Source organism: Paenibacillus sp. UNC499MF (assembly GCF_900107975.1).
Taxonomy (GTDB): Bacteria; Bacillota; Bacilli; order Paenibacillales; family NBRC-103111; genus Paenibacillus_F.
The window spans coordinates 77,178-307,863 of record NZ_FNVF01000002.1; the positions used below are offsets into that span (position 1 = coordinate 77,178).

208 protein-coding genes, 1 pseudogene and 1 other annotated feature (1 of these 210 running past the window's edge) are annotated in these 230,686 nt (G+C 55.2%); of the genes and pseudogenes, 165 read left to right on the top strand and 44 right to left on the bottom strand.

The annotated features are described in order from the left end of the window. Positions 1-255: 255 nt before the first annotated feature. Positions 256-1,233 carry a LacI family DNA-binding transcriptional regulator gene (locus C4S74_RS05485; protein WP_103994352.1) on the bottom strand — a complete coding sequence of 326 codons (978 nt, stop codon included), beginning with the start codon at positions 1,231-1,233 and terminating at the stop codon, positions 256-258. A gap of 235 nt (positions 1,234-1,468) precedes the next feature. On the opposite strand from C4S74_RS05485, the gene C4S74_RS05490 reads away from it, so the two are divergent. Next, entirely contained in the window at positions 1,469-2,278 is an 810-nt protein-coding gene (locus C4S74_RS05490; protein ID WP_103994353.1) for a Cof-type HAD-IIB family hydrolase, read from the top strand. A gap of 158 nt (positions 2,279-2,436) precedes the next feature. Here C4S74_RS05490 and C4S74_RS05495 read toward each other — a convergent pair whose 3' ends face one another. From C4S74_RS05495 to C4S74_RS05505, 3 genes are read right to left on the bottom strand one after another with little or no spacing between them, the layout of a single operon-like run. Beyond that, complete coding sequence (locus C4S74_RS05495; RefSeq protein WP_103994354.1) at positions 2,437-3,402, bottom strand: type I phosphomannose isomerase catalytic subunit; 966 nt, start codon at positions 3,400-3,402, stop codon at positions 2,437-2,439. Then, entirely contained in the window at positions 3,399-4,004 is a 606-nt protein-coding gene (locus tag C4S74_RS05500; protein WP_103994355.1) for a class I SAM-dependent methyltransferase, read from the bottom strand. Before C4S74_RS05500 ends, C4S74_RS05495 begins: the two co-directional genes overlap by 4 nt. A 12-nt stretch (positions 4,005-4,016) precedes the next feature. After that, positions 4,017-4,985 (bottom strand): TIGR01212 family radical SAM protein, encoded by a 969-nt coding sequence (locus C4S74_RS05505; RefSeq protein ID WP_103994356.1) that lies wholly within the window; start codon positions 4,983-4,985, stop codon positions 4,017-4,019. A 159-nt stretch (positions 4,986-5,144) separates the two neighbouring features. Between C4S74_RS05505 and C4S74_RS05510 the strand changes: the two genes are divergently transcribed. The 3 genes from C4S74_RS05510 (at position 5,145) to trmB (ending at position 6,918) form a co-directional block, all read left to right on the top strand. Next, positions 5,145-5,705 carry a WGxxGxxG family protein gene (locus C4S74_RS05510; protein ID WP_103994357.1) on the top strand — a complete coding sequence of 187 codons (561 nt, stop codon included), beginning with the start codon at positions 5,145-5,147 and terminating at the stop codon, positions 5,703-5,705. A gap of 130 nt (positions 5,706-5,835) precedes the next feature. After that, a complete protein-coding gene (locus C4S74_RS05515; protein ID WP_103994358.1) occupies positions 5,836-6,021 on the top strand; it encodes a hypothetical protein in 186 nt (61 codons plus the stop codon). 165 nt (positions 6,022-6,186) lie between these two features. Further along, complete coding sequence (trmB, locus tag C4S74_RS05520) at positions 6,187-6,918, top strand: tRNA (guanosine(46)-N7)-methyltransferase TrmB (RefSeq protein WP_103994359.1); 732 nt, start codon at positions 6,187-6,189, stop codon at positions 6,916-6,918. Here trmB and C4S74_RS05525 read toward each other — a convergent pair. Then, on the bottom strand, positions 6,915-8,051 hold the full coding sequence (locus tag C4S74_RS05525; protein WP_103994360.1) for a glycosyltransferase: 1,137 nt from the start codon (positions 8,049-8,051) through the stop codon (positions 6,915-6,917). The genes trmB and C4S74_RS05525 overlap by 4 nt on opposite strands. Before the next feature lie 55 nt (positions 8,052-8,106). Beyond that, positions 8,107-8,634, bottom strand: a complete 528-nt coding sequence (locus C4S74_RS05530) for a phosphatase PAP2 family protein (protein ID WP_103994361.1) — start codon at positions 8,632-8,634, stop codon at positions 8,107-8,109. Between the two features lie 342 nt (positions 8,635-8,976). On the opposite strand from C4S74_RS05530, the gene C4S74_RS05535 reads away from it, so the two are divergent. The 14 genes from C4S74_RS05535 (at position 8,977) to gcvH (ending at position 23,003) form a co-directional block, all read left to right on the top strand. Further along, complete coding sequence (locus C4S74_RS05535) at positions 8,977-10,149, top strand: glycosyltransferase family 1 protein (RefSeq protein WP_103994362.1); 1,173 nt, start codon at positions 8,977-8,979, stop codon at positions 10,147-10,149. Between the two features lie 267 nt (positions 10,150-10,416). Further along, positions 10,417-10,713 carry a hypothetical protein gene (locus C4S74_RS26930; protein WP_258042396.1) on the top strand — a complete coding sequence of 99 codons (297 nt, stop codon included), beginning with the start codon at positions 10,417-10,419 and terminating at the stop codon, positions 10,711-10,713. 22 nt (positions 10,714-10,735) lie between these two features. Then, positions 10,736-11,791, top strand: coding sequence for a glycosyltransferase family 2 protein (locus C4S74_RS05540; RefSeq protein ID WP_258042397.1), 1,056 nt, complete (start codon positions 10,736-10,738; stop codon positions 11,789-11,791). Between the two features lie 85 nt (positions 11,792-11,876). Beyond that, positions 11,877-12,014: a sequence feature (ribosomal protein L20 leader region), on the top strand. A 53-nt stretch (positions 12,015-12,067) separates the two neighbouring features. After that, positions 12,068-12,568 (top strand): translation initiation factor IF-3, encoded by a 501-nt coding sequence (gene infC / locus C4S74_RS05545; protein WP_103994364.1) that lies wholly within the window; start codon positions 12,068-12,070, stop codon positions 12,566-12,568. Between the two features lie 60 nt (positions 12,569-12,628). Continuing rightward, the gene (gene rpmI, locus C4S74_RS05550; protein WP_009672104.1) at positions 12,629-12,829 is read left to right on the top strand and encodes a 50S ribosomal protein L35; all 201 of its coding nucleotides are present in this window, start codon (positions 12,629-12,631) and stop codon (positions 12,827-12,829) included. 44 nt (positions 12,830-12,873) lie between these two features. Continuing rightward, the gene (gene rplT / locus C4S74_RS05555; RefSeq protein WP_103994365.1) at positions 12,874-13,233 is read left to right on the top strand and encodes a 50S ribosomal protein L20; all 360 of its coding nucleotides are present in this window, start codon (positions 12,874-12,876) and stop codon (positions 13,231-13,233) included. Between the two features lie 566 nt (positions 13,234-13,799). Next, a complete protein-coding gene (gene ilvB / locus C4S74_RS05560) occupies positions 13,800-15,542 on the top strand; it encodes a biosynthetic-type acetolactate synthase large subunit (RefSeq protein ID WP_103994366.1) in 1,743 nt (580 codons plus the stop codon). Between the two features lies 1 nt (position 15,543). Further along, complete coding sequence (gene ilvN / locus C4S74_RS05565) at positions 15,544-16,032, top strand: acetolactate synthase small subunit (RefSeq protein WP_009672217.1); 489 nt, start codon at positions 15,544-15,546, stop codon at positions 16,030-16,032. Between the two features lie 222 nt (positions 16,033-16,254). Further along, positions 16,255-17,247 carry a ketol-acid reductoisomerase gene (gene ilvC, locus C4S74_RS05570; RefSeq protein WP_009672081.1) on the top strand — a complete coding sequence of 331 codons (993 nt, stop codon included), beginning with the start codon at positions 16,255-16,257 and terminating at the stop codon, positions 17,245-17,247. A gap of 49 nt (positions 17,248-17,296) precedes the next feature. Continuing rightward, the gene (locus C4S74_RS05575) at positions 17,297-18,844 is read left to right on the top strand and encodes a 2-isopropylmalate synthase (RefSeq protein ID WP_103994367.1); all 1,548 of its coding nucleotides are present in this window, start codon (positions 17,297-17,299) and stop codon (positions 18,842-18,844) included. Positions 18,845-18,911: 67 nt separating this feature from the next. Next, positions 18,912-20,117, top strand: a complete 1,206-nt coding sequence (locus C4S74_RS05580; protein WP_103994368.1) for a PLP-dependent aminotransferase family protein — start codon at positions 18,912-18,914, stop codon at positions 20,115-20,117. A gap of 311 nt (positions 20,118-20,428) precedes the next feature. Next, positions 20,429-21,508 (top strand): 3-isopropylmalate dehydrogenase, encoded by a 1,080-nt coding sequence (gene leuB, locus C4S74_RS05585; protein WP_103994369.1) that lies wholly within the window; start codon positions 20,429-20,431, stop codon positions 21,506-21,508. Between the two features lie 304 nt (positions 21,509-21,812). Continuing rightward, positions 21,813-22,361 (top strand): peroxiredoxin, encoded by a 549-nt coding sequence (locus C4S74_RS05590; RefSeq protein ID WP_103994370.1) that lies wholly within the window; start codon positions 21,813-21,815, stop codon positions 22,359-22,361. A 255-nt stretch (positions 22,362-22,616) separates the two neighbouring features. After that, positions 22,617-23,003, top strand: a complete 387-nt coding sequence (gene gcvH, locus C4S74_RS05595) for a glycine cleavage system protein GcvH (protein WP_103994371.1) — start codon at positions 22,617-22,619, stop codon at positions 23,001-23,003. A 73-nt stretch (positions 23,004-23,076) separates the two neighbouring features. Here the strand turns inward: gcvH and C4S74_RS05600 are convergent, their stop codons facing one another. The 4 genes from C4S74_RS05600 to C4S74_RS05615 form a co-directional block, all read right to left on the bottom strand. After that, entirely contained in the window at positions 23,077-25,041 is a 1,965-nt protein-coding gene (locus C4S74_RS05600) for a glycoside hydrolase family 15 protein (protein WP_103994372.1), read from the bottom strand. A 73-nt stretch (positions 25,042-25,114) separates the two neighbouring features. Continuing rightward, a complete protein-coding gene (locus C4S74_RS05605) occupies positions 25,115-28,489 on the bottom strand; it encodes a 1,4-alpha-glucan branching protein domain-containing protein (protein ID WP_103994373.1) in 3,375 nt (1,124 codons plus the stop codon). Next, a complete protein-coding gene (locus C4S74_RS05610) occupies positions 28,486-28,929 on the bottom strand; it encodes a DUF4912 domain-containing protein (protein WP_103994374.1) in 444 nt (147 codons plus the stop codon). The genes C4S74_RS05605 and C4S74_RS05610 overlap by 4 nt, the downstream gene beginning before the upstream one ends. A gap of 249 nt (positions 28,930-29,178) precedes the next feature. Further along, positions 29,179-29,394: a hypothetical protein gene (locus C4S74_RS05615; RefSeq protein ID WP_103994375.1), complete on the bottom strand. Its 216-nt coding sequence runs from the start codon at positions 29,392-29,394 to the stop codon at positions 29,179-29,181. A gap of 320 nt (positions 29,395-29,714) precedes the next feature. Between C4S74_RS05615 and C4S74_RS05620 the strand changes: the two genes are divergently transcribed. After that, positions 29,715-30,140, top strand: coding sequence for a hypothetical protein (locus C4S74_RS05620; RefSeq protein ID WP_103994376.1), 426 nt, complete (start codon positions 29,715-29,717; stop codon positions 30,138-30,140). A gap of 156 nt (positions 30,141-30,296) precedes the next feature. Here C4S74_RS05620 and C4S74_RS05625 read toward each other — a convergent pair whose 3' ends face one another. Beyond that, the gene (locus C4S74_RS05625) at positions 30,297-31,397 is read right to left on the bottom strand and encodes a hypothetical protein (protein ID WP_103994377.1); all 1,101 of its coding nucleotides are present in this window, start codon (positions 31,395-31,397) and stop codon (positions 30,297-30,299) included. Between the two features lie 229 nt (positions 31,398-31,626). Here C4S74_RS05625 and sigI point away from each other — a divergent pair, with 229 nt between their 5' ends. The 4 genes from sigI to C4S74_RS05645 all read left to right on the top strand — a co-directional run bounded on the left by sigI (position 31,627) and on the right by C4S74_RS05645 (position 37,349). After that, positions 31,627-32,448: an RNA polymerase sigma factor SigI gene (sigI, locus tag C4S74_RS05630; RefSeq protein WP_103994378.1), complete on the top strand. Its 822-nt coding sequence runs from the start codon at positions 31,627-31,629 to the stop codon at positions 32,446-32,448. Continuing rightward, positions 32,441-33,751, top strand: coding sequence for an anti-sigma factor domain-containing protein (locus tag C4S74_RS05635; protein WP_103994379.1), 1,311 nt, complete (start codon positions 32,441-32,443; stop codon positions 33,749-33,751). Before sigI ends, C4S74_RS05635 begins: the two co-directional genes overlap by 8 nt. Before the next feature lie 347 nt (positions 33,752-34,098). Beyond that, positions 34,099-35,457 carry an ATP-binding protein gene (locus C4S74_RS05640; protein ID WP_103994380.1) on the top strand — a complete coding sequence of 453 codons (1,359 nt, stop codon included), beginning with the start codon at positions 34,099-34,101 and terminating at the stop codon, positions 35,455-35,457. Between the two features lie 170 nt (positions 35,458-35,627). Beyond that, complete coding sequence (locus C4S74_RS05645; protein WP_103994381.1) at positions 35,628-37,349, top strand: leucyl aminopeptidase; 1,722 nt, start codon at positions 35,628-35,630, stop codon at positions 37,347-37,349. A 148-nt stretch (positions 37,350-37,497) separates the two neighbouring features. Here the strand turns inward: C4S74_RS05645 and C4S74_RS05650 are convergent, their stop codons facing one another. Further along, complete coding sequence (locus C4S74_RS05650) at positions 37,498-38,097, bottom strand: general stress protein (protein WP_103994382.1); 600 nt, start codon at positions 38,095-38,097, stop codon at positions 37,498-37,500. A gap of 324 nt (positions 38,098-38,421) precedes the next feature. Here C4S74_RS05650 and C4S74_RS05655 point away from each other — a divergent pair, with 324 nt between their 5' ends. From C4S74_RS05655 to C4S74_RS05665, 3 genes are all read left to right on the top strand, one after another. Next, complete coding sequence (locus C4S74_RS05655; RefSeq protein WP_258042398.1) at positions 38,422-38,637, top strand: hypothetical protein; 216 nt, start codon at positions 38,422-38,424, stop codon at positions 38,635-38,637. A gap of 187 nt (positions 38,638-38,824) precedes the next feature. Beyond that, the gene (locus C4S74_RS05660) at positions 38,825-39,859 is read left to right on the top strand and encodes an S-layer homology domain-containing protein (protein WP_103994383.1); all 1,035 of its coding nucleotides are present in this window, start codon (positions 38,825-38,827) and stop codon (positions 39,857-39,859) included. Positions 39,860-40,304: 445 nt separating this feature from the next. Beyond that, positions 40,305-42,890: an Ig-like domain-containing protein gene (locus tag C4S74_RS05665; protein ID WP_103994384.1), complete on the top strand. Its 2,586-nt coding sequence runs from the start codon at positions 40,305-40,307 to the stop codon at positions 42,888-42,890. 310 nt (positions 42,891-43,200) lie between these two features. Here the strand turns inward: C4S74_RS05665 and C4S74_RS05670 are convergent, their stop codons facing one another. Then, entirely contained in the window at positions 43,201-43,920 is a 720-nt protein-coding gene (locus C4S74_RS05670; protein WP_103994385.1) for an SDR family oxidoreductase, read from the bottom strand. 246 nt (positions 43,921-44,166) lie between these two features. Here C4S74_RS05670 and C4S74_RS05675 point away from each other — a divergent pair, with 246 nt between their 5' ends. Continuing rightward, on the top strand, positions 44,167-44,460 hold the full coding sequence (locus tag C4S74_RS05675) for a helix-turn-helix domain-containing protein (RefSeq protein WP_219819048.1): 294 nt from the start codon (positions 44,167-44,169) through the stop codon (positions 44,458-44,460). 170 nt (positions 44,461-44,630) lie between these two features. Here C4S74_RS05675 and C4S74_RS05680 read toward each other — a convergent pair whose 3' ends face one another. Further along, complete coding sequence (locus tag C4S74_RS05680; RefSeq protein WP_258042399.1) at positions 44,631-46,133, bottom strand: diguanylate cyclase; 1,503 nt, start codon at positions 46,131-46,133, stop codon at positions 44,631-44,633. Positions 46,134-46,535: 402 nt separating this feature from the next. On the opposite strand from C4S74_RS05680, the gene rpoD reads away from it, so the two are divergent. The 3 genes from rpoD (at position 46,536) to C4S74_RS05695 (ending at position 49,106) form a co-directional block, all read left to right on the top strand. Beyond that, positions 46,536-47,447, top strand: a complete 912-nt coding sequence (gene rpoD / locus C4S74_RS05685) for an RNA polymerase sigma factor RpoD (protein WP_196809670.1) — start codon at positions 46,536-46,538, stop codon at positions 47,445-47,447. A 20-nt stretch (positions 47,448-47,467) separates the two neighbouring features. Continuing rightward, the gene (locus C4S74_RS05690; protein ID WP_258042400.1) at positions 47,468-47,707 is read left to right on the top strand and encodes a hypothetical protein; all 240 of its coding nucleotides are present in this window, start codon (positions 47,468-47,470) and stop codon (positions 47,705-47,707) included. Positions 47,708-47,915: 208 nt separating this feature from the next. Next, positions 47,916-49,106 (top strand): DHH family phosphoesterase, encoded by a 1,191-nt coding sequence (locus C4S74_RS05695; protein WP_103994390.1) that lies wholly within the window; start codon positions 47,916-47,918, stop codon positions 49,104-49,106. A gap of 159 nt (positions 49,107-49,265) precedes the next feature. Here C4S74_RS05695 and C4S74_RS26935 read toward each other — a convergent pair. From C4S74_RS26935 to C4S74_RS05715, 4 genes and pseudogenes are all read right to left on the bottom strand, one after another. Beyond that, positions 49,266-49,436 (bottom strand): annotated as a pseudogene (locus C4S74_RS26935) (LLM class flavin-dependent oxidoreductase); the annotation flags it as partial. A gap of 163 nt (positions 49,437-49,599) precedes the next feature. Continuing rightward, on the bottom strand, positions 49,600-50,154 hold the full coding sequence (locus C4S74_RS05705; RefSeq protein ID WP_103994391.1) for a DUF1700 domain-containing protein: 555 nt from the start codon (positions 50,152-50,154) through the stop codon (positions 49,600-49,602). Next, positions 50,147-50,491 carry a PadR family transcriptional regulator gene (locus tag C4S74_RS05710; protein ID WP_103994392.1) on the bottom strand — a complete coding sequence of 115 codons (345 nt, stop codon included), beginning with the start codon at positions 50,489-50,491 and terminating at the stop codon, positions 50,147-50,149. Before C4S74_RS05710 ends, C4S74_RS05705 begins: the two co-directional genes overlap by 8 nt. Positions 50,492-50,823: 332 nt before the next feature. After that, the gene (locus tag C4S74_RS05715; protein WP_103994393.1) at positions 50,824-51,993 is read right to left on the bottom strand and encodes a serine hydrolase; all 1,170 of its coding nucleotides are present in this window, start codon (positions 51,991-51,993) and stop codon (positions 50,824-50,826) included. A 632-nt stretch (positions 51,994-52,625) separates the two neighbouring features. Between C4S74_RS05715 and C4S74_RS05720 the strand changes: the two genes are divergently transcribed. Then, positions 52,626-53,423, top strand: a complete 798-nt coding sequence (locus tag C4S74_RS05720) for an NAD(P)-dependent oxidoreductase (protein WP_103994810.1) — start codon at positions 52,626-52,628, stop codon at positions 53,421-53,423. A 217-nt stretch (positions 53,424-53,640) separates the two neighbouring features. Here C4S74_RS05720 and C4S74_RS05725 read toward each other — a convergent pair whose 3' ends face one another. From C4S74_RS05725 to C4S74_RS05740, 4 genes are all read right to left on the bottom strand, one after another. After that, positions 53,641-54,186, bottom strand: a complete 546-nt coding sequence (locus tag C4S74_RS05725) for a chromate transporter (RefSeq protein ID WP_374755396.1) — start codon at positions 54,184-54,186, stop codon at positions 53,641-53,643. After that, positions 54,186-54,809 (bottom strand): chromate transporter, encoded by a 624-nt coding sequence (locus C4S74_RS05730; protein ID WP_103994395.1) that lies wholly within the window; start codon positions 54,807-54,809, stop codon positions 54,186-54,188. The genes C4S74_RS05725 and C4S74_RS05730 overlap by 1 nt, the downstream gene beginning before the upstream one ends. 1 nt (position 54,810) lies before the next feature. Continuing rightward, entirely contained in the window at positions 54,811-55,293 is a 483-nt protein-coding gene (locus tag C4S74_RS05735) for an Lrp/AsnC family transcriptional regulator (RefSeq protein WP_103994396.1), read from the bottom strand. A 457-nt stretch (positions 55,294-55,750) separates the two neighbouring features. Continuing rightward, positions 55,751-57,937, bottom strand: coding sequence for a peptidase domain-containing ABC transporter (locus C4S74_RS05740; RefSeq protein ID WP_258042401.1), 2,187 nt, complete (start codon positions 57,935-57,937; stop codon positions 55,751-55,753). Positions 57,938-58,121: 184 nt separating this feature from the next. Between C4S74_RS05740 and C4S74_RS05745 the strand changes: the two genes are divergently transcribed. The 3 genes from C4S74_RS05745 to C4S74_RS05755 all read left to right on the top strand — a co-directional run bounded on the left by C4S74_RS05745 (position 58,122) and on the right by C4S74_RS05755 (position 61,609). Beyond that, positions 58,122-58,343, top strand: coding sequence for a bacteriocin-type signal sequence (locus C4S74_RS05745; RefSeq protein WP_103994397.1), 222 nt, complete (start codon positions 58,122-58,124; stop codon positions 58,341-58,343). A 125-nt stretch (positions 58,344-58,468) separates the two neighbouring features. Continuing rightward, on the top strand, positions 58,469-59,983 hold the full coding sequence (locus tag C4S74_RS05750) for a glycosyltransferase family 2 protein (RefSeq protein ID WP_103994398.1): 1,515 nt from the start codon (positions 58,469-58,471) through the stop codon (positions 59,981-59,983). 177 nt (positions 59,984-60,160) lie between these two features. After that, the gene (locus C4S74_RS05755) at positions 60,161-61,609 is read left to right on the top strand and encodes an amidase family protein (protein ID WP_181024321.1); all 1,449 of its coding nucleotides are present in this window, start codon (positions 60,161-60,163) and stop codon (positions 61,607-61,609) included. Between the two features lie 223 nt (positions 61,610-61,832). Here the strand turns inward: C4S74_RS05755 and C4S74_RS05760 are convergent, their stop codons facing one another. After that, the gene (locus tag C4S74_RS05760; protein ID WP_103994400.1) at positions 61,833-62,927 is read right to left on the bottom strand and encodes a glycosyltransferase family 2 protein; all 1,095 of its coding nucleotides are present in this window, start codon (positions 62,925-62,927) and stop codon (positions 61,833-61,835) included. A 269-nt stretch (positions 62,928-63,196) separates the two neighbouring features. Continuing rightward, positions 63,197-63,928: a FadR/GntR family transcriptional regulator gene (locus tag C4S74_RS05765; protein ID WP_103994401.1), complete on the bottom strand. Its 732-nt coding sequence runs from the start codon at positions 63,926-63,928 to the stop codon at positions 63,197-63,199. Between the two features lie 203 nt (positions 63,929-64,131). Here C4S74_RS05765 and C4S74_RS05770 point away from each other — a divergent pair, with 203 nt between their 5' ends. From C4S74_RS05770 to C4S74_RS05820, 10 genes are all read left to right on the top strand, one after another. Continuing rightward, entirely contained in the window at positions 64,132-65,547 is a 1,416-nt protein-coding gene (locus C4S74_RS05770; protein ID WP_103994402.1) for an FAD-linked oxidase C-terminal domain-containing protein, read from the top strand. Next, the gene (locus C4S74_RS05775; RefSeq protein ID WP_103994403.1) at positions 65,540-67,252 is read left to right on the top strand and encodes a (Fe-S)-binding protein; all 1,713 of its coding nucleotides are present in this window, start codon (positions 65,540-65,542) and stop codon (positions 67,250-67,252) included. Before C4S74_RS05770 ends, C4S74_RS05775 begins: the two co-directional genes overlap by 8 nt. A gap of 171 nt (positions 67,253-67,423) precedes the next feature. Continuing rightward, entirely contained in the window at positions 67,424-67,636 is a 213-nt protein-coding gene (locus C4S74_RS05780; protein WP_016423834.1) for a helix-turn-helix transcriptional regulator, read from the top strand. A 512-nt stretch (positions 67,637-68,148) separates the two neighbouring features. Further along, positions 68,149-69,204, top strand: coding sequence for an ABC transporter substrate-binding protein (locus C4S74_RS05790; protein ID WP_103994405.1), 1,056 nt, complete (start codon positions 68,149-68,151; stop codon positions 69,202-69,204). Positions 69,205-69,709: 505 nt separating this feature from the next. Next, the gene (locus C4S74_RS05795) at positions 69,710-70,435 is read left to right on the top strand and encodes a hypothetical protein (protein WP_103994406.1); all 726 of its coding nucleotides are present in this window, start codon (positions 69,710-69,712) and stop codon (positions 70,433-70,435) included. 45 nt (positions 70,436-70,480) lie between these two features. Further along, complete coding sequence (locus C4S74_RS26820; protein ID WP_146065478.1) at positions 70,481-70,861, top strand: hypothetical protein; 381 nt, start codon at positions 70,481-70,483, stop codon at positions 70,859-70,861. A gap of 365 nt (positions 70,862-71,226) precedes the next feature. Then, complete coding sequence (locus C4S74_RS05805; protein WP_103994408.1) at positions 71,227-72,573, top strand: glycosyl hydrolase family 8; 1,347 nt, start codon at positions 71,227-71,229, stop codon at positions 72,571-72,573. Positions 72,574-72,722: 149 nt separating this feature from the next. Next, the gene (locus C4S74_RS05810) at positions 72,723-73,214 is read left to right on the top strand and encodes a hypothetical protein (RefSeq protein WP_103994409.1); all 492 of its coding nucleotides are present in this window, start codon (positions 72,723-72,725) and stop codon (positions 73,212-73,214) included. A 17-nt stretch (positions 73,215-73,231) separates the two neighbouring features. Further along, positions 73,232-73,786 (top strand): VanZ family protein, encoded by a 555-nt coding sequence (locus tag C4S74_RS05815; protein ID WP_103994410.1) that lies wholly within the window; start codon positions 73,232-73,234, stop codon positions 73,784-73,786. 108 nt (positions 73,787-73,894) lie between these two features. Beyond that, complete coding sequence (locus tag C4S74_RS05820; RefSeq protein WP_103994411.1) at positions 73,895-74,161, top strand: excalibur calcium-binding domain-containing protein; 267 nt, start codon at positions 73,895-73,897, stop codon at positions 74,159-74,161. A 210-nt stretch (positions 74,162-74,371) separates the two neighbouring features. Here C4S74_RS05820 and C4S74_RS05825 read toward each other — a convergent pair whose 3' ends face one another. After that, the gene (locus tag C4S74_RS05825; RefSeq protein WP_103994412.1) at positions 74,372-75,187 is read right to left on the bottom strand and encodes an imm11 family protein; all 816 of its coding nucleotides are present in this window, start codon (positions 75,185-75,187) and stop codon (positions 74,372-74,374) included. A gap of 45 nt (positions 75,188-75,232) precedes the next feature. Further along, on the bottom strand, positions 75,233-75,676 hold the full coding sequence (locus C4S74_RS05830) for an AHH domain-containing protein (RefSeq protein ID WP_103994413.1): 444 nt from the start codon (positions 75,674-75,676) through the stop codon (positions 75,233-75,235). A 305-nt stretch (positions 75,677-75,981) separates the two neighbouring features. Here C4S74_RS05830 and C4S74_RS05835 point away from each other — a divergent pair, with 305 nt between their 5' ends. Further along, entirely contained in the window at positions 75,982-76,341 is a 360-nt protein-coding gene (locus C4S74_RS05835; RefSeq protein ID WP_103994414.1) for a hypothetical protein, read from the top strand. A 101-nt stretch (positions 76,342-76,442) separates the two neighbouring features. Here C4S74_RS05835 and C4S74_RS05840 read toward each other — a convergent pair whose 3' ends face one another. Then, entirely contained in the window at positions 76,443-77,270 is an 828-nt protein-coding gene (locus C4S74_RS05840) for a helix-turn-helix transcriptional regulator (protein WP_103994415.1), read from the bottom strand. A 154-nt stretch (positions 77,271-77,424) separates the two neighbouring features. Between C4S74_RS05840 and C4S74_RS05845 the strand changes: the two genes are divergently transcribed. From C4S74_RS05845 to fetB, 12 genes are all read left to right on the top strand, one after another. After that, positions 77,425-78,102: a hypothetical protein gene (locus C4S74_RS05845; protein ID WP_103994416.1), complete on the top strand. Its 678-nt coding sequence runs from the start codon at positions 77,425-77,427 to the stop codon at positions 78,100-78,102. A gap of 79 nt (positions 78,103-78,181) precedes the next feature. Beyond that, the gene (locus tag C4S74_RS05850; protein WP_103994417.1) at positions 78,182-79,090 is read left to right on the top strand and encodes a hypothetical protein; all 909 of its coding nucleotides are present in this window, start codon (positions 78,182-78,184) and stop codon (positions 79,088-79,090) included. Further along, on the top strand, positions 79,068-79,853 hold the full coding sequence (locus C4S74_RS05855; RefSeq protein WP_103994418.1) for a S1C family serine protease: 786 nt from the start codon (positions 79,068-79,070) through the stop codon (positions 79,851-79,853). The genes C4S74_RS05850 and C4S74_RS05855 overlap by 23 nt, the downstream gene beginning before the upstream one ends. A 3-nt stretch (positions 79,854-79,856) precedes the next feature. Next, on the top strand, positions 79,857-80,324 hold the full coding sequence (locus tag C4S74_RS05860) for a hypothetical protein (protein WP_103994419.1): 468 nt from the start codon (positions 79,857-79,859) through the stop codon (positions 80,322-80,324). Positions 80,325-80,469: 145 nt separating this feature from the next. Then, entirely contained in the window at positions 80,470-80,934 is a 465-nt protein-coding gene (locus tag C4S74_RS05865) for a MarR family winged helix-turn-helix transcriptional regulator (RefSeq protein ID WP_103994420.1), read from the top strand. Positions 80,935-81,015: 81 nt separating this feature from the next. Continuing rightward, complete coding sequence (locus tag C4S74_RS05870) at positions 81,016-81,750, top strand: pirin family protein (protein WP_103994421.1); 735 nt, start codon at positions 81,016-81,018, stop codon at positions 81,748-81,750. A 126-nt stretch (positions 81,751-81,876) separates the two neighbouring features. Further along, positions 81,877-82,503 (top strand): nitroreductase family protein, encoded by a 627-nt coding sequence (locus C4S74_RS05875; RefSeq protein ID WP_103994422.1) that lies wholly within the window; start codon positions 81,877-81,879, stop codon positions 82,501-82,503. A 64-nt stretch (positions 82,504-82,567) separates the two neighbouring features. Beyond that, positions 82,568-83,518 carry a ring-cleaving dioxygenase gene (locus C4S74_RS05880; protein WP_103994423.1) on the top strand — a complete coding sequence of 317 codons (951 nt, stop codon included), beginning with the start codon at positions 82,568-82,570 and terminating at the stop codon, positions 83,516-83,518. A 2-nt stretch (positions 83,519-83,520) separates the two neighbouring features. Next, the gene (locus C4S74_RS05885; RefSeq protein ID WP_181024349.1) at positions 83,521-84,132 is read left to right on the top strand and encodes an alpha/beta hydrolase; all 612 of its coding nucleotides are present in this window, start codon (positions 83,521-83,523) and stop codon (positions 84,130-84,132) included. Positions 84,133-84,348: 216 nt separating this feature from the next. After that, positions 84,349-84,960, top strand: coding sequence for a flavin reductase family protein (locus C4S74_RS05890; protein WP_103994425.1), 612 nt, complete (start codon positions 84,349-84,351; stop codon positions 84,958-84,960). A gap of 525 nt (positions 84,961-85,485) precedes the next feature. Next, entirely contained in the window at positions 85,486-86,232 is a 747-nt protein-coding gene (locus tag C4S74_RS05895) for an ATP-binding cassette domain-containing protein (protein ID WP_103994426.1), read from the top strand. Beyond that, complete coding sequence (gene fetB, locus C4S74_RS05900) at positions 86,232-86,996, top strand: iron export ABC transporter permease subunit FetB (protein ID WP_103994427.1); 765 nt, start codon at positions 86,232-86,234, stop codon at positions 86,994-86,996. Before C4S74_RS05895 ends, fetB begins: the two co-directional genes overlap by 1 nt. A gap of 532 nt (positions 86,997-87,528) precedes the next feature. Here fetB and C4S74_RS05905 read toward each other — a convergent pair. Next, entirely contained in the window at positions 87,529-88,593 is a 1,065-nt protein-coding gene (locus tag C4S74_RS05905) for an aromatic acid exporter family protein (protein WP_103994428.1), read from the bottom strand. Positions 88,594-88,815: 222 nt separating this feature from the next. On the opposite strand from C4S74_RS05905, the gene C4S74_RS05910 reads away from it, so the two are divergent. The 17 genes from C4S74_RS05910 (at position 88,816) to C4S74_RS05995 (ending at position 118,364) form a co-directional block, all read left to right on the top strand. Next, positions 88,816-89,802 carry a Gfo/Idh/MocA family protein gene (locus tag C4S74_RS05910; RefSeq protein ID WP_103994429.1) on the top strand — a complete coding sequence of 329 codons (987 nt, stop codon included), beginning with the start codon at positions 88,816-88,818 and terminating at the stop codon, positions 89,800-89,802. 487 nt (positions 89,803-90,289) lie between these two features. Then, a complete protein-coding gene (locus tag C4S74_RS05920; protein ID WP_009672143.1) occupies positions 90,290-91,237 on the top strand; it encodes a carbohydrate ABC transporter permease in 948 nt (315 codons plus the stop codon). 12 nt (positions 91,238-91,249) lie between these two features. Continuing rightward, entirely contained in the window at positions 91,250-92,086 is an 837-nt protein-coding gene (locus C4S74_RS05925; RefSeq protein WP_103994431.1) for a carbohydrate ABC transporter permease, read from the top strand. Between the two features lie 138 nt (positions 92,087-92,224). Next, a complete protein-coding gene (locus C4S74_RS05930; protein WP_103994432.1) occupies positions 92,225-93,559 on the top strand; it encodes an ABC transporter substrate-binding protein in 1,335 nt (444 codons plus the stop codon). Between the two features lie 135 nt (positions 93,560-93,694). Next, complete coding sequence (locus tag C4S74_RS05935) at positions 93,695-95,434, top strand: sensor histidine kinase (RefSeq protein WP_103994433.1); 1,740 nt, start codon at positions 93,695-93,697, stop codon at positions 95,432-95,434. Beyond that, positions 95,427-97,019: a helix-turn-helix domain-containing protein gene (locus tag C4S74_RS05940; protein ID WP_103994434.1), complete on the top strand. Its 1,593-nt coding sequence runs from the start codon at positions 95,427-95,429 to the stop codon at positions 97,017-97,019. The genes C4S74_RS05935 and C4S74_RS05940 overlap by 8 nt, the downstream gene beginning before the upstream one ends. Positions 97,020-97,417: 398 nt before the next feature. Continuing rightward, complete coding sequence (locus tag C4S74_RS05945) at positions 97,418-98,554, top strand: glycoside hydrolase family 88 protein (protein WP_103994435.1); 1,137 nt, start codon at positions 97,418-97,420, stop codon at positions 98,552-98,554. 1 nt (position 98,555) lies between these two features. Continuing rightward, positions 98,556-100,883 carry an alginate lyase family protein gene (locus C4S74_RS05950; protein ID WP_103994436.1) on the top strand — a complete coding sequence of 776 codons (2,328 nt, stop codon included), beginning with the start codon at positions 98,556-98,558 and terminating at the stop codon, positions 100,881-100,883. 119 nt (positions 100,884-101,002) lie between these two features. Continuing rightward, positions 101,003-103,828 carry a beta-galactosidase gene (locus tag C4S74_RS05955; RefSeq protein WP_103994437.1) on the top strand — a complete coding sequence of 942 codons (2,826 nt, stop codon included), beginning with the start codon at positions 101,003-101,005 and terminating at the stop codon, positions 103,826-103,828. A gap of 349 nt (positions 103,829-104,177) precedes the next feature. Continuing rightward, positions 104,178-105,509: an erythromycin esterase family protein gene (locus C4S74_RS05960; RefSeq protein ID WP_103994438.1), complete on the top strand. Its 1,332-nt coding sequence runs from the start codon at positions 104,178-104,180 to the stop codon at positions 105,507-105,509. A 430-nt stretch (positions 105,510-105,939) separates the two neighbouring features. After that, positions 105,940-112,041, top strand: coding sequence for a phosphodiester glycosidase family protein (locus tag C4S74_RS05965; protein ID WP_103994439.1), 6,102 nt, complete (start codon positions 105,940-105,942; stop codon positions 112,039-112,041). A gap of 382 nt (positions 112,042-112,423) precedes the next feature. Further along, positions 112,424-113,176, top strand: a complete 753-nt coding sequence (locus tag C4S74_RS05970; protein ID WP_374755392.1) for a response regulator transcription factor — start codon at positions 112,424-112,426, stop codon at positions 113,174-113,176. Beyond that, a complete protein-coding gene (locus tag C4S74_RS05975) occupies positions 113,173-114,129 on the top strand; it encodes a sensor histidine kinase KdpD (RefSeq protein ID WP_103994440.1) in 957 nt (318 codons plus the stop codon). The genes C4S74_RS05970 and C4S74_RS05975 overlap by 4 nt, the downstream gene beginning before the upstream one ends. 87 nt (positions 114,130-114,216) lie before the next feature. Beyond that, positions 114,217-115,140 (top strand): ATP-binding cassette domain-containing protein, encoded by a 924-nt coding sequence (locus C4S74_RS05980; protein WP_103994441.1) that lies wholly within the window; start codon positions 114,217-114,219, stop codon positions 115,138-115,140. Beyond that, entirely contained in the window at positions 115,133-115,828 is a 696-nt protein-coding gene (locus tag C4S74_RS05985) for an ABC transporter permease (RefSeq protein ID WP_103994442.1), read from the top strand. The genes C4S74_RS05980 and C4S74_RS05985 overlap by 8 nt, the downstream gene beginning before the upstream one ends. A gap of 87 nt (positions 115,829-115,915) precedes the next feature. After that, positions 115,916-117,175, top strand: coding sequence for a glycosyltransferase family 39 protein (locus C4S74_RS05990; RefSeq protein ID WP_103994443.1), 1,260 nt, complete (start codon positions 115,916-115,918; stop codon positions 117,173-117,175). 211 nt (positions 117,176-117,386) lie between these two features. Further along, on the top strand, positions 117,387-118,364 hold the full coding sequence (locus C4S74_RS05995) for an S-layer homology domain-containing protein (protein ID WP_103994444.1): 978 nt from the start codon (positions 117,387-117,389) through the stop codon (positions 118,362-118,364). Positions 118,365-118,680: 316 nt separating this feature from the next. On the opposite strand, the gene C4S74_RS06000 is transcribed toward C4S74_RS05995, so the two are convergent. Genes C4S74_RS06000 through C4S74_RS26410 form a run of 3 tightly spaced genes read right to left on the bottom strand, consistent with a single transcriptional unit; the run spans position 118,681 to position 121,549 of the window. After that, positions 118,681-120,471, bottom strand: a complete 1,791-nt coding sequence (locus C4S74_RS06000; RefSeq protein WP_103994445.1) for a hypothetical protein — start codon at positions 120,469-120,471, stop codon at positions 118,681-118,683. Further along, positions 120,468-121,406 carry a hypothetical protein gene (locus C4S74_RS06005; protein WP_103994446.1) on the bottom strand — a complete coding sequence of 313 codons (939 nt, stop codon included), beginning with the start codon at positions 121,404-121,406 and terminating at the stop codon, positions 120,468-120,470. The genes C4S74_RS06000 and C4S74_RS06005 overlap by 4 nt, the downstream gene beginning before the upstream one ends. Continuing rightward, positions 121,403-121,549 carry a hypothetical protein gene (locus C4S74_RS26410; RefSeq protein WP_181024324.1) on the bottom strand — a complete coding sequence of 49 codons (147 nt, stop codon included), beginning with the start codon at positions 121,547-121,549 and terminating at the stop codon, positions 121,403-121,405. The genes C4S74_RS06005 and C4S74_RS26410 overlap by 4 nt, the downstream gene beginning before the upstream one ends. Before the next feature lie 213 nt (positions 121,550-121,762). Here C4S74_RS26410 and C4S74_RS06010 point away from each other — a divergent pair, with 213 nt between their 5' ends. From C4S74_RS06010 to C4S74_RS06040, 7 genes are all read left to right on the top strand, one after another. Next, entirely contained in the window at positions 121,763-123,517 is a 1,755-nt protein-coding gene (locus C4S74_RS06010; RefSeq protein ID WP_181024325.1) for a VWA domain-containing protein, read from the top strand. Positions 123,518-123,580: 63 nt separating this feature from the next. Further along, positions 123,581-126,970, top strand: a complete 3,390-nt coding sequence (locus tag C4S74_RS06015) for a tubulin-like doman-containing protein (RefSeq protein ID WP_103994448.1) — start codon at positions 123,581-123,583, stop codon at positions 126,968-126,970. A 498-nt stretch (positions 126,971-127,468) separates the two neighbouring features. Next, positions 127,469-130,024 carry a hypothetical protein gene (locus C4S74_RS06020; RefSeq protein ID WP_103994449.1) on the top strand — a complete coding sequence of 852 codons (2,556 nt, stop codon included), beginning with the start codon at positions 127,469-127,471 and terminating at the stop codon, positions 130,022-130,024. A 59-nt stretch (positions 130,025-130,083) separates the two neighbouring features. Next, positions 130,084-131,367, top strand: a complete 1,284-nt coding sequence (locus tag C4S74_RS06025; protein ID WP_103994450.1) for a VWA domain-containing protein — start codon at positions 130,084-130,086, stop codon at positions 131,365-131,367. Between the two features lie 144 nt (positions 131,368-131,511). After that, positions 131,512-132,147 carry a hypothetical protein gene (locus tag C4S74_RS06030; protein WP_103994451.1) on the top strand — a complete coding sequence of 212 codons (636 nt, stop codon included), beginning with the start codon at positions 131,512-131,514 and terminating at the stop codon, positions 132,145-132,147. 12 nt (positions 132,148-132,159) lie between these two features. Continuing rightward, positions 132,160-133,422, top strand: a complete 1,263-nt coding sequence (locus C4S74_RS06035; protein ID WP_103994452.1) for a hypothetical protein — start codon at positions 132,160-132,162, stop codon at positions 133,420-133,422. After that, positions 133,422-136,319 carry a cadherin-like beta sandwich domain-containing protein gene (locus C4S74_RS06040; protein WP_103994453.1) on the top strand — a complete coding sequence of 966 codons (2,898 nt, stop codon included), beginning with the start codon at positions 133,422-133,424 and terminating at the stop codon, positions 136,317-136,319. The genes C4S74_RS06035 and C4S74_RS06040 overlap by 1 nt, the downstream gene beginning before the upstream one ends. Before the next feature lie 127 nt (positions 136,320-136,446). Here C4S74_RS06040 and C4S74_RS06045 read toward each other — a convergent pair whose 3' ends face one another. The 5 genes from C4S74_RS06045 to C4S74_RS06065 form a co-directional block, all read right to left on the bottom strand. Continuing rightward, positions 136,447-137,040, bottom strand: coding sequence for a YdeI family protein (locus tag C4S74_RS06045; RefSeq protein ID WP_103994454.1), 594 nt, complete (start codon positions 137,038-137,040; stop codon positions 136,447-136,449). Positions 137,041-137,416: 376 nt separating this feature from the next. Further along, positions 137,417-137,851, bottom strand: coding sequence for a TIR domain-containing protein (locus C4S74_RS06050; protein WP_103994455.1), 435 nt, complete (start codon positions 137,849-137,851; stop codon positions 137,417-137,419). 27 nt (positions 137,852-137,878) lie between these two features. Continuing rightward, the gene (locus C4S74_RS06055) at positions 137,879-138,724 is read right to left on the bottom strand and encodes a glycine betaine ABC transporter substrate-binding protein (protein ID WP_258042402.1); all 846 of its coding nucleotides are present in this window, start codon (positions 138,722-138,724) and stop codon (positions 137,879-137,881) included. A 38-nt stretch (positions 138,725-138,762) separates the two neighbouring features. Next, complete coding sequence (locus tag C4S74_RS06060) at positions 138,763-139,599, bottom strand: proline/glycine betaine ABC transporter permease (RefSeq protein WP_103994457.1); 837 nt, start codon at positions 139,597-139,599, stop codon at positions 138,763-138,765. Continuing rightward, the gene (locus C4S74_RS06065) at positions 139,596-140,795 is read right to left on the bottom strand and encodes a glycine betaine/L-proline ABC transporter ATP-binding protein (protein WP_103994458.1); all 1,200 of its coding nucleotides are present in this window, start codon (positions 140,793-140,795) and stop codon (positions 139,596-139,598) included. The genes C4S74_RS06060 and C4S74_RS06065 overlap by 4 nt, the downstream gene beginning before the upstream one ends. Before the next feature lie 253 nt (positions 140,796-141,048). Between C4S74_RS06065 and C4S74_RS06070 the strand changes: the two genes are divergently transcribed. Beyond that, the gene (locus tag C4S74_RS06070; RefSeq protein WP_103994459.1) at positions 141,049-141,642 is read left to right on the top strand and encodes a GbsR/MarR family transcriptional regulator; all 594 of its coding nucleotides are present in this window, start codon (positions 141,049-141,051) and stop codon (positions 141,640-141,642) included. A gap of 177 nt (positions 141,643-141,819) precedes the next feature. Then, positions 141,820-142,191: a hypothetical protein gene (locus C4S74_RS06075; protein WP_103994460.1), complete on the top strand. Its 372-nt coding sequence runs from the start codon at positions 141,820-141,822 to the stop codon at positions 142,189-142,191. A gap of 254 nt (positions 142,192-142,445) precedes the next feature. Here the strand turns inward: C4S74_RS06075 and C4S74_RS06080 are convergent, their stop codons facing one another. Then, positions 142,446-144,704 carry an AraC family transcriptional regulator gene (locus tag C4S74_RS06080; RefSeq protein ID WP_103994461.1) on the bottom strand — a complete coding sequence of 753 codons (2,259 nt, stop codon included), beginning with the start codon at positions 144,702-144,704 and terminating at the stop codon, positions 142,446-142,448. Between the two features lie 196 nt (positions 144,705-144,900). After that, complete coding sequence (locus C4S74_RS06085; RefSeq protein ID WP_103994462.1) at positions 144,901-145,773, bottom strand: PDZ domain-containing protein; 873 nt, start codon at positions 145,771-145,773, stop codon at positions 144,901-144,903. A gap of 183 nt (positions 145,774-145,956) precedes the next feature. Between C4S74_RS06085 and C4S74_RS06090 the strand changes: the two genes are divergently transcribed. The 31 genes from C4S74_RS06090 (at position 145,957) to C4S74_RS06240 (ending at position 177,333) form a co-directional block, all read left to right on the top strand. Continuing rightward, a complete protein-coding gene (locus C4S74_RS06090; RefSeq protein ID WP_103994463.1) occupies positions 145,957-146,856 on the top strand; it encodes a glycosyltransferase family 2 protein in 900 nt (299 codons plus the stop codon). Positions 146,857-146,882: 26 nt separating this feature from the next. Continuing rightward, a complete protein-coding gene (locus C4S74_RS06095) occupies positions 146,883-148,469 on the top strand; it encodes a M2 family metallopeptidase (protein ID WP_258042404.1) in 1,587 nt (528 codons plus the stop codon). 29 nt (positions 148,470-148,498) lie between these two features. Then, positions 148,499-148,792: a hypothetical protein gene (locus C4S74_RS06100; protein WP_103994465.1), complete on the top strand. Its 294-nt coding sequence runs from the start codon at positions 148,499-148,501 to the stop codon at positions 148,790-148,792. A gap of 328 nt (positions 148,793-149,120) precedes the next feature. Beyond that, the gene (locus tag C4S74_RS06105) at positions 149,121-149,792 is read left to right on the top strand and encodes a helix-turn-helix transcriptional regulator (RefSeq protein WP_258042405.1); all 672 of its coding nucleotides are present in this window, start codon (positions 149,121-149,123) and stop codon (positions 149,790-149,792) included. Positions 149,793-149,811: 19 nt separating this feature from the next. Beyond that, positions 149,812-150,753 (top strand): hypothetical protein, encoded by a 942-nt coding sequence (locus C4S74_RS06110; protein WP_103994467.1) that lies wholly within the window; start codon positions 149,812-149,814, stop codon positions 150,751-150,753. A gap of 80 nt (positions 150,754-150,833) precedes the next feature. Next, positions 150,834-151,112, top strand: a complete 279-nt coding sequence (locus C4S74_RS06115; RefSeq protein ID WP_103994468.1) for a hypothetical protein — start codon at positions 150,834-150,836, stop codon at positions 151,110-151,112. Positions 151,113-151,294: 182 nt separating this feature from the next. Then, a complete protein-coding gene (locus C4S74_RS06120; protein WP_103994469.1) occupies positions 151,295-151,573 on the top strand; it encodes a hypothetical protein in 279 nt (92 codons plus the stop codon). A 182-nt stretch (positions 151,574-151,755) separates the two neighbouring features. After that, positions 151,756-152,037 (top strand): hypothetical protein, encoded by a 282-nt coding sequence (locus C4S74_RS06125; protein WP_103994470.1) that lies wholly within the window; start codon positions 151,756-151,758, stop codon positions 152,035-152,037. Positions 152,038-152,119: 82 nt separating this feature from the next. After that, the gene (locus C4S74_RS06130) at positions 152,120-152,692 is read left to right on the top strand and encodes a hypothetical protein (RefSeq protein WP_103994471.1); all 573 of its coding nucleotides are present in this window, start codon (positions 152,120-152,122) and stop codon (positions 152,690-152,692) included. A 101-nt stretch (positions 152,693-152,793) separates the two neighbouring features. Continuing rightward, positions 152,794-153,066, top strand: a complete 273-nt coding sequence (locus C4S74_RS06135; RefSeq protein ID WP_103994472.1) for a hypothetical protein — start codon at positions 152,794-152,796, stop codon at positions 153,064-153,066. Positions 153,067-153,283: 217 nt separating this feature from the next. Next, a complete protein-coding gene (locus C4S74_RS06140; RefSeq protein ID WP_103994473.1) occupies positions 153,284-154,318 on the top strand; it encodes a BtrH N-terminal domain-containing protein in 1,035 nt (344 codons plus the stop codon). 75 nt (positions 154,319-154,393) lie between these two features. Continuing rightward, entirely contained in the window at positions 154,394-154,741 is a 348-nt protein-coding gene (locus tag C4S74_RS06145; RefSeq protein WP_103994474.1) for an HAD hydrolase family protein, read from the top strand. Further along, positions 154,738-155,481, top strand: a complete 744-nt coding sequence (locus C4S74_RS06150) for a glycosyltransferase family 2 protein (protein ID WP_103994475.1) — start codon at positions 154,738-154,740, stop codon at positions 155,479-155,481. Before C4S74_RS06145 ends, C4S74_RS06150 begins: the two co-directional genes overlap by 4 nt. After that, entirely contained in the window at positions 155,478-156,686 is a 1,209-nt protein-coding gene (locus C4S74_RS06155; RefSeq protein WP_103994476.1) for a glycosyltransferase, read from the top strand. The genes C4S74_RS06150 and C4S74_RS06155 overlap by 4 nt, the downstream gene beginning before the upstream one ends. Further along, the gene (gene acpS, locus C4S74_RS06160) at positions 156,683-157,060 is read left to right on the top strand and encodes a holo-ACP synthase (protein WP_103994477.1); all 378 of its coding nucleotides are present in this window, start codon (positions 156,683-156,685) and stop codon (positions 157,058-157,060) included. Before C4S74_RS06155 ends, acpS begins: the two co-directional genes overlap by 4 nt. A gap of 173 nt (positions 157,061-157,233) precedes the next feature. Then, on the top strand, positions 157,234-157,611 hold the full coding sequence (locus tag C4S74_RS06165) for a VOC family protein (RefSeq protein WP_103994478.1): 378 nt from the start codon (positions 157,234-157,236) through the stop codon (positions 157,609-157,611). A 196-nt stretch (positions 157,612-157,807) separates the two neighbouring features. Continuing rightward, positions 157,808-158,653 carry a sugar phosphate isomerase/epimerase gene (locus tag C4S74_RS06170; protein ID WP_258042407.1) on the top strand — a complete coding sequence of 282 codons (846 nt, stop codon included), beginning with the start codon at positions 157,808-157,810 and terminating at the stop codon, positions 158,651-158,653. A gap of 6 nt (positions 158,654-158,659) precedes the next feature. Then, positions 158,660-160,408, top strand: coding sequence for an ABC transporter ATP-binding protein (locus C4S74_RS06175; RefSeq protein ID WP_103994479.1), 1,749 nt, complete (start codon positions 158,660-158,662; stop codon positions 160,406-160,408). Beyond that, on the top strand, positions 160,405-162,147 hold the full coding sequence (locus tag C4S74_RS06180; RefSeq protein ID WP_103994480.1) for an ABC transporter ATP-binding protein: 1,743 nt from the start codon (positions 160,405-160,407) through the stop codon (positions 162,145-162,147). Before C4S74_RS06175 ends, C4S74_RS06180 begins: the two co-directional genes overlap by 4 nt. A gap of 41 nt (positions 162,148-162,188) precedes the next feature. Then, the gene (locus tag C4S74_RS06185; RefSeq protein ID WP_103994481.1) at positions 162,189-163,961 is read left to right on the top strand and encodes an ABC transporter ATP-binding protein; all 1,773 of its coding nucleotides are present in this window, start codon (positions 162,189-162,191) and stop codon (positions 163,959-163,961) included. Next, on the top strand, positions 163,958-165,727 hold the full coding sequence (locus tag C4S74_RS06190) for an ABC transporter ATP-binding protein (protein ID WP_103994482.1): 1,770 nt from the start codon (positions 163,958-163,960) through the stop codon (positions 165,725-165,727). The genes C4S74_RS06185 and C4S74_RS06190 overlap by 4 nt, the downstream gene beginning before the upstream one ends. 112 nt (positions 165,728-165,839) lie before the next feature. Beyond that, positions 165,840-166,841 carry a bifunctional heptose 7-phosphate kinase/heptose 1-phosphate adenyltransferase gene (locus tag C4S74_RS06195; RefSeq protein ID WP_103994813.1) on the top strand — a complete coding sequence of 334 codons (1,002 nt, stop codon included), beginning with the start codon at positions 165,840-165,842 and terminating at the stop codon, positions 166,839-166,841. A gap of 12 nt (positions 166,842-166,853) precedes the next feature. Next, on the top strand, positions 166,854-168,347 hold the full coding sequence (locus C4S74_RS06200; RefSeq protein ID WP_103994483.1) for a glycosyltransferase family 9 protein: 1,494 nt from the start codon (positions 166,854-166,856) through the stop codon (positions 168,345-168,347). Further along, positions 168,344-168,784 (top strand): hypothetical protein, encoded by a 441-nt coding sequence (locus C4S74_RS06205; protein ID WP_103994484.1) that lies wholly within the window; start codon positions 168,344-168,346, stop codon positions 168,782-168,784. The genes C4S74_RS06200 and C4S74_RS06205 overlap by 4 nt, the downstream gene beginning before the upstream one ends. 3 nt (positions 168,785-168,787) lie before the next feature. After that, on the top strand, positions 168,788-169,285 hold the full coding sequence (locus C4S74_RS06210) for an adenylyltransferase/cytidyltransferase family protein (protein WP_258042408.1): 498 nt from the start codon (positions 168,788-168,790) through the stop codon (positions 169,283-169,285). Beyond that, positions 169,282-170,994, top strand: coding sequence for a carbamoyltransferase C-terminal domain-containing protein (locus C4S74_RS06215; protein WP_103994485.1), 1,713 nt, complete (start codon positions 169,282-169,284; stop codon positions 170,992-170,994). Before C4S74_RS06210 ends, C4S74_RS06215 begins: the two co-directional genes overlap by 4 nt. Continuing rightward, positions 170,945-171,631: an SIS domain-containing protein gene (locus C4S74_RS06220; RefSeq protein ID WP_103994486.1), complete on the top strand. Its 687-nt coding sequence runs from the start codon at positions 170,945-170,947 to the stop codon at positions 171,629-171,631. Before C4S74_RS06215 ends, C4S74_RS06220 begins: the two co-directional genes overlap by 50 nt. A gap of 1 nt (position 171,632) precedes the next feature. Beyond that, on the top strand, positions 171,633-173,564 hold the full coding sequence (locus C4S74_RS06225; RefSeq protein WP_103994487.1) for a carbamoyltransferase C-terminal domain-containing protein: 1,932 nt from the start codon (positions 171,633-171,635) through the stop codon (positions 173,562-173,564). Positions 173,565-173,588: 24 nt separating this feature from the next. Beyond that, the gene (locus C4S74_RS06230) at positions 173,589-175,301 is read left to right on the top strand and encodes a carbamoyltransferase C-terminal domain-containing protein (RefSeq protein WP_103994488.1); all 1,713 of its coding nucleotides are present in this window, start codon (positions 173,589-173,591) and stop codon (positions 175,299-175,301) included. After that, positions 175,298-176,401 carry a hypothetical protein gene (locus C4S74_RS06235; protein WP_103994489.1) on the top strand — a complete coding sequence of 368 codons (1,104 nt, stop codon included), beginning with the start codon at positions 175,298-175,300 and terminating at the stop codon, positions 176,399-176,401. Before C4S74_RS06230 ends, C4S74_RS06235 begins: the two co-directional genes overlap by 4 nt. Beyond that, positions 176,398-177,333 (top strand): NAD(P)-dependent oxidoreductase, encoded by a 936-nt coding sequence (locus C4S74_RS06240; protein ID WP_103994490.1) that lies wholly within the window; start codon positions 176,398-176,400, stop codon positions 177,331-177,333. The genes C4S74_RS06235 and C4S74_RS06240 overlap by 4 nt, the downstream gene beginning before the upstream one ends. 362 nt (positions 177,334-177,695) lie before the next feature. On the opposite strand, the gene C4S74_RS06250 is transcribed toward C4S74_RS06240, so the two are convergent. Next, entirely contained in the window at positions 177,696-178,502 is an 807-nt protein-coding gene (locus C4S74_RS06250) for a phytanoyl-CoA dioxygenase family protein (protein WP_181024327.1), read from the bottom strand. 177 nt (positions 178,503-178,679) lie between these two features. Between C4S74_RS06250 and C4S74_RS06255 the strand changes: the two genes are divergently transcribed. The 37 genes from C4S74_RS06255 (at position 178,680) to C4S74_RS06435 (ending at position 212,034) form a co-directional block, all read left to right on the top strand. After that, entirely contained in the window at positions 178,680-180,656 is a 1,977-nt protein-coding gene (locus C4S74_RS06255; RefSeq protein ID WP_258042409.1) for a carbamoyltransferase C-terminal domain-containing protein, read from the top strand. A gap of 28 nt (positions 180,657-180,684) precedes the next feature. Further along, a complete protein-coding gene (locus C4S74_RS06260) occupies positions 180,685-181,476 on the top strand; it encodes a phytanoyl-CoA dioxygenase family protein (RefSeq protein ID WP_103994493.1) in 792 nt (263 codons plus the stop codon). Between the two features lie 3 nt (positions 181,477-181,479). After that, positions 181,480-182,316 (top strand): phytanoyl-CoA dioxygenase family protein, encoded by an 837-nt coding sequence (locus C4S74_RS06265; RefSeq protein WP_258042410.1) that lies wholly within the window; start codon positions 181,480-181,482, stop codon positions 182,314-182,316. Positions 182,317-182,324: 8 nt separating this feature from the next. Then, a complete protein-coding gene (locus C4S74_RS06270) occupies positions 182,325-183,605 on the top strand; it encodes a tRNA ligase (protein WP_258042411.1) in 1,281 nt (426 codons plus the stop codon). 2 nt (positions 183,606-183,607) lie between these two features. Further along, complete coding sequence (locus tag C4S74_RS06275; RefSeq protein ID WP_103994494.1) at positions 183,608-184,633, top strand: hypothetical protein; 1,026 nt, start codon at positions 183,608-183,610, stop codon at positions 184,631-184,633. Positions 184,634-184,658: 25 nt separating this feature from the next. Then, positions 184,659-184,910, top strand: a complete 252-nt coding sequence (locus C4S74_RS06280; protein ID WP_103994495.1) for an acyl carrier protein — start codon at positions 184,659-184,661, stop codon at positions 184,908-184,910. A gap of 129 nt (positions 184,911-185,039) precedes the next feature. Further along, positions 185,040-185,573 carry a hypothetical protein gene (locus tag C4S74_RS06285; RefSeq protein ID WP_103994496.1) on the top strand — a complete coding sequence of 178 codons (534 nt, stop codon included), beginning with the start codon at positions 185,040-185,042 and terminating at the stop codon, positions 185,571-185,573. A 78-nt stretch (positions 185,574-185,651) separates the two neighbouring features. Next, positions 185,652-186,818: an NAD(P)/FAD-dependent oxidoreductase gene (locus C4S74_RS06290; RefSeq protein WP_103994497.1), complete on the top strand. Its 1,167-nt coding sequence runs from the start codon at positions 185,652-185,654 to the stop codon at positions 186,816-186,818. Between the two features lie 4 nt (positions 186,819-186,822). Further along, positions 186,823-187,830 carry a PDZ domain-containing protein gene (locus tag C4S74_RS06295; protein ID WP_258042412.1) on the top strand — a complete coding sequence of 336 codons (1,008 nt, stop codon included), beginning with the start codon at positions 186,823-186,825 and terminating at the stop codon, positions 187,828-187,830. Positions 187,831-187,854: 24 nt separating this feature from the next. Next, a complete protein-coding gene (locus tag C4S74_RS06300; RefSeq protein ID WP_103994498.1) occupies positions 187,855-188,706 on the top strand; it encodes a phytanoyl-CoA dioxygenase family protein in 852 nt (283 codons plus the stop codon). Between the two features lies 1 nt (position 188,707). Next, positions 188,708-189,532, top strand: coding sequence for a phytanoyl-CoA dioxygenase family protein (locus C4S74_RS06305; RefSeq protein WP_103994499.1), 825 nt, complete (start codon positions 188,708-188,710; stop codon positions 189,530-189,532). Then, the gene (locus tag C4S74_RS06310) at positions 189,529-190,326 is read left to right on the top strand and encodes a phytanoyl-CoA dioxygenase family protein (protein WP_103994500.1); all 798 of its coding nucleotides are present in this window, start codon (positions 189,529-189,531) and stop codon (positions 190,324-190,326) included. The genes C4S74_RS06305 and C4S74_RS06310 overlap by 4 nt, the downstream gene beginning before the upstream one ends. A gap of 13 nt (positions 190,327-190,339) precedes the next feature. Beyond that, positions 190,340-191,188, top strand: coding sequence for a phytanoyl-CoA dioxygenase family protein (locus C4S74_RS06315; protein ID WP_103994501.1), 849 nt, complete (start codon positions 190,340-190,342; stop codon positions 191,186-191,188). A gap of 86 nt (positions 191,189-191,274) precedes the next feature. Next, the gene (locus tag C4S74_RS06320; RefSeq protein ID WP_103994817.1) at positions 191,275-191,514 is read left to right on the top strand and encodes an acyl carrier protein; all 240 of its coding nucleotides are present in this window, start codon (positions 191,275-191,277) and stop codon (positions 191,512-191,514) included. After that, positions 191,511-191,951, top strand: coding sequence for a 3-hydroxyacyl-ACP dehydratase FabZ family protein (locus C4S74_RS06325; protein WP_103994502.1), 441 nt, complete (start codon positions 191,511-191,513; stop codon positions 191,949-191,951). Before C4S74_RS06320 ends, C4S74_RS06325 begins: the two co-directional genes overlap by 4 nt. A gap of 17 nt (positions 191,952-191,968) precedes the next feature. Then, positions 191,969-192,379, top strand: coding sequence for a FabA-like domain protein (locus tag C4S74_RS06330; protein WP_103994503.1), 411 nt, complete (start codon positions 191,969-191,971; stop codon positions 192,377-192,379). Further along, positions 192,376-193,236, top strand: coding sequence for an alpha/beta hydrolase (locus C4S74_RS06335; RefSeq protein ID WP_258042413.1), 861 nt, complete (start codon positions 192,376-192,378; stop codon positions 193,234-193,236). The genes C4S74_RS06330 and C4S74_RS06335 overlap by 4 nt, the downstream gene beginning before the upstream one ends. Beyond that, a complete protein-coding gene (locus C4S74_RS06340) occupies positions 193,185-194,051 on the top strand; it encodes an alpha/beta fold hydrolase (protein WP_103994504.1) in 867 nt (288 codons plus the stop codon). Before C4S74_RS06335 ends, C4S74_RS06340 begins: the two co-directional genes overlap by 52 nt. Continuing rightward, the gene (locus C4S74_RS06345; protein WP_103994505.1) at positions 194,051-195,019 is read left to right on the top strand and encodes a hypothetical protein; all 969 of its coding nucleotides are present in this window, start codon (positions 194,051-194,053) and stop codon (positions 195,017-195,019) included. The genes C4S74_RS06340 and C4S74_RS06345 overlap by 1 nt, the downstream gene beginning before the upstream one ends. An 8-nt stretch (positions 195,020-195,027) precedes the next feature. Continuing rightward, the gene (locus C4S74_RS06350; RefSeq protein WP_103994506.1) at positions 195,028-196,125 is read left to right on the top strand and encodes an aminopeptidase; all 1,098 of its coding nucleotides are present in this window, start codon (positions 195,028-195,030) and stop codon (positions 196,123-196,125) included. A gap of 16 nt (positions 196,126-196,141) precedes the next feature. Then, entirely contained in the window at positions 196,142-197,302 is a 1,161-nt protein-coding gene (locus tag C4S74_RS06355; protein ID WP_103994507.1) for a glycosyltransferase, read from the top strand. Positions 197,303-197,314: 12 nt separating this feature from the next. Further along, positions 197,315-197,548: a phosphopantetheine-binding protein gene (locus tag C4S74_RS06360; protein ID WP_103994508.1), complete on the top strand. Its 234-nt coding sequence runs from the start codon at positions 197,315-197,317 to the stop codon at positions 197,546-197,548. Positions 197,549-197,644: 96 nt separating this feature from the next. Further along, positions 197,645-198,436, top strand: coding sequence for a phytanoyl-CoA dioxygenase family protein (locus tag C4S74_RS06365; protein ID WP_103994509.1), 792 nt, complete (start codon positions 197,645-197,647; stop codon positions 198,434-198,436). Positions 198,437-198,451: 15 nt separating this feature from the next. Then, positions 198,452-199,885 (top strand): class I adenylate-forming enzyme family protein, encoded by a 1,434-nt coding sequence (locus C4S74_RS06370; RefSeq protein WP_103994510.1) that lies wholly within the window; start codon positions 198,452-198,454, stop codon positions 199,883-199,885. A gap of 4 nt (positions 199,886-199,889) precedes the next feature. Next, positions 199,890-201,215 carry an aspartate aminotransferase family protein gene (locus tag C4S74_RS06375; RefSeq protein WP_103994511.1) on the top strand — a complete coding sequence of 442 codons (1,326 nt, stop codon included), beginning with the start codon at positions 199,890-199,892 and terminating at the stop codon, positions 201,213-201,215. A gap of 5 nt (positions 201,216-201,220) precedes the next feature. Then, the gene (locus C4S74_RS06380; RefSeq protein WP_103994512.1) at positions 201,221-201,973 is read left to right on the top strand and encodes a class I SAM-dependent methyltransferase; all 753 of its coding nucleotides are present in this window, start codon (positions 201,221-201,223) and stop codon (positions 201,971-201,973) included. 17 nt (positions 201,974-201,990) lie between these two features. Then, on the top strand, positions 201,991-202,353 hold the full coding sequence (locus tag C4S74_RS06385) for a cupin domain-containing protein (RefSeq protein ID WP_103994513.1): 363 nt from the start codon (positions 201,991-201,993) through the stop codon (positions 202,351-202,353). A gap of 17 nt (positions 202,354-202,370) precedes the next feature. Further along, positions 202,371-203,462 carry a bifunctional 2-polyprenyl-6-hydroxyphenol methylase/3-demethylubiquinol 3-O-methyltransferase UbiG gene (locus tag C4S74_RS06390; protein ID WP_103994514.1) on the top strand — a complete coding sequence of 364 codons (1,092 nt, stop codon included), beginning with the start codon at positions 202,371-202,373 and terminating at the stop codon, positions 203,460-203,462. A 3-nt stretch (positions 203,463-203,465) separates the two neighbouring features. After that, a complete protein-coding gene (locus tag C4S74_RS06395) occupies positions 203,466-204,155 on the top strand; it encodes an AraC family transcriptional regulator (RefSeq protein ID WP_103994515.1) in 690 nt (229 codons plus the stop codon). A 44-nt stretch (positions 204,156-204,199) separates the two neighbouring features. Next, a complete protein-coding gene (locus C4S74_RS06400) occupies positions 204,200-205,051 on the top strand; it encodes a M48 family metallopeptidase (RefSeq protein ID WP_103994516.1) in 852 nt (283 codons plus the stop codon). Continuing rightward, a complete protein-coding gene (locus C4S74_RS06405) occupies positions 205,048-206,295 on the top strand; it encodes a beta-ketoacyl synthase (protein WP_103994517.1) in 1,248 nt (415 codons plus the stop codon). The genes C4S74_RS06400 and C4S74_RS06405 overlap by 4 nt, the downstream gene beginning before the upstream one ends. Before the next feature lie 13 nt (positions 206,296-206,308). After that, positions 206,309-207,136, top strand: coding sequence for a beta-ketoacyl synthase N-terminal-like domain-containing protein (locus C4S74_RS06410; RefSeq protein ID WP_103994518.1), 828 nt, complete (start codon positions 206,309-206,311; stop codon positions 207,134-207,136). 36 nt (positions 207,137-207,172) lie between these two features. Then, positions 207,173-208,441, top strand: coding sequence for a beta-ketoacyl synthase N-terminal-like domain-containing protein (locus tag C4S74_RS06415; protein WP_103994519.1), 1,269 nt, complete (start codon positions 207,173-207,175; stop codon positions 208,439-208,441). Between the two features lie 8 nt (positions 208,442-208,449). Next, complete coding sequence (locus C4S74_RS06420) at positions 208,450-209,199, top strand: SDR family NAD(P)-dependent oxidoreductase (RefSeq protein WP_103994520.1); 750 nt, start codon at positions 208,450-208,452, stop codon at positions 209,197-209,199. 14 nt (positions 209,200-209,213) lie between these two features. After that, entirely contained in the window at positions 209,214-209,477 is a 264-nt protein-coding gene (locus C4S74_RS06425; protein WP_103994521.1) for an acyl carrier protein, read from the top strand. A gap of 40 nt (positions 209,478-209,517) precedes the next feature. Next, positions 209,518-211,248: a CRTAC1 family protein gene (locus tag C4S74_RS06430; protein WP_103994522.1), complete on the top strand. Its 1,731-nt coding sequence runs from the start codon at positions 209,518-209,520 to the stop codon at positions 211,246-211,248. Continuing rightward, the gene (locus C4S74_RS06435; protein WP_103994523.1) at positions 211,249-212,034 is read left to right on the top strand and encodes an RnfABCDGE type electron transport complex subunit D; all 786 of its coding nucleotides are present in this window, start codon (positions 211,249-211,251) and stop codon (positions 212,032-212,034) included. A 130-nt stretch (positions 212,035-212,164) separates the two neighbouring features. On the opposite strand, the gene C4S74_RS06440 is transcribed toward C4S74_RS06435, so the two are convergent. After that, on the bottom strand, positions 212,165-212,365 hold the full coding sequence (locus tag C4S74_RS06440) for a hypothetical protein (RefSeq protein WP_103994524.1): 201 nt from the start codon (positions 212,363-212,365) through the stop codon (positions 212,165-212,167). 107 nt (positions 212,366-212,472) lie between these two features. Further along, on the bottom strand, positions 212,473-213,306 hold the full coding sequence (lexA, locus tag C4S74_RS06445; RefSeq protein ID WP_103994525.1) for a transcriptional repressor LexA: 834 nt from the start codon (positions 213,304-213,306) through the stop codon (positions 212,473-212,475). A 376-nt stretch (positions 213,307-213,682) separates the two neighbouring features. On the opposite strand from lexA, the gene C4S74_RS06450 reads away from it, so the two are divergent. The 9 genes from C4S74_RS06450 to C4S74_RS06495 all read left to right on the top strand — a co-directional run bounded on the left by C4S74_RS06450 (position 213,683) and on the right by C4S74_RS06495 (position 223,964). After that, positions 213,683-214,330 carry a helix-turn-helix transcriptional regulator gene (locus C4S74_RS06450; protein WP_258042414.1) on the top strand — a complete coding sequence of 216 codons (648 nt, stop codon included), beginning with the start codon at positions 213,683-213,685 and terminating at the stop codon, positions 214,328-214,330. Positions 214,331-214,423: 93 nt separating this feature from the next. Beyond that, on the top strand, positions 214,424-215,428 hold the full coding sequence (locus C4S74_RS06455) for a DUF1702 family protein (RefSeq protein WP_103994526.1): 1,005 nt from the start codon (positions 214,424-214,426) through the stop codon (positions 215,426-215,428). Positions 215,429-215,471: 43 nt separating this feature from the next. Further along, positions 215,472-216,368 carry a YqaJ viral recombinase family protein gene (locus C4S74_RS06460; RefSeq protein WP_103994527.1) on the top strand — a complete coding sequence of 299 codons (897 nt, stop codon included), beginning with the start codon at positions 215,472-215,474 and terminating at the stop codon, positions 216,366-216,368. 12 nt (positions 216,369-216,380) lie between these two features. Next, positions 216,381-217,229, top strand: coding sequence for an RnfABCDGE type electron transport complex subunit D (locus C4S74_RS06465; RefSeq protein ID WP_103994528.1), 849 nt, complete (start codon positions 216,381-216,383; stop codon positions 217,227-217,229). Between the two features lie 633 nt (positions 217,230-217,862). Further along, positions 217,863-219,932, top strand: a complete 2,070-nt coding sequence (locus C4S74_RS06475) for a bifunctional aldolase/short-chain dehydrogenase (protein ID WP_103994530.1) — start codon at positions 217,863-217,865, stop codon at positions 219,930-219,932. 142 nt (positions 219,933-220,074) lie between these two features. Continuing rightward, a complete protein-coding gene (locus C4S74_RS06480) occupies positions 220,075-220,836 on the top strand; it encodes a DeoR/GlpR family DNA-binding transcription regulator (protein WP_103994531.1) in 762 nt (253 codons plus the stop codon). 129 nt (positions 220,837-220,965) lie between these two features. Then, entirely contained in the window at positions 220,966-221,709 is a 744-nt protein-coding gene (locus C4S74_RS06485) for a (Fe-S)-binding protein (RefSeq protein ID WP_103994532.1), read from the top strand. Then, entirely contained in the window at positions 221,696-223,219 is a 1,524-nt protein-coding gene (locus tag C4S74_RS06490) for a LutB/LldF family L-lactate oxidation iron-sulfur protein (protein ID WP_103994533.1), read from the top strand. The genes C4S74_RS06485 and C4S74_RS06490 overlap by 14 nt, the downstream gene beginning before the upstream one ends. After that, the gene (locus tag C4S74_RS06495) at positions 223,212-223,964 is read left to right on the top strand and encodes a lactate utilization protein (RefSeq protein ID WP_103994534.1); all 753 of its coding nucleotides are present in this window, start codon (positions 223,212-223,214) and stop codon (positions 223,962-223,964) included. The genes C4S74_RS06490 and C4S74_RS06495 overlap by 8 nt, the downstream gene beginning before the upstream one ends. 245 nt (positions 223,965-224,209) lie before the next feature. On the opposite strand, the gene C4S74_RS06500 is transcribed toward C4S74_RS06495, so the two are convergent. Beyond that, the gene (locus C4S74_RS06500) at positions 224,210-225,058 is read right to left on the bottom strand and encodes a D-alanyl-D-alanine carboxypeptidase family protein (protein ID WP_103994535.1); all 849 of its coding nucleotides are present in this window, start codon (positions 225,056-225,058) and stop codon (positions 224,210-224,212) included. Between the two features lie 815 nt (positions 225,059-225,873). On the opposite strand from C4S74_RS06500, the gene C4S74_RS06505 reads away from it, so the two are divergent. Then, positions 225,874-226,947, top strand: coding sequence for a hypothetical protein (locus tag C4S74_RS06505; RefSeq protein ID WP_103994536.1), 1,074 nt, complete (start codon positions 225,874-225,876; stop codon positions 226,945-226,947). A gap of 130 nt (positions 226,948-227,077) precedes the next feature. On the opposite strand, the gene C4S74_RS06510 is transcribed toward C4S74_RS06505, so the two are convergent. Beyond that, positions 227,078-227,326 carry a hypothetical protein gene (locus C4S74_RS06510; RefSeq protein ID WP_103994537.1) on the bottom strand — a complete coding sequence of 83 codons (249 nt, stop codon included), beginning with the start codon at positions 227,324-227,326 and terminating at the stop codon, positions 227,078-227,080. 9 nt (positions 227,327-227,335) lie between these two features. After that, the gene (locus C4S74_RS06515; protein ID WP_103994538.1) at positions 227,336-227,551 is read right to left on the bottom strand and encodes a hypothetical protein; all 216 of its coding nucleotides are present in this window, start codon (positions 227,549-227,551) and stop codon (positions 227,336-227,338) included. Between the two features lie 297 nt (positions 227,552-227,848). On the opposite strand from C4S74_RS06515, the gene C4S74_RS06525 reads away from it, so the two are divergent. From C4S74_RS06525 to C4S74_RS06540, 4 genes are all read left to right on the top strand, one after another. After that, positions 227,849-228,706, top strand: a complete 858-nt coding sequence (locus C4S74_RS06525) for a sugar phosphate isomerase/epimerase (RefSeq protein ID WP_103994540.1) — start codon at positions 227,849-227,851, stop codon at positions 228,704-228,706. Between the two features lie 216 nt (positions 228,707-228,922). Continuing rightward, a complete protein-coding gene (gene thyA, locus C4S74_RS06530; RefSeq protein WP_103994541.1) occupies positions 228,923-229,717 on the top strand; it encodes a thymidylate synthase in 795 nt (264 codons plus the stop codon). A gap of 110 nt (positions 229,718-229,827) precedes the next feature. Further along, positions 229,828-230,319 (top strand): dihydrofolate reductase, encoded by a 492-nt coding sequence (locus tag C4S74_RS06535; RefSeq protein ID WP_103994542.1) that lies wholly within the window; start codon positions 229,828-229,830, stop codon positions 230,317-230,319. A gap of 266 nt (positions 230,320-230,585) precedes the next feature. Continuing rightward, positions 230,586-230,686, top strand: the start of a protein-coding gene (locus C4S74_RS06540) for a Gfo/Idh/MocA family protein (RefSeq protein WP_103994543.1). 808 nt of this gene lie beyond the right edge of the window; only the first 101 of its 909 coding nucleotides appear in the window; the start codon lies at positions 230,586-230,588; its stop codon lies beyond the right edge, outside the window.

Sequence of the window (230,686 nt, forward strand, 5' to 3'; positions counted from 1 at the left end):
CCAGTGCTCGCCAGTGCTCGCCAGTGCTCGCCAGTGCTCGCCAGTGCTCGCCAGTGCTCGCCAGTGCTCGCCAGTGCTCGCCAGTGCTCGCCAGTCACGACGCGCCCGGTTCCTTCCGCCGGCTCCCGGACATCGCATCGCGTATCCGACGTCAGGAGCCTCCCGCGGCCGGACTGCGGCAGCTTCGCCCGAGGCGCCTTGACGCCGCCTGCCGCGCTCCCGGCATGCGGCCCCGCGCCAACTCATCGAGCGCAGCTACACGGTCGCGCGTTCAATGAGGCGGAAAGGAAGCTCCCGGTGTTCCACGGGGCTGGCGGGGTCCTGCAGCCGCTTAAGCAGCAGGGAGAAGGCCGTCCGCCCAATCTCGACGAGCCGGTTATCGATGGTAGTGATATCGAAAAGCTGCGAAATCGGATGGTTGTCGAAGGAGACGATCGCCAGATCCTCCGGTACGCGGAGGCCTTTTCTGACCGCCTCGCTGATGATGCCGGCGGCAACCTGATCCCCCGCCACAAGCAGGGCGGTCGGACGCTCGTCCATGTCCAGGATGCCGCGGACTACCTCCGCTCCGTCTTCGATGGAGTAGATCTGGTAGAACATCCATTCCTCCCGGACGGGAACACCCGCCGAAGAGAGAGCGTCGGAAAAAGCGCGGCGGCGGTTCCGGCTGTTGAAGCTGTGTCCCCGTCCCAGGCAGTAGCCGATCCGGGTATGCCCTTTTTCCAGAAGAAGCTGCATGGCCAGCCGGAAACTGCCGTAATGGTCGATATGTACGGACGAGATCCGGTCGCTCTCGATATATTCACAGGCAATGATCGGCCCAAACTGGGAGTAAGCCTCGATGACTTCCCATTCCAGAGAACGGGAACAGATCAGCAGGCCGTCGATCTGTTTGATTTTCAGCATGTTCAGCAGTTCGGTTTCCTTATCCGCCCCGTACTTCGTCTGACTGACGAGGAGATGCACATTGGCTTCAAGCGCCTCTTGCGCGATGCCTTCCATAATGCTGTTGAAGTAGGGCAGATTAAGATAGGGGATGACAACCCCAACCATGTTCGTTTTGCCGGTAATGAGATGAACCGCATTCACATTGCGGGAATAGTTAAGGCGGTGTACGACTTCCTGTACAGCCGCGCGTTTGGCTTCGCTGACGTAAGGATGATCGTTGAGCACGCGGGAAACGGTCGTTACGGAGACTCCGGCCAGCCTGGCAATATCCTTGATGTTGGCCATAGGTCCGGCCTCCTTTCTGTCCTCAGTTTAATCCAGCCCGATTGTCCGCGTCAAAAATTTACGATGAGTGACTTGACGTGAAAAGCATTTCATACCTTACGCTTAATTTGCAAGCCTTCACGACTCCGTCCGGCGTAACCTTAGGGGCGTTACGGACGAGGCGGAAGGCTTCCGCTCAAGACCTGGTTACCTCGGCACAATTTTAACGAACTTATACCGGAAGGGGTACAGAGAGATGGAGAGAGCTATCGTATTTTTTGATATCGACGGGACACTGCTGGATGAGAATAAAGAGATTCCCGCATCCACCCGCAAAGCCGTCAAAATGCTGCAGGAACGGGGCGTATATACGGCCATAGCGACCGGCCGCGTACCGTCCATGTTCAAAAACGTGAGAGAAGAACTCGGCATTTCGTCCTACGTATCCATTAACGGACAATATGTCCTTTTCGAAGGCCGGGAAATTTATACGAATCCGATGGATCCCGCGAAGCTTGCGGAACTGGTCCGGGCGGCGGACGAGCAGGGCCATCCCCTGGCGTACTGCGGCCACCCAGAGACCCGCGTAAGCAGTTCGCATCCGCATGTGAAGGAGAGCTACGATAACCTGAAGCTTCCGTGTCCGGAAGCCGATCCGGAGTTTTACAAACATTCTGCGGTATTTCAGGGACATTTATTCTGCGATGCAGAGGCCGAAAAAATATACGCCGAGCGGTATCCGCATTTTCAGTTCATCCGCTGGCACGAGCATGCTCTTGACGTTCTGCCTGCAGGCAGCTCCAAAGCAATCGGCATTCAGGAGATGCTCCAAGCCGTCGGCATTCCGAACGAAAATTGTTACGCCTTCGGCGACGGGCTGAACGATATTCAGATGCTCACCAGCGTCGGAAAGGGAATCGCGATGGGTAATGGGGCGCCGGAAGCGAAAGCCGCGGCCGATTTGGTCACGGACTCGTGCTCCGAAGACGGCATCCTGAAGGGACTTGTCCGGGTAGGGCTCCTTCCCGAGGAGGCTCTTGAAGTTTTGGGTGAGCATGCCCGTTGAGCCTAGGCCAGGGCCAAGTGCGAGATAGTATGTTTTGTTTTCATCGAACGTTAAAAAGCCTTCTTCCTACACGTGCGATCGGCACGGAGGGAAGAAGGCTTTTTTATGCAAATCTCAGGGGTTTGCCGGCAGGCTGGAAGCCTAACGCACGGCTTAGCTTATGGCAGGTAGGAACGCAGCACCGTCTGGCTGCCGCTGAGCGTGTAGCCGCCAAGCGTGGCCGGCAGCAGGAAGCAGTCGCCCGGCTTCATCGCGAGGGAGCCGTCGGCCCATTCCAGCGAGCCGCTGCCTTCGCAGGCAATCAGCAGCGTGAAGCTCTCCGGCGTCGTGGACAGGTTCCAGGGGGCGGTTACCACGCCCTTTTCCACCACGAAATAAGGCGAAGCGGCCAGCTCCAGCCATTCGTTCGGCGCGGCGTCCATCGTTTTCATAAAAGTGGCGCCGGCCTTACCGAAGCCGATGACATTCAGCGAGTCTTCGATATGAAGCTCCCGCGGCTTGCCGTCGAGTCCGGGGCGGTTATAGTCGTACAGGCGGTAAGTCGTGTCCGAGTTTTGCTGGATTTCCGCTACCAGAACGCCGGAGCCCAGGGCATGGACCGTGCCCGAAGGAATATAGAAGCTGTCGCCTTTCTCGGCTTCCACGGACATCATGGTGTCCAGAATGCGGTCTTCTTGTACGGCGGCTTCGAATTCGGAACGCGTGATTCCTTCCTTCAGCCCGTAGATGATCTTCGCTCCGGGCTTAGCATCCAGCACGTACCACATCTCGGTTTTTCCGAGCTCGCCCTGTGCCAGGTTCTCGTAGTCATTGCCGGGATGAACCTGCACGGACAAGTCGTCGTTGCAGTCAAGCAGCTTGACGAGCAGAGGGAATCGACCGTTTCCGGCGGAAGCGCCTTTCGCGCCGAACCATTCGGCGCCCAGCTTTTCCCGGACTTCGTCCAGGCCGAGCCCTTTCAATTCTCCATTCGTAACGGTAGAGGTGCCGTTGGCATGATCCGCGATCATCCAGCCTTCTCCCACATGGCCTTCGGGAATCTCATAGCCGAATTCCTCCAGGGCGCGGCCGCCCCATACACGGTGTTTAAAATCGGGTTGAAAATGAATCGGGTAAGGTTTCATTTCAGTACTCCTCTCGGTTTCTTTTTCTCTATACCAATCAGGTAAGGCGACCGTGCCGCACTGTTGATAAACCGGTAGCAGAGCACGCTCCACTTCTCCTGGGGAAGTCCGGCGGCCCAGCTTTCGACCGCCTGTGCCTCGGAAGCGCCGCCATCGTGCCCCGGATACAGGGCGATGGTTAGGACGCCTCCTTCGCGCAGCAGAAGGAGCGCGGCTTCCAGCGCGGGCAGCGTGGAAGCCGGCACGGTAATAACCCCGGGATCTGCGCCGGGCAGATACCCGAGGTTGAACATGACGGCGGCCGTCCGTCCCATACAGTCGTCCGGGAGGGCGGCCGCCATTTCGGCGTGGCTGCGCAGCAGGAGCGAGACCCGCTGCGCGCCGCCGGTATCGGCCAGCTCGCGTTCCAGCCGCGTACGGGCGGTTTCCAGCGCCTGAGGCTGGATATCGAAGCCGTACACGCGGCCACCGCCGCCGACGAGCCTGGCGAGGAAGAGGGTGTCCACCCCGTTGCCTACGGTGGCGTCAATCACCGTATCGCCGGGGCGGACACGTTCCTCGATCCATTTATGCGCGCAGCTCAATATGGAGAGAAATCCCATGGCGGCCTCCGCTTAAACCTGTCCGGCGGGGTTTGCGGGCGTCCACAGCTTTCCCTGCCAAGTATCCCGGCGCTTCAGCTCGGCGTCAATTGCATTCAGCACTTCCCATTTCTTCAGGCTCCACATGGGGCCTATGAGCAGGTCGCGCGGCGCATCGCCGGTCAGCCGGTGTACGATCATTTCCGGCGGGAGCAGCTCAAGCGTATCGACGATGAGCTTGATGTACTCATCCTGTTCCAGAAAGCGCAGCAGGCCCGCTTCGTACTGTTTTACCATCGGCGTTTTGCGCATCAGGTGAAGCAGATGGATTTTGATGCCTTGTACGTCCATGGCGGCGACTGCTTTTCCGGTCTCGATCATCATTTCATCCGTTTCCTGCGGCAGTCCGTAAATAATATGCGCGCACGTCCGGATGTTGTGTTTTCTCAGCTTCGCGACAGCTTCCGTGTAGCACTGCGTATCATGGGCCCGGTTAATGAGAGTAGACGTGCTTTCGTGAATAGTCTGAAGGCCCATTTCGACCCAAAGGTAGGTGCGCTCATTGAGCTCGGCCAAATATTCCACGACATCGTCAGGCAGACAGTCCGGCCGCGTAGCGATGGACAGCCCTACAACACCGGGCTGCTGAAGAATGACTTCATAATACTCACGCAGTTCATCCACGGGCGCGTAAGTGTTGGTGTAGGCTTGAAAATAGCCGATGTACTTGGCGTCCGGCCATTTCTGGTGCTGACGGTCCCGGATCGTGTTAAACTGCGTCACCAGGTCATCGCGGCGCCTTCCCGCAAAGTCGCCTGATCCTCTCGCGCTGCAGAACGTGCAGCCTCCGGTAGCGATTTTGCCGTCCCTGTTCGGGCAGGTGAAACCCGCGTCCAGCATGACTTTGAAAACCTTCTCGCCGAACTGGCGGCGCATTTCGTAATTCCATGTATGAAACCGTTTATCTCCCCACAGGAGAGGCTCGGCTGTAATTGCGTTCATGAGGTTTAGTACTCCTTTTTCAAATCTGACTTTTCCTATTGTAGCCCAAAACAAAAGGGAATGCACCCCTTCCTCTGCCAGTATGTACCCCGTTTAAAGCATCCCGGCGCGGACATCCTAAGGGAGCAATAAAACAACTGCTTTGAAAGGGGACTGTCCATGAAAAAGCTTCGCTATGCTACGCTTGCTGTTGCCCTGACTTCTATGCTTACGGTGGGTGCCGCGCACGCCAGCACGCTGGGTACAGGTTCGACGACAGGAACGACCAACACGACGGCAACCGGCACGACAACTCCGGGGACAACCATGAACGGTACGAACCCGAACGGTACGATCGGCAACCAGCTTAACCAGGCTTACAACACCGGCCGCGGTGTCGTATCCGGTGCAGCCGGCGCAGTAACCGGCGGTGTGGGCGGAGCTGTCAGCGGTGCCGCCAACGGTGCGGCCAACGGCGTGAACGCCTACGGCACAGGCACCAACGGCAACACGGGCACTTACGGCACGACCGGCACGACAGGTACCAACGGCAACCGTATGATGGATCGTATGAGCACAACAGGTACGAACAACCGCGGTGCTTATGACACGTCCACATACCGTACGTACGGAACGACCCGCAACGATATGGACTGGGGATGGCTCGGTCTTCTCGGTCTGGTCGGTCTGGCCGGTCTGGGCGGCCGCAACAAAAAGGAAAACGAAATCCGCAACCGTTAATCCACGGAAATGTACGGGAAGCAGAAGGGCATCTCTTTCGGAGATGTCCTTTCCCTCTGTCTCCCGGCATCCAGGCAGTCCGATATAGTTTGTAGAAATTTTTCATTCATTGACCGGGAGGTGAGAAGAAATGCTGACTCTGAGCCGAAGGGAAAACCATGAGGAACAGGAAACGGCAGAAATCACGCTGGAGCTTACGCCGAAAGAAGCCATGATCCTGGCCGGCACCGCAAATTTCGCTTACGACATCCGGGCCGCTGCCGAAGCGCGCCGCAAGGTGCGCCGTGAAGTGGAGGCGGTTTTGTTTGACCGCTGACGTTTCCGGCCGGATAGATCCGTTGATTTTTAACATTTCCGACGCTTGCCGGATGCTTATTTTCCTTTGCATTTTCTTAGGGAATCGTCTATTATTTGAAGCATGTTTCCGTGAGCCCGCAGGGATTGACCGAGGGGACCGGATAAGGATTAGGGGAGGTAAGCAATGCGTTTAAGAGGAAGAAAAGGCATCCGGGAAGCAATCGAGAAGCAGCGCGATCTCATTGTTCTGGAACCGGCTTTATATAAAGGAAAATGGGCTGAAGTGTTCGGGAACGGCAATCCGATTCATGTGGAACTCGGGATGGGCAAAGGCCAGTTCATCAGTGAAATGAGCCGGCGCAATCCCGGCATTAACTTCATCGGAGTAGATATGTACGATGAACTGATCCGCAGAGCCAGCGAGAAAGTCCGGATCGCTCACGGCATTGACGAGACCGCCGTGGATGTGTCGCTGGACAATATCCGGCTGGCGCTGTTCAACATCGAACGGCTGGAAGAAGTGTTCGACGAGAACGAGCTGGAGCGGATTTATCTGAACTTCAGCGATCCGTGGCCCAAGAAGAAACATGCCAGACGCCGTCTGACCCATGCGGGGTTCGTTCATAAATACAAACACGCGCTTAACGAGCGCGGCGAAATTCATTTCAAAACCGATTCCAGATCCTTGTTCGAATTCTCGCTGAATTCTTTTGCGGACATGGATTTGAGAATGCGGAACATTTCCCTTGATCTGCACGGCGGCTTCGAGGAAGGATTCAATCCGGATCACGTCATGACGGAATACGAAACAAAGTTTGCCAAACAGGGCATGAATATACACCGCGTAGAAGTGGTGCTCGGGTCCCGGGCGCTTGCAGAGCACGTGGAGCGCCTGAAAGAAGAACAGCAGTCCTAGACGGACTGCTGTTCTTCTTTGTGTATAAGCGTCATGATGACTTGAGAATAGTCCGTTTGGAACATATTGCGGCAGCTTTCCCGGATATCTTCCCGCATCCGCCGCATTTCGCCGCCTCGTTCCGATAAACCTTTGAACCATAAGCGGATCGTTTCTTCCGACAAAATGGATTCCCCGAAGCCGTTTTCCGTAAAGAAGATAAGGTTTTCTTCTTCCTGCCCCGGTATAGGCTTGTGGAAAAGCATCGGAATGCCTTTAGCCAAACCTTCCGTACAGGTCATGCCTCCGGGTTTGGTCACCAGCAGATCCGAAATTTCCATCAGCTTGTCGACTTCGTTCGTAAAGCCGAGAAGCTTTACATGAGGATGAAGGAAGCGCGGGTCTTCCTGGCATTTCGCTAAGGCCTTCTGATTGCTTCCGAAGCAGAAAATAAGCTGCACCCGGTCGCGCCAGCGGAGCATTTCGTCAAGAACAGCGTCATCCCCGATGAGTCCCCAGCCGCCTCCCATGACCAGTACCGTCGGGATGGAAGCCAGCCCGAACCGGCGGCGGATTTCCGCCTTGTCGTGAGGCTGGCGGAAACCGGGATGCACCGGGATGCCGGTGATCTCGATCTTGCCGCCGTCTACTCCGCGGTGGAGCAGCTTGGTCTTGACTTTGTCGGATGACACGAGATATTTGTTCACTTCCGGCGAAATCCAGGTGCCGTGCACGTCGTAATCCGTTATGACCGTGCACAAAGGCACGGACAGCCCGGCTCTCTTCAGACGGGAAACGACGATGCTCGGGAACGGATGCGTGCAGACGATAGCGTCGGGACGCAGCTGGGTGATGATCTGGGCCGTCTGGGCGTAAAAGATCCGGTGGAGCGCCATTTGTGTAATGGGATTCAACGATTTTTTGTATTGGAAGCGATAAAGCTTTCCGTATAATTTCGGCTGGGAGTGGAGCGCTTTGCGATAGGCGGAAAAAATCCATCTGGCTAGCGTCGGGTGAAGGAAAGCGCCCAGTTCCAGAACACGCGTCTGGATGCCTGGATACAGCTGCCGCATATTTTCGGAAAGGGCGTAAGCGGCCTGGGTATGTCCGGCACCGAAGCCTTCAGATAACAGCAGTACTCTTTTTTTGCGCAAGTCTAGTCACCTTTCCTTCGCATCCATTAATTTCCATATCCTTACCATACTCAATTTAAGGCCACAGCGCAACGGAGGCAGCAGCCGCTCCAGAGCCGATTACCGCTCCGGCCAGACAGTCGCTCGGATAATGAAGCCCGAGATACATGCGTGACAGGGCGATGAGCAGGGCAAGCGGAATTAGGACAAAACCGAGAGCGGGCATATGAGCCACGAACGGGACGATTACAGAGAAGATGGCGGTCGTATGGCCGGACGGAAAGCTGTGGTCCTGCAGGGGATTCCGGCCGGTTCTCGTATTGGGCACAACGAGATACGGACGTCTGCGGGGATACAGCCTTTTGACGACGGCTACCGGAATGTGGCTGACCGCAAGGGCGGCGAGCGCCTGAATGCCGGCAGTCTGCCAGACCCCTTTTCCGAACAGGGAAAGGAGCAGCGTAATCGCAATGGTCGCCGTAGCTCCGCCGAGATGAGTAAGCGTACCGAGGATTCCGTCCAGTATGGTGTGCCGGAACCGCTGGTTGACGTAGAGAAACATGCGTGTTTCGTGCCGGTGCATCCAATGAACGACTTTGCTCATGATGATGCCTCCTTCCCTGATAGCTAACGGTAGTGTACCTGTAATTTCTTAACGAGAACGAGTGCTAATTCTTAAGAAAGGTTTAATTTTTCATGGAGTTTATTCGTTTCTTATTTTGACGAGGAATTCCCTCGGACACCTTCAGTATAAAAGCATTTTGTTAGCGCAGTATCAACGGAGGTGCTGCCGGATATTTACAAGTTATTAACCGGGTTATGACTTTTCAAAGCTCTCTCCTTAACAATCGCCCTATACAATCGAGATGAGAAACTCCTTTGGAGCGCAGTGTCCTGCGGCTTCCGGGGGGATTCATCCGAGCTGTGAAAAACGGAGGGCTGTCTGATGAGAGTCGCGTTGTTTACGGATACGTTTCTTCCCGATGTGAACGGTGCCGCCAAAACACTGGGACGCTGGGTCCGGTACCTGGAATCCCGCGGTGCGGCGTGCAGCGTGTTTGCGCCCGAGTCCGGGGAAGGAGGCGTCCCGGGCATCCGGAGTGTGGAACGATTTTACAGCATTCCGTTCTCATTGTATCCGGATTGCAGAATGGCGATACCCAATCCCCTGCTGATCGGCAGGATGCTCAAGGAATTCCGGCCGACCCTCATCCATCTCGCGACGCCCTTTAACCTCGGCCTGACCGGCCTCCATTACGGAAAGAAGCACCGGATTCCTCTTGTCGCCTCCTATCACACGCATTTCGACCAGTATTTGGCGCATTACCGCCTCCAATGGATGGAACCGATGCTCTGGAAATATCTGCTTTGGTTTCACCAAAACTGTGTAAAGATATATGTACCCTCGCCCTCAACCGGTAATATACTCCATACAAAAGGGCTGACAGGTATCGAATTGTGGGGGCGGGGCATCGATACGGTCCAGTTCCGCCCTCATACGGATAGGCGAAAAGTTTTGCGCAAGCACAACCTTTTGCCCGGCAAATTCGTATTACTTTATGTAGGACGCCTCGCGCCCGAAAAAGGTTTGGATACGCTGGTCCGCGCCTTCGCCAATCTTCCGGAAACTTTCCGCGCGCAGTGCGCGCTGATTCTTGCGGGAGACGGCCCCATGCGCGCGGAACTGGAGAATCGGCTGGCACCCTACCCGGACGTCCGCTTTTGCGGCTTCGTGGAGGGCAGGGAGCTGGCGGAGCTTTACGCGGCCGCCGACGTATTCGTGTTCCCGTCCGCTTCGGAAACGTTCGGCAACGTGGTGCTTGAAGCGATGGCGTCGGGAACGGCCGTCGTCGGGGTGAACGCGGGCGGAGTGGCGGATAACGTCAGGCATGGGTATACCGGCCTGCTTTGTCCGCCCGACGACGCGTCCGCATTCTCCGCAGCGGTGCAAAGGCTTTACGAAGCCCCCGAACTCCGTCGAAAACTGGCGTTCGAGGGCCGGTCGTACGCGCTTACCAGGAGTTGGGACTCAATTTTCGAAACTCTCTACGAAAGTTATAGGGAGGCGGCCGGAGACGCAGGCTTTGCGGCGCGCAGGGCGGCAGGCATCGTGAAATAAGCGCCCCGCCGGGACAGTCCGTCCAAGTTGTTTTGGTCCTGCGGCTCGATTATAATGGAGCAGACGGCCCGCACACCGGAAAATAAAAACAAAAACGGGTGCGCAAATTTGAGGTTTTATAGAGGCCAAAGTCACAAAAGATTAGAAAACCGGGGGAAGAAGCCGCAATCGCACACGAGAACGAGCGCCGATTACTTTACTGGGGTCTTTTCGCGCTAAAATGTTCGAACCGACCAAATAGTCCATTAATAGGGTTTTGACAAAAGCATGGAAACCCGTCACAATCAAGAACGATTGTATTGGCTTCTACAAAAAATGATTACATTGGCTTCAAGTGGAACAAAATGGGTTACATACAAAGCGATAAATATAAAAACAGACTTTGTTGTGAACATTAAAAGGGGGGTTTACGATGCTGGATACAATTTTGCTGGTCTTGCAAATTGTATTGGTGTTATTCGGGGCTTATCAGTTGTTTCTAACATTCTTTGGCTGGAAGCGCCCGAAAAAGAAAACGCAGCATCCGCCGCAGAAATCATTCGCAGTTCTGGTAGCGGCGCATAACGAAGAAGAAGTAGTAGGGGCCTTGCTTGAGAACTTAAAGCAGCTCGATTATCCGAAAGAGCTGTACGATGTTTTCGTCATTTGCGACAACTGTACGGACAGTACGGCCGATATTGTCCGCAGTCACGGACTGTATGCGTGCGAGCGCAACAACCCGAATCTGCGAGGCAAGGGATACGCCATCGAATGGATGCTCAAAGAGCTGTGGAATCGTCCGCGCCAGTATGACGCCGTCGTGATGTTCGACGCCGACAACCTCGTCGGCCACGATTACCTGCGTCACATGAACGACGACCTGTGCAGCGGCTCCAAAGTCATCCAGGCGTATCTGGACACCAAGAATCCGAACGATTCCTGGGTTACGGCTTCCTACGCCATCTCGTATTATTTCGCGAACCGCTTCTGGCAGGTTCCGCGTTCGAATCTGGGCCTCGCCAACTATCTTGGCGGTACAGGCATGTGCTTCGAGTCGAACCTGCTGAAGCAGATCGGCTGGGGCGCGACGAGCCTCGTCGAAGACCTGGAGTTTTCGATGCGCTGCGTCAAGCTCGGCGTCAAGCCGACGATGAACTATTATGCGAAAGTTTACGACGAGAAGCCGCTGACGTTCAGAGCGTCCGTCAAACAGCGCCTGCGCTGGATGCAGGGACACTTCGACGTCTGCCGCCGCTACCTGTTCCCGCTTTTGTGGCAGGGACTCAAGGAGCGCAGCTGGACCAAAATCGACGCCGCTTTCTATTCGGCTAACGTATATAACTATTTCTTCGGTTCCATCCTTAGCGTGGCGATCTGGATCAAAGCCATTGTACCGGGCGGAACGGATATGAATTTGTACGAATTGGCTCCGATTGTCAACGTCCTGGCCATCTCGATTTATGTGATGCTGCCGATCTCGCTGTTTATCGAGAAGGCGTCCGGCAAAACGTACAAGTACCTTATCGCTTATCCGATCTTCATGCTGTCCTGGTGGCCGATTACCGTATACGCGTTCTTCACGCAGAACAACAAGCAGTGGAGCCATACGAAGCATACGCGTGTTATCCGCCTGGAAGAAGTGCAGAGCAAACAGGTCAGCTGACTTTTACCGGAGAGTGCAACAGAATCAAGTTGACTTGTCTTCTTGGGTATGATAAAGTAGTACGAGTGATTGCATAACTGCATATTTGTGAAAGAAGAGGCGCCCGCTTCTCACCTGACCGATTCCGTCGGCTGGTTACGATGAAATAACATCAACGTTTTGTTTTTGTGTAAACGAACCGTGGGGATGTGGGCTGTTAGCCTGCATCCCTTTTTTATGTCCTTGCAACAAGCTTGGAAACAATGGTTGGAGGTGGAGAATATTAGTAAAGATCACATGGTTAACGATGAGATTCGCGCGAAAGAAGTCCGTTTGATCGGGCCCGACAGCGAACAGCTCGGCATTAAACCGATTCGTGAAGCGCTCCAAATGGCGGTTGACGCCAACTTGGATCTGGTGAACGTAGCGCCAACGGCTAAACCGCCGGTATGCCGCATCATGGACTATGGGAAATACCGTTACGAGATGCAGAAGAAAGAAAAAGAAGCCCGCAAGAACCAGAAAATCGTGGACATCAAAGAAATTCGCCTGAGCGCTACGATCGACGAACATGATTTCCAAACGAAGCTGCGCAATGCGGTTAAATTTTTGAATGACGGTGACAAAGTGAAGGCTTCCGTCCGTTTCCGCGGCCGTGAGATCGCTCACGCCGAGAACGGCAGAAAAGTCCTGCTGCGTCTTGCGACCGAAACCGAGGAGATCTCCAGCATGGAGCGCGCTCCTAAGCTTGAAGGCCGCAGCATGATCATGATCTTGACACCGAAAGCAACAACCTAAATTTCTGGGCGCGTGCTACACGCGCCCTGCCTATGAATTTTATTTGAGGAGGACTTCCAGATGCCTAAGATGAAAACCCACAGCAGCTTGAAAGGCCGTTTTAAAATTACCGGTACCGGTAAAGTGAAAAGATACAAAGCTTACAGAAACCACCTGCTCAGCGGCAAATCCGGCCGTCAAAAGCGCGTACTCGCTACAAACCCGGTTATGGCTCCTGGCGACGTTAGACGCCTGAAGCAAGGTCTTGCACAAATTAAGTAATCACTTCGTTTCCATTACCCAAAATCGTTTAGGAGGTCATCACTATGGCAAGAGTCAAGGGCGGATTCACATCCCGTCGTCGTCATAAAAAAGTACTGAAACTCGCAAAAGGTTATTTCGGTTCCAAACACCGTCTGTTTAAAACAGCTAATGAGCAGGTAATGAAATCCCTGCTTTACGCATACCGTGACCGTCGTACGAAAAAACGCGATTTCCGCAGATTGTGGATCGTGCGTATTAACGCGGCTGCACGCGTAAACGGCCTTAGCTACAGCAAACTGATGCATGGTCTGAAACTGGCCGGCATCGAAGTTAACCGTAAAATCCTGGCTGAACTGGCTGTCAACGATGCTAAAGGCTTCGCTGATCTGGCAACGGCTGCAAAACAAAAAGTGAACGCCTAAACCGGCGTTTTCCGAATCGTCATGCGTGATAACTGCGTATGGCGATTCTTTTTTTGTCGGAGCTTGTAAAACGGGCTTACAATTATTTTAAAGAAAAGTTGTTGACTATAGAGAGCGGCGTGCATATAATTATCTCTAAATCAATATTCTAAATTGTAAGACTCATCAGAAATCGGCTATGAAGAGGACGAAGTTATAAGGGCCCTTATGCTCAGAGAGCGATCGGAAACGCTGAAACCATCGCCATAATCCCTTTGTACGAGCTCACCTCGGAGCTGTTTTCCTGAAAAGCAAGCGGGCTGGTTAAGCCTTAACGCTTGGTGATTAGGGAGAATCGGATCGGCACACGTTACCGTGCCAAGTGTGCATTATGTCTGACATAATGTAACCTGTTAAGGTCCTGTGCCGCGAGGCGCACGACAAACTAGGGTGGTACCACGGAAGAATTCAAACCCCTTTCGTCCCGTATGACGCCGGAATTCCGGCGCTCGGGAGGATTGGGGTTTTTTGCATGCTGCCATGCGTTGATTTTAAAAAAATGGAAACGAAACGAGAGGAGGATTCTCATGAATGTGGGGACAGCCAAAAGGTCTAAAGAGGAATTGATGGAAGCGATGCGCAAGCCGGAACTGATTAACGGTTCGGAAATCTTGCTGCGGAGCCTGGTGCTCGAAGGTGTGGAATGCGTCTTCGGTTATCCCGGAGGCTCGGTACTTTATATTTACGACGCTATGCATGGATTCTCCGATTTTAACCACCTGCTGACGCGGCACGAACAAGGCGCGATTCACGCGGCGGACGGTTATGCGAGATCGACTGGCAACGTGGGGGTTTGTATCGCGACTTCGGGTCCGGGGGCGACCAACCTGGTAACCGGAATCGCTACGGCGTTCATGGACTCCGTACCGCTGGTCGTCATCACCGGAAACGTAGCGACGACGGCGATTGGTACGGATGCTTTCCAGGAAGCGGATATCACGGGAATCACGATGCCGATTACGAAGCACAGCTACCTGGTACGCGATGTGAACGACCTGCCGCGGATCATTCACGAGGCCTTCTTCATTGCAAATACGGGACGCAAAGGCCCGGTGCTGATCGATATTCCGAAGGACGTATCGGCACAGACGGCCATGTTCCACCCGGCAAGCGAAGTTAACATCCGCGGGTACAACCCGACAGTTCATCCGAACAAGCTGCAGGTAGAGAAGCTGATCAAGGCGATCGAAGAGGCGGAGCAGCCGCTTATCATCGCCGGCGGCGGAGTCGTTTACTCCAACGCATCCAACGAACTGCTGGAGTTTATCAACAAGACGCGGATTCCGGTCACGACGACGCTTCTCGGCCTTGGCGGATTCCCGAGCGCTCACGAATTGTGGGTGGGGATGCCGGGCATGCACGGCACGTACACGGCGAACCAGGCGATCCAGAATGCGGATCTGCTGATCTCGATCGGCTCCCGCTTCGACGACCGGGTGACGATGAAGCTGGACGGCTTCGCGCCGAAAGCGAAAAAAATCGCCCACATCGACATCGATCCCGCCGAGATCGGCAAGAACGTGAAGACGGACATTCCGGTTGTAGGCGATATCCGCTCCGTACTGGAATACGCCAACACGAAAGCGAAGCCGGCCAAATCGGAAGACTGGATCGCACGGCTTCAGGAGTACAAGCGGAACTTCCCGCTGAAGTATAAAGACTCCGATACGGTGTTGAAGCCGCAGTACGTGATCGAGATGATCAACGAAACGACGAAGGGCGAAGCGATCGTGACGACGGACGTCGGCCAGCACCAGATGTGGGTAGCCCAGTATTATAAATTCCAGCATCCGCGCTCCTGGATTTCCTCGGGCGGTCTGGGCACGATGGGCTTCGGTTTCCCTTCCGCCATCGGGGCGCAGATGGGCAACCCGGATAAGCTGGTCGTTTCGATCAACGGGGACGGCGGCATGCAGATGTGTTCCCAGGAACTTGCCATCTGCGCCATCAACAACATCCCGGTCAAAATCGTTGTCATCAACAACCAGGTGCTCGGGATGGTCCGGCAGTGGCAGGAAATTATTTACGACAACCGCTACAGTCATATTGACCTGGCGGGAAGCCCGGACTTTGTCAAACTCGCGGAAGCTTACGGCGTTAAGGGTCTGCGGGCCACGAACAAAGAGGAAGCTCAGCGGGCTTGGCAGGAAGCTTTGGATACGCCGGGACCGGTACTAATCGATTTCGTGGTTGCCAAGCACGAGAATGTGTTCCCGATGGTAACGCAAGGCAGCACGATCAGCGAGATGTTGATGGGGGAGGACGACTAATATGATCACGAAGCATACCATTTCTATTCTGGTTAACAATCAGCCCGGCGTCCTCCAGCGGGTATCCGGCTTGTTCGGCCGCAGAGGATACAACATCGAAAGCATCACCGTGGGAGAGTCCGAAGAAGCCGGACTCTCCCGGATGGTAATCGTCACCGAAGGCGACGACAACACGCTGGAGCAGATTTCGAAGCAGCTGTACAAATTGATCGACGTGATTAAAGTGATCGATCTCAGTAAAAATCCGATGGTCGCCCGGGAGCTCGCGTTGATCAAGGTCAATTCGGAGCCCGCCCAGCGCCCTGAGATTCTCGGCATCGTGGACACGTTCCGGGCCGCTGTAGTCGATATCGGTCCAAGCTCCCTGATCGTCCAGACAATCGGCGATTCCGAGAAAATCGACGCGATGATCGAACTGCTCCGTCCTTACGGAATCCGCGAGCTTTCCAGAACGGGCGTTACGGCGATGATTCGGGGCGCTATCAAGTAAAGCGGCCGCAGACCGTCGGACTTTTTAACCTTATCCCTTAATAACTTCGCTCTTTACGGAAATCAGAAAGGCCGATTCTTCGGCTAAGTCCCCTTGAATGGGACTTTCAGCCCTTAACTCTTTGCTGCTGCAAATCAGTAATTCATTGACGGTTGAAAGCTGAAAGGCCCATTCAATGGGGAAATCATACACGGTTATTCAATTTAAGGAGGATATTATCCAATGGCAGCTACTATGTACTATGAAAAAGACGCAGACTTCGCATCCCTTCAAGGTAAAACGATCGCAATCGTAGGTTACGGTTCCCAAGGTCACGCTCAAGCGCAAAACCTTCGCGACAGCGGACTGAACGTAATCATCGGTCTGCGCCAAGGTAAATCCTGGAACACCGCACAAAACGACGGATTTGAAGTGTTCACGGTTGAAGAAGCGGCGGCACGCGCAGACGTAATCCAAATCCTTATGCCGGACGAAACGCAAGCACGCGTTTACAAAGAAGCGATCGAGCCGAACATGAAAAAAGGCGTAGCGCTCATGTTCTCCCACGGCTTCAACATTCACTTCGGACAAATTAAAGCGCCTGCCGACGCAGACGTATTCCTCGTAGCGCCAAAATCCCCGGGCCACATGGTCCGCCGTACGTATGTGGAAGGTTTCGGCGTTCCCGGCCTGATCGCGATCGAGCAGGACGCAACCGGCAACGCGAAGCAAATCGGCCTCGCTTATGCGAAAGGGATCGGCTGTACGCGCGCGGGAGTTATCGAAACGACTTTCAAAGAAGAAACCGAAACGGATCTGTTCGGTGAGCAAGCCGTTCTTTGCGGCGGTGCAAGCGAGCTCGTTAAAGCCGGCTTTGAAACGCTGGTTGAAGCAGGCTATGCGCCTGAGATGGCTTACTTCGAGTGTCTGCACGAACTGAAGCTGATCGTTGACATGATGTACGAAGGCGGTCTGAGTTCCATGCGCAGCTCCATCTCCAACACGGCGGAGTACGGCGACTATGTAACGGGCCCTCGCATCATCACGGCTGAAACGAAAAAAGCGATGAAAGACGTGCTGACGGATATCCAGCAAGGTAAATTCGCACGCGACTTCATCCTGGAGAACCAATCCAACAACGCGTTCATGAACGCGACACGCAGAAACGAAGCCGAGCACCCGCTGGAGCAAGTCGGTTCCCAGCTGCGTGAATTGATGCACTGGATCAAGAAGTAAGCAAATCCGAATAAACAATCCAAACTCAAGCTTCAGGAGGTGAACGCAAGTGAGAAAAATCTATGTGTTTGATACGACGCTCCGGGACGGAGAACAGTCACCGGGGGTCAATCTCAACATGCAGGAGAAGGTCGAAATTGCGCTTCAGCTTGAGAAGCTGGGCGTTGACCGGATCGAGGCCGGGTTCCCGGCCGCTTCTCCGGGGGATCTGGAAGGCGTCGCTTCCGTAGCCCGCGCGGTGAGAAACGCGACGATTATCGGACTTTCCCGCTCGCGGGAACAGGATATCGATGCGGCGCGGGAAGCGCTGAGGCACGCTCAGGATCCTTGCCTGCATCTGTTCCTGGCCACTTCGCCGATTCACCGCAAGCATAAGCTGCGGATGGAGAAGCAGCAGGTGCTGGAGACGGCCGAAGCCGCTATCCGTTATGCGAAGAAATATTTCGATAAAATCGAATTTTCACCGGAAGATGCCGGACGGACCGAACTCGACTTCCTCTGCGAAGTAACCGAGATGGCGATCCGCGCAGGCGCTACCGTGGTGAATATTCCGGATACGGTCGGTTTCTTATATCCGAGCGAGTTCGGGAACATTTTCAAAACGCTGAAAGAAAACGTGCCGGGCATCGAGAAAATCCAGCTCAGCGCCCACTGCCACGATGACCTCGGCATGGCTACGGCCAACGCGCTGGCTGCGATTCTGAACGGCGCCGATCAAATCGAAGGCACCATCAACGGAATCGGCGAGCGTGCCGGCAATACGTCGATCGAGGAAGTCGCCATGGCGCTGGAAACCCGCCAGGAGTTTTTCCAGGCGAAAACCTCCCTCGTGCTTTCCGAAATCTACCGCACAAGCCGCCTGGTCAGTAAGCTGACAGGGATGGATGTGCCGGGCAACAAAGCGATCGTCGGCGCCAATGCCTTCGCGCATGAATCGGGTATCCACCAGGATGGCATGCTGAAGGAGAAGACGACGTACGAGATCATGTCCCCGGAGACGATCGGACTCAAGGAAAGCAAGCTCGTTCTCGGCAAGCACTCCGGCCGTCACGCGTTCCGCGAGAAGCTTGTGGACATGGGGTACGACCTCAATGATGAACAAGTAAACGCGGCGTTCGCCAAATTCAAGGATTTGGCCGATAAGAAGAAGAACGTGCTGGATGACGACATCCGCGCGCTTCTGGAAGAGAAGCTTGTCAGCACGCCGGAAGTCTATGTGCTGGATTCCCTGCAGGTTTCTTACAGCAATCAGGCTGTTCCGAACGCTACGGTGCGTATCCATGCCGAAGACGGCCAAGTGCTGGAACAATCGGCAGACGGCAACGGTTCCGTAGATGCCATCTACAACGCAATCGATAGAACGACCGGCGAGGAAGTGGAGCTGGAGGATTACACGATCAAATCAGTTTCCTACGGTAAAGACGCTCTCGGTGAAGTTCATGTCATTATGGGTCAAAAAGGCGTCTCCGTACAGGGCCGCGGAATTTCCACGGATATTCTGGAGGCAAGTGCCAAAGCCTATATCGATGCCTTGAACCGTTTGATCGAAAAGCGCAAAACACCGACTGCCAAGCGCAGCAATGTCACGTTGATTTAATACGCAGCACCTCACTCCCGCCGGGCGCGGAAGTGAGGTGTTTTGTTAACACGAAAGGGGCGGCATCATGAATTATCGGTTCTCAAAAACTTTGGAGGCATTTTCCTCCTCCGCTGTACGCGAAATTCTCAAGCTTACGCAGGGCAAATCCATCATTTCTTTTGCAGGGGGCCTTCCGGCTGAGGAATTTTTTCCGGTAGAAGCCGTCAAAGAAGCGATCGGAAGAGTCATGGAGGGCGGCAAGTCAGCTTTGCAGTACGGGCTGACGGAAGGCTACACTCCGCTGCGCCAGAGCATCTGCAACCGCATGGCAACGAAGGGAATGCGGGTTACGCCGGACGACATGCTGCTGACGACAGGCTCCCAGCAGGCGATTGATCTGCTTACCCGCGTCTACATCGACGAGGGCGACGTTATTCTCGTGGAGCGTCCGACTTATCTCGCGGCGATTCAGGTATTCCAGGCGCGCGGCGCCAAAATCGTGTCGGTCCGGAGCGACCGCCACGGAATGGACTTGGGAGACCTCCAGGTCCAAATCAAGCAGCACCGGCCGAAAATGGTGTATGTGAATCCGAGCTTCTCCAACCCGGCGGGCCGTGTGTGGAGTCTGGAGCGCCGCAAGGGCCTTCTGGCGGCCTGCCGACAGAACGATGTGCTCATCCTTGAGGACGATCCTTACGGCGAGCTGAAATTCGGCACGACCGAAATCATGCCGTCCATTTTCTCGCTCGACGAGCATCCCGAAGGAAGCTGTGTCGTGTACACGAGCACGTTCTCCAAAATCGTGGCGCCCGCACTTCGCACCGGCTGGGTCATGGGCGACCGTGCGGTTATCCGCAACATGGCCCAGGCCAAGCAGGCAGCGGATCTGCATTCGAGTACGCTCGACCAGATGACGCTGTACCAGCTTATGGAGCAGTTCGACATGGATGCCCATATCAAGCTGATCTCCGTCGAGTACGAAAAGCGGATGCGCACCATGGTCCAGGTGCTTCAGGAGAAGAACTGGCCGGGCGTCCACTGGAACGATCCGCAGGGCGGCATGTTCCTGTGGCTGGAGCTTCCGGCGCACATCGATACGGAGGCGCTGCTGGCCGCGGCCGTCCTGCAGGGAGTCGCGTTCGTGCCCGGCGTTTCGTTCTTCGCGGGCGAGCCGCAGCGCAACACGATGCGCCTGAATTACACGCATGCGGGAGAAGCGGAAATCAGGCTGGGCCTTGAACGCCTGGACGCCGTTCTGCAGCCTTTGCTGGCGGCGGCTCCGAAAGCATAGTTTTTGAACAGTTATAAGAGATCCTGCCGGGTTATGTCTGAACGTTAGAATCAGATATGACCAGGGCAGGGTCTTTTTTTTTCGTTAAGGTTAAAGCCGGCAGTAGAGGTGAAAGAGACGGCGGCATTTTGGAATCAGGCAGAGGCGAAAGACATGCTGTGAGTTTATTTATAGGTTTTTCCTATGAAACTGATAGCTTTTATATCTTAGTCATCCGTTACCAAATGTGTTAAAACTGAAAGTAGAGATGCAGTAGGGATCGGATTAGCACGGCCCTGTCAGCTACGGACAATCCAAAGGAGTGAACGAACATGTCAGACGTGAAAAAAATCGCCGTCATCGCGGGGGATGGAATCGGCCCGGAAGTCGTTGCGGAAGCGGAGAAAGTTCTCAAGAAAACGGAGGAGCTTTTCGGTCACCGCTTTGAAACGGAGCACGGCTTGTTCGGCGGAATCGCCATCGATGAGAAAGGCACGCCGCTGCCGCAGGAAACGCTGGAACTGTGTCAGCGCGCCGACGCGGTACTGCTCGGAGCCGTAGGCGGTCCGAAGTGGGACAACAATCCGAAAGAGCTTCGTCCGGAAACAGGGCTCCTCGGTATCCGCAAAGCGCTCGGCTTGTTCTCGAACATCCGCCCTGCAGTCGTGTTCGACTGCCTGAAGGACGCGTCCACGCTCAAGCCGGAAGTGCTTGACGGTACGGATCTTATCGTGGTCCGCGAGCTGACGGGCGGCATTTACTTCGGCGAGAAATTCCGCCGTGAGACAGAGAACGGACAAGAAGCGGTGGACACCTGCGCTTACAACGTAAGCGAAGTGGAGCGCATCGCCCGCCAGGCGTTCGAAATCGCCCGCACGCGCAGCAAGAAGCTGGCTTCGGTCGACAAGGCGAACGTGCTGGAGACTTCCCGCTTGTGGAGAGAAACGGTTATCCGCATTTCCGCGGATTACCCGGACGTCGAGCTTGAGCACGTGCTCGTCGACAACTGCGCGATGCAGCTTCTGCGTCGTCCTTCCAGCTTCGACGTCATCGTCACCGAGAACATGTTCGGAGACATTCTGAGCGACGAAGCGGCGATGCTGACCGGATCGATCGGCATGCTGTCGTCCGCCTCGCTGGGCGAAGGCAGCTTCGGGCTGTACGAGCCGGTACACGGCTCCGCACCGGACATCGCCGGTCAAGGGATCTCCAACCCGATCGCGACCATCCTTTCGGTGGCCCTGATGTTCCGCCTGACGTTCGGCTATCACGAAGCGGCGGACGCGATCGAGCGGGCCGTGAAGGAAGTCCTCGATGCGGGTCACCGTACGGGCGATATCGCGGTCGATAAATCGAAAGCGATCGGCACCAAAGAAATGGGCGACCTGATCGTCGCGGCCATCCGCAAATAATGAACGCCCTACACCGACACGCAGAAGTGAAATACATTCTGCGTGTTTTCTTTTGTGAATAAAAGACGAAGTCCGAAGCCATACAATATGCGCACTATTATAATAGGAAGAGATTCGTTCCAAAAGCATGGAATGAGCGGGCGAAATCAAAAAGACGAAACTGCAACGGAAGCAAATGTTCGCACTTTTGTCATGGATTTATAATAATTATTATTTAATAGAGTCTATAATCTTGACTTTCTTTTGGGTGGATGATACCATTTTATTATTCGACAAGGAATAGATTAAAGGAGGAATTTTTGACATGGCAGAACGTTTGGTAGGAAGACCGGCTCCTGATTTCACGATGGAAACCGCACTTGGAGACGGAACGGATTTCGGTACGGCTTCTCTTTCCGATTACAAAGGCAAATGGTTGGTACTTTTCTTCTATCCTCTAGATTTCACTTTCGTATGCCCGACTGAAATTACGGCACTTAGTGAAGCTGCTTCCACTTTCAAGGATCTGAAAACCGAAATCCTCGGTGTTTCCGTGGACAGCAAGCACTCTCACCGTGCATGGATCAATACCGCTCGTGAGGACAACGGCCTGGGCAAGTTGAACTTCCCGTTGGCAGCTGACCTGACGAAATCCGTAGCTCGCGACTACGGCGTCCTGATCGAAGAAGAAGGCGTAGCTCTGCGCGGCCTGTTCATCATCGATCCGGAAGGCGAACTGAAATACCAAGTCGTTAACCACAACGACGTAGGTCGCAGCGTAGAAGAAACTCTTCGCGTCCTGCAAGCTCTTCAGTCCGGCGGCCTGTGCCCGATGAACTGGAAGCCTGGCGACAAAAACCTGTCCGTAAAATAAGCTAACGGACTGATTATAAAAGCTCCCCACTTTCCGCTTAACGGCGGCGGGCGGGGAGCTTTTGTTACGTGGAAGCAATGTGAAGATCGGCGGATGTCACAAGTGAACGGAGGAAGCCGATAGCGAGTTCGTTTTTCAGATACAGGGAAAAGAAGGGGAAGCCGTATGACTGACGTGAAGCAGTACGATTCCCGCCCGGATTGGTGTATGCTAGTGAGAAAGTCTTGACCTTTCAGGCAAGAAAGGAGGAGCAGGATGGATATCCCGCAGGAACTGCTGTATACCCCGAATCACGAGTGGGTCCGGGTAGACGGAAGCCGGGCTACGATCGGATTGACGGATTACGTTCAAATGGAAATCGGACTGGTTGTGTTTGCGGAGCTTCCGGAAGAAGGGGAGGAGCTGCAGGCCGGCGATCTGCTCGGTACGATGGAGTCCGTTACGGCGGAGACGGATGTATTTATGCCGTTGTCCGGGACTGTTGTGTCCATTAACCGGGTGCTCGGTAAAAATCCCCACTATATTAACCGTTTTCCCTATGGTTCGGGCTGGCTCATTCAGATTGAGATGAACAAACCGGAAGAACTAGAGGCTTTGTGGAGCGCTGAGAAATATGCCGATGTGTTTGAAGAGCGGCTGTAGCCTCTGAAGACGGAAAAAAACCGCGGGCCGGTCAATTACGACGGCTTGCGGTTTTTATCAGGAGCAGGCAGGTTTATTTTCCCGCAAGCTGCTCGTATTTGCTCAAATATTTGACGACGGCGAGAACGAAGGTAGCGTGAGACCAAGTGAGGGGAGCCACGGATACCGGATCGCCGTTATACGGATCGAGCTGTTCGGGAAGAATCCCGCTTTCCATCTGATGGTTCACGACCCATTCCAGTGTCTGCCGCGGTGTTTCCAGGTCCGCAAGCGTTTTGGCGCATTCGATTTCCCATTCGGCGATCCACAGCGTGCAGATGATCCAGGGATTGCCCGGCACTTGGTTAATATCCTGCGACCGCTGGAAATAATAATCGTGATGATAACGGGCTACGCCGCCGACAGGGGTCTTGATGGACAGGCCGTTCTTGTTGGCCTGCATCGTGCGTACCACGCGGTCGTCGTCCGCCGGCAGAACGCCGAACTCGAATATACCGTACACCGAGCTTTCCAGTGTCATATCGCGGACCCAGGTTCCGTCCTTCTGATGCAAGCCCCGGGCGAAACGGCCTTCTTTCTCGTCCCAGAGATGAGTGAGGATGCCGTTTTTGATTTTCTCGGCCGTATGGCGGTAGCGGCTGCTCCGTTCCTCATCCCCGAACAGGTTGCAGAAATTGGCGGCGGCGATCAGTCCCCCGTAAACCGCGGAAGCGGTGAATGTGTAGATGCCGTAGCGTTCCTCCCACAGGTCGTAGCTCGGCTTCGGCAGGTTCAGCTCCTGATCGATGTAGGTGGACATGAAACGCGCGGCTTTACGGATGAGATCACGGTAGAGGGACTGTACCAGCTCCAGATTGCCGTGCTTCTTATAGTCCTGCCAGAGAGCGAACAGCACGAGCGCCGTCTCGTCTTCCTGAATCGGCAGCTGCTCGCCGCCGTTATGCACATAGGGATGCCAGCTCGATCCGACGGTTCCGTCCGGGTTGTATTTGTGATGCAAATACCCCTCGGGAGAAATGACGTTGGCGCAGAAACGGTAAAACGGCTCCATCATCGCCTGATGACCGGCCATGGACATGGAGTAGGCGACCAGAGCGCCGTCACGCGGCCACATATAGCTGTAATGGTCGCGGTTGCTCTGCATGATGTCCGAATCGTTAGCGGCGATAATCGCGCCGTTTACGTCGGTCTGGGTGCGTACGATGAGCAGGCTCTGCTTGAACAGGCGGATCACTTCTCCGCTCAGATCGCCGAATGACCGCTCTGTCTTGTTGACCCAGCGCTGCCAGTAAATTTGGACGCGGTCAAGAAGCTTGCCGGGATGGTTTTCCTTGACATACTTGTCGAGCTTTTTCACGTCTTCAAGCGTATGGCCCGCGCTCAGCCAGTAGTACAGGGTGTGATCGCCGGAAGGCGGCACATACATCCGGAACGAAATGGTGCTGTCGACCGAGCCTTGCGAGATAGGATTGCCCATCAGGTGACCGTCCTCGGCGTCGCGCCATGTCCCTTCGGCATTGTAAAAGCGCTTGACTCCTGTCGTATACTGAAAAATGCCGTCCGTTCCCGTGCTTCCGTTGAACATGAAGTACTTGTCTTTTTTATAGTGGAAAACGGTGTGATTGGCCGGGTAATAGGCGGCGGTGTCGCCGACTTCCGTCTCGTTGATGACGAGATCCTGGTTAAAAAATACCCGTACTTCCTTCACCGCCGAGTGATGGTTGGTGATCTGAATCCGCTTCAGAAAAATATCCTCCCGCTGATGCACGCCGTCTTGAATGCGAAGCGTAACCCCGAGGCCGGGATGCGTCGCTTTCACGTCGGTCACTAAGGAGTCTTCCACATAAGCACGCTGAAACTGCCATTCAGGCGCGTCCAACCACGAAAAAGCACCGTCCACCCAAATTCCGACACGACAATGATACCCGCCGATATGATTCAGCTGCCCTACATAGGGATAATACAAATCCCGCATGTAAGAGTGTTCATCCAGATTGATGAGAAACTTCCCGTTACCGACAACGAAATGTCTGGGCAAAAAATCACTTCCTTACTGGTTACTGGTAAATCCAGGTTATTCGCCATAAGGTTACCGTTTTCAGAAGAAGAGGTCAACAAGTTTTTGTCGATCTTTGGCAATTTATGGCGCTTTGGTAAACGTTCGCGGTGGCGGCTCCGATTTCCTTCATATTAAAGCACGTGCGTAATTTAGCAGAGGCACGTTTCGCAAAAAGAGCCGCAAGCTCCGGATCGCCGAGCAGAAGGCAAATCTTCCCGGCCCAAGCCCGGAGATCCGCGGGAGGAAGCCGGAAGCCGTCTACGCCGTCTTCGACAAGCCCGGCGAGCCCGCCGGTATCCGCAGCGACGAGAGGGACGCCCGCTCGCATCGCTTCAAGCGCTACGATCCCGAAGGGCTCGTATAGGCTTGGAATGGCGCAGACGTCGGCTTCCGCCAAAAGCAGGGCTTTGGCGGCTTCGTCGGCGAAGCCGGTAAACCGCACGCGGTCCCCGAAGGGAGAGGCCAGCCGGCCGAGGGAAGCCGCCTCCGGTCCCGTTCCGGCGATAACGAGCTCCGTCCCGGGGAACCGGTCCAGGATATAAGGGAGCGCTGCCAGAAGCAGCGGAACGTTCTTCTCGGGCACGAGGCGTCCTAGATATAAAATCCGGCGTTTCGCCAATGGCGATCCTTGCGAATCTCCGGAATCAGCGGCACATGCGGGAACCGGAAGCGGCTCCCGGCTGTTATCGGCCCCCGGAGTGAAAGGAAGCCCGTTCGGAATGACCGTCAGGCCGTTTTTTGTACGGTTGAAAAGCGACGTTACTTCCTCCGCCATGGAATCGCTGCATACGATAAGTTTATCGGCCAGCTCCACGAGACTGCTTTCCGCAGCGTGAATTTTACGGGAGACGGGATCGTCCAGGCGGCCCAGCTTGCGGCCGTGTTCGGTTGCGTGCAGGGTAGCGACAAGCGGCAGGCCGAGAGTCTGTTTGCAGTCGCGGGCAGCGTAATAGACGAGCCAGTCGTGCGCGTGGAGGACATCGAACCGAAGCTCCCGGTGCTCCTCCATCAGACGCTCCACCCGCAAAATCATGGCGATATTCAACCCGAACACCCAGTCGAGAAAAGCGGGGGTTTGGGAGCTTGGCGGCACTTCCACGCGGTGAACGTGTACGCCGTTCATAAGACTGTCCGAGGCTTCATCATTCCGGCGGCATGTGATCACATGCACTTTATGCCCGTCACGGGCCAATTGTGCGGTCAGGTCTCCCACCGAACGCCCGAGTCCCCCTATAAGATGCGGCGGAAATTCCCAGGCCAGCACGAGGACGTGGAGGGCGGCATTTTTTCCGTTCTCCGGAACTGCGGGCGGGCTGTTCGTGGCAGGCGGTTTTACCTGCGGTCTTCCGGCGGGCGGCTTCTCGTTTGCAGCTTTAGGGGGCGCCGCTTGCCCGGACAGAACCGGGGACGAAACTTCGGTGGGCGCCGTGCCCGGCAGAGCTTCGGCAAGCTGCCCGGGAAGGTAAGCTCTCCAGTCCGCCCCGGGAAAGAGCGGAGCGTATTTTTCCATTCTATGAAGCAATTCTAGCTCTCCGGTTGTAAAAGCCGGGGGCTGTCTCGCATCTATATCATCCATTATCGGTATCAATTGATAGAAGTTATTCAGATGTTCCCGAAATCTTCCGGCGGCAAAGCCCGCCATTTCTCCCGATTCGATCATAAACGCCCAATCGCTGCTTTGGGCGAGCATAAGCTCCCGCGCGGCTTGGCGTAAAACTCTGTCGATGAGAGCAGGGTGCGAAAGATTTTCATTTTGCTGCGGGCCCGGACGGGGGACGGAAATTTTGCAGGAATATGGCTCCGAGGCCGTGTCCGGGATCATGTCATATGACGTCCCGAGGGCTTGTTGAGCTTTTTTTGCTGTGGAGTCAGTCCGGGCGGCTTTTGCGGCGGCCCGTTTCATAGCTTCTTCCGCTTCATGCAGAAGCGGATACATCCAGTCGGTGGCCGGATTCAGCCAGACGCTGGCATCGCCTCCCCGTCCCCAGCTGGATAGAACGGGGGCAATGCCTTTCTCGAAAGCGCGGCGCTCTTCATATAGAGAGGGCGTTAGAAACACAGGCTGCTCCTCCGAACTGCGGAGTAAGGAGCCGCTACGAGAATCGCCGGCGGAATGCCGCTGCCGCCGGACACGGTCACCTTCCCGCAGCAGGGTTTCCAGCCAGAGGGGGCCTTCGTGCCACCAGTGCCCGAACAGCTCCAGGTCGAAGGCGCAGACGGAAACCGGCCGGGGCGGCAGCAGGCGCGCCTCCGAGGCAGGAACGGCCTGCGGGCAGGCCCCGCTCTCTTCAGCATAGCTGCCGGAGAAACGGACGGGCTCGGCTTCCGGTGCTGCGTGCGTTTGCCGCGCCGAGTCCGCCGCAGGGTCCGCAGCCGCTGCGCTGCCCGGAGGCGCCGCTGCGCCGAGCGATGCGAGAAAATGCCTCGCATGCACGGCGGCCAGCTCCGACGCGCGGCCGGCGTCGTAAGGGGCTTTGCCTCCGGCTCCGCTTTCGCCAGCGGCAAAGCCCGTTACGCGACAGTACTTGTAGCCTGTCGCGGCGGGAGTACCGTCCGGCAGCACGTACGGCCGGATGTAAGCCTGCTCGGCCGGAGTGCCCCGGCCGAGCTCATAGCCGATATCGCGGTAATATTCGCGATAATCGGGATGGCCGGGATAGCCGCTTTCCCGGCTCCATACAAGAGCCGAGGCTGCGGCATCCCGGGTGAAAACCTGCAGGCCGCCCGGAGTGACGTATGGAGCCGCAGGCCCGCGTACCGTGCCAGCCGCTTTGTCGTCCGGGGAGGCCTCCAGGATCGTAAAGCGCAGCCCCAGCTTACGCAGTATAGGCTCCAGCCAGGATGCATATCCGCATTCCGGCAGCCAAATCCCGGACGGGGCAAAGCCGAAATGCCGCCGGAACTCTGTCACGGCGGTATAAAGCTGCGCATACGCGGCTTCCTCCGTTTTGAACAAAGGGAGGAAAGGGTGAGCGGCGGCGGAGGGAATGAGCTGTATCAGGCTCCGCTCGGCGTACAAACGCAGCCGGGGAATCATTTGGCCGTCCATCACGTCGAATAGATCAAGCATATCCGCATACCTTGCGGCATAACGGGAAGCGAGAGAGGCAGGTCCGGGCTTGTCTGCAAGCCGTTCTATTTCTTTGAATCCGAGCTCGACGCGCCGCTTCAATATTTCCCGCGTACGATTCAGCAGGGCGGGATTCTCCCACATAGACAAAAGCACGGGGCTCACGGACAAGGTCACGGGGGACTGAATGTTATCGGCCAGCAGACGGTCCATGCATTCCACGAAAGGAAGATAGACGTCGCACATCGCTTCATGGAACCAATATTCTTCCAGAGTGAGGCCGCCGTCGGGCCGGTACACGTAAGGCAGATGCGCGTGAAGAACGAGCAGAGCGGGAACGGGCTGGGACGTGCTCACGGCTTTTCTCCTTCCTGTTTGGGCGGCGGATAGATCGTGTAAGTAGAATAGAGGCCGTAATCAAGCGGCAGCAGAGGAAACGGGTCCTGTTTATGCCCGGCGTGCCGTCTTTCCACGTCCGAAAACGCGGGACCACCGCCCGTATATACGGGAACGGACCTCACGAAAGGGAGAAAGGCGCGGTTTGCACTCAGCATTCCCAGCTCTGCCTGCCAAAAGCCCTTCCGGCCCTCTGTGCGGATATAGGCGGAACCGGTATTTTCCGCCGGCGGAGAGGTTCGGACCTCATATACGACAGCCTCGCCGGAGCCTTCGCAATATCCGCTTACGCGGACGTTCAGCAGACATTCACCGGCTCCGGTTCCGTAATCGGCGATCATGGAAGCCAGCCGGGATGAAGCCGACCAGTAAATAAACAGAACCGTCTGCTGCTGAATCATAAGATGCACACTGCCGAGCTTGGGCCGCAGCAGCGGGGGTTGGAATGGACGGGGACCGTGCAGAGTAAATACCTCTCTTCCTTGCCGGACATAAGCCGTATCGTTTGGATTGGTTCTATTGTAGCACAGCGGAAGGAAGCCCCCAATCTTTGAGGGAGGCAGCAGGTGAATACAGGCGGCGCGTGAGGCCCCGCGCTTCCGGATGCCTGCCCGGTCACTGCCGGTTATTTCACCTCCGGTCCGACTTCTTCATGTAGGGGTAGTTTGAGGAAGCCGGCGGGATTCCGTTAAGCGAATCAGTGTGTCGTAACGGTTTGGGGAGTCCCACAGGGCTTGAATGTCTTCCAGGTCGAAACCGGTATAGTTCTCCACCTTTCCCGTGTGGTAATAAACCGAGAATTCACCGGTCTGGCTCTCGAATTTCGCAAAAGCGATCTGCCGAGAAATGATGGGAATAATCGTCATTGCACAGTCCCTCCGATCTGGTTGTAAAAGGGACTCCGGCTTGCTTAAAGCAGTTCCCGGAAGTCCTGTTCCTCTTATTTTATGCGGGGTTTGTTAGTGTTAGAAGCGCGGCCGGCTTGGTCTTCGATAGAGGGAAGCTCCCGGTTCCGCCTGCCAATAACGGAATGGTGCGAGGCCTAATTTGCTAGAAAAAGAGGAATTTTCCTTTGTGCCGGTGAATAGGAATGTTGTAAAATAAAGCATCACATGCAAACGACATGCGTAAATTCACTTCCGCAGGCCGGGAAGGTCTGCAGGACGATCCTTGGGAGGGAAGTATTATGAGTTTTTGCTGCGGTGCAAGTATGATCGGGTCGAAAGGGACCCTTAAACATATACGAACAAGCATTCACAATGTCCCGATTCTTTTCTGTCCGGTCTGCCACCGGATTGAGGTTCATCATCTGATAGAAAACGAGTATGAGCTGCTGGCCGAATACGCGCACGGAGACGGTGCCGCCGAGGTTGATTTCATCGATTATGTGGAAGGCAAGCAGGGACCGGCTATTTATGAGAACTGCGTGAACCACGAGGATGAGGAACCGATGGAAATTGTTCAGAATCAGATCGATATGGGGCTGGATTTGCTTTCGGTCGCCAAGTCTCTGGGAGACGACGCATGGGAGGAACAGCTCAAAAAACGCCTTCAGGTGCTCAGCCGCCGCCGGAGCAAGCTTGTGAAAGGCCGTACGCCTCAAAGCCCGTAAGCTGTGAAGCAAATAACCACACTTATATAATAGATGATAGTCTCATACGAAAAAGGCCGGTCAGAGTGTTCTGACCGGCCTTTTTGTTTTGTGCAAGGCGCTGGGACAGCCGGGTGAGAAGGGGTTTTCATACAGCTTAATTGATAAGTGCAGGAATTATTGGTTAAGAAATTTTCGGTTCAGCCAATGGATACCGGTCGGGGCCGGTTCATCAAGCGGCGCGATTTCTATAACATCGGGGTTCAGATCGAGTCTGAGTTTATTTAAGCCTTCCACGGTTGCGGTGCCTTCCAGCTCGGTCAAGTTGAAGTGAATAAATCCGGCTTGCGGGATTCTTAACAAGGAAGCGGTCTCCACATCGGAGTCAAACCAGCTTACGGTGTACTCTTCTTTGTTGGCTGTGATTCCGGCCGCATAAATTTGAGCCAGATTCAACTCGTATTTCTCTTCGAGTTTCTTTAAATGCTGCGCCGTGAAAGGTTTAGTAAACGTAACCGCAAATTGAACTTTCTCGCTGTCGAAAGAGTTATGCAGCGTACTGGCAGCTTCCTTTTTGAAAGCCTCCAGGGCTTCTTTGGAATTGATAAGCGCATAACTTTTTACTTTGGTTGCGGAAGGTTCTTTTTGATGCGGATATTGTTTGAAGAGGTCGTCAAAACCGGGCGGCAGGCCCAATCGGTTATATTTCATATCCAAGGGCTCCGCATTTGTAAAATTTTCCTTGTGGAGCAGGTCTGCGGGACCGGAAAGATCGTACAGGCTGCCGCCGGGCTGGGAATATCTTTGAAGCGAACTAAGAGAGACGGTGGGATGGTCTTCCAGTAGGTTCAACCAGGCCGTATAGAACGTATACGGTTTATTCTGGGTTAGTGAGGAAGTGTCCAGAACGGAAAGTTTTATCTCCTCCCCGTCCGTATACCCGGCTTTTGTCCGTGTAAATTTGGCTCCCGGCAGGTTGGAGACCATTAATTTGGCGCGGGTGTCTACCGATTCTTGAACCTGCAAACGGAAGGCCGGAAAAAACTGCCGGTAGCGGTCCGTGTTCTGAAACTTGTCAAGCTGTTCGCCGCTCCACCGGACGTCTGCTTTCGTGTACAGCAGCTTCTGTTCGATTTTATAAGACTGAAACTTAGCGGCAGACGGTTTATCCCAGTTTTCGGCTTCTCCGGATGCCGGGGCTGCTGAGGCGGCGAAGGTGCTCCCCGAAACAAGCAGGCTTACGACAGCGGCGGAAACGAGCCATTTTTTGTGAAACATTTTCTTCACTCCTTTCCACCTGATAATACCATTAATTTACTTATGCTGGAATATAATTATGCTTCTTCGGCATTTTTTGAGAAGATGAGGGGTATTCGGCTTTGTTTTCTGAGAAACTCCTGTGAAATTACTTAACTTTTTCGCCGATATTAAAGCTTGTGCTATAATAGCAAAGATTGACCCCCCGAAGAAATTGCTGGAAATCGAATTGTATAAGTGAGGTGGAACAGTGATTCTGGTACTGTTTAAGAAGTTATTCGGCAGCAAACGTCAGTCCAGCCACCACCAAAAAAACGCACCGCAGCCTGAAGAGGTTGTGAAGAAAATACAGCAGGGAGACCTGCGTCTGCGCAATCAGTTTATCTCGGATTACCAGCCGTTTGTCATCAAGGTGGCAAGCCGCTTTTGCAAAAGATATATTGATCCTGCCAGAGACGATGAATTTAGTATTGCTTTAGCCGCGTTTAACGAAGCCATTAATCAGTTCTCCCATGACATGGGGCGTTCGTTTCTCGGTTTTGCCGAGACGGTGATGCGCCGCAGACTGATCGATTATTTGAGGAAGGAGCAGCGGTTTAAGGGACAGATTCCGTACAGTGCGTTTGACCAGGAGGACGAAGAAGATCATTACGTAAATCCCATCGAGATTCATCAAGCGCTGGAACAGTATGAGAAACAGAAGGGCATAGAAGAACGCCGCGGAGAAATTATGGAATTTAACCGCAACCTTGCCGTTTTCTCCATTCAATTTACCGATTTGGTCGATGCCTCTCCCAAGCACGAAGATTCTCGTATCATGCTATTCGGGATCGGTAAGCTCCTCTCCGAAGACCCTGAACTGATGCGTCTTCTGCTTAGCAAAAAGCAGCTTCCTATCAAGGAACTTCTGGGTAAGGTTAGCGTCTCCCGCAAAACGCTGGAACGTAACCGAAAGTATTTGATTGCCATAGCGCTCATACACACCGGCTCCTATCCATATCTCAAAGAATATCTGCATATTAAAGAGCAATCAAAGCAAACTTTCCAGGAAAGAAGAGAGGCATATGAGTAAAGGCATCGTCATGGAGCTGAAGGGAAACAGCATCATTGTCATGACGGAGGAGGGGCGTTTCGAGCGCATTTCCAATAAAGGGCGCAACTGCCAAGTCGGACAAGAAATCCGTTACAAATCGGCAGTGGGATTCGGACGTTCTCAGATCCTGGTTCTGACATCCGGGCTTGCGGCTGCCGCGATTATTTGTTTTGTCTTCATCGGCGGCTTATTAAACATGGGCACCCAGGTAAAGGTGGCGGCTTACGTGACGATGGACGTCAACCCGAGCGTAGAGCTTGCGCTCGACGACGCGGAAATCGTACGGGAAGTCAGAGGGCTCAATCAGGACGGCGCCCAGATGGCCAAGGCGCTTCATGTGGAGGGCAAGCCTCTGACCCAGGCGGCATCCGTCATTCTGGATTGGCTCGATCAGGGCCCGCTCGCTAAAGGCGAAGGGGATATTATCATTTCGAGTACGGTTGTAGGCAACGAACGCAAGGTGAGCGACGTTCTGCTGGCCGACAAAATGGAGAAGCAGGTAACGGACCACCTGCTCGCCAACCATGCCGATATGAGCAAATATGCGGTAGCGGCTTTCGCCGCGCCTCCGGAGCTGCGCAAGGAAGCGAGCACGCATCAGCTGTCCACGGGCAAGTACGCGATTTATTTGAACGCCAAAAGTATGGGAACGGAGATCAGCCTTGATCAGCTGCGCGAAATGTCCGTTTACACCCTGGCGAAGCAGATGGGCGGAATGGGTAAGCTGTACAACCGCACGCAGCCTATCAACAAAGACAATCTTACAAATTGGCTGGCTATGGAAAAGGAAGGCTCCTGGAACAAGGATAACGTGGCTCTTCCCGGCGAAGAAGAGAAGAATCAGCCGGTTCCCTCCGAGACGCCGGTTCCTACACCGACGCCCACGCCTCCAAACAATTCTGCAGGAAACACGGCGAATACGGGCGGCAAGACCCCCGCAGCCAAAACGACGCCTACACCTACTCCGACCCCGAAGAAGGAGAATACCTATACGGGCAGCGGCAATGCGGATAACGCGCGGGAAGAATGGCTTCGTCAAAAGGTGGAGCGGGAATATAAGCGGGCTCAGGAAGAGCTGAAGAGGAAACAGGCGGAACAGAAGGAAAAGGAAGAAAAAGAAAGAAAAGCACGGGAGAAAGAACGCGAGAAGCAGAAAGAAAAAGAAAAGAAAGACAAGGAACACGAGAAAGACGACGACAGGGATGACCGCGATTCCTGGAAGAACGGACATTCTTTCCGGATTCAATTCAAAGACGGGCAGGCTTATTATACGATCGGCTGAGCGGATGCCCGTTTCATTGCCTGAACGAGCACACAGTCGGACTGAAACAGGCCCAATAGGAGAAGATAACCCCGCTGCCCGCGGGGTTATTTGGCTCTTGCCTCCGGACAGGCAGTAAAATCGGCCGACGGCGGGCGCGCCGTGTTTAAGGCGGGATCTTACATTTTCCTCTCTTTACGCTCCAAATCGTATCGTAATTTTAAACTTCCTATGTTACAATGAGTGAGATTCCGATAATTAACAAAATCGCGAGGAAATGTAAGATAATGACGAAAAAACCTTGATTTTTGACGAAAAGTGTCGTCGTGCCGGGTACACAACCCCACGCATAATCTAGGAGGAGTCACATGCCGGATATCCGAACGATGTACCTGCAAGTTTTGCAAGTATTGATGCAAAGCGGACCGGAAGAAGCCCGCTCTTATTCCAGCACTCTCAAGCCGTTTATCTCCGCTATGCTGCCGGAAGAGGTGACTCTTCTGCATGATAGATGCATGCGGGAGTTAATCCTCCCTGCCGGACCTGAAGATGCTGTGCTGTATTATCAGCAATCGTTCCAAATTCTTAGTGAAGTGATCTCCTTTTGTGCGCCGCCATTCGGGCAGGCCGTTAAAGATTCGTCAAGAGGCTTTACCGGCAAATTGATGCAGGACTCTTCGTTCCAGTCGGCCAACAGCAAGTATGAGAACGTGCTCCAGCATATGGACAGCGGAATAGCGTTGTTCGACCAGGAGGGCTTTCTTTCGTTTGCCAACGTAAAGCTGGGTCAGTTTCTGGGACTGCCCCGCAAAAGCATGATCGGGAGGACATTCTACGAGCTGGTCCGGCTGCGTAAACTGTCGAGAGGGATGCGCAAGCTTCTGATCAAGCTCCACCGTGAGATGTTCGTGTACAGACTCCCCTTTCAGGAAGTGATTGACGAGAAGGGCCAGCACTTTCTGGTGACGGCCAAGTACGATGAAGAGCTGGACGGAGACATTCTCATTTCCGTCAAGGACGTGACCGACTTCAAGCGGATCGAGCAATCCGTCTATTATAACGACAAGCTGGCTATGCTGGGCAAAATCGCGGCTTCCATCGCTCACGAAATCCGCAATCCGCTTACGTCGATCCGCGGGTTTATTCAGCTTTTGCAGCCGGAGCTGCTCCGCCTGGGCAAACAGGATTACGCGGATATTATTTTAAGTGAAATCGACCGGGCCAACGATATTATTTTTGAATTTTTAAATTCGTCCAAGCCGACGGCTCCCGTGAAGCAGAAGATTCAGATCGCTTCGCTTATCAAGGAAGTCGTGCTGCTGTTCGAGAGCGAGGCTTTGTTAAAAGGCTGCGATATCCAGTTGAGCGAATCGGACCCGAATTTGTACGTATGGGTAGATGTGAAGCAGATCAAGCAGGTACTGCTCAACATCGTTAAAAATGCCATAGAAGTGATGTCCGACGGACAGAAAGAGCATGGGCTTATTCGCATCCGGACCATTAAAGTGGATCATCAGGTATGGATTTACATAGAGGACAACGGAAGAGGGATGGATCAGAAAACGCTTTCAAAGCTGTTCGACCCTTTCTTCACGACGAAAGAAGACGGGACCGGCCTTGGACTCTCCGTCTGCTACCGTATCATCAAAAACCATGGCGGTGTCATTCATGTGGAAAGCGAGGTTGGAGAGGGGACAAGCTTCCGGATCCAGCTCCCTTTAAACTGAAGCCCCCGTGTATTACAATAGAAAAGAATATCCCTATGCTCCCCGCTGACGATAGTTGCAGGTAAACTCGCCGGCCTGAGGGAGTTTTGCCTATTTAGAACGGGAATACTGCACACGCGGACCGAAGGGAAACAATTGCTTCGGGAGGCATGAGAGGAGCTGAATTTTTGATGAGAGCGGACTATACGACAAATACGAAAATTACTATCGCGGAAAACGGAGGATGGGCCTCGGCGGATGCGGATGCCCTGCTGTTCTTCACGACTGAGGGGGACCGGCGGAGCCTGCCGGATTTGCCGCAGGAGCTTCTGGCCGAGCTTGAACGGCTGAAGCGGGCCGGACGCTTTCAAGGAAGCGCCGGCGAAGTCACCGTGCTTCCGGCTTATGGCCGCCTGGCTGCGCCGTATGTGATCGCAGCCGGTCTCGGTGCGGCGCCGGCGGGACGCGACACGCTGCGGCTGGCGGCCGTTCAAGCGGCCCGGGAGGCGCAGCGGCTCGGACTGGGCCGCCTGGCTGTGCTGCTGCCGGAGGGGGCCTTCCCGGCCGAGCCTCCGCGCGGCGGGACATATGCCGCTCCGCTTGCCGCGCAGGCGGCAGGAGGAGCCGGTGCCACGGGAGGCGCTGCGGTGAAGGCCGCAAGTGTGGACGGCATCCAAGCGGAGCTCCCAGGCACGAGCGGTGCGGTGGATGCACGGACATCGCCTGCCCCGCAGAGCACGAGCGCGGCAGGCTCACGGCCTGCCGGTGCGGCGTCTTCCGCCTTGGCGGTGTTCACCGTGGCGGAAGGGCTGCTGCTCGGCGCGTACCGCATCGCGACGTACGCGCGGGAGGCGAAGCCGCGGCAGGAACTGGCCGCGGCGCAGTTGTTCGTTCAGCGCGTCCCGCTGAACGTGGAAGAGCTGCGGGCGGCGGTCGGCGCCGCCGAAGCGTATGCGGTCGCGACGAACTATGCGCGCGACCTGACGAACCTGCCCGGCAATCTGCTGCTTCCTTCCGATCTTGCGGAAGAAGCGGAGAAGCTGGCCGGGCAGTTCGGAATCGCCTGCGAGGTGCTGGATGAGCAGGCGATTGTGGAGCGCGGCATGGGAGCGCTCGCGGCCGTGGGCCTCGGCAGCGCGAATCCGCCGCGCATGATCACGCTGAGCTATGACGGTGATCCGTCGTCGGACGAGGTGCTGGGGCTTGTCGGCAAAGGCGTCACCTTTGACACCGGCGGTATTTCCATCAAGCCGGCGGGCGGAATGGAAGAGATGATCAGCGACATGGGCGGAGCCGCGGTGCTGCTCGGGCTGCTGATTGTGGTGGGCCGGCTGAAGCCGCGCATCAACCTGCGGATTGTCATACCGGCCGCCGAGAATATGCCTTCCGGAACGGCAATGCGTCCGGGCGATATTATTACGACTTTAAGCGGACGGACAGTTGAAGTGCTGAACACGGACGCGGAAGGGCGTCTTATCCTTGCGGATGGTGTCACGTACGCGATTGAGAAAGGGGCGACCCGTCTGATCGACATCGCTACGCTGACGGGCGCGGTTCTCGTCTCTTTCGCCGATGTCGCTACCGGTGCCCAGACGAACGATGACGCCTTCCTGGCTTCCGTTCTTCAAGCTTCCATACAAGCGGGTGAAAAGGTGTGGCAGCTGCCGAACTTCCCCGAATACCGGGAAATGCTGCGCAGCTCGGTCGCCGATATTAAAAACGCCGCGGCCCATAAATGGGCGGGAGCGATCATGGGCGGCTCGTTTATCGAGGCATTTACCGAAAACAAGCCGTGGATCCATCTGGATACGGGCGGTACGGCATGGCTTTGGGGTGACCGCGGAGTCGATCCGAAGGGCGGCACCGGAGCTATGGTGCGTACGCTGGCCGAATATATTTGCCGGGGCCTATAAAAGTTGTTTCACGGATAGAACGGATAAGTTTTATCGGTCTGCCCTGCCCGTGCGTATCCTTTAAAATAAAAGCCCCGATCCTTGAAGAAGGATCGGGGCTTTGCGTTTATTTTATAAGGGAAGGTGCCTTTGCTCGTTTATCGAGCTCTTACAGACGGCGGGAACGGTCGATGTCATCGGCAGTGCCGTTGTAAGGCAGGCCCGAATTGACGTCGTACGCCGGGGTATCCGTATCGCGGAATACCTGATCGTCGTAAGTCGATGCGTTCAGGGAACGGTTCGTGCGGAACGTGTCGTAGACGTGAGCGTCGCGTTCGGCATCGGAATCGACAAGAACGAGGATTTTGCCTTCGTTCACATAGCTGTCGTACTGCTGGGCTTCATCCTCCGGGATGCCCATGCCTACCAGGCCGCCCACCAGACCGCCTGCGCCCGCTCCGACAGCGGCGCCCGTCAATGTAGCGGCGATCGGTCCCGCCGCGATGAATGGGCCTACGCCCGGAATGGCCAGCGCGCCGATACCGGCCAGCAGGCCGGTCACACCACCGAGAACGCCTCCCGTAGCTGCGCCCGTTGCGACGCCTTCCGGCGCTTTCGTGCCGGTTTCATTTAAAATATCGGCTGAATCTTGTTTATCTTTAGCAATTACGGAGATATCATCGGCATGGAAACCTTGCTGTTTAAGACCATCGATCGCTTGAATAGCTTCTCTTTCAGTATCAAAAACACCAACAATTTTCTTATCCATTTTGAACTACCTCCTCAGGTTTAGTGCCTGTTTCTTCATTTCGTTTAGCTTTGTTCCGGTTACAGCATATCCTTACCCCGCAGATGCCGTCCGTAAACGGGTTGAAGACAACTTACGGACGTTTCCAAATATTAACGGGTCTCCTTGAATAGCAGAAGAGGGGGGCGCACACGGCGTTTTTTTACGGAAGCATAAGTTGAAATGTAAAAAAGATTTGACATTACTGCCTCTTCTTTTATAATGATAGATGTAAAAAGTATTTGACATTTCAAGTGTAGTATTAGGGGCGATCGGCAGCCATGCATGCACCGGGAGGAGAAGACTATGAAATTTAAAATGCGCAAAGCGGATGAAATGGAACGCTACCAGACGGACAAGTCGGCGAAGATTGCCTTTGTTTTTTATACGGCGGCTCTGCTTGCCTGGGGGCTCTATAATTTTATCAGCACGGGGAAGACGGGATGGGAGTTTACGATTCTGCTTATAGGCAATGCGGTGTTTCTATGGTCCCGTGTGGTGTACGGACGGAAGATGCAGTAAGGATTGTAAGGGACGGCAATCTAAATCCTTTGGAGGGGAAGCCGGAAGAAAGGACGAGTCCACTTCGGCCCCGAGGGTTTCTTTTTTGCGTTCTTGCTCGGGGGAGGATTTTTTCTCTTCTGCAGCGAAAAGTACTGCATACCCTATCTGGGATGCTGCATATCCGTACCGAGGAGGAATATAAAGGATGAAACGTTCTTTTTGGAAAAAAGGCGCATTGTCCGCTGGAACGGCCTTAATGCTTGTGATGGCTGCATCGCCTGCGGGCGCTCACTGGCTTTACGAGGATATTGACGGCGTTGCCTGGGCGCAGGACAGCTTAATCAGCACGTCCCAAATGCACGTGATCGACGGGGTGTCCGATAAAATTTTCGATCCCGGTGCGAAGGTAACGGGCGTTCAGTTCGTCAAGATGGCCGTGATGGCGGGCGATCCGTCTTATAAACCGGATCTCACCGGCTACGCAGCCTGGTACGGAGCTTATTTGGATCAAGCGAAGACGAAGATGGGCCTTGTGGACGAAGCTTTCGAGAAGAACATGCTCGATCCCGCTTCCCGCCTTGAAATCGTGCGTGTGGTGAGCAAGCTCATTCAGCCGGAATGGAGGTTTAAATCGGTTCCGGATGAAGATGCCGTGGCGCTTTGCGTTAAGGAGGGCATCCTGCAGGGCCGTGCCGAAGGCGATCTGGCCTTGGAGGCTCCGGTTACCCGTGCGGAAGCGGCGGTTCTGATCGACCGCGTCATGGATAAAACGGGCAAGTACGGCAAACGGTTCGACAAACCGGTGGTCGGGGTGGAAGACGGGGCGTTCGTACTGAACGGACTGCGTCTCAAACAGAAGGCCGGTGACGTTACAGCTATACTCGGAACTCCGTTTCTGAGGGGAGAGGATGAGCTGGACGGGGATATCGGGGATGAATATAAGAACTTCTACATCACGTATTATGAAGGCAAGACATCCAAAATTATGTATAAAGCGATAGACGAGAAGCTTCAGTCGGGCGATGTCGAGCTGCCGGGCGCGGCCGTTTTCAAAGGCTTTGACACTACTTACTATTACTTGGAGCAATCGGAGCAGATCCTGATGGTGAAAGATCAGAACACTTATCTGGGTTACGCGGACGGAAATTTTTATTTCCACGTCGATAACGGCGGCATCCGGCCGTATAACGAGGCAGCGGGCAAGCTGCACGATTTGTTCGAAAAGCATCAAAATCAATAAGACCGGACAGCCGCCGTTTGTTATAACGAGGCCGGTTGCTCGGTCAAGAAATTACGGATCGGGGATACCCTCGGGCTTTTTTTGTGGTTCCGTTCGAAGGAATCAACGATCAAGGACGGAAATTTTCTGCATGATCGATAGTTTATGGAGATGGAGGCTAAACATTTGACTGCCTTTTGTCGATATTAGAAGAGGTGATTCCAACAAATGGGTAAATCGCCAGCCGAGCGTTAATGAACGCTTGATCGGAAGTTACCGTTTCTGCCGGGCGAACGCCATTGACCTAAAAGGGGGATCATATTTTCCAGGTACCGACAAGGACGTCGAAATTAAGTTCGGGTTCGGCACGAAAAGAAGGTCAGCTTTTTGAACAGCTGAGGAAGGACGGCTTGTCTAAGCAGGTTTCCGGATGGCTGTCCAACAAGAACAAAGACTAGGAGATGAAATGATGCGGGCAATGAGGATTTTGGCTTTATTCCTTACCTTGACTCTGGTAACGGGCAGCTTCGGCGCGATGAGCGCGATGGCCGCGGAAGTGACCAGCCTGGTGCTGAACAAAAACGAACTTTCACTGGAAGTAGGCGGCACCGCTTCCCTTACGGCAACCGCGGTTTACGACAGCGGCGCAACCGAGAATGTTACGGTTAAAACCGACTGGACCTCCGGTTCCCCGGACATCGCATCGGTGTATGCGGGATCGGTTACGGCGAAGAAAGAAGGCAAAGCCGTCATTACGGCCACTCATAAAGGGAAAACGGTTATCGTCAACGTGACGGTAAGCAAGCATGTCCGTTCTCTCATTAAAGACGTACAAACGATTGATTTGCGCAAAGGCAAATCCGAACAAATCAAACTTACCGCCTACTATGACGACGGTACAAACGAAGACGTGACGAAAAAGGCCGAATGGAACATCGACAACGGTTCCGTGGCAACGGTAGTCAACGGTCTCGTTACGGGTCAAAGCTCGGGTACGGCGATCGTATCCGCAAAATATAACAACCAGACCGTTTCCGTACCGGTCAGCATCGAAATCGCGAAACGGGTAGATCCCGATAAATCGCAGATCTCCATGCTTCTGAAAGATTCGGAAGCGATCACCCTGATCGCGACTTATCCCGACGGCACTTCCGAGGATGTCTCGGACATCGCCGAGTGGGAATCCGACAACCCGGATGTGGCGGATGTCTTGAAAGGAAAAGTAACCGGATACGGTCCGGGTAAGGCTGTGATCAAGGCAAGCTACGGCACGAAGTCCGCTGTTATCAAGGTAGACGTGGACAATGCCATCAAGCTGGATCTGGGCAAGGAAACGGTTCTGCTGAAGAAAAACGGCTCGGAGCAGCTGACCCTGAAAGCGACTTATGCCGACGGAAGCTCCGATGATATTACAGCCCGCGCGGACTGGACTTCCAGCAACGAGAATATCGTCAGCGTCGTCAAAGGCAAGCTCTTCGCGAATGCTACGGGCGAAGTGACGGTTACGGCCAAATACGGCACGAAAACCGTATCGGTCGTCGTAGACGTGGATGTTCCGAAGCGTCTGGAAGCCGAGAAGGAGCCGTTGTTCCTGCAAACCGGCAAAGAGGAGCAGATCGTCCTGTGGGCGACCTATGCCGACGATACGAAGGAAGACGTGGCGGACGAAGCCAAATGGTCGGTCGACAACGAAGCGGTTGTCAGCGTGACGGACGGCAAAGTAACCGCACGTAAAGCCGGTGAAGCCAACGTAACCGCGACTTACGGCGGCAAAACCGTCACTGTTAAAGTGTCGGTCGATATTCCGAACACGATCAAAGCAAGCACGAAGACCGTTAACTTCCAAGTAGGCAGCTACGAGAAGGTAACGCTGAACGCCATCTACAGCGACGGCAAGGTGGAAGATGTAACGGATAAAGCCGACTGGACTTCCAGCGCCGCGGACATCGCGGAAGTACGCAAAGGCGTGATTACCGGCGTAGGCACAGGTGCCGCGACGGTGACGGCGAAATACGGGACGAGAACGGCTGTCGTTCAAGTGTCCGTAGGGGTTCTGAAAACGTTGACCACCGGCAGCAAGACTACTATTTCCTTGAAAAAAGCCGGTACCCAAGTGCTGGACCTGACGGCAACGTATACGGACGGCACGAAAGAAGATGTGACGAAAGAAGCGGCCTGGACGAGTTCCAATGAGAAGGCGGCGACCGTAGATGCCGGTCTGGTTACGGCTGTCGCTTCCGGCGAAACGACCGTTACGGCCACATTCAATAACAAGACGGTCACGTTCAAAATTCAAGTCGATATGGCGGACAAGCTGACGGCGAACCCGTCGTTCCTGAATTTCGATCTTGGCGAGAACAAGCTGATCACTCTTACGAGCACGGATGGCAGCGGAACGCCTAAAGACGTGACGAAAGAAGCCGAATGGACGTCCAGCAGCGCGGCAGTAGCCACGGTGGATAACGGCCTCGTGACTCCGGTTTCCCGCGGCAAAGCGACGATCACCGCGAAGTACGGCGGCAAGACGGTTACGATTCCGGTCGAAATCGGCGTTGTGTCTTCCCTTGAAGTGGACAAGCGCTTCGTGTCGACCAAATCCGGATCGAGCGTCCAAATCAAGGTGACGGCTACTCTGTCGGACGGCAGCAAGAAAGACGTCACTTCGAGCGTTCTCTGGAAGTCCAGCAACTACAAAATTGCGGATGTGAACGCAGGCAAAATAACGGGCGTCAGCGCGGGAACCACGACAGTCTCCGCAACGTTCGGCGGCAAAAGCATTTCGATTCCTGTCGATGTCGACAAATTGAAATATTTGCAAACCGACAAAGTTACCATCGAACTGAAAGCGGGCGCTACGGCGAAAGTGAAGGCCACGGCAACGTTTGAGGATCTGTCCGAGCAGGACGCATCGGTCCAGGCGTTGTGGAAATCTTCCAACATCCGCGTAGCGGACGTGAAAGATGGCGTCATCCGGGCAACCGGCAAAGGCAAAGCCACGATTACCGTGACGTATGCGAAGAAATCGACTAAAGTTTACGTAACGGTTAACTAATAGCATGTAGACAAAAAGGACCAGCAGCCGCGGGTCCTTTTTTGTCATGTTCCCCGCAAGGTGGCTGGGTAAATTTATAAGGGGATTTATGAGCCGGCGGAGCAAATAAAGCTGGACCGTCAGAACGTACAGGCGACTTTAAATATGCCTTCCTGACAGGTATAAGAAAAAAAAATCATGTTTTTCCCTGCCACACCGGAGAGCCTGGTCTTTCTTAGTCCGCACCGCCCTAAGTGAGATTACCCACGAGGAAGTTCCGCGCCTTCTCCGGGTGAAGCTGCGATGCCCTACGGGCCTTTCGCCGGGCGAGTCAAGTCAGCAGATGTCCGCCTTCGACATGGAGGACGGTGCCCGTTACGAAGCTGTTGCGGAGCAGATACATCACGCTCTCGGCCACGTCCCGGGACCGGCCGACCCGTTTGGCCGGCAATCTGGCGGCCACGGATTCGTAGAAAGCGCTGCGCGCCGCGTCATCCATGCCGGCACGGGAAGGCGTATCAATGATGCCGGGCGAGACGACATTGACCCGCAGGGGAGCCAGTTCCAGGGCGAGGGTCTGGCCGAGCGATGCGACGGCGGCATTTACGGCACTGAGGCTCGCGGAGCCGGCCATCGGCTTGAAGGCGACCAGGCCGGAAAAGAGGGTGATGGAGCCGCCTTCCGTCACGAGAGGAGCGGCATGCTTCGCCGCATGGTACTGCCCCCAGAATTTGCTGTCAAACAGCTGCCGGGCTTTTGGCGTTCCGGCGGCAAGGAAGGGGCCGGACCAAGTCTGCGCCGCCGTGACGACCAGATGATCCAGGCGCTTGACGTCGCGCGTCATGAATTCCGTCACGGCCTGCTCGTCGGCCATATCCAGCTCGAAGGCCGTGACGGAAGAGCCGAGCGCATTGCGGGCTTGGCGGAGTTTGTTCGCCGATCGGCTGGCGATCACAACCTCGGCCCCCTGCTCCAGGGCCAAAGCAGCGGTCTCCAGCCCGATTCCGGAACTGCCTCCGATAATTACGATTTTTTTGCCTGCGAGTGTCATTTTAAACTTCCTCCTCAATTTGATTTCGTCATGATGGACTGTACTGGCGTAACTGGGAAACCAAGGTTCACAACAGGACGGCCGGTGTTGATTATTGTAATTCCAATAGTTCATTTAAGAAAGTAGTGATATTAAATTCACCTTATTTCCCTAAAGTAACTATTGTGATATAGTTGGTTCCATCAAAGAAATAAAACGGGAGGTCTATCGTTGGAGGAAGTTAAACTAAGCAAGGGCGCCCCCGGTATGAAGTGCCCGATCGAGGCGGCGCTCCGTATAATCGGAAGCAAATGGACCTTTCTTATTATCCGGGATCTCTTGATCGACGGAACGGTGAGATTCGGAGAATTGCTGAAATCTTTGGAAGGCATCAGCCCCAAAACGTTATCGGTTCGTCTGAGAGAGCTGGAAGAGAGCGGAATAGTCGTGAGAACCGTGTATCCCGAAGTGCCGCCCCGGGTGGAGTACACGTTAACCGCCAAGGGAAAACAACTGGAGTCCATATTCATCGAGCTGAAGGTGTGGGGCTTGAAACTGTAGAACGCGGTATCCAATAGGTGTTAGGTCGGATAACCGGCTGCCGTCTCTCTGAAGTTTCAACCAATCATCGGAGAGCCCATAGATCAAAATTCTTCTCATCAGACAAAAAAATCCCCGTTCTCAGCCGGCAGGGAAGGCGCCGGGCGGGGCAAACGGAGAGTAAGATACGGCTACAACGTATCGGGGGATGAGGACGTATTTTTTTTGTACGAGTGTTTCTCGATATACATTTCTTTATCCGCGGCTTCGATCACTTCGGCGGCGGACATGTCCGTATCTGGCCCTATATGAAAGAAACCGTGGCTGACCGAAACGGGAAAAGGACTGTCCGGTTCCCGGCTCAGCGTAAGCAGATCTTCGCGGATGCGGCTCCAGATGAGATCGGCGGCTTCCGGCGGAGTATGAAATACCAGAACGAATTCGTCTCCTCCGTAGCGGAACAGATAGTCTTGCGGCTCCAGATTTCGCTGAAGCACTTCACACGCCTTGTTAATGAGCGAATCTCCTTCGGCGTGGCCGTAACGGTCGTTGACTTCCTTCAGGTTGTTGATATCGACGAAGCAGACGGCCAGCTCGCGGCCCTGTTCCCTGCATTGGACAAGCTCCTGCTGGAGAAGCGTCATTCCGTGGCCTCTGTTCAGCACACCGGTCAGAGCGTCGAGAGACGCGTAGCGCGCCAGCTCGGCTTCGGCTTTTTTCAGCTCCGTAATGTCCGTAATTCCCGCGAGTACGCATGTCTCGTTATCGTACACGATGAGCTCGTAGTTGATCATGACCCATTTGTGGGAATGAGGCGATACGGACAGCTGGCAGATCAGGTTCTTGATGCTGTCTTTTTGCACCAGCTCATGGATGATCTCATCCTTCTCCAGGGCACCGGGGTACATGATGGAGGCGTCGGCGGGCGTGCCGCTGTCCAGCGGGATCTGAAAAAACTCTGCCGCTTCGGCATTCAGCTGTACGATGGTATTGTCCCGGATCCGGGACAGAACGAGCGGATACGGATTGACGGAGAACAGCTTCCGGAAACGGACTTCGTTCTCTTGAAGCTTCCGGGTGTTGGTGAAATCTTTTTTTCTCAGGTTATACAAGGTTAGGGCGACAAAAAAAGCGATCCCCGCGGTAGCGGTCGTATTGATTTCCTTCGTAAGCAGAGAGTACTTGTCTTTGTTTGCCATAGAAAGAAGGACTAGGAACACCGGATGGTTAATTAATAGAATAACCAAAAAATTCTTGGGGTGAATGGGAAGGATAATGGCCGCGCTCAGCAGAATGATGATATAGGCGTCTACGTTTCCGGTCAGGCTTTGGCTGTTGATCGAAGATAGCATGCCGATAAATAGATAGAGGGCCGTATAAGTAGTAACAAGGAGGGGCGGCCAGAATGTCCGCGAAGCGGCAGCCTGATTCCGAAGCAGGCGGTAAACAACGAGGAACAGGACCGAGATCAGCATACTCAGCAGGTGAATGCCGATAGAGCCGTACCTGTAAGCCTCGTCGGGAACGTCCCGGTAAAGAACGAAATCCGCGTAGAAGTAATACGGATAGACGGCAATAAGCAGTATGGAAACCAGTTTGATCCGGTGAAGCAAGTGTCCGTGATGGGACTGGGCGAAAAGCAGCGAATCACCGGTCTGTTTGGAGGGAAAGATCAATTCTCGCAAAGTACTCATCCTTCTTTATCTGCTATACAATATGAATCATTTTATCACAAAATGAGGAAAGGCCGATTCTTTTTTCGGCGGATTTACGAGAAGAAAAAAATAGAAAAACCCTTTTCCACGGAAAGTGAAAAAGGGCTTGAATTTAAAGGAAAGTTGTGATAAAATCACAAGTACTTATTTTTAAGTTAGATATTTACAATATATCATAATTTCATCTTGGTGTCAATACTCATAATTATAGCGATTGCAGTTGCGGTCATTACCCGGAGCTTTGGCGGGTGCAGACGAAGAGAACGACAATGCACTGGACGTGATTCCGGTTTCGGGAAGCAGGGGGCTGAGCATATGACAAAAGATCAACAAACAGGAACAGAGGCAGGACAACAATTCCAACCGGTACTAGATCCGTTTATGAAACCGGGAAAAGACGACTCCCGGGAAGCGGAGCAGGGCGGACAGCAGGATGACCTGTCTCTGCCGCATGGTATCCGCATGGATGATCCCGTACGTATGTATCTGAAAGAAATCGGACGTGTCGGGCTTCTTTCGGCTGAGGAGGAAGTCAATATCGCCAAAAGGATCGAACAGGGAGACGAGGAAGCGAAGCGTATCCTGGCGGAAGCGAACTTGCGTTTGGTCGTCAGCATTGCGAGAAGATATGCGGGACGCGGCATGCTGTTCCTCGATCTGATCCAGGAAGGCAACATGGGATTGATGAAGGCCGTCGAGAAATTCGACTATACCAAGGGATATAAATTCAGTACGTATGCGACCTGGTGGATCCGTCAGGCCATCACCCGCTCTATCGCCGACCAGGCGCGGACGATCCGTATTCCCGTTCATATGGTGGAAACAATCAACAAGCTGAGCCGCGTATCCCGGGAGCTTCTCCAGGATCTCGGGCGGGAGCCCGCTCCGGAGGAGATCGCCAAGGAGATGGAGCTCAGCGTGGAGAAGGTGCGCGAGATTATGAAGATCGCCCAGGAGCCGGTTTCGCTTGAGACCCCTGTCGGCGAAGAAAGCGACACGAACCTGGGAGATTTCATCGAGGATCAGGACGCGATGGCTCCGGCCGACGCCGCCGCGTTCGAGCTGCTGAAGGTGCAGCTGGAGGACGTGCTCGACACGCTCAGCGAGCGGGAGGAGAACGTGCTGCGCCTGCGTTTCGGCCTCGACGACGGGCGTACCCGCACGCTGGAGGAAGTCGGCCAGGTATTCGGCGTCACCCGCGAAAGAATCCGCCAGATCGAGGCGAAAGCCCTGCGCAAGCTGAGACATCCGAGCCGCAGCAAACGACTGAAGGATTTTCTGGACGAATCATAAGAGCATGGGAGATGAAAGGCATGACTGCAGGGTTTGTCATCCGCTGTCTGAACTGCGGGGAAGAACATAAAGTGGTGCCCGGCCAGCGTGCTTACCGGGATGAGCGCATCGTGTTCGGCACGGACAATTACGGGGCCGATCAGATTTCCTGCGAATGCGGGAACGCTCTTGAGGAGCACAGCGAATACAAGGGCGAAGCGTTTCACAGCGAGTTCGTCGTAAAGTGGCGGGATTTATCCGGCAAGGAGCCGGCCAACTGAAGCGATACATCGATTGAACAGAGCCGTTCCGGCAGGGCATTTCCCCGGTTGGGTACTCGCGCGAAGCGCGGTATTCACCCGGCGGAGATGCCTTTTTTGATGGAGCGCAAGAAAGAGGGTTGCATAGTCCGGCCGTTCTGTGGAAAAATTAGCAGGGATTCAACCCGCCCGGCGTGGCGGGAAATTAACGGCAAGGAGTCAGAACCCGATGATTCATTTGTATACACATAACGATCTGGACGGAGTAGGATGCGGCATTCTGGCCAAATGCGCGTTCGGCGAGGAAGCCGAGGTCCGGTACAACTCCGTGGAAGGGCTGAACGTGCAGGTTCAGAAATTCCTGGAACTTGCCCGGCAGGGAAAAATCAAGAACGAGTACCTCTACATAACGGATTTGTCGGTTAATGAGCAGAATGAGCAGGAGCTGAGCGAATACGCCCAGGCCGGCGGCAAGATCAGCATGATCGACCACCATAAGACGGCGCTGCACTTTAATGCGTACCCGTGGGCGGCGGTTACGGTGGCGTACCCCGACGGCAGGCTTGCTTCCGCCACGTCCTTGTTTTACGAGCATCTGCTGCGCAGCGGTTTTTTGAAAGCGACCCCGGCGCTGGATGAATTCGTCGAGCTGGTCCGCCAGTACGACACCTGGGAATGGGAGGCGAACGGCAACGGGCAGGCCAAGCGGCTGAACGATCTGTTCTACCTCGTGTCCATCGATGAGTTCGAGGAAAAGATGGTGCCCCGTCTCCTGGGGAGCGAGCCTTTCGCTTTCGACGATTTCGAAGAAAAGATTCTGGATATGGAAGAGAGCAAGATCGAGCGCTATATCCGGAGAAAACGCCGGGAAATCGTCCAGACCTTTATTCACGATTACTGCGTAGGCATCGTTCACGCGGAATCGTACCATTCCGAGCTGGGCAACGAGCTGGGCAAAGAATACCCGCATCTGGACTATATCGCGATTCTGAATATGGGCGGCAAGCGCGTCAGCTTCCGGACCATCCACGATCACGTGGATGTATCCCAGGTGGCCGGACGCTACGGCGGCGGCGGTCATGCGAAGGCTTCCGGCTGCTCGTTGACCGACGAGGTTTATCCGGCCTATGTGGCCGAGCCGTTCTCCGTCGAGCCGATCCGCACGGACGCTTTCCGCAACTACTACAACGTGAAAAACAGCAGCTTCGGAACGCTGTATGAAGGGCGCAGCGACACGCGCTTCTTCCTCTATCCTTTCGACGGAAAGTGGAAGATGGAGATTAACGGCGAAGAAGTCGACGCTTCGTACGAAACGTACGAGGAAGCCGAGCGCTTTATTAAACGGCATTATGCCGCGTGGCTGGTGCGTGATGAAGTGTTCGTGAAATTTCTGATGAAGCATTTCAGGAAGCAAGTTTGAGCCGTGCGGCAGGGCAGTAGGCTGCGGCAGGCCGTTGAAAGCCCCTGAGGCCCCTAAAGGCCCCTAAAGGCCCCTGAAGGCTGCTGGGCGACAAAGTGCATCCCACCAGGGATGCACTTTATTAATTTTATGGTGCCAACATCGGCTTAGTAGGGGATTTTAAATACCCAAATGTGCCCGAAGAGTCGCGCCTGCATATTCGTTTCTGAACGAGCCTCTTTCAACTAGACGAGGCATAAGTTTTTCAAAAAATAGTTCCATCGATTTTTCCGGACCGCCCGGAAGAGCTATAAATCCGTCGATAGCACCAGCCTCAAAACGCACGATAAGTACATAAGCCTCTGTATAGGTGGGTTTCCGGGCGCGTTTTGAGAGGGGGAAGGGTTTGGTACCTTTTCTCTCAGTATCAGTGTTCTACTGCATGATATACCCCTAGTAAAAAACGGGGTGCGGTTGGTCTATGAATGACCGCCGTGCCCCGTTCTTTTTATTATTACAATGTTTTCTTTTTCGGACTAATTACGTGTATGTATTTAATAGTAAGTTTCCATAACACTTTCCCCAACAAAAACATCAACACACCAAATACAATAGAAACGGGCAAGAACTGCATTGGGCTTGGTATAAATGCTCCAATTTCGATTGTTATTCCGGCAATATCATATCCCATAAGATACCCGACAAATTTAATAATGCCGCCTATCGGTGTAATAACTCCACCAATCATTAAAGCAATGGAAAGAGTACTGATAATCGGCAAAAGAAACATACCGCTGACGCCTGCAAAGCTGCTGCAAAATGCAAATACAGCGCCGAATTTACGCCAACTAAATGTACTGTTCTTTGAAATGGCTTCACCTAAGTATGCTTTCGCTAATTCTTTCGGGTTTCCTAACCGTTCGATGATTTGCTCAGAAGATACACCATTATTTTGCAATTCAAGCATTACACTTTTGATTTCTTTTACAATGTCAATACGCTCGGAATCGGGCATAGATTTCAAATACTTTTCTATTTTTACAAGATAGTCATTCATAATTTTATCCATGATCTAACGCTCCTTTAATTTCTGATATAGCTGTTAATAAATTATCCCATTCTAAGGACATAGCGTTTAAGTATTCGTTTCCTTTTTCTGTAAGGGTATAATATTTTCTTGGTGGCAAACCCTCTGTACTTTCTTGCCAAGATGAAGAAATATATTCTTCTTTCAATAATCTTCTTAGCAGAGGATAAATTGTATTTTCTTTTGCAGCAACAATAGGATACTGCTCTAACTTACTAATGATTTCATACCCATAGTAGGGTCGTTGCTTTATTAGCAAAAGAATACAAAAATCGAGTGTTCCTCGCTTAATTTGTGATTTCCAATCTTCTACATTCATGTTTGTACCTCCTGCATATACATCGTACAACACAGTATATCAAATATCAATAGTATATCATATTTTTTCATTCCACGTAATTAAGATATTTTTCCTTTTTATGGCTTCATACATTAGGTACAGATAATCTTAAATCATACGTTGAAAATAAAGAAGTGTATTGGTTAAGTCTTTCTGGGCTCATGAGTGTTGAATCGATAGATTCATCAAAAAACGCCATCCTTTCCTATGATTTCACAGAAAGAATGGCGTATTTTCTCTTTAGAGAGAATTTTGTTTTATTAGCTTAATGGCGTTGGGTTAAATTCCGTTTTTCCGTTTTCCTTGTTTGCCTACTTGCTAAATTCAGCAAGTAAAATATTTTTAAAAGGATTAGGACTGTTATCTCTACCCAAACTGTTCAAACTGACGGCCAACGTATGCTTGCCTCCAAGTGTACCTCCAGCAATAGTAGAAAACCCTAGAATGCCACCTGTGTGTCCCCATATCGAGACATCGTTTGGAAGCTTAAATTCAAAGATCCCAAGACCATATCCGTCCATTCCTGCTCTTCCTGTAGGAACTGTAGTAAGCATTTGTTTTAGTTGCTGTTCCTTCAGCAACTTGCCACCGAGCAAGGAAGAGAAGAATTTATTTAAGTCGTCAGCAGTAGAAATCATATCTCCAGCCGAGCTGCCTGCACTGGGGTTATAATAAGTAACGTCTTTTATCTCACTTGCTTCGTCTGGTTGGGAATATCCCCGAGCATGCTTGGTGCCTGGAATAACGCTTGAATTCCCAGGAAGGAATGTATCCGACAATTCAAGCGGTTCAATAATCCGATTTTCAATCTCTTCCGCGTAGCTGTTTCCGGTTACTTTTTCAATAAGAATACCCAGTAATACGTATCCTGTGTTTGAATAAGACCAGCCTTTTCCTGGGGCAAAGTCTGGGGGCAGAGAAATCCCCATCTTCACTATTTCTTCAGTCGTATACGATTTTTTTGTATCCATAAAATCTGCGTCTTTTGACCTTGAGTATTCAGCGATACCACTTGTATGGTTCAATATCTGCCGGATGGTAATCTGTTTACCATCATATCCATTTCCTTGAATGACACCAGGCAACCATTTTTCGATGGAGTCGTCTAGATTCAAGCGGTTCTCTCCAGCTAATTGAAGTACAACCGTTGCGGTGAACGTCTTCGTCACGCTGCCAATGCGAAAGCGAAAATCTGTTTTCATTGGTTTCTTGGTGCTCAGATTCGCTACCCCAGCGGCATAACCCCATGTTTTTCCATCCTTAAAACTTATAGCAAGTATTCCCGGGAATCCAAGTTGCAATGTATCCCGCATTGCTTGCTTGACGGATTTATGATCTCGTTGAGTGCTTGTTTGTAACGAGCTAGATACATTTTGAGTGGGCTCTGCTTTTATAATTGAGGTTGGCGATGTGTATAGCAGGGAACTTCCAGTTATTAAAAGGGCCAGACTTGCAAATGTAATTTGATTACGTATTTTCATAAGACATTTCTCTCCTCTTTTTCACACAGAAATTACTTCTTTTCCTTTGAAATACACTTGTTAACGGGTTTGTTTTTTATATACGACATATCTGTTCAGCCTTTCCCGTCTACCTCCTGCATGTACATCGTACAACACAGTACCTCTAATATCAATAGTATATCAGAATTTATTTATTCAATTTAATCCCATTTATCATACACGATACTTACAGGTGCGCTATCCTGCCCATTAGTTATGATGCCTCGTCAGTCTAAGACATTATTTTCTCGGTCTAATTCTTCCTATTTCTTGAACAATATGTCCAGGTAGACAGTTTTATAAAGCTGTATGATGTCTGCTAGAATTAGAGCGAAAGTTTATAAACTTAACAAGACAAAAATAGCTACTTGTATCAGCGGCCCGGTGCTGGGAACACCGGCCAGGCCGCTGCTTTTACGATTTATTCAGCTATTTGAAACGGCTGTTTCTCCTGTTCAACTGAAATCTGTTGTGCCGTTAAAGATAAACGGCCTTTAAGGGATTACGGTGCTTGCATCAGGGGTAAGATGTACCAAACGGACGGGAAGACTTCGTGAATGCGCTTTCTGACGGGGCCCTTCCGTATACGTCTTTTGAAAGGGGAGAAGGCTGTGAGAAGGAAAATTCTCATCACGGGAGCGTCGGGAAGAATCGGCAGCGCTCTGCTGGAAGGACTGGGCAGCCTGGATCGCTACGACATCACGGCGGCCGATCTGGAGGCTGATGAAGCGGCCGGAGTCGTTCCGCTGGATGTGACGGATGCCGACCGTCTGGAGCGGCTGACGCAAGGCGTGGATACGATTCTGCATATCGCCTGGGCCAAGGACAACGAGGATTTCCTCGGGAAAGTGCTGCCGGTCAACGTGACGGGCGCTTACCATGTCTATGAAGCCGCCCGCAAAAACGGAGTGAAGCGGGTCATTTTCGCCAGCTCCAATCATGCGACGGGGTTTTACAAGGTCGGGGACGATGTGGAGGTTACGGACCCTTACCGGCCGGACAGCTTTTACGGACTCAGCAAGTGTTATATCGAACTGCTTGGACGCTTGTACGCGGATAAGTACGGTATTTCCTCCTTCAACATGCGGATCGGCAACTTTCCCGGCGATGACCGCCCTCATTCCGAGCGTTCGGCTCACATCTGGATTTCTTCCCGGGATATGGTGCAGCTTGCCGAGCGCTGCATTGAAGCGGACGCGTCGATGAAGTACCTCGTTCTTTACGGAACGTCGGCGAATACGGGGAATTATTACGATATCGGCTATTTAAAAGAGTTGATCGGCTACGATCCGCAGGACGATTCCGCCGTTCTGATGGAGGAAGCCCGGCAGCGAAGCGAGCACATCAAGGAAGACGAAACCCCTTTTCAGGGAGGAAGTTTCGTGGATAAGAAGCCCTCCCAGGAATAGGGGGGAAGGTATATTACGTGCGCCTTTAGCTGTATCCGCAGCCCGACCGGGCTCTAGGTCCGAAAGGCATGCAGACAAAACGTAACCCCCGGTATGAAGCATACCGGGGGTTTGCGCTGCCTTAGGGCATGGATGGGACTGACGTGCGGTTCACTTCTCGAATGGAATCAGACCATTCTTACGGCCAGACAACTGTTTAAACGGAACTAACCGTTCCTCAGATTCCGAAATGCCCGATCACCACGCCGCCGTAGACAAACGCGGCAATGATCACGAACGCCGGATGAATTTTGCGCCTTTGCATGGCCCAATACGCAACGGCGGCAATGCCGAGCGACTGCCAGATGCCGATGGACCGGACAGAGCCTTCCGCCATCTGCCAGGTCAGCACGACCATCATGACGGCGATGACCGGCTGGACGAGCAGCGTCATGCCTTTCACGACGGAGGACTGCCGGTGCTTCTGAAGCAGCTTCAGAAGCACGATCAGGGCAGCCGCCGAAGGAACGACGGTGGCGGCTATGGCGACGGTCAGTCCGATCCAGCCGGCGGCGTCGTAGCCGACATAGGCGGCGAACTTCGTCGCGATCGGTCCGGGCAGCGTGTTGCCCAGCGCGAGGATGTTCGAAAACTGGCGGTCGTCCGCCCAGTGATAATGCGTCACCACCTCCTGGTACACGAGGGGAATGGAGGACGGGCCTCCTCCGTAACCGAGAACGTTGGCGACGAAAAACCCGATGAACAGGTTCAGCCACTCTTCCATCATGAACGGTCCTCTTTTCCGTCATCCGGCGTGCCGCGTTTGCCCGGCCCGCTCCGCAGCCGGCGGACGACTTTATAATGAAACGCGCCGTAGGCAAGGAAGGCGATAATGACAATCGCCGCGTGGATATGGATGACCTCAAGCATCACCAGCGACAGCGCGAAAAAACCGAAGCCTGCAAGCTTGCCGAGTCCTTTGACGGCCCGTTCGGCGAACTCGTAGGCCATCAGGCCGATCATCACGGCCACGACCGGGACGACGGCGGCGATCATCCCTTGCACCACGGTCGAGCTGCTCAAGTAGCCGACCACGGAAAGCAGCGCGATCATCGCCAGCGACGAAGGCAGAATATGCGCGATGACGGCGACGATAGCGCCGAGGGTGCCTTTCTGCCGGTAGCCGAGGTAGGCGGCGATCTTCGTCGCGATGGGTCCGGGGAGGGCGTTGGCCAAGGCCAGAATTTCGCCGAACTCCTCGTCCTCCATCCAGCCGTAATGATTGACGGCCTCATAGCGGATCAGAGGAATGACGGAGGGGCCTCCGCCGTAGCCGAGAATGCCGGTTTTGACCATTGCGGAGGTCAGTTCGTAGTAAGGCTTTCGCCCGCGGGAAGCCTGCCGCATTTTACAACCTCATTCCCATGCGGCTTTTGAACCGGGTGATCAGCACCTGGCAGTCCACACTCGTAATGCCCGGCAGCGGGTACAGCTTTTCTCTAAGGAACAGCTCCATCTCATGATGGTTCGTAAAAAGCCCGTGCATATGAAGCTTACTGGGGCCCGTCATATGATAGAGGCTCGTCACCGAAGGCTCTTCCGCCAGCTCGTCGGCCACTTGGTGCAGAAACTTGGGCTCTACCTCTACGTTAAAAAAGGCGGAGACCCCGATTCCGATTTTCTCGGGATTGATGACCGCGGTGAATCGTTCGATCACTCCCGATTCCATCAAAGCTTGTATGCGTCCCTGTACGGCCACACGCGACAGCCCGATGTCTTTGGCCAGATCGGTATAGGAAATGCGGCCGTTGGCGTTCAGGGCCCGGATAATTTTGCGGTCGGTTTCGTCGATCCCCGCTGATTTGGTTTCCGGAAGCTCTTGGATGTTCATTCGGATCGCCTGCCTTTCTTTTGTTTTAAATACAAAGTGTCGGATTAATAAACAAAATGATTTCGTTATGTAATAATATATAGGCATTTGCTTTCGATTTCAAATATTATTGTAAAATTCCGGAACTATCGCAGGAGAGGGAACCGGATTTGTCCGAGCGGCGAGCATCCGAGTTTCCGGCTCTCAGGCTTTTCAGCTCGCCGCCTTTTTCAGTTCTCAGCCTCATTCAGTTCCTCCGGCTCTTCCGGTTCTTGTTTATGCCTCTGTCATTCCGTCACCACGTCTCAGCCGATTCCGTAACGTGGTTATAGGGCAGCGCAAAGCTTCGCGCCATCGGCCGGGCTCGGGGCCGTATCCATTCCGCCGGCGTCCGTTTAGTTTGACCGGAAAAAGGCCGCCGCATGAAAGAGCGGGCCGGAAACACCCGGCGGCAAAACCGGATCTCCCGCCCCGCTTCTTACAAAACGGCCTGCGCTTCCGCAAACTGGCTGTTCCACAAGGCGCTGTAAGCGCCGCTCCGCCGCATAAGCTCGTCATGGCTCCCGGTCTCGACGATACGGCCCCCGTCCATGACGCAGATCCGGTCGCAGTGCCGGACCCCGCTCAGCCGGTGGGAGATCATCACCGTCGTGATGCCGAGGCCGGCAACCAGCGAGGTAACGGCCTTCTCGGTGACGGCGTCCAGACTGCTCGTCGCTTCGTCCATCAGAAGCAGGTGGGGCTTCTTCATAAGCGCCCTGGCAACCGAAAGCCGCTGGCGCTGGCCTCCCGACAGGTTGGAGCCGTTCTCCTCCAGCACCGTTTCGTAATGCCGGGGGAGCGAGGCGATAAAGTCGTGAATCTGCGCCTGCTTGCACACTTCCGCGACTTCTGCCAGAGAAGGCTTGGGGTCGAGTCCCAGACACAAGTTGTCGTACACCGTGCCGTGATAGAAAAACGCTTCCTGCGGCACATACGCGATCCGGCTGCGAAGGACACCGGCGGGGATTTCGCGCAGATCGCGGCCGCCAATCGCAATGCTTCCCTGCTCGGCTTCGTAAAATTTCATGAGCAGCTTAAGCAGGCTCGTTTTGCCGGATCCGCTCGGTCCGACCAGCGCCGTCGAGGAACCTTCACGGATCGTCAGACTTACATCGTTTAACGTAAGGGGTCTGCTCCCGTACCGGTACGAAAGATTGCGGATCAGAACATCCCCCCGCAGATCAAGATCTTCCTTGGAGACGGCGGTTTCATCCGGCGAAAGCTCTTTTTCGGGCGCCAGATCCATGTACTCACCGAGTCTGGAGGCGGCGACATAGGCCGACTGGAGCACGGGCTGGAGGTCGATCAGCCGCTGCAGCGGGCTTAGAAAATAGGCCAGGAGCACGTTGAAGGTAATAAGCTGGCCGGCTGTAATCTGCCCGTCCAGCACCTGCCTGGCGCCGATCCACAGCAGGGCGACACCGCTTATAAGCTGGAGGGCCGTCTTCAGGGCCGACTGGACGTTGTTCATCAGGCCGTACTTGAATGCCGTAGCCAGAAACGCTTCGTATTTCGCCCGTGCGGTCTCTTTAACCTCCTTTTGCGCGGTGGAAGCTTTGACGGTCTCGATTCCTTTAATGGATTCGATGACATAAGAAGTCAGCTCGGCATTTTCGTTCATCATTTTCCGGTTATAGCGGTCAAAAATCCCCCGGAATCCCCCCATGATCAGCACATAAACCGGTACGAGCAGCAGCGTAAGGCCGAAGAGAAGCGGATTCTGGTTATAAAGAACGGCAGCCGCTATCAGGAGCGTCAGGGAATCGACCGCAATATGAAGGGAGGCTTCGGAGAGCGCGTCCCGCACGTTGGAGGCGTCGGTCAGCCTGGAAGTGATTTCGCCGGTTTTGCGCGAACTGAAAAAACTCATCGGCAGCGAGATGACGTGATTGTAATATTGAAGCACAAGACCGCGGTCGATGCGCTGAGCGAGATATAGGAACAGATGATTCCTCGTGAAGTCGAGCAGGGTCTGAACCGCATACAGGACAATAACGCCGACCGAGACGAGCGTGAGGGTGCCTTGAAGCTTTTCGGCCATAATCGTATCGAGCAGAATTTGAAAATAAAAAGCGCCGGCCATGCCGATCGCCGTTACGAGAAGCGAGGCGGCAAGAATCGGCGCGAGAAGCTTCCGGTTGCTGCGGAGCAGAGGGAAGAAGCGTTTCACAGCGCCCGTCACCCGGCTGCCGGGTTTGAAGTGTTCGCCGGGCGTCAGCAGAACTAACACGCCGGTCCACAAGTTCAGAAATTCCTCCGTTTTGTAAGTCCGCATTCCTTCGGCGGGGTCGGCAGCGAGGACCTTCTCCCCGGTAATCTTGTAGATTACGACATAATGCTGGACTTCCTTGTCGACCACATGCGCGATAGCCGGAAGCTCGAATCCTGCGAACAGAGCCTGGGCGTCTCCTTTTACCGCTTCGGCGTTGAAGCCGAGCTTTCCGGCCCCCTGCACGATGCCGTAGGCATTCGTCCCCGTATGATCCGTACCGCAAGCTTCGCGGATCAGGGAGAGCGGCATTTTCAGACCGTAATAGCGGGCTACGGCAGCCAGGCAGGCGGGAGCACAATCTTTCCGGTCGTGCTGCCGGATACAAACCGGTTTTCGGTTTAAGCTCAACACAATCACGCCTTCCTACAGCAGGTTCTTATCTTTAAATAACCCGTAACGGACAGATTAATAACAGTTTTAAATAGTAAAAAACAATAAATAAATGGATAATATACCCAAGTAACGATTAAATTTCAGAACCGGGGGTTAAATAAATACGAGGTTATTCAACCTACTTCGGAAAGGAGCACTTACAATGAAAACACTCAAAAGTAATCACTCTTTCACCAAGCTGGATGAAACCGAAATGATGGACGTCAACGGCGGCGACTGGAGAGACCATGCGCGCTGGGCGGCTGACTTCGTACGGGGCCTCTTCTCGAATCCCCTCGGCTGCGGACTCGGCGATGTAACCGGTGGCAACAGCAAACCGGCTAAAGGCTGCTCGCCTTACCCGGCCAAGAACAGCAACTGCTAATCAGGAAATAATCAGGCAATAATGTGGAAAAAGAGCGGGGCCGGGTTAACCGGCCCTGTTTTCATTCCGTCATGCCGGGTAATGAACCCGGGAGGAAGACCGATAAGGCAGAGAGGAGCGGGAGGATGGCTAACGAGGAAAGGGATCGGCTTGAAGGGTACAGGTATAATCTTCCGTTTTTTGAACATTTACATAAAAAGCTGCAGGATGCGGCGGGAATGTCCCGGAACCCGGCGGGGGAGGACGCGTCCGGAGAGGGATACGGCTCATCGGGAGCGGGAACTGCACCCTCCGGGACGCCCCGCACCGAACGAACGCTTAGTACGGGCCCGGGGGAGGAGAACCTGCTCCGCCTGATAGAAGAGCGCATTGCCCTGCTGGATAAGGTGAGGGAATGCTCGGATGATCTTGTCCCGCTCATCGGGGAAGAGCCGCCCGGCATGGGTGAAGAGCTAGCCATGCTGGGCGAAACCGGGTACGGGGACCTGCAGGATACCCTGCTCCGGCCGGGCCGGGCGTCGATATCGGTCGTCATTCCCGTCTTCAATGAAGAGCGGTGCATCACGCGGTGCCTGGACAGTATCCGGGGGCTGGCCGACGAGATCATCGTCCTGGATACGGGTTCGACCGACGGCACTGTCGACTTGATCCGCGGCGAATACCCGCACGTCCGGCTCGAATTTGCGGAATGGCGGGACGATTTTGCCGAAATCCGCAACCGGCTGAACGATCTGGCGGCGGGAGACTGGATTTTCCAGTTGGATGCGGACGAGGCACTGATCGGCGATGGAGCGGAGCTCAGAGCTTTTTTGCAGCTGTTCTACGATTGTCCGGCCGAAGCGCTTGTCGTCTCGCCCAAAATCGTCAATCACGACGGCGGGGAATTGACGCTGACCCGCCGGATTTTCCGCCGCGAAGACGGGCTTCGCTACTACGGGGTCATTCATGAAGACCTGCGGAAGGAGATGGACGAAAGAGGCGGGGATCTGCGGCATCTCATGACGGAGTTCACCCTATCTCATGACGGGTACGAGCCTCAGGTGATCAAGGCGAAGAACAAGCACGAGCGCAATATCCGGCTGGAAGAGCAGATGGCGGCGAGAGAGCCGGACAACATCCGGTGGCACTACTTTCTTGCACGGGAGAAGCAGGAAGCGGGGTTTCCCGATCATGAAATCGTGGAAGGCATCCGCACCGGACTCCAGCTGCGGGGAACGCGTACCGAGCCGGATCATTTTCATCTGCGCAGTCTGCTGCTGCTTGCCGGTATACTGGACAGCCGGCCTCAATATAACGAGCCGCTGAATGCCCTGGCGGAAGAAATCAACGCGCTTTATCCCGAATGCACCGACGGGCTGTACTATCTGCTGCTACATGAATATACGGACGGGACAGGGAATCTGGTAACCCGGGCCGAATCGGGGCTGAACCGGCTCAAACGGCTGGAAAATCCGTATTCCCTCCTGCATCCGAGGAGCGATCATGTCATCCAGCTGCTCGGGGAAATGTTTATGGCGGCTGGGCAGTACAAGCGTGCTTTCCATCTCTACTCCCAAATTTCCGACGAAAGAATTCTCCAAAATCTCCGGAAAAGGCTGGGCGGCCTGCAGGACGAAATAGCCGCTTTTCTGGAAGGATGACGGGGCATCCCCGCTAAAGGTTCTGTGCCGCGGTCCGGCTGCCGGTACAGGGCCTTTTTTGGTATAACGAATCTTGCACTTGTGGGCAGGCTCTCCCCTCTGGGATAATGGAATTATGTGGAGTACCGCGGAACAGGCGGGCTAGTATTCTGAAGGCAAAAGAGAGGGAGAGCCATCATGAGTTTATTTACGGAAGCGACCATTGCAGAGCTGCAGCATGCCATGGAGCAGGGGGAATGCACATCCTTTGAGCTGGTCGGGTATTATATGAAACGGATCGCGGCATTCGACCGGCAGGGACCCGGCATTAATTCGGTTCTGGAGCTGAATCCGGACGCCCTGCATCTCGCGGAGGCGGCAGACGCTCAAAGGCGGCTCGGCCAAGTCCGGGGTCCGCTTCACGGCATTCCCGTTCTGCTCAAGGACAACATTCAGACGGCGGATAACATGCACACAAGCGCGGGTTCCATCGCGCTCAAGGATCATTACGCCCGGGAAGACGCCTTCCTTGTCAAAAAGCTGAGAGAAGCCGGGGCGATTATCCTCGGCAAAGCGAACATGACGGAGTGGGCCAATTTTATGGCCGATGACATGATTTCCGGCTACAGCTCCCGCGGGGGCCAGGTGCTCAACCCCTACGGGGCGGACCTGTTCGCCGGAGGGTCGAGCACGGGAAGCGGCGCTGCCGTCGCCATCGACGTCACGACGGCGGCCGTCGGAACCGAGACGTCGGGCTCCATTCTCAGCCCGGCGATCCACAACTCCGTCGTCGGCATCAAGCCGACGCTGGGCCGCATTTCGCGCAGCGGGATCATTCCGCTCGCGCACAGCCAGGACACCGCGGGACCGATGGCCCGGACGGTGGCGGATGCCGCCGCGCTGCTGGGCGTGCTCTGCGGGTACGACCCGCGGGATGCGGTCACAGGCAGCGCGGCCGGTCTGGAAGAGCCGGACTTTACCGTCCATCTGGACAAGGACGGCCTGAAAGGCGCGCGGATCGGCGTTCCGCGCAGCGAGCACCTGGACCCGCTCACCGATGAAGAGCGGGAGCTTTTCGAGGGCCTCCTGCGGGAAATCCGGGAGGCGGGAGCGGTCATCGTCGATCCGGTGGAGATTCCCTCGCTGGAGGAGCTGTCCGGGCACCGCTCGGAGGTGCTTTTCTACGAGTTTAAGGCGGACATCAATGCGTATCTGGCCAGACTTCCGGAAGGATTGCCGGTGCATACGCTGCAGGAGCTTATCGCCTTCAACGAAGCACACGCGGACGAAGCGCTGAAGTACGGGCAGGGGGTGCTGATCCGTTCGGAAGCCACATCGGGCAGGCTGACCGAACCCGATTATCTGCTGCACCGGCTGGCCGATCTCCGGCTGTCCCGTACAGAAGGGATCGACTTCGCGATGCAGAAGCATCAGCTCGATGCGCTTCTGTTCCCGAACACGGCGGGCGACGATATCGCGGCCAAAGCCGGATATCCTTCCATTGCCGTACCGGGAGGCTACTTAGAGAGCGGGATGCCTTTCGGCGTGATGTTCACGGGAGGAGCCTTTGCGGAGCCTGTGCTTATCAAGCTGGCCTATGCCTTCGAACAGCTCCGTCCGCGGCGCAAGCCTCCGGTTCTGGGGTAAATGCTCACATAGTAAACTGCCGAGGCGGCCCGACTATCCGAACCGCAAGAAGCCCCCAGAGTCTCCCGGCACATGGTGCTCGGCGTCACATGACGGTGGTCAACCGCCGGACTATCCGAGCGGGCCGGGCTCATCGCTTTATACAAAGGGCGGGAGGCTTCCGTCCTTAAGCAAACTAATCCGGGTCTTGCTCACACACCGCAAAACAAACAAAACCCCCGCGTTAATCCGCGGGGGTTTCCGTATTTTCGGCCAGCACGCCTTCCAGATAGGCTTTGTTGGCCAAAGCCTGGCGGTCGCCCGGGCGGTACTCCAGCACGGTCTCGTTGTGCCGGTGCGCCAGCTCATGCTCGCCCAGCCGGTCATAGCAGACGCAAAGCTGCAAATGCGGGAGCCAGGTCGAGCAGGCAACATGGGTCAGCGCCCATGAATCCGTATGCTTTCCGGCCTGCAAAGCGGCCTCATACCAGTAAGCGGCGGTGCGGTAGTCTCTTTTTCGTAAAAAGACATAGCCCAGACGGCAGCAAAATTCCGCGCGCGGGCTGGCGTAGAGGAACGAGCGGAACACGCTGTCCAGCTCCTGCTTCTCGTCTCCCAGCGCGTGAAAACAGTCCGCCAGCCTGCCGCATGCGGAGATATTGTCCTCGATCCAGCCGTTTCCGGTGCCGAGAAACTCTTCGTAATAATGGATGGCCCGGTTGTATAACCGGTGGTCTTTCAATTCATTCGCGAAATAAAACAAATCCCGCGGGGAGAAAGTTTCCCCCTGGGCCAGCCTGTTTTCATAGATGCGCAGGTTGCGTCCGCTGTCGTGGTGCAAGGCCCGGTGGGTGACGGCGATATCCGCCGTCCGGACGTTGCCGCGGACCTCCAGATATTCATGCACGGGCCCGTGCCAGAGAAAGCCGCGGCTTTTCTTGACGAGCCGGTTGCGCCGTATGCTGGCGGAGACTTGGCCGAATTCGTCAAAAGCGAGGTTATAATTCATATTCACCGCATCGACGGAGGAATCGAGGGTTCTTTTGAGCGCGGCGAACTTGATCCGGTCCGGCTCTTCGAATACGTCGTCCGCGTCCAGCCAGAGGATATACTCTTTTTCGGCCAGGCTGAACGAATAATTGCGGGCGGCGGCGAAGTCATCGATCCACCGGAAATGATAGATGCGGTCCGTATATTCCCGTACGATAGAGACCGTTCTGTCTGTGGAGCCCGTATCCACGATGACGATCTCGTCGGCGAGATCCGCCACGGACGCGAGGCAGCGCCCGATATGGTCTTCCTCGTTCTTCACGATCATACAAAGGCTGATGGTAGGCAAAAAAATCCCTCCCGAAGGTTGCTTACAGCATCCTATTCAGCTTGGAGGAAGGGGTGACGGGCTGTCCGCCTGCCGGGGCAGATGCCGGGCGGCGCGGAAAAAGGAAGGGTAAGTAAAGGATTCGCTTGATCCGGTGGGTTGCGGTTTAGATCAGCGGCAGCGGGAGCTGATCTAAACCCGAACCCGAACCCGAACCGCACCGGGAACCGGAATGGAACTGGAACCTGAATCCGAACCCCCAATTCGAACCCAAAACCCGATAAACAGGTTTACCGGGACGAAACATCGGCGCCTTTTTCGCCCAGCACCTGCTCTACCTTGGTGATATGCTGCTCCATCCGTGCGGAAGCATCCTGCGGCTGCCGGGAGCGTATGGCGTCGAAAATGGCCTGATGCTCGCGCAGCAGACGTTCCGCCGACGAGCGTTCGGCATAAAACCAGAGCGCCCGCGTGTCTTTCATGCTGTCGTGCAGCTTCTGCGAAAGCGACGCCATCAGATCGGCCAGCACGGGATTGTGCGTAGCGGCCGCAATCTGCTCGTGGAAGCGGACATCCGCCTGCTCGCTCAAAGCTTCGTCGCCGAGATGCTCCTCCATGCTGCGCAGGGTACCCGCGAGCGCGGCGAGATCGGCCTCCGTCCGGCTGACGGCGGCAAGAGAAGCGCAGCCGGTCTCCAGCACGCGCCGGACTTCCAGGATATGCCGCAGCGATTCGGCCCGGCCGACCCATTCGGGGTGCAGCAGGCCCGGGTGCGGGGGCTCGGAGGGCAGCGCCTTGACGAAGGTGCCGCCGCCCTGCCGGATATCGAGCAGGCCCATAGCCTTCAGGACGCTGAGCGCTTCACGGATCGTGGAGCGGCCCACGCCGTATTGCGCGGCAAGGTCCACTACGGAAGAGAGGCGGTCGCCGACCGCGAGCTTCCCTTCCTCCAGCTGCTTACGAAGATCGTTCAATACCCATTCGTGACTTTTAAGCGGCCGTCCGTTCGTATTTATGTCCATATGTTAAGCCCCCGTATTAAAAAATTTATTTTCCGTCTTCCGGTCGATTAATTTTAGTGTATACTTAATTGTAAATAAAGTCATCAGATGACCTGATCTATTATCCGGAATGTTAGTTTATTTGAACGATATCTTTCAGGGGACCCGCCTGGAAATGAAGACGGTTTCAAGAGCGGGCCGATTTTGTAAAAGGGGTGCTGAATTTGCTGAACGAACAAGTCAGACAAAAATTGATCGCCATTGCGGGCGGGGAAGGGTTCAAAGACGATCCCCAGTCGCTCGTGACCCATTCCTACGACGGGACGCCGATGCTCCAGTCGCTGCCGGACGGCGTGATTTATCCGGCCGATACCGCGCAGGTGTCGGAAATTATGAAGGTGCTGAACGAGCACCGGGTGCCGCTTATCAGCCGCGGTTCGGGTACGAATTTGTGCGGGGGAACCGTGCCTGTGCAGGGCGGAGTCGTTATGGTGATGCACCGGATGAACCGTATTCTGGAGGTTGATCTGGAAAATTTGACGGCTGTGGTGCAGCCGGGCCTGAATACGAAGCAGTTTATCACCCATGTGGAGTCTTTGGGACTTTTTTACCCGCCGGACCCTAGTTCCATGTCCATCTCGACGATCGGCGGCAACATTGCCGAATGCTCGGGCGGGCTGCGCGGTTTGAAATACGGCACGACGAAGGATTACGTCATCGGCCTTGAAGCGGTGCTTCCGAACGGGGAAATTATCCGCACCGGCGGCAAGCTGATGAAAGACGTGGCGGGCTATGACCTCACGAAACTGCTCGTCGGATCGGAAGGGACGCTGGCCGTTATTACGGAAGCGACGCTGAAGCTGATTCCGCCGCCGAAGGCGAAAAAGACGATGCTGGCGATGTACAAAGATTTGTACGGGGCGGCGCGCACCGTTTCGAAAATTATCGAGAACCGGATCATTCCGGCCACGCTTGAATTTCTCGACAATCCGACGATCCGGGTAGTCGATGATTTCGCCAAGCTGGGGCTGCCTCTCGATATGGAAGCGATTCTGCTGATCGAGCAGGATGGCGACCCCGCCACGGTGGAGCGGGATATCGCGCTGATCGAGAACATATGCCGGAGCGAAAACGCGGCCCGCATCGCCGTTGCGGCAGACGAAGAGGAAGCGCTGAAGCTGCTGACGGCAAGACGCAGCGCATTCACCGCGCTTGCAAGGCTGCGTCCGACGACGATATTGGAGGATGCGACGGTGCCTCGCTCCAAAATCGCCGATATGGTGATGGAGATCAACCGGATCGCGAAGAAGCATAACGTCACCATCTGTACGTTCGGCCATGCGGGCGACGGAAACCTTCATCCGACGGCGACGACGGATGCGCGCGATCCGGAGGAGGTTCACCGGGTGGAGGCCGCTTTCGAGGAAATTTTCGAAGCGGCGATTAAGCTCGGGGGTACGATTACCGGGGAACACGGAGTCGGCCTGGTCAAAGCCCCTTTCCTGGAGTGGAAAGTAGGCGCGGCGGGCATTGAGGTCATGAAGGGGATCAAGCAGGCGTTCGATCCGCTTAACCTTCTCAATCCCGGTAAAGTTTTCGCTAAAGAATCGCGTAAAAGGGTGGTGATCGACCGTGGCTGAGAAAGCGACATGCACCACGAGCAATCCTCTGGCACAGAAGCTGAAGCTCCGCCTGGACGAGGACCAGCTGACCAACTGTATGCGCTGCGGCTTCTGTCTTCCGGCCTGCCCGACGTTCCGCGAAACGGGCATCGAAGCGGAATCCCCGCGCGGCCGTATCGCGCTTATGAAGGCGGTCGCCGACGGGATTATGGCCCCGGACGCCGCATTCGAAGAGCAGATGAACCACTGCCTGGGCTGCCGGGCCTGCGAGCCGGCCTGCCCGGCCGACGTGAAGTACGGGCAGCTTATCGAGCAGGCGCGCGATGCGATTGAGGATCATACGGACAGCCACCGCGGCTGGGTCAAGCTCGCCCGCCGCACGGCGTTCAAGGCCGTATTTCCAAAGCAGAACCGGATGAAGCTGCTAGGGGGAGCGCTTGGATTGTACCAGCGCTCGGGGCTGCAGAAAATCGCGCGGGGCACCGGCATCATGAAGCTCTTCCCGGACCATATGAGGGAAATGGAGCAGATTTTGCCGGAAGCGTCCTCGCGCGGTGTGATCGAGCGGATCGGGAGCTCTCACCCGGCTGTGGGAGCCAAGATCGCGACCGTGGGACTTTTCCGGGGCTGCCTCATGGACGTCATGTTCACGGACACGAACGTCCACACGGTTGAGCTGCTTACGCAAGCGGGCTTCGAAGTGGTCATCCCCGAGACGCAGAACTGCTGCGGCGCACTTCACGCGCACAGCGGAGAAGCGGACGGGGCGCGTTCGCTCGCCCGCGGTAACATCCGCGCCTTCAGGGAAGCCGGCGTGGATTATATCGTCTCCAACGCGGGGGGCTGCGGAGCCATCCTGACGGAGTACGACCATCTGCTGCACGAGGACGCGCAGTGGAAGGACGACGCGGCGTGGTTTGCCGCCCGCGTCAAGGACGTCAGCGACCTGCTCGTCAACTTCGGCCGTGTGCCGAAATTCGCCGAGCAGGGCTGGGCTCTTGCCGCAGGCGGGCAGGGTGCTCCCGCTGCGGGTGTATGCGCGGCCGGCGGGGGCAGCGGAGCAGCTGCGGCGCAGGCCGCGGCCTCTGCGGCGCAGGCTGACGCCACCGCAGCGCGCACGTCCGCAGGCGCAGCCGGCGCACCGGGCGCTCCCGCGGCCGCACCGGGCTGGCCGGCAGCCGCTGGCGGCGGCACGTCTGCCGCTCCCGCGGACATCGGCGCCGAGCTCGCGGCCATCGACGACGCGGCCGCGCAGGCGGAAACGGTGGCGGCCTGCGCGGACAGGGCGGCCGCACCGGCGGGGGGCACGGCCCCGCGAGACGCGCTTGCACAGGCGCAGCCGCCTGCGGGACCTGCCGCGGCAGCGCCTTCCGTGCGCATCACGTACCAGGACTCCTGCCATCTGCGCAATGTGATGCGCTCTTCCGACGCTCCGCGCAAGCTCATGCGGCAGGTGGCGGGCGTCGAGTACGTGGAGATGTTCGAAGCCGACCGCTGCTGCGGTTCGGCGGGAATCTATAATCTGACTCAGCCGGATATGGCCAATCAGATTCTCGATCACAAAATGGTCCACGCCAACGCCACAGACGCCCGGTATCTGCTGACGAGCAATCCCGGCTGCCTGCTTCAAATGAAGCTGGGCAACGAGCGTCACGGGGACGGCAGCATGAAGGTCATGCATGTCGTTGATTTTCTCCATGAGCGGCTGCTCGGGGACAGATAAGGCCGTCTGCAATTTTTAAACCCTTCGCTTATAGAGAAGGGTTTTTCTTTTTTTCTGCTGCGATTCGTTGCCTGTTATCTTTGCCGAAATGCCGTCGGCACGCTTACTTATTAATGACGTGAATGATACAATGAACCCAACATCATGAATTACTGAGGGGAGAAATAAAGGTTGGCATACACCCGCGGGAACTGCCGACTTAGGCTGCTGCTTCAAAGGGCCGGGATGAAACAGGCTGAATTGGCACGGAGGACGGGCTATTCGAGGCATCAAATCTCCAACTGGGTCAACGATCGGGAGAAGATGTCTTTCGATGCGGCCGCCACAGTCGCTTTCACTCTTGACTGCCATATGGAGGAGCTTTACGAATTCCATGAAGGATGAGCCTAGTCGGCTCTTCTCCGGTTAATATGTATAGACATAACTATACAAAACATGTATGATGAACTTGTTTACAAATCCCATTTATTGGAGGTTCGAAAGAATTGGAGAATACGCTGCAATTGTGTGTCCGGCTTCTTAATCAGGCTATTGAATATAACAGAACTTCAAAGCTTTACGATTCTTTGGGATACAAAGGACAAGCCAAGAGGTATGCGCATAAAGCGGAGGCGTTTAACGAATCCGCTTATATAGCCACAGTTTGTTACGGGATCTCCTTTACCGACCTCGTCGAAGTGGTATCTTTGGAAGCTCTTCCGGATGACAAAGATTAGAGGAACTTGATTGCTTTCCATGTCCGGCCGATTCACACAAGAAGTCCCGATAAAACCCGATTCTACGAGTGAAAGAAAATTTGAAAGCGTTCTTATATGAAATGGCACACAAGATCTTATCCCTAAAGGAAACATAAAGAATTAAAGTTAATATTTAATCGAATTTACATATACAGTATAATGATTAAAGGGATTTTCTTTAAATTTGTAGTAGGGAAGGAGAGTGTAGTTTTCGAATTTTTACAGCTTTCAGAAAGGTTTTTTAACTGCGTAAGATATTTTTTTACATTGCTGCTTATTTGCTTATTGGTGGGGTGTTCAACGTACGATAGTGCGGTCAGTTCACATCCCCCTTCACCTAAGACCCCTTATCCAATAAAAATGTCGGATGCTTGCGGTTTAGAAATTAATCTCGCAAAAAAGCCGGATCGGATTGTTATTCAGAGTCAATGGGAAAAGGAATTCATTGAGGAGATTGGAGGGACTGGTGAGTATATCCTGTTTGAAGGTAAAGGCATAGGAGGGGCTGATCATGAAACAGAGAGGAGAATAGCAGCCGAACTTAAACCTGATCTTGTAATTATAATGTCCCAGGGATACCTGCTAGAGGGTGACTGCAAAAATGCCCGATATCTGCTTAGCTTAGGCATCCATACTTATGTTTCCGATCAATCGACACTTAAGAAAATTACCGATGAAATGATTACTATCGGAAATATAATGAATCATCAGTCAGAAGCATCCAGGATATCCGAGCAGTTACGGTCTACAGTTGAGTTAGTTGAGAAGGCCGTAGCTCCATTACAAAGGAAAACAGTTTATTGGGAACATAATATTTCTATAGAATTTGGAGAAATTAAGCAGTATTATGCACTAGGACCTATAACTCTTGAAGATGAAATGCTTAAACTAGCGGGTGGAAATAATATTACTCGTAACGATTCAAGGCTAAATCCTTACAATATTCCTATTAAGCCGGATGATATAATCATGGCAAATCCCAGCCATATCTTAATATCAGGGCATTTAGAGAAACAAAGTGCCGGTCTGTACAAAAAAATACAAGAACGACCCGAATGGAACAATTTAAATGCAGTAAAGCAAAAACAAGTGCTGGAATTGCCGATTTTATTCGGTTCAGTGAGTTCGCTAAGAAATGATCTTATCATGTTAGTTGAGTTTTTTCATCCCGAACTAAGAGGAAATGTCAGTCTGTATTCGAAGCAGGAAGGATGATGAGTATGTTAAAAAACATTAAGTATCCAATTATAGTCCTGTTAGTTGCATGTATAACTTATATATCTGCTTCTGCTTTAGCTAATAGTGGCCCGTATGTTAGGCCCATTGAATATTATCAGGAGCACTTGAGAAGTAACGTTGGCTTTTATATATATAAGGGCTCAAACGACACAAAATATAATTGTTTAGCATACGTGCTTGGAGTAACAACTGCTACGATTTGGCCTTGGGGGGGGAGTAACCCGAGTGCTTCCGAAATGACAAGCGTATTAAACCAGTTTGGGTATAGCAGCACAAATAACGGTCCGCCTAGTAATCCGCCGAAATTAATTGTATATGGAACGCTAAATAATGTAGGCCATATCGCCAAGGTAACGAGTAGCACATCCACTGCATCAAAATGGGGTCCGTTAGAGATCGTAGATACCTATTCTTTAAGTCCTTATAATAGTTCGCCTGGTTATGGTCCGGCAGTTCAATATTATTACTAAGGAGAGGTCTGATGAGAAAGATTGGATTGTTAAGCCCAGTTCTAGGGTTATTGATAGGAATATTCTCATTTTTAATTTTTAATCAGCCTAGTACAGCGTCAATATCATCAAAAGTATATATTAATCTCGATGATATGAATAAAGAAATCAGCAGACTTCTTCAGGAAGACTCGGAGTTAGGCCTGAGTTCAAATCCTTATTCCTTCATAAAAAACAACAAAGAGTACGCTCGCATTGTCCAGACAGGATATTCAGCACTACCGGTTATTGAGGAACGCATAACGGAAGGTAATAAATTTGGGCTCGATAAATATATTCTAGCTATAGCAGCTGAAGAAATTGCTAAAGTTAATTTAAAGAAAGGGGAATACAAGTGGTCGGATGCTGAGGAGTTTGTACGCTCGTGGAAACTTCATTTGCAGTCAGTTCCCGGTAAAGTACAACAAATTTTAAATGCTAATGAATCTTCAGAGTGGAAGAATAATAAACTTGTTGAGCTAGGGGCACCTGCAATTCCCTATATATTAGAAGATATAGATAGTGGATCTAATGAACTCGAGCCAGCTTTACGAAAAGTGACATTTTCTAGCCAAAATGATTCTCGCACAGGACAATCCACGAATTTAACTTCTGAACAATGGAAAGATCTTCATAAAGAAGATAATCAAATTATAAAATCTCTTATTAAGAAAGCAGCAGATGAAAAAGAAATCAATAAATATTTTAGAATAAAATAAAGATAAAAGCAGCACTCCTGTGAGATTAACCAGAGAAGTAATATCGTGCTGGTGCTGCCTTTTCTATGTGGAAGCTCAGCTTTAAGATATGCTCTAGACGGGAATCATGTTGAGCGTGTCATTGAAGGCACCCAATTGCAGCTTTCCCTGCTTATCCGAGCAGGATATCCGAGAGTAGACGTGAACGATGTGCTGAATTTTGCTGGCGTTCTGCTCGGGTATGCAGGCTACCGGTTGTTTGTGACCCTAATGCGCCGATTTAATTCTGACAAGAAGATGCAGACTCGCGTCTTTGCTGGACACGGCCTTATAAGCGTGCGCGGTGATCGAAAAGAACCTTTCCTTGGAGGAAGGTTCTTTTTGATGAAATTGACCGGTAGGTATATGGTGTCAGAACCGGAATGCTTTTGTCAAAAAACGCTTTAAGGACGCTTTCTGTACCTATTGAAGAACTGTCGCACTTAGCTTGACAATTCGTCCAACAAAAGAATTCCGAATTAAACCCAATTTATGGTTGACAAGGAAATTGAAAGCGCTTATAGTTTTACTTGAGATGAAAACGCCGCAGCTGCCGCATTACTCTGAAAAACGCAATTTCGTTCACGAATTTGTTGGGTCAGGTAAGGACAGCTGTTTTTTTACGGCCGAAAGTTAAAGCGCTTTAACTTTAGAGACCAGACTGTGGAGTGTGGTCGGCCGATGCGTTCCGGGAGGTGGTGGCCCGCGCGACAAGGGCGGGGATTTTGCTGGTCCGATTCATACGCAGTGCAAATCAGAGAGGAGAATGAACGATGAAAAAAACATTACTGGGATTCACCGCATCCGCTTGTTTGCTATGCAGCCTGGTGGCCGCTCCGGTTATGGCGGGAGCACAAGGTGTACCGGCCGCATCGGCTTCGGGAGATACCCTGGTACAAAGTCAGGCTGTTAACACAGCCGCGGCTGCCGCCCTGAAACCGTTCCCTCAGCATGTCTCGTATACGTCCGGCACGATCAAACCGAACAATTATACCCAAGCCCAGCTCGATCAGCAGGTCAAAACGAAATATGACGAATGGAAATCCAGATACCTCGTCAAGCATCCGAAAATTTCAAACCAGTACTACGTATTTTATAATAAAGAAAAAATCGTCACGAAACCGAAGGACGTCGTTTCCTGCTCGGAAGGCCACGGGTACGGCATGCTGATCACCGCGTATATGGCGGGTCACGATGCCGACGCCCAGACGTATTTCGACGGCTTGTACCGGTTTTATAAAGCCCACCCGAGTTCGATCGATCCGGCTCTGATGGCGTGGCAGCAGGCGAAGGATTCGTCAGGCAATATCGTGGACACTTCGGGCAGCGATGCGGCTACGGACGGTGATATGGATATCGCGTATGCGCTGCTGCTTGCCGACAAGCAGTGGGGCAGCTCGGGGACAGTGAACTACAAGAGCGAAGCCGTGAAAATCATCAACGCCATCATGAAGCGTGAAGTGCACGCGAAATATTTCCATCTGAAGATGGGCGATTGGGCCTCCGACAGCGATCCCGAATTCGGTCCGGGCACACGCGCGTCCGATTTTATGCTGAATCATCTCAAGGCGTTCAAGGCCGCCACGGGCAATGCGAACTGGGATAAAGTGACGGACACGACTTACAACGTAATCAATACGGTGTTCCAGAACAACTCCCCGAATACGGGGCTGCTTCCGGATTTCATCGTGCGCAAAACGAACGGCACTTACGCGCCGGCACCGGAAGGTTATCTGGAGGAAACGACCGATAACGACTACAGCTGGAACTCCTGCCGGACGCCTTGGCGGATCGCAACGGATTACCTCATAAGCGGGGATACCCGGGCATTGAGCCAGGTCCGCAAAATGAACAGCTGGATCCAGTCCGCAACCGGGGGCAACCCGGCCAAGATCGCTTCGGGTTACGAGCTTAACGGCAAGGTGCTCGAGGCGGATCACGCGATCGCGTTCACCGCGCCTTTTGCCGTCAGTGCGATGGTAGATTCGTCCAACCAGACGTGGCTGAACAAGGTGTGGAGCGATATCGTGAACTCGCCGACCTCCGACAGCTACTATTACGACAACAGCATTCGCGTGCTCAGCATGATTATGGTGTCCGGCAACTGGTGGACGCCGTAATCGATCGAAGCAAGATGCCCGGCTCCGGGCATCTTTTTTTTGTCCGTTTTTTTTGTCAGAGAAGAATATCCGACGGAAAAGAAACTTTTTTTGAAGAAACTAAGTCTGTAAGGATGTGGAAATAAGTGAACAAATAAGGAGGGCCGTGTATGCTCCGAAATATCCTTCTAGTTATTTTCTTGTTTGGCTGCTTGCCGGGATGTATAGAAAGTCCGGAACAGTCAAAAGGGTCTTTTACCGGATATGTGGCGCAAAAAGAGGCGGATCGGGCGCTGCTTGTGAGTAATACCGAAAGCTTATCGGGTAACGAAAAAATGTATGATGCGGATTGGATAAGGGGAATTGCGGATCAAGTTAACGTAGGCGAGAAAGTTACGGTCGAAGTTCCAGAGGGACCGACTGTAGCGTCCTATCCGGGACAAACAAGCGGAACCGTCCTCTCTAAAGAAAAGTTGGAGAAGCCCGAGGGAGCGGTACTTGGGCCTGAAGAAGTCCTGCAAAGGGCGTTTCATCAGGAAAAGGCTAGTATCCCCACCGTGAAGAAAGTCTCTTTGGACAACGAAAAGAAAGTTTGGAATGTATCTCTGTATGACAACAGCCTTCATAAGGATATCGAAATGGTTATCGAAGATCGGGAATAGTTTGGGAGGACGTGTGGATGCTTTGGGATTTTGACGGTTCGACTGTGCTGCTGGCTCTTCTTGTGCTGATCGTTTTACTCGTTCGGCTGAAAATCAAGCATAAGCGCAGTCACTTATATTTGCTTCTTTATGTTATTTTTTATATCTACATGGTGAACGTGCTTCGCTACACCTTGTTTCCGATACCCTTATTTGTCTGGGAGCATGATGTGTTCCGGCTCTCCTATGACCTCGATCCGACTAACTTCGTTCATTGGGAAGCGGCCCAAATTTACAACAATATTTTGCTTTCTGTCCCGTTCGGGTTCGGGCTGCCTTTTCTCCGGAAGGTGAGTTTCAAACGTATGCTTCGGGCTGGCGTCATGTTCGGCGTGGCAATCGAGGGTGCCCAGCTGCTGCTTTCCCTGCTTTTCCGTGCCGGCTACCGGTCTGTAGATGTAAACGACGTGCTTCTGAATTTTACCGGCGTCCTGCTCGGATACGGATGTTACCGTTTGTTTGCGGCCCTGGTCCGCCGGATCAGTCCCGGTAAGAAGAGGGGGCTTTCGTCTCTGCTTGATACCGCCGTATAAACTTTATGAAACTTTTAGCTAATAAGGCTCAAAACGTATTGGAAACGCTAACCTTACCCTTTATGATAGGTTTGTAACGGGAAATTCGTTCATAAGGGGATAACGAGGATGAAGAAAAAATTAGCGGCGGTACTTGCGGCAGCTTTGTTTGTGGCCCTGCCTCTCGGATTGAGCGAGCACGCGGCGGCGAAAGCGGCCAAGACTTACAAAAATTGCACGGAACTCAACAAAGACTATAAGGGCGGTGTCGCCCGTTCGGATTCGACCAAGAACAAAGGCGGGAAAACCAAGTACAAGCCGTATGCTTCCAAAGAGCTTTACGACGCGAACAAGAAGCTCGACGGGGACAAAGACCAGATTGCCTGCGAGCGCTGATGAAGCGGAACCTTTCCGCCCGGAAGGGTTCTTTTTTATTGATAGAATTGACCGGTGATATATGATGTGGCAGGACTAGAATTGGCTCTTAACAAAAAAAAGCGCCCTTTTAAGGACGCTTTCCGTACCCAAAAATAAAGACTGAGAGGCCGTTATAGCCGACACTGGTTTCTTAAAAGTCAAAGTTAACGCATGAGTTTGACCATTAGATTAAAGATCGAGCTTATCGACAAGATGCCAACTCAATTCTCTTAGCGCTACAGGATAATAAACAGGTTCTATCCATTGATAGGTACCATCTTTGAGAAGTTCACCGATAATGAGAGATCCCTTTTTATTCTTCTGTACCCGCCATTCTCGGCTGCGTATCGATTTATCTTCGTCCAGCACCATTCTCATTGCCTGGGCGTAGGGATATTCAATACCCTTTTCCTGATCAATCTGGTCCAGTATTTGTTTATAGTGTCTTTCAACAGTCTGCTCATCAACAGGAACTTCTTCTGAATCCCAAATTTCAGTGAATACAAAGCTGGTCAATTCTTCCTGTAAAACACGATTGCGAAATTCGTCGGTAACAAAGACGTTAACAGCCACTTCTTCGGGAATTTTGAAAATAAAAGCATTTTTTACTTTGTCGGCATCAAATGCATATTTATTAAATCCCATGGGTCTTTTAATTTTTTTAACCCAGCGAACATGAGCTTTTTTATAATCTATGCAGTCAATGACATTAATTACGTTTTGAGCATAAACAGTATAATCGTCATTGTATAGCGGTAGGCTTTGTGTCTTGTTTTCCAAAGGGTCCTGCAAGACAGACACGGCTTTTTCGCTAAAAATGGGTATGCCAGATATAAAGCTTACAGAATCCCTAAGTTTCTTTTTATTAGAGTTAAATCTTATATGTCCCCATTCAGAAATTATCTCGCCTTCAAACTTATCCTCAAAATACAAAGGATTATCTTGATTGCGATTAGTCAACATTATATTTATATCAAATTGGCTTCCAAGCAACCATATTTTCATGGTTTCACCCCAATTAAGAAATTTAATGAATATGTCTACTGATATTTAGTTATTCAAGTTCCCTAGTTTTACTTTGTTCGTTAATAAATCTTCTCTTATGTTGTTAATTACATCCAGTATAGCATCTTTGTCATTTTTTACAGGTTCTAATTGTTTATATACATATTCATAATAACTGCCTACATGATTACCATTATGCGTACTGACCATAAGTCCCTCAACTTCCACTCCAGAATAACCAGGATACTTTGGTAGCGAGACACCATTTGCTGCAGAATTTACGTTTATGTCTATACCTTGTTTTTCTATAATATCTCGTGCACGAGCTGCAGATTCATTTTTAGAGCCTGTAGCCACAATATGGTGGGCTTGCCAATTTTCAAGGTCTTTAATGTCTTTTGGTTTTAATAGCCCAGCAGCTTCCAGGTCAGGCGCATCAGGATATGACGAGTATGCCCCCGTACAAGTTCCTAATCTTACTTCAATAATTGCTGTAGCAGCTGGTTATACTCATTCGATTGCTTTGAAAGTGACGGGACAATCTGGGTGTGGGGAAGTAATCCATATGGTGAGTTGGGCGCGGGAGATGCAAATGTAAGATATATTAGAAAAAAAGAAATAACAATAATCCTCTAGTAGTACGATTTCTGCCTACAGATTGTTCTTAGTCGTCATAATAACGGCTAAGAACAATCTATATTTTAAATTGAAAATAACAGAAATGACGACAATCGAAAACAAAGATAGAATAGTGTAAAATAATTGGCAAGACATTCAGGTGGGAGGACCCGATTTTGAAAGTAGAAATGGATCTTTACAACGATTGGATTGAAACGGTGAAGGAAATATTCCGCGGTTCGGGAGCGCCTCTGCCGCAGGATTGGAGTGCCGATGAGGTCGGCCTCGAGTATTACCTCCAGACTTCGGCATCCGAAGAAGAAGCGGAGGAGCGCCGCAAGGCAAACGAGCAGAGGCTGACGGATATGCAGCGGACGCTTCTGGACAATATGGAGACGGTGGTCGTGCCCGATATCCGGGAGAAAACTGGCTACGGCGGCAGTCAGTTTCGCTTCCGCTGGATGTATTCGCAAGGGGAGCATATCGTGGAAGAATGCTCGCAGTACCGCATCCCGCTGGGGCCCTCGCCGGAGTGAACGCTTATAGATGATTAAAAATAATCTAAATTTTTATTTCGTAAAATGCCCTTACATATGCAAGGGCATTTTTTAGTTCAGATAATTGTTTATACAAAATGCTATTGAGGAGAAGTTAAATGGTATTTCAATAAAAACTCTGCTTTATTTCGTATCCCAGTTTTTTTATATATTTTTTGAATAACGTTTTTAACCGTTCCTTCAGATACGTCTAGAAGTACAGAAATTTTTAATACGCTATAATTTTGAAGCCATAGGCAGGCTACTTCGCTCTCTCTTTTTGAAAAGCCGCTATTAATGAATTGTACTACAAGTTTTTTCTCGAAATGTGGGGAGTTTTTGAAAATTTTCCTTTCAACTTGAACTGCAATCTGAGCAAGTACCGGAATTGCCCACAAGTTTTGCTCGAATAAAGCGAATGATAAATTTAAATATCCTATTGTATTTTCATTTTGTCTAATAGGAGAGCAGATAGATGTCCATTTTTTAAACATTTCTAAGTCATGTTCATTACCGTTTAATATAACCATTTCGTTTAATTTCATTGCTATAGAAACAGCATTTATGCCAGTGTTTGAAAAGGAAAGAGATGCACCCGGAATAAGATCCAAAGTTTTAGCGGATTCAATAGAATAAGGATCGCCCCAAACATTTAGTGCCACAGCATTTATATCGGTGAATAAAAATAAATGGGAGTAGGGTAGGTACTCTCTTATACTGATAATTTCCTTTTCAATTAAAACTGCCGTATCTCTATTGTTTAAAAAAATTGAGTGAAAATCATTGACGATAGTCAATTTTTCTTTATTTGTATTAATTTTTAACTCATGAAGCTCTTTGACCCAATCGGCTTTGTATTCTTCGTTAATGGCCGCATAAGACTTAAACTTCATAGGTACTGTTAGTGGTGAATGGAAAATATGAGACATAAAACACTCCCTTTACAAAAATGTATATATTTAACATAGATTTTACACAACAGGTGTCGTGATGTACATGTTTAATTTAGATATTTTCCAGTACGATCAAGTTGGATGGTTAGTCTATCCAAGCCGGCCGGCAACTATAATAGGAGGGGAAAAATTGAAAAAACTATTTGGTGCTGTATTAATTTTTTCTGTAACCGTTGGTTCCTTGGCGAGTGTAGCCGCTGCTAGTGAAAATAAAAAGGAAGATCAAGCTATAACACTAAATAATAATTCTGAAAAACCAAAGAAAGGCATTGTGCCCCAAAATGGTTTTAAGGAAACTCCTCTTGGTAATTTAACAACCGAACAAATCAAGCTTTATAAAGATTCAGAGGATGGACTTCCAAAAGGCTTTGTTAAAAAGCTCCATATTGATATTCTCCATCCACATACGCATACTGTAGACAATATTTTTAAGACATACGATGGTTATACGGACCGAGGAGAAGTTATTAGTGGTACAAATGGTAAATCTTCAAACGATACTCTAGTGTTCTCTATTTCTAAAGCCGTCGCTAATAAATGGGGGGCAAGCGTTAAGTTTGATTATAAAAAAGTAAGTGCCACGGTGGGATATGATGTAACTTGGACAGATACCAAAACTTGGGGTTACAATGCGGGAGTGAGTGGGAATAAGACAGTTCACGTTGGTATGCAAGATTGGTACCATACCCAAGAATATAACTGCCACACTGATTGGTATGATACAGACGGTTACAACTATGGAACTGACTACGGTACTGGATGGGCCGCACAGTGGTTTAAGCCCCATTTTTATAGCTGGGAAACTTAATTAATAGACGATGAAAAGGAATGGCTTGAGCTCTAGCTTAAGCCATTCCTATTAAACATAAAGAAAGGATTAAATTGCTATGGTTTCAAAATTAAAAAAAGTGGCCTGCTTATGCCTTATCCTTTTTTTATTACAAAGCTGTTCTTCCGTTGACATAAATGATGTTAAAGTTGCTCCGGTTCCATCAGATCAATTAATGTGGCCTAAAGACGGTGTATATGTTGTTAAATGGGACTCATTCCATGCATATGATGAACAAGAGATTCCTTTCTTACCATTAAACATTGTTGTTGTACATAGAGATAAAGAATTTGCTGGGTTAGACGTAATTCTTTCTAAACTCGAAGTGGTAACTAAACAAGAGGTGGTCTTGCAAGCAACTGACTACAAAATGAAGACCGGCTATGAAGATAAAAATTACTCTCTTATTACTCTAGAAATACAGCTGCCTAAGCTTAGTGAATCGGTTTATGAGTTATCAAAACTTAAGTTAAACGATAAGGAGTATAATATAGGAAACTGGTTACTGGATATAAGAAAGAATGTTAGTCCATCGTCCAATGTAATTTTTGGAAAAAAATCATTTTTAAGTGCCGGTCTTGATTTCTATAGAGTAGAAGTTCGTAACATTTCTAATGAAAAAGTTTGCGTTAGGGGTTTACATTCCCCAGTAATTAATTATTATGTTGATACAATAACTTCAGCAGAGAAATATGAAAACCTAGATGAAAGTAAAGGTCAAATAGATCAAAATTGCATAGAAGCTAATTCTCAAAAAGCTTTTCAATTTAACTTTAAGTTGAAAGATGGGGCAAATATAAACCATTCATTTTTCTCTATACGTCCCTATCTAATCATTGAAAAAAAAGGGAAAGAAGAGTACACACCTATTTCTACAGCTATGTTTGTTCCTATGTTCCAGAAGGACTATGAGTTAATTGAATTACTCAAAAGGGAGAATCTGAATGTTGTATATGATGAGAAATAAAAAGGTCTTATTTATCTTCTTTTGTTTTTTTCTTATCTTACAACCCTCACCAAGCATCGCTCAAACAATTGATTCCAATAATAGAAAAGTCCTCTCAGATTGCACAACTCTTTATTGTTATATAAAAGATTTGTTTAATGGTTCTAATGTATATAAATTCACACCTCAAAAAATATGGGAGGAGAGCCATGAACGAATTGTATTGTTAGAAGTGTATAATGAAAAAGAGGAGAAAATTTCATATGGCAGTGGAGTTGTAATTAATGAAAATGGGGATGTACTGACTAATTTACATGTAATATCAGGTGGTTATTACGTTAGAATCATCCATGCAGACAAAAAAACGAAAACGATTGACTCCCTGTTTCAAATTGATTCTACACTTGATTTGGCTCTTTTAGATGTAGGGTCCTTTAATGAAAAATATATTGAAGTACAGCAAAAACAATCACAAGTTGGCGATCCAATAGTAACCATAAGCTCTCCACTTGGTTTAATTAACACGCTATCTGTCGGATGGATAAGTGGAATAAGAGGAGAACAAAATAGACAAAGAATACAATTTTCTGCTCCTGTGGATTCGGGAAGCAGTGGTGGAGCTTTATTAGATGGTACTGGCAGATTAGTTGGATTAATATCTAATTCCCAAATAAGCTCGGCGAACATTAATTATGCAGTTCCTTCAAGTTATATAAACACGTTTTTACAAATCAAGCAAATGAAACGTCCTATAAAGACTTTGCTTGAAGGGGATACCAAATGATGAGTGGTTCAGAGGATGGTGTTACTAATCAAGAAAAAAATTAAGCACAATGGCACGGAAGAACGGCCTTTGAAAAAAATATATATAATAGCTCTCAGTTCATTTTTTTTGATGTCAGGATGTTATAACGATAATAAAGAACAGATTAAACCGTTTTCCGTCAATGACAGCAAAAATAATTCTGAAAAAAATGAATTAGTCATAAGACAAGATTGGGAAATAACTTGGAATTATTCAAACAAAGATAGTTCTTACGTACTTGGGATAACTTATAAGGGAGCTTTACCTGCTGTAGACGTGGAATTGGTAATGGAGGACAGAGGGATGACTACACCTAACTTAGAATCAGGTCAAGGGCTTTCTTTTCAGGTACCTTCAGTCTCGACCAAGCAAAACCAAGAAGGAAGATTGAGTTGGAAAACGCAAGATGGGATTGAAAAAACGGAAATATTTGAATTTTTTCAAAAGTAAGTTAGACTCATGGAGTCTCTGAACTGGGGAAAGTCAGAAATAAGCATTTAAACAATACGCTTGACACCTCTTTCAAAGAGGTGTATATTTATCTTAAATTAAAGATATTTAAATTTGAGATATCGACAGAACGGTGGTGAACCGCATGAAAGAGCAGGACAACACCTTAGTGAATGAAGACATCGACTTATCGCTTAAATTGTTTGTGGTTCTTTCGAAAGCCCAGAAGGTCATTATGGACCGCTCGGTCAAGGATATGAAAAGACACGGCTTGTCTCCTTCGGAGTTCGCCATACTGGAGCTTTTGTACCATAAAGGAAAGTTTCCGCTTCAGCAGATCGGAGACAAGATTCTCGTCACCAGCGGAAGCATCACCTACAACATCGACAAGCTGGAGAAGAAAGAGCTTCTGAGACGGATCTCGTGTGCGAGTGACCGCCGCGTGACTTATGCGGAGATTACGGAACAGGGTACGGAGCTGTTTAACGATATTTTTCCCGAGCATGCCGAGGTTGTGAGAGCAAGCATGAGCGGATTAACGGCGGAAGAGAAGAAGCTGGCGATCGGGCTGATCAAAAAGCTGGGTACGGCGGCTCAAAAGCAGGGCTAAAATTTTTTTTGGTAACTATCTTAACATTAAGATAATCAAATTTAAGATTTCCGGTTCGTTCCGGACGAGGGAGCGGTTATCATGATCAAAGTTCACGAGGCGCTGGCGCGCATTACGAGAAATTTCGGCTGGCTGTACACGAGCCACAGTTTTTCATTCGGCGGTTATTTCGATCCGGGAAATACGGAATTCGGGCCGCTGAGGGTGTTCAACGATGACCGGGTGCAGCCTTTAAAAGGATTCGATTTCCACAGGCACGAGGAAATGGAGATCGTGACGGTGGTGCTCCGGGGCGAGCTGCAGCACGAAGACACGCTGGGCAACAAAACGGTCACGCGTGCCGGTGAAGTCCAGCGGATGACCGCGGGAACCGGCATCGAGCATGCCGAGACGAACCCGTCGGCTTCGGAAGAGGTGGAGCTGCTCCAGCTCTGGTTTACGCCGGATGAGGAAGGGCTTACCCCTTCCTACGAGCAGGCTTCCTACGACCTGGACGCCCGCAAAAACGAATGGGTTCCCGTCGTAACGGGACGTCAGCCGGAAACGGCCGCAGGGCTAGCTAATGATGACGGAATGAAGCCGGCCAGCATCCATCAGGATATGACGCTCTATCTCGCGGAGTTGGAGCCGGGACGCGTGCTTGAGTTCAGCCAGAAGCCGGGAAGACGGATGTACGTCTTCGTTATCGAAGGCTCCGCAACGGCAGACGGCGCATACAAGCTGTCCCGCAGAGACGCGGCGCGTATTACGGAGCAGGAGCGGCTTGACATGCATACCGAGACGGGAGCCCGGCTCATGCTGATCGACCTGCCGTAAGCGGACTATTGTCCGGCATCCTGTCCGAACAAGGCCGCACGGCAGGAATACTTTTCCCGCAAGCTTACGCTTGACGGTTGATATAAACGCACACCCTACCACTGCCGAGATAGAGGAGAGATTATGATGAACGATTTCGAAACGGTATTAAAAGAACGCAGATCGGCTACTAAATTCATAAAGGATATCGAGCTGCCGGATCAGGAACTGGATGCCATTTTCAGCCTGGTCAAATATTCGCCGTCGGCTTTTAATTTGCAGCATGCTCATTATGTGGTCGTGAAAGATCCCGCGGTAAAGGAACGGGTATATGAGGCCGCTAACAAGCAGTACAAGGTTAAAATGGCGTCGGCCGCGATTCTGGTGCTCGGTCATATGGATGCCCATCACGATGCCGGTAAAATCAACGAAGGGCTGCTGAATCTGGGCGTGATCAACAAGCAGGAGTATAACCAGACGATCGAAGCGGTCACGGCGTTTTACGAGGATAGAGGCGAAGCGTTCAAACGCGACGAAGCGGTCCGCAACGCGAGCTTGTCCGCGATGACCTTCATGCTGGCCGCCAAAGACAGAGGCTGGGACACCTGTCCGATGATCGGCTTCGATCCGGATGCGATGCGCGAAGCGCTGAATATCCCGGACCGGTATGTGCCGGCCCTGCTCATTACGATCGGCAAGGAAGACGTTTCCGGCCAAAGGCCGCGGGGCTACCGCAAGCCTGTCGGCGAATTTGTAAGCAGGGACTCTTTCTGAAATAACCCCGACTAATTTTCTCCACCAAAGCCAACCTATATTAAAATCGAAGAGGTGCTCAATCATGACGAAAAAAACAGCAGGCATTCATCATATTACCGCTTTTGTAAAAGACGCGCAGGCGAACGTTGATTTTTACGCCGGTGTGCTCGGTCTGAGACTTGTGAAAAAAACGATCAACTTCGACGCGCCGGAAGTGTATCATCTTTATTTCGGCAATGAATCGGGAAGCCCTGGCACGGCCATCACGTTCTTCCCTTGGGCAACGTCGCGCAAAGGACGTATTGGCGGCGGCCAGGTCGGCATTGTAACCTTTGCGGTTCCTCAGGGTGCGCTGCCTTTCTGGAAAGAGCGGCTGCAGAAGCTGGATATTCCGTTTCGGGAGACGGAGCGTTTCTCGGAAACGTATATCCAATTCCAGGATAAGGACGGCCTGGAGCTTGAGCTGGTGGAGCGGGCGGAAGGAGCGGACAGCAAATGGTCGTTCGGCGGCGTACCCGCGGACAAAGCGATCAAAGGCTTCGGCGGCGCGGTGCTGTACAGCCTGAACCCGGAAAGCACGATGCACACCGTTGAGCATGTGATGGGGCTGACAAGAACCGGCGAGGATAACGGCCTGGTCCGTTTCGTATCGGAAGGCGACATCGGCAACGTGGTGGATATCAAAAAAGACGAGGTGCCTCACGGCACGGGCGGAGCGGGCACGGTCCATCATATCGCTTGGCGGGCCAAAGACTTCGAAGACCACGAGGACTGGAGAGATTATGTCCAGACGAAAGGGTTCCAGCCGACGCCGGTTATCGACCGCCAGTATTTTAACGCGATTTACTTCCGCGAGGCGGGCGGAATCTTGTTCGAGATCGCGACGGATCCTCCGGGCTTCACGCGCGACGAGCCGTTCGAAGCGCTTGGCGAAGAGCTTGTGCTGCCGGAGTGGTATGAACCTCACCGGGCGACTATTCAGAAAGGACTTCCTCCTATCGAAGTCCGTGTATTGGAGGCGGATAAACAATGACGATGAAACATGTATACCGCGAAGGAAGCAATCCGGCTGCGCCCGTCCTGGTTCTTTTCCACGGGACGGGAGGAACCGAGCATGATCTGCTTCCGCTGGCCGAGCGCATCTCCCCGGAATCCTCCGTGCTGAGCGTCCGGGGCAATGTTCTCGAAAACGGGATGCCGCGCTTTTTCCGCAGGCTGGCGGAAGGAATTTTCGATGAGGAAGATCTCGTATCCCGTACGGAGGAGCTTTACGGGTTTCTGAACGAGGCGGCGGAGAAGTACGGATTCGACCGCGGCAATCTCGTTGCCGTGGGCTACTCCAACGGGGCGAACATTGCGGGCAGTCTTCTTTTCCATTACAAGCAGGCTTTGAAAGGGGCGATCCTCCATCATCCGATGGTGCCCCGCAGAGGTATCGAGCTGCCGGATTCCGCGGGTCTGCCCGTCTTTATCGGAGCGGGCAAGAACGATCCGCTCTGCACGCCGGGCGAGACGGAGGAGCTTAAAAATCTGCTGGAAACGGCGGGCGCCGAAGTGGAAATTCACTGGGAGAACTACGGTCATCAGCTGACGGGTTCGGAAGTAAACGCCGCGGCCCGCTGGTTTGCGGAACATTTTAAAAGCTGAGGCTGAGTGCTGGCAAGGGTTAGGGTAGCGGTGTGAACCGAAAATTCTGAAGGGCGGAAAGCACGCCTAACGGAAGTGACGCCGGCGTCATAGTAACCCGATTGACGGAACTGCCCCGCCAGCGTCATAGTACTCCGTCTAACGGAACTGCCGCTATAGGCATCGCAGCACCCGGCCCTCGCAGAAGCGGAGGCGGGAAGGAAGGAGAGAGCGAGTATGATTGAGATCGATCCGGAAAGCCAGAGCGAGCGCGAGACGTACAAGCTGCTCATCGGGAGCATCATTCCCAGGCCGGTTGCGTTCGTGACGACGCTGTCCAAAGAAGGCGTCGTCAACGCGGCGCCGTTCAGTTACTTCAACATCGTGACGGCGAACCCGCCGCTGATTTCCGTCTCCGTCCAGCGTAAGGACGGAGAGCCGAAGGATACGGCGCGCAACGCACGGGACCTGGGCGCGTTCGTCGTCCATATCAGCGACGAATCGTACATCGAGGCGATCAACGCCACCGCGGCGGCGCTGCCGCCGGATGAGAGCGAGATCGGACTCGCGGATCTGACGCTCGTCGATAGCGGCAAAATCGCCGTGCCCGGCGTATCCGAAGCGAAGATCCGCATGGAGTGCGTGCTGGAGCGGTCGATTCCGCTGGGCGGCATCGATTCGTCGCCGGCGTGCGATCTGCTGATCGGCCGCGTGGTCCGCTTTCACATCGCCGACGAGCTGTACAGCGGAGGGCGCATCGACCCGGCCGCGCTCCGTCCGGTCAGCCGGCTCGCCGGCAGCGGCTACAGCAAGCTCGGCGAGATTTTCTCGCTGGAGCGGCCGGAGTGAGCGTGGGATGTGAAGGCAGGCGGATGAAGTGAGACAACCGGCGTTACGGCTCCATTCCGCACCGTAATCCCCTTTAATTGAAAGGCTGACTACCCGTTCAACCGGAAATAGGGTTAGAAAAGAGCAAAGCTGCGATCTCTGCCGGGAATACCGGAAAGATCCGCAGCTTTTGTTTTGTTCGGGATTAGCCGAAGTACGTATCCTTTCGTGCAAAAGGAACATCCTTCACCGGCTCTTTTCGCGAAAGTCAGTTGACGGGTTTCATTATTTACGGCGTTGTTTATTGAGGCGGATAATCAAGTTCCGTGCGCGATGAAGCTGGACTGATTGTCTGTCAGGCGCCGAGCTGACTTTTCTGGTCTATGCTTAAAAAAGATGGTTATAGTCAGTCCGAAGTTAAAGCTCAGGCGTTTTCAATGATACGCTTCCATATCCGTCATGTATTCTCGTGAGGTCCGTCTCGGGATATAATGGGAGAAACGACTAGCGGATGCTTGAGGCGTTTGCGGCAGGGAGTGTTACATAGTGGGTACGAGGCTGATTTTGCACGGTCTTTCAAAAAAGAGGCACGACCGTCCCTCCGATTACTTGTTCCGGAATATTTCGGCGGAGGTGGGGGAAGGCGAGCGCATTGCCGTGATCGGGACGTCGGGGCAGGGAAAAACGACGCTGCTGCGCATCCTGGCCCGCCTCGACTGCCCGGACGAGGGGGAGCTCCGGCTCCACGGTAAAAGCGCGGACGAATGGAAACCGCAGGAGTGGCGCAAAAAAATCTGCTACGTCGCCCAGCAGCCGGTTATGCTGCCGGGCAGCGTGGAGGAGAACTTGCAGACGGTCAGCAGGCTGCACGGAACCACGTTCGAGCGGGAGCTTGCGAAGCGGTACATGGCCGCGCTCGGTCTGGACGAGCTGGACTGGTCGAAGCAGGGCGGGGATTTGTCCGGCGGCGAAAAGCAGCGGACGGCTCTCGTCCGGGCCATGCTCCTTCAGCCGGAAGTGATGCTGCTCGACGAAGTGACGGCTTCGCTCGATCCCGGCAGCAAAAGGGCGGCCGAGCGCCTGCTCACGGACTGGTCGCGGAGCGCGGGCACGTCGCTCGTCTGGATTACGCATGATCTGGAACAGGCGGCCCAGATAAGCGATGCGGTGTGGTTTATGGACGAAGGACGGCTGATGGAATCGGCGCAGACCGGGGAATTTTTCCGGGAGCCGTCGACCGAACAGGCGCGCCGGTTTATCTCCCGCCCGGACCGGGAAGGGGAGGGAAACTGATGTCCAATCTTGCGCTGGCCAGCACGCTGGTGTTCGTGATCGTGACGATTTTGCTGTCCATGAGGCAGAAGCTGGGACTGGAGAAAGAGATCATCGTCGGTACGGTCCGCTCGGCCCTGCAGCTTCTGTTCGTCGGGTATGTGCTGCACTTCGTATTCGATGCGCGGCATCCCATTTTTATGATCTTGATTATTGCGGCGATGATTGCGGTCGCCACCTGGAACGTCGGCAAGCGGGCCAAGGAGATTCCCGGCATCAAAACCCGAATCGCCCTGGCTCTGGCGTGCACCGAAGCCGTGACGATGGCGCTGCTGCTCGGGTTCGGCATTATCCAAGCGATTCCGCAGTTCATTATCCCGATCAGCGGGATTACCATAGGGAGCTCGATGATCGTGGCGGGTCTTTTTCTAAATGCGATGAAGAGGGAAATGGAAGCCGCCCGCGGAGAGATCGAAGCTCTGCTTGCCTTGGGCGCCGCCGCGAAGCAGGCGATTCACGCGCCGATCAAACGGTCGGTCCGCTCCGGCATGATTCCGACACTCGACGGGATGAAAACGACGGGACTCGTCCAGCTTCCGGGCATGATGACCGGCATGATTGCGGCCGGAGCCGATCCGGTGGAGGCAGTGCGCTATCAGATTCTGATCATGTTCGTGCTGTCCTCGGCCGCTGCGCTGACCGCCATGCTGCTCGGCCTGCTTAGCGCGCCGCTGTGGTTTACGGCAGACGGGCGGCTGAGGGTGCCGGAGGCGAAGAAGCTGTAGAGGGGACAGTCCCGTTTTCTGGGCTGCTTCGGACCCTCTGCCCATGCTTCGCATAACGTGAAGTCGGCCGGAACCGTTCTTCTTGAAATGGCGGGCTGAGCCGTTTGATTATGCGGGTGTGAAACCCCACAACGGCTCAGGTTGCATGCAGTCCGAGCGTGTACGACGCGGACAGCATGAAGCCGGACCGCATACGGCACGGACAGCATGAAGCCTGGACCGCATACGGCATGGACAGCATGAAAACAGGCCGCATACGGCACGGACAGTATGAAGCCGGACCGCATATGCGCGGACAGCATGAAGGCGGAGCGCATATGGCGCGGACGGCATGAAGCCTGGACCGCATACGGCCCGGACAGTATGAAGCTTGGTCGCATGAAGCCCGGATCGCCTGCCAAAAAAGCGCCTCCGCCGGAAGACGGCGGGCAGGCGCTTTTTTGGTAGGGACGGACAGACCGGGAGGCGGCCCGGCAGAATCCACTTCCGCAGGGTATGGTGCCCGTGCCGTGACGGGACCGCCGCTGCGGCTTCAGCCCGCCGGATGATCGAACAGCTTGCCACGCAGAGCGGTTCCGAGCCTTCTGACCGGCGCGGGTCTGAGAGCAGGCCGCGCATCGACGGCGCGGAGGCTCGCTTCCAGTCCCCGGGCATAATCCGCCATCGCTTCGTACGCCTGATAGTACGGGAACAGGCGCGCGATGTTTCCGGCACCGGTCCGGCCGTCCTGCCCGGCGGCGGGCTTCAGGGCGGGAAGCAGATAGCGGAGCGGGACGGATCTGCCCCTCTCCGCCATCCTTTCCTGAGCGCGGATGAGAAGACCGAGCACGCGGATAAGGCGGACCGCTTCGGGATGGGACAGATCCGCTTTCTGAAGCGCTTTGACGAGATCGCGGATGCGCTCGATCATCGTCTCGTAGGTGCGGAACAGCTCTCCGGCGCCCGGATCGTCTCCGCGGCTCAGCCAGCGGTCTTCGCGCACGAGCTGGGAGACGTCTTTGCCGCTCTCGATATAGGAGCGGACTTCTTCGATCTGCAGCCGCATGTCCGGCTTATAAGGCGTCATTTTGCCTGCCTGTAGGTCGATCTGGATGTAATAAAGCAGAGCGCGCAGCATCGTCTCGGACTTTGACAGAAGCACGTCTTCGCGTTCCCGGTGAACGGGTTTGCGGATCATGTTGACGGCGGTCCCGACGGTCATGCCTACAAGGACAAGCAGGAACTGGTTGTAGGCGGCCATGCCTCCGGTCAGCTCATCGGCTGTTCCCATCGTGTTTACGGTCACGATGACGGCAAGCGCAAGGGATGCCGTGCGGCCGAGCTTAACGTGAAGCGCCATTACGGCCAGTGCGGCGGCCGCAATAACGAACGGGCTGCTGCCCAGCGTCAGGGCCGCCGCAATACCCAGAGCGGAGGCCAGCAGGGCGCTGGCCATATGGGACAGGGTGTGGCGAAGCGAACGGTAAACGGACGGCTGGACAGCCAGCATCGACACGATGCCGGCGAAATGATCCGGTTCCAGACGAAGGAGCCGGGCGACCGTTATGCTGACGGCAATCGCAATCACGGTTTTGACGACACGCAGACCGATAAACATGGCGGCAGCTCCTTTTTAAATATATGTTAGATATACTAACATAAAATAAACGGATAAAATATGAAATTTAAAAAATAAATTTTAATGTTAATTAAACTAACACAAACTTGACAACATCTTCGACGGAGCCATAATGTCCGGCACCCTCCCTATTTTGCCGATAGTACCGCGCGTGATAAACTAGAAACCATACATTACGGTTTAATGGAAAGGAAGACGAGGATGATCAGATTTGCAGTCGTAGGAACGAACTGGATTACAGAAGAACTTATTCATGCCGGCCGGGAATCGGAAGACTTCCGGCTCACCGGGGTTTATTCCCGCACGGCGGAGCGTGCCCGGCAATTTGCGGACAAATTGGATATCCCGCATATATATACGGACCTGGAAGCCATGGCGCAAAGCGGCGAATTCGATGCCGTTTATATCGCCAGTCCCAATTCTTTTCACGCGGAACAGGCCATCGTGCTGATGAAGGGCGGCAAGCATGTGCTGTGCGAGAAGCCTATCGCTTCGAATACGCGGGAACTGCGCGCGATGATCGTGGCGGCGAAGGAGAACAACGTGCTGCTGATGGAAGCTTTGAAATCCACGCTGCTTCCGAACTTCAAGGCCATCCGGGACAATCTTCACAAAATCGGTCCGGTGCGCCGGTATTTCGGCAGCTACTGCCAATATTCTTCGCGCTATGATGCGTACAAGCAGGGCACCGTCCTGAACGCGTTCAATCCCGTCTTTTCCAACGGGTCCATGATGGATCTCGGGGTATACTGCGTGCATCCGGCCGTTCAGCTGTTCGGCAAACCGGACGCCGTAAAGGCGGGCGGCATGCTGCTGGAATCAGGTGTCGACGGAGAAGGCAGTGTGCTGCTCAAGTACGGGGAGATGGACGCCGTTATCATGCACTCGAAAATTACGCATTCCTATCAGTCCTCGGAGATTCAGGGCGAGAACGGCACGATGGTGATCGACAAGATCAGCCAGCCGGAAAAAGTCGAAATCCGCTACAGGGACGGCTCCGTGGAGGATCTTACGCAGCCTCAAATCGCGCGGAACATGTATTACGAGGTTCAGGAATTTATCGACCTGATCCGGGGCGGCAAGACGGAATCCGCCGTCAATTCCCATGAGGTTTCGCTGGCCGCCATGGAAATTATGGACGAAGCCCGCAGGCAAATCGGGCTTGTGTTTCCCGCGGACAAGAAGTAATCCGGCTGTGGGGCTGGACAGCGGGCGGCAATAGGCCGGCGGTGAGGCCGTAAAGACCGTAGATCCGATATCCCTGAACACGGCTATGTCTTTTCCGCACTGCCGAAGCTCCCATCGCGCGGTGCCCGGCGTCACATGACGGTAATCAACCGTCCCGTGACGGGCGGGCAGTCTCATGGCTCTGTACAAGCCGTTCCGCTTCTTCTTCGCTTCCGCCGCTGCGGTTAAACGCGGCACAAAAAAACGCGGTCTCTTGACCGCGGGCGGGCCTGCGGCCTTTCCGAATCCGGAAAGGATTGCAGGCTTTTTTTGCCGTGCTTTTCACCGGTCTGGGAATACAAAGCCGCGGCGGCGCATCGCGATAACCCGCCCTGCTCCTCCGGAAGCAAAGTCAAAATAATGCACATTTAGGTCAGAATCCGAATCGGTCCCGTCCGTCCGGCCATCGTATAGTGAAGGTACCATCAAGGTAGAGAGGTGCTTGAGTATGAAACTGGACAGCTCGAATGTGAGCAGGGCAGCCGCATCGGCTCCCAAGAAGCCGTTTTGGAACCACCGGAGGAAAGAGGCGACGATAGGCTGGCTGTTTCTGTCCCCGGAGCTGATCGGCATTGTGCTGCTGTATTTATTCCCGGTCTTATTTTCCCTTTATATGAGCTTGTGCGACTGGAACCTGCTGGGCGGGATGTCTTCCGTCAAATTCGTCGGTCTGCAAAACTATGTGGAAATGTTTCAGGACGACAAGGTTCTTGCCGCAATCAAAAACAACCTGATCTACACCGTTCTCACAGTACCGGTCGGCATGGCGCTTTCCCTGGTGCTCGCGGTGCTGATTCACACGAAAGTGTATGCGCAGAGCTATTTTAAAGTGGCGTTTTTTATTCCTTACATTTCTTCGATTATCGCGGTCGGCGCCGTCTGGAGCGCGCTGTACCACCCTTCGCTGGGGCCGATTAACGGTTTTCTGAAAAGCATGGGGATCGACAATCCGCCGATGTGGCTGGCCGATCCGAAGTATGCCCTGCTGTCCATCGCGATTATCGCCATCTGGGCGGGACTGGGCTACCAGATCATTATTTATATGGCGGGCCTGTCCGGCATCCCGGACGATATGTACGAAGCCGCCAGCATCGACGGAGCCAGCTCCCTGCAGAAGTTTTACAAAATCACGATGCCGATGCTCGGCCCGACGAATACGTTTCTTTTTATCACGCTGCTGATGGGTTCGTTCAAGGTGTTCGATCTGATCGCTTTCCTGACGAGCGGCGGACCCAATAACGCTTCCACGGTACTGGTTTACCGGATTTACGAAGAAGGCTTCCGCAACTTCCGGATGGGCTACGCTTCTTCGATTTCGTGGCTGCTGTTCGCCATTGTCGGCATTATCACCCTGATTTCCTGGCAGATTCAGAAGCGCCAGGTTCACTACGGATAGGAGGAAGCACGTATGAGTTTGCGCAAATTTGATTTCTGGAAGCTGTTTAACACCGTGATCATCGGCCTGTTCTCCTTGTGCTTCCTCATTCCGCTCCTGTGGATGACCTCGGCGGCCATGAAATACGAGAAGGACGTCATGGTCTTCCCGATCCAGTGGATTCCGCAGGCATGGAACGCGGTGGGGAACTTCAAAGCCGTCTGGGCCGGCAATGTCCCGTTTCACCTGTTTTATTTTAACTCCATCAAATTGGCGGTCATTGTGACAGCCTTGACGCTGATCATCTCCTCGATGGCCGCGTTCGCCTTCACGAAGCTGAATTTCCGGGGGCGCAATATCGCGTTTACGCTGCTCCTGACGTTTATGATCGTGCCGGAGCAGGCGACGCTGATTCCCCGCTTCCTGCTGATCCGCTGGCTCGGCCTGTACGATACGCATGCGGCGCTGATCCTGATGATGATGTTCTCGATCTATTTCACATTCCTGCTGCGGCAGTTTATGATGAGCATACACAGCGACTTCATCGAAGCCGCCAAGATCGACGGCGCGGGTTACTTCCGCATCTACTGGCAGATCATGCTGCCGCTCTGCAAGCCGATTCTCGCGACGGTCGCGATCATCAAATTTATCTGGACGTGGAACGATTATCAGATGCCGCTTATCTTCCTGCTGGACAAGGAGCTTTATCCGATCACGCTCGGTATCCAGCTCTTCAAGGATGACTATGCCGACAACTTCGCGGTGCTTATGATGGCTTCTTTATCCGCCATTATCCCGCTGCTGGTTATTTTCATCGCCCTGCAAAAACAAGTGATCAAAGGCATCGCCCTCGGCGGTGTGAAAGGATAATCCAGGGCGCGCAAAATCGTGCACAGAGTCAAAATTGTTCACAGAAGTAGTCAAATTGTTGCACAACGTTTGCCCGGCACGGGGTCTATAATACCGATTGTAGAGGAAATAATACACAGGTTGAGGGGGAACGACACAATGAAAAAGGCGACGGCATGGGTACTTATCTGCATCATGTTGGCCGTTACGGTTCTCAGCGGCTGCGGCAAGTCCGAAGAAGGCTCCGCAGGCAAAGACAGCTCCGGCAAACCGGTCACCATCAAGTATTACAACTGGGATAACGAAACCCAGGCGCAATCGACCAAGAAATATATCGATCAATTCCAGGAGAAATATCCGAACATCAAGGTTCAGCATATCTCTCTGGTACCGGGGAACTCGCTTGAGTCTCTCAAAAAACTCGATGTCCTGCTGACATCCGGCGAGAAAGTCGACGTCGTCATGTTCCCGAGCATCAGCGAACTGGATACGCGTGTAGCCAACAAAGTGCTGGCTCCGCTGGATGAGTTTTACGCCAAAGACAACGTGAAGCCGGAAGAAGAATACTTCGTCAATCCGAAGTTTGAAGGCAAATATTACGGCATCCAAAACAACATCACGACCAACTTCGTGCTGCTGAACAAAGACGCTCTGGACGAAGCGGGTCTGCCGGTTCCGAAGCTGGGCTGGACTTGGGACGAATTCCGTGAATACGCCAAGAAGCTGAACAAAGGCGAAGGCACGGAAAAACGCTACGGCGCTTACTTCCACAACTGGCCGATGTACGCCAACCCGGACGCGCAAATTTACATGCAGCATCCGTTCCTGACGGAAGAAGGCAAAACGAACTTCGACAGCCCGACCTATACCTATTTCTTCAATCTCCGCCGCGCGATGGAGAAGGAAGACAAGACGGCGAAGCCTTACGCGGACGTCATCGGCGCGAAGCTGAACTACCGCGCGGAGTTCTTTAACCAGAAAGCGGCCATGCTGCTGTCCGGTTCCTGGATGATCAGCGAAATCGGGGATACGCAAAAATTCCCGCACACGTTCAAAACGGCCATCGCGCCGGTACCGGTTCAAAAGAAAGGCGATCCGACCGATATGTTCATGGGAGGCAACTACATGTCCGTAGGCGCAAGCTCCGAGCATAAACAGGAAGCCTACCAGTTCATGCGCTTCATGTCCACGAACCTGACAGATGCGCGCGCCGAGCTTCCGGGCTGGAAGAAAGGCGATTCCAAGCCGCTTGTGGAACGTCTGATCGGCCAGAACAAAAACTTGTACGATGTGGATTCTCTGATGTACACGCTGTTCGATGCGGGCATCAAGGCTCTGCCGCCGTCCAAGAACAGCATTTCCTATGCGGCCGCTCTGGACAAAATCCTGACCGACGGATTCAGCATGTTCATTCTGGACAACAAGAAAGTGGAAGATGTTCAGAAGTGGATGGTAGACGAAGCGAACAAGGTTATCGAGAAAAATAAAAAGTAAGTCAAGGACGATTCTGCGGCAAAGACCTCCTGAACTGGGGGTTTTTGCCGTAGCTCGTTTTCGGGCGTTCTTGGTATAGTGAGAAAACACCCGGTACGAAAGCGCTTGCGAAGGTCCGGACAGAGGAGGAGCATCATGCTGCAGAGCTCGTTTTACCGCAAAATACAATTTTCGTTCCTGATCTTCATCCTGCTGCCGATCGTGACCGTATCCTCGCTCGCTTACATTACGATCAAACGGACCACCATGGATAAAATGGAAGCGGCCAACCAGTCGATTCTGCAGCTGATGACCAAGGATGTCGAGAAACTGCTGGACGATATTTCCTTCGCTTCGCATTTCTACGTGCAGAACGTGGAGATCCGGGACAATCTCCGTGAAATCCAAGGGATGAACGGTATTCATACCTTTGACGATTTCAACAAATATACCAAAATCCGCAACAGCTACGACCAGGTATCGATTAACGCGCTGAACAAATATGTGCGTCTGTTCCTGGTAAACGATACGGGTTTTATCGTGCCTTATATGGATGTGGGGAGCGGGCAGACGCTGCCGCAGATGGAGAGCGACTGGAAGACGGTGAAGCCGAGGATTGTGCTGGACAACCCGACCAGCATTCAATGGCTCGGGACGGTTGCGGGCTCGGGGCCGGATAAGGACACGTACTATTACTTGTCGAGGGTCATCCGGGACTCGGAAACCGGGAGCCTGCTGGGAACGCTGATGATCGGCATTTCCAGCACGTATTTCGATCCGTACTTTTCGTCGTCGACTTCCGGCCAGTTTACGCTTTTCGAGAAAAACGGGCAGCGCATCGCGGGCAATGCCTCCATCGCTTTTACGGAGCCAGAGCTTCCAAGAAAACAGGGAGAGCGGAATATCCGCAGCGAGGCGGTTATTGCCCAAGGCAATTGGAAGCTGGTGTACGAGACGCCGGAGAAAACGGCCACGGGACAAATTACGCAAACGTTCTTTGTCAGCGCCATGGCCGTTGCGGTGTTTATCATCATGTTCCTGATGCTGTCCTTCTTCCTGGCGCGCAGCCTTCACCGCCCGATCCGCAAGCTTCAGCGGATTGCGCACCAGTTCGGCGAAGGGAACCGGAGCATCCGCTTTCCGGATAAAGGCAGGGACGAAATCAGCGATCTCGGCCGCTCCTTCAACTCGATGCTCGACGAGATCAACGGGCTTATCGCCGGCATCGAGACGGAGCAGGAGCAGAAGCGCGTGCTTGAGCTTCAGGCTCTGTTCGCCCAGATCCGGCCGCATTTTCTGCTCAACACGCTGAATTCGATTAAATGCAGCCTGTATGTGTCCGACGACAGGCTGCACGGGCGGATGATCGATTCGCTGAGCAGTCTGCTCCGGGCGTACATGAGAGTGAACGAGCCGTCCACGCTGCTCAGCGAGAGCGTGCTTTTGAAGCATTACCTGGAGATCATGAACATGCGCAATGATCTCGCGCTGGAGCTTGCCGTCCGGATTCCGGACGAGCTTGAGAGACAGCCGATGCCGATGCTGCTGCTTCAGCCGATCGTCGAGAACGCGGTGGTTCACGGCTTCGTCGACAAGGAGGAAGGCGGCTCCATTTCGCTCACGGCGGAACGCGCGCAGGACCGGATCGTGATCCGCATCTCGGATAACGGAAGAGGGATGACGGACGGACAGCTCCGGGAGCTTCAGGCCTTGCTGAGCCGGGACCCGGACCAGCAGTCCTCGTACCGCCGGGTCGGCCTGCTGAACGTGCTGCAGCGCATGCGGCTGACTTACGGCATGTCGGCGAAGATGGAAATGGAGCGCAGCGAGAGCGGGGGCGTGACAGTACGGCTGTCATTCCCAATTCAACTTTCGGAGGGGGAGAGCCATGTATAACGTCATGCTGATCGACGACGATGTGCCGATGCTGAAATATTTGCGCAAGCTGATTGACTGGGAAGCGTGCGGCCTTCAAGTAGCGGGAGAAACCTATTCCAGCGTGCGTGCGCTGCAAATGTTCAAAGAGCTGCTGCCCGATATTGTCGTCACCGATATCGGCCTGCCGCAGATGAACGGATTGGAGCTTGCCGCCCAGTTCTCCGGCATCAAGCCGGGGGTGCGGATTATTTTTCTGACCTGCCACGAGGATTTTCATTATGCGAAGCAAGCGCTCCTTCTTAACGCGGACGATTATCTCATCAAGGACGAGCTGACGGAAGACCAGCTGCTCCGAAGCCTGAAGCAGTCCGTGGGCCGCATTCAGCAGTCCGTCGTCAGCCTGGAGCAGGTGTCTTACCGGGAGGACGTGAACCGCAACCGGGACTTGCTGAAGGAATCGCTGTTCCAGCGGCTGATTAAAGGAACGGAGGCGGACGGCCTGCTCGGGTATGCCGAGCGTCTCGGAGTGGAATGGAAGCATCCGGCTTACGCGCTGCTGCTGGGACACTTGTCTCTCGCGGGGCTTCCCGAAAAATACGCGAGCCGCGATATGCCGCTTTTGCGTTACGGCGTATACAACATCGCGTGCGAGGTGGCCCAGACATACGAGGGAGTCACGGTGTTCAACTCGGGCGATTTTCTCGTCATTCTGCTCAATTACCGGCCCGGACTGACGTTCAACGAAAAGCAGTACCTGCACGATTACACGAGCGAGCTGCGGGACAAATGCGACCGCTTCCTGCATGTGGGCCTGCGGTTTATGTCCAGCCCGGCGAGGCTGGAGCTGTCCTCGGCAGGTCCTACCTTCCGGAGCATGGTCAAGAACCGGTACCGCTTCTATTACGCGGACTCGGGATATGCCCCGCCGAAATTCGACGACGGGTCGGAAGGCTATTATCTGCCCGCGGAGGGTTTGTTCGGACAGGAGCTTGAGGACATCGGGGCGGCGGCCGCCCACCGCGACCATGCGCTGCTGGAGGGGGCGATGGACCGCATACGCCGCACCGCTTGCGGCAAGCTCGCCGATCCCGAGGAGCTTAACCGGCTGTGCGTCCGGAAGGTCCGGCAGCTGTACATCCAGCAGGCCCGGCCGGGCACGGATAATGAGGAAGACGAATGGATTCCGTATCTGCAGACGGCTCTGCACGTCGACGATGCGCTCGCCGTCTTCGGCTGGATGATTCAGCGCCTGATGATCGGAGCCGATACGGGAGCCGCCCCTGCCGTGAAAGAACCGAAGCTGCAGGTGATCGACGATTACATTTACCGGCACCTCGGAGAGAACGTGAGTTCCATCGATGTGGCGGAACACCTGTTCATGAATCCGAGCTATTTTTCCCGGTACTTCAAGCGCCTGACGGGAGAGAGCTTCACCGATTACGCGCACCGGTACAAAGTCAAAATCGCCTGCAAGGCGCTGCAGATGTCGGAAGACCCGGTGGAGCTGATTGCCGCCAAGCTCGGCTATTCGGACCGGACTTATTTTTCCAAAGTGTTTAAAAAGTACACCGGCCGGACGCCGCGAGAGTATCGGGAGAGATGACCCGATGCTCTTTTTTTGTTGAAAAAAAGGGGGGAGCCTGCGGGGCGTAACAGTTCCGGGGAGCGTGCCGCTCAATCGGCGTCGGTTCGTAATGTGCTTTCGGAGCATGGTTCACAGTCGGCAGCGGCTCGTAACGTGCTTGCGAAGCATGGTTCGCAGCCGCTTACGGTTTGTAACGGGCCCGCAGAGCATGGTTCATAGACACGCAGCGGTGTCGCAACAGGGCTGCGGGCTTTTCCGGAATTTCCGCGGCATCGGGGTCTGCCGGACCCCAAGTCAAAATAGTGCACATCCCTGCCAAAATCACACCTGTGTCGGAAGGGCGGCTCCCGTTACAATGGACGCATCAAGCTAAGATTGTTGAAGTACAGGTTTTCAGACGGGAAAGGGGATTGGCCATGTGGAAGGCGGCAATTGAGGATGCGGTGCTCAAAACGCGCCGGAATATCGGGAAGTTCGGCGACAAGTTCCCGCACGTGAGCGACGGCGGCAGCTATGAGCTCCGGGATAACGACGAATGGACATGCGGATTTTGGCCGGGGATGCTCTGGCTTTGTTACGAATATACAAAGGACGAAGTGTTTCTGGAAGCGGCGAGGAGCACCGTGCGCGGCATGAAAAAGCGGATGGAAGAGAACAAGGTGCTCGCCCATCACGATATCGGATTTCTGTACTCGCTTTCTTCCAAAGCGGAATGGATCATACTGGGGGACGAGGACGCCAAAAGTTTGACGCTGGAGGCGGCCGACAAGCTGCTCGAACGCTGGAACGGCGAGGGGCAGTTTATCCAGGCCTGGGGGCCGATGGGGGACGAAACGGAGGGCGGACGGATCATCATCGATTGTCTGCTTAATCTGCCGCTTCTATACTGGGCCTACGAGCATACGGGAGATGCAAAATACCGCGATGCCGCCGTTATTCAGGCGGATAAAAGCAGACGGTTCCTCGTTCGCGGGGACGACAGCTCTTATCATACGTTCTTTTTCGAGCCGGTTACGGGGGAGCCGATCGGGGGCGCGACTCATCAGGGCTTTACGAACGGCTCCACATGGAGCCGCGGCCAGGCTTGGGGCGTGTACGGATTTGCCTTGTCGTACCGGTATACCGGTAATAGGGCGTACCTGGAAACGTCCAAGCGGATGGCGCGCTACTTCGCTTCCCAGCTGCCGGAGGATTCCGTAGCATACTGGGATTTCTATGCGGAGGTAACGCCGGAGACGCCTCGGGACAGCTCGGCATCCGCCATCGTTGCCGCGGGCCTGCATGAGCTGATCGGACTCCTGGAGCCGGATGACCCGGAACGGGCGGAGTTTGCTGATCTGCTGGAACGCTCGCTCGCTTCTCTCGTGACAAATTATTCGACGGCCGGAGAGCCCGAAGCGGAAGGGCTGCTGAACCACGGGTCCTACCACGTACGCGGGAATCTCGGCCTGGACGATTACATGGTGTGGGGCGACTACTACTATCTGGAAGCCCTGATGCGCATGGAACGGAATATTCCGGGTTACTGGTACGACCGCAAGGAGCGGAGCTAGGATGAACAACGGCCGGACATTTGAGGGATTGAATGCAGGACGGCAGGAAATTGCCGCCGCTGCCGCGCTGCTGGAGCGGGACGGAGCGGGACGGGACGAAGCCGACGAGACGCTGAAAAAGCATTACGAAACGCGCACCTCTCCGGTGCTGTTTATCCGCAAGGAAGAACGGGAACGGCTTGTGGACCATGTCCGCCGTCATTACGGGGAAGACATGCGCGAAGTAATGGCTTCGGCCGAACGCGTCGCCGCAAAAACGTTCCTCTTCCGCGGGGAATGGGACATGGAGCCGACCTGCGTTCCGGTCACCTTCGCGGAGGGCATCAACTGGCAGCATGTGCCCGCAGGCGATGTGGAGTGGGCATACATGCTGAACCGGCATGCGTACTGGGTCGATCTGGGACAGGCATACCTGGTCACCGGGGAGAGCAAATATGCGGAAGCGTTCTGTATGCAGCTGGACGACTGGCTGCGCCGCAATCCCGTACCCGCCGATTCCGCGGAGGCGTCCGCCACTCTGGCGTGGCGGACGATCGAGGCGGGACTCCGCTGCATCAACTGGATCCGGGCGTACGAGTGTTTCCGGGATTATCCGGGATTTACGGCGGAGCTGTTCGGCCGGATGCTGGTCTCGCTGCATGAGCACGGCGAGTATATTGCCGGAGCTTTCGATCCATGGAGACGCCTCAGCAACTGGGGCGTGCTTGAGAACGCGGGCCTCTTCGCGCTAGGCGTATTCATGCCCGAATTCCGCAACGCGGCGTTCTGGCTGGAAATGAGCGCTGACCGGCTGCGGCAGACGGCCGCCCTCCAGATCGGCCGGGACGGCATGCACTGGGAGCAGTCTCCGCTCTACCATAACGAAGTTTTCTTCCAATATATGCACGTGCTGCACCTCGCTGAAAATAACGGCATCAGCTTGTATCCCGAGTGGATATCGGCCGTGAGACGCATGGCAGAGGCGAATCTGTATTCCGTGAAGCCGGGCGGCAGGCAGCTGATGAAAGGCGACAGCGACGACAACGACATGCGCGACGCTTTGACTGCAGGCGCGATCCAGTTCGGCGACGGGGAGCTGAAATACGCCGGTCATGACCGCGTGGACTTGGCGAATCTATGGCTGTACGGCCTGTCCAAAGCGGAAGCATACGAGCGCTTGACGCCGGTACGGCCGGAAGCGGCTTCCCGCGCGTTTGAGGAAGCCGGGCAGTTTGTCATGCGTTCGGGCTGGGAGCCGGACGCCCTTTTCGCCAGCATGAACTGCGGGCCGATGGGCGGCGGTCACGGCCATGCGGATCTGCTGCATGTCGACCTTTGCGCGTACGGCCGGGATTTGCTGATGGACCCCGGCCGCTACACGTACTCCGGCGGAGATGAGTTCCGCCGGTATTTCAAGCAGGGAGCCGCCCACAACACGACACTGGTGGACGGCAAAGAATTCACGGAGTACCTCGACACGTGGGACTACGGTCGTATTGCCGCTCCGCTGGGAACGCGGTGGTCGTCGGGGCCGGCGGCCGACTATGCGGAAGGCAGCCACGACGGCTACCTGCATCTGGCCGATCCCGTCATTCCCAAGCGGCGGCTGATCTTCGTCAAGCCGGGCTACTGGCTGCTGGCCGACAGCTTCCGCTGCAAAGACGCGCACCGTTTCGAGCAGCGGTTTCACTTTGCGCCCGGAGAAGTGCGTATCGGGGAGCGGGGAGTCCTCTTTACGACGGAGGACGGAACTGCGGGCCTGCATGTGCTCCCGGTTACGCGGACGCCTCTTCTGGCGGGTACGGAGCCGGGGACAGGCGGAGACGGCGAGCCCCCGCACACGGGCCCTGCCTCCGCCGCATCGCCGCACCCCGTGACGGACGGGTCCGGACCGGCCTCCCTCCCCGTGCCCACTCCCGGCGAGGGAGCGGCTCCGGCGGACACAGGTGCTGCCGGACGGGGACCGCTGTTCGTACGGGCGGAGGATGCCTACGTGTCCTACCGCTACAACGAGATGACGCCGGCTCCGGCGGTAACCTTCTCCTGCGGCTCGGCAGGCTCCTCTTCCATGCTCCAGGTGCTTTATCCGGTTCGTCCCGGAGAGACGGAGGTTCCGGAAGTGGAGCAGGTGGACGTTTTTACCTACAACGGGGCCAAAGTGCCCGATTCCGCCGCCGAAGCCTGCCGTCTGACCTGGAAGAGCTCGGGAGAGCAGCACCTTGTCGTGATCTGCCACCAGACGCCTTCGACGAGCATTATGTCCTATATCGTGGAAGGGATTCAGGTGTTCGGTGAAGTCGTGATGCTTAAAAAAACGCCGGAAAGCGTCGAAACATTCAACGTAAGGTAGCGTAAACAATATGGCGGAATTTTCTGCCTTCAATAAGATCTGAAAGAAGAATAAATCTATATTATGATTTGAAAATGTCTCCTGGCAGGAGACATTTTCATTAAGGAGGTTACAGGCGCATGACCCGTGTACAATACGACCGCAACAGCTGGATCATCGACGGCAAACGGCTGTTTATTTTATCCGCCGCCGTTCATTATTTCCGCCTGCCTAGAGCGGAGTGGGCCGAAGTGCTCGACAAGTCCAAGGAGGCCGGCTGCAACTGCATCGAAACTTATGTCCCCTGGAACTGGCACGAAGAAGAGGAAGGCCGGTGGGACTTCAGCGGCGACAAGGATCTGGGAGCGTTCCTGGACTTGTGCGCCGAGCGCGGTCTTTACGTCATCGTGCGTCCGGGACCGTATATTTGCGCGGAGTGGGATATGGGAGGACTGCCTTACTGGCTGGAACGGAAGCCGGGTATGCAGTACCGGACGCTCAACCGGGAATTCCTGCGGTACGTGGACCTGTATTGGGACCGCCTCGTACCGATCGTTCTGCCCCGTCTTTTTTCGAAATCGGGCACCGTTATTATGGTTCAGGTGGAAAACGAGTTCCAGGCGCTCGGCAAGCCGGATAAAGCGTATATGGAATATTTGCGGGACGGGCTGAAAGAACGGGGAATCGACGTTCCTTTGGTTACCTGCTACGGGGCTGTGGACGGAGCGGTTGAATTCCGCAATTTCTGGTCCCATGCCGAAGAGCACGCCCGCACGCTGGAGGAGCGTTTCGCCGGCCAGCCCAAAGGAGTTCTGGAGTTCTGGATCGGCTGGTTCGAGCAGTGGGGCGGGCCGCGGGCCGATCAGAAAACGGCTTCCCAGGTGGAACGCAAGACATACGAGCTGATCCGCGAAGGATTTACGGCGATTAACTATTACATGTTTTTCGGCGGCACGAATTTCGGGCATTGGGGCGGCAGGACGATCGGGGAGCACACGTTTATGACGACCTCCTACGATTACGACGCGGCGCTCGACGAATATTTGAGGCCCACCGCCAAATACAAAGCGCTGAAGCTTGTCCATGATTTCGTGCGCTGGATGGAGCCTCTTCTCACTGAAAATGCCGACAGCACAGCCTTTATTCCGCTGGGCAAACATTCGGCCGCCAAAAAGAAATCCGGCCCGCAGGGCACGATTCTCTTTATTCACAACGACGATACGGAGCGTTTGAACGGGATGCTCGATCTGCAAAAGTTCGGCATCGAATGTCCTCCTCAGGAAGACACCGATTCCTTGCAAGCGGAGGCATTGCGGGAGAACGGAAGGCAAGAAACTGCGGCCTCCGTTTCCGGCCAGGCCCAGGCCGCGAAGCCGATCTCCCCGCTCCCTTACACGGTGGAAGCGGGAGCCATCCTGCCGGTCGTATGCGGCGTGGACATCGGAAGCATCGGGTCCGGCGTGCCGGTCACCCTGGAGGCGATGACCGGCTTTACGACCGGCTTCGACCGCGGCAGAGGCACCGTGTACCACGAAGCGGGCCAGCAGTCCGCGCTCGTTCTATCCGCGGGCGGACTCCGCGGACTGGAAGCGGACTGCCCGCTGCCGCAGCGCGTCCACACGGATGAAGAAGGCCGCCTCGTCTTTACGCTGTTCCACGGGAAACGCCCGCAGACGATTACGGTCCGGCACGGCGGGACGGAACTCGCCCGCATTACCGTGACGAACCGCGCGGCCGTCGAAACGGAAGCGGCCTCTGTCCCGGCGGCCCGGGGTACGGCTCCCCTTCTGACGGACTGGCAGCAGGCCGGCGAGCAGGATGCCGCGAAGGGGGATTCACGCGAAGCCGAAGCTCCGCTCGACTTTACGTCCTTCGGCCGGTTCAGCGGGTACCTGGCGTACGAGGCGGAGGTTGACTCCGCAGAGGAAGCCGTTCGTACGCTCACGCTGCCGCGCATCGAGGACCCGGCCAGGGTCTACGTAAACGGCCGGTACGCCGGGCAGACGACCGAGATCGGAGCTGCGGCGCTGGATATTCCGCTTCGGCAGGGAAGCAACCGGCTGCGGATTCTCGTGCAGAATATGGGCCGCTACAACTTTACCCAGACGCTTGCCGAGCCGAAAGGGCTCAGTGCAATGCCGAGCCTGGACGGAGTTACCGCCGATTTGACGGAAGGCTGGCAGGTTGACGGCGCCGGACGCGTCCATTCGCTGCGTGCTCTGCCGGAAATCGAAGGACGGATTGGCCTGTACCGGACGCTGCACACCGGCGGGCCGTTCGACAGCGGCGTCATCGTCGGGTACGGATTGTCCAGACTGCGCGTAAACGGGCGGCAGGTCGTTCCCCAGCTCTATAACGAGACGGCTTGGAACCGCGTCGAGGCTCCGTACGGGGTGGCGGACATCGGAAGTCTGCTCCGGGAAGGCAGCAATGAACTGGAGTTCGATGCCCAGGGGATAACTCACATTCCCAAAATGAAGCTCTACTTGTATGCCTCCGCATCGCAAATCTCGGGCTGGGTGACGTCCGGCGCGGCTGATCCGGCCGGTGTGACGGACTGGTCCCCGCTGGAGACGAAGCCGGAGACGGGACCGAACGCGGCGGAGATGCCGTCAGTGGAAACGGTCCCGGGCCGGGACAAGCTTCCCCGCTGGTTCAAAGCTTCGTTCGAATGGGAGGAAGAAAGCGGCGGCACCGATTTGAAGCACACGGGCGGCGCCGACGATACGGTTGAGACCGGTACGCCGGACGGAGCCAAGCTGAAGATCACGCTCGACGGGCTCAGCAAAGGGATTTTGTGGGTCAACGGATTTTGCCTGGGCCGCTACTGGCAGATCGGACCCCAGGAATCCTACAAGATTCCGGTCAGTCTGCTGAAGAAGCGCAACGAAGTCCTCCTGTACGACGAAGAGGGCTGCCATCCTGAGGGCGTCAGACTGGAGCTGGTAAGCGGGACATCAACTTAAGAGATTTTAATACCCCCAGATACCCGAATAAGTACCCCAAAAACGTTATTCTTTCTAATTTACTTAGAAAGGATGACGTTTTTTTTATAAAATTAACCGTTTGAAAAATGACTTGAGCATTGAGTTTGCGGAATGAATAACCCGATAACCTGCCTCCTTTTGGATGGAAGGTTATTTGATTTTCTACTGGCAGGAGTGAATTAAGGATTTCGTAAGAACCGAGTAAGAAATAAGTGAGTTTTAGGAACTAGAATAAATTTATCTTAATAGGAACAAGAGAATGAATAGTTTAAACGAAAGTCCTTGGAGCATGTCAAAAACTAATAAATAAGGTTTTCAGGAGGTTTTTATGAGAAAGAAAATGATTATGGTATTTGGTGCTTCTGCTATAATTCTGACTAATTTAGTGGGATGTGGTCATGCGGATCCGAAAACAGAAGTTTCTGTTACGGCTTCCAACCCTACAAATCAGATAGCGCAATGGTTCGAAGCGCAAGCAAAGCCTATAAAAACAACGGATTCGACCGCATCCTTCGATGATTTAAAACCACTTAACGATATGGTAGGATCGGCTTCAATTGTCGGTTTAGGTGAAGCTACGCATGGAGCTCGCGAAGTTTTTACGATGAAACACCGCATAGTTAATTATTTAGTATCTGAAAAGGGCTTTACCAACTTGGTTTTAGAAGAGGGATGGGACAGAGCTTTGGAACTGGATCGATATGTTCTTACTGGCGAGGGAAACCCGAGCGAGCATCTTTCACCCGTATTTAAAACGAAAGAAATATTAAATCTGCTTAGCTGGATTCGGGACTACAATGCTGATCCGAAACACAAATCCAAAGTGCGTATCATCGGGATGGATATTCAGTCAGTAAACGAGAATGTTTATAACAAAATACTGGAATATATAAAAAGAAACCATTCAGATCTTGTGCCCAGAGTAGAAGAGAAGTTAAAAGGCCTTGTTCCTGTAACAAAGGATATGGATACCTTTAGCAGCCTCACGCAAAAAGATAAAGAAAAGTATGTATCAGATGCGAAACAGATCAGTGCATTATTAGAAGAAAACAAAAGTTATCTGAATGGAAAATCCGAAGAGTTCGCATGGGTAAAACAAAATGCCCGTATTATTGAACAGTTTACTGCCATGTTGGCGTCGCCTCCCGATAATCCGTCGGATTTTTATTTGAAACATGATATTGCCATGTATGAAAATGCGAAGTGGACGGAGGAACATTTAGGAAAAACTATTGTATGGGGACATAATGGACATGTTTCGAAAACAAATATGATTCCTTTTGTATACCCTAAAGTAGCGGGGGAGCATCTGGCGGAATACTATGGAGAACGGTATGTATCTATCGGAACATCTGTTTATGAAGGACGATATAATGTATACAACAGTAACGGTGAATTCGGCCCCGATGGAACATTAAAGTCAGATGATCCGAACAGTTATAACTACGTCCTTGGACAAGTCAAAAAAGATCAGTTTTTTATCGATTTACGTAAGGCAAACGAAGTGACAAAAACTTGGTTAAACGAACAACGTCCAATATTCGCCGGAGTAACTATGGAAGGCCCGGAGATACCAAAAACGGTCGATATACCATTAGGCAAAACGTTTGATATACTTGTTCAAATTCAAAAAGTGACTCCGTCTCAACTGCATCAATAAATTTGTGATGATATGGCTCAATGAAGTGTAGCAGGGATGGTAGTGTGGGCGGGCCCCTTTTAAGCAGGCGGAAAACGCGAAGAAATTTTTCTGGAAGCAATAAAGGGAAGGCGTCGAAATTGTTCCGCGAGGACGGTTTCGGTGCCTTTTTCTATGCTTAAAAAGAGGAAGTTAACAAAATTTTTTGCCATATTTAAATTAAATAATAAAATAATACTTCAAAAAGCGCTTTCTTTCCCTGATAATAGAAAAAGGTGGAGACCTTTCTAAATCATGAATGAAAGACCGCCCGGTTCATAAAATCTTTATAAAGATAGGGGGTGGAGTTTACAAGGCGAACGTATACTTTCCTGACACGGCCCACTGCTTAACAGCCGGAATGCGGAAATGACGACAAACTTTGAACCAGCTTGGGAGGTATGTGACGACAATGGCGAAAAACAGACGGAGACTGGCATCTTTTCTCAGCGGAATGATGCTGTGTTCCATCCTGCTGCCGGCAGGACAGGGATTGGCGGCGGTGCCCGGGACGACAGCTTCGGCAGGACAAATCGTGGACAAGCGGGCGGTGGAAATCGGGCCCGGCGCCACGTATCAATGGATGAATATGAATCTCGACCGGGGGCCGGAAAAGCTCCATTTTGTGGAGTTCGATCCCAAAAACGCGGCTTTGGAGCTGCAGGCTGGCAAAACCGGAGGCAAGGTGTACGGCATGCAGGGCGTCAGCCAGATGGCCGCCGATGCGGACCGTGCGGGCAACCGGGTCATTGCGGCCGTTAACGGGGATTTTTACGATATGTCCACGGGGATTCCCCTTGGTCTGTTCATGGGCGACGGGGAAATTTTAACGAGCCCGCCTGAGGGTCGAGACGCCTTCGGCTTAAAAGCCGACGGTACGAGCCTGTACGGGCTGAGCCCGAAGCTGATCCGGACTCTTATGATTGGCGGGCAGAGCAGCTCCTTGACGGAAATCAACCGGCTGAGGGGAACGGAGTCGCTCGTTCTTTACACACCCGAGTTTCATACGTCGACGATGACCAACGACCTCGGAGATGAGGTTGTGCTCGATGTGACCGGCGGAGCCGTGAAAAGCGGCCAGACCCTAACAATGAAAGTGTCCGAAGTTCATAAAAATAAAGGAAACGCCCCGCTCGCCCAAAATCAGGTGGTTTTATCGGCCTCGGGCAAGTTCCGCGATACGCTGGCTTCTTTGAAACCCGGGGATGACGTCACCGCCAGCTTTGAGCTGGAAGGCGAATGGAAGGACGTCCGGGTAGCGATCGGCGGCTCGGGGCTGCTCGTCAAGAACGGAGCCGCCCAGCCCCACAGCGACCCGGCGGCGCATCCGAGAACGGCCGTCGGGACGAAAGCGGACGGCTCCGTCATCCTGCTGGAAATCGACGGCCGTCAGCCGGGCTTCAGCGAAGGCGTGGACTTGACGGAGCTGGGCCGGCTGATGAAGGACCTGGGCGCCGTCAATGCGATGAATCTGGACGGCGGCGGGTCTTCGACGTTCGTGGCGCGGATGCCCGGCGAGACAACGCGGAAAATTTTGAACACGCCTTCCGACGGAGGAGAACGCAAAACCGCCAACGGCCTCCTGCTTGTCAACAAAGCGCCGGAAGGCGCTGCGGACAAACTTGTCGTCCAGCCGCAGACGGAGCGTGTGCTGACCGGCTCGACGGCTGCGTTCAAAGCGGCTGCCGTGGATGCCAATCTGCATCCGGCGTCTTTTAACGGGACTCCGCAGTGGAGCATCGATCCGGCAGTCGGAACGTTCGCCCCGGACGGTACGTTTACGGCCGGCGGCAAGGCGGGCGAAGCTGTCATCACCGCCGCCTCGGGCGGGCTGACGGGAACCGGGAAGGTGGAAGTGGTGGAAGATTTGACCGAGCTTAAATTTACCGATGCCGTCAAGACGTTCTCGTCCGGCAGCTCGGAAACGCTGAAAATAACCGCCCTGCGGGACGGACAGGTCGTTCAGGCGGATAACAGCCGCATTCAGTGGCGGACCGAGGGGCCGATCGGTTCGATTGACGCTGCTGGGGTGTTCACCGCCACGGCCGAAACGGAGAAAACCGGGAAGATTTACGCCGCATACAAGAATGTAGAAACATCGCTGGATGTGCATATAGGTGTTCCTCCCGTTATTCTGGAAGATTTCGAGAACGGGCTGGACCGCTACAATCCGAGTGCGGGCGCTCAGTTCAAGAGCACCAACGTGAGCATCGAAACGGATGAGGAGTTCGTACGTTTCGGCAAAAATTCGCTGAAGCTGGCCTACGATTTTACCGGGATGCCGGGAACTTCGGGTGCCTATCTGCAAGTAAAATCCGGTGCCCAGCCGATCCAGATTCCGGGATACCCCGAGAAAATCAGCATGTGGGTATACGGAGACGGCAACAAGCACTGGCTTCGCGCGCAGATGCGCGACGGCAAAGGAGCCGTGGCGCTTGATTTTGTCGACCAGACGGTAGGAGTCGATTTCAAAGGGTGGAAGTACCTGGAGGCCGTTGTGCCCAAAGGAAGAACCCTGCCGCTGACGATGGATATGCCGGTCCGCTATATGGAAACCTCTTCGGCCAAGAAGGACGCCGGAGCGATCTACGTCGATCAGATCCGGGCACTTTACGGGCCTGCGAAGGACGATATGGACCCGCCTGTCCTGAAAAATTTCTCGCCGGCCGAAGGCGAAACGATTAAAACGAACCTGCCGACGATCAAAGTGTACGGGGAAGACTACGGCTACGATCCCGCCAAGCATCCCGGCACAACTCTGATCGATCCGGACAAAATCCGGTTCTATCTCGACGGAGCTTTGGTCCAGCATACCCTGTATCCGCCGGAAGGCCGGATCTATTACACGCCGGGTACGCCTTTGGCGGACGGAATTCACCAGGCGAAGGTGTCGGTCCGCGACCTGTCGGGCAACCAGACGACCAAAGAATGGACGTTTAACGTAGACACGGGCTCTGCCAAAATCGTGTACGACACGCCAAAAGACGTGTATGCGGGCAGCACGTACTCCATTGATGTCAAAGGAATCAAAACCGCAAGCATCAAAAACGGGCGCATCGATTTTGCATTCGATCCCGCAAAGGTGGAAAACATCCGGCTTGTCCGCGGTCCGAAGCTGAACGATACGCAGCTGACGGCGGACATTGACGGCACATCGGGTCTCGTAAGCCTGAAGATGAAAGAGCTCCAGGCAGCTTCCCTGACGGATCGGGATATCATCGGCCAAATTCAGTACGATATCCGCAAGGATGCGGCCGGAACGAATCCCATCGCCTTTAAATCCGGCTCCGTTTCGTTTGCGAATACGGGGGATACGAGCTTTTCCTTCTTCGGCCTGCCTCTCTCTTCGGAGATCAAGAATCAGCTGAAGCTGCAATGGAACGAATACGGCCACGTGCAGGGGTACGAGACGGAGTTCGTCGTGAAAGACGAGCGCGGAGCCGCTGTCGAAGGCGTTGCGGTGCTCGCGGACGGTTCCTCCGTTGGTACGACGGACGCTCAAGGCAAGCTGCGGACCGGATCGCTGACGGCCGCCGTCAAAAGCTACAAGCTCCAGGCGGCGAAAGGGAATTCCTACAGCGCGGTTTCCGTCTTTGCCGTGTCTCCTCTCGGCGGGAGCGAGACGCCTTATAACATCGCCGTGAACATGGGCGCCGATCCGGCCGCGTCCCGTGCGTTTATCTGGCATACGAATCCCGGAACCGAACCGACTGTGGTCGAACTCGTCAAGCAGTCGGAGTTTACCGATTTTCAGGGCGGCGGTGTCAAACGGATTACGGGAGACAGCAGCCTGTACAGCACGCTGGATATCGGAACGATCCGCATTCATAAAGCGGTCGCGGACGGTCTGGAGCCGGGAACCTCTTACGTATACCGCGTAGGAGACGGTAAAGGCCATACGAGCAAGCAGGGGACATTCAAGACGGCCGAGTCGGCGGGCGGCCCTACGAAGTTCCTGTATTTTGCGGATTCCCAGGCAGGCGATCAGGCCGGCTTTAATCTATGGGGCAATACGGTGAAAAAGGCCGTCGCCGACAACCCCGATGCGGAATTCATGGTTCATGCCGGGGATATGGTCGACAAAGGCTTTAACGAAAAAGAGTGGAACATGTGGTTCGGGGCGGCCCAGGAAGCGTTTTTGAATACGACGCTGGTGGGTACGATCGGCAACCATGAAGTGATGGGAACGAGAGAAAACAGCGATTTCCTGGCACACTTCAACCAGCCGGGCACCGGACTGGACAGCTTGAAGGGCAGCAGCTTTTCTTATGACTACAAGGACGTTCACTTTGTGGTTCTGAACAGCGAATACCAGTACGAAGAGCAGAAAGAATGGCTGAAGCGGGATCTGGCCAAGACGAACAAGAAGTGGAAGGTGGCCATTTTCCACCGGGGTCCGTACGGAAGTATCTACGATACCGCCGAAATCCGGAATTTATGGGCTCCTGTCCTTGAAGAAAACAAGGTGGATCTCGTGCTGAACGGGCATGATCATATTTATTTGAGAACTTTCCCTATGAAAAATAACAAAATCGTGGCGGACGGACAGGGAACGACCTATGTGGTTGCCGGTTCCAGCGGTCCGAAATTTTATCCGGTCACCAAACGGGACTGGCAGCGGGTGATCGACGAAGAGCAGACGCAAATGTATGCTTCCGTCGAGATTAACGGCGACGAGCTGAAATTCGTGACGAAGACAGTCGGAGGCCGGATCGTGGACGAATTCATCCTGAATAAAAAATCGGTGCCTCCGGCATCCGTGGAAATTGAACAGCAGCATCTTAAGCTGGCCGTGGGGGAAAGTGTCAAGCTTACCGCCGCCGTGAAACCCGATGAGGCGACGGACAAGAGCGTGACGTGGGAAGTATACAGCTCGAGTCCGGCGGGCGCTGTAACCGTTACGGCCGATGGTTTGGTGAAAGCGGCCGGTCTCGGTACGGCGGTGATCCGGGCGACGAGCGGCACGGCACCGGATGTGTACGGAGACACGACCGTGACGGTGGACCGGCTTCCGTCGGGACAGCTCGCCTCCATTGAGCTGTCCGGCAAGGGTTCGCTTAAAGCCGGGGAAACCGATCAGACGGTAACCCGGGCGGTATACACGGACAACAGCCGGTTCGATCTGCTGGACGGCGTGACTTACAGCAGCAGCCGGCCGGCCGTGGCGCAGATCGATCCGCATGGTGCGGTGAAGGCCTTGACGGAAGGGACGACCGTCCTCTCCGCCGTCTATGGCGGGTTCACCGCGCAGTACGAGCTGACGGTGAAAGCTTCCGGCAGCGGTGGCAGTGACGGAGGCAGCGGAGGAGGCTCCGGCGGCGGAAGCGGCGGAGGAAGTCCGACCGTGCCGCCGGTAGGGCCGCCCGTGAAGCCGCAGCCCGGCTCCGCCGGGAAGCTTGCCGCCACCGCAGCAGAGCTGGCGGCGATGAAAGCCCAAGGCGCGGTCACGTTCGTGACGTCCGCGCCGTTTGAAGAGCTGACGCTGCCGGGGAATGCCGGCGCGCTGCTGGACGGCGCCGCCGTCCGCGTCCAAGCGGGCAACGTGGCGGTGACGCTTCCCGCAGCCGTCCTGCGCGAGCTGGGCGAGCTGGTCCCTGCCGCCGAGCGGGAGGGCAGCACGCTGAAGCTGAGCGCAGTCCGGCTCTCCGGCGAAGAAGCCCGCAGGCTTCTCGGCAGCGCATCGGCTGCTTCCGGCGCACGGCTTGCGGCGGGAAGCGACGTGCTGGAGCTGCATCTGACCGTCACGACGAAGGACGGCAAGACTAGCGAGCTGACGACGTTTGCGAAGCCGGTCACGATTGAGCTGCCGGTCGGAGCGAACGTGAACGCAGCGCTTGCGGGCATATACCATATCGCCGGCAGCGGCGCCCTGAAGTACGTCGGCGGTACTTGGCGTCTGGGCAAGCTCTCGGCCGATGTGAGCCATTTCAGCACGTACGCCGTGCTGGAATACGGCAAGGCCTATGCCGATGTGCCCGCAGACCACTGGGCTGCCGGGGTTATCACGGAGCTGACGGCCCGGCACCTGATTGACGGAATGACCGGCAATACGTTTGCTCCCGAGCGGGAAGTGACGCGGGCCGAGTTTACGGCCATGCTCGTCCGTCTGCTGAATCTCCCGGCGGAGGGAATTCCGGACTTCTCCGACGTGTCCGGAGAGGATTGGTACGCGGGGGCCGTTGCCGCAGCTTCCAAGGCCGAACTCGTAAGCGGCGTCGGCGCCGGCAAATTCGCGCCGGAAGCGGTCATCAAGCGCCAGGAAATGGCGGCGATGATCGTGCGGGCTTACGAATCCGCGTCGGGGGCGAAGGCAACCGGTGACGATTCCGTCCGTTTCGCCGACGTGAAAGCTTCCCCCGGATGGGTGAGGGAAGCTGTCGGTGCCGCCTCGCGCCTGGGGCTGGTGAACGGGCGCACGGCCGACGGATTCGTGCCTGAAGGCTCCGCCACGCGCGCCGAAAGCGCGCAGGTGATCGCCAACCTGCTGAATAAACTGGAAGGCGCCATCCGTTAACGCGGAAAGGCGGGTAACGGTTAACACGCACGAGCAACACGGGGAACACGGAAGTAACAGGGAACACAGGGAACACGGGGAACACAGATAACACAGATAACACAGGTAACACAGGTAACACAGGGAATCCACCCTGCCTCTGGGAATTTTATAAGGTACGGAACGGAGATAACGGGAGAAGCGGCCATGGCGCTGCGGATTTAGCGGAAGCTTCTCCTGTTCCGAATTCCGGGGGGTGCCGGAGGGAAGGACCGGGGAGGACAGTACCCCAAGAAACAAGGTTTTGTTTTAGCAGCCTGCCCGGCGTCTTTTGACGACGAGGCAGGCTTTATTTTGCCGCAAAAACACGGAAACTTTCTACCCGGCTTTTCCGAAACATGATATGATTCAACCGAAACAGATTGCGGAAATGGACGGGATGAACATGCAAAATACACTGCTGCTTGTGGAAGACGATACCGAAATCAGCGATATGGTAAGCGATTATTTGACGAAGGAAGGGTTCGTGGTGGTGCGTGCTTACGACGGGGAAGAAGCGGTCCGCATGTTTGACGGTCAGCCGTTCGATCTGGTTTTGCTGGATCTGATGCTGCCGAAACTAAGCGGCATGGACTTCCTTCAGCAGATACGCCGGAGGAGCCTCGTACCCGTTCTGATTACGTCCGCTAAGGACGGCGATGTCGATAAGGCGCTCGGCCTCGGCTTCGGCGCGGACGATTATATCGCCAAGCCGTTCTCCATGATCGAGCTGGCCGCCCGGATCAAAGCGGCGATCCGCAGGGCGACGCAGTATGCGGCACCCGTGGAACAGACACCGGCCCCGGCCGGATTACTGCGCGTTCACGAGCTGGTCATCGACCTCGATAATTTTTCGGTAAGCAAAAAAGGAGCGGAGCTGAAACTGACGTCCAAGGAGTTTCATCTATTGAAACTGTTTGCCGTTCACCCCAAACGGGTTTTCACGAAAGCGCAAATTTACAGCTCCGTATGGGAAGACGACTATTTCGGGGATGAAAATGTCATCAACGTCCATATGCGCCGGCTGAGGGAAAAGATCGAAGACGACCCGTCGAATCCCGTTTATATCAAGACGCTCTGGGGAATCGGTTATAAGCTGGGAGAATTCGGCGAATGACCGCATGGACAGGATTGCTGCTCGCCCTGCTTGCCGTCTCCCTCATTTTTCACTTCGTGCAGTACAGAAGCAAGAAAAAGCGGGACGAGAGCCTTGCCTACATCACGGACCGGCTGGACGGGCTATTAAGCGGAGACGCCGCCCGTGGGAAACTGCTTCATCTGACGGACGACAAGCAGCTGATCGCTCTGCTGAACGGACTGAACGGGCTTATGGAGATCAATCAGCGAATAACGGCCACCTACAACAAAACCGAAGATTCGATGCGCAAAATGCTCGCCAACATTTCACACGATCTCAAAACGCCCCTGACCGTCGTGCTCGGTTATATGGAAACGCTCATTCAAAACCCGTCCACGCCTGACGAAGAACGGGAACGGCTGATGGGGAAAGTCCATGCGAAGGCCGGGGAAGTACTTGCCCTGATCAATCAGTTTTTCGATCTGGCCCGGCTGGAGTCCGGGGATCGGGATATTCCTCTGATCCGGGTTCTTCTCAACGAAGTGTGCTCGCAGACGATCCTCGCTTTCTATGAGCCGCTGACCTCCAAGGGTGTGGAGGTTGTAATCGAGATGCCGGAGATTCCGGTTTACGTGCTGGGGAACGAAGAGGCGCTGGTGCGCATTTTGAACAATCTCATCTCCAACGCTTTCCAATACGGCAGTGACGGAAAAACGCTGGGCCTTACCCTGCGCGAGGACGGAGAGTACGCGTATGTCGAAGTGTGGGACCGGGGCAAGGGGATCAGCGAGCTTCATCAGGACCGGGTCTTCGAGCGCATGTATACGCTGGAGGATTCCCGCAACTCCCTCTATCAGGGAAGCGGCCTCGGGCTGACGATTACGAAGCGGCTGGTGGAGAAGCTTGGCGGCGTTATTACGCTGACCAGCAAGCCTTACGTGAAAACAACGTTCACCGTGAAGCTCAAAAAAACGGCTTACGGGAGGACGTAAGATTTTTGTAAGATTCGAGTAATAAAAAAGAGAAAACCGGAAGTTAAACTAAGAATCAGAAAGAGGAGATACGAAAGGAGCCAACCAATGGGCACACTGCTGAAAACGACCCGGCTGACGAAAGTGTTTGACGGCAAAGAAGTGATCTCGGATGTCGACATGACGATCCGGCAGGGGGAAATTTACGGATTTCTGGGGTTGAACGGAGCGGGCAAAACGACCGTAATGAAAATGATGACCAATCTGATTAAACCGACCGGCGGGGAAATCGAAATTTTCGGAGAGAAACTGACGGAGCGCTCTTACGAAATTCTGAAACGGATGGGCAGCATTATCGAGTATCCGGTATTTTACGACAGGCTGACTGCCATGGAAAATTTGGAGCTTCACTGCGAATATATGGGCTTCTACAATAAAGCCGCCATTTTGGAGGCGCTCGATCTGGTCCAATTGAACAATATCGACCGCAAGCCGGTCAAAGACTTCTCGCTCGGCATGAGGCAGCGGCTCGGAATCGCGCGGGCCATCACGACCCGTCCGGAACTGCTGCTGCTCGACGAGCCGATTAACGGACTGGATCCCGTCGGTATCAAGGAATTGAGAAGCCTGTTCAAGATGCTGAGCAAGGATTACGGCATCACCCTGCTGATTTCCAGTCACATTTTGGGCGAAATCGAGCAAATTGCCGATACGGTCGGCGTCATTAGCGGAGGCAGGATGATCGAGCAAGTGTCGATGGACGAGGTAAGAGGCAAACATACCGAATACATCGAAGTGGTTACGCCCGACCTCAACAAAGCGGTCTATGTGCTGGAAAACAAGCTCGGTATGCGCAACTATAAAGTCATCAACGAGAAGACGATGCGCATATACGAACGGGGAGTTTCGCAGGCGGAAATTTCCCGGGGTCTGCTTCTGAACGGGGTAGAAATCGATGCCCTGAACAAGAAGGCCAGCTCGCTTGAAGATTATTTTCTGCAATCCATTCACGGAGGCGGCGTCCATGCTTAAATTGATGAAACTGGAACTTAAAAAAAATAAATTAGGCGGATACCTGCCGGGTATTGTGATCGCCAATATCGTGATCCTGCTGCTCGTCGGCGTGATTCATGTAGCGGAGCGGGTAGATAACGGAGTTGCGGCTTTCCTGAACTATTCGATCGCGTTCGGTTCCATCATCGCGTTTGTCAAGATCACGTTCGTTATTTTTGCCTCCGTCATTCTGGCCAGGCTTGTGATCGGGGAGTATAATACCGGAACGGTCAACATTCTATTCACCTACCCGATCAGCCGGAAAAAGATTGTGGCAGCCAAGCTGCTGCTGGTCAGCTTCTGGACCTTCGCTGTGGTTGTCCTCTCCAGCTTGTTTGTAACTGGCGTTTTCCTGCTGGCGGATTCTTTGCTGAATATGGTGCCCGAAACGTTAACCGCCCGAATGATGGCGGATCACGTTCTGCGTATTCTGCTGAACGCCGTGTCGGCGGCAGGGATTTGCCTGATTCCACTGCTTTTCGGCATGATGAAGAAGTCGGTTCCCGCTACGATTATTTCCGCCGTCATTCTGGTGGCCGTCACCGATTCGAATAACATGGGCTTCTCGCTGAGTGCGGGGTACATTCTTCCACTAGTTTTTGCGGCGGCCGGTGTGCTGATTGCGTGGTGGTCCGTCCGTAAAATAGAGACGGCCGATGTCCTTTAAGTGGAACGGACTGGAAAGTAAGGAAAGGATTGAACCCTTCCTCCATGATGTTGTATGATGGTTCTTTGAGGAGGGGAGAACAGGTAAATGTTTACTTTGAAGGAAGAAAGCCTGAGAACAAAACGCATTTTATATGCGCTTATGGCCATTGTGCTGGCGGTTTCCGCTTTCACTGCACTTTATTACGGAGACGATTTTTTACTGGGCACCTATGAGAAGATGGACAATGACGACGTCAAATATATGTATGCGGCAAAGGTGCTTGTGGAGGAAGGGACGCTCGTCTACAAAAGCTACCCGAACCCGACCTTGTTCATTATGCCGGGCTTTCCCGTGATGTTGTCTTTCTTTATGTGGATATTCGGGGATTACGAAAATACGGCGATCGCCGTCAGGCTCTTTCAATGTATCTTGCAGGCGGCTTCCGTTTATCTGCTGTTCGTTATCGCCCGGCATATGTTTAATTCACGGGTCGCGCTCGTCGCCTGCATCATCGCCGCCCTGTATCCGCCGAATTATTATACCAGCGGAGTTATCTTGTCGGAGGGGATCTTTCAGATTATTTTTCTGCTGCTCGTATGCATGACCCTGTACGCGCTTCAGAAGCCGTCCGTCGGCAAATACATAGGAATCGGGGTTCTTCTGGCCCTGTGCGCTTATTTTAAGCCTCAATTCATTTTGTTTCCGCTCATAATCGGCGTCACCTGGCTGATCCGCCGGGTCCCGTTCAAAAAGATGGTTGTGTACACGGCGACAATCGTTCTGACCGCCTGCCTGCTGTTAAGTCCATGGTGGGTCCGGAACTATGTCCAATTCGGCAAGTTTATCCCGTTTACGGACTCGTCGGGTAATCCGATGCTGATGGGGGTGCTTCCGGGTGAGCCTTCTCCGGGATTTTTCAAGGAGTATCCTCAATACTCGCCGGACGTCTACGACGATTCCACGGAGAAAGTCGGCCATATTATTTTATACAGCCTGAAAACGAAGCCGTTCGAAACGATCAAATGGTATTTGTTCGATAAAACGATTCTGGCCTTCGAGCAGACGTTCTACTGGCTGGACTTCTGGGGGATGCCTTACAATTTCGTTCTGGCTCTTCACATTATTTTGTGCGTGCTGGGAGTCGCGGGTTTTATAGCGGCTTTGATCAAGCGCAGGGGAGATATTCTCGTGGCGGCGCTGACGGTGGCGTACGTGATCGCGGTTCATATTCCGTTCGTCCAATTTTCGAGATACATGTATCCGATCCTATTTATCTTTACGATTTTTGCCGCCTACCTGATCGCGATGCCGTTCGGATCGCTGCCGTCCCGGAGGTCTTCTTCTGCTGCCCGGCACTATCCGTAATAATACTTGCGGCCTTCTCGTGGCCGGAAAAATATCCGCAAATGGTTACGAAAGCGGAGAATGTTGTAACTTTAAAAGCGCGCCTGGATTTGGTAGCATGGAATAGTCTTCCATTTCATCCAAATCAGGCGAGTGCGGCCGGACTTCTGAAAGGGAGTCCGGTCTTTTTTTTTATTTTATATGTGAATAGGACTGGAGAGTGACCGCTGTGATGAAAAAAGGGGTTAAAGCGGCAGCCGCCGTGTTAGTGGCTTTCGGTTTATCGGGGCTGTATCCGTCCGCATCTTACGGCGAAGGGAGTGCATTCAAAGACGTTCCCGACGATTTCTGGGGCAGGGACGTGATCGAATGGGCGGTCGATAATGAACTCGTCGACGGTTATCCGGACGGGAGCTTCAAGCCCGCCCAGGCGGTGGTGCAGAACGAATTTCTGGCCATGATGATCCGGGCTTACCGGCCGGGAGATTTCAAGCCGGCCCCGGACAGCTCCGATTGGGCCTCGCCTTACGTGGACTACGCGAGCCGGCTGGGGTGGCCGGTCGTTCAAACCTCCGTCATCGACCGGAACGCTTCCGCGCGGAAAGCGCTGACGAGAGGCAGGGCGGCCCAGCTTCTCGCAAGCGCGTCGGGCCGGCATTACAGCGTGGACGATTCCATCCGGTATGTGCTGGACGTGGGGCTGGCCGAAGGCAAGGAAGGGCGGAGCCCGGAAGGCTTCGGCAAAGACGATACGCTGAACCGGGCCGAGGCCGTTACGTTCGTGCAGCGGCTGAAGGTGAACGAGAGCCGGCTGCGGCCCAGCCCGGGCAGTCTGGAGGTTTATGATTTGAGCAAGCTGAATCCGGTCGCTTATGCCAATAAGGCGTACGGATTTTCGTTCCGCCTTCCGGCGGAGTGGGAAGGCAAAATCGATATCGAAGAGGACGGGGACTCCGTCCGGTTCATTCATCGTGCGAGCAAATCCGACGGCGGCTTGCTCTTCTCGGTAAATGTTGGCTTCAAAGAGGATTACGAGCAGACCAGCGAACTGATCCGTACTGTCTATCTCGGCGCGAAAGGGGACCGGCACGTATATATCTGTTATCCGTCCGATGTGCAGTACAGTCTGGAAGACGCTAAGTCAGGCGCGGATTATCACAATCTGTCCGACGGGATCAAGAGCTTGAAGCCGACCTTCCAATGGAAGTAGGAAGAGGCAGGCTCTGGTGCTGTCATACAAGGCAGACGTCGTTGGGATAAGTAGAAAAGGCTGAGGGGCTGCCCGGCCAGGCCGTACTATCGGTCCGGCAAGGATAGTTCTGTCGGGGGCTCCGTACTTTCGGCGGCCGGTGAAGTCTGACCTTCTTTATACGGGCAGCTTCCAGCTCAAAAAACTAACAAAAGGACATTTCCCCGCCTTTAGACGGGGGAATGTCCTTTGCCGTTGTTTTAACATGGATAAAGAAGTTCAACTGCTCCAGATCCGGTCGGTTCCGAGCCGTCATGTTATCGGCGTATGCTCGGAATCACTGCTCGATATGGCTCACATTGATTTTGTAAGCAGACACGGAGCGGTCTCCTTGAAGAATCTTCGTCTCGCCGGCATAGACGCCCGTAACGACAGCGCTGCCGGGCTTCCAAGAGAAATTGCCGGTCAGCAGGATATACAAGCCGTCTATCTCCACCACGGCCGTTCCGCTGCTGATCCGGGTAATCGACAGAGGCAGGCGGACTACGGTGTCCGCCTGCTGCTGCGGCAGCTCGGACGGCTGGATGTCCTTCGCTTCGAGGGGAGCGTCGGGCACCTGCTGCGGAACTTCCGCCAAGGCGTACTGCTTTCCCTGAAGCTTGTAGACCGCTTCAGCGCCGCCGCCCGCTCCGGAGGGATTGCGGACGAGCAGAACGCCCGCGCTCTGCAGCTTATAGCCGTCGGCCTCCACGTCGAGCAGCACGTTCAGGCTGGAGGCGTCCACTTCATAAGCCGTATACCGGGCTTTGCGGGTGCGGGACTGGCTCTCCAGCATCACGACCGGGAGCTTGCCCGCGCTCAGCCCGTCCGCCAAGGAGACGGCCTTGACGGCCAGCCCGTCGCCGATTCCGCCTTCCGTCGAGACGATTGAACCGTCGGCCTGCAGGCGCGCGGTCACCAGCGTTCCGCGGTCGGTTACGCCGGCAGCGAACGCTTCCGAGCCCCAGAGTCCCTTGGCTCCGGCGGTCTGCACGAACCGGACGTTATCCTTCGCCTTCGCCAGAAGGACGCCGGGCTCGGCCGCCATCCAGCGGATCTCTGTCTGGCGGATATCTTTGCCCGTATCCTTATAGTCCCCGAGCACTTTGTACAGCGCGATCGCGTCCGCAAACTTGCCTGCGGAGGCTAACTGCTCCGCTTTGGCCGTTTGCTTGCGCCAGGACGTTTGAATAAAAGCATTCACTTTGGTAGAAGAACCGGAAAGCTCCTTACGGTTCTGAAACGTTTTCGCATGAGCCAGAAATCCGGGAACGTCATTCGCGTCCAGCAGCCGGGTCAGCGTGCTCTGCACGTAGGCTTCGGCTTTAGGGAGCACCCAGGCTGCCTCCACCTTGCGTTCCGAGTAGAACTCCCGAATCCGGACGATTTCCCCGAGCGCTTCTTCGAAAGATTTCTGATTGAAAACGGTCTGGAGCCGGGTCGTATCATATTTCTGGAAAAGGGCGTTCAAATCTTTTCGCTTGGTTTTCTCGTCTTTATAGACGGTAGCCGGCAATTGAAGCAGCAGGGACATGGCGGCTTCGCCGTCCTGCGCCGGGGAGCCGGTTTCCTGAAGCGAGGCCGTAAGCGACTTTCTCGCTCCCGCCAGAGCAGCGGTAAACTGCTCGTCCAGCTTGTAGGCGTCCGTCAGCTCGCCGAAGCGCTTTTTGGCGGATTCGTCGGCGGTGCCGATCTCTTTTTTCTTGGCCTGATAGGTCTCGTAAGCCTGCAGCAGCCGGGCATGCTCCCCGGTGCCCCCGTTTGTAACGGCGATTTCGGAAGCCAGCGCCGCGAACAGCCGCTTCAGCTCGGTAACGGGACGGAGGGCGTACAGGGCGGTTCCGATTTCGGCGTTTTTGTAATCAAAAGAAGAGATTCCCAGGGCCTTCATATAGAGGTCCTCCGCTTCGATATCGCGGCCTGCGGCTTGTTCGGCGGCAGCCCGGGCGTACAGATCGGTCTTGTGCCAGACGCTGTACCCTTTATATCCCGCCAGGCCCAGCATAAGAGCCAGTAAAAGAATGGCTCCGTTTCTGTAACGGATGGACCGGTGGTACGTAGAACCTAGCATAACGTGCAGTCCTTTCATAGGCAGCCCTCGAACTCGGGATCGTTCCCGTATTTACGGGCGGCCGTTTCCAGGGCTTTCTGCCGCAGTTCGGGAGCCCGGTCCGGGTTCTCCTTCATCAGACGGCACAGCCGGAGCAGCCGTTCGCGGGGCAGTTCGTCCACGAAATCGTAAAGGAGGGAAGCGTACTCGAATGCGTATTCCTTCACGCGCAGCGCCGCTGCGGCAACCAGGGCGAGCGTCGCCCGCCCTTCCAGCATCCCGCCGATCTGGACGCGGTATTTCTGCACATAATCGAGCGTGTCGCGCTGCACCAGGCCGGGGTTGACTTTGGCCGCCTCGTAAAGATAAGTAATGAAGCCGGGCTCGAACTCATCGGGAATGAGCGTGCCCAGTTCCAGCTCCATATCGCTGCGCAGAATAAACCGGTTCAGGCAGTATATCTTGAGATTGCGGATATGGCTGCCGGTAATGAGGGCTCCGATTTCCCTCAGCTTCTCGTAGGCGGACTTGAAATCCCCGTCCTCCATGTCGGAAGCGGCGTCGTCGACGTCCAGGAGGATGCCTTTGCGGATCGCCCGGTTTTCGCCAAGCAGCAGCTTGCGCAGCGTGGCGTTCATAAGCGCCTCGGCGTATCGTCTGCGCAGGAGCGCGTAGACGGCGATGAGCACAACTCCCGCTCCGGCCGCCAGGGCCATCTCCTCGAAAGAGCGGGCGAGATAGAAGGCCGCGCAGGCGATTGCCGCCAGAATGAGCGCGTCCCGCTGGACATTGCGTCTGAGCACGGAAGTAACGATGTCCCCGATGGACAGGAACTTCCGCTCGGCTCCGCATGAGAGGCAGTTATCGTGCCAGAGCACGGAGTAAGCGCCGCAACGCGTGCACTGTTTCAATCGTTCATACGTATGTACGGTTTGACGGGCTTTGCGGAGCTCTACCGGAATTCTGCCGCTCATGAGGGATCACCTTCGTTCAGCTCGGTCATAAATTCCCGGTCAATGCTCTCTGTAGTCAGGGCCGCCCGTTTCGCGGAGTTCCACGTCAGCCAGCGGATCAGGACGAAGAGGACCAGGAGGGCAAGAACAATCATCGTCAGCATACTATTCTCCTATCGGACAATTTCATAAATTTGCCGGATTTTTAGGAACCGGACCCCCGTAAAAGTGGAATTAGCTTGTTGAAAAAGTTAAGATGTGAATGAGATGTTCAAACATTCTACCACCTTTTACATTTTACTACAAAAGAAGCGCGGCCGGCGCTTAACCCCTGCCGCCGTGCGTAAACTTAAAGCTTTGGAGGAAACCATCCCGTGATGAAATTACAACGATACGCTCATATGGCTCTGACATTGCTGCTGCTTGTCATGGCGGTGCCGGGCGGAGTCTTCGCGGCGGATGCCGCTACCGATACGAAGATCGATGCCGTTCTCGCCGCGGACGTCAGTACTTCCATGAACGAAAGCGACGTCAACAAAGTCAGCTACGAAGCGATGAAAATGTTTGTGGACATGGCTTCCGTACAAGGAGACAAGATCGGCGTGGTCGCTTATACGGACCAGATTTTGAGAGAGAAGGCGCTGCTCAAGATCAACAACGCCGGCGACAAGCAAGATTTGAAAACCTTTATCGACCAGCTGACGCGCGGGCCCTATACGGACGTCGCGGTGGGGCTTAGCGAAGCGGTTAAGGTGCTGGAATCCGGCGCGGAACAGGGCCATGTGCCTCTCATTGTGCTGCTGACGGACGGCAACAACTCTCTGAATCCCGGCAAATCGCAGGCGGATTCGGACAAAGTGCTCAGCGAGGCCGTGCAGAAAGCCAAGGACAAGGGCATCCCGGTTTACACCATCGGGCTGAACGCGGACGGCAAGCTGAACAAGGACAAGCTGGAGTCGGTTTCCAAGGAAACGGGCGGCAAGCTGTTCGTCACCAGCTCGGCGGAAGATCTGCCGAAAATTTTGAGCGAAATTTACGCCAGCCATCTGAAGCTGAAGGTTGTTCCGCTGAAAGGTTTTACGGCAAACGGCCAGTTTCAGGACGTGAAAGTGACGATTCCGAACGGAAGCGTCCTGGAAGCGAACATCTCCATTATGTCCGGCAAGCCGGTGGAGGCCAAGCTGCTCGATCCCAAGGGCAAGGAGCAAAACATTCCGTCCGACAAAATCGTCTATACTTCGTCAAACGCCTATTCGCTGATCAAAATATTGAACCCTGCGCAGGGCGACTGGACACTGAAGATAAAAGGGGTTCCGCAGGAAAAAATCGACATCAATCTCGTGTACAACTATGATGTGCAGGTCGTGCTCGACACGCAGCTTCCCAAAACGGCCAAAGCCGGCGACAGCATAGCCGTCAAGGCTCACCTGGAGTCGGGAGGCCAGAAGGCGGCCGACGCCGAGCTGTACAAGAATGCCAAGGCTTCGCTGGTCGTTACCGACCTGGATACGAAGCAGGCGTCCGAAGCGCCTTTGAAGCTTACGGACAAAGGCATCGAGGGCAGCTGGAAAGTCCCGGATTCCCACGCTTACGAGGTGAAGGTGAAGGTGGAAAGCGCCAACTTCACCCGCGAATCCGCCCCCGCCTCCGTTTCCGCCAATAGCGGCGGAGCCGCAGCTCCGGGAGAGGCGTCCGGCGATAAAGGCGTCAATTGGGTGAAAACCGGCTCGTGGATCGCCGGGCTGGTTGTCCTGCTGGCGGCCGCCCTGTTCGGACTCGCTTTCTGGAAGAAAGCGAACAAGGGCTTTTTCGGACAGCTGGTCGTGGAGATCAAGGACGAAGAGACCGGGGAGCGGACCAACCCGCAGTACAAGAAGCTCAGCGGCTTCAAAGGCAAGGTTCAGCTCCACCAGCTGCTCTCCCTTGCGCCGGAATTTGCGGAAACCAAAGGCATCGTCTTCAAGCCGGGTCCGAACGACACGCTTCTTCTGTTTAATGAGTCCGCCTGCACCATCGAGAAAGGCGGCCGGGTCTTCGACGCCTCGAAAGGCAAAGAAGTCAAGAAAAACGACCGCATCCGCGTGACGGTTCCGAACATCCAGAAGTCCGTTTCACTGGAATATCTGAAATAAATTCCGCACTTACACCATGCTTAAAACCAATAAAAACAATGCACACATGGGGGGTCTTTTGCTATGAAAGCAACAGTCAGGGAACATATCCAGCAGCTCGACGTCTCTCTCGGCGGCGGAATTATCAGCGATAAAATCCGCGTCGATACGATCGACAACCCGATGCTCGTCATCGGTCTCGGCGGAACGGGCATCGATGCGCTGCTGCGCCTGAAATACCAGATCAACCGGAGATTCAAGCTGCCGGAGGATCCTTTTACGAAGAAAAAGAAAGAAAAGCCGAACAACGTCGAATTTCTCGCGATCGAAACGAACGAGCATGACCGCAACAAGAAATATAAGGGCATCGGACTGGATCCGCTCACGGAATTCGTGCTTCTGTCCAATGCCGAGATCGGCAGCGTTCTCCAGAACCGCAGCATCCTGGAGCCTTACATCAAGGAGTGGCTGTCGCCGGAGCTGACGATCACCGACGGCATCAACGGCGCTTCGGGCGTCCGTCAGGCTGGCCGCCTGCTGCTGTTCACGAAGATCGTGCAGGTCGTCCAGACACTGGAGCGCAAAATCAAAACCTTGTCCATCGGCACGAACAAGAAGCTGATGGTGTTCATTCTGACCGGCCTCTCCGGCGGTACGGGAAGCGGCTGCTTCCTCGACATTTCTTATATTGTCCGCGGCATTCTGGAGCGCGATTACGGCTCCGCGGGCGTGGACAAGGTCAGCCTGCTCGGCTATCTGTTTACGCCGGACGTAAATCTGGCGAACAAGAGCCTGACCGAGCATTCGCGCGAGTATATCAAGAAAAACGGCTACGCGGCGCTTAAGGAGCTCGACTACTGGATGAACGTCGACGAGCGCACGGAACGCTTCAAGCAGCAGTACGCGAATATCCTGACGGTCAATTCCCCGATGCCGCCTTTCAACCTGGCGCATCTCATTTCGGCGACCAATCTGGAAGGCAAGCTGCTGGAAAACGCGTACGACTACTGCATGAACGTGACGGCGGAGAATATCACCAACTTCATGGCAAGCGAGGACAAGCAGTCCGGCGAAGAATTTGCCATTCACGACTATATCAGCAACATCCGCACGAACATCAATCAGATGCCGAAAGCTTATGCCGCCAACTATCAGTACAACATTCTGGGAGCTTCTTCTGCGGTGCTGCCGATCGAGGAAATGACCACCTACCTGGCGTACAAAGTATTCAAGCGGATGGAAAAGATGTTCGACGCCGGCCCGTCGCAGGAAGAAGTCGAGAAGCTGGCGCACAAGCTGGGCCTCGATCCCGATTCGCTTCACCGCGAGTTCGACAAACGGGTTCCGGAGCCGATCCCGGGCTACCAGAACAGCGAGCGGCTCAGCTATTCGAACGTGATCAAGCAGCAGGTCGTCAACATCGACACCGAGCTGGAGCAGAGCTTCTTGTCGCGGGCGCGCGAGGAATACATCAAATCCCGCAAGCAGCTGCCGGGACAAGTGAAGGAAGCTTTCTCCGAGCAGGTGACGAAAATATTCCGGAATCCGGAACAGGGGCCGTTTTACGTGTCCCGGATCATTTTGCAGGACAAAGGCTTCTGCTTGCTGAAGCTGATTTCTTCCTATATCGAATCGCTTAAGGAAAGCTTGTACCGCATTCCGCGGGACATCCAGGCAGCCGAGGAAAATTCCGAGCAGAAAATGACCGAAGCGCGCAGCGCGTTCATTTCCAAGGACCGGAAGAAAGACGCTTATATCGAAGCGAAAATCCAGGAATACCTGCTGCACGCCGACCGTGAGCGGATGGAGCAGATGATCGAGTTTTACGAGGATTTGTACAATCTTATTAATCAGGAAAACTCCCGCATTTATCTTGTGTTTACGGAGCTTCTTTCCGAGCTCAACAAAATTTTCGAGAAAAACGGCGATATTCTCACCAGAGGCGACGAGGAAATCGACCACAAAGGCAACCGCACGTACTACTGGAACGTGGTCAGCGTTCCCGATATCGCGAAGCTGATCGGTCAGGTGACGGAAGACCGCAACGCGGACGAGCTGATCCGCGATTTCACGAACGAGCTGCTGGAGAAGTCCAACCAGTGGATCAAGGAGCAGGAGGTCGATGTCATCGGCTCCGTTTCCGAGTTCTTGACGGATCACTTCGGCGAGCTGATTACGAAATCGATGGAAGAGTATCTTGTTATCAAATACGGCCACGAAGATTCCATCGAGAAGCTGGTAGAAGGCCGCATCGCCAGCCGCTTGTACGAAGAGGCGAAGCCGGTGTTCCATCTCACGAACAGCTCGGGCCATTTCAACTTCCCTTCCTGGGGATTTGTCTCGGTTCCTGTCCAGGCCCCGAACATTTTCAAGGGCATCCGCAACTTCCAGGACAACGCGATCGCGAACTCGCGCTTTACGATTAAGGAAAGCGAAGTGAAGAACCGGATTTTCTGGCTCAATACGCAGAACGGAATTCCGCTCTTCCTGTATACGCCGCTTAAAGTGTACGAGGAAAGCTACGAGAGAACCATTCTGGAGCCGGAAGGCATCGGCCGCCATCTCGTGCAGACGGACCGCGTCAACTGGACGTATCTGCCGTCTCCGATTCCCGAGAAGTCTTGGGGCGAGACGTATGAGAACGGTCGCGTCAAGTCCTACAACGCGAGTGTCCGCAGCTTGTTCGACCGGGCCGTGGAGTACCGTACCGTCCGCCTGAAAGGCGAAGACAGCGGCACGATCAACCGCTACGAGTGCATGCTGACGAAGCCGTTCGATGTCGAAGCGTTTATCTCCGCCTATAATCTCCAGCTGAATTCGCAGCGTCCGAATTTCGGTGAGCTTCAGCGCTGCGTCAACGATTTGAAAGCTCTCCTTCAGAACGGCTTGGAGGCGGACCGGAGCAAAGACATCTTCGGCAGTGTCAACGAGGAACTGGCGAAAGAAAACCTCATCCGCTCGCCCGAACTGCTCAAGCAGGTAAGGGAAGAGGTGCGCAAGTACGACGGCATCGTCCGCAAAATCGGTGAGCTGGAGCAGGCCCTCAGCGCCCACCAGGACGAGGAGAAGTTCGTCGCGCAGTATATCGAAGCGATGTACACGTCCACCATTGCCAAAAAGGGCGCCCTGTACGTCTATGACCACGATGCGGACGAAGATCCTTGGGAGCCGTTCGTAAATCTCATGCAGACGAACAAGTTCGTTGAATACGAGATTTACAGCAAAATGCGCGCTCTCGACGCCAAGCGGCTCAGCCTGCTGCAGCGCAAATCATCCAGACGCAGCCAGGAGATGATCGCTTCCGAAGATATCTCGGGACTGGTGGAAACGCTGCGCGGCATGGCGGCCTCTTATCAGGAAGCCAAATCGGCGCTTGATTACGATCGTGCCGAATATGCGGCCGGAGAAGACATGTACCAGTTCTACAAGCTGGTGGCCGGTAAAGTAAACGATATGGTGAAAAGCTTGAAGTAGCGCAGGGAAGATAAATAGAACGAAGCAGAGACAACGCGATGGAAATTTAGCCGGAAACAACACGTGAAAAGCAGCAGGCAAATTAGCGGGAAACACAATAGAGTTGCCATGGAGTTTCGTGAATTATCGCGAAGTACTGTGGAGTATTGCAAAGTGCCGTGAAGTGCGGGGAGTGCCGCGAAGTACAGTAATGTACCGTGAAGTACAGTGAAGAACTACGAAGAACTACGAAGAACTACGAAGAACTACGAAGAACTACGAAGAATTGCGAAGTACTACGAAGAACTACGAAGAACTACGAAGAACTACGAAGAACTACGAAGAACTACGAAGAGTTGCGAAGAACTGTGAAGTGCGGCGAAGTGCCGTAAGAAATACGCAGTAATCACGCAGAACTTACGCGGTTTTTCCGCGGACAAAAGGATGCAGGCGGGACGGCGTGTTCACACGAACCGTCCTTCTCTGCCCTGACGCCCTAAGGATAGGAGTGAGGAAACCATGCGGGAGAAATTGGTGGCGTTCGCAAACGAATATGCCGCGGAAACGGACAGCACGGGTTTGGACGGAGATGAGCAGCGCAGCATTCACCATCCGCTCGTTTTTCTGTTCCTGGGCGATACGTCGGCGGAAGCCCTGCAGACCATGACGGAAATCAACAACCGCAGGTGGAACAACAGCACGGGGGTTGTTTATCTCCATGTCGGAACGGAGCGGCCCCGGGAAGTGTCCGGCAACCGGCAAACGGATCATAAGGCCGCGACCCGCGAGGATTGGCCACAGGCTGTCCCGCCGGTGACGGAACGTTCCGGGCAGGCCGCCCCGGATTACGGGGACCAGCCCCGCAGCGGAAAGCCGCACCGGGATGATTCCGGCGGCCCCGAAGCCGGCAATATCTACACCTGGACGCTGCCTGTCCCGGGGAAAAACCCGCGCACGGCAAGGCCTGACCTCCACGACACCTTCCGGTCCGACCGGGAAAAGCTGCTGGAGCTGAACGTGCTGCTGCGCAGAATGAACAGCCGGATTTCCGAATTCGGCAGGCTGTATTCGAATCTCCAGAGGCTGAACATTGCGGTCGTCACCAGACTCGACGACCCGTGCAACGTGCTGCTGCCGGAGCTGACCGCCCTGATGGAGACGATCTTCGGAGAGCACTTCCGCTCCGTCATCGTCGACCTGTACGGGCTGCTCGAAGAGAAGCAGGTCGGGGAGGAATTCGCTCTCCGCGCTTCGATGAGCTTCAGCTTCCTCAGGGAGCTGGACGTGCTGCAGAGCAGAGACTATACCTTCTCAAGCCCGCTTCAAGTGACGGGCGAAGGGATTACCCTTCCCGCTCAGCACGGCCCTTCTCCGCTTTTCGACACCGTCTATCTCTTGAGCGACAAGGATGAGCGGGGCATTTTTACCGAGAGCGGGATGAAAGGCAGCTACGAAACGATCAGCTCGCTGAATTTGCTGAAATACCGGCATATCAAAGCGGAGAACGAAGGCGACTCCTCCAAGCAGGGCACATACAACCATCAGCATTTCAAGCAAAATATAGCCCCGCCCGGAGAAGAAGGCGTCGGTTACGTATCGGCCGGGTATTCCAGAGTCAGCCGTCCGAATTCGGCGATCGCCCTGACTGTCCTCTATCATCTTTTCCGCCATGTGCGGGAGAAGATGGAGGATAACGTCCAGGGGGGCGCCCGCCTCCTGCCCGATCTGATCTCGATGGAACCCCAGTTGTGGGATCGCGAGATCGAATCGGTCGTACCCGGACGCGAGCAGGCCGTGGAGGAGATGTACGGGCTCATGCACGACCCGGTTTCCTACGGGGAGCTGAAGTCCATGTCTTTGAAAGAGGCGGAGCTTGCGCTATTTCAGGACAGTGCCCGCCGGTTTTTCGACATGAACGTCCGGCAGAGGGCGGAGGCGGCTTTCGCGGAACGCGGCTTCGCCAAGAGGCTGGAGCGCACCCTGAAGGAGCGCGTCGTAGACGATCCCGCTTACGGGTACTACGCTCTGCACGGCTGGCTTGCGGAGGAAGGCGGCGCCGTAAACCGCAGCCTGCTGGGCGAACTGAGGCAGCAGCTGAGGGACGCGGGAAACCGGGCCGAGCAGCTTCGCGGCGAGCTGGAGAGCTTTTACGGCGAGCGGGTGGACCGGCAGCCGATAGGCAAAGGCTCGCTGTTCGGCTGGAAATCCGACAAAGCCTCGGTAAAGAACCTGATCCGTCACCTGCTGGATGAAGCGTACGGATTAAGGCGCGACCTGCTCGTTCTGGAGCTGAAGCAGAAGCTCATGGCGGCGTACCTCGACAAGCTCGAGGAGCTGAGAGAGCGGGCGGCCGCGGCGGTCCGGCAGATGGACAGCCTGGAGAAGCTGCTGCGCGATACGAGCCGCAGCGGCATCACGGCGGCAAGCGACTATCTGGGCCGCAATATCAACGAGTATTACGAGCACGTGGTGAAGCAGATTTTGACGGAGATGGAAGGGCGGAGAGAGAGCCGGTTTTATTTCGACGAACGATTCCTGGGGAACGTCTCCGTTGAAATCGACCGGGATGCCGCTCAGTGGCTTCGGAAACTGATGGCCGCGGCCCGCCGGGACGTGCTCGTTCATCCCCTTTTCCATCAGACGTTCGAAGCGGAGCTGCTGGAGCGGGCCAACGTGGCCGCCAGCTACGACAACCGGGATGTGCTTTCGAAGGAAGACCTTTTCCGCGATCTGTATACGACGCTTGAAAACGAAGCCGCGGTCCGGATCGACGTGTATCATTCCACCCACCGCAACCGCCATGAAGAAAAATACTTTTTCGGCGATTCGCGCAGTGAATTTATCCAATATGCGTTTGCGGTTGACGGCGGAAGCCGGACGTACAAGCTCGGCTGCGTGCATGAGAAGAAACCGGGCGGGATCGAAAAGCTCCGGCTCATGGGCGGCTTCAGGCTGGAGGATCTTATGGTGTACCGGAACGGCAGGCGCTATTACGAAACATACACCGAGAACGGCTATCGTTTTCACAGCATGGAACTGCCCGAAACGGGAACGGACAGCACGAAACTTTCATAAAGGCCGGCTAGGTGACGGCACTCTGCTCGTAGGGCAATAAAGAAATGAGGGGGAGACCTGTGAAACAGAGAAAATGGAGTCCGCTGCTGACCTTATTCAGCGTAATCGGAGGATTCGTCGGATTTATCGTCGGCGAATTTATTTTGAGCCGCTGGGAAGGAATTTGGCATGAAACGGTGCTGATGGGGGTCTATTTCGGGCAGCTGGCCTTGTTTGTGGGCCTGTTCTGCCTCGTGGCGGAGATGATCTCGCCGCAGCTGAACGGAAAAAACTGGCGTCTGCGTTATGCGGGCGACGGCTGGAAGTTTCTCGTCCCGGCCACGCTCGTGATGCTGTTTATAGCGGGGGCGTTGTTCCAGGTTTTATACGGCTTTCAGGTGCTCGGCACGAAGAAGGCGCCGCAAAATTATGTGCTGGTCATCGATAAATCGGACAGCATGTCGCAGAACGATCCGCAGAAGCAGAGCCTCCAGGCGGCCAAGTCTCTGATCGGCCGGATGGACGGCAAAAACAGCGCGGCAGTGTTTACGTTTAATGAGGAAACGCAGCTTATCTCGCCGCTTACGAAGCTTGCCGGTTCCGGCCGGGAAGAAGTCCGCGGAAGGCTGGACAAAATCGGGGAGCCGACGGGCCAGACGGATATCGGCCGGGCTTTGTCGACCGTCATGGAGCAGTTGAAGAAGGACGGGGCGGCCGACAGTTCCTCTTCCGTTATTCTGATCTCGGACGGCTACAGCGATGTGAATACGGCCGAGGTGCTGGCTACGTTCGTTAAGGCGGGGATCGGCGTCCATACGGTCGGTATCGACGATTCCCAGACGGAAGGCATCCAGCTGCTCCGGCGCATCGCGGAGGAAACGGGCGGCTCTTTCCACGACGTGAAGAGCGCGGACCGCATCACGGACGCGTTCGAGCAGATCTATACGGCCCAGCAGCCGTGGCATCTGGCGGGCGAACGTCTCGGCGCCGCCGCTTCCGACGGGTTCCACGCATTTCTGCGGGTGGCCTTTATTCTGCTGATCGGTACGCTGATCGGTCTTGCGCTGGGCATCATCTTTGACAACCGCCATCTAGCGCTCAGCTTCGCCATCGGGGGGACGCTTGCGGGCCTCCTGGCCGGACTTGTGCTGGAAACCGGAATGCCCGGAACGAACATTCCGTTCTTTTACCGGGCGGTGGCGGACATCGTGCTTGCCTTCGTCTTGTCGCTGGGGGCTCTGATCGTCCCGGTCAGCACGAACGATTCTCATACGGGTCTGCGCAAAAATTATCAGCGGGCCCGGCTCGAAGAGGGAAGCTACGGCAGAAAAAACAGCGCACCGGCCAGCAAGAAGTTCCGCTGAACGAGCCGCCTGCAGGCATGAACGAGGCTGCTGGCAGCCAGGGCGAGGCGTAAATCGGCGATCGGGCTTCTGGAGACGGGAAAACGGCAGCGCCGGCGCACGGCAATTATACAAGTAGGCTAGTGATCAAGTGAGGCGATTGGCATGCAATGGGAAGAAATCAACGAAGAGAACCGGATCACGAAGCTGGCTTCGCAGCCGGCGCGTGAAGGCGAGTGCCTGCTGACGTGGCAGTGGCCGAAAGAAATCGGCGCTGTCTACGTGTACGGCTTCGAAAGCGGAAGCGAACAGCCGCCCGAGCAGTTGGCTCCGCATCAGCTGAAGCTGTATACGCGGGAAGAGTACAAGGCGGCCGGCGGGTACCGCGAGCGCATGGAGTATATCGGAATGCGGGGGTACCGCATTTTCCCGTGCGGCATGAAAGAAGGCCGCGTAACTCCTTACCGCCAGAGCGGCACGGACAACGCCATCCGGGTCAGCGCGGGCAAAGCCAGAATCCGGTATTCGGTTAAATACGGAGGCCGGTTGTTCGGCAAATACAAGTCCGCGAAAATTCAACTGTTTTGCGAAATTCCGGTACCGCAGGAAGCGCTCTGTTACGTGAAAAAGGAAGGCGGCCATCCGGCGGGCCGGCAGGACGGCACCGCTTATCCTTTCCGCCGGGATTTCGAGGCGGGTACGCAGACGCTCCCGGAGATCGAAATCGGCAAGCACGATTTTCTCCGGCTTTTTTTTACCGATTCCCGTTACGGGGATGTTTATGAACTAATCCAGGAATGAGGAGAGGCGCACATGCTAGGGTATCTGAAAAGTCTTTTCGAAAAAAAGCCGCCCGAGAAAGAGCGGCCGCCTTATTACAGCATCGTCTGCCCGTATTGTTTCAATAAATTCGAGCCCGACGACGTTGTGTTCCGGGCCAGTCATATCAAGGACAACGACGATGATTTCATGCTCCAGGAGGACCCGCGCCTGAACAGCTGGAGGCGCAAGTTCAATCTGTCCGAGGTGGATATGGAGGCGGTTATTCTGCCCTCGACGATTCCCGACTCGTACAAGACGTATGTACAGAATGTGCTTGTCGCCGTAACGGACCGTTACGGGGAGACGACCCGGCGGCGCTTGTGCCCGTACTGTCACAACGAGCTGCCGATTTCGGCCGGTAAGGTGCCGAGCAACATTATTTCGATCGTGGGCGCTTCGCAGGTCGGCAAATCCGTCTATATGACCTCGCTGATCCATACGCTCCAGCATACGACGGCTTCGAATTTTAACGCCGCCTGCATGCCGCTGAGCGCGGAAATTTCCCGTAAATTCCGGCAGCATTACCACGAGCCGATCTTCGAACGGGGCAGCATGCTGCAATCGACCAACCCGAACGAGCAGCAGGAGCCTTTTATATTCCAGTTCGTATTCAAGGATGAGCGCGAGGCTCCGCTGACGATCGTCTTTTTCGACGTGGCGGGCGAGGGTATGGTTCAAAGGGAATATCTCGATATTTATGCGTCTCATATCAAAAATTCGTCGGGGATTCTGTTTCTCGTCGATCCTCTGCAAATCCGGAGCATCCGGGACAAAATCCAGATCAATGTCGGCGGAGAGCAGGGTGAATTCGCCAACCGGTACGACGAACCGCGCGAAGTGGTCATTTCGCTGTTCGAGAATTTTATCGCCCACCAGAGCAACTCCAAGACAGACATTCCGACGGCGATCGTCCTGACGAAGAGCGATATGCTCCAGTATTTGAAAGAGGAAGACAGCGAGTACATCCAGCCGAACAGCAACGTATTCCGCAATGTCATCCACCAGGGCTATCTCGACGCATCCGAATTTGAGAACATTAACGGCGAAATCGGCCGTTTTATAGAAAAGGTAGACCGTCCGTTCAAGGACGCGGTCGATGTGTATTTTTCGAATACGGCTTACTTCGCGGTTTCCGCGCTGGGCACCAATCCCGTGAACAAGCAGATCTCCGGCGTCATTAATCCGACCCGGGTCGACGAGCCGTTCATCTGGCTGCTGCACAAGCTGGGCTATATCGCGAGGAGAGATGCGTGATGCGGAAAAACATTCAACAGCAGCTGTTTACGCGGGACCGCGAGGGTGTCTTCCGCACAAGCGAAGGATTCGATACGGTCGCGAAGTCGCCGGGGCTGGACAATTCCTTTATCAAATCTTCGCTGCATCCTTACTGCGTCTATAAGGCGCCGCAGGAGCTTCTGGAGCGCGGGGAAGAGAACTCCGGGCTGTATCCCGAGTCGGTCGTCGCTTACCATGCGGAGAACGGGGATTTCGTGATCGGCCGCAGCATCTACGTGGCGACGGACTTCACGGGACAGCGCAGCGCTTCCTTCACGCACCAGTATGTGGTTCCGAAGGAGCGCAAAGAGGCGTTCATCCGCGAACCGCGCCGCATTTTCGGAATCCGCGGCTTCCAGAGCCGCTACGACATCCGGTCCGGCAAGGACATTCCCGAGCTGGAGGATATTCCGTTCGAGGAGGAAGTCCGCGCCGGCGAAGGAGACAAGCTGCTGGGGACGCTCGGAATCGACCGGGAGCTGTTCCGTCAGCTCGTCTTCGCGGTGCTGTCGTCCGTGGCGAATAAGAAGAAAGTGTTCATTTCCCTGAACACGGACATCTCCGAAAGCGCCATTTACGCCAAGCGCCTGCTGGAAATCGTGTACCGCAGTCTTCCTTACGCGGTACGCCGCCAGCTCGGCTTCATGACCTTCAACAGCGAGCCGGAAGCGAAGCAGCATCTGCACGTCGTGTTCACGGAGAAGGGGAGCATCCGCCTGCCCGACCGCAAAATCGAGAAAGATTATATTTTCGATTTCGCCGGCGGCCGCTTTCTGAACACGGAGCTGCCTGCCGAAGATCACGCGTATCTGGATTATGTGTGGACTCACCGCAATGATCCGGCGGAGCTCCGGAAGTATTTCGACTTCTGCGACGAAGCGGTCTCGGGGCTGGATACCCAGACTGTAGTAAGCGCCGCAGCCTATTCCCGGCTGTGCGTCCTGTATGAGATCGAACAAGGCCGCACGGAGCTGTACGAACGGGACCGGGCTGCAGCCATGAACGGGATTTTGTCGTTCCTTACGACCGAATCGTCCCCACGCAAGCCGCGCCTGAAGGAGCTGTTCGTCGGTCTTCTCACCCGCGAGGCGTCGGACCGGGAACGTACAGCCGGGGCGGATTACGTGGAAGCCGTGCTGGGCTACGAGAAGTTTGCCGAGCCGCAGGTGAAGGCGCTGATCGTACGCTGCCTCGGCATCTTCGTTTCCCGTGCCGCCGATTCGGCCGCGGGCGACGGCGTCGAGAGCGCCGCCCCGCTGCTCGATCTGCTGGCCGCCCATCCGGCTGCTTTCGCCGCTGTATTCGACGGGCTGATGAAGAGCCGCCCCGCATTAGGCGAAGGCTACATCCGCTACCGGATGAAGCGGATCAAGTCGGTGCAGGCTTTTACCGGCGAGGTCGGCTTCTGGCAGTCGCACAGCGAAGCGCTGATGGGAGAAGAACTGTTCTCCCGGGAAGCTTACGATCCGCTGCGCAAGCTTATGCGGACGGATCTCAGGAAGAAAGTCGCTCTGGCCCGGACGTTAACCGAGTATTTTGAACAGTTGAGACAAAATTCGGCCGGAGAGAAGCGGCACGGCGTGAGGCAGTTCAGCCGGTGGATGAAGCTTGCCGTGCATCTGGAGCTGGTGGACGACTTGAAGCCCAGCGGCCTCGGCATCGAAGATATCCAAGGGCTGGGCTTTCTGCTCGATCCGGTCAATCCGGACCTGAAAGGTCACGCGTCGCGCGATCAGGAGGGGGTTCTCCGCGTCTTGCAGGCGGCGTACAAGGTGCTGACGCTGGACGGGAAGAAACAGTCCGAAGCGGAAGATGTTATGGCCCGTCTGGACCCCGTCGATTTGGACCGGGCGCAGCTTCTTCTTCAGAAGCTGATGCAAAACGAGGTCACACCCGCCCGCTTCGGACAGCTGGTAACGGCTTTCCATAAACCGGGTACCGGCGGAAGTCCGGATCAGCAGCCCGGCTACGATTACGAACGGCTGTTGAACTTTGTGGCCTCGGCCGGGCAGGGAACGGACACGTTTACGGATTTCGCCGCCTGGTCCGCGGAGGACATCCGTTTCCAGGACGGGAAGGGCGCCGTTCATCCGCATTACAAGGCGGCACTCAGCCGCGCGTTCGATGTTCACGCTCCGCAGGCTTTCCGCAACAAGGCTCTATCCCGGAAGCTGCTGGAAACCGGCAATCCTTCATTCGCGGCTTTGTTCGAAAGCGTGAAATTGCGGCAGTCGGGCAAATGGGCCCGGATCTGGGCGAAAAATAAACGGAAAATCGTGCTCAGAGGTTCCCTTTTTCTCGTTCTGTTCATCGCCATCATCGCCGTGCTGTGGAAGCCGGTGTCGGATTGGATGGCTCCGACTCCGGTCGTTATCGTGGGAGATCTTCAGGAGAAAACCGGCAGCGAGACGGTGACGGTCAAAGCCTCGCTGAAGGAGCCCGATAAAAATACAAAGCTGTATGTCAACGATAAGATTATCGAGAACGGGAGCATCGACCTGAAACTGAACGAAGGGGAGAATCCCCTTGTATTCAAGGCGGTAAGCAAGTCCGGCAAAGACTCCGAAACCGTGAGCAAAAAGGTGACCCTTGTGCCGCGCCCCCTGCTGAAAGCGGAGCAGCCGCCATTGACGGTGAAAGCGGCCAAAGTCACCGTGACGGCTAAAGCGGAGGACGGCAACGATCCGAGCCCGGAAATTTATATTAACGGGCAGCTTGCCGGCACCGGCAGCGTTTCCCAGCAGGTTCAGCTGATCCCGGGAGACAATCCGATTGAGATTACGGCGAAAAACAAGCTGGGCCGCCTGAGCGAGCCCGTCCGCTACACCGTGAAATCGAACGCTGTGCCCTTGGGTCCTCCTGCCGGAACGAGGTAGAAGCCCGGTGCGGCAGGCAGGTCTTTTTAACCGGTACGAATAAAAAAGAGCCATCGTCTATCGCCAGAAGGCGGCCTCATCCGGTTCGGAGGGCCGCTTTTTTTATGTAAGCTATAGTGAGCCGGCACTAATCGTTTAATCCTTTTCCATCGAGTATTTGCTGCCTGTATTTCTCGATTCTTGACACGCGGGTTTTGGATTGTTTGGGCTGGGAAAAATAAAAAATGTAGGCTCTTTGACGTCCCGGCGTCAAGGCTTCAAAAGCGGTTTTCAAGGCGGGGGTTTCATCGAATGTGGTTTGAAGTTCTTCGGGGATGACATATTCGTCAGTCTTTTTGAAATTCACTTCCAACCCGGCTTTTTCGACCTCGACGGCTTCATGAATATAAGCTTTCAAGACGGGTTCCAGCTCGGCGATTTCCTGCACATTGGCGAACCTGATCTGGCGCCCCGCCTGTACGTTCTCGGTTTGTTGGATGAGAATACCATAGGGATCTTTTAACAAGGAGCCTTTGTGAAACAGAAGCGCGCAGTAGTCTTTAAACCCATGTATGAGAACGATATTTTTATTCTGAAACGTGTAACAAGGGTGCATCCACTTAAAATCTTCTTGGAGCCCGCAGTCAAGAACGATGCTTCTCAGCTTCTCATATTCTTCTTTCCACCTTTTGGACTCCCTTAAAAATTCCTCGACTTTAGGGTTTAGTGTGCGGTTTGTCATTCTGGAACACCCCTGTTCATTTTTTTTCTTTGTATTCGACGCTGTGCCTCGGTACTCCTTGCCGTCAAGCCAGCGAATTCATGCCGGGCCTGGCTATGCTCTGCCAATTTGCAAACCGGATATTCAAGTGGGGATGGAGGCGCCAGGTACCCCGTGCTTCATTTCGGAAAAACCTGCTGTCCTCCTAAAGTCAGCATGCCACAAAGTCGAGCAGAGAAAACGTATCGGGTAAAGGACGGAAACCGGGCTTGATAAATGAGCTCAAACGGGTACCCCTCCATATATATTCTCCTCACGGTATACACGCATCATGCCCGAAAAAGTGACTAACAAAAACCCCACTGTCCGGAAGGACAGTGGGGTTCGGCATGCGGGCTTATGGCGCGGACAGTTCCAGGATCGCCTGCGCGACCGCTTCCGCGTCCCAGCCGACAATCCGGTCGGCGTTCTGCTTCACGATCAGGGAAGGCGCTCCCGAATCCGGGGTCCGGACGGCTATAAGCGGCTTGTTCATTTCGCTTGTGGCCGCGATGATTTCTTTGTTGATCCATTTGCTGTAGGCGGAAGGCGCATCAGCCGGAATAAGCACGGCCTGGCAGAACTTCATCTTGCCGCGTACAGCCTCGTAGAGGGACCGCTCGTTATCCGCGTCCACCGCCGGATGATCTTCCGGCAGCAGAAACGTATCGAAGCGTAAACCGCGTCCGCGGCAGGTTTGCAGCAGCGCGGCCAGTCCGCGGCAGGCCGACCTGTCATTCCAGGCACAGCTCAGATACAGGCTGGTTTTATAAGGCTTTGCCGGGGGCAGCACATGGATCGCCTCCTTGGAATCGCGGTTTTATTCGATGCCCTTGATCCAGGCGTTCACTTTGTCGGCGTTCGCGTCGGCCCATTCCTTGGCCGCATCTTCCGGCGATTTGCCTTCCTGGATAGCGACCATCACCTTGGCCATGTCGTCCGGGGTCCATTCGAACTGGTCCAGGAACTTGTAGGCGTTCGGCTGATCTTCTTTCAACCCTTTGCGGGCAAGGGTGCGGATCTCTTCTTCGCCGCCGTAGACGCCTTTGGGATCTGCCAAATATTTCAGCTCCATCTTGGCGAACATCCAGTGCGGCGTCCAGCCGGTAACGACGACCGGCTTCTGCTCTTTATACGCCTTTTGCAGCTCCTGCGCCATGGCGGCCGAAGAGCTTTCAACGAGCTTGTAGCCGGAGAGGCCGTAGTCGGCGACCGCTTTTTCCGTGGACATCATAATGCCCGCTCCGGGTTCGATCCCGATGATCTGGTTGTTCAGCGACGCGCTGACATCTGCTTTCTTGAGATCCTCGATCGAGTCGATCTTCATATAAGCGGGAACGGCGAGTCCCGTCTTCGTGCCTTTCAGGTTCGCACCGAGATCCTCCACGCTGGATTTGTATTTCTCCAGGTAGGAGGCGTGAGTGCCGGGCAGCCAGGCGGCTACCATGGCATCCGCGCTTCCGTCGGCGATACCGGCCCACATCGGCCCGGCGTCCACCTGAAGCATTTCGACTTTGTAGCCCAGTTTGCTCTCCAGGACGTACTTGACGACGTTCGTGCTGGCAATTTCCGAATCCCAGGCTACGTACGCGAGCTTGACGGATTTGCCTTTGGCGCCTCCGGTTGAACAACCGGCGACGAGTGCAACGGCGAGAACGACGGACAACAACAAACTCCACTTTTTAAAAATAACGAGAACACCCCTTATTTCGATTTTTTCTTTTTAAACACATTCTGGGTCAAACGGTCCAGCAGGATAGCCATAATGACGATGGCGATACCGGCTTCGAAGCCGACGCCGGTCTTGGCCTGCGTGACGGCACGATAAACGTAAGCGCCGACGCCCTGCGCGCCGATCATCGACGAGATGACGACCATGGACAGGGACAGCATGATAGTCTGGTTCACGCCGGCCATGATGGTCGGCATCGCGATGGGAAGCTGCAGCTTGACCAGCTTCTGGGCGGGTGTCGAGCCGAAGGCGTCGGCCGCCTCTACCAGCTCTTCCGGCACCTGCCGGATACCGAGGTTGGTCAGGCGGATCGTAGGCGGAATCGCGAAAATGATCGAAGCGATTACGCCCGGCACGACGCCGAGAGAGAAGAACGACACGGCGGGAAGCAGGTAGACGAAGGCGGGCATCGTCTGCATGAAGTCGAGCACCGGTGTTACGATATTTTGCAGCAGCGTATGACGCGCGCAGAGAATCCCGATCGGCACCCCGATCACGATGGACAGGATGGACGCCGTCAGGACGAGCGCAAGCGACTGCATGGACAGCTCCCAGAAGCCCAGGTTGTCGATCAGCAGCAGGCCGATAAACGCGAAAAGCGCGATCCGCCAGCGGCCGATCCAGTAGGCAAGCGCCGTGATCAGAATGATCAGAACGAGCGCGGGAAGCACGGTCAGAGCGGTCTCGATGGAGCCGACCATAGCGGCGATAACCGCTTTGATGGCGCCGAAGAGCGGTCCGAAATGATCGGTGAGCCAGCTTTCGAGGAATTCGATCCAGCGGCCGAGCGGAAGTTTAGGCAGGTTCATCGCGCAACACCCGCTTCCGGTTCCGCATTTCCGGCCAGGGCCGAAAGTACCGCTCCTTTAATGACGATGCCTTTCAGCCGGTCTTCCTCGTCGACGACTGCAACGGGAAGCCGGGTTTCGGACATCATTTCGAACAGGTCGTTCAGAAGTGTTCCGGGTGAAACAGTCGGAATAGAACGCTGCATGACCTGCTCCAGCGATTTGCCTTCCTTGAGAGCCTGGAGGGCGTCCTCCGCAGTGACGATTCCGAGAAGCTTCATCCCTTTGCTCGTCAGGTACAAGCTGGACACGCCGCTGTCGCGCATAAGCTGAAGGGCTACCCGCGGTCCTCTTTCGAGGGAGATCGTTTCCGGCTTTTTCATCACATGGGCCGCCGTAAGGACTTTGGACAAATCCACGTCTTCGACGAAGCGCTCCACATACTTGTTGGCCGGCTGAATGAGAATTTCCTCAGGCGTGCCGATCTGGACGATAGTGCCGTCTTTCATAAGGGCGATCCGGTCTCCGATGCGCAGCGCTTCATCCAGATCATGTGTAATGAAGACGATCGTTTTCTTTAATCTGGACTGGAGCTCCAGCAGTTCGAGCTGCATATCCTTGCGGATAAGCGGGTCCAGCGCGCTGAACGCTTCGTCCATAAGCAGGATTTCGGGGTCGTTGGCCAGCACGCGGGCGAGGCCGACGCGCTGCTGCATACCGCCGCTGAGCTGGTCCGGACGGCTGTCTTCCCAGCCTTCGAGTCCGACCGACTTCAGAGCGGTGCGTGCCATTTCGGTTCTTTTTTTACGTTCGACACCCTGAATTTCAAGTCCGTATTCCGCATTTTCAAGTACGGTCCGGTGCGGGAAAAGAGCGAATTTCTGAAAAACCATTCCGATATTTTTCCGTCTGAATTGACGGAGCTGCTCCGGGTTCATTTTAAGCACATCGGTTCCGTTAAAAAGAACCTGGCCTCCCGTCGGCTCGATGAGCCGGTTTAACAGACGGACGAGCGTCGATTTGCCGCTTCCCGACAGTCCCATAATGACGAAGATTTCTCCTTGCTCAATCGAAAATTCCGCCTTATTGACCCCCACGGTCAGTCTGTGTTCTTTCAAAATCTGTTCTTTGGTGCGGCCTTGATCCAGCAGGGTCAAAGCTCTCTTGGGGTCCGATCCGAATACTTTGGTAAGTTGTTTTACCTCAATGATAGGCATGTGGACCTCCTTTCCTGGGTCTTTTGACTGGCTTGCTGACTTGTTTCAGTGTAACGGCATTCTTTTTTGACCGTCAAAGTCCGTATAAGCTTATAAATGTTTGTACAGTTTTAACTTTACGTACGATACGTTAAGTATACTCCGTATAACGCCGTATTCCTTCTTTCGTGTTTTCTTTACTTATCGAGGGGACTTTGATTACAATACAATTTAGAGGTTGAGAAGCAGCAGCTTGTTCCTCAGGAGGGAAACCATGAACGATCTCAGCGGCTTTACGACAGAGCAGAGCCAGAAAATTCAAAAGAACCGTGAACGGGTTATTGATTCCATCGGGAAAAATATGGATTTATACGGCATCACCTTGTCCATCGGGCACTTATATGGTTATATGTATTTCAATAACGGCCCCGTCACACTGGATGAACTCAGCAAAACGATGGGGATGAGCAAGACATCCATGAGCACCGGCGTCCGGACGCTGATGGATTTGAAAATGATCGATAAGGTATGGGGAAAAGGCACACGCAAAGACCTGTACGAGGTGGAACCGGACTGGTACCAGAATTTCAGCGATTTTTTCTCCATTAAATGGCGTAAAGCGGTGGAGGGGAATATGAACGCCCTCAACAAATCGCTCGTCGAGCTGCGGAATATGAAGGAAGAATATGAGGGAAGCCCGGAGCTTCAGGCCGTGCTGGAAGCGGACGAAGCCAAAATCGCTCACGCCATGGATTATTACAAGTGGCTGCTGAGGCTGATCGAGGCGATGGAAACCGGTAAAATCTTCGAGCTGATTCCGAAAGAGCCCCGGGAACCCGGCCGGACAGAGCATGGCGGAAAAGAATAGAAAAAGGACAAGCATGGGCTTGTCCTTTTTTTGTTTTGGAGAGGATGCAAGCGGTACGGGAGAAAGCGGAATTACCGGGAGGAGAGCGGTGCTGCGGGCCGGAGTTTGAACCGGCCCCTAAATAGCTTATTATAGAAGGAGTATAAGCTTATACTTCACCCTTAGGAGTGGGACCGGATGACCTTAAATGAAAAGATTGCCGCTTATGTCGAATTGATGAATGAAGCCAGGGAAATTTCGAACAGGGCAAACAGCCGGGCCTACGAACTCCGGCAAACAGCGGTTCGGATAGGTTTCGAAGCTACCGCCGCGGCTGAACATGCCGCTCTTATGGCGGAAATCGTGAGGGAGAACACGGAATCCGGCTCCTTATCGAAGCTGATCCATGCCAGCCGCGAGGCCGCATCGAAAGCCGCGGAAGCTACGCTGAAGGCTTTGGAAGCCATCAAAGCGGCCAACGTGGCGGATCATGAAGCGACCGAGGCTTTCGAACGCACGCGTGAAGCGGCGGAGAAGCTGACGGAAGCCCTTCAGATTGAGGGATATTGATCGGAGCGCGTGAGCGATGAACGCCATCGCAAGGGCACGAATGCACCTCGCGATGGCAAGCGCGAAATCGCAAGGGACGAACGCGGCTTGCGATGTCAAGGCAAGAGCGTATTCACTGTCACGAACGTAAGCGCAATTGCGCCGGCAAACCCCAATGTAATCGCAAGTCACCATGGCAGTCGCAAAGCCGAACGCAGTCGCAGCGGCAAGCCGCAATCGCATACGCAAAAAGCGCCTCCAAGGGGCGCTTTTTTTTATTCTGCGGCGTTCAGCTTGGCGGCTCTGCGGTATTCGCCCGGCGTCTGCCCCGTCCACTTTTTGAACATGCGGTTGAACGACGTGATGTTCCGGTAGCCGATGCGCAGACCGACTTCCACAATGTTAAGCTGAGTTCCGCTCAGCAGCTCCTGCGCTTTGGAAACCCGGATGGCGTTCAGATGGTCGCTGAAATTCGCGCCCGTTTTTTCTTTGATGTAGACCGATAAATAAGCGCTCGACATCCGGAGGCGGTCCGCAAGATTTTCGAGGGAGAGCTCGTCCCCGTAGCCGTCCCGGAGCGTGTCCATAACGAAGCGGATCACGGGATCTTCCGTATCTTTCTTCTCGTAAATGAGCGAGGCCGCGGAGAAGAACAGCTCCCGGTAGCCCTCGATATAGTCTTCGAAGGTGCAGCACTCCTTGAGCCGCCGCATAAGCGGTTTGACGGGCCAGGCAGCGTCCTGCGCGATTTTGTAGATATCCATAAGCTTCCAGATCTTGGCCGCGATGGACTCCGCAAGCTGCCTGTACTGGACGACGCCGGCCCCGGACTCGCGCATTTCGGCAAGCTGGCGGCCGATCAGCTCCAGGGCGCCCTTGTCGTCCCCGGCCTGAAGGCAGGCGTTCAGCTCCTGCTCCCGGGCGGGGCTCAGCGCGCAAGCCTGCAGGCCCGAGCGCGTTTCCAGAATGACCTGCGTTTCCTCCGCAAGGGTAGCCTGGCCCGCTCTTTCCAGCGCCTGCCGGTAGGCATCGTTGAACTGGGAAGCGTGCTCGAACCGCGAGCTGACCGCCACGGCCGCCAGGCACTGTTCCTTATCGGAATCGAACAGATGACGGATGTCCGCGAGCATGGCCTGAAGCGTGTCCGGCGAGGCTGCGCCGCTGATGACCGTCAGGATCTGGTTCTTCTCCATCTGGAACGTGTGCGATCCGGGACAGTGTTCTCTCAGAAGCACATCGAGATGCTCGCGGTAATAAGACGCAAGCCGCTCGTGCGGGACGGGTTCCTCTGCCGGTTTGGCCTGGCGGAACCGGAGTTCATAGACGATAATCTGGAAGCTTTCGTCGCTGGCGATAAAATCCTGCCACTCGTGAATATCCGTATGAATGCTTCTCAGCTTGTTAATGTAGCTGTACTTCGTAAGAAGCGACTGCCGGCTGCGGAGCTCGCTGCGGATTTCGGTCTTTTCCCTGAGAAGATCGGCGATCTTCTCCTGAATGAACGCGAATTCCCGGATCGCGCTGGGCTCCCCGCCGCCGCTCCCGCTCATAAATGCGGAAACCAGCTGTTTCACGGGCCGGTTGATGCGGCGGCTGCTCAGCAGGGAAACCGCAAGGGCGATGCCGAGCGACAGGAGGAAAATCGCCAGCAGCGTCCCGTTCAGCTTACGGAGCTGGGAGGCCATGCTGGCATTGGAGACGCCGGTGATGTAAGTCAGCCCGTCGTCTCCTTTGTGGCGGAAATAAACCATTCCGTCCGCCTCGGCGGTTCCGCGTTCGTCTTCAAACGCGGGAAGCACGGGCGGCTTACCCTCTTGGCCTGTGCCGAAAAGAACGCTTCCATCGCCGTTCAGCACATAAAACAGGCGCCCGTCTCCGCCTTCGCCTAGAAAATCGCGCTGCGTTTTATCCACGTCGAGATAAGCCGTAACGAGGTAACCGCCACCGCTCAGATGAAAACTGACGGGCAGCAGCTTCTTCTCGGCAGGCGAATTCCAGACGGTCTTGAAATCGGCCGCGGGCAGCAGAGAGAACGAATCCGCCGATTTCAGGCGGTTTTCCCAGAAGCCGAGCGGATAAGCGGCGCTTTTGTACAGCCGGTTGTACTGGTCTTCGGCACCGCTGCTGCCGTCCTTATCGAGCGTGACGCCATGGGGCAGAAAATATACCACGAGATTGTCGAGAAACAAATGCGGATTCGCCGTATCCGAGCGGAGCCGGGCAACGATGCTTTTCGCCTCCAGATAACGGAGTTCTTCTTCCGTCGCGCCTTGCAAATGCCGGTTGAAAGCAACCACGCCGGGATCGTTATAGGTATTGAAAAGAAGCGTTTTGATCCGGGAAAAATGGGTGCTGTATTTTTCGGCCGTATTTTTAAGCATGGACTGGTTATGAGCGATAATTTCGCCGTGATATTTGGTTTTGAAATAAGCGAAGGCCGCCAGGTCGAACGCGGCAAACAATCCTATAATGACGAGAAAACTGATCAGCGTCGCAAGGAACAGGGAGGTTGGTCTTGTTTTGTTGAACGGCATCGTGTAGGGACTCCTTACTCGTTTGGTGGAGAAGCGGCTGGTCTTTCTCTATTGTACGAGCCGAATGTTAGGGGAGTGTATACGGACGGAACAATTTGCCGCTCCCTTGCAGCCATAGTCAGTCTGGAGTCATAATGGGAGCCCCTCTGTAAAAAAAAAGGGCAGTACACGGCTTTCGCCGTATGCTGCCCTTTGCTTATTCCCGCTCCTCAACGGCAGAAAGCTCCCGCCGCCGTATGCTGATCTCGTCCAGTGAAATTTCGTTGGGATCGATCATGCCGGTAAACCGGTCATCGTAGGTTAAATGTGCCGTCACCGCACACCGTTCCCCGCGTTCGTAGAAAACGATGTCGGCGGGCTTGCCGGTTCCGTAAAAGCGGGAGAGCGCTTTGACAAAATCGTTATACGTCGGAACCGGCATTCCTCCGAGGCTCGTCACGATGATCCCGCTTCGTAAACCGGCCCGGTGGGCGGGACTGTTCGGATACACGGTCCCGATGAAGTTCCCCCGTATGCCAGCACCGGCAAGCCCCTGCTCTTCCAGCTGTGCGGGGGTGGCCGTATAATTCATGACCCCCAGACGGGGATAATTAAAAATCGAGTTGCGCAGATCCAGACCGAGCTCGATTGTATTTTTCAGATGAAAAAGAGATTGTCTCCAGCCTGTTTCCCCGCATTCCCTGACCCACTGCAGCATTTCATCCTCCGTGTAGCCCTCCACAGTAACGGTGACCTTGGTACAAGGACCGCTGCCGATTGGCTCGAAAATGAACGAAGTCTTTAAGCTGTATTCCCAGCGGGAACCGTCCGGAAAAATGGACGTGTAGTGCTCGTCGAACCGGATGAGATCCGGTTTCACGCATTCGGCGCAAACGGCGCGGTTCGTTAATTCTCCGATTACGAGGGTGAGCTCATCCCCCCGGGCGATTTCAGGCTGTGCCCCCGAATAGGTGGCGATGTCGCTCAAAAAATGTTTCCAGCCTTCCGCTGTCGCCACATACCACCAGATCTCTTCCGCAGAAGCGTCGATATAAACCGAATTGACGGTTTTTTTTCTGTCCTCATTCATTCCGAAAGCAGTCCTCCCTCGGCTGTTACTGATGCCCTTATACTATCTTAATTTACGAACAAACGATCGGTTTTTATCGGCATCCCCCCGGAATAAAAAGCCGAGCGGCCGGCAGGGAAAGCGTTTTATAATGCGGCAAAGCGCTTGTTTCAATTGGGCCGACAGGTCCGGAGGTGGTGTTTTATGACGAAAATGAATGTGGTTATTCCGGTTTACAATCAAGCCTACGCCTTATCCCTGACTCTGCACGGGTTAACCCGGCAGCCGGCCCCTTATAACCGCTGTCCGGTTATCGTTGTGGACGACGGGTCCGAAGAGCCGGTCCATGCGGTTGCGGAAGCTTACAGGGAGCGGCTGAATCTCACTTACGTGCGCATCCCCCGCAGCGGCAGGGCAGCCGCCCGTAATGCCGGAGCGAAGCTGCTGGACGAAGGATGCGTCCTGTTCTGCGATGCCGACCGGATACCGAGGCCGGGGTTCATCGAAGCGCATGCGCAAGCCCGCCGGAAGCACGGCAGCCACTTTGTGGTCGGGCAGGTCCGTGAGCTCTACGTTCCGGATGCGGAGCAGAACCGGGAGCTGGTGCTGGCTCGCTACGGGGAGCAGAAATATGACCGCGTTCCGCAGTACTGCCGGCTCGTTTACCGGCTGTTTAACGACAGCGGGACGACCCTTTCGCCCGTTCCGTGGATCGCCGCCCTGAGCGGGAATATGTCCCTCCCTCTGGAGCTGTTCCGGGATTTGGGGGGCTTCGACGATACGTTCCGGGAATGGGGCTTCGAGCACCTGGAGCTCGGCTACCGGGCCCACCGCCGGCAGGTGCCCTTCGCTTACTGCCGGGAAGCGGTGAACGTGCATCTGGCGCATCCGCGGAAGGGACTCTCTTATGCGGATTTTATCCGCCAGAGCCACGACACGTTTTTCCGCAAGCATCCTCACCCGGTCGTAGGAGCTTTCTATGATTTTATGATGGGCAGAATCAGCCGCGTACAGCTCGAAAACCTGGCTTCTACGGGCATGCTCGGCAGTGCGGGGAAAAACGCTTCCGACGAATACGTCCGCATTCTCAATTTCAAGTCATGAATCAAACGGAAACGGGGGAAGGACGATTGTCACAAGAACGTTTTCAGACCGGGGCCGGCTCTTTTTTGAGGGAAGCGAACCGCGAGCTGGCCGGCTTATACGTCCCGATGATGAATTCGCTCTGGAAAGTGATCACGACAGGCGAATTCCGCTACGTCAAGCAGTGCGAGCAAGATGAGAAGGCTTATCAGGAGGCGCTTGCCTCTCCGGTTCTGGGCGGGCAGGCGGAATATTGGCTGAACCGCCGGGGGCTGTCCGCAGAGCAGAAGCGCCAGCTTCAAGTATTGAAGGCTGAACTGGCGGAGTACCGGATGGAGGCGAACGAAAGGCAGGCCGCCGCTTCCTTGTGGAACGATCTGCATTACACGATCGGCACGTTCCGCGCGGAAGCGGGCGGCGCCCTGCTGTCGGAGCATGCGGCGCATGTCCTGATGCGCAGGGTGAGCGACGGCCGGCAGCGCAAGCAGATCTGGCAGGCGGGCATGCGGCTGGGCGGGCTAACCGCCCCCAAGCTGCTGGAGCTGGTCAAGCTCCGCAACCGGGCTGCCAGGCGGCTCGGCTATGACGATTACTTCGCGATGAAGCTGGAGAACGCGGGAGTCGGGCTCGATACGCTGACGGAGCTGATCCGGCAAATCCGCGGCGGCCTGGATTCCGCCTACCGGGAAGTGAAAGGCGGGATCGACCTGGAATTGGCCGACCGGTTTCACATCGCTAGGAGCGAGGTCCGTTCCTGGCATTACACGCATCCGTTTTTCCAGACGCACTTTGCGATGGAGGAGCCGCTTGGGGCGGGCACGGATGAAATGGCGGACAAGGTGTCCGGGTGGCTGCGGGAACGCGGATGCGATCTGAGCGCCGTTATCCGCGGGGCGGATCTGGCGGAGCGTCCGGGCAAAAGCCAGGCGAACTGCTGCCTGAATCTGGACCGGAGCCGGGATATCCGCATGTCCTGCAACCTGTCCCCGGACACGAAGGGACTTGCGGTGCTGCTCCATGAATCGGGGCATGCCCTGTTCGAGAAGGAGCTGGATCCTTCGCTTCCGTTTCTGCTGCGGCAGCCCGCCCATCCTTTCTTGAGCGAAGGCGCCGCCCTGCTGATGGAAAGACTGGCGTGGGATGAGGAATGGAAGCGGGAACTTTTCGGCGGCGAGCCGGGGCCGGGTGCGGGTGGCGATGCGGGGTCCGCTCAAGAAAAGCTGCGCAAAGAAACGCTGGTTCGGCTGTATTGGACGCTGACTTTGGTGGAGTTCGAGAAACAATTATACGCAAATCCCGATCAGCCCTTAAACGGCTTATGGTGGGATCTCGTGGAAGACGTGCAGGGCATAACCCGGCCGTCCGAGTGGGATTATCCGTACTGGGCCGCCAAGGCCCATCTGTCGACGCTGCCGGTTTATTATTACAATTACCTGCTCGGCGAGGCGGCCGCCTCGCAGTTTCAGCATACGCTTCAGGCCCGTTTCAAGGTATGGCACGGCAAAGAAGCGCTGGGGCATCTGCGGAAGGAAGTGTTCCGTCCGGGGGCTTCGGCAAGCTGGCGGGAGCTGTTGGCGGCGGGAACCTCGCAGGACCTGAACCCACTTTTCCTGATCCGTCAGCTGCGGGGTTAAATTTTCGTATCTTAAGGAGGATGACGCTAATGGCTACGATTCATATTCAGAAGAGGACGGTCGTCTCCCGTATGGAACGGGATTCTTCCGAACCGGTTAACAGCCAGGTCAAGACCTATACACTCACGCCCGAGGAGCTGGATTATTACCGCAGGCTTCCCCTGTCCGCCGCGGACAAGGCGTTCAAGCCCGGACTCAAAGTGATGGCGATGGAACGGAGGGACGGAGATGGGGACGGCAGCCGAAAACCTGACCCGGCAGCTGGATCGCTTGTCGGAGGTACTGAGGGGAACGCTCACGCCGGAGAAGCTGGAGGAGCTTGACGAATGGTTTCGTCTCGTGGCGCCGGAGGCATGCAGAAATGCCTCCCGTTTGCCGTTTCCGTATAACCAGCGGATACTCCGCCACTTCCGCCGCATGCGGGAGGAAGAACGGCCTCTGCCCGCTATCGCGGGCTTTCTTCGTCACGGGCTGCATGACATATACGATATTTTGAGCGATTATCAATCCGCTTAGAAAAATATTTTTTTCATATAATTCAATATTAGTCAAAAAAATCCTAATGTCCTGCAAGGGAACCTGATCTTTCTTTCTTGCGGTTTGATACCATGACGGCACCGAAACCATTACGTGTAGGGGGAATGGGTGCCAGTGGACGTGCTACTTATTATCAGCCATCAGCTTAAGGAAGACGAGTTTGAACGGGTACAGAGGTTGTTTTCCCATATGTCGATCATTGCCGAATCGGATTTTAATGCGGTCGCAAGCTCGATCCGCCGGCAGGAAAAAGCTCACAAGCTGTTCGTTTTCCTGTCTTTCGATGAATCGCTTCCCGAGGAATGGAAGATCGAGGAGCTTCAGCTGCAGAGCCCGATTATGGTGCTGCTTAAAGTGAACAAGCGCGACCTTTTCGTGTTTTATTCTTTTCTCGATTCGGTAGGGCTGTTATCCAAGCCGTCCGACGCTTCGCCGGGCAAACAAGAAATTTCGCCGCTGCTGTATCAGTCTCTTGAGTTTATCGAACAAAATTTATGCGAAAACGACCTGTCCCTGGAGAAAGTGGCGTCGAGTATTTTCGTCAGCCGGTGCCATTACTCCAGGATGTTTAAAGAATATTTCGGCTTCGGTTTTAAGGAATATGTGATGAACAAACGCATTCAGAAGGCAAAGGCCATGCTGCAAAAAGGAGTGCCGGTTACGGATGTATGCTATGCCGTCGGCTACGGGGATTTAACGCATTTCGGCCGGGTTTTCAAAAGGCTGGTCGGGACAAACCCTTCGGTTTACCGGGGACAAAGGCGGGACGCGCCGTCCTGCGGATAGCGGAAAGGGGGAAAGCTTTATGGGAACGGAGCCGATTCGCGCCCGTTATTTCAACCGGCTCACGATCGGGCCGGACGGACGATCCATCTGCAAAACGAGCCGCCATGACAAGAAACTCCGCGACGAGATCAACTGGTACTTGAACCTTCCGGAACAATTACAAACGTATATCCCCGTTGTTCAAGACTACTCGCTGCAACATCCCGTGCATCTGTGCCTGGAATATATTCAGGCCCCGACTTTATCGGAGTCGTACATGAGCGGGAGACTGGATCGGGAAGACTGGCCGGATGTTTTTGCCCGGCTGGATCAGCTCTTCAGCCGGTTTGCCGGCTTCCCCGCCGAGCTGGATACGGCGAGTTTGTACGAGATGTACATCGGGAAGACACGAACCCGTATGGCGGCTTTTTTGAACGGCAACGAGCGGGCCAGACGGTTTTACAACCAGGGGTATTACCGGCTGAACGGAAAGATGGTGCTCTGCCCTTTCCGGATTTTCGAAAGCCACCTTGGAGATTTCCGCTCTCTGCTCGATAATCCGGCCGCCGCGGTCCTGCACGGCGACCTCTGTTTCTCCAATGTGCTTTACGCACCGGAGAAACAGACCGTGAAGCTGGTAGATCCCCGGGGCAGCTTCGGCATACCGGGGATCTACGGCGACCGGCGGTACGACCTGGCGAAGATCAGACACAGCTTGAACGGATACGAGCATATTGTTCACGGCCGTTATGCGCTGCATATGGAGGGCAATGACATCCGGCTGGAAATCCCGTTTACGGACGGACAGCTCCGGCTTCTCCGCGACTGGGACCGGTATCTGGGCGGCCACCTGCATGATGTCGCCAAGATCGAGGCGCTTCTGTTCCTTTCGATGCTGCCTCTTCACAGGGAGAGCCCCGAGCGGCAAATGGCTTTGTACGCCGTGGCAACCCGTCTGCTGTACGAAATTTTTGCTGATTAAGAGTCCCTTGTTAAGCCGAGGATTCCGGCGCGTATTCTTCTATACTTAAAAGGAACCCACAGAAAAGGAGAGTGACAAGAATGAATCAGACAGCAGTAAAATTTGTGATGGCGACGGCAATTCTCGTTTCGCCGGCGGCAGGAACAGCTCTGAAGGCAAGCGCTCATACCGCTGCAGTTGCGGCGCAGCCGGCGGTTCAAGCGGCCGGTGAGGGTGTGCAGGCTGTACAGGCGGCACCATCCCGCACATTAACCCAAGCCGGAATTTCCCACGTGAAGACGGATCTCCGGGAAATTTTGCCGGAGTTCGGCGGAGCCGGCAATTTCACCCCGTCAGTTGTGACGAAAACTCCAGCGTGACCGTCAAAAGAGATAAGCGCCCGCCGCTTATCTCTTTTGCTTTTGCAGGCAGGGCTATGACCGGAGAGAACCGGGGTTAACGAAATTTTCGCAGATTGAAGTCATCCGGTAAAGCCGAGAGGGCGGGGCTTTACTGTTCTATACTGAAGAGGTAGTTATCCAGGCAAAGGGAGGTGAAACGAATGAAAGAGATGACGTCTAAATTTATAATCGCCACCGCTATTCTGGCGGCTCCTGCGGCAGGCACCGCCCTGCAGGCAAGCGCCCAGACCGTGGCGGTTCAGGCCCAGCCGGCGGTTCAACCGGCTGTTGAGGGTGTGCAGGCTGTACAGCCTGCACCATCCGGCACATTAACCCACACCGGAATTTCCCACGTGAAGACGGATCTCCGGGAAATTTTGCCGGAGTTCGGCGGAGCCGGCAATTTCACCCCGTCAGTTGTGACGAAAACTCCAGCGTGACCGTCAAAAGAGATAAGCGCCCGCCGCTTATCTCTTTTGCTTTTGCAGGCAGGGCTATGACCGGAGAGAACCGGGGTTAACGAAATTTTCGCAGATTGAAGTCATCCGGTAAAGCCGAGAGGGCGGGGCTTTACTGTTCTATACTGAAGAGGTAGTTATCCAGGCAAAGGGAGGTGAAACGAATGAAAGAGATGACGTCCAAATTTATAATCGCCACCGCTATTCTGACGGCACCCGCCGCCGGAACCGCTGTGAACGTGAGCGCGCACGCTGCGGCCGCCGCGAGTCAGCCTTCGGTAAGCGCTGAAAGCGCAAGCGCGTCTGTGGCGGCTTCCCCGCAGTTCGAACCTGCCGCAGCGGATACAGCGTCCCGGACTCAGTCGCCCGCTTCCGCGGGTATCGTTGAATTAGCCGAGGCGGAACCATCTTTTACGATCAATGTGTTTAAGAAAACATTGGCCTAAGCGAGCCGGACAAAGAGAGATAAGCGGGAAGAAGCTTATCTCTCTTCTCACTTTTGAACGCGATGAAGATTGGAGGGAGTACATGAATCAACGGATGTTTACATGTCTGGATCTGAGGTCCTGCTTGAATAACTGCGGAACGACAGGCAGCCATAACTATCATGAAGGTTATTTAAGCTCGGCAAGGGCTTCTTTTCCGGAAGATGCCTTTCCGTTTGACGTTCCTTTCGAATTTAAAGAAATACCGTTCGTTCTCTTTAAGAGACATTCTTTCGATAATATCGTCACGGAAGGTCAGTCTATCCAATTCCCCCGGCAGCGGGTGACCCGGATTCATCTTCTCGGCACCTCAAGCGACGCCAATATGGCGGATTATGTGTATTTGATGCTGGATGAGAAGGAGGTCTCGAAGGAGAAGATCCTGTTATCCCATTTTATTTCGGAGGTTCCTTTCCCTCGTAACGAATGTGTAATCCAAGCGTCCTGCCTACATACGTTGGATGGCCCTCTTACTCACAGATCCCCCAAGCTCTGGTATGACGGGATTACATTAGACCGCCCGGTGGAGATCAACCGAATTACGTTTGAGGACAATCCCTGCATGCATGTGTTCGGCATGACGCTTGAAAGTGTTGAGACACCGGAGGATAGGTAATTTTTTCCTAATAATGGGAGGGATACCGCCGAGGACTCCACCGGAATACCTCTTATACTGAAGGAGAGCCGGCAGTCCCAGAAGAAAGGAGGATGGATGGAATGAAGGAAACGACAGCTAAGTTTCTTATTGCGACCGCTGTGCTGGTGTCTCCCGCCATGGGAACGGCCCTGGACGTCAGCGCCGGGCAGCCCGCGTTAATCCAGGCGCAAACGGCATTCGCGGACGTTCAGCAGAACCGGACGGTATCCGAGTCCGAAGACACGTATTCAAGCTTGCAGACAGCGAAGAAAGCGTCCGATCCGAGCTTGCGGGAACCGGGAGAATATACGGTTTCGGGCGTATCGCCGATGTGCGCGAAATGCTTGTCCTAGGTGCTTGGACAACCCGGGTGAGACGATCCCGCACGGGCAGTCTCCCGTTTTTAGGTGAAGACCGGTTTGTGCAGGCTTTGTTCTGAAATGTTAAGGGAGCGTGACAGCAGGCTCCGATGATCGGAAGAGATAAGCCTTAACCGGGCTTATCTCTTTCTCTCATGTGCGAAGCGATGGAAACCGATCTTATTACAGCTTAACGGAGGTGCAAAGACGGATGACGTTTACCTTATATAAAGAATTCCGGTTGAATTGCTTCTACGTCAATATCGCCGCTCTGTTAAAGCGGCTTCCCGTTGAAGATGCCCATCTGGTTTATTTGTTCAATCAGGCGGGCTTATTTTACTGCGATACGGAGGACGAGGATGAGTTTCAAATCAGCCCTTATTACCGGCAGCTGGACGATTTTGTGTACGGGCTGTTCGGAGCGCGGCTGCATAAGAAAGGATCTTCTGCGGGAAGCGAGTATATGCGGACTTTGAAAGAGGCTCTTGCCAGCGGAAGGAGCGCGATCATCGAGTCCGATATTTTTTATTTGCCGTACAGCGGCTTTTATAGAAGAACCCATTTTCCGCACGCTTTGGAGGTTATCGGTCATAAGGAAGGCAAGTTCGAGATCTGCGATCATTATTACGAATATCACGGATTTCTCGATGAGTCCGAACTTCAGGCCATTTTCGACGCTTCGCTGGACAGTGTGTTTTATAAACGGTTGTATGTCTGGTCTCTGAAAAAAACGGACGGAGCCGCTCCCGGAGAAATTACGCCGGAATTTTGCGAAAGCGTGATTAAAGACAATCAGGCGAATATGCAGGGAGCCGTCACCTACGATTGTCCGCCCGGCAGCTATCCGGGACTCGCCGCTTTCGAACCTATTTGCGGGAAAATAAAAAGCCTGAAGACGATCGAAGAAGACTCCGTCAAGTTTAAGGCGGCCAGTTATTTGTATGATGGCTTCAGGGAGATCGCCAATTCCCGGTATCATCACCACAATTTACTGAAAGCTATCGGAGAGGACGCGCTCGCCGAATCGTATCTGGAGGCCGACCAAAGCTGGATGGTGGCGGCTAATTTGCTTATGCGTGCGGCGACGGGAAATCAGTTCCAGGCCTTCGAAGAACGGATATTGAGCCGGATGGAGCGGGTGAAGCAGAAGGAAGCCGAAAATACCGACCTGCTGCAGCAGTGGCTGGACCGGCGGGAGACCGGTCCGGCAGCTCACATCCGCAAGGATAAATCAACAACCGCCTAATATCGCGCAAAGGAGTCTGATTCTTGTCCGGCCCGCTCTGGTACGATTATTGCAGGCAAAGAATGGAGGTGTACGATGCGGATCGTACTGGATTTGGACGGAACTATTTGCACCTTGAAAAAAGAAGGGGAGTCGTATGCGGATGTTACGCCTTTACCGGGCTCCGTCGAAGCTTTGCGCAGGCTGAAAGAAGCAGGGCACCGGATCATCATTCACACGGCCCGTCATATGAAAACGTGCCAAGGCAATGTCGGAGAAGTTCTTGCCCGGGTCGGCGGTCTGACGCTGGACTGGCTGGAACGGTATGAAATCCCTTACGACGAAATCGTTTTCGGCAAGCCTTACGGTGACGTGTACGTGGATGACCTGGCCCTGACCTACCGGAGCTGGGACGAGGTTCTGGAGCGGCTGAAGGTCGGATGAAGACTGTCCAGATCGTAATTCCGATGGCGGGACGAGGACAGCGCTTCCGCAGTGCGGGCATATCCGTTCCGAAGATGCTCATCCCCGTAGCGGGAAAGCCGATGCTTCAGTGGGCGCTGGAAAGTTTAATGCCGCATTTTCCAGGGAATAAAATTTTGTTCGTCTGTCTGGAAGATCATCTGAAGCAGGGAGAATTGGAGAGGGTCATCGGGAGCTGCTGCGAGAATGCCGGTATCCTTTCTCTGCCCGAAGTTACGGGGGGACAGGCGGAGACGGTATTAAGCGCGGAAGCGTGCCTCGATCCGGAGCTGCCCCTGCTCATTTACAACTGCGATACGTACACGGAATCTTCCATAGGCGAAACGATCCGCGCCAAGGGAAGCGAGGCGGACGGGATCATCTCCGTGTTTGCTTCCGCGAACCCCGCATACAGCTATGTGCGGACAGACGGGAGCGGCCGGGTTGCGGAGGTCAGGGAAAAGCGGGTGATTTCAAACCGGGCGACGACGGGACTCTACTATTTCCGGAAAGCCGGTCTGTTTCTGGAGCCGGCGGAGGAAGCCGTACGCCTGGGAACGGAGGAAGGCGAAGTCTACGTGGCTCCGCTGTACAACCGGCTGATCGGGCGGGGGCTTACCGTCGTTGCGGATCAGGCGGACCGATGCTTTCCGCTGGGAACGCCGGACGAGATTGCCGAGTTCACAAGAAACTACAGAAAGCGGGAGAGTGAAGGGACATGACGAAACGGATCTTTTTCGGTTTAAGCGGCGGGCTCGGCCCCGTGCTCCGGAGTTTGCCGGTGGCCGAGCACTTCCGGCGTTCGGGGCACACTACCGCTTTCAGCATATACGGGGAGAGCAGTGCGGCTTTTATTGAAAGCAGAGGCTTCAAGCATCTGCCGGATGACGACCCGACCGTTCCGTCTCCCGAGAAAATGATAACCGGGGGCCCGGTCTTCTATAACCTGGACCATTATTATGCGGGAGCGGGCCTGCTCGACCCGGATTTCACCGGGGCCTGGATTCAACACCGGATCCGGATGCTGGAGAAATTCAACGCCGATCTGGTTATTACGGACATGAGCCCCCATACGGCAATCGCGGCCCGCTATCTGGGTATCCCGGTTGCCTCGATCACCCAGTCCTGCTTCCATCCGGACGGCCAGCCTATGCATTACTGGGGAAGGACTCCCCGTAATCTGCCGAGAGTGACGCCTGTCGTTAACCGGATATTGAGCAGGCTGGGCCTGCCGGACATCCGCGGCATGGAACAGCTTAATGCGGGGACGCTCAACTTTATTCCGGGAATTCCGGAAATGGACCCTGTCCGCACGAACGGAGTCCGTTATGTGGGCCCTATCGAATATCCGGCTGCCGGTCCTGCCGGCGCCCGTCTTCCGGAAGAGCCGTTTATCCTCGTCTATCCGGGCAGGCTCCAGGATACCGCGGGCGCTACGGGCTTGGGGCTGCTGAACCATGTCGTGGAAGCCTTCGGGGGGAAAAAGGAGCGGGTCCTAATAGCCGGCAGCGACGGGCTCCCGGACGGTCTGAAAGAGGGGCTTCCCCGGAACATCGGAATGATCCCGTATTTTAATTCGCCTATGCTGAAGAACTGCCGGTTGTTTATCCACCACGGGGGGCACGGGAGCTGTCTGTCGGCCATCATGAGGGGAGTTCCCTCGCTTATCCTGCCTACGCACACGGAGCGGGAGTTCAACGCACGCAAGGTGCAGGAAATGGGAGCGGGAGAGTATATGCTGCCGGGAACGTTTACAGCCGAGCATTTATATAAGCTTTCCATGTATGTGAGCGAGGACGGTTACAAAGAACGGGCCAGAGAACTCGCTTCGCTGATCCGGAGCCGCAATTACGGGGGAGCCAAGGAAATCTACAAGCGGTGCATGTCGCTTATGGAACGGCGGGCACTGGCCCTGGAGGAGTTATGATTTACGGAATCGGCGTGGATTTGCAAACTGTCTCCCAGCTTGAACAAGTGATGAAGAGACAGGGGGAAAACTTCCTCCGGAAAGTGTTCACGGACCGCGAGCGGGCTTACTGCGGCCGGTATGCCTGTCCCGCCAAGCATCTGGCGGCAAGGTGGGCCGTCAAAGAAGCGTTTATGAAGGCGATGGGCTCCGGGCTGGGCGGGAAGTACTTGTTTAAAGATCTCGAAGTGGTCAACCGGTCCTCTGGCCAGCCGGAACTTATTCTGCGCGGGAACGCGGAGGAGGACCGCAGACGGCTCGGACTTCACGTCTACATAAGCATCTCCCATTCGGGCGAATATGCCCTCGGTCAGGTGGTTCTCTGCAAGGCATAAACCATGCCGCACAGTCTGTTGAAATGTCTCCGCAGGAGGCAGCCGACAGGCTTTTTTGCCGTGGAACGCGGGTTCATTATCGCTTGACGCTCAGACAGTCAGGACGGTAAGATGTAAATATGTTTCATCCAATTATGGAAGCGTGTTCCTAAATACGTCAAGGAGCTGATCCCGTGACCCAAACTTTGACCGGAATCGATCATGTTCAACTGCCTGTTTCAAACCTGGAGCAGTCCATCGAGTGGTATGGGAAAATGTTCGGCTGTACCCTGCTCGACAACTACGGGGAATGTGCGATGCTGAAACTGGAGAACGGCCCCAATTTAATGCTGTGGCAGTCTAACGACTATTCTTCCGCACATTTTGACAAAGACGGGGAGACCATGCCGGTCATTTTCTTCAGAAGCAATGAGATTGATCTCCTTGCCCGCAGGCTGGAAGAAGAGCAGGTCAGAATCGTCAGCTTCGATGACGGCGGCTTCGCCAAGTTTCTGAAATTTTACGATATTAACGATAACTTCATCGGCGTTTTACAACTGGCGGAGGCTTAAAAGGCGCGTCAGGCAACCGGTACCCGGAAGGGGCCGGTTTTTTTGCGTTTTCTGACGGACGTGCAGCTTTAACCCGCAGCATTACGCATGGAAACCCGAGAAGACAGAACGGAGGAAACCTACAATAAACGTATACGGCGAACCTGGATAGCAACCTGTCCGGCGAGGCTCACAAAGACATTGAAGGTGCGGGAAAATGACACAAGTTTTTCATCGCTCGAAAGTTTCATGCCAGCTCACTCCATGGGGAGAGGCTTACCGGGATGGTCTTAAAGAGCTGGCAGCGCTGGATGTGGCCTATATAGAAATCGGCAGCAGGCTGCTATTGCCTTTTGAGCGGGAAATCAGCCGATGGCGGGAGCTGCTGGACGAAACGGGCCACAGCGTGTCCGGTGTATTCGAATTCGGGCATTTCGCCGGCTGGAACCGGCGCCGGGAAATCTATCTTCACCACGACCGGCTGGCGAGAATGCTGGAGCCGGCCGGCATCGGCCGGGTGATTCTGGGCCCCGGCATCCGGCTGAAACGGGGCTGGACCGGGGAAGACCGGCTCCGCATGGTGGCCATGGTGGCGGAAATTCACAAGCGGTACAGCTTTTACGGAGTAGCCGCGGCCATTCATCCGCACATTTCCCACTGCATTTATACGCAGGAGGAAATCGATTACGTCATGGAGCGGGCACCCGGCGGTCTCGGGCTGGTCCCCGATGTGGGGCATCTTCATGAAGCCGGTATCGGGATGCGGCATCTGCTGAAGCGGTACGGCCCGAGAATAACGGCTCTGCATGTGAAAGATGCCCGTCCTGCAGAGAGCGGCCCGGGGAACGCCCGGCCGGGCAGCCGTAAATCCGTTTTTACGGAGCTGGGAGGCGGGACGCTTGATCTTCCTTCTCTCCTGCAGGACCTGATCGCGCATGACTTCCGGGGTTTTCTGACCCTGGAAATGGACGAAGTTTCTTGTCCGCCGGGTGAAGCTGTACGGCTATCTCTGGATGTTCTGGAGAGAGAAAAACGAAATTCAGTCAAGAAAGGAAGAAAATAGACGGACATGTGGACAAAGCTACCGATCCTCCCTTATTTTCGCCTGGTCGGCCCTTATCTGAACCGGCACAAGAGCCGGTTCGCGCTGCTGACGCTGCTGCTGGCAGTCAATATTGCCATACAGCTTACCATTCCCTGGCTGTTAATGAAGTATTTTGATTCCCTGAATTCTCCCAAGCCCGAGGAAACATTCATTTTCCTGTTCATCCTGCTGGGCGTGTGTTACCAGCTTCTTTCGCTGGCTTCCGACTATGTCGGAGAGCATGTCGGCTGGTCGGCCGCCAACAAACTCCGCAGCCGGCTAATGCGGCATTGTCTGGGGCAGGATATCGCTTTCTTCCATCAATACGGCCCGGGAGAACTGCTGGACCGCGTAGACGGAGCGGTCAACGGGCTGGCTGAGTTTTTTTATAAATTTGTGGTCCGCTTCACGAATAATCTGGTGCTTCTAGTCGTCACCCTCATTGTTCTTTACAACGTCCACTGGGTTGCAGGGACTGTGATGACCTTGTTTGTCGCCGGAGCGGCTCTTATGTATTACCTTCTTCGCGATTACGCCCTTCCGCACTGGGTCCGCGTCGGTGAAACGTCTTCCGCCTTCTTCGGTTTTATCGGCGAACAGCTGACGAATACGGAAGATACCCGCTCTAGCGGAGCTTCCGGATACGTGATGCGGAAGTTAAAAGCACATCTGAATCAGTGGCTGCCTGTTCATATGGAGGCCGGCCGCGCCTTCACCGTCATGTGGATGAGTTCCATGCTGCTGCTCGCTTTAAGCACAATCCTCACATTCGGCGTAAGCTCTTGGCTGTGGCATGCCGGTGCGGCAGGCCCCGGAACCGTCTACATGATTATGATGTACACGGTTATGCTGGTCGGGCCTATCGATACCATCCGGCTGGAGCTGGGCGCGCTGCAGCGGGCTTCGGCCAATATCGAACGGATCCGGCAGCTGTTCGAGGTCCGGCCGAAGGTGGGCGATCCCGCGGGGGAGGGGGACACCCTCCGAGAAGGCGCGCTGTCCGTCGAATTCAGCGGCGTTACATTCGGCTATACCCCCGGCGAACCGGTGCTGCAAGGAATCGGGTTCAAGCTGGAGGCGGGCGAAACGCTCGGCATAGTAGGCCGCACGGGAAGCGGCAAAACCTCGATAGCAAGGCTGCTTTTGCGCCTTTACGATCCGCAGTCGGGCACAGTCTCTCTGGGCGGTACCGACATTAGCCGCGTCAAGCTTTCCGCGCTGAGGGAGCGTGTAGGCATCGTCACGCAGGACGTGCAGATTTTTAAAGGCACGGTCCGGGATAATTTGACCTTTTTTAACTCAGACATCCCGGATGAGAAAATTGTCAGCCTGCTTACCGATTTAAGCCTGGACAGCTGGTTCGGGTCGCTCCCGCAAGGCTTGGATACGCAGCTGGAAGCCGGAGGAGGCGGACTGTCCGCGGGCGAGGCCCAATTGCTGGCATTCGCGCGAGTTTTTCTCAAGGATCCGGGGCTCATCATTCTGGATGAAGCTTCTTCCCGTCTCGATCCGGCAACGGAGGAAAAGCTCGACCTCGCCGTAAGGAAGCTGCTCCGGGGAAGAACGGCTATCCTTATCGCCCACCGGCTGAGTACGCTCCGGCATGTGGACCGGATTTTGGTGATGGACAGCGGGCGGATTGCGGAGAACGGTCTCCAGGGAGCCTTATTGGAAGACCCCGATTCGCGCTATTCCCGGCTGCTGCGCCAAAGCCTGCGCAGCCGGACGGTATGAGCCCGCTTCGGCTGATGTGGAGTTTGTCGGCCGGCTATCCCCGGCTTTTCTGGAGAGGGGCCGCGATCTGGCTGCCGTTCAATCTGTCTCCCGTAATCGCGGGTCTGCTGGTCAAGCTGGTTTTCGACAAGCTGGCGGGCACCGGAGAGGAGGCGGGCGGGGTATGGTTCGTCATCGCGCTGCTGGCCGTGAACGCGCTGATTTCGGCAGGGTCCATCGTGTGGGGGACACGGACGGAGACGGAGCTGAACTTCCGCGTTAAGAGCCTGATCCGGCAAAACCTGCTGGAGCATACTCTGAAACGGCCCGGAGCCCGGTCCATCCCTTACACGACGGGCGAAGCCGTCTCGACGTTTCGGGACGATGTGGAGGAGCTGGCCAACCTGCTGCGTCTGTACAACCTGCTGCCTGTCAAAGCTCTGTTTGCGGTTGCGGCCGGCGTAATTCTATGGTCGGCTTCCCCCCGCATAACCTTGCTTGTTTTTTTACCGCTTGTGTTTATTCTGAGTCTCGGTCAATTGGCTGCGGCTTCTCTGCAAAAAAGACGGGAAGCTTCCCGGACAGCCGAGAGCGGGATATCGGGCTTTATCGGGGAGGTTTGCGGCGCGGCCCAGGCAATCCGGCTCGGGAATGCGGAGACTTTCGTAAGCCGCCGCTTCCGGTCTCTCGGAGAGACGCGCATGAAGGCCGTTCTGCAAGAAAGGCTGCTGGACGGGACCGTCTCGGCCGTTTTTACGAACACCCTGCAGACCGGAACGGGGTTCATTCTGCTGGCGGCCTCTTTTCTTTCGGGGAAAGGAGAGCTGACCGTGGGGAGCTTCGCCCTGTTTGTCGCTTATATCGGTGTTATGACGGGGTTTGTCCAATACGCGGGGCATCTCTTGAAAACATACAGGCAGGCGCGAGTGTCCGTAAACAGGCTGCTCCATCTTCTGCAGGGAGCCCCGCCCGGTACGCTGCTCGCTCGGAGGACGCCGGACCCGGAGGCAGAAGCTTCACAGCCGCCCGGCCTTCCCGCTTTCCCGGACGTGCTGCAGCTGCTGGAAACCAGGGGGCTGACTTACCTTCACGGCCGCACGGACAGGGGAATCCGGAACATAGACCTTCACATTCCCGGAGGATCGTTCGTGGTCGTTACGGGGCGGAACGGTTCCGGTAAAACGACGCTGCTGCGGACGCTGCTCGGACTGCTGCCTGCGGACGCAGGAGAAATACGCTGGAACCTGGAGAAAGTGGAGGAGCCGGACCGGTTTTTTACGCCGCCGCGGGCCGCTTATACCCCGCAGGCGCCGGGCCTTTTTAACGGTTCCCTGAAGGAAAACATTTTGCTCGGCTTGGCCGAAGAACGGCTCGGAGAGGCGGTTCATCAGGCCGTGCTGGAAAAGGACGTCCGTCAGCTGGAAAACGGCCTCGATACTGTCGTCGGCGTGAAGGGGGTCAAGCTGTCCGGAGGCCAGATTCAGCGGACGGCGGCGGCGCGGATGTTTATCCGGAAGAGCAGCCTCCTCGTCCTGGACGACTTGTCCAGCGCCCTGGACGCCCGGACGGAAAACGAGCTGTGGAAGCGGCTGGATCAGCTCCGGGATACGACCTTCCTGGTCGTTTCCCATCGCAGGGCCGCTTTCGAGAGAGCGGATCATATCGTCGTTCTGAAGGACGGCAGGGTTGAGGGGCAGGGCACCCTGGACGAACTTCTGCGCTCCTCGGAAGAAATGCGGAGCTTATGGGAGCGGCCGTAAAACCTGCATGAAATCCGATATTTTCAAGGAGGAAGAGCCGAGTGGCCTTTTTATCGTTACCCAAGGTTCCGGTGCTCCGTTATTACAGGCTGCTCAGAACTTATCTGGCTGCGCTGCGCTGGCCCGTTCTGGCCCTCTGCGCACTGGTGGCCCTCAATATCGGCCTGCAGCTGGCTAATCCTCAAGTGCTGCGCGTACTTATCGATACGGGACATTCTTCTTCCGCCGCGGGCGCGGCGGGACTGGCCGCACTGTTTGCCGGGCTGGCTTTGCTCCAGCTGTTTGCCACGGTCGGTGCCGACTATGCGGGGGAGCGGATCGGCTGGACGGCGGCGAACCGGCTCAGGGGAGATCTGCTGGAGCACTGTTTGAGGCAGGACGGTTCATTTTTTCAGAAGCATCCGGCAGGCGAGCTGATCGAGCGCATAGACGGCGACGTGAGAGGGGTGTCCGGTTTTTTCGCTATGCTGACGGTGTCCTTGTGCGGCAATATCGGTCTAATCGTCGGCGTGCTGGTTGTCCTTTATTATGAAAACGGCTGGATGGGAGCCGTTATGACGTTATTTGTCGCGGCGGCTCTGTTTACGTTCGGCCGGATACGGGAATGGACGCTTCCGTTCTGGGTGCGGATGGGGGAAGCTGGGGCGGACTTCTACGCCTTCCTCGGAGACCAGCTGGCCCATACCGAAGATACGCGTTCCAGCGGAGCCGAAGCCTATGCCATGCACAAATTCCGTCAGATACTTCGGCAGTGGTTCCCGAGGCATATGCGGGCCGGGTTTGGTTTTTCCCTGATGTGGGCGGCTTCCACCGTGATTCTGGGGCTGGGAACGGTACTTGTTCTCGCGCTGGGCACTTATTTATGGACCGGCGGCCTGATTACCGCGGGGGCTCTGTACATGATGCTGTTTTATATGGGCCTTCTTGCGGGACCGCTGGATGGGATCAGGGACCTGATCGCAAGTTTACAGCGGGCCGAGGCCCATCTGGAAAGGATCGGCGGACTGCTGGCCGAGGCGCCGGTTATCCGGGACCCTGCGCCGGAGGAGGAAGCGCAGCTGGGGGAAGGCCCGCTCTCCGTGGACTTCCGGGGAGTGAATTTTAATTACGGCGGCGAATCCGGCAGCGTCCTTTCGGACCTCACGTTCAGTCTGCAAGCGGGCAAGTCGCTCGGCATCGTCGGCAGGACGGGCAGCGGCAAAACCTCCGTGATCCGCCTGCTCCTGAGGCTGTATGATCCCGCAGAGGGCGCCGTTCTGCTCGGAGGAACGGATATACGCCGCGTGCGGCTGGCGCAGCTTCGCGAGCGCGTCGGCCTTGTAACGCAGGAGGTGCGGATTTTAAGCGGAAGCGTCCGGGATAACGTTACGTTCTTCGCCCCGGATATTCCGGACGAACGGATTGTGGAAGTCTTGGATGGGCTGGGGCTCGGGGAATGGTATCGTACGCTGCCTGCGGGACTCGATACGGTGTTAGGGGCGCAGGGAGAAGGATTATCCGCAGGCGAAGCCCAACTGCTCGCGCTTGCCCGTATCTTTTTGCGGAATCCTTCTCTGGTCGTTCTGGATGAGGCTTCTTCCAGGCTGGACCCTTCTACCGAGGAAAAAGTGCAGCAGGCCACAAACCGGCTCCTTCAAGGCAGAACGGCCATCGTTATTGCGCATCGGCTGAACACGCTGCGCGGGGTAGACCGCATTCTCGTGATGGACGGGGGAAAAATCGCGGAGCAGGGGAGCCGCCAAGCTTTGGCGGACCGGCCGAGTTCCCGCTATTCCCGGCTATTAAGACAAGCATCCGGAAAGGAGACTATATGAACACGAGGCAATTTTTATGGAGGATGGCCGCTTACCATCCCGGATTGTTTTGGAAAGGCATTCTGCAATGGCTTCCCTTTAACCTTGCTCCGGTTGCCGTGGGCCTCCTGATGAAAATGTTTTTCGATCAGCTCACGGGTCATTCGGGCTTATCCGGCGTCACCTGGTTCGTCGTAGCCCTGCTCGCCGTCAATGCGGCCGCGACGCTGGGATCGATCCGGTTCGCGTCCCGCACCGAAACCGCTCTTAATTTCCGCGTCAAAGGACTGATCCGCCAAAATCTGCTGAATCACATACTCAGCCAGCCTGGAGCGAGAGCCATACCCGGGTCGCCCGGCGAGGCCGTCAGCCAGTTCCGGGACGATGTGGATCAACTGGCCGATACGATACGGAACGTGAACCTTCTTATGGTCAAAACGGTTTCCTTCCTTGCGGCGCTTGCCGTTTTATTCGCGGTAAACGTCACGGTAACGGCGGGCGTCATTCTTCCGCTGGTCGTCGTATTAGCTCTTGTGCAGATCAGTATCATCCGGATGAACGTCCGGCTCCGGCCGAAGGGCAGCGGTCGGCGGGAGTTGTCCGGCTTTATGAGCGAGGTGTTCCAGGCGGTGCTGGCGGTTAAAGTGGCGGGAGCCGAGGACAACGTAGTGGAAGAGTTCTCCCGTCTTTCCAATGACCGGCGGAAGCAGGTCTCCCGCGAAAGAGTCATGAGCCAGCTTATGTACGCGCTGCTGCCGAATCTGGTCCAGATCGGATCCGGCATTCTTTTGCTGGCCGGAGCGCGCCTGCTCGGACCGGGAGAGTTTACCGTCGGAGATTACGCCCTGTTCGTTCATCTGCTGCTGCATATGAGCAAGTTTATTGAGTACAGCGGAACCAGCATCACGCAGATCAAACAGGTAAAAGGGTATTTAAGGCGCCTGACCTGGCTGCTTCAGGGGTCGTCACTGGACAGGATGATCGACCTCAAACCCCTGGATCTGGCGGAAACTTCACCGGCCGCCGCACCGCCGGCCGTTTCGGAATCCAGGCAGTTCAAACAGCTTCAGACGAAATCTCTGACCTATTATTATCCCGGCACCTCCAAAGGAATCAAGCGGATCGATCTTCAGATCTCCCGCGGCTCTTTTGTCGTCGTCGTCGGACGAATCGGCTCGGGAAAAACGACCCTGCTCAGAACGATCCTGGGTCTGCTGCCGGCGGCGGCCGGAGAGATCCGCTGGAATAACCGGCGGATTGCGAATCCGGGCGAATTCTTTATTCCTCCGCGTATCGCTTATACGCCTCAAGTGCCCAAGCTGTACAACGAAACGCTGAAGGAGAATATTTTGCTCGGCCTGCCTGAGGAGGGCTTGGAACAGGCCATTTATGACGCCGTGCTGGAAGAAGACGTACGCCTGCTGGAAAAAGGTCTGGATACGGCGGTCGGTGTCCGGGGCGTGAAGCTGTCGAACGGTCAGATCCAGCGCGCCGCCGCCGCCCGGATGTTTGTCCGCCGCAGCGAGGTTCTTGTCGTCGACGACATGTCGAGCGCCCTGGATGCCGAGACGGAGAGCAGACTATGGGAGCGTCTGAACAGCCGCACAGAAGCGACCTGCCTTGTCGTTTCTCACAGGAGTGCGGCTCTCAGGCGGGCGGACCATATCATCGTTATGAAGGACGGGGCGATTGAGGCCCAGGGTACCTTCGGGGAACTGATCCTCGCTTCGGAGGAATTCAGAGCATTGTTGAATGAAACCGGCACTTTACCGGACAATCGTCCTTAAAAAGCCGAGTGCTCCGCCTCCGCACTTCTTACACTGGACGTATGGAAGGACCGGTGGTTTCGGCCTTTCGGCTGCGAAAGCGGGTTTTCCCAACGGAAGAGAAGGTGATGAATTGGAACCGAGCACCCAAAAAAAGCTGCTGGACTGCCTGAAGCGCAAGCCGCCGGGGACCACGATTGTTCTCGGCGATATCCTGCTCGATGAATACACGGCTTGCACCACAGATTATTCCGCCAATGAACGCTGTACCGTCCTGCGTAAAGGACCCGGCCTATATTTTCCGGGAAATGCCCTGAACGTCGCCTTGAACATCGCCGCATTGGGCGGGAAAGCGGCTGTTCTCGGCGCGCTGGGCACGGACGCGGAAGCGGACAGGCTGCGCAGCCTGTCGGGGGACCGGATTGATACCGGCGGTCTGATCGCCGAGCATGGTAGACGAACGACGCTGAAAACCCGGCTGACGGACGGAAACGGGCTGCGGCTGCGCGTGGACAGGGAGGATAACACGCCGTTGTCCGCCCCGGCTGCGGAGCTTCTGCTGAAACGTGCGGACAGCTTGCCCGCCGCCGGCTGCGCCGTCCTGTCCGACCTGGGCAAAGGCGTGCTGCCGGATTCCCTGATCGCCGGTTATATCCGCCTGGCGGCGGATAAAGGCGTCCCGGTTCTCGTCGATCCGGCGGGGGAGAACATCGGGCGCTACGCGCACGCTTCCGTGCTGTTCCCGAACCTTGCCGAGTTCAACAAGCTGACCTCGTGCAGTTATGACAATCCGGCCGAGGCGGCGCGTTACGCCCAAGGAAAGCTGGGCGACTGGGAGATCGGCGCCCTCGTCCTGAAAGCGGCGGAGGCGGGCAGCTTTCTGATTACCCCCGGAGAAATCCGCCATGTTCCCGCCTATTGCAAGGAACCGGTGTGCGAGGTAGGAGCCGGAGACTCATTCCTGGCGGCCTTTGCGGTTGGAATCGCCTATGGCCTGCCCTTGGCGGACAGTTTTGTGCTGAGCAGCGCATCCGCTGCCGTCTCTGTTTCCAAACCGTACACGTCGACAGTGAGCACCCGGGAATTGACCGCATTTATCGGACAAAAGAACCAAAGGGGCGGAAGATGCCCGTAAGGAGGCGGAGGTATGGCGGACGAAGTTTTTCTGCAGCAGGTGAAAAATAGAAGGAGCTCCCTCCGGGCGTCCCGCGCCAAAATTCTCGTCTGGACAGACGCCGAACGGGAGGAAGACGTCCTAACGCTCCTGGCGGAGAAAACGAACGATTTGGCGGTTATCCGTCTGTGTATGCCGGATCTACCCTTGTTCCGGTCGGGAGGATTTACGGTCCTGTCCGTCAATGACCGGAACGGGCTGGAGGCTCTTGCCCGGTTTTTGCAAGGGGAGCGCAGCGGCGCAGAGAACGGGACCGATACCGGCGCAAATCTTTCCGGTGAGGCGGACGACGGCCGGATTGTAACGGCTTTTGTTTTTCATGAACTTAAGCCGGAAAGCGCGGGCGGAACCGGAGCGAAGAATGGAGCGGAGGCCGGAGCGGAAGCGGATTACGCCCGGCTGACCGGGGACATTCCCAAGCGGTATGAGCCTGCGGAGCTGTACGTCTACAAGGACCGGGTCTGCTTCCCGTACTATTTCCGGGCGGACGAACCGGCCGAAAAGCTGGACATGAGCGGCGGATTTACCGGCAAGCCCAAACCGAAGGCCGTAATAGCCGACTGGTTTCTCGGATACGGGGACGGCGTTATTCTGCTTCCGCTGCTGAGGAAGTTCATAGACAGGGAAGCCCGTCTCGGGCACGAGGTCCATCTCATAGCCAAGGAAAAGCTGGCTTCGTTCTTCGGGGCGCTGCTGCAAGGCTGCCGCGTTTACCGGAGTCCGGAAAGCCCGGCTGTTTACGAGGCGGTACTGCGCTCCTCTCTGTACAGGAAAGCCGTTCTTCTGCCGGTTTCCGTTTCTTCGCCGCCTTTGCGGCACATAAGCGGGCTCTTCGGTGCGGCGCTCGGCTTTGACCGGCCCTACGAGCTTCCGGAGCCGGTTCCCGCCTTCTACCCGCCTCTTCCGGCGAAACAGGCTGAAGAGCTGGCGGAGCTGCGGGCGGCGGGCTGCAAAATTGCGGGCATCCAGTTCCACACCGGGGATGCGAAGCGCTCCTGGCCCCGGGCCAGAGCCGAGCGGTTTATCGGCCTGTGCCGGGAACGGGGACTCGCGCTGGTCAATTTGACGCCGCTTCCTTATCCGGCGGAAGGGTGCAGCGACTGGAGCGGGCTGCCGGTGGAGCGGTTGTTTGCCGCAATCGGGGAACTCGACGCGGTAGTCGGTATCGACAGTGTCTGCGGGCACATCGCGGGCTTTCTCGGCGTGCCTCATATTACGCTGTGGGGGAGAAGCTTTCCCCATCTGCAGTTTCCTTTCACGCCCGACGAGTCCCACGTCAGTTTCCGGACGCTGAGAGCCAACTACAGCCTCGTTCCCCGGAGCGCGGATATCGCGGATATCCCGGCGGAGCTGGCTTTCGCCAGGCTCACGGATATTTTGGAAGGAAGACTACCGCTCGGCAGGGAGCTTCATACGGCGGAGGAGACGCTGGAAGGACAAGGGATAGAGTGGGTGAACGGGCGATGAGCAAAATCGTGTATATGTGGGACCGGACGAGAGGCGGGACGGATCTTGAAGGTTTGCGTTCGGAGCTGGCCCGGACGATCGAGGCCTACGGCTATTCCGTTTCGACAGCTTCCGGCGACGAAGGGTCCGCTGATTTTCTGCTGCTGACCGAACGGGAGACCGAGGCGGGGAACACGGAAAATAAATCCGTCCTGATCGTTACCGACGATGAAGACGTTTTGTCCGATACGGTTTGTTACCGGAGCGCGGAGGAAATATGGGAGACGCCTTTCGACGTCGGGGGGATCGTGCTGCTCGGAGAGCTTCGCCGGTTTTCCTGCCGGTTTACGGGCTTTTCCTATTCTCCGATGTGCCTGGTTCATGTCCCGTCCCGCTCTTCGTCCTGTCATCGGCTCGTTTCGTATTGGATACATAAATCCGGCAGAAAGGTCCGATGAACGATGAAGAACAAGATGGCGGATTTAACTGAATTGAAAGCGGAGCTTGCACGGGCACGGAGCGATAAAAACGGAGAGAAGACTAAGACCATCGTCATGGCCGGAGGCTGCTTCGATATTTTTCATATCGGGCATCTGGATTATTTGCAGACCGCCCGCGGCATGGGGGATATTCTCGTCGTAGCCGTCAATTCGGACGCTTCCGTCCGCAGAATCAAAAGCCGTCCGCCGGTTTTCGGAGCGGGGCAGAGGGCAGGCATCGTAGCCGCTCTTGAGGTCGTGGACTATGTGTTTATTTTCGGAGAGGACGACTGCTGCGAAGCGATAAGAGCCATCCGTCCCGATTATTTTGTCAAAGGCTGGGATTACAAGGACAAAACGTTTCCCGAAATGGCGGCCGCCCGAGAAATCGGTTGTGAAATCAAGATTGCCGGCGAGGATAAGAAAGCTTCCTCCTCCCGGCTGCGCTCTATTTTGCGGAACGAGAGGGGGTTTTTATGAACATATTGGGCTTGGGCGGCTCTATTCACGATTATTCGGCTTGTCTGGTCCGCGATGGCGAAGTCCGCTGCATGATGGAAGAAGAACGGCTTGCGCGGGTAAAGCATTGTCTGGGTCTCGGGGGAAAAGTGTTCCGGTGCAGAGCCGCCGATTACTGTCTGCAGGCGGAGGGGATGGATGCCGGATCGCTCGATCTGATTGTAGGGAACGATCTGATCGACCCCGTTTACTATATGAAGTATGCGGATAGCATTCAATTGATCAATCATCATCTGGCCCATGCGGCAAGCGGATTTTATCCGTCTCCGTACGAAAGCGCGGCCGTGCTGGTAGCGGACGGAAGAGGCAGTTTCACGGGGGTTCCGGCTGAGCGGGAGACTGTCAGCTATTATTTCGGAAACGGCTCGTGCCTTAGCGAGATTAAAAAAATATCGGGGACGGACACGCTCGATTTCCATGGAGCCCATGATTCCGAAACCGATTTGACGGATGCGGACATGTCCAACTCGATCGGAGGTTTTTATGAACGGGTCACGACGGAGATCGGTTTCGGACTGCTGCAGGAAGGCAAAACGATGGGGCTGTCCCCCTACGGCACAGCACGGCATACCGGTTATTTCGGAAGTTTCTATTCCATGGATGACGAGGGTAATTTCCGCCAGACGCTGGATCAGGTAAAAGAGCTCCGGTCTTATATCCGCGCGGTTCTGGAAGCGGCGGAAGGCCCGGAGAAGTTTCAGGCCAAGGCGGATTTGGCTTATGCGGTCCAGCATCATATGGAACATATCCTGGTGAAAGCCTGCCGGTATTTGTACAACGTAACGGGCAGCCGGAATCTTTGTCTGGCCGGCGGGGTGTTTCTCAACAGCGTGGCCAACTACGAAATATTGCGGCAGACACCGTTCGAGCGTATTTTCGTCCAGCCGGCGGCAGGGGATGCGGGTACCGCTATCGGGAGCGCGCTGTACGGCTGCCACGTACTCGGCGGCCGGCCGCGCACGGCAGTAAACATTCCTTTCTCGCCTTATCAGGGCAGAAACTACGGGCCGGACGAGTGCGCGGAAGCGGCGGATGCATTCGCGGACCGCATCGAACGGGTGGAAGCCGCCGACGTTTTCGTGAAGACCGCCGAGCTCCTTGCGGAAGGCTGTATTGTCGGCTGGTTTCAGGGCCGCTCGGAAATCGGTCCGAGAGCGCTCGGCAACCGCAGCATTTTGGCGGATCCCCGGCAGGCGGCCATGAAGGATACGATCAATGCCCGAATCAAGCACCGGGAGCATTTCCGCCCGTTCGCCCCGGCCGTTCTGGAAGAGAGACAGGCCGATTTTTTTGACCTCGGCTGCCCTTCCTATTATATGCTGCTGGTTCCGCCTTTCCTGCCGGGCAAAGGGGAGGAGACGGCAGCGGTGTGTCATCAAGACCGGACCGGCCGGGTTCAAACCGTTTCGCGCAGGCTGAATCCCCGCTTCCATGAACTGCTTCTCCGTTTTGAGCATGTGACCGGCACACCCGTGCTGTTAAACACTTCGTTCAACGACAACGGAGAGCCGATCGTCGAGACGCCGCACGACGCCATCTCCTGCTTCCTGCGGATTGATCTGGATTATCTGGTCCTGGAAGGGGCGATTTACCAAAAGCGCAAGGAAGGAGGTGCCGTCCGTGAAAAAAGGGGTCAAACACCATCTGGACAAAATGGTTCGGAAGCATAGCCGTCTTGAAGGCAGCCGGCCCGCGCTGGAGCAGGCATTTGCCGTGATGGAGGGCTGCTTCCGGCGCGGAGGCAAGCTGCTCGTATGCGGGAACGGCGGCAGCGCCTCGGATGCCGAGCACATTGTCGGCGAGCTGATGAAGGGCTTCCGTCTGGAGCGTCCGCCAGAATCCGCGGCCCTGAGGCGGCTGAAAGGGCGGCTGCCGGATACGGCGGGCTTTCCGGGCGGGCCGGTGCCGGCCTGCCTGGACCGGCTTCAGCTCGGGCTGCCCGCCATCTCGCTTGTCAGCCAGACCGCTCTCGTCACGGCCGTCCTGAACGATTTGGCGGCGGATGCCGTGTTCGCCCAGCAGGTTCTGGGCTACGGGAAGCCGGGCGATGTGCTCCTAGGCATCAGCACTTCCGGAGGGGCGGCCAACGTAGCGCGGGCCATGGAAGTCGCCCGGACGCTGGGACTGGCGACCGTTGCGCTGACGGGAGCGGGCGAGGGACGGATCCGCGCCTGGAGCGATGTGGTGCTCGCCTCTCCGTCTTCCGCGACGGATGAAGTCCAGGAGGACCACGTGAAGATGTATCATACCCTCTGCCTCATGCTGGAAGAGGAGTTTTTCGGACCGCAATCGGAAACGGAGGGATAGCATGCGGGACGGCTATTATTTATCCGCTTATTTGCATATCGATCCCCTGGATCATTTGCTGGGAACGATTATCCGTCATGACCAGAACGCGGCTTTGTTTCAGAAGAGCGGCAGGACGGTGAAGCTCATCCGTCTGTGGGAACTGGAGCGGGTGACGGGGATTAAGGAGCACTATGTTTCCTTCTATAGTGCGGACCAGGCGCGGCGCGTACTGGACGAGCTTCTGCGGCCGCTCGGCTTGTCCCTCGGGGACATGGTGGAAATATGGGGAACTCCCGGGCTGCAGACGACGGATGATTATCACAGCATTCGGGAGTATCAAAATCTTTCTTATCACAGTATTTCCCATCTGTTTTCTGCGGTTATGGCGGATTCGGATTTGTTTTATAACAAGCGCATTCTCGGTTTTGCCGTTGACGGCGGTCCCGATGGGGTTGTGGATACGAGGGAACGGGGAGAAAAATATTACTTTACCGGCGGCTATATGAACGAAGGCCGGGTTAACCTGTTTGCGGCGGAGTCGCCGGGGATGCTCTGGGGCTGGGCCAAGTTTTATTTCCGGATGCGGGAAGGCACGCTCATGGCGCTCGCTTCGGCAAGCACGAGCGAGATTTACGGGGAGATGCCGGCCGGTTTTCCCGTGCTGGACGGACGGCACGACATGTGGGAATCGACACGCATCCGCGATCTCGTCAACCGTGTTGAGCAGTTGACCGATGAGGACGCCGGGCGGCTGTTCAACGGATTCGATCCCCGTTTCTCCCGGCGGGAGAACAAGATCAGTATGATTATGAAAATCGTCCAGCGGGTTTCGATGGAAGTTATGGACGCCAATATCGACCGCAGCCTTCAGACGTACGCCATCGATCCGTCGGAAACTTACCTGGCGCTGGCGGGCGGCTTTGCGCTGAACTGTCCGACGAACAGTCATCTGATGAATAAATATGGGTTTGCCGGGTTTATCGCGCCTCCCTGTGTCGGAGATTCGGGGCTTTCGCTCGGAATGGGACTCTATGCCTTCCACAAAAAGCTCCGGGGAGAAGCGTTCGATTTTAAACTCGCTCACGCTTATTTCGGGGAGCCCGACTTTTCCCTCCCGGATATCCTGAAGAGTGAAGCTTATGCCCCGTTTATCGAGCGGGCCGAACCGATGACCGAACGACAGGCGGCGCGGGATATTCGGCAGGGCCTCGTCCTGTGGTTCGACGGCGAGTCGGAGATCGGGCCCCGTGCGCTCGGACACCGCTCTCTACTGGGCGATCCGCGGACGGAAGAATCCAAGCGAATGGTGAACGAGGTCAAGCAGCGGGAGTGGTGGAGACCGGTAGCGCCGATCATTCTGGAGGAGGAGACGGCGGAATGGTTCGAGACGGACTACCCGTCGCGTTTTATGCTTCATACGTTCAAGGCGAGGCCGGACAAGGCTTCCCGGATTCCGGGCGTGCTGCATCTGGACGGCAGCGCCCGTGTGCAGAGCATCGGGCGTCTGGAGAATCCCCGGCTGTACGGGGTCATCGGCGAGTTCCGAAAGCAGACCGGCGTTCCCGTCATTTGCAACACGTCGCTGAACGACCGGGGCGAGCCGATCGTCAACACGATTCACGAGGCGCTCAATTTCGCCCTCCGCAAGGGCATACCGGTGGCCTATATCAACGGGATGCGCATCGTGCTGCGGAATCATGGCGGCTATGACCATGAAAACCCTTATCCCCGCCGGATCCTGATGAACGGTCTGAGCGACCGGGAAGAGCAGGCGGCGTGGAGGGAGCTGAACCCGTGGAATATTCCCCGGGACGTGCTTTACCATTACCGGGATCCCAACGAGCAGGAGCCGGCGGGCAGTTACGACATCCGCAGCAGGGAAGATGCCGACAGGCTGTGCAAAGAGGTCCGGCTTGTGCAGCGGCACAAGAAATTATTCCGTACGATCTAAACTGGCGCAAAGGCGTGAAAAGCGATGCTCATACTGGGATTGGGAGGCTCCATCCATGATTTTTCCGCGTGTCTGCTGCATAACGGGAAATTCGTGTGCGCGATCGAGGAAGAGAGGCTGTCCCGCTCCAAGCAGGCCTTCGTCGATGCCTCGACCTTCCGCTGCAAAGCGGCCCGGTACTGTCTGGATTATGCGGGCGTGACCGAAAAAGAAGTGGATCTCATCATCGGCGCGGACAATATCGAAAGCCGGTATTACGCCCGGTATGCGCCGGAAATCCGGCTGATGAATCATCATCTCGCTCATGCGGCGAGTGCGTTTTATCCGTCGACCTGCACCGAGGCGGCGATACTTGTGGCCGACGGCCGGGGCAGTTACCTGGACCGGGAGAACAAAATTGTGGAGACCGTAACTTTCTATGCGGCCGAAGGCACGGAAATCCGGGAAATCCGGAAGATGACGGGACGGGAGAGCGGCGACTTCCGCGACGTATCCAACTCCGCAGGTTTGTTTTACCTGGCCGTGACGGAAGAGATCGGTTTCGGACCGATGTACGATGAGAAGACGCTGGCCGTCTCCGCTTATGGCACCGCCCGGCTGGTGGACGCGTTCCAAGCCTTCTACTCGCTGGACGACGAGGGCGGTTTCAGCCAGACTCTCGGGCAGATGAGCGAGCTTCGGAATCTGATCCGTGCGGAGCTCGGCCGTGCGGAAACCGGCAGCGCGCTGTTCCGGGCGAAGGCGGATGCGGCTTATGCCGTGCAGGTTCATTTGGAGCGGATACTCATCCATGCCTGCCGGTATTTGCATAAGAAGACGGGCTCGGACAACCTGTGCCTGGCCGGCAGCGTCTTTCTGAATTATGCGGCCGTAAACAGGCTGCTGCGGGAAACCCCCTTCAAGCGGCTGTATGTGCCGCCTGCTGCGGGCGATGCCGGAGCGGCTGCGGGCAGCGCGCTGTACGGGCATTATGTGCTGGGCGGGCACCGGAGAGAAGCGTCTCTCCCGGCCTCGCCCTATCTGGGAAAGCCGTATCCGGCGGAAGCCATGGAAGAAGCCGTTCGCAAGGCCGGGGATTTCCTGGAGGAAATAAAGGCGGAGGATATCAACGGACAGGCGGCCCGGCTGCTTTCCGAAGGAAGTCTGGTCGCCGTTTTCCGGGGAGGCGCGGAGTTCGGGCCGAAGGCGCTGGGAAACAGGAGCATCCTTGCGGATCCCTGTTTTTCGGGAAACATCATGCGGCTGAACCGGGCGAAAAAGCGGGAAGCTTTCCGTCCCTTCGGTTACATTTTGCTGGAAAGGGACGCGAGTGAGGCGAACCCCCCGCAGGGAGAAGGCCGGTTACAAGCACATGCGTCCGTATCCGGGTTGCTTTGCCAGCCGGAGAATAACCGGACAGACTTGGCAAGTCCTGCAAGTCCTGCAAGTCCTGCAAGTCCTGCAAGTTCAGCAAGTTCAGCAAACCTGGCAAACTCCGCAAACCTGCCGGCGGGGACAGTGCAGCTGCATGCCGTCTCTCCCGGATTAAATGCGGAAATGGCCGCTCTTCTCGAAAACTACAAGCGCGTAACCGGCTGCTCCCTGCTCCTTAACACCTCGTTCAATCTCGATGGAGAGCCGATGGTGGAGACTCCGGCGGAAGCCGTCCGCTGCTTCCTGCAAGCGGAGCTGGACATCCTCCTGATGGGGGACAAGCTGTACAAGCGGAAAAAAACGAAACAGGAGGTAAAGGCGTGAAGCATTTGGACGACAAGCTGCTGCAAGAGTTCCGCCGTTTTTACGAAAGCATTCCCGTTAAGAAAGGCGTCTATTATTTGTTCTTCACGACGGGGCTTCTACACTGGGCGGCCAAGTCGCTCGAGTTCGTTCCGGCCCCGGTTCCGGTCGTTTTAATCGGGGCTGGGCTGACCGAAGAAGAGCGGAATTGGGTCCGGCAGGAGCTCCGCCGCCCTTTTTTTCATTTCGGGGAGAAAGTGGACGAAGGGATCGTCTGGCATTACCTGACGGCCGTAAACAGGGAGAACTTCGGATGGCTGGATATCGACTGTTTCGTTTTGAACGACGAGCTGTTCGGTGAAATGGCCCGGGTACCGCGCTCGGCTTCCATGAACTGCGTGTGGTCTTACGAGTACGGGAAAAGAACGGTTCCTCCGGCGCGTTTTGATTTTCGCGTCCTTCGGACGTTCTTTCTGTTCGTTAACCGGGATGTCATGCGCGAACTGGACGACGGTAATCTACCGTGGTCGCCTCGTCCGTTTCTTGTTGATGCGGTACGGGCCTCATCTTCTTTTAAAAGATACGATACGTTCGATGTGCTTGAAGAAGCACATAAACGTACGCTGGCCGGTATCCTTCCGAAAAACGGCGACGGAGTGCCGGTATTTCCGGCCCAGACGATTAAGAAAGACGGATTCGTCAGCCGGCATCTGGATACCCTGGTCCTGTACCAGCTTCTGGCACATTCCATGGGCTACTCGATTCATAGCGTAAGGAATCTGGATGAAGACGAAACGGCTTTGACGGACGAAATCGTGCATATCGGTTCCGTTTCTTATTACCGTTCTTTTGCGGATCCGGGTTATGAGGTGGTCAACGGGGAAGAACGGGCCAGGTACAATGAAATTTATGAAAGAGTTCTGCTGCTCGACCATACGATAGTCAGTCAATTCGAGCGGCGCCTGCCCAAATCTTACTCCGTATACCGCCGGATGCTGGAACGCGATATCAAGCGGTTGGGCATACCTTCCGGACAAGTGAAGGAAGAAGCCTTGCAAAAGCTCACCGCCCAGGGAATGAGCCGAAGAGCGGCCGAACGCATTTGCGGGAGCTGCCCATGAGACAAGCCGTACGCAAAGTCCTTGTCACCGGAGCGGGCGGGTATATCGGTTCCAGCCTTGTGCCCGAGCTGGCCAAGCGGGGCTATGAAGTGCGGGCTTTGGACAAGTATGCCCGGGGCCAGGACAGGCATTTTATTCATTCCGGCGTAACCCGGATTTTTGCGGACACGAGAACATGGAGCGGCGAAGGACTTGAAGGCATAGACGCGGTAGTCGATTTGGCCGCCGTCTCCCATGACATCCGGGGGGAAATTACGCCGCACGAAACGCTGGACATCAACCAGTTTGCGCGCTACCGCACCGCGAAGAAGTCGAGGGAAGCGGGAGCCGTGCGGTACATTTTCATGTCCACCTGCGGCGTATACGGATTCCGGGACGATCCGGGCGGAGCGGATGAGACGGCGGTCCCGAACCCGCTGACGACTTACGCCAGAGCGGCCTGCCGATCGGAGCGGGATATTCTTCTTCTCGGCGGGGAAGAGTTTGCCGTCAGCGTGGCGCGTCCGGCAATCCTTTACGGATACTCCCCGGCAATGAGATTCGATCTCGCCGTTAACGCGATGGTCAAGGCGGCGTGGGAGACCGGAACGGTCACTCTCCGGGGCGGGGGCGGGCAGTGGAGGCCGTTCGTCCATGTGAAGGATGCCGTGGAGGCCGTCTGCCGTCTGCTGGAAGCCCCGGCGGAGAAGGTATCCGGCCAGATATTTAACATCGGTTCCGCCGGGCAGAACATCCGGATAGGGGATCTGGCCGAGCTTGTTGCCGCCGTTCTGCCTATTCCCGTCGAGATCAGACGGGAGGGACCTGCCGATTCGAGATCCTACCGGATCAATGCGGATAAAATCAGCGGGATGCTGGGATGGAAAACATCCTATTCGCTGGAAGAAGGGATTGAAGAGCTGTACGGAAAACTAGTCCGGGGAACCGTCTGAAAAGGGGATTCGCCTCCGTTACGGGACTTTTCCCGACGCGGCAGCCCCGAAAGGGAAGTGCCGTAACATCGGAACCGGCACGTCGAAACCGAAACACCGAAGCCAGAACAAAAAACCACAACCAAGAAACAAAACCAAGAAACAAAACCAAGAAACAAAACCAAGAAACAAAACCAAGAAACAAAACCAAGAAACAAAACCAAGAAACCAGAACTAATAAACCCGAACAAAAAAGCCGCCACAAACAGCCGAAACAAAAAAAGCTTCCAAGCCCGTATCGCGCAGCGGGCGGGGAAGCTTTTTTAGATGCCGATCCGGGTAAGGCGGCCGATGAAAGATCCCGGCAGACTGTGGAATCGCCTTCAGCGGTCTTTTTTATACACGAGCGGGTTGAAAGGGGTATCCGCCTTCTCGCCCGGCTTTTGTCCCCCGAAGTATTGGTTAAGATGCCCGGTAGGATCGGTTCCGAAAGGGTTGACGATAGAAGCTCCGTCCTCGTAATACATCATCGTCATAGCTTCACGGGTATGCTGCGTTTCGTTGGGCGGTGCATTATGGAGCGTCCAGCCCGCATGAAAGGTCACGTCTCCCAGCCCGATTCCGCCGTAAGTCATTTCCTCCAGCCCGAGTCTGTACGCCGTTTTCAGGTTCTGCTTGGCGGTTTTTCCCCGATTATCGAGCGTATGCGACCGCGAAATAAAGTGAAGCGAACCCATGGAAGCGGTAACCTCCCGGAGAGGAATCCAGGCTGTAACGGAAAGATCCGTGTCGAGCAGCATGTAGTTGTTATCCTGGTGCATGGGCGTTGCGGCCGCTCCGGGCTGTTTGAAGAAGGCGGAATCCCGGTAAATCCGGACGCCTTCCACGCCCATCAGCTCGGCGGCGATCTTCGCAAGCCTGCGTGAAGCGGTGAATCGCCCGACGTCCGGATGGCGGAGACGTAAATTGACCGTGCCGGAATCGTCGGGACCGGATGAGGGGATCGTATTGGTCATGTAATCGCGTATGGCTTCCAGAATACGGGGCCGGTAAGCCGCGATTTCCCCAATGGTGAGAACCTGCTTCAAATAGATATGTCCGTTGTCTCTGAAATAACGGATCTGCTCCGGTGTCAGCGTGTAGCCGGACGATAAGTCCGGCAGGATCTTGCTTGCGGATTCGGATTCCAACTGAATACCTCCTTGTGGGCGTTTGGTTTTTCACTATTATAAAATCCGGTCTGTTCCGGGCCTCAGGTTTTCTTGTCCGGTTGACGCCGTACAAACAAAACGGAAAAGATTGTCCGATTATCGAGCAAGAAGTTCAGATTGTCCGTTCCACGGCGTTGTTAGAATGGAAATAAGTTCATGTGGCGAGGTGAAAGCATGCAGGACGGTTACTATCTTTCTACCTATTTTCATATCGGTCCCCTGAATTATTTGACAGGAACCTGTATCCGGCACGACCCCAATATGGCCTTGTTCCGCAAGGAGGGGTGCGATATCCGGCTGATCCGTTATTGGGAGCTGGAGAGATTTACGGGGCAGAAGCAGCACAGGCAGTCTTTCTACAGCCGTGAGCATGCCGCACGCGTCGTCAACGAATTGCTCGGCGCGCTCGGCCTGTCCTTGGAAGACATGGCGGAAGTATGGGGAACGCCCGGTCTGGCTACGTGTTCGGACTACCATTCCCTGGACGATTACCCGCACTTGTCCTATCACAGCATCTCCCATCTGTTCTCGGCCGTAATGGCGGACAGCGGGCTGTTCTACGAAGGGAACATACTCGGGCTGGCCGTCGACGGCATCCCGGATGACGTGGTGGACAGGGAGGCGGGGAGCAAGCCGTTTTTTGCCGGCTGTCTGGTGCGCAGGGGAAAGCCGGAGCTGTTTCCGGTCCAGTCTCCCGGCCCGCTGTGGGATTGGTCCAGCACGTATTACAACTTGAGAGAAGGCACGCTGATGGCCTTGGCCTATGCTTCCGAAAGCGCCGTAAAGCCGGTTCCTCTGGAGCTTCCGCCGGCTTACGACCGGAATTTCAACATCTGGGAGCACGATTATTTACGGCCTCTCATCGAAGCTGCGGACAAACTTTGCGAGAGGGACGCGCAGGAGGCTACGGCTTTTACGGGGTTCGATCCCCGCTTCACGGAAAGGGAGAACAAGATTTCCGCCGTGATGAAGCAGGTGCAGGCGGCGTCGATCGCCATGATGGAGCGGAATGTGGAAAGCATTCTCGACTCATACGGCGTCAAGCCGGAAGAGACCTACCTCGCTCTGGCCGGAGGGTATGCGCTCAATTGCCCGACGAACAGCCACCTCATGCGCAAGTACGGCTTTAAAGGTTTGATCGCGCCGCCCTGCGTGAACGATTCGGGCCTGTCGCTTGGAATGGGCCTTTATGCGTTTTACCGCAAAATGTCCCCGGCGCATATCCGCTTCGAGCTCGGTCACGCCTACCACGGCGCAGCTAGTTCCACGCTGGAGGAAGTCCTGCGGTCCGGAACCTTCACGGGCTGCATCGGCGAAGTGGCCCCTCTGGAAGAAGGCCGGGCGGCAGAGGACCTGTGCCATGCGCCGGTCCTCTGGTTCGACGGACCGGCGGAGATAGGGCCCCGGGCGCTCGGCGCCCGTTCGCTTCTCGGAGATCCGAGGACGCCGGCAGCGAAGGATGCGCTGAATGCCGTCAAGCAGCGGGAATGGTGGCGTCCGGTCGCGCCCGTTATCCTTGCCGGGGACGCGGGGGAGTGGTTCGAGGATGGAGGGCCGTCTCCCTACATGCTTCACACTTTCCGCGTAAAGGCGGAGAAGCGGGAGCTGATCCCCGCCGTCATTCATCTCGACGGCACGGCAAGGGTACAGACGGTGGAAGACGCGCCCCCTACCCGGAATCTGTACAGGCTGCTCCGGGCTTTCAAGGAAGCGACCGGCGTTCCCGTCCTTTGCAATACGTCGCTGAACGGCAAAGGAGAGCCGATCATCCAGGATATCGGGGAAGCGCTGCATTTCGCTCTGGTGAAAGGCATCGAAGTGGCGTATATCAACGGCTGGCGCGTTCGCTTGGTCAACCATGGCAGCTATCGGGCCCGGGCGGGAACCACCGCTTTTCCGAGGCAAATCGATTTCAGCCCGATGAATCCCGAAGAGAGAGAGGCTGCGATGCTTCGGCACAATCCTCACCGGATTCCGGAGGAAATCCTGAAATTTTATATGGAGCGGATCGAAAGAGGCGGGATTTCCCGGTATGACATCACCGATCCGCAGCAGGCCCGCCGGCTCATCCGGGAGGTTCAGCTGCACCGGGCGAGGCGGGGAGAAAAAGGCGTTCTGGGCCCTGAAGTCTAGCATTCTATTCATTCGAAGGAGGCTGTTTATGACGGCGTACTCATTAAGCGTGCAGCAGAAACAATTTTTTGCCGAGGAAGGTTATTTGGTGCTTAAAGGCGTGTATTCGCCCGAAGAAGTGGACGGATTGAAGGAGGAATACCATAAGGCCTGGCTGGACTCGATCCAGGGCAAGAAAATCGTGCAGGATCCGCAGAAGCCTTTAACTAGCCTGTTTCCGCGTATGAAGGATTTGCACAAAGAACATGACCTTGTGCGCGAATTCGTTTTTAAAGAGGAGGCGATAGCCGCCCTGGAACAACTGGCGGGGGAAGAGGCCCTTCTCGTATCGACAAACTATTATTTCAAGCCTCCGGGTTCGACGGGCATGCCGTTTCACCAGGATAACTACGGAATCGGCGTTCTTCCGGGCACCTGTTACGCGATATGGGCGGGCCTTGATCCGGCGGATGTGTCCAACGGCGGTATGCGGATTGTGCGGAAGACCCATACGCTGGACCTCCAGGTTCCGGAGAAAGTGTATACAACGGCCGAGGATACTTTCGGCGGCTACGTTCAGACTCTGGCCGTGCCCGAAGGGCATGAGCTTATCGAGCTCCGGACAGAGCCGGGGGATGTCGTGATTTATCACGGCAATTTGATTCACGATTCGGCCGATAATGCGAGCGAGATTCTTTTCCGGCATTCGATTATCAGTCATTTCGCCGGGGCGGGTGCCGAGAAGACGACCCTTAATTTCAATTATCTGATGGACAAAGAAGGCCGGCGGGTGCGCAAGCGGATGAACGCGGGCGCTAATTTGGGCAGAAAGGGGGAGTGACCTGTGAGTGACAGGAAGCTTCAAGACGACAAGCTTAAAACGTTCGCAAGAGAGGGTTATCTTGTTATGGACAACGTGTATACACCGGAGGAAGTCAGCGAGTTAATCCGCCAGTTTGACGGGCACTGGGTGCGGCTTACGGCTTCGGGGCAGATTATCCAGAACGGCAGCCGTCCGCTCGAAAGCCTGTATCCCCGTCTTCGGGATTACCACCGTAAGAATGAGAAAATTAAGCGGTTAACTCTCAAACCGCAGTTGTTCGCCTATCTGGAGCAGCTTATCGGAGAAGAAGCGCTTATTATTTCGACCAGCTACTATTTCAAATCCCCTTCGACGAGAGGTCTCCCCCTGCACCAGGATAATTACGCGTTCGGCGTATCGCCGGGAACGACTTATGCCGCTTGGATATCGCTGGATAGTTCCGATGAGGGCAACGGGGGCATGATTTTCGTGCCGGGCACCCACTCGCTGGACCTGCAGGTACCCGAGGGCGACACATCCGACGTCCGCCGGTATTTTTCCGATGAAGGCCAGTGGCTGAAAGATTACGAAACGGCGGAGACCGTGAAGGTGGCCACGAAGCCGGGAGATGTTATTTTTTTCAACGGGAATATTGTTCACGGCTCTTCGGACAACTTGTCCGGACACCGCTTCCGCAGGTCGCTGCTCATTCATTTTACCGGGGCGAGCGTGGAGAAGCTTGCGCTTAATTTTAACAATCTGATGGATAAAACGGGCGCCAGGGTGCGCAGGAGACTTAATACGGGCACGAAAATTACCGAAGGCCAGGAATCGGTGTTTTCCATTCAGGAAGCCGATTATTTTGCCGGATGGAGGTAGAGAGAGGCGTGGAGAAAGCGGGTGACAGGATGCTCATTCGGATACCGCTCGAAAAGGTGGAGCAGGCCGGAGATCTGATTCAGCTCATGGAAAAAATTTATTATCTCTCCGATCGCATTACGAACGTCAGCCGGGATGAACAGGCTTTGACGATCGAGTATGACGGAGCGGACGAAGAAGAACTGGCCGGCCGGCTGGACGACTTGTGCGCGTCCTTGTCCGGCCGCCGTAAGCTTCCTTACCGGAAGCTGAGAGATAACCGCAGGGAGACAGGGGCGGGCGGACGCGCGCAAGCGGGGACCGGAGCGTCATCCTCCCGGGAGCGGGACAGTGAAAATGCCAAGGAGGCTCGCGTTTTACTGGAACAGGCGCTTGTGAAGCTTCTGCGGAGCCGGGCCCGGGCGCACGGGGCGGCTCTCCGGAGCTATCCGGCGATGATGCCGGAATCCGTGCTGCAGAAGAGCGGATATATCCGGAATTTCCCGCAGAATGTTTATGCCGTGGGGGAATTCCGGCATCAGTTCGACGCGATGCAGGAGATCCGTTCCCGCCTACGGGACAACGCTCCGCTGCATAATCTTTTGCAGCCGAGCGGCATGTATTTGCAGCCCTGCGTCTGCTACCACGTGTACGAGGAACGGAGCGGGAAAAGAAGCGGCACCCCTGCGGGAAGCGGGAGCAGCCGGCTGGCGGCGGGAGCGGAAGGGGCGGTTTCGTCCGGCCCGGAGCTCACGCTCTACTCCGCTTACGGACTGTGCTTCAGGCACGAGCACGCCAGCCGGATAGACGATTCCCGGCTGCGCGAGTTCGGGATGTTCGAAATCGTGTACATCGGCGGAGCGCAGGAGGTAAGGGATATGCGGCAGAAGCTGCTGGATGACACGTGGCGCCTCTTCGGGGAGCTGGGGCTGGAGGGTTACGTGGAGACGGCTTCGGACCCCTTCTTCCTGCCGGAGGACACGGACCGCCGGCTGTTCCAACTCGCTGCGGAATCGAAATTCGAGCTGCGGTTTGCACCCGGCGGAGAGAGCGCGAGCGATTATGCGGTCACGTCTTTCAACGTATGCGGCGACGTGCTGTGCAAAGCGTTCGGCATAACCGGAGAAGCGGCGGAATACGGGGACTCCGGTGAAGCGGGTGAAGACGGCGAGACCGGCCAGACAGGCAAGGGCGCCCCCCTTCATTCGGGCTGCACGGCCTATGGAGTGGACCGCTGGGCCCGTGCCTTGGCCGAAACGTACGGCTATGAAGCCGGAAGCTGGCCGCAGCTCATCAGGGAGCAGCTGTAAGGATGGATAAGAGACACCTGCTTCCTGTCGTGGAGTCGCCGGGTTTTGAAACCGAATGCTATCACAACATCCGGCTCAGCCTTCTGCTTGCGCATGCCGGGTCGCTGCCCTGGTATCACAGCCATTTTATGAACCTGACTCTCAAATCGACGGGGGCCGACCTGTTTCCCGTGGTCCGCTTTGAAGAGCATCTCGACGTCTACTCGGAAGTTCTTGAAGAGACGCCTCTGGTCCGATGCGGGGACTGGGTGGAGACGGCAAGGAATACGCTGGGCGAAGGCCGTTATATGATCGTGTATTTTAACTGGAGAAATATTCCCTGCTCCCGCTATTACAACAAGCAGGATATGTTTCATGAAGCGCTGGTGTACGGCTTCGACGACGAGCGCGCAGTTTTCCACTTTCTCGCTTTCGATGTGAACGGCAAAGGATACGGCAGCTCGGAAGTCTCTTACGGCTTGTTCGGCCGGGAAATGACAAGACTGGCGGCTGAAGATTTGCATGCCCAGCGCTGGTTTGCTTTCTACGGGTTTCCCGCATCGGTTATCCGGCTCAAAGACGGGCCGGCGTCCCGTCCCGATACCCGGAACATGTATTTTGCCCTGGAGAGGGGCAGGGTCCGGGGGAACGGCTCGCAGGATGAGACATTTGCGATGGGCCATTACGTCAACGAGTATTTGTCCGTCTATTTCCGGCAGCTTGCGGAGGGAAGACCTCTTCAGGCCAAGGAATTCATTTACTGGAACATTATCGTTCATAAAATGATTCTCCACAAAAGCCTGATGCTGCAAAGGGTTGTTTATCTTCAGTCCGGAACGGATTCCGGGCAACTGGACCTGCTGAAAAATTTGTATATCAAGGCCAAAACGGAGATGGACCGGGTCAAGTGGACGAGCATCAAATATCAGCGGACGAAAGCGTCCGTATATCTGCATCAGCTTTCGGATCATTTCCAAACCCTGTACGAGCTTGAAAAACGGGCCTCCGCCATGCTGATGGAATTTCTCACGCTGTCCCATTTGAAATGAAAATCTGAATCGTCGAGGTGTAAGCATGAACCAAACGGCTATGGAAGCTGTGATTATCGAACATGTGAAACAGATTTTGCCCCAGCAGATCGAGATTGAGCCGACCACCAAGCTTCTCGAAACGGGAATCGACTCCATGAGTTTTATCCGGCTTGTGGTTTTGCTGGAGGAAGCCTTCAACATCGTGATCGAGGACGAAGAGATTCTTCTAGAGAATTTTACCAGTGTGGAGACGATCCGGAACCTTATTCAGAAATGTCTGGACGGCAAAGGGTGAACCGAGCGGAACGCACGCCAACAGAAGACGAACAGGTCATGGTCAAAAGCAGAGTAACGGGCTGGGGGATATGAGATAGTAAAAGTACCCCGGGGAAACAAAAAAACAGCCACTCAAGGAGGCAAAACCATGAAAACCGCATCGTCCAAAAAGAACGCCAAGCAAGTCACCATGACACTGGAGAACTCCAACAGTAAAACTTATCTGGAGCTGCTGGACGGACGTTCCGAAGAGCTTCAATTCACTCAGGTAGCACCGACCGAGTTTACCGTCAACGATTCCGAATTCAGTCTGAAATCGGGCATCAATGTGGAACTGGGCATCAAAAACGTCGATCTTGTCGCGACTTCGAGCGTGATCTGGCCGGGACAAACCATCCGCGTCCGCGGTGGTCTGCACGGTCAAGGCGCCGCCATGAAAGCCCAAGCCACAATCCCGTTCAACAAAAAAATGACGGACGGCGTTCAAGGCGAGTCCTGGCTGTACTGGGTTATCGAAACTCCGGAAGGCGAGTTCCACAACAAGCAGGCGATTCACATGAAAGGCACCTTGAAAGGTCTGCCTCCGAAAAACGCGACGTTCTATTCGGACAGTGTCACTCCGCTGTTTGACAGCGAAGACAATCAAGTGGGAACCGTGTACGGCTGCCTGCAATCCAACTAATTCAACGGTCAACGGAGGGGTCATTAACACGGGCCCCTCTTTCTTACTTGAAAAATGCCGTACGAGAAGGAGGATGCGATGTACGACGTGATTATCGTGGGCGCGAGATGCGCCGGAGCTTCGCTCGCCGCCTTCCTGGGGAGGCTCGGTCACACGGTTTTGCTGGTCGATCAATTTCCGTATCCGAACGCGACAACGTCAACCCACATTCTGGGCGAGAGCGACGTTTACGAGAGGCTCGGAATTCTCGGGAAAATGGAGTCTGCCGGAGCGCCTCTCCTGACACGGATGCGGGTCGATTTGGAAGGAACTCTTTTCGAATCGGATATTACGGTAACGAAAAGGGCTCTGGGACTCCGCCGAGAGCTGCTGGACCCTCTGCTTCTGCAAAGCGCGGCCCGGCACCGGCACGTTGAAGTGCGGCTTAACACCAGAGTGACGAAGATTTTACTGGAGAACGGACGAGCCGCAGGCATCGAATGCCGGAGGAAGGACGGGCGGCTTCAGCGTTTCGCCGGAAAGGCCGTAATCGGTGCGGACGGGCGGTATTCGGCGGTAGCCAAGGGGGTTCGTGCCCCATTGGAGGCAGAAACGGAGCGGCCGCTGCACGGGGTTGCTTACGCGTATTTGTCCGGCGTGCACGGGCTGCCCGTTCCGGCGGTCGAGTGGTACTGGAAGGGTTCGTCCGTCGTCCTGTGCAATCCGATCGACGGGTTGATGCACTGCGCAGCCATCATGTATCCCCCGGAGGAACAGGAGTTCATGACCCGCCCGGGACAAGAAGAATTTATGGGAAGGCTGCGTGAAATCCGTACTCTGGCGCCGAGGCTGGCCGATAGCGGAATGGAAGGAAGCGTCAGAGGAATTCCCCCGGGCAAAAGCTTTATCCGTAAAGCTTACGGCAGCGGATGGGCACTGGCGGGGGACGCGGGAGCTTTTCTGCACCCGGTAGCCGGCGTCGGGATCGACAACGCCGTATGCACGGCCGAAATCCTGGCGGAAGAGCTGCATGCTTTTTTCACGGGCGCGAAAGATTGGGAAGAAGCGATGCGAAGCTACGAAGAGCAGCGCAACAACAGGATTTATCCGCAGTACCGGCATTCGCTGGCCACGCTGGAAATGGCGGGCGAGCCCTTTACGGAAACGTCGGCCGGTGCACTGAAGATGCTGGCGACTTTCCCGAGTCTGGTCAAGAAAACCGGCATGCAGGCGGAAGCCGTCATTTCATTTTTATCTGGAGGCTAAAGTCATGATTGAATATCCAACGGACCGTACGCGAAATATCACTTATCTGGAAGCCGCCCCGGAGCAAGTATGGTGGTCGGTCGCGACGACGGAAGGGACGAATACGTATCTGACCTACTCTTCGTCCACGACAGGCGATCCCTCTCTGCCGAAGGCGGGGGATGTCTACACGCTCAATTACGGCGACATCGAGAACCAGTCTGTCGTCGTGGAGAGCATACCCGGCCGGCGTTTCGTCCTGTCGGACGCTTATCAATCCCTGGCACCCGACGGAAAAGCGGAGACGTTTTACGTGAACACGTCTTTTGACCTCGAGCCGTCGGGAGGGTTTGTGAAATTGAGTCTGCAGGTGCAGGGATTCGCCGATGACACGTACGGGCAGTGGCTTCGTGAGTGTCTGGAAATGGGCTGGCGGCGGTCTTTGATGAATTTGAAGTCGGTACTCGAATTGGGCCTGGATCTGCGGACGGAATTATTCAGTTATCCCCGGCTCGGCGTAACGAACTGCACGGTGAACAAGGAGCAGAGCAGGGAATCCGGAGTTTCCCCAGGGGGCGGGAATTATTTGCTGGAAGTGTTTCCGAACAGTCCCGCACAGAAAGCGGGGCTCCGTGCAAACGACGTCATCCTCGGCATCGGGGGACGGGCAACGGCGACTTACGGCGATTTTGTCCGTGTCATTTCGTCTTATTCCGGTAAAAAGGGGCCCGTATCGGTCAGATTCAGCCGCAATGGCAGACAGCATGAAACGACAGTCCGGCTGTCTGTCGAAGAGCAGTTTACCGGCTTGAATAAGGAGAGCCTCTCCCTGGAGGAAATTAAAAAGAGGCGCGAGCTTATCGCGAAAAGCCGGTCGGCATCCGGAGCGATCTGGTCGGGAGCGGAAAATTGTGAAACAGGGGAGTCTGGAGCCAGAGAAACAAAGGAAACCAGAGACACCAGAGACACCAGAGACACCAGAGACACCGGAGAAACTGGAGAGTCGGGAGAGTCGGGAGAATCCGGAGCTTAACGAACGAAAGGAGCGTGGATCGACATGACCGGGGAAGACTGGAGCACGCCTGCCGGGCTGAACAGCGAGTACATCCTTACGGACGAGCAGATTAGCCGCTACCGCAGGGACGGGCATGCCTACCTGGAAAAAGTCTGCTCGGCGGAGGAAGTAAAAGCTTACCGCCGGGCGGTTACGGAAATTTACTCTTCCTTCACGGCCGATTCCTATCCGCCGGACGAACGGGAGTTTTACGGAGTGGAACGGGCCTTTCCGACCGTGATGAATATGTGGGAGAGAAGCGCCAAGGTGAGAGCATTCACCTTCGCCCGCCGTTTTGCCCGGATCGCCGCCGACTTGATGGGCGTGGACAAGCTGCGCCTGTACCACGATTCGGCTATTTTTCTGGAACCGGGAGGAGGAGCGATCCCCTGGCACCAGGATAGTCCTTATATGCTGCAGATGGACCCGGACATGACGATGACCATGTGGATGCCGCTTGTCGATCTTCCGGCGGAGCTCGGTTCGATGCGCTTTATGTCGGGCTCGCACGAGCTGTCTTCGGACAAGGGGACGAATCTGCTTCTGCAGGCTTACCGGAAGGGGCTGGCCGAGGTCCATTACGGGGCGATGCCCGCCGGAGACGCGACCTTCCATTCGGGCTTGACCCTGCATTATGCGGCGGCCAACCGGACCTCCATCGTAAGGGAGGTCGCCACGATTATTTACGTAGCGGATAACCTGCAAATCGTTGAGCCGGATACCGAAGCGAGGGCTTATCACCTGAGACGGATTTTTCCGGGAATGAAGGCCGGGGATACAGCTGTCAGCCCTTGGACGCCGCTCGTGTTCGACCGGTTTGCAGAGTCCGGCAGCGATACGGAAAGGAAGGGATAAGATGGAGAACACGCACGGTTTTGATGCGCTGGATCAGGAATTCAGCGTGACGCGGGAGGACATCGACGGATTCCGCAGAGACGGGCACCTGCTCCTGAGACAGCTTGCTTCGGAGGAGGATATCGGCCGGATCCGGGAGGCATGCCGGCGCGAAATCGCCCGGCTGGACGACGGGCTCAGACTGCAAGTGATGAACGTGTGGGAGAAGGATGCCGCCGTGAAGGCGTTTGTCTTCGCCAGGAGATTTTCCCGGATTGCGGCGGATCTTCTCGGTGTGGACGGAGTAAGGCTGTATTTCGATCAGGTTTTCTTCAAAAAACCGGGGGCGGGCGCAATGCCTCTGCACCAGGCCAATCGGTTCATGCTTGAGCTGGACCCCGATTCCGTCCTCTCCATGTGGATGCCGCTGACCGATGTTCCGGGAGAAAAGGGGCCGCTCTCCTATGTTGCGGGTTCGCATCTTCACGAGAAGCTCAGAAGCGTCCCGAATCCTCTCCTTGCGGCCATGAGACTGGGACTCTCCGAGAAGCCGTGCGGCCCGATGCAAGCGGGGGATGCTTCCTTCCATACCGGATGGACGCTTCACGGCGCTTACGGCAACGATACGGAAACAACGAGGGAGATGCTCATTATTACCTGGTTTGCCGAAGACGCAAGGATTAAGGACCCCGAGGACAGCGCCGGCAGGAACCCGCAGCTTCAAAGCCTTTTCCGGGGGCTGGAGCCGGGCGGCAAGGCCCAGGGACGACGGCTTCCGCTGCTGTTTTACCGGCCTTACCGCGATGTGGTCAAGCTGGTTCATGGAGCGGAGGAGGATGCGGAATGAACGGGCCCGTTCACGATAATTTGCCGCCTCTGAGCGACAGCTACGCACTGCCGGAGGGCCTGATCGCACAGTTCCGGGAGAAAGGGCACGTCTGCATCAGGCAGGCGGCCTTTATCCATGAAATCAGCGCCTACCGTCCCCATATTATCTCGGCAGTGGAGGGGTACACGGGAGACCGGAGCGTCCGGCCGCATAAGCAGCTCTATATGAACCTCTGGGAGGAGGACACGCGTGTCCGGCAGTTCGTATTTGCCCGCCGGTTCGCCAAGCTGGCGGCGGATCTGCTGGGCGTTACGGGAGTCCGGCTGTACCTGGATCAGGCGAACTTCATCGAGCCGGGGGCGAGCATAACGCCCTGGCACCAGACCGAGGCTTACATGCTTGAGCTCGATCCCGCTCAGATTATCACCATGTGGATGCCCCTGGTGGATCTGCCGGAGCCCGGCGGGCCCGTGACCTACATGTCCGGCTCGCATCTCCTTCCGGGAGGAGCATCCAAAAATCCGCTGCTGGAAGCGAAAAGAGCGGGACTCCCGGAAGAGAACTACGGTCCGCTGAGGACCGGAGACGCCACGTTTCATGCGGGGCGTCTGCTGCACAGCGCCCCGGGAAACGAAGGGGCCTTCACTCGCGAGGTGATGACGGTGACGTATTTTGCGGACGGCGCGAGAATCCTGGACCCCGAGGACAAGTCCGGCAGAGCCCCGCATCTCAGACGCCTTTTCGCCGGAACCGGGGCGGGGCGGCAGGCCGAAGGGCCGCTGACGCCTCTGCTTTACCGGAGCCCTTTTTAAAGGAGGAAAACAGGTGGAACATTCTCTCTACACGGCAGATTTGCATGAGGAAACGGCGCTGTCTCCCGGACAACTGGAAGAATACCGCAGCATGGGGCATGTTTATGCCGGACGGGTCGCTGCGGACGAAGACGTGGCGGTTCTGCGCTCCCTGGTGAGGGAGCTGGTACGGACCTGCGTGAAGGAGGAGCGGCCGCTGGAGGAGCGTGACGATTTCGGCAGAGCTTTTCTCCAGCTGATTAACTTATGGCAGAGAGACGAGGCGGTGAAAAAATTCGTCTTTGCCCGCAAATTCGCCCGGATGGCCGCCGACCTGATGGAAACGGACGGAGTGCGGCTGTACCTGGATCAGATTTTCTACAAGGAGCCGGGAGGCGGACCTACCCCTTGGCATCAGGATGGCGCGTATATGCTCCGCTTTAAGCCCGACAAGCTCATAACCCTCTGGATGCCGCTGACCGATATCCCGGACGAGATGGGCTCGCTTCGGTTCATTTCGGGTGCGCATGAGATCGAACGGATGAAAAATTCGGGCAACATTCTGCTGGATGCGGTCCGCAGAGGGCTGCCGGAGACGGGATACAAGGGAATGAAAGCGGGGCATGCGACATTTCATTCGGGATGGACGCCTCACAGCGCGCTGGCGAATCCGACGGATTCCATGCGGGAGGTCCTGACGATCACGTATATAGCGGAGGACGCGGTTATAGCCGACCCGGAGGATAACGAGGCGCGCCGGAAACATCTGGAGACGTACTTTCCGGGGCGAAAGCCGGGAGAGCGTGCGGACAGTCCGCTTAACCCCGTTTTGTACAGGAGGGGTGAGGATGCCCGCCCGCGGTCCGGATTCCCCGCTCAATAAAGCCAGAATTGTGTGCAACCGAAGCTGAGAGAAGCGGGGAGAGGACCTTTACAATGAAAACAACGGAATGTTTGGAGGGGGAAGCGATGTCTGCGAAAGAACAAATTCGTCTGTTTTTAAGCGATCAGGGCTGCGGGATGCTGCCGGTCGAAGAGATTAGCGAAGAAAAGCGGCTTTTTGAAATGGGATTCGATTCGCTGAGGTTTATGGAGCTTGTCGTGCTTATCGAGGAGCATTTCGGAGTCCAGTGGCCCGACGAAGCGCTGGAAATCAGCGGGAGCACGCGGGTCAGGGACATCGTCCGGGCGCTTGAAGGCTGTTTATGAGCCGCGCCCCGGACTACCGCCATTTGCTGGCGATGCTGCCTCATCAGTTTCCCCTCCGGGTTCTGGACGAGGTAAAAGACTATTCGCCCGGTAAATTTCTGATAGCCGGATGCAGCCCGGAGCCGCTGAAGATCTACTTCGGCAGCACGGATACCATCCCGCCTACCCTGCTGATTGAGGGGCTTGCCCAAGCGTGCGTCGTGCTGACCCAACTGGAGACGGCCCCGCTCGCGGAAGATGAAGTTCCCCTGCTGGGAGCGATCAAGGCCAAGCTGCTGAGTCCCGTGTCCTGGCAGGAATCCATTCTTTATAAGGTAGAACCCGTCCGCATTTTAAGCAAAAAGGCGATCTTTACCGGCACTTTGTACCGGTCGGACGGGATAACGGCGGTATCGGCCGAACTAAGCGTAGCTGTTGCCGCGACATCAAATTCATAATAGGCGGGGACCATCGTATGCCGGCAGAGGCTTATTTGCAGTATGCAAAACCTTGGATCATGGTGGACCGGATTATCGGTGAAAGCGATAGGGCCATCTCAACTTTGAAGAATATTTCCAGTAGTGACTTCTATTTAATTGGTCATTTCCCTTCATACAGTGTATATCCCGGTATGCTGATGGTGGAATGCATCCTTCAATCGGCGGAGCTTCTCCTGCGGCGGCAATCTTTCGGAAGGCCGGAGTCCTGCCTGTTCGGCGAGGTCGCCTCGCGTTTTCTCAGTCCGGTCGTTCCGGGCGATTCCGTGAGGTTTGACGTCGGCTTTACGGCCGAAGGAAGCGAGCTGGCGGCTGTCGGCAAGGTCGGCGACCGAACTGTGATTCACTGCAAAATGAAGCTGCTGCCGGAGGAAGGGGGGCGAGAATGAACGGAGATGAAAGGCTGGTAGAGCTTTATGACCAGGGCAAGCTGGCGGGCGTGCTGCACCTGCCTCCCGAACACCTCAGACCTTGTCCGGTGATCGTCTACTGTCCGGGCAAAAACGGCGAAAGGTATGAGGTACACCGGCTCGCCGTGAAGCTTGCCCGGAGATTGGCGCAGCAGGGGATCGCCTTTCTGCGCTTCGATTATTACGGCATCGGTCTGAGCGACGGGCATTATTTCGACATGACGACCTCCGGCAAAATCTCTAATGTGCTGAAAGCCTATGAGTTTGTCTGCGGCCATCCGGATCTGCGGGAGCGGGAGACCGTCTTCCTGGGATTCAGCGACGGAGCCAGGATCGCCTTGATGGCCGCGCTGGGCAGCGGGATAGAAAGGCTGGTCCTGTGGAGTCCGCTGTTTTTCGAATTCGGCGGGAACTATCCGAGCGGTAAGCATCCCCGGTTTATCCGGCATCCGGAAGCGGGCAAGCTGGTTATGCCTTGGGCCGGCTTATGGGTGGGGATGGATTTTTACCGGGATTTGCAGAGTATGGACACTGAAGGCGCCCTTAATTCTTATTCGGGTTCTTCCGTCCTCATCTACGGAGATAACGATCCTCTTATCCTGGAGGAAATGGAACTGTCGGAATCCCGCCGGTCGGCGATTTACAGACCATCCCCGCAGAACCGGGTGGTCCGGGTTCCGGAAGCGGGTCATCTGTTTACATCAAGGCCGCTGGAGGAAACGCTGATGGAGCATACGATTTCCTGGCTCCGTTCGGAATGTCTGATCAGGGAGGAGGGTACCTCATGTGGGAGCAGAGACGATTCGGACGCGACAGCGGCATCTACGGACTCGTAAACGAACCTGACGGCGCCGGGGGCGATCTTGTGCTGATGTTCGCGGGACTGGGCCAAGCGATGAGCGAAAAAAATTACTTCTTCTCCAACCTGCGCAAGTATTTGGCCCGAAGCGGCGTAAGAATCGTTCAATTCGACTACCGCGGCCACGGGGACAGCTTCGGAGAACTCGGGGACACGATGGTGTCCGGCATGAAACGGGATGCGCTTGAAGTGCTTGCCGAGGTGCTGGAAGAGCGTCCCGCGGAGAGAATTTTCCTGATTGGAAACGCTTTGGGCGGGATCATAGCCCTCCAGACGGCAGCCGCGCTGCTGAATAAGGGGGAGGCCGCTCCCGTCTGCATCCCTGTACTGCTGGCGCCTCCCTTCCGGAAATTTCCCGGGAAGGAAGTTTTGTTCGGCCGGGAGGCGCTTCAGGCTCTCCGCCGTGAAGGAAAGCTCGACGCCCAGCTTCTTGTGCCGGGCTTCGATTATTACACGCTGAGCGACTTTAACCGGGAGCCGTATGATTTTTTTATGGCCTGGGGAGCTCACATGCTTTATTTGCACGGGCAGTGTATTTCCTCCGGCATGCTGGATGAGCTTCTTGAACTGGATGCGGCCCATCTTGTCAAAGAATACGGGGGGCCTCTGCACATCATGTGCGGCAGTGAAGATGACGGCGCCAGGGCGATAGCGGAGGAAACGGACCGCGTCGTTCTGCATGCGATGCGGGGGTACCGGTATTTTTACCAGCATCCTGCGGCAATGGACCAATGGATAGTCCGTGCGGCCTCCATTGTACGGGGCGATAACGGGGAGAGGGAGAATTTTTAATGGAAGAAATCCGGAAAACAATAGCGCAGACCATTCTGTCCCAAAAAAACGACTGGCGGTTCCCCGACGGAGAAGGATTATCCCAGCGCACGCTTGACTGCAGACAGCTCTGCATGATGGAGGTGCTTAAATGGAAAGGCGAGCGGCAGCTGACGCCCGTTTTCCTGAACGCCTTCGACTGCGAGTCGAACGGACTCCTGCTGAGGCGCAGCGAACCCGAGCCGGGGAGAGGCTGGAGGCTGACGAAGTATTCCCCTTTGAATACGGAGGGGCTGTATCCTCTGATTGATTCCGTCTTCGATCACGAAGGCTATTGTCTGCTGTTTTACAACGCGAAGGAGGCCGTTTTTTCTTCGTATTACGGGAAGCACGATATCGTTCATTGGTCGCTGCTGGTTGATTATGACGAGGCGGGGGTGACCCTGGTCGACGACGAAGGAGCCCCGGCTTTTTTTAACGGTTATATCGGCAAAATTCCCTGGGAAACGCTGATGAGCGCCCATGCGGGCTCGGAGAAGGGCGGTGTCGCGATACTTGGGCGCCGGGCGGGGTATGCGAAGACTTGGGAGGAAGAATTCCTCTCCCTGGTTCAGGCTTCGGTACACAATATGGTCGATCGGCAGGGACTTAAGAATCTGGAGAACTTCGTGAAGGCGGTCGGGGAAAGTCAGCCGGAAGCGCTGATTCCCATGCTGGAAACGCTGGAATTCGACATTCACTATTTCCGCCGGCTGAGAGAGTTGTGGAAAACGGCCGTGGAGAACGGGACCGTACCGGACCGGTACAAAGCCTCCGGCTGGGTGGAGGAGCTCGTTTACGTCTGTAAATCATGGTCGCTCGTTATGGGAGTTTTGGCCAAGTGGAAAAGGCAGCCGGATAAAGACTATTCGGCCAAGCTAACCGATTACCTCGGGCAAGCCCTTGAGAGCGAAAAAGGGTTTTACCGGGAGCTACGACATCTGGTATGAGGTGAATCATGAAAGAGGAGTTCAAACGGATTGCGGACACGGTCGTCAGCCATTCTCTGAGACTTCTACCGGGAGAAAAAGTGGTAGTCAAAGTCCGCGGAGACGCGGCGGATTTGACCGAAAGCCTGATCGCGCGCATTTATGAAGCCGGAGCGGTGCCGTTTTTGCAGACAACGGGTGTCGAGGAGCTTAAATGGCTTTTAGCGGGAGCTTCCGAGGAGCAGATCCGCCTGTGGGCGAAGCATGACCTGGGCCTTATCGAAGGTATGGACGCGTATATCGGGATTCACTCGGAGGAAAACAGCTTCGAAATGGAAGATACGGATGAGACGCGCTACGGTCATTACGTCAAGCATTACCTCCAGCCCCTGACAATGACCATGGCAGCCAGGCCCAAATGGGTGCTGCTGCGCTATCCTACCCGGGGAATGGCCCAGCAGGCGGGCATCGGCACATCGAAGCTCCGGCAAATTTACGCCTCGTCCTGCCTGATGGATTACAGGGGGCTCCAAGAAAAGGCGGAGCCGCTCCGGAAGCTGCTCGAACGGACCGGCCGTATCCGTATCGTCTCGCCCGGGACGGACTTGTCTTTCTCCGTGAAAGGCATGCCCTCTTTCCTGTGCGACGGCCGCTACAACCTTCCCGACGGGGAGCTGTTTACGGCACCGGTGACCGGCTCGGCGGAAGGCCGGATCACGTTCAATGTGCCGACAAGCTGCATGGGCAAAACGTTCGATTCCGTCGCGCTGACGTTCAGGCAGGGCAGAGTGACCGAATGGTCGGCGGACGATACCGAAGCGCTGAGCGCTGTTTTAAAGACGGATGAGGGAGCTTCGCGTCCGGGCGAATTCGGCATCGGGCTGAATCCCCATATCCGCCGGCCTATGCGCAGCCTGCTGTTCGACGAGAAGATGGCGGGCAGCATCCATCTTGCCTTGGGACAAGCGTATGAGATGGCCGACAACGGGAACACATCGGTTCTGCACTGGGACCTTGTTTTATGTCAGCTGGAAGCCTATGGAGGCGGGGAGCTTTATTTTGACGATGTACTGATCCGTAAGAACGGTTATTTCGTTGTGCAAGAACTGGAACCTTTAAATCCATGAGCGGGGAGGGAAGCGGATGGCTCACCTGTTTATCGCGGTTCAGAGGGTTCTGGGCCATGTCATCCCGGCCTTGGCCATCGGACAGCAGCTTAAGAAGAAGGGGCACGAGGTCACGCTGGTTACACACCCGGCCAATGAGGAGCTGGCTGTGCGCGCGGGACTCGCCTTCCTGCCGGCGGAATGGGGGAAATTCCCGGAGAAGTTTATCTATGAGCAGGCTATGGAGATAGACGCGCTGCTCTCCGGCAGGGAAATCGACTGGATGATTTGCGATTCTTCCCAGGCGGCCCCCGCTTATGCGGCGGAGAGAAGAGGAATTCCCTGGATCAGCCTGCAAACGACGGTTCCTTATCCCGAAGAATCGCTTCCGGGCAGCCAAACCGTCTTTAGCCGGCTGAGGAAAAGCTACGCGCGGGAACTGAACGGCGTCAGGCTCAGACTGGGACTTCCGCCGCTTGCCGATGACAGGAGAACGCGGGGAGACCTCGCGGGGCTGTCTCCCCGGCTTCATCTGGTCAACGTCCATGACTTGCTGTATCCGGAGGAGGGCGGCATTCCCGGGCAGTCCGTGTTTACAGGGAACTGCACGCTGGAGCCGGAGAACCGCGGAACCGCGGCTTTGCGGTTAGAGCCGGAGCTGCCTCCCGGACGGCCCACTGTTCTCGTCTGCGCTTCCTCGACCGGGCGGCATGATTCCAGGGAAGTCATGAACCGTTACATCCGGGCGGCCGTCAGTTTGTCGGAGGAGAATTCTTTTAACCTGCTCGTTGCGGAACATAAGCCGTACGAAGGGAAGAGGCCACTGCCTCCCCATGTCCGCTGGATAACGGCTTATCCCAATCACGATCTTCTGCTGCCCCTTGCGGACGCCGTCATTACGCACGGAGGCTGCGGCACCGTACAGTCCGTCATGAGTTACGGCGTCCCTATGATAGTGATTCCCCTCGCGTCCGATCAGCATCTTCTGGCCCGGACCTGCGAGCGCCTCGGAATCGCCCTGACAGTCGGTCCCGAGGAAGCGGGACGCGGGCGGATCGGTCCAGCCCTGCGGAGTCTGCTGGCGGACGGAAACCCGTACAGGCCGCGGGCCAAGGAACTTGCGGCGATTATGAGACGGGACAGCCCCAACGAAACGGCCGTCCGCGCCATCGAACAAGTTCTGCAAAATAATTCGTAAAGGATGAAGCGCATGTTGACCGGAGAAGCGGCACTGGAAGTCATTCAGAAAATCGGCGGGCTCGACAACGTGGAAATGGATACCAATTTTCTGGAAAAAGGGATAGATTCCGTTAAGGTCGTTGAAATTCTGATTGAGTTCGAAATGATGTTTAATATCGACGTTCTGGACGATCAGCTGAACCTGGACGAACTGTCGACTCCCAAACGCATTCAGGACTACGTAAACGGAATTATCGCCAAGTAGCGCAGAGCGGCCAATAAAGCCGAGTAACTTCCCTTAGGGCCCTCTATGCTAAAGAAGAGAAGGGGAACGTACCCGATTATCGGGAGGAGGGACACATTGAGGAAGGAAATCATGACGGGCGAAATGATGGAGCATTACAGGGAGAACGGTTTCGCGGTCATTCCCGGCGTATTTTCACCGGCGGAGGCGGAAGAAATCAAAGAGGCCCTGAAAGAAGTATGGACGCGGAGCATCCGCAGCCGCATGATTCTGCAAAGCCTCGTATTTCCGCTGGAAAGCTTATTCCCGCCTCTAAGGAATGTGCACCAGAGCCATGAGGTGCTGAGACGGTGCTCGCTCGATCCGAGAGCCTTCGGCGCGGCGGCCCGGCTGCTTGGGGAGAATGCGCTGCTTGTCGGAACGACGGGATTTTATAAATGTCCGGGAGCCAAGCAGCTGCCTCTGCACCAGGACAATTACGACATCGGGGCCGAACCGGCTCCGGGCTGCGCGTTCTGGGTGTCCCTCGACGAGGCGTCACCCGAGAACGGCGGGCTTCGGATGGTTCCGGGCAGCCATCGCCTGGGACTGCTTAGACCGCGGCTTCCGGGCAGCCGTTCCACGTACGGGCAGTCGGTTCCGGTTCCCGAGCGTCACGCGGAGGTCGATCTTACGACGAAGCCCGGAGACGTGGTGGTATTTAACGGCCACACCGTCCACGGCTCCCATGCGAACCGGACCCGGTACGGATTCCGAAATTCTCTCGTTATGCATTTCGTCGGCGAAAGCGTCCGAAGTCTTTTCGTGCAGAACAGAGAGCTTCTCAATTCGGCCGGCGATAAAATATTCAAGCCCGTCAACAAGTCCCACAGCGTGAAAAGGTTGTTTCTAAACAAGGATTCCAACTAAACGGGAGGAGCGGGGATGGATGCAAAGTTATTTTTCCGTCAGCTATCTGACCATTCTGGCCTATGCGCAGTGGATGGAACACATGAAATCTCCTACAGCCGGATAACGGAGCTTGCGCAAATTCATGCGGGGATGCTGGAAACAGCCGGCCTTGGAGCCGACCCAATCCGCGGACAGCGGGCCGTCGCGGTCGATATTTCGATCGGCTGGAGAGCGATTCCGCTGTTCCTGGCGGCGCTGCGGCAGAAGGTAACCCTCGTTCCGGTCGATCCCGCCAGAAACCCCGGCTTGACCGACAAGGTGCTGGGCTGGATCGCCCCGGACTCCTACATCACACCGGCGCTTGTAAACGAAGACGGCGTGATTCGCTCGGGGCTTCAGCGGGCAGCGGCCGCACCCAGGGAAGAGCTGCGGGACGTGGCGGCCGTCCTGTACACGTCGGGAACGACCGGCCGGCCCAAAGGCGTCATGCTGACCTACGACAACATTTGGTCGAACGTCGGCAGTATCCTGGGCTACTTTAAGCCGGACCGGGAGGACAGGCTCTATTTGTTCCGGCCGCTTACGTACGCTTCGGCCCTTACGGGCGAGCTGCTGCCGTCTTTATTCCGGGGAGCGGCCGTCTATTTCCGGCCCCCGGATACGAACCCGCTGAGCACCATGAAGAGCATCCGGCAGGACGGCATTACTATTCTCGGCACAACGCCGACGGTTGCCGCCACGTTCGCCCGTTTCCGCAAACGGTACGATTTCGGAAGTCTGCGCGTCCTCATGCTGAGCGGGGAATGCCTGACCGTCAGGCAGGCGGAGCTCATTGCCGAGGCGTTCCCGGACGCGGCCGTCTGGAACGCTTACGGGCTTACCGAGGCTTCGCCCCGGATCAGCTGCCTGACCGAAACGGGAGCCTTCCTGGAGCGGAAGGGCTGTGTCGGCAAACCTCTCGCAGGCGTCGAGGTGGAGGTGCGGGTGGAAGAAGCGGAGGGAAGGACGGCCGCGGACGGCGAGGAGGGTGTTTTGTACGTGCGGGGGCCTAATGTCATGAAGGGCTATTACGGCGACCCGGCAGCGACCTCTTCTAAAATCAGGGGCGGCTGGCTGAGGACGGGCGACCGCGCCGCGATCCGGAAAGGCGAGATTTACATTCTCGGCAGAGCCGATTCCCTGATCATCCGCGGGGGAGTCAATATGGACCCGAGCGAGATCGAAAGCGAGCTGATGAAGCTCGGGGGAATCAAGGAAGCGCTCGTTTTTGCGGACAGTTCCGAAGGCCGGACGAGAGTTCATGCCTGGATTACCTGTGAGCAAGGGATCCCGATGAAACAAATCCGTTCGAGAATTATTCACGAGATCAAAGATTCCCGCCTCTGGCCGGATGTGATCGAACTGAAGGAGGAGCTTCCGAAGACGGCCAGCGGTAAACTGATCCGTCCAATTCAATCTTTGAGGTGAGTTCATGGAAAAAAGCTATCCGGTCGTCCATCCGTTTACTTGGATGCCTCCCAGCGGCACGCTTACGACGGACACCTGGCTTGGGCAGGTAACTTGTCTGGAGCGGGGGGACGGTTCCTGGGTGTACGACACGCAGGGCAAAGCCTATCTGTACACGACTACGGCGGTTCCCACGGTGGGGCTTTCCAACTGGCGGGTTATCCAGGCGATGAAGGAACAGATGGAGCGCTTAAGCTTCGCGTCGACCTGCGCCCAGACGCACGATCTCGTCGAGCCTCTGGCGGACAAACTGCTCCGCCTCTGCGGCAGCCGGTACGCCAAGGTGTTTTTTACGAACGACGGGTCGGGGGCCGTGGAAACGGCCATGCGCCTCATCCGGCAGCATTTCATCTCCCGCGGGGAGGCGAAGCGGGACAAGTTTATTTCGTTTGACGGAAATTTTCACGGAACCACCTACGGCTCCGGTTCGGTTACCCATCTGGGCATCCGCGAGATGTTCGGCAGGGGCCTGGAGGATTGCTTGTGCGCCCCGGCGCCTAATTTGTACCGGCCTCCGGCGGCGGCTTTTACTCCCGAAAGTGCGGCGGACTTCTGTCTGAAGGAGCTGGAGCGCCTGATCGGGGAAGCGGGACCCGAGACGATTGCCGCCGTTCTTGTGGAGCCGATTCAGGCGGTGAACGGAGTCGTTCTTATGCCGGAGACGTTTTTTTCACAGGTCAGGACTTTGACGCGGCAATACGGTATCGCTGTGATATCGGATGAGGTTACAACGGGGCTGGGCAGAACCGGACACTGGTCCTTGAGTGAGAAATACGGGCTGGAGCCGGATATTCTCGCCGTATCCAAAGGATTGACCGGTGGTTATTTTCCGATGGGGGCCGTGCTGATGTCGGACGAACTCGATGAGAGTTTATTCGGAAACGGAGGCATCCTTCTCCACGGCTCGACGCAGTGCGGTCATCCGGTCGGCTGCGCGGCGGCGCTGCAGGTGCTGGAAATCATCGAGCAGGAAGGTTTGCTGGACCACGCGGCCGTACGCGGCCAGGGGATTCTGGATGACTTTGCGGCCGCGCTGGCCGGCCATCCGAATGTGGGCGATATCCGGGGAATGGGCTTGATGCTTGCGATTGAATTTGTGAAGGACAAAGCGACCAAAGAACCGGTCGATTTCGAATGGGGACGCCGGTTATCCGGGCATCTCCATGACGAAGGCATAATGGGCAATTATTTCAACGGCATTCTTCTTATGTACCCTCCCCTGAATATCAGCGGGGAAGAATGCGACTTTCTCGTTCATGGGGTGACGAGAGCATTACGGCGAATGAGGTGAGGATAGTGGCGGCAAAAGAGCACTGGCACGACTTTTTCGGGAAAGATTATCTGCTTTTCTCGGAAGTGATTCTGAATGAAGAGCGTACCCGCTTCGAAACCGGACAGCTTCTGTCCCTGCTGAATCTGCCGGAAGGCGCGTCTATTCTCGACTTGGGCTGCGGGCAGGGCAGGATCAGCGTTCCTCTCGCACTGCGGGGGTACAAAGTGACCGGTATCGACGCGTCGGATACGCTGCTGGATGAGGCGCGGCGGCGGGCCCGGGCATCCGGAGCGGAAGCGGTATTCAAGTCTCTGGATATGAGAGAGCTTCATTTCGCGGAGACATTCGATGCGGTTCTTAATCTCGGCACGGCGTTCGGCTATCTGGAAAACGAAGAAGAGAATCAGGATATTCTGCATCGTGTCTACCGCGCTCTGAAACCGGGCGGGCAAGTGATTCAGGAAACGGAAAACCGGGATTTCAAGCTTCTATACAGCGCGAAAAAGACGTGGGATATGATGAACGGCTGTCCCGTATGGTCGCAGCGTGAATTCGACAGCGTAACCGGCAGATGGAACGAAGAGATGAGCTGGTTTGACGACGGCAAACTCAAGTCGTCCCGGCTGAACCTTCGTCTGTACACGGCCGCCGAGCTGCTGCTGCTGCACAGAAACGCGGGACTCGGCGTCAAAGGCGTTTACGGAGGCTTCGATCTGTCTCCGCTTACGGCCTCAAGTCCCCGGATGCTGCTCCATCTGGAGAAAAAAACGGATTAATTCAGGGAGGGTTCCAGATGGAAACCGAAAATAAACACAAGCTCATTAAATGGGAAGAAATGAACTGGGAGCCGGGCATCTACGAAAATACCGAAATGAGCTACCTGTATGAAGACGAACAGGGCCGGTTGTGCTTTCTCGTTAAACTTCATCCAGGAAGCTTCATCCCCATGCACGACCACCCGAGAAGAGAATTCGCCTATCTCATCAAAGGCGATCTTATTTTAAACGAGAGTGAAGTAATGAAGGAAGGCGATTTTCTTACGGCGGGTCTGGCGGAGTCCCATGACGTCCGCACCGAGAACGGGGCCTTGTTGTACGTCTTTATCGATTATCATGTGATCCGACAGCGGATCGTTGAGATCGAGACCACATCGTAAGGCTGGGAGGAACAAGGGTGAGTGGTGTTACGACCGTTAAGACGGCTTTGTTTAACGAAACTTATCATGCGGCCTATGAATATGTATCGGATTTTACGGCTTTTACCCTGTTGGGGGCCCTAAGGGCGGGGGGCATCAGTCTTAACGAACCGGTGCGAGAGAGCGGACTGCATGCTCTGATCGCTTGTGAGGAGCAGAACAGGCCGCTGTTGAACTGGGCCATTCATTTTTTGGAGCAGCAGGAGTTCGTCCGGAGGACAACCGGGCCGGAGGGTGCGGCGGTGCTGGAGCTGACTCCCAAAGGCCGGGACTGGACTAATCGGGGAAACCCGTTCCCGGCCGTACACGTGGCTCCCTCTCTGAAGCTTATCGAATACGCGGGGACATTCTGGCTGGAGTCCGTCCGGGGAGAAATTGAGCCCCGGCACAGGCTGTTTAACCGCGAAGGCATCGCCCTGTGGGAAGTGTATTTCCACAATGCGCATGACTTGTACGCGGTCCACAACCAGTGGGCGGCCGAAGAGCTGGCGGACCTGCTTCCCGCGGAACCGTGCACAATTCTGGAGCTAGGTACCGGTTTCGGTTCGGCAACACGCGCTCTGCTGACGGAAATCCGCCTCCGGTCGAAGTCCGTTGAGGAGTACACCGTGTCGGACGTCAGCAGACTCCTCACGACGAAAGCCGGGAGGATGCTCGAGGGAGAGCTTCCTCCGCATAAGCTCCGCCAGGTGACGCTGGATATCAACGAGGTGAAGAGCGGCGGGGAGACGTACGATTTTATTTACGCCGTCAATGTGATGCACTGTGCGGAGGATCTGGCTCTTTCACTGGACGCGCTGCGCCGGCTGCTGAAACCGGGGGGAACGATCGTGCTGTCCGAATGTGTGAGGGAGCATTACCGGTCCAGGCTGCATCAGGAATTTATTTTCTCGCTGCTGCCCGATTTTAAGCCGGTCGGGGGAGCGGACGGAGACGTGTCCTGTTTCGGGTTTCTCCGGCCGGAGGACTGGCGGGATGTCATGCAAGCCGCGGGCTACCGGGACATCTGCGTCAAAGTGAACGAGGGGCCTGTCCGCGGCGCGATTATAACCGGAAGCCGGGAGGATTAGCCTATGATCGTATTCTGGGACCACGGAGCCGGCATGGATTCGGCGGATATCGGCCGGTCTGACCCCCGCGATACAACCGCTGCCGCCTATGTGGCCGACGGTCTGATCCTGCACGTCGGTACGGCGGAAGACGCCCGCAGGCAGGCTGTGAGCGGAAACTGCGAGGCACTTGTCGTCCTTACGGAGAACGAGCGGTTGAACGAAGACGAATTACCCGCGGACGCTGCCGTTCCCGTGTATGTTTTTACGAAGGCGGACAAGCAGTCGCGGTTTGTGATCCAGCTCCTTTTTCACTATATGGCATCTATTCAGAGTCATGTCTTCCCAGGGAAGACAGCGGCGGGTACCGGTCCGGATAACGATATGGATTGGGAGCGTGTGCTTAAGCATATCCGGGACAACCTGGGGACGGGCGAGCTCTCTCTGGAGAGTGCGGCCAAAGAATGCTACGTATGCAAATGGCAGTTTTCGAAAGTGTTTAAAAAACAATTCGGCGTCACCTTCCGCGACTATCTGATCGAACAGCGGATCGGGGAGGCCAAGAAGCTTCTCGTAAAAGGACACTCCGTTACGGATGCCTGTTATGCCGTGGGATACGGAGATATGACCCATTTCGGCAGAATCTTCCGCAAGAAGGTCGGTGTGAGTCCTTCCGATTACCGCAAGCATTATTACAGCCAGTTTATTTTATGAAAGTCCAAGGGAGATCCCAAACAAGGTAAAGCGAGGGGTACCGTATGAGAAAAAGATGGCAGTTCTTGCTTGCCGTTCTGATTACGGCAGGACTGTTAGCGGAATTTTATACTTACTGGAACCGGCCGTACAAGCTTCCCCCGGTATCCGACGGCATGCAGCTTGCGGAATACAATCTTGAGTTCGGGAAGGAAAAAGCCGCAGCCGGCGGACAGGTGCAGGGAAGCGCGGACGATTTGCAAAAAAAGGTTGCCGCCGAGCCGGACAACCTGGCCTACGGCAATGCGCTCCGGATAACGATGGGCAAAGAGGGCCGGATCGACGCCTTCGTCGCGTTTATGAAGTCGCTGGAGCAGCCCCCGGCAAGAGCCAAGCTTCAGCTGGCGCTGGCTTACGTGGACCAGATGCAGAACGAATCTCTGGGAACCGCCTCTCTCGGACAAATATCCGTTCATTCCATTGAATTGATGAATGAGGTGCTGGAGAAGGACCCTTACGACTGGCTGGCTCATTATGCCCGCGGAATCAATAACCTTTACTGGCCGGTGGGTCTGCAGCGGATCGACAAGTCCATTCAGGACCTCTCCTTCTGTCTGGCCGTCACGAAGAAATTCGAAGGGGACCATCCTTTCTACATGTGGGCTCTGGCATACACGGCACTTGGGGATGCACTGGTTAAAAAAGGCGAAGTCGGCGACGGCATGAAGATCTGGAAAGAAGGGCACGAGGCCCATCCCGATGATCCGGCCTTGAAGGAGCGGGCGGAAGCATCCAAGGAAGAAGCGGTCGAAATCGTCGTGCGTGAGCGGGGCATGGACCAGTTTCAGCGGCCGGACCCGGGAATCAGCGATCTCAGCCCCATTTGGAATTCCCCGAAAGAAGGGCGGGGCGAATGAACCGCGGGGGCTTTGCAACCGGTGAACGAGCCCGCCAAGAGGGGCGAACGGCAGTGGTCACGGGCCTGGGTGTCGTAACTTCGATCGGCACGGACGAAGCATCCTTCTGGAGAAATCTGCTGCGGGGAGAGACCGGCGTCAAACCGATTACGGTGTTTGACGTGGAGAAGCATACGAACCGGATGGGCTGCCAGATCGACGACATTCCTCTCTCCGCCTGCGCTCCGGACGCTCTCTTGAAATCGGGAAGAGCGACCCGGATTCTGATGCCCGCCATCGAGCAGGCTCTGCGGAATGCGGGGCTCGGTAAGCCTGAGCTTGCCCGCTATCGGGTCGGGCTTTGCGTGGGCACCACGATGGGAGACATCGACCCGCTTGAAGGCGCCATCCAGGGAAAGCGCAGCGGGGCCTTCGGAGGGCCGCATGTCATAACCGATGGGATCGGACGGCTGCTTGAACTGAAGGGGCCCGCATGGACGTTCACCAACGCCTGTGCAGCCGGAAATTTCGCCATCGCCAGAGCCATGGACGAGATTGCGTCGGGCAGAGCGGATGTGATGATCGCCTGCGGAGCAGATTCGCTGTCCTGGGTCGCTTTTACGGGATTCAGCAGCCTGCGCGCCATGGCGCCCGACCGCTGCATGCCCTTTGACGTCCGCCGGAAAGGACTCATCCTCGGTGAAGGGGCGGGCGTGCTCGTCATCGAGTCCCAGGCTCATGCGGAGGAGCGCGGGATACGTCCGCGGGCCGGGCTGCTCGGGTACGGGATGAGCTGCGACGCTCATCACATTACCCAGCCGGACCCGCAGGGGGAAGGCGCCGTGCGGGCCATGCGCGCCGCATTGAAGATGGCGGCGGTTCCCGCGGCCGGCGTCGATTATGTGAGCCTGCACGGAACGGGCACCCAGGCGAACGACAAGATGGAGGCGGCCGCCCTGTCGGCCGTCTTCAAGGAGACGCGGCTTCCGGCCGCAAGCTCGATCAAGGGCCACATCGGCCATACGCTGGGCGCGGCAAGCGCGATCGAAGCGGTGATGAGCGTGAAATGCCTGGAGGAAGGGCTGGCTCCGCCGACGCTAAATCTGGAGCAGCCCGATCCGGCATGCCCGGTTCCCGTTCTGATGAAGGAGCCCGCGCCCGGCAGGTACCGCACCGTTTTATCGAATTCTTACGCGTTCGGAGGGGTGAACTCCTCGATCGTACTGTCCGCCGTTCATGGGCGGGGGCGGGAAAACTTGAATTAAAGGGGGTGGCACAGTGCCGCAGTTCATTTATTTAACCGGGTGCGGTTATTATATGGCTCCCAGCTTTGCCGCGATTGTAGAACGCCCGGAAAGCCCGGCGCCGGCTGAGGATTGCGGGAGCGAGGCTTTGTCTTCACGGATTGAAGACGAACCGGAGGAGGCGTCACAGGGACTTAAGGGGCTGAAAAGACACTCCAGAGCCGTCCGGCTGGCCTGTCTGGCCATCCGCGAGGCGCTGCGGATGGCCTCGATTCCCGTGGACCCCGCCGACGGGAAAAGAAACGACATCGGCGTGGTTGTCGGGACCAACGACGCGAATCTGGAGGCCATCGACCGGCTGCAGCAGGAGGCGGAAACGTACGGGGTGAACAACACGAATCCGGGTCTGTTTCCGGAAACCGTACTGAATGTAACCGCCGGCCAGGCATCCATTTATTTCGGGCTCGGCGGCCCCAATGTGACGATATCGGGCGGGGACTTCTCATCGGTGAAGTCGCTTCAGTACGCGGCCGACATGCTGGAGTCGGGCAGCGCTTCCCATGTGGCGGTCTGCATCGTAAGGCTGCTGCCGCCCGCCGTCTTCGAGGGAAGTATCCGGTACGTGACCGCCCGGGAGTCCGTCGTCGCTTTGGTGCTCTCCCGGCAGCCTTCCGGGGAGAACAGCTTCAAGCTGCGCATGGCAAGCGCAGCGGATCTGCCGGATGCGGCAGGTATCCGCATGACGGACGAAGGGCTTCCCGCCGCGCTGGCTTTCAAACTCGAAAGCGGCGGTCTCCCGTCCGGAGCATCCGTGATGTATGCGGATGCCGGTCCGGAGGGCCTGCTTGCCATCGAGTGTTAAAACCGTGCAAATCCGCGTCGTTAAGAGGAGATAACTGTGAAGAATACTAGCGTTCTGGTTACGGGAACGAACATGTTGTGTTCCCTGGGCATAAGCAATCACGAAGTATGGGAAGCCGCGCTGTCCGGTAAAGTCCCGGAGCCGTCCCTGCGCTCCTATCCTTTTCCGGACGGCACCCGTTTGGAATATCCGGTCTTCTCTCTTCCGGATTTCGAACTGTCCGATTGCCTGGAAGAGAAGAGCATACGGTGGCTTGCGGAAAATCATCTGCTGGACGACCGGGACTTCTGCATGCTGCTCCTGTCCATCCGGCAGGCGCTCGACGACGCCTCTTTCCGGATAACCGGAGACAGCAGAATCGGGCTCGTTATCGGCCACGAGAATCTGGGTGCCGTGAAGCTGACCGATAAATTTATCCGTTATCAGAATGCGGCCCCTCAAAAAAATCAAGGAGATCAAACGCCGCTTTTCAACGAGTTCCGCCGCGAGTTTTTTAATATCCAGACGTTTCCCTACCTGTTCTATCTGGCGCAGCTGCTGGGGGTAAACGGGCCGGGCTATGTCGTAAACAATGCCTGCGCCTCGGGTTTGTACGCCCTGGAGCTGGGGAGGATGCTCATAGCGGGCGGCAGTGCGGATCTCGTTATCGTCGCCTGTTCCGACTACGCGCACGCATCGGAGTATTTGTGGCTGCAGGAGAAAGGCTTTGTTTCCAGGCAGATGAAAATCAGGCCGTTCGATCTGCACAGGGACGGTTCCATTCTGGGGGACGGTGCGGGCACGCTCATTCTCGAATCGGCCGCACATGCCGCGAGAAGGTCGGCGGAACCCCTTGCGGTTTACCGCGGAGGAGCATTCATCCAGGAACACTGGCATATGACGCTTCCGGATGTTTCGAGGCACTCCTACGCGTCGGTCATCACGGAAGCCGCCGGGCACGGAACGGCTCCGGAAATTGACGTTATCGTTCCGCACGGTTCGGGCAGCACCCTGTGGGACCGGTACGAGGCGAACGAAATCCATCGTGCCTTCGGCGGGCTGGACCGGCCGGTTCCGGCCGTAACCTCCTTCAAGGGGTATTTCGGGCATTTGCTGGGTGCGAGTGCCATGATCGAAACCGTGCTTCTTCTGCACTGCATGAAGAGAGAGACTCTGCTTCGTACGCTGAATTACGAACAAGCCGATCCGAGAGTGCAGCTTCCCGTTCAGACGCAAACCGTGCACAAAAAAACGGCGTCCGCCTTAAAATCGGTACCCGCTTACGGCGGATTCCACGCGGCTGTCCTGTTCAACAAGCCGGATTAGGAGGAACTATGGCAACGACGACTTACAGTTTTGCAGGAAAAACGATTTTGGTGACCGGAGGGTCGCGGGGGATCGGCAGAGCCGTCGTTAAACAGCTGGCTTCGGCAGGTGCCCGCGTCGTCTTCACCTACTCGAAGGACCGGCAGGCGGCCGAATCTCTTCTGGATGAGACGGGGAGGGATTTATCGCGTGTCTCCTGCGTGCAGGCGGATTTTACGGACAGGCTTGCCGTCGCCGGTATGGTCGGAAAGCTGCTTGAAGAGGGCCCCGTAGATGGTGTCGTCAACAACGCCGGCATTTTACAGGATACGCCCATGTACCGGATGACCGACGAGCAGTGGGACACGGTCCTTCAGGTGAACCTTACCTCGCTGTACGTCATTCTGAAAGCCCTCATCCGTCCCCTTGCCGCTTCCGGCGGGAGCGTGGTGAACCTCTCCTCCGTGACCGGACTTGCCGGAGCCGCGGGACAAACCAATTATGCCGCCTCCAAGGCGGGCGTTATCGGTCTGACCAAGGCGCTTGCCAAGGAGGCGGGGCCGCTGGGCATACGGGTAAACGCCGTTGCCCCCGGGTTTATCGGCACCGACATGCTGGAATCCGTTCCCGTCCGCCGCAAGCGGAACCTGGAAAAGGATATCCCGCTGAGAAGATTGGGAACGCCCGAAGAGGCGGCCTCCGCCGTCCTTTTCCTTCTCTCGGATGCGGCTTCTTATGTGAACGGTGCCGTGCTGGTTGTGGACGGAGGATTACTTTGAAAAGGAGAACTGTCATGAATGTTAAAACTGTGAAATCCCGCATTATCGAAGTAACGGTGAGTCTTCTCGATTCGACGGAGCCGGTGGAAGAACTCGACGCCGACGCTTTCCTGCGGAAACCCCTGCCTGAAATCGGGATCGATTCTCTGGCTGTCCTGGAACTCGTGGTGACCCTGGAAAGAGAATTCGGCGTGAGAATGACGGAGGACGATCTCGGCGGCATCGCGACACTGGAGGATATTCTGACCTTTATTACAGGTAGGGCGGGACAAAGCTGAGCCGGATCTCATTATGAATGGATGAGGAGATGGAGAGTATATGCAGGTTAAACCTTTGAGCAAAATGCTGCTTGCCGTGTCGGCGCTGCTTATAACGGCCACCGGCTGCGGCGCCGGGCAGAGCCGGACGGATTTCGGCTTTTCGTTGAAGGAGACCACACAGGCTTCCGGTGTCAAATTCACCCACAGCAAGCCGACGTTCGACCCCAAAGTGGCGAACATTATGCCCTGGATGGCTTCGACGGGAGCGGGCGTGTTTACGGCGGATTATGACGGAGACGGGTTTATGGACCTTTATTTCGTAAATTCCGCCAAAGGCTCCAAGAACGCCCTCTTCCGCAACAACGGGGACGGCACCTTTACCGAAACGGCGGAGTCCGCCGGAATTGCGGATGTTAACAAGGACGGGATCTCGGAGGCGGCCGTCTGGTTCGATTACGATAACAGCGGATATCCGAGCCTGTTCGTCGGTTCTTGGGGCAAAAGCCGCCTGTTTCACAATAACGGGAACGGAACTTTTACGGAAGTCACGGATCAGGCGGGCGTCGGATACAAGGGCTACGTCAACAAGGCGATCGTCCTCGATTACAACAAAGACGGCAATCTGGATCTGTACTTGTCTTGTTATTTTCATGAAAAGAACGACCTGTGGAATTTGACGACGACGAAGATTATGCATAACGATTTCGAGCGGGCGCGCAACGGCGGACGGAACGTGCTGTACCGGAATAACGGGGATGGCACCTTCACGGACGTTACCGCAGAGCTCGGGGTGGGCGATACGGGCTGGACCCTCGCTTCCGGGACATGGGACGTGAACAACGACGGCTGGCCGGACATCTACAACGCCAACGATTTCGGACCGGATACCCTGTATCTGAACGAGAAGGGGAAGAAGTTTACGGCCGTCGTTCAGCCGAGGGGAATCGGAGATGATACGTTTAAAGGAATGAACGTCGATTTTGCGGATATTTTCCATGACGGCAGGCCGGCCATGTACGTCAGCAACGTCAGCAAATCCCAATATATTCTGGAAGGCAACCAGTTGTGGCACGAGAAAGACGGCCAATTTATCGACCGCGGGAAGGAAATGGGCGTCAATTTGGCCGGCTTCTCCTGGGGAGCCCGTTTTATGGACCTGGACAACAGCGGCAATTCGAGTCTGGTCGTCCAAACGGGGTTTGTATCCGCCAGCAAGAAGAAAGATTACTGGTTCGATCTGGGGACGCTCGCAACGACACCGGGCAATATCGTCGAGGATACGAAAAACTGGCCGGCTTTCGCCGACAAAAGTCTTTCCGGCTATGAGAACAAATTTCTTTTCTACCCGCAGGGAAATAAATTTACGGATATTGCCGCACAGGTCGGTCTCGACTTCGTGGAAGACGGGCGCGGAATTTCGGCGGTCGACATCCGCAACCAAGGCAAGCTTGACCTGGTGTTTGCCAATCAGGGCGGACCGGCCCGGGTTTACGAGAATACCGTCACCGATCAGCACAACTGGATCAAGCTGGATCTGACGGGTACGGCGCCGAGCAGCCGGGACGCGGTAGGAGCCCGGGTGACTTTTGAAGTGAACGGAGTGGAAACGGTCATGGAAAAAGACGGCGCCAACAGCTTCGGCGGCCAGAGCGATCCGCGTCTGCACTTCGGTCTCGGCAAAGCGGACAAAGTGGACAAGATCACGGTGCGCTGGCCCAGCGGAAGAGTGGAACAGTTCCAGGACGTTCCCAAAAACCAGATTTTGCGGCTGACCGAAAAGAAGGACTAGATGAGCAAAGATCCGAGACTGTACATTTTGGCGTTTTTATTGTCCTTTGTTGCCGCAGGCCAGTTGTTTCTCGGTTTTTTTCAGAGATGGGACTCATTCTTCGCGTCTGTTCTTACGGCGGTCATTCTTGAGTTTATTCTGGCCGGCTGGCTGAAGAAGAAATGGGCGTTCCCCTTGAGCGCCCTGATTACGGGCATCGGCATCAGTTTGCTGCTAAGCTCCTATGCCATATGGCCCTATATCCTGACGGCCGTTCTTGCCGTCACGATCAAGCAGTTCGTCAGGCTGCGGGGAGCCCACATTTTCAACCCGAACAATGTTGCGATGGTGATCATGCTGATCGCACTGCCCGCCTACGCCGTGAGTACGCCCAAGCAGTGGACCAACGGGATCGAGGTCATGAGCCTTATTATGATTCTCGGTCTCTTCGCGGCCTATAAAGCCAAACGGCTGGATTCCGTCCTGGCTTTTATCGGGGGTTTTTCCTTCTTTGCTTCCATAAGAGTGGGAGTGTTCGGGGAGCCGGCCCTCTACGCCTTCGGACCGATGATGGGGGCATCCTTTCAGCTTTTTTCCTTCTTTATGATTACGGATCCCAAAACGACGCCGCCCACCCGGAAAGCGAGGATCCTGTTCGCCTTTCTTATCGCATTTACGGATGCCTGGCTGCGTGTGAATCAAATAACGAATTCGCAGTTTTACGCTTCATTTCTGGTCACGCTCCTGCTCGGAGTGCCCTACAGGCTGCTGGCCAAAAAAACGGGAGAACCGGGAATTCCCGTTTAAAGCCTGACGGCAGGGCGGAGGACTTCCTCCGAAGAGGAGAAGCCGCTGTGCTGCCGGCTGTTTAGACGCCAAAAAGTCCGGGGAGGCGGCTCCGTTTGGAGCTTCCGTTCCCGGACTTTTTCTTGGGCGGCTATTCGACATAGCGTTTCTCGGCGCCCAAGTGCCTGGCGATGCAGGCTGCGCTGCAGAACCAGTCCCGGTCGAAGTCCCAATTCTTCTCCCCGGCATAAATCGGGTTCCTGCATCTGTCGAATGCGCACTCCGTAACTTGACTCGGTTCCTCTGCCTGACGGTCCGGCAGCCCGACAACAAATCGATCCAGCGACGGCAAGACAAGCCCTCCATTCATCCGTTATGAAACTAGGATACGATGGCGGAGGCCGGCGGGACTCCTCGTTTGTTGCCGGCTGTACGGCGTTTGTTGACTTCCGTACCGGTTTATTCGGCGTCCCGCAGCACGCTTACGACTTTGCCCAATATGCTGACGTTAACCGGATAGAGCGGCTGAAAGCGATCGTTCGCAGGCTGAAGCCTAACCCGGTTGGACTCTTTGAAGAAGGTTTTTACTGTCGCTTCTTCGCCGTCGATCAAAGCGACGATCACTTCTCCGTTGTCCGCCGACGACTGTTGACGGACGAGCACCAGATCGCCGTTCTCGATTCCTTTATTGATCATGCTTTCCCCTTGAATCCGCAGGATGAAATGTTTTCCCTGGCCCACCAGATTTTTGGGGACGCTGAAATACTCTTCGATATTCTCCGCAGCCAGAATGGGACTGCCCGCCGTAACTTTACCGATCAGGGGAAGCCGGACGTAATATTCCGCGGAGAGCGAAGCTTCACGGAGTTCGCCGCCCGGCTGGATGGAAGCGGTCTTCACCTTACCGGACCGGTATAGATCACCCGGCGTCTGAGCCCGGTTCTTGCTTGCAAGATGAGCGGCCATCGTCTGGAGAAGCACCAGGTCTTCCTCCTCAAGCTGTTCGGCGACGTCATACAAGGCATCTATATGGGGATGGCTTTTCACGGAAGGTGGAAAGGGTATGAAGTTCGCAGGAAAATCGGGAATCGTGCCTGTCATCAGCCAGTCAAGGGAAACGTTGAATTGTTTGGAAATGGAGATCAATGCTCTAGCAGTAGGGGTCGATTTTTTTTTGCCATTTTCCCAATCACTGATGTTTCCCGGAGAAACTCCGATCATAGCGGCCATCTTGGCCATGGTCAAGTTGTGCTTTAACCGCAGCTCCTTGATGCGATGATTAATTTCATTCATTCTCAAGCCCCCAATTCGGCATAATCCAGAACAATCAACAAACATATGTTCTAATAGTATATCAAACATTAGTTCTAGAAAATAGCTATTTATTCCTTTCTTACAAATAGTTAAAAAAATACGCATATACGAATTTAACCTTGTTTTCGTACGCATAAGCGTTTATAATTTGTTTTACCAGATTCCACCAATGAATTTGAATATATCTGCCTTTTCTAAGGATGTGAAACTTCATGACAAAAAAAGACGGATAGGTGACAATCCAAGCAGATCATCGACAAATTTTTATTGGTAAAATTTATTTTAGAAAGGTGTAATCAGCCATTTTATAGATTTTATGTCATTTATAAAAAATTCACCGACTATCAAGAGGGGGATGAACGAAGTGGATTTGCTGGTCTTTGTACATAAAGCCGAGAAATGTAAAGATTACCTTGCGGATTTGCTGCTTCTTTCCAAAAAAGTGAAGTTGACCGAGTTTGTCGATTTTAACTCCGCTCTCCAGCTGGTCAAGAAGGCGCGCTATAAACTTATCGTATTTCTTACCTTCGAGCCGGTTTTTCCGAAAGCCTGGAACGTAAACGAGCTGCGAATCAACAGCCCTATGCTCGCATTGGCCGGGGCCGATAAAATCAGCTTGTCTTCCTTAATATCTCTGATTGATATGGTGGCCCAGAATGAAGAAGTTTCCCATGATAACCGGCTTTTCGCGGAATCACTGGCCTACATCGACGAGAACATATGCGAAAACGATCTGAATCTCGAAAAGGTCGCTTCGCAAATCTATGTCAGCCGGTGCCACTATTCCCGGATGTTCCAGAAGTATGTGGGAACGGGCTTCAAAGAATATGTGATGAATAAACGGATCCAGAAGGCGAAGCTATTGCTGCAAAGGGGAGAGCCCGTCACCGATGTTTGTTTCTCGGTAGGCTATAACGATTTGACTCACTTCGGCAGAATTTTCAAGAGAAAGGTGGGGGTGAACCCGTCCGTCTACAGATTGAGCAAAGCCGCTTCACAATAGAAGAAAAGGGAGTGAAATAACGAAAGCAGGCAAGTCGTATTTTAAAAACGCGCCAACCGTTTCAGCCACACGAAAAGCGGAGGAGATGGGTTCATGCAAGTTGTTGCCGTCATATCCGGATTAGGGGCATTTCTAGCGGTTCTTGCTCCGTTCATTTATCTGAAAGCTTTTCACCGCAGCATCCCGAAGATGGTCGCCAAATTTCCGATCACGCACCATGTCCATTACGACCGCAAATTCCCGCAGATTCTAAGGGCGTTCTTGTCTGGCAGCAACTGGGCTTTAAAACCGGTACCGGGAACGTCGGGGCTGCGCTCCAGATTGGAAACAAGTTTTGAGCCGTTCTATAAAGGATTCGCTTACGAAGGGACCGGCATGGGACTTGGCGTAAAATCTTCTTTATTCCCGTCAAGCGGAAAACGTTTCGAAGCCTACATTCACCGGCTGTCGCCGGGATATTTGTACCAATATTACGTGGGGCTCGGATGGTATCTCACGATCCGTCACGGCTTCCGGTACCGGGCATACAAGCGCTGGATGGGGCAGCTCCATCCAAGATACGCGCCCATTGTGTTCGACGGAGTCGGATTTCAAACGGCCTTGTTTCACTACAAGAAAAATAAACAGATTATTCAGAAATTTAACAAGTTTCCGGTTCCTTACCGGCGCGTCTGTTATCAGGGGTTAGGCAGGTGTTTATGGTTTTTGACGGAATTCGATTTACAAAAAACGGCTGCCGAACTGGAAAATTTGCCTGCTGAATTCAGAAACGATGCATATAGTGGAGTAGGGCTGGCTGCCGCCTACAGCTTTTTCGACCAGATTGCGTTCGCCGCCCAAACGGATAAACAGATTCCCGTACAATACCGGCCTGCTTTCCGGCAGGGGCTTGCCTTCGGCTGGGAAGCGCGCCGCCTGCAGGACCCCGTCTACTGGGATGAACAATTGGAGAAATATACCTTCCCCGTCATTCTTACAGTCACCGGATTTGTGGACCGCGTTCACGAGGCCGTGCAGCTGATGGGGCATAACGATACGGAAGCGGATTATTACTTGAGATGGATGGATACCGTACGAAACCTGCTTAAGGAAGAATAGCCCGTAACCGCAGCGTGAGCTGCCGGTGCAAAGGAGAGATGGCATGCGTGCGAAAAAGCTTGTGAATACCCGGGAGCTTTCTTACGGGGAATGGCTGGCCTGGCGGAGACAAGGAATCGGCGGCAGCGATGCGGCAGCCGTGTGCGGAGCGGACAAATGGAAATCCGCTCTGGAAGTTTACCTGGATAAAACCGGAGAACTGCCTCCTGCGGAAGAGAAGGAAGCGATGAGGCTCGGCAGTAAGCTCAAAGATTTTATCGCCCGGGAATTTACGGACCGGACCGGACACAGGGTGATGAGAAGAAACTCGATCTTTCAGCACCCGGAGCACTCTTTTATGCTGGCCGGCCTGGATCGCTGGGTGATTGGCTCTCAAGCGGGTCTGTTATGCAAAACAGCCGGCGAATTCAGCAAAGAAGAATGGGAGGAGGGCCGGGTTCCCGCGAGAATCGATTTTCAGTGCCAGCACTATATGGCCGTTACGGGCGCAGGCCACTGGTGGGTAGCCGTTCTGATCGGCGGCAACAAATTCCGTACGGTGCGTCTGGAGCGCAGCGAGGAAAGGATAGAGGAGCTTATCGAAAGGGAAACCGTATTTTGGAACGGGCATGTCCTGGAAAAAAGACCGCCGGCCTTCGACGGAACGGACGCATCGTCCGATTTGCTGAACCGTCTGTATCCGCCGGTCACGAGCCGGACCTCTTCCGTGCCCCTGACGGAAGAAGCGGAACGCTGGATCGGGCAGTACCGGCAGGGAGCGGAAGAGGAAAGGGCGGCTGCGCTGCGCAAAACGGAGGCGGAAAATAAGCTCAAGGGACTTCTGGGTGAGCATGAGCAGGGCACGGTAGGGAACTACAAAGTGGAATGGAAAAGCATTAACCGGAAATCGGCCCGGTCCGCTTCTTACAGGCGGTTTCAGATTTCAACCATTTCGAAGTAACGGAGGAATTTTATGCGCAACGAATTAAACACGCATCTGCGTTCGGTCGTATCCTGGCGGGATTACCGGATCGATCCGAGATACTTCATTCTGGCGTTTCTGAGCAGCTTTGCGATAGCCGGGCAGGTGTATCTGGGCTTTTTTCAGAAGTGGGATGCGGTTCTTGTGTCCGTTTTTTGTACCATGGGAACGGAAGTGATTTTGAACCGGCTGAGAAATAAAACGTGGATATTTCCGCTTAGCGCCCTGATCACGGGAATCGGCGTCTCTCTGCTGCTCAGCTCTAACCTGCTGTGGCCTTACGCGCTTACGGCCGTCATCGCGATCGCGCTGAAATATGCCATCCGGTTCAAGGGCGGGCATATTTTCAACCCCAACAATGTGGCGATGGTCATCATGCTTTACTCCCTGCCCCAATATGCGGTGAGTACCCCCAAGCAGTGGACGAACGGCATCGGCGTCATGATTGTGATCTTGTCCCTGGGCATCGTGGTGTGCTACATTGCCAACCGGCTCGATGCGGTGCTTGCTTTTCTGGGGAGCTTTACGCTGTTTGCGTTCGTGCGGCATTTCTTCTTCGGAGCGCCTCTGTTTGCGGCCCTGGGGCCTCTTATGGGCGCCTCCCTTCAGCTGTTTGCCTTCTTCATGATCACGGATCCCAAGTCCACGCCTGCGACAAGGAGCGCGCGCATTGCGTTTGCTTTCTTGGTCGCTCTGCTGGATGCCGTTTTCCGCATTAACCGGATTCCGAATCCGCAGTTTTACGCCTTGTTCCTCGTGTGTCTGGTCCTCATCATTCCATATCGGCTGTGGGCTGCCCGCAAAACGGTGCCGGAACCGGGGCTGACGGCAAACTCTTAATTTGACGACAAACTTTTATAGAGAAGAAGGAAGACGGAAAAAGATAACCGGGCGGTTAATTCTACAAAAGAGGTGATCTCCATGTGCCGGAACGGGATATGCGGGAGGGCTTTTGGCGGCGGAGAGGGGACAGGCTGCGGCAGACACTGCGGCAACCTCCAGACGGAAGCCTTTTCTAATGAAGGAGCGGAAGCTGCAAAAGATCAACGGGTAAACGGGACAACTTATCGCGCGCAAGAGCAGCGAAACCGGGTGACGCCAAGCCGTACGGAAGCTCAGCCGAAGAACGGGGAACGGAAGGATGAACCAAACCAGGGAGAACGCGACCGTCTGCCGGCCGATCATTTACCGTCGAGATATTTTCTGCGCACCAAGTATTTTAAGTATTGGGATTTTTGGGACCATTTCCGTTAAAGGGCAGATCAAGCCCGATAGGTAGTCAGACCACTCATAAGAAAAAGACAAGAACAGGACAAGCTCTCCCGTTTTTGTCTTTTTTTACTTATCCAAAGAAAAACAAACATAAAAATAACAATTCAAAAATAAATAAAGGTATGATAACATAAAATAAAAGAAAACAAATAAATACAAAGTAAACCAATACTCGTTCTATTCCTGAGGAGGAGCACAAAAATGACGGCAAATTTATGGGATGCGGAAATCGCGGTAGGCGTTAAGAAAGGCTTGGACGAACTGGTATATCGTTCTAACCTGCTCGGGTTTGACCGTTCGGTCGCCAACTGGGGCGGCGGGAACACTTCGGCCAAGACGACAGTCACGGATTTTCGCGGGCGGGAAATCGAGGTTATGTGGGTAAAAGGCAGCGGTTCGGACCTTGCATCCATGAAAGCGGAAAATTTCACGGGTCTGCGCTTGGACGATATTCGTCCGCTGATGGAGCGGAAAGAAATGAGCGACGAAGAAATGGTCGCCTATCTGGGACATTGCATGGTGGACAGCCGGCACCCGCGGGCTTCGATCGAAACGCTGCTGCATGCGTTTCTTCCTTTTAAACATGTGGATCATACGCATCCCGATGCCATCATCGCCCTCTGCTGCGCGGATAACGGCAAAGAGCTGGCGCGCGAAATTTACGGCGACCGGTTTGTCTGGGTGCCGTATGTGCGTCCGGGCTTCACCTTGTCGAAAATGATCGCCGAAGCCGTACACGGCAACCCGGATGCCGAGCTTGTCCTTATGGAAAAGCACGGCCTGGTCACCTGGGGAGAAACGTCGGCGGCCTGCTACAAGAAGACGATCGAGATTATCTCGGAGGCGGAAAGCTTCATCGAAGCGCGTGCGAACCGCGCTGTGATGTTTGGCGGCGCGAAGTATGAAGCGCTGACGGAAACCGCGCGCCGGGAAGTTCTGGCGCAGGTACTGCCGGTCATCCGCGGAGCTGTCGGCGGAGAAAAGCAGATGCTGCTGACGGCCGATGCCGCAGAAGACGTGCTGGCTTTCGTGAACAGCCGTGACGCGCAGGTGCTCTCCCAGGTAGGAGCGGCCTGTCCGGACCATCTCGTTCATACGAAAATGAAGCCGCTCTATGTGAAGTGGAACCCCGCCGATGGGGATGTTCCGGCCCTTATCGAAGCGCTGAAGACCGGTATCGCCGCTTACAAGGAAGAGTACGGGGCCTACTTCGAACGGAACAAGAACGAGGGGGACGTGATGTTCGAGGCGGCGCCGAGAGTGATTCTGATTCCCGGACTCGGGATGGTGAATACGGGCAAAAGCCGGGCGATGGCCCAGGTCAGCGGAGCCCTTTACCACCGTGCCATCGCTGTGATGAGGGGGGCTACGGCGCTCGGAAATTTCGTTTCGCTGAGTGAGAACGAGTCCTATAACGTGGAGTACTGGCCGCTGGAGCTCTATAAACTGACTCTCGCCCCTGCGGAAGCCGAATTTTCCCGGAAAGTGGCGTTCATCACCGGCGGAGCCGGAGGCATTGGGGGCGCGGCCGCCCGCGAGCTGCTGAAGGGCGGCGCTCACGTCGTGCTGGCCGACCTTAATCTGGAGGGGGCGCAGACGCTGGCGGCGGAGCTTAACGGACAGTACGGGCCGGGACGCGTGGTAGCCGCCGCAATGGACGTTACGCGGGAAGAACAGGTCGCGGAAGCGTACAAGGAGACCATCCTTGCCTTCGGCGGGGTGGATATCATCGTGAACAATGCCGGCCTGGCGACATCCAGTCCTTTTGAAGATACAACCCTTAAAGAATGGAACCTGAACATGAGCGTGCTGGGAACGGGCTATTTTCTCGTGGCGAGGGAAGCGTTCAAGATCATGAAGGCGCAGGCAACCGGCGGCAGCATGGTATTCGTCGGCTCCAAAAATTCCGTATATGCGGGTAAGAACGCATCCGCCTACAGCACGGCCAAAGCCGCCGAAATCCACTTGGCCCGCTGCATTGCCGCCGAAGGAGGCGCCTACGGCATCCGCGTCAATTCGGTGCTGCCGGACGCCGTGCTCCAAGGCTCCGCCATCTGGAATTCCGGTTGGCGCAGCGAACGCGCCGCCGCTTACGGCATCGAGCCGGACCAGCTGGAGGAGTACTACCGGCAGCGGACGACGCTGCTCGTGAACGTTTATCCGCACGATATCGCGGAAGCGATCGCCTACTTCGCTTCGTCGAAATCGGAGAAGACGACCGGCTGCATGCTCACCGTAGACGGCGGCGTTCCGGCTGCGTTCACGCGATAGCCGGAGGGAGGCGCGTCATCGCGCGATATTGTACAATAAAAGAAACAGAGGCGGGACCTGGACCCGGGCTGCTTTATTCCTTACCGCAGCGGAACAGCGGGCCCGCCTCCGCAAGAATGGAACGATGAAATGAGGATGCACGATGCTTGTAGCGGAAAGATGGCAGAAAATTACCGCGCTGGTCAATGAAAGAGGCAGCATACGGGTGACGGAGCTCAGCGAGCTCTGCGGAGTCACCGAGGAGACGATCCGCCGCGATCTCGATAAGCTGGAGAGCGAAGGCCGGCTGATGCGCAGTCACGGCGGAGCGGTCCGCGTGGGAGAATCCCAGTCCGAGATCCCGTTCAAGGAACGGGAAACGGTGCACGCGGACCTCAAGCGGAGCATCGCCAAAGAAGCCGTCCGGCATATCCGGGAGAACGACCGGATTATTCTCGATGCGAGCACGACGGCTTGGTACATGGCGCAAATTTTGCCCGACGAACCGCTGACGGTGCTGACCAACTCTATCCAAGTCGCCTTGGAACTCAGCTCCAAGGAGAAAATTCAGGTCGTTTCCACGGGAGGCCGTCTTCTTCCGCAGTCGCTCTCTTACGCCGGTCCGCTGGCCGAACGCTCCCTGGATACGTACCACGTCGATAAAGCGTTCCTGTCGTGCAAAGGCGTCCACACGGCGCGGGGCATCTCGGAATCGAGCGAGCTTCAGGCGCTGGTCAAAGCCAAGATGATCGCCATCTCCGACGACGTGTTTTTGCTGGCGGACCACAGCAAGTTCGGCCTGCAGGCGTTTGCCCACGTCGCTTCATGGGAGGGGATCGGTCATGTCATTACCGATTCATCGACGGACGCGGAAAGCTTGGAAGCCCTTCAAGAGAAAGGCGTAAAGGTTACCCGGCTGTCCTGAGCTTCCCTGTGAGTCTTTCTGCCCGTTCCTCCTACTTGCCGCGGGACCGGAACGGGCTTTTTTTAAACCGCTGAGACGTGTTTCTACTATTATAAGAGAACGCTTTCATTCGAAAAGAGGCGATTCATCATGAAGGTTTCCTTATTCATCACCTGTCTGAGCGACCTCGTGTATCCGCGGGTCGGGCAGGCGATGGTGCGTCTGCTCGCCAGGCACGGCATAGAGGTTCATTTCCCGGAAGTGCAGACCTGCTGCGGACAGCCGGCTTTTAACAGCGGCTACTGGGACGATGCGCGGAAGTCGGCCCGGACTTTGCTGGAAGCGTTTGACGACAGCGACTTTGTCCTGTCGCCTTCCGGGTCGTGCACGGGGATGGTCCGGCACTATTATCCGAAGCTGTTTCAGGACGATCCGGATCTGCTTGCCAAAGCGGAAGCCCTGGGGGAAAAAACGTACGAGTTTACGCAATTTCTCGTCGGAGTGCTGGGCGTTACCGATCTCGGAGCGGTGTTCCCCCGCAAGGTAACGTATCATCCGTCCTGCCACGGTTCGCGGCTGCTTGGAATCAAAGATGAACCGGCCTCTCTCCTGGAACATGTGCGGGGCCTTGAGCTTATTCCGCTGCCCCATGCGGAGGACTGCTGCGGATTCGGAGGCACGTTTGCCGTCAAAATGAGCGACATATCGGGCGCGATGGTCACGGAGAAATCCGATCATGTCCTGGAAACGGAAGCGGAGGTGCTCGTCGGTCTTGATATGGGCTGCCTCATGAATATATCCGGCAGTCTGCTGCACAGAGGCAAACCGGTTAAGGTCATGCATCTGGCGGAACTTTTGGAGGAGGGAGTGAGACGGGCCGATGAGTATGTTTAACGGTGAAGGCAGTGCGGGAGGCAGTGTGAAAGACCGTGCGAAAATCGCGCTCAACAACGATTTCCTGCGGAAAGCCGTCAAGTTCACGACCGAGCGTCTGAAAACCGGCAAATTGAACGCGGCCGCCGAGCAGGGAAACTGGGAAGAATGGCGGGAACGCGGGCGCCAGATCCGCCTGCATACGATCGCGCATCTCGATTATTACCTCGGCGCTTTTGTGGAAAATGCGAGGGCGCAGGGCGTCCACGTGCATTTTGCGGACACGGCGGAGGAGGCGGTGTCGATTACGATGGAAATCGCCCGGCACAAAAAAGCGAAGAGCGTCGTAAAGTCCAAATCCATGGTATCCGAAGAGATTCACATCAACCGGGCACTTGAAGAGCTCGGCATTGAAGCCGTGGAGACGGACCTCGGCGAGTATATTATCCAGCTTGCCGGGGAAGCGCCGTCTCATATCATTATTCCCGCGATTCACAAAAACCGCTACCAGATCGCGGAACTGCTGTCGGAAGAGGCGGGCGAAACGCTGCCGCCCGATACGGCCGTGCTCGCGGGCTTCGTGCGCCGGAAGCTGCGGGAGAAGTTCCTGGAGGCGGACATCGGCATGACCGGCTGCAATTTCGCCGTCGCCGAGACGGGCTCTATCGTTCTCTTCGAGAACGAAGGCAACGGCCGGATGGTCAGCACCGTCCCCAAGACGCAGATCACCTTCATGGGAATGGAGCGGATCATTCCGACGCTGGACGATCTGGAGGTCATGGCGACGCTGCTGCCGCGCTCGGCCACCGGCCAGAAGCTGACCGTGTACATGTCGGTTATCACGGGGCCGAGAAGAGAGCCGGACGGGGACGGCCCGGAGGAGATGCACGTCATCATCCTGGACAACGGACGCTCGCTTCAGCTCGGAGACCCGGATTTCCAGGAACTGCTGAACTGCATCCGCTGCGGCGCCTGTCTGAATGCCTGCCCGGTCTACCGGCACATCGGCGGGCATGCGTACGGCGGCACTTACAGCGGCCCGATCGGGGCTGTTCTTACCCCGGCGCTTAACCGGAACACGGCCGAGTGGGACGACATTGCCAGCGCATCCACCTTGTGCGGCGCCTGCTATGAGGCTTGCCCGGTCAAAATCCCGCTGCACGACATGCTCGTTTATTTGCGCAGCCGCAAGGTGGAGAAGGGCCATGGGGATGCGGCGGAGAAGGCGGGCATGTCCGCCTTCGGCTATATCATGGCCGATGCCAGGCGCCTGCGGCGGATTGCGGCGCTGGGCAGATTCGGCCAGCGGTTCGTCGCCCGCGGCGGCGTGATCAAAGCGAGAATCGGTCCGCTCAAGGGCTGGACCACGCACCGCTACGCCCCGGCGCTTCCGCCGAAGACATTCCGGGAGGACTGGAAAAGCCTCGCCGAAGAAGCCGCCGGAAGCCTGCCGGAGATGGACCCGGGCGTGAAGAACCGCATGGAGCGGATTTTGGACGCCCGGCGGAAAGGAGGCGGCCGTCATGAGTAAATCGGACGCCGATTTACTGAACAGGCTGGAAGCCGAGTCCAGGCGGAAGCAGGAGGCGTTCTTCGGCGGAATAGCGGCCCGGCTCGGGCGTCCCCGGATAACGGAGCGCCCGGCCAGACCGTTCCAGGGGGCGCCCGACTTCTGGAACGCCGTAGATTGCGACGAAGAGGCGCGCATCCGCCTCTTTATGGACAACTGGCGCAAGGCGGGAGGCCATGCCGAGAAGCTGGCCTCCATGGAGGAGGCGTCCGCTTTCGTGCGGAGGCTGATTCGTGACCTGGAGGCTAGGCGGATCATTCTCCAAGACCAGCCGGAGCTGGACGTGATAGCGGCGGGACTGGAAACCGCGGAGGGGCTGCACCGCGTGACGGTCTGGAACACGGAGCATGCCTCGGACGAGGAGAAGGAGACATGGCTGGCAGACGCGGCCGGGGCCGATATCGGGCTCGTGGCCGCCGACTGCGCCGCGGCTCATACCGGCACGCTCGTGCTCATGTCCTCTCCCCGCAAAGGCAGAAGCGTCAGCCTGCTGCCGGCCGTCCTCGTCGCGGTGGTTCCGGCCAGCCGGATGAAGATGCGCCTCGGCGAGGTGCTTCGTCCGCTTGACGGGCTGGCGGCCGCGGAAAGGCCGGCCGGAATCCACTTCGTGTCGGGTCCGAGCCGCTCCGCGGATATTGAGAACGACCTGACCATCGGTGTGCACGGTCCGGGTATCGTCTATGCGCTTGTGGTGGAAGACTGCTAGTGTCATTCATCCTCCAGGGACGGGACGCGGCCTGCCTGCCGAACCGGCCGGCAATGCCGTGTAAATCAACTGCCGTTGGCTGCGGCAGTGCCTATACCGTATTTTCTTTTGATGCTGTTACGAGCTAAAGACCGGAATCGTTTCAACTTTCCGCAAAAATCCCTGCGTCTTCAGGCTGCAGTGACCGCCTGAGCACAAAAAAAATGCCGCCCCTCAAAAAGGGACGGCTTTTTTCGAATCCGGCGTTATTTCGCTACCGGAACGGCATTCAGATATTCTTCCATCGTCGTGTTCTTCGCCTTGATGTCTTTGGCCATCTGGATGCCTACATAACGCAGGTGCCACGGCTCGTACTGATAGCCGGTGACGGATTCCTTGCCTTTCGGATAGCGGATGATAAACCCGTATTCGTGGGCATGGTCTTCCAGCCACTTGGCTTCCGGCGTTCCGCCGAAACAGTCTTCGGCCGCGCATTTGCCCGTACTGCCCGCAACGTCTATGGCCAGTCCCGTTTCATGCTCGCTGTGACCCGGAACGGCGCTGTATTTCTTGGCCGCGTCCTCGCCGTCCTTTTGTACGTAACGGTTGAACAGGGTTGTCTGCGTGGAGTGGGAACGGTAAGCGGACACGCCGGCCAGCGGCGTTCCGGCTTTCTTGGCCGCGTCGAACATATTCTCCAGCGCGCCGGCCGCTTCTTTGCGCATCATGCGCTTCTCGATTTTTTCGGCGAATACAAAATTCACATCCGGGTATACCAGATCGGAAGGCTTGTATGTGTCCGGAAGCTTGAATTGTTTGTTAACCAGCACGGTCATGCTTTCCGGCTTGGCGGCAACCTGCTCCGCGCCATCCGTTCCTTTGCCCGTTCCGGTTCCTTTGGAGGTGGAAGACGGCGTAGGTGAAGTCGTCGGCTTGCTCGTGCTTCCCGGTGCTGCGGACGGACTTGCGGAAGGCGAAGTTACCGCGGACGTAACCGGAGTCGAAGTGGCGGCCGGGGAAGCCCCGCCCGTTTCCTTGCTGTTTTCGCAGCCTGCGAAAAGTGCGACGGCGGAAGCCAGGATCAGAAGCCGGGTGATTCTTTTTTTCGGGGTCATGGTAGTTCCTCCTTGAATTAAAAAAGGGCGCATCCTTATGCGGGACGGCCCCGGAATACAACACGTTTTATTATACCTTAAGCGGATTGAAAAACCCAACGCGGGCAATTGTGACTAAGCGGTGAAAACACTATCATCTTCTCATTTCATTCGCTACAATGGGGGTAACAAGAAGGGGGGCAGCAGCTATGATGGTCGCATCTCTGATTATCGGCCTGGCTTTGGCGGGCCTGATTTTATGGGCAACGATTTGGATCACCAACAAGGCGTACTCCAGGAAATGGGAAAATCCCGACGAGGATTAAATCCCGGCGTATCCGGAGTTTCCCGCACGGAGCCCGGCTCTGCCGTCCGGAGCAAGGGCTTTTCGTTTCATGCGTTACCCGTAAAAAGAGAGAGAAGGCCAGCAGCAGTTGCCGGGGATAAGCCGCATGTGACGGAGCGGACGCCTTCTTTGCTCTTTCAATCTTTCCGCTTTCCAACCATCGTTTTTACCTCCTCCATAAAGTGTTAGGCTTATATTCGCTCTTTTCGCGCAAAAGGTTTCGTGTACTTAAAGGCTGAATATGTACATCCGACATGAAAACCATTTGACCGGTGTGTTCATCCGGTTCCAGCCTCCGTATAGGCTGCCATTTTCCAATATAAACCGTTTCTGGCGTTTCACATCTCTCCGTTTCGGGTTAACTCCAAATAGGGCAGGATTTCTTCAATTTCCTCCTTTATACAAATATTTGTCTTTGCTTCCTTTGAAAGCTGTATTATAATCGTTCATGTTTGTTATTAACGAGGTGGAGAGAGAGAGGAGAAATCGTGTGAAGAACAAATTTTGGATGTCTGTACTCGTATTGCTTTTGACTTTTACTGTCGTATTGGCGGGGTGTGGCAAGAAAGAATCACCAAAAACGGCTTTGGAGGAATCCTTTACCGCTGCTTCATCCATGAACAGTGCGGATTTCAACATGAATATGTCCTTGAACCTGGATTTCCCGGAATCCGCGCTTAATGCGGATCCGAATCTGGCGATGGGAGCCAATTTCCTGAAAAACCTGGATCTTACGGCTAAAGGGGTTTACCAGGCCGATCCTATGCAGATGGAAATGACGCTGGAGGCTAACCTCAAAGGCGATATGCCGATGAAGATTTCCCTGCCTATGGTTATGACCAAAGACAAGATGTATGTGAAGGTTCCGAACATTCCGATTCTGCCTATTCCGAAAGACGCCGTAGGTAAATATATCGTGATGGATGTCAACGAGCTGAACCAGACGACGGAAGGCAAAGTGAACGTCAATGCCATCGACGTGAAGAAACAGCAGCAGTTCGGCCAAGACGCGATGAAAATCTTTACGACCAACTTTGACGAAAAAACGTATTTTGTCGATGTCGACAAGAAAAACGCGGGACTGCCCGAGAACGTAGACGCGAAGCAGGTCGTGAAATTCCAGATCACCAACGAGAACCTGGAACCTGCCATCAAGACGATTGTCGAGAAGGTAGCTCCGCAGCTTCTGGATCTGGTATCCAGCGACAAGTATAAAGATATGCTTCAAGTCGATCCGGCCGAAATCGAGAAGGCGAAGAAAGAACTTGCCGCCGGTTCGAGCAAGGAAGATACCCAGAAGGCGATCGATGAACTGAAAAAAGTGCTGAAAATCAACGATTTTAACATTTTGACGGCCATCAATAAAGATAAATTCCCGGCTTATCAGGAAATTAACGCGAACCTGGACATCACCGATGAAAAGCAGGGTACGATCAAAGTCGGTACGAAAATCAAAACCGAGTACAGCAACATCAACCAGAAGGCTAACCTGCAGCCTCTTCCTACCGATACATTAACGATCGAACAATTCTCGCGAAAAATGCAAGCTTCCGGCATGCAGTAATCGCACGGCCATGCAAGAAAAATCCCCGGTTTCCTTAGAGGATACCGGGGATTTTTGCGTTCCCGCCGTTCCCGGCTGGGCATGGCAAAAACCGTCTGAACGGGAAAGGGCGCCCGAGTCAGCCGGTTTTTTAACGGGAAGCGGAGCCGTCGTTAAACAGCTTGTACGAATAATCCATAATCAGGACCATGGCGGCCCGCTGCTCGTCCGTTTTGGCCAACAGGCAGTGACGCCTCCAGTCCAGGAAACGGATGGCGGCTTCACGGCTGCCTTCCTGGGCTCTCTGCCAGGTATCTTCGATCTCCTCAATCGACGGAATGACCTGATGCCTCCGGTAAAAGCCGACCGTCCGGGAAATGGAGGACCAGTCAAATATCATAAGGGGGCCTCAAAACGTCTCTTCTTCAGCCTGCCGTTCGAATCCGGACCAGAACTGGAAGGGGACACCGAAGAGCAGCATAAGAGTTCCCCACCAGACAAACGGGTTCCACATTCCCGGTGTTTGGCTGAACAGGCCGTAGAGGCACAAGATTAATCCGTGCAGCAAAAAGATGAATCCGGCCAGGCGGCGCAGGTCGTGTTCTTTTTTCGGTACGTGCTTCATCGTGTCTACCTCCTTCGCCTGGCGGCCCGATTCGTATGGAAAGGCCGGACGACTTTTTTACCGTACCCTGTATTACCTCCGGTCCTTTTAAAGGAAACAGTGAAATCGGTCACAAAGTCCGGGCGGAAGGACGTTTTTGGGAGCAAGAGGGATTATACGGAGCTATTTTTACGAAAAAGGGGGTCTGGGCGGCGTTTATGCTCGTATATGAAGAAGGAGAGAGCTTGCTTCTTGCGGAGCGGTTTTCTATGATACAGGTGTACTTATAACCCTTACAGAGAAACGAGGCGGGCCATTTTGAAAATCGGATTAAGCTCTTACAGTTTGTACCGTGCCATCAAAGCCGGGGAGTTGGACTATGTCAGTGCGTTGGATTGGATCGCGGCTAACGGCGGCGAACATATGGAAGTCGTTCCGCTTGAAATCGATTTTACGAAAGAACCCCAGCTTGTCAAAAGCATCAAGGAAAAAGCGCAATCTTTGGGCATCGAGCTTTCCAATTATGCGATCGGGGCCAACTTCCTGACCGAGAATGACGGCGCTTACGAGGAAGAAATTTCCCGCGTGAAACGGGAAGTGGATGTAGCGGCCGAGCTGGGCGTCAAGCTGATGCGTCACGATGTGGCCCGCCATGAAGACGTTTCCATCCGCACGTTCAACGCCAATCTGGACCGCATGATCGAAGCGTGCCGGACGATCGCGGACTATGCCGCGCAGTACGGGATTACGACCAGTATCGAAAATCACGGCTATCTGGTGCAGGCGAGCGACCGGGTGCTTACCGTCGTCCAAGGCGTGGACCGCCCGAATTTCAAAACGACGCTGGACATCGGCAACTTTATGTGCGCGGATGAAAATCCTGTCGCTTCCGTGCAGAAAAATCTGCCGTTTGCCTCCATTGTACATATCAAAGATTTCTATCTCCGTCCTTCGTACCGGAATCCGGGAGAAGGCTGGTTCAAGACTACGGCAGGCAACTATCTCCGGGGTGCCATCGCCGGACAGGGCGATATCGACATGTGGGAAGTGCTGCGTCTCGTGAAGCGTTCCGGTTTCGACGGCTATCTGTCCATCGAATTCGAAGGCATGGAAGAATGCAAGCAAGGCTCCAAAATCGCCATGGATAACGTGAAACGGATTTGGGCCGAAGTCTAGGCATTGCTTTCCTACAGAGCCTTGCGGAGACAATAAAAGAAGCGCCCTCCTCGTTTGAAGGGGACGCTTCTATACGGTTTGCCGGAAGGGAACAGGGAACTTTTTCTGAATAAGGAGAAGTTCTTTTTCATTTTCCGGGGAGAAGGAAACTGATATACTAAGGACAGACTTTGTACGGATAAAAAGGAAAACCGATGATTTGAGGTGCGCTTGGAAATGAATAAGTATTTGGAACTGCTTAAAGATATTAAGGAAAACGGAACCCGCAAAGAGGATCGCACGGGGACCGGCACGATTTCCGTGTTCGGGCGTCAGATGCGGATGAATCTGGCGGAAGGCTTTCCGCTTTTAACGACTAAAAAACTTCATATGCGCTCGATTATCCACGAGCTGTTGTGGTTTCTGAAAGGTGAAACGAACATTCAGTATTTACACGAGAATGGCGTCACCATTTGGGACGAATGGGCCGACGAGGAAGGCAATTTGGGCCGTGTATACGGCGCCCAGTGGCGCACTTGGCAGGCGCCGGACGGCCGGACTATCGACCAGATTACCCAAGTGATCGACCAGATCAAGACCAACCCGGATTCCCGCAGGCATCTCGTCAGCGCTTGGAACGTCGCGGAGGTAAATCAGATGGCCCTTCCGCCCTGCCACTACGCGTTCCAGTTCTATGTGGCGGACGGCAGGCTGTCGTGCATGTTCCAGATGCGTTCGGTGGATACGTTCCTCGGTTTGCCGTTCAATCTGGCCTCCTATGCCCTGCTTACGCATATGGTCGCGCAGCAGTGCGATCTCGAAGTAGGGGATCTTGTATGGACCGGCGGGGATGTGCATATTTATTTGAACCACCTGGAGCAGGTGGAGAAGCAGCTTGCGAGAGAGCCGTTTCCGCTGCCCAAGCTTGAAATCAAGCGCAAGCCGGATTCTATTTTCGATTACGCGTATGAAGATTTCGAATTTGTCGGCTACCAGTCGCACCCCGGCATTAAGGCTCCGATCGCGATTTGATTGGGAGGAATGTCCGCGGAGCAAGATTCGGGCCGGTTACGAACGGAAAATAGGGTGATTTCGGAACGGCCGCAAGGTCTTCCGGGATTGCCGGAAGAGGTGTTGAGCAAGTGAGTATTTCCTTTATTTTTGCGATGGACCGCAACAACGCGATCGGGATCGACAACAGACTGCCGTGGCATCTGCCCGCGGATTTGAAATATTTTAAAAAAATGACGACCGGTCATCCGATTCTGATGGGACGGAAGACATACGATTCAATCGGACGTCCGCTGCCGAATCGTGAAAATATTGTTCTGACCCGGCAAAGCGGCTTTGAAGCCGAGGGCTGCACGGTCGTGCATACCGTGGAAGAAGTGCTGGAACGTTACACGGAAGGGGAGGTTTTCGTAATCGGCGGAACGGAAGTGTTCCTGCTGTTCTGGCCACACGTCGACAAGCTGTACGTGACGTTTATCGACGATACCTTCGAAGCCGATACGTTTTTTCCGGAGATCGATCCCGGCGAATGGACGCTTGTTTCCGACGAGCCCGGCATCCGGGACGAGAAAAACCCGTATGACTATACGTTCCGGGTGTATGATCGGGCGAAGACGCAGTAACAGCGGAAACCGCACGTGCCGGAACCTGATTGAAGCCGGGTGCGGATACCTATGCCGATATGCCAAAATAGCAGCGGGACTCCGGCACGGTAGCGGCGGAATCCGACTACCAGAGCATTAGGCAGGCCGGTAAGCATGGAAGCCGCTGGCCGGTAATTCATGCGTCTAAGGCTGCAGGGCTTCTTGCCGGAATTCCTACTAAAAACCGCTACACAAACGGCCCGGCGGCTCAAATAAGCCGGGAGAGCTGAACGGGGGCGTTAAGAGTGCGGCAACCAAATTTACGGATCGGCATGATCGGACTGGATACTTCCCATGCCGTCGAATTTACGAAACTGCTCAACGATCCGGGGCATCCCTGGCATGT

Coding starts and splice junctions, on each gene's coding strand:
- C4S74_RS05485 (WP_103994352.1), bottom strand. CDS start 1,233: ATGGCCAACATCAAGGATATTGCCAGGCTGGCCGGAGTCTCCGTAACG.
- C4S74_RS05490 (WP_103994353.1), top strand. CDS start 1,469: ATGGAGAGAGCTATCGTATTTTTTGATATCGACGGGACACTGCTGGAT.
- C4S74_RS05495 (WP_103994354.1), bottom strand. CDS start 3,402: ATGAAACCTTACCCGATTCATTTTCAACCCGATTTTAAACACCGTGTA.
- C4S74_RS05500 (WP_103994355.1), bottom strand. CDS start 4,004: ATGGGATTTCTCTCCATATTGAGCTGCGCGCATAAATGGATCGAGGAA.
- C4S74_RS05505 (WP_103994356.1), bottom strand. CDS start 4,985: ATGAACGCAATTACAGCCGAGCCTCTCCTGTGGGGAGATAAACGGTTT.
- C4S74_RS05510 (WP_103994357.1), top strand. CDS start 5,145: ATGAAAAAGCTTCGCTATGCTACGCTTGCTGTTGCCCTGACTTCTATG.
- C4S74_RS05515 (WP_103994358.1), top strand. CDS start 5,836: ATGCTGACTCTGAGCCGAAGGGAAAACCATGAGGAACAGGAAACGGCA.
- trmB (WP_103994359.1), top strand. CDS start 6,187: ATGCGTTTAAGAGGAAGAAAAGGCATCCGGGAAGCAATCGAGAAGCAG.
- C4S74_RS05530 (WP_103994361.1), bottom strand. CDS start 8,634: ATGAGCAAAGTCGTTCATTGGATGCACCGGCACGAAACACGCATGTTT.
- C4S74_RS05535 (WP_103994362.1), top strand. CDS start 8,977: ATGAGAGTCGCGTTGTTTACGGATACGTTTCTTCCCGATGTGAACGGT.
- C4S74_RS26930 (WP_258042396.1), top strand. CDS start 10,417: ATGGAAACCCGTCACAATCAAGAACGATTGTATTGGCTTCTACAAAAA.
- infC (WP_103994364.1), top strand. CDS start 12,068: ATGGTTAACGATGAGATTCGCGCGAAAGAAGTCCGTTTGATCGGGCCC.
- rpmI (WP_009672104.1), top strand. CDS start 12,629: ATGCCTAAGATGAAAACCCACAGCAGCTTGAAAGGCCGTTTTAAAATT.
- rplT (WP_103994365.1), top strand. CDS start 12,874: ATGGCAAGAGTCAAGGGCGGATTCACATCCCGTCGTCGTCATAAAAAA.
- ilvB (WP_103994366.1), top strand. CDS start 13,800: ATGAATGTGGGGACAGCCAAAAGGTCTAAAGAGGAATTGATGGAAGCG.
- ilvN (WP_009672217.1), top strand. CDS start 15,544: ATGATCACGAAGCATACCATTTCTATTCTGGTTAACAATCAGCCCGGC.
- ilvC (WP_009672081.1), top strand. CDS start 16,255: ATGGCAGCTACTATGTACTATGAAAAAGACGCAGACTTCGCATCCCTT.
- C4S74_RS05580 (WP_103994368.1), top strand. CDS start 18,912: ATGAATTATCGGTTCTCAAAAACTTTGGAGGCATTTTCCTCCTCCGCT.
- leuB (WP_103994369.1), top strand. CDS start 20,429: ATGTCAGACGTGAAAAAAATCGCCGTCATCGCGGGGGATGGAATCGGC.
- C4S74_RS05590 (WP_103994370.1), top strand. CDS start 21,813: ATGGCAGAACGTTTGGTAGGAAGACCGGCTCCTGATTTCACGATGGAA.
- gcvH (WP_103994371.1), top strand. CDS start 22,617: ATGGATATCCCGCAGGAACTGCTGTATACCCCGAATCACGAGTGGGTC.
- C4S74_RS05610 (WP_103994374.1), bottom strand. CDS start 28,929: ATGATTCAGCAGCAGACGGTTCTGTTTATTTACTGGTCGGCTTCATCC.
- C4S74_RS05615 (WP_103994375.1), bottom strand. CDS start 29,394: ATGACGATTATTCCCATCATTTCTCGGCAGATCGCTTTTGCGAAATTC.
- C4S74_RS05620 (WP_103994376.1), top strand. CDS start 29,715: ATGAGTTTTTGCTGCGGTGCAAGTATGATCGGGTCGAAAGGGACCCTT.
- C4S74_RS05625 (WP_103994377.1), bottom strand. CDS start 31,397: ATGTTTCACAAAAAATGGCTCGTTTCCGCCGCTGTCGTAAGCCTGCTT.
- C4S74_RS05635 (WP_103994379.1), top strand. CDS start 32,441: ATGAGTAAAGGCATCGTCATGGAGCTGAAGGGAAACAGCATCATTGTC.
- C4S74_RS05640 (WP_103994380.1), top strand. CDS start 34,099: ATGCCGGATATCCGAACGATGTACCTGCAAGTTTTGCAAGTATTGATG.
- C4S74_RS05645 (WP_103994381.1), top strand. CDS start 35,628: ATGAGAGCGGACTATACGACAAATACGAAAATTACTATCGCGGAAAAC.
- C4S74_RS05650 (WP_103994382.1), bottom strand. CDS start 38,097: ATGGATAAGAAAATTGTTGGTGTTTTTGATACTGAAAGAGAAGCTATT.
- C4S74_RS05655 (WP_258042398.1), top strand. CDS start 38,422: ATGAAATTTAAAATGCGCAAAGCGGATGAAATGGAACGCTACCAGACG.
- C4S74_RS05660 (WP_103994383.1), top strand. CDS start 38,825: ATGAAACGTTCTTTTTGGAAAAAAGGCGCATTGTCCGCTGGAACGGCC.
- C4S74_RS05665 (WP_103994384.1), top strand. CDS start 40,305: ATGATGCGGGCAATGAGGATTTTGGCTTTATTCCTTACCTTGACTCTG.
- C4S74_RS05670 (WP_103994385.1), bottom strand. CDS start 43,920: ATGACACTCGCAGGCAAAAAAATCGTAATTATCGGAGGCAGTTCCGGA.
- C4S74_RS05675 (WP_219819048.1), top strand. CDS start 44,167: ATGAAGTGCCCGATCGAGGCGGCGCTCCGTATAATCGGAAGCAAATGG.
- C4S74_RS05680 (WP_258042399.1), bottom strand. CDS start 46,133: ATGAGTACTTTGCGAGAATTGATCTTTCCCTCCAAACAGACCGGTGAT.
- rpoD (WP_196809670.1), top strand. CDS start 46,536: ATGAAACCGGGAAAAGACGACTCCCGGGAAGCGGAGCAGGGCGGACAG.
- C4S74_RS05690 (WP_258042400.1), top strand. CDS start 47,468: ATGACTGCAGGGTTTGTCATCCGCTGTCTGAACTGCGGGGAAGAACAT.
- C4S74_RS05695 (WP_103994390.1), top strand. CDS start 47,916: ATGATTCATTTGTATACACATAACGATCTGGACGGAGTAGGATGCGGC.
- C4S74_RS05705 (WP_103994391.1), bottom strand. CDS start 50,154: ATGGATAAAATTATGAATGACTATCTTGTAAAAATAGAAAAGTATTTG.
- C4S74_RS05710 (WP_103994392.1), bottom strand. CDS start 50,491: ATGAATGTAGAAGATTGGAAATCACAAATTAAGCGAGGAACACTCGAT.
- C4S74_RS05715 (WP_103994393.1), bottom strand. CDS start 51,993: ATGAAAATACGTAATCAAATTACATTTGCAAGTCTGGCCCTTTTAATA.
- C4S74_RS05725 (WP_374755396.1), bottom strand. CDS start 54,186: ATGGAAGAGTGGCTGAACCTGTTCATCGGGTTTTTCGTCGCCAACGTT.
- C4S74_RS05730 (WP_103994395.1), bottom strand. CDS start 54,809: ATGCGGCAGGCTTCCCGCGGGCGAAAGCCTTACTACGAACTGACCTCC.
- C4S74_RS05735 (WP_103994396.1), bottom strand. CDS start 55,293: ATGAACATCCAAGAGCTTCCGGAAACCAAATCAGCGGGGATCGACGAA.
- C4S74_RS05745 (WP_103994397.1), top strand. CDS start 58,122: ATGAAAACACTCAAAAGTAATCACTCTTTCACCAAGCTGGATGAAACC.
- C4S74_RS05750 (WP_103994398.1), top strand. CDS start 58,469: ATGGCTAACGAGGAAAGGGATCGGCTTGAAGGGTACAGGTATAATCTT.
- C4S74_RS05755 (WP_181024321.1), top strand. CDS start 60,161: ATGAGTTTATTTACGGAAGCGACCATTGCAGAGCTGCAGCATGCCATG.
- C4S74_RS05765 (WP_103994401.1), bottom strand. CDS start 63,928: ATGGACATAAATACGAACGGACGGCCGCTTAAAAGTCACGAATGGGTA.
- C4S74_RS05790 (WP_103994405.1), top strand. CDS start 68,149: ATGATTAAAGGGATTTTCTTTAAATTTGTAGTAGGGAAGGAGAGTGTA.
- C4S74_RS05795 (WP_103994406.1), top strand. CDS start 69,710: ATGAGAAAGATTGGATTGTTAAGCCCAGTTCTAGGGTTATTGATAGGA.
- C4S74_RS05805 (WP_103994408.1), top strand. CDS start 71,227: ATGAAAAAAACATTACTGGGATTCACCGCATCCGCTTGTTTGCTATGC.
- C4S74_RS05810 (WP_103994409.1), top strand. CDS start 72,723: ATGCTCCGAAATATCCTTCTAGTTATTTTCTTGTTTGGCTGCTTGCCG.
- C4S74_RS05815 (WP_103994410.1), top strand. CDS start 73,232: ATGCTTTGGGATTTTGACGGTTCGACTGTGCTGCTGGCTCTTCTTGTG.
- C4S74_RS05820 (WP_103994411.1), top strand. CDS start 73,895: ATGAAGAAAAAATTAGCGGCGGTACTTGCGGCAGCTTTGTTTGTGGCC.
- C4S74_RS05825 (WP_103994412.1), bottom strand. CDS start 75,187: ATGAAAATATGGTTGCTTGGAAGCCAATTTGATATAAATATAATGTTG.
- C4S74_RS05840 (WP_103994415.1), bottom strand. CDS start 77,270: ATGTCTCATATTTTCCATTCACCACTAACAGTACCTATGAAGTTTAAG.
- C4S74_RS05850 (WP_103994417.1), top strand. CDS start 78,182: ATGGTTTCAAAATTAAAAAAAGTGGCCTGCTTATGCCTTATCCTTTTT.
- C4S74_RS05855 (WP_103994418.1), top strand. CDS start 79,068: ATGTTGTATATGATGAGAAATAAAAAGGTCTTATTTATCTTCTTTTGT.
- C4S74_RS05865 (WP_103994420.1), top strand. CDS start 80,470: ATGAAAGAGCAGGACAACACCTTAGTGAATGAAGACATCGACTTATCG.
- C4S74_RS05870 (WP_103994421.1), top strand. CDS start 81,016: ATGATCAAAGTTCACGAGGCGCTGGCGCGCATTACGAGAAATTTCGGC.
- C4S74_RS05875 (WP_103994422.1), top strand. CDS start 81,877: ATGAACGATTTCGAAACGGTATTAAAAGAACGCAGATCGGCTACTAAA.
- C4S74_RS05880 (WP_103994423.1), top strand. CDS start 82,568: ATGACGAAAAAAACAGCAGGCATTCATCATATTACCGCTTTTGTAAAA.
- C4S74_RS05885 (WP_181024349.1), top strand. CDS start 83,521: ATGAAACATGTATACCGCGAAGGAAGCAATCCGGCTGCGCCCGTCCTG.
- C4S74_RS05890 (WP_103994425.1), top strand. CDS start 84,349: ATGATTGAGATCGATCCGGAAAGCCAGAGCGAGCGCGAGACGTACAAG.
- fetB (WP_103994427.1), top strand. CDS start 86,232: ATGTCCAATCTTGCGCTGGCCAGCACGCTGGTGTTCGTGATCGTGACG.
- C4S74_RS05905 (WP_103994428.1), bottom strand. CDS start 88,593: ATGTTTATCGGTCTGCGTGTCGTCAAAACCGTGATTGCGATTGCCGTC.
- C4S74_RS05910 (WP_103994429.1), top strand. CDS start 88,816: ATGATCAGATTTGCAGTCGTAGGAACGAACTGGATTACAGAAGAACTT.
- C4S74_RS05920 (WP_009672143.1), top strand. CDS start 90,290: ATGAAACTGGACAGCTCGAATGTGAGCAGGGCAGCCGCATCGGCTCCC.
- C4S74_RS05925 (WP_103994431.1), top strand. CDS start 91,250: ATGAGTTTGCGCAAATTTGATTTCTGGAAGCTGTTTAACACCGTGATC.
- C4S74_RS05930 (WP_103994432.1), top strand. CDS start 92,225: ATGAAAAAGGCGACGGCATGGGTACTTATCTGCATCATGTTGGCCGTT.
- C4S74_RS05935 (WP_103994433.1), top strand. CDS start 93,695: ATGCTGCAGAGCTCGTTTTACCGCAAAATACAATTTTCGTTCCTGATC.
- C4S74_RS05940 (WP_103994434.1), top strand. CDS start 95,427: ATGTATAACGTCATGCTGATCGACGACGATGTGCCGATGCTGAAATAT.
- C4S74_RS05945 (WP_103994435.1), top strand. CDS start 97,418: ATGTGGAAGGCGGCAATTGAGGATGCGGTGCTCAAAACGCGCCGGAAT.
- C4S74_RS05950 (WP_103994436.1), top strand. CDS start 98,556: ATGAACAACGGCCGGACATTTGAGGGATTGAATGCAGGACGGCAGGAA.
- C4S74_RS05955 (WP_103994437.1), top strand. CDS start 101,003: ATGACCCGTGTACAATACGACCGCAACAGCTGGATCATCGACGGCAAA.
- C4S74_RS05960 (WP_103994438.1), top strand. CDS start 104,178: ATGAGAAAGAAAATGATTATGGTATTTGGTGCTTCTGCTATAATTCTG.
- C4S74_RS05965 (WP_103994439.1), top strand. CDS start 105,940: ATGGCGAAAAACAGACGGAGACTGGCATCTTTTCTCAGCGGAATGATG.
- C4S74_RS05970 (WP_374755392.1), top strand. CDS start 112,424: ATGATTCAACCGAAACAGATTGCGGAAATGGACGGGATGAACATGCAA.
- C4S74_RS05975 (WP_103994440.1), top strand. CDS start 113,173: ATGACCGCATGGACAGGATTGCTGCTCGCCCTGCTTGCCGTCTCCCTC.
- C4S74_RS05980 (WP_103994441.1), top strand. CDS start 114,217: ATGGGCACACTGCTGAAAACGACCCGGCTGACGAAAGTGTTTGACGGC.
- C4S74_RS05985 (WP_103994442.1), top strand. CDS start 115,133: ATGCTTAAATTGATGAAACTGGAACTTAAAAAAAATAAATTAGGCGGA.
- C4S74_RS05990 (WP_103994443.1), top strand. CDS start 115,916: ATGTTTACTTTGAAGGAAGAAAGCCTGAGAACAAAACGCATTTTATAT.
- C4S74_RS05995 (WP_103994444.1), top strand. CDS start 117,387: ATGAAAAAAGGGGTTAAAGCGGCAGCCGCCGTGTTAGTGGCTTTCGGT.
- C4S74_RS06000 (WP_103994445.1), bottom strand. CDS start 120,471: ATGAAAGGACTGCACGTTATGCTAGGTTCTACGTACCACCGGTCCATC.
- C4S74_RS06005 (WP_103994446.1), bottom strand. CDS start 121,406: ATGAGCGGCAGAATTCCGGTAGAGCTCCGCAAAGCCCGTCAAACCGTA.
- C4S74_RS26410 (WP_181024324.1), bottom strand. CDS start 121,549: ATGCTGACGATGATTGTTCTTGCCCTCCTGGTCCTCTTCGTCCTGATC.
- C4S74_RS06010 (WP_181024325.1), top strand. CDS start 121,763: ATGAAATTACAACGATACGCTCATATGGCTCTGACATTGCTGCTGCTT.
- C4S74_RS06015 (WP_103994448.1), top strand. CDS start 123,581: ATGAAAGCAACAGTCAGGGAACATATCCAGCAGCTCGACGTCTCTCTC.
- C4S74_RS06020 (WP_103994449.1), top strand. CDS start 127,469: ATGCGGGAGAAATTGGTGGCGTTCGCAAACGAATATGCCGCGGAAACG.
- C4S74_RS06030 (WP_103994451.1), top strand. CDS start 131,512: ATGCAATGGGAAGAAATCAACGAAGAGAACCGGATCACGAAGCTGGCT.
- C4S74_RS06035 (WP_103994452.1), top strand. CDS start 132,160: ATGCTAGGGTATCTGAAAAGTCTTTTCGAAAAAAAGCCGCCCGAGAAA.
- C4S74_RS06040 (WP_103994453.1), top strand. CDS start 133,422: ATGCGGAAAAACATTCAACAGCAGCTGTTTACGCGGGACCGCGAGGGT.
- C4S74_RS06045 (WP_103994454.1), bottom strand. CDS start 137,040: ATGACAAACCGCACACTAAACCCTAAAGTCGAGGAATTTTTAAGGGAG.
- C4S74_RS06060 (WP_103994457.1), bottom strand. CDS start 139,599: ATGAACCTGCCTAAACTTCCGCTCGGCCGCTGGATCGAATTCCTCGAA.
- C4S74_RS06065 (WP_103994458.1), bottom strand. CDS start 140,795: ATGCCTATCATTGAGGTAAAACAACTTACCAAAGTATTCGGATCGGAC.
- C4S74_RS06070 (WP_103994459.1), top strand. CDS start 141,049: ATGAACGATCTCAGCGGCTTTACGACAGAGCAGAGCCAGAAAATTCAA.
- C4S74_RS06075 (WP_103994460.1), top strand. CDS start 141,820: ATGACCTTAAATGAAAAGATTGCCGCTTATGTCGAATTGATGAATGAA.
- C4S74_RS06080 (WP_103994461.1), bottom strand. CDS start 144,704: ATGCCGTTCAACAAAACAAGACCAACCTCCCTGTTCCTTGCGACGCTG.
- C4S74_RS06085 (WP_103994462.1), bottom strand. CDS start 145,773: ATGAATGAGGACAGAAAAAAAACCGTCAATTCGGTTTATATCGACGCT.
- C4S74_RS06090 (WP_103994463.1), top strand. CDS start 145,957: ATGACGAAAATGAATGTGGTTATTCCGGTTTACAATCAAGCCTACGCC.
- C4S74_RS06100 (WP_103994465.1), top strand. CDS start 148,499: ATGGCTACGATTCATATTCAGAAGAGGACGGTCGTCTCCCGTATGGAA.
- C4S74_RS06110 (WP_103994467.1), top strand. CDS start 149,812: ATGGGAACGGAGCCGATTCGCGCCCGTTATTTCAACCGGCTCACGATC.
- C4S74_RS06115 (WP_103994468.1), top strand. CDS start 150,834: ATGAATCAGACAGCAGTAAAATTTGTGATGGCGACGGCAATTCTCGTT.
- C4S74_RS06120 (WP_103994469.1), top strand. CDS start 151,295: ATGAAAGAGATGACGTCTAAATTTATAATCGCCACCGCTATTCTGGCG.
- C4S74_RS06125 (WP_103994470.1), top strand. CDS start 151,756: ATGAAAGAGATGACGTCCAAATTTATAATCGCCACCGCTATTCTGACG.
- C4S74_RS06130 (WP_103994471.1), top strand. CDS start 152,120: ATGAATCAACGGATGTTTACATGTCTGGATCTGAGGTCCTGCTTGAAT.
- C4S74_RS06135 (WP_103994472.1), top strand. CDS start 152,794: ATGAAGGAAACGACAGCTAAGTTTCTTATTGCGACCGCTGTGCTGGTG.
- C4S74_RS06140 (WP_103994473.1), top strand. CDS start 153,284: ATGACGTTTACCTTATATAAAGAATTCCGGTTGAATTGCTTCTACGTC.
- C4S74_RS06145 (WP_103994474.1), top strand. CDS start 154,394: ATGCGGATCGTACTGGATTTGGACGGAACTATTTGCACCTTGAAAAAA.
- C4S74_RS06150 (WP_103994475.1), top strand. CDS start 154,738: ATGAAGACTGTCCAGATCGTAATTCCGATGGCGGGACGAGGACAGCGC.
- C4S74_RS06155 (WP_103994476.1), top strand. CDS start 155,478: ATGACGAAACGGATCTTTTTCGGTTTAAGCGGCGGGCTCGGCCCCGTG.
- acpS (WP_103994477.1), top strand. CDS start 156,683: ATGATTTACGGAATCGGCGTGGATTTGCAAACTGTCTCCCAGCTTGAA.
- C4S74_RS06170 (WP_258042407.1), top strand. CDS start 157,808: ATGACACAAGTTTTTCATCGCTCGAAAGTTTCATGCCAGCTCACTCCA.
- C4S74_RS06175 (WP_103994479.1), top strand. CDS start 158,660: ATGTGGACAAAGCTACCGATCCTCCCTTATTTTCGCCTGGTCGGCCCT.
- C4S74_RS06180 (WP_103994480.1), top strand. CDS start 160,405: ATGAGCCCGCTTCGGCTGATGTGGAGTTTGTCGGCCGGCTATCCCCGG.
- C4S74_RS06190 (WP_103994482.1), top strand. CDS start 163,958: ATGAACACGAGGCAATTTTTATGGAGGATGGCCGCTTACCATCCCGGA.
- C4S74_RS06200 (WP_103994483.1), top strand. CDS start 166,854: ATGGCGGACGAAGTTTTTCTGCAGCAGGTGAAAAATAGAAGGAGCTCC.
- C4S74_RS06205 (WP_103994484.1), top strand. CDS start 168,344: ATGAGCAAAATCGTGTATATGTGGGACCGGACGAGAGGCGGGACGGAT.
- C4S74_RS06210 (WP_258042408.1), top strand. CDS start 168,788: ATGAAGAACAAGATGGCGGATTTAACTGAATTGAAAGCGGAGCTTGCA.
- C4S74_RS06215 (WP_103994485.1), top strand. CDS start 169,282: ATGAACATATTGGGCTTGGGCGGCTCTATTCACGATTATTCGGCTTGT.
- C4S74_RS06225 (WP_103994487.1), top strand. CDS start 171,633: ATGCGGGACGGCTATTATTTATCCGCTTATTTGCATATCGATCCCCTG.
- C4S74_RS06230 (WP_103994488.1), top strand. CDS start 173,589: ATGCTCATACTGGGATTGGGAGGCTCCATCCATGATTTTTCCGCGTGT.
- C4S74_RS06240 (WP_103994490.1), top strand. CDS start 176,398: ATGAGACAAGCCGTACGCAAAGTCCTTGTCACCGGAGCGGGCGGGTAT.
- C4S74_RS06255 (WP_258042409.1), top strand. CDS start 178,680: ATGTGGCGAGGTGAAAGCATGCAGGACGGTTACTATCTTTCTACCTAT.
- C4S74_RS06260 (WP_103994493.1), top strand. CDS start 180,685: ATGACGGCGTACTCATTAAGCGTGCAGCAGAAACAATTTTTTGCCGAG.
- C4S74_RS06275 (WP_103994494.1), top strand. CDS start 183,608: ATGGATAAGAGACACCTGCTTCCTGTCGTGGAGTCGCCGGGTTTTGAA.
- C4S74_RS06280 (WP_103994495.1), top strand. CDS start 184,659: ATGAACCAAACGGCTATGGAAGCTGTGATTATCGAACATGTGAAACAG.
- C4S74_RS06285 (WP_103994496.1), top strand. CDS start 185,040: ATGAAAACCGCATCGTCCAAAAAGAACGCCAAGCAAGTCACCATGACA.
- C4S74_RS06290 (WP_103994497.1), top strand. CDS start 185,652: ATGTACGACGTGATTATCGTGGGCGCGAGATGCGCCGGAGCTTCGCTC.
- C4S74_RS06295 (WP_258042412.1), top strand. CDS start 186,823: ATGATTGAATATCCAACGGACCGTACGCGAAATATCACTTATCTGGAA.
- C4S74_RS06300 (WP_103994498.1), top strand. CDS start 187,855: ATGACCGGGGAAGACTGGAGCACGCCTGCCGGGCTGAACAGCGAGTAC.
- C4S74_RS06305 (WP_103994499.1), top strand. CDS start 188,708: ATGGAGAACACGCACGGTTTTGATGCGCTGGATCAGGAATTCAGCGTG.
- C4S74_RS06310 (WP_103994500.1), top strand. CDS start 189,529: ATGAACGGGCCCGTTCACGATAATTTGCCGCCTCTGAGCGACAGCTAC.
- C4S74_RS06320 (WP_103994817.1), top strand. CDS start 191,275: ATGTCTGCGAAAGAACAAATTCGTCTGTTTTTAAGCGATCAGGGCTGC.
- C4S74_RS06325 (WP_103994502.1), top strand. CDS start 191,511: ATGAGCCGCGCCCCGGACTACCGCCATTTGCTGGCGATGCTGCCTCAT.
- C4S74_RS06330 (WP_103994503.1), top strand. CDS start 191,969: ATGCCGGCAGAGGCTTATTTGCAGTATGCAAAACCTTGGATCATGGTG.
- C4S74_RS06335 (WP_258042413.1), top strand. CDS start 192,376: ATGAACGGAGATGAAAGGCTGGTAGAGCTTTATGACCAGGGCAAGCTG.
- C4S74_RS06340 (WP_103994504.1), top strand. CDS start 193,185: ATGTGGGAGCAGAGACGATTCGGACGCGACAGCGGCATCTACGGACTC.
- C4S74_RS06345 (WP_103994505.1), top strand. CDS start 194,051: ATGGAAGAAATCCGGAAAACAATAGCGCAGACCATTCTGTCCCAAAAA.
- C4S74_RS06350 (WP_103994506.1), top strand. CDS start 195,028: ATGAAAGAGGAGTTCAAACGGATTGCGGACACGGTCGTCAGCCATTCT.
- C4S74_RS06355 (WP_103994507.1), top strand. CDS start 196,142: ATGGCTCACCTGTTTATCGCGGTTCAGAGGGTTCTGGGCCATGTCATC.
- C4S74_RS06360 (WP_103994508.1), top strand. CDS start 197,315: ATGTTGACCGGAGAAGCGGCACTGGAAGTCATTCAGAAAATCGGCGGG.
- C4S74_RS06370 (WP_103994510.1), top strand. CDS start 198,452: ATGGATGCAAAGTTATTTTTCCGTCAGCTATCTGACCATTCTGGCCTA.
- C4S74_RS06375 (WP_103994511.1), top strand. CDS start 199,890: ATGGAAAAAAGCTATCCGGTCGTCCATCCGTTTACTTGGATGCCTCCC.
- C4S74_RS06385 (WP_103994513.1), top strand. CDS start 201,991: ATGGAAACCGAAAATAAACACAAGCTCATTAAATGGGAAGAAATGAAC.
- C4S74_RS06395 (WP_103994515.1), top strand. CDS start 203,466: ATGATCGTATTCTGGGACCACGGAGCCGGCATGGATTCGGCGGATATC.
- C4S74_RS06400 (WP_103994516.1), top strand. CDS start 204,200: ATGAGAAAAAGATGGCAGTTCTTGCTTGCCGTTCTGATTACGGCAGGA.
- C4S74_RS06405 (WP_103994517.1), top strand. CDS start 205,048: ATGAACCGCGGGGGCTTTGCAACCGGTGAACGAGCCCGCCAAGAGGGG.
- C4S74_RS06420 (WP_103994520.1), top strand. CDS start 208,450: ATGGCAACGACGACTTACAGTTTTGCAGGAAAAACGATTTTGGTGACC.
- C4S74_RS06425 (WP_103994521.1), top strand. CDS start 209,214: ATGAATGTTAAAACTGTGAAATCCCGCATTATCGAAGTAACGGTGAGT.
- C4S74_RS06430 (WP_103994522.1), top strand. CDS start 209,518: ATGCAGGTTAAACCTTTGAGCAAAATGCTGCTTGCCGTGTCGGCGCTG.
- C4S74_RS06435 (WP_103994523.1), top strand. CDS start 211,249: ATGAGCAAAGATCCGAGACTGTACATTTTGGCGTTTTTATTGTCCTTT.
- lexA (WP_103994525.1), bottom strand. CDS start 213,306: ATGAATGAAATTAATCATCGCATCAAGGAGCTGCGGTTAAAGCACAAC.
- C4S74_RS06450 (WP_258042414.1), top strand. CDS start 213,683: ATGAACGAAGTGGATTTGCTGGTCTTTGTACATAAAGCCGAGAAATGT.
- C4S74_RS06455 (WP_103994526.1), top strand. CDS start 214,424: ATGCAAGTTGTTGCCGTCATATCCGGATTAGGGGCATTTCTAGCGGTT.
- C4S74_RS06460 (WP_103994527.1), top strand. CDS start 215,472: ATGCGTGCGAAAAAGCTTGTGAATACCCGGGAGCTTTCTTACGGGGAA.
- C4S74_RS06465 (WP_103994528.1), top strand. CDS start 216,381: ATGCGCAACGAATTAAACACGCATCTGCGTTCGGTCGTATCCTGGCGG.
- C4S74_RS06475 (WP_103994530.1), top strand. CDS start 217,863: ATGACGGCAAATTTATGGGATGCGGAAATCGCGGTAGGCGTTAAGAAA.
- C4S74_RS06480 (WP_103994531.1), top strand. CDS start 220,075: ATGCTTGTAGCGGAAAGATGGCAGAAAATTACCGCGCTGGTCAATGAA.
- C4S74_RS06485 (WP_103994532.1), top strand. CDS start 220,966: ATGAAGGTTTCCTTATTCATCACCTGTCTGAGCGACCTCGTGTATCCG.
- C4S74_RS06490 (WP_103994533.1), top strand. CDS start 221,696: ATGAGTATGTTTAACGGTGAAGGCAGTGCGGGAGGCAGTGTGAAAGAC.
- C4S74_RS06495 (WP_103994534.1), top strand. CDS start 223,212: ATGAGTAAATCGGACGCCGATTTACTGAACAGGCTGGAAGCCGAGTCC.
- C4S74_RS06500 (WP_103994535.1), bottom strand. CDS start 225,058: ATGACCCCGAAAAAAAGAATCACCCGGCTTCTGATCCTGGCTTCCGCC.
- C4S74_RS06510 (WP_103994537.1), bottom strand. CDS start 227,326: ATGATATTTGACTGGTCCTCCATTTCCCGGACGGTCGGCTTTTACCGG.
- C4S74_RS06515 (WP_103994538.1), bottom strand. CDS start 227,551: ATGAAGCACGTACCGAAAAAAGAACACGACCTGCGCCGCCTGGCCGGA.
- thyA (WP_103994541.1), top strand. CDS start 228,923: ATGAATAAGTATTTGGAACTGCTTAAAGATATTAAGGAAAACGGAACC.